This window comes from Heyndrickxia sp. FSL W8-0496, from assembly GCF_038007825.1.
Taxonomy (GTDB): Bacteria; Bacillota; Bacilli; order Bacillales; family Bacillaceae_C; genus Heyndrickxia; species Heyndrickxia oleronia.
Genome location: NZ_JBBOXX010000001.1, coordinates 5033015 through 5238763, shown reverse-complemented (window position 1 = coordinate 5238763; position 205749 = coordinate 5033015). Strand labels below are relative to the sequence as shown.

Genomic DNA, 205749 nt, shown 5'->3' with positions numbered 1-205749 from the left:
ATTTTGAAATAATTCTGTTGGTTCCTCTGTTTTAGGGCCAATTTGTGGTGTACTCCTCATTTGAATATCCTCATCATCTTGATTTTGAGGAATAATAAATTTTACAGTTAGCTCTTCGCCTGTTATTTCATAGAGGACTTCTGAAATTAACGGGACATAACGACCTTCTAGCCAATCTCTAGCAAAATCATTAGGTACTGAAACGATAAATGTATTTCCTTTTAATGAATGTGCCTTTGTTGACTTGAGCCAAGTCTCAAAGCTGGGCTTACTGATCTTTTTTTCAATTATTGATAAAGCTTTATTCCAAAGATCAGCTATATTTTCCAAAACCATACCCTCCTTTTTTAATTAATAGTTATTTTAGTAAGCAACGTAACATTGTTACATACGTATTCAGAATCTATATAATAAATTTTACAAAGTCGTCTATCTTAATAGTGTAGCTTAATCATTCCTAAAGTGTTGTGGAAAACTTATAATAAGGAAAGAAAATAGATTTCGACAGTATCCACTGATTGTGGACAAGTTTATACATAGCTTGTTTAAAAACTATCCACAAGATATCCACAATTTGTGGATATCTTAGTTATGCACATATATTTATTCAGAGTGAAAACACAATAATCATATCAAATAATTATAGGCGTTGCAACGAAATTTAAAAATTGTCCACAACTCAATGAAACTGAGGAAAAAAATAATCCACAGGCTATTAATTTGTGAAAAACTTGTCAATAATTGTTGTGGATATAAAAATTCGTGTCGATAATTATCCACAAGCTTATTTTTTTCCTTTTAAAATAAATAATATCTGCAATTGGAAAAAGTATTCTCCTATAGGGAGTTGACAATTATAAAAGTTGATATTTATAATTAATAGGACTGTCTTTAACTTATAAGTATTTTTAAAAAATATTGTTGCTTAAAAAGCAATCGGTTATAATTTTTTTATAGGTTTAACCACTATTCAAAAACAGTCTACTAATATAAAAGATCCTCGAGGGAGGTGTCATAAATGAAAAGAACATATCAACCAAACGCTCGTAAAAGAAGTAAAGTTCATGGATTCCGCGCACGTATGAGTACAAAAAATGGACGTAAAGTTCTAGCTAACCGTCGTCGTAAGGGAAGAAAAGTATTATCAGCGTAGACCACTGAAACGTCTCAGTGGTTTTTTTTTCATCTTTATTTAGTGGAATGAAAGCATGGGAAAGATTAGTGGAGCTGTGGTACAAGCCACTTCTAACAGTATTGAGAGTGATTACTATTGAAAAAACTATATCGTATTAAAAAAAATGATGAATTCCAAAAGGTATTTAAAAAAGGAAAATCATTTGCAAATCGCCAATTTGTAGTATATGTCCTTAAAAAAAGGGATCAAGACCATTTTCGTATTGGTCTATCTGTAAGTAAAAAGATAGGCAATGCGGTGAAACGAAATGAAATAAAGCGTTATCTTCGACAATCCATCCATGAATTGCAGGAATGGATTGAACAAGGTAATGATTATGTGATTATCGCACGGAAACCTGCGGCCGACATGAATTTCCATGAAGTAAAAAAGAGTATTCAACATGTTTTTAAGGTAGCGAAAGTAATTAAAAACCTTAAACAATAAAGGTTCTTCCTTTATATGTTTTTTTATGTAAGGAAAAAGGGGTTGTTTATTAAGGATTAAGCATTTACTTTTTAAACAATCCTCAATTATATAGCTTTTTATATTAAGGGAGGAAACTACGCTTGAAAAAAAGAATATTTCTAATAATCGCAATCGTCGGTTTGATGACGGTACTTGCGGGCTGTACGGAATTTAATAAAGATATTACTCCTGACAGCAAGGGTTTTTGGAATGAATATATTGTATGGCCACTATCATGGGTAATCAAAGAGGTTGCCAAATTATTAGGGAATAGCTATGGACTATCTATTATAGTCGTTACAATAATCATTCGCCTTATTATTTTGCCATTAATGATTAAGCAAACAAAAAGCTCAAAAGCAATGCAAGTAATCCAACCAGAACTAAAGAAGCTAAAAGAGAAATATAGTTCAAAGGATGCTGTGACACAACAGAAATTACAGCAGGAAACAATGAAGTTATTTCAACAATATGGCGTTAATCCTTTGGCTGGATGTTTACCATTAATCATTCAAATGCCTATATTAATTGGATTTTATCATGCAATTAATCGGACACCAGCTATTCGTGAATCTATGTTTTTATGGTTTGATCTAGGCTCACCAGATTATATTTTAGCGTTTGTTGCAGGGGTAACCACTTTCCTTCAACAAAAAGTGATGATGGCTGGTCAGGATCAAAACCCGCAAATGGCCATTATGCTTTGGGTTATGCCAGTGATGATTATTGTTATTGGAGTAAGCCTACCTGCTGCATTACCCTTATATTGGGTAGTAGGAAATATCTTTATGATGATTCAAACGTACTTTATTAAAACTCCGGCAATACAGAAAGATACTACAACAGTGGGTAAAGCGAGGGGAGTTAAAAAGTGAAGGAATATACTGCTAAAGGACATAGTGTCGAAGAAGCAGTCGAGTCAGCCTTACGAGAACTAAATGTAACGAAGGAACGTATTGAATATCAAGTAATTGATGAAGGAAAAAAGGGTTTGTTTGGCCTTTTTGGGAGTAAACCTGCTATTGTTCATGTACAGCTCAAACCTGATCCGATTGAAGAGGCAAAAATCTATCTAGTCGATGTTATAAAAAAAATGGGAATTGATCCTCACATTGAGATTAAAACAGAGGGGAAAATTGCTGAATTTAAAATCACTGGAAAAAATATAGCATTACTTATAGGCAAAAGGGGACAAACGTTAAATTCCTTACAAGTACTTACTCAGTTAATTGCTAATCGATATACGAATCAATTTATTAATATAGTGTTAGATGCAGAAAATTATCGGGAACGAAGGGAATATTCTCTTATCCAGTTAGCTGAACGATTAGCTGAAAAGGCCATTCATACAAAACGGCCTGTAACATTGGAGGCGATGCCTTCCTTTGAGAGAAAAATTATTCATAATGCATTATCCCGAAATAAAAAAATTCAAACTCATTCAGAAGGTGAAGAACCAAATCGCTATTTGGTCATTCATCCAGTTGTGAAAAATCCAAGCAATTAGTGCTTGGATTTTTTTGCGTCTGCTTGTCAAGTAAATGTTATCATGTATAGGGCCCGGCACTTTTTTTGATCCCCAATATCGTCTTCATCTATCTATTACCTGCTTTCTTGTTATTCACATGTGGATAAGTTAAAATAAATATCATTAAAAAACGAAATTGTGGATAAAACTTTCTGCTTTTTTTAACGTTAAGAATTTGTTATTCTAATATTTTGGGGATAACTATTTCAGTTTTACAACTATTATTTTTTAAATAGATGATATTAACTAAAGAAATGAGGTGAAAGTGATGGAATTTGATACTATATCAGCGATCTCAACTCCGATGGGTGAGGGAGCAATAGCGATTGTTCGGCTTAGTGGTGATCAGGCAATTGAAATTACCGATAAACTATTTGTTGGTGTGAGCGGGAAAAAGCTTGAGAATGTGAGCTCTCATACTATTCACTATGGTAAAATAATTGATCCAACTACAGATGAAGTAGTAGAAGAAGTGATGGTAAGTGTGATGAAAGCACCAAAAACATTTACTAGAGAAAATGTTGTCGAGATTAACTGCCATGGTGGTTTAGTTTCAGTGAACCGCGTGTTGCAGCTTGTTTTAAGATATGGAGCAAGATTAGCTGAGCCAGGGGAGTTTACGAAAAGAGCCTTTCTAAATGGACGAATTGATTTGTCTCAAGCTGAAGCAGTAATGGATTTAATTCGTGCGAAAACTGATCGTGCGATGAATATTGCATTGGGGCAAATGGAAGGAAGACTATCAAAGTTAATTCAAAAACTACGCCAGGAAATATTAGAAGTAGTTGCTCATGTAGAAGTGAATATCGATTATCCAGAATATGATGATGTAGAAGAAATGAGCCATCGAATGTTAAAGGAAAAGGCAAATTATGTTCGAGCTGAGTTAAAGAAGCTTCTACAAACGGCAGGTCAAGGAAAGATATTAAGAGAAGGACTTTCTACTGCTATAATCGGTAGACCTAATGTAGGAAAATCCTCCCTATTGAATAGCTTAGTTCAAGAAAATAAAGCCATTGTAACGGATATTCCAGGAACAACTCGTGATGTAATTGAGGAATATGTAAATGTTCGCGGTGTCCCACTCCGCTTAGTAGATACAGCAGGTATTCGTGAAACAGAAGATATTGTTGAGAAAATCGGTGTGGAGCGCTCTAGAAAAGTACTAAAGGAAGCCGATTTAATCCTTCTTGTATTAAATTATGCAGATGATTTAACAAAGGAAGATGAGCAGTTATTTGAAGCGGTAAAAGGAATGGATGTTATTGTTATTATTAATAAAACCGATTTACCGCAAAAAATAGATATGGAGAAAGTAAAAGAGCTATCCAATGAACATAAAGTAATTACAACCTCCTTATTAGAGGAAAAGGGTGTTGATGACTTGGAGGAAGCCATCTCATCCATGTATTTTCAAGGTTCAATTGAAGCTTCTGATTTAACGTATATTTCAAATAGCCGCCATATTGCATTAATTGGGCAGGCATTAGATGCGATCGAGGACGTTTTAAGTGGAATAGAATTTGGAACGCCAATTGATATTATTCAAATCGATTTAACACGTACATGGGAGTTGTTAGGTGAAATAATAGGGGATACTGTACAAGAGAGCTTAATCAATCAATTATTTTCACAATTTTGTTTAGGAAAATAAATATACAAATAAACAGTTTTAAAAGGTAAGGAGGGAAATATCATGCAAAAATACGATGCGGGTGAATATGACGTAATCGTCGTTGGTGCCGGTCATGCGGGCTGTGAGGCAGGACTTGCTGCAGCAAGAATGGGTGTCAAAACCTTAATGGTGACCATTAATCTTGATATGGTTGCCTTTATGCCATGTAATCCTTCGGTAGGAGGCCCTGCAAAAGGTGTAGTTGTACGGGAAATAGACGCACTTGGTGGCGAAATGGGGAAAAATATCGATAAAACCTATATTCAAATGAGAATGTTGAATACAGGTAAGGGCCCAGCGGTTCAAGCGCTTCGTGCCCAAGCAGATAAGTTCCAATATCAAAATGAAATGAAAAAAACACTTGAGAATGAGCCAAACCTGACATTGCTTCAAGGTATGGTTGAGGAATTAATCGTAGAAGATGGAATTTGCCGTGGTGTTGTTACTAAAACAGGTGCTGTGTACCATTCGAAGACGGTTGTTATAACAACAGGAACGTTTTTACGAGGTGAAATTATTATTGGGGACTTGAAATATTCAAGCGGACCAAATAATCAACAGCCATCTATTAAACTTTCTGAGCACTTGGAAGAACTAGGATTTGAGCTAGTTCGTTTTAAAACTGGGACACCACCAAGAATTAATAGTCATTCAATTGATTATAGTAAGACAGAAATACAACCAGGTGATGAAGTACCTCGAGCGTTCAGCTATGAAACGACAAAATATATTACGGATCAATTACCATGCTGGTTAACATATACAAATGAACAAACCCACCAGATTATTGATCAAAATTTACATCGATCTCCTATGTTCTCAGGTATGGTAAAAGGAACTGGTGCCCGTTACTGCCCATCTATTGAGGATAAGGTTGTACGTTTTTCTGATAAACCAAGACATCAAATCTTTTTAGAGCCAGAGGGAAGAAATACACAAGAAGTATATGTACAAGGACTTTCAACAAGCCTTCCAGAAGAGGTTCAGCAGAAGATTTTAGCAACAGTTCCTGGCTTAGAGAAAGCACAAATGATGCGTGCTGGATATGCGATTGAATATGATGCCATTGTACCAACACAACTATGGCCAACATTAGAAACGAAAACTGTGAAAAATCTTTTCACTGCAGGCCAAATTAATGGTACTTCTGGATATGAGGAAGCGGCAGGCCAAGGATTAATGGCTGGAATTAATGCTGCAAGAAATGCTCAAGGAAAAGAAGGCGTTATATTAAGTCGATCAGATGGCTATATTGGCGTATTATTAGATGATTTAGTAACGAAAGGAACAAACGAACCTTATCGCTTATTAACTTCTCGTGCTGAATACCGTTTATTACTTCGTCATGATAATGCAGATCTTCGTTTAACAGAGCTAGGCTATCAAATAGGATTGATTAAAGAAGAAAGATATGCAAAATTTATGGAGAAGAAAGAATGCATTGAAGCGGAAATCCAACGTTTACGTTCGATTATTATTAAGCCGAATGAAAAAACACAGGATTTAATTCGTCAAGCGGGTGGAAGTGAATTAAAGGATGGTATCCGTGCTTCAGATTTACTAAAGCGACCAGAAATGTCATATGCCCATATTCATGAACTTGTACCTGCAGAAACAACATTACCGCAGGAAGTTACTGAACAAGTAGAAATTCAAATTAAATATGAAGGGTATATTGATAAATCACTACAACAAGTAGAAAAACTAAAAAAATTAGAAGACAAGAAAATTCCAGAGGATATCGACTACGATGCAATTAATGGAATTGCTACTGAAGCTCGTCAAAAACTAAGTAAGGTACGTCCACTATCAATTGCCCAAGCTTCAAGAATCTCTGGTGTTAACCCATCTGATATATCAATTTTGCTCGTATATATTGAACATGGCAGAATAGCAAAGGTAGCTAAAGAATAATCATTAAGGGTGGACATAAAACATGAATATTGAGCAATTTACAAAACAATTAGAGGAAAAGGGGATTTCCCTTTCCTCTAAACAATTACAACAGTTTGAACGATATTTTGAACTCTTAGTTGAGTGGAATGAAAAAATGAATTTGACTGCCATTACTGAAAAAAATGATGTATATTTAAAACACTTTTTTGATTCAATCACTGCAGCTTTTTATGTGAATTTTAATGAACCACTAAAAATCTGTGATGTTGGAGCTGGTGCTGGATTTCCAAGTATTCCACTGAAAATATGTTTTCCTGAAATAAAGGTTACAATAGTGGATTCATTACAAAAGAGAATCTCATTTTTGGATAATTTATCGAAAGAGTTAGAATTAAAAGACACCTTCTTCTATCATGATCGAGCAGAAACCTTTGCTCAAAAGATTGAACATCGTGAACAGTATGATTTAGTGACAGCAAGAGCAGTTGCAAGAATGTCCGTTCTAAGTGAATTATGTATTCCTTTAGTGAAGCAAAATGGTCTCTTTGTGGCTATGAAAGCCGCCAACGCAAACGAAGAGTTACAGGCTGCCTCTAAGGCGCTAAAACTTCTTGGTGCAGAGGTCGAAGCAATACATTCTTTCACATTGCCTTATGAAGAAAGTGAACGTAATATTATAGTAATAAATAAAAATAAGCAAACCCCAAAAAAATACCCACGAAAACCAGGAACACCAAATAAATTGCCATTAGAATAATATCATCTTCTAATGTTTATATGTAATTAAGGCACTTTTTTTAGTATTGTATTAGCCTGAGTTTTATCAGGTGAGAATTATAGGATCCAATCTGAAAATGCCTTCCTAGGAGAACAAAGGGGTATACCGATAAATGACATGAGCTCTTTTCTTAATACTTGTTTAACAGTAAAGCTGTTTTCGCATCGTTTGTTGCTTTTGTAAAAGACCAACTACCGGCTGATGGAGATTGAAGCCCTTTTCTCACTAAAATGAAACGTGTAGCAATCCTCAGTCGATATGTATTAATGATAACTTTACTCAAATAGCAACAATGTTTGAGAAAAGAGCCAACAGTAAAGAAAAGGGCTTGTAATAATCATTTTTCATAAATAGATTTTTAAAGAAATGTTGACAGAAAGATAGAATCATCCTGTTTTTTTGAGTAATTTCTACGAAAAACATTGTCATATTTATTATTTCTTGTTTAATCATGTAGGAAAAACTCGAAAAATTACAAATGTAAATGCAGGAACTTGTCTTATAATATAGAATAAGTAGGTAGGGAGTTTCTTAAAGGTGGTGTCAGATGATGAAGCATCCTTTCTCTCGTTTCTTTGGTGTGGGCGAAAAAGTGGAAGAGGCGGAAAGGGAAATCATAAGTGAAAATGAGGAAGTTAGGAAAATACCTACTTCTTGCATAGTTCCCAATCGTTTTCAGCCAAGGACCATATTTGATGATAATAAAATTGAAGAGTTGGCAAGAACCATCCATACACATGGAATTATTCAGCCAATTGTTGTACGAGAGTATAGTACCAATCAATTTGAAATAATTGCAGGTGAACGCAGATTTAGAGCTGTTCAAAAGTTAGGTTGGGATAAGGTCCCTGCTATTATTAAAAACTTTAATGATACAGAAACGGCTTCTGTTGCATTAATTGAAAATCTTCAGCGAGAAGAACTATCTCCGATTGAAGAAGCAGTTGCCTATGGAAAGCTTTTGGAATTACATAATCTTACGCAAGAAGCATTGGCACAAAGGCTTGGAAAAGGTCAATCGACCGTTGCTAATAAGCTTCGTTTACTTAAGCTTCCACAGGAAGTACAAGACGCACTTTTACAAAAATTAATTACAGAGCGTCATGCTCGTGCACTTATTCCTTTAAAAGAACCAGAAAAGCAAATTAAGCTTTTAGCTGAAATTATCGAAAAAAACCTCAATGTGAAACAAACCGAAGATTATGTTGTTAGGTTATTAAATAAATCAGAACGAAAAGCAAAACCACGTCGCCAAGCATTTAGTAAAGATATGAGGATTGCTGTAAATACAATCCGTCAATCTTTAACAATGGTCGCTGACAATGGCATTAGGTTAGATTCTGAAGAAGAAGAATTTGATGAATACTATCAAATTACAATAAAGATTCCTAAGAAAAAATAAAATGCTAGATTACGAGAAGCTTGTATGCAAGTTTCTCTTTTTTTCTATAAGCTCTTTCTCAAACATTATGGCTAATAAATATAGGGTAAAGACATCAGCCCGCCTCAATTTACTAAGGATAAAAGCAGCAAAACTTCAAAAAAACTATTCGAAAACAATCCTTTCTAAAAATTGAAAATAGCCCTGTAAGTATATCCAGATATTTTCGTTTCTTCTACTAAAAATTAGAAAATGAATTTTTTTACATAAAACTAAACCTTCTATATGAAACTTTGATAAAATAGAAAATATGATTGCTAATTTATTAGGAAGTTGAAGGTGGGTGACACGCTTGGGCAAAATTATTTCAATTGCCAACCAAAAAGGTGGGGTCGGGAAGACGACTACCTCTGTCAACTTGGGTGCCTGCTTAGCTTATATCGGTAAAAAAGTATTGCTAGTTGATATTGACCCACAGGGAAATGCAACGAGCGGAGCAGGCATTGATAAAGGTGAAGTCCAACAATGTATTTATGATGTACTTGTAGATGATGTTGATATAAAAGATGTAATTAAGCCAACTGAGGTTGAACGATTATATTCAGTTCCAGCGACTATTCAATTAGCAGGGGCAGAAATTGAATTAGTTCCAACCATTTCAAGGGAAGTTAGACTAAAGCGTGCGTTAGAAACGATTAAAGAGGAGTATGATTTTATTATTATAGACTGTCCTCCATCTTTAGGATTATTAACAATTAATGCACTCACTGCATCTGACGCTGTCCTTATTCCTGTCCAATGTGAGTATTATGCATTAGAAGGTTTGAGTCAGCTTTTAAGTACCGTTCGATTGGTACAAAAACACTTAAATCACGATTTAATGATAGATGGTGTCCTTCTTACGATGCTTGATGCGAGAACCAACTTAGGAATCCAAGTAATTGATGAAGTGAAGAAATATTTCCAAGATAAAGTGTATCGGACGATTATTCCTCGCAATGTACGATTAAGTGAAGCACCAAGTCATGGTGAACCAATTATCATTTATGATTCCAAATCACGAGGAGCGGAAGTTTACTTAGATTTAGCAAAGGAAGTGGTGGTAAATGGCTAAAGGTCTTGGGAAAGGCATTAATGCACTATTTGCTAATGTAGATGTTTCTAATGATGAAACTGTCAAAGAGGTGAAATTAAAGGAATTACGACCGAATCCTTATCAGCCAAGAAAAGTATTCCAATCGGAGGCAATTGAAGAATTAAAGGTTTCAATTATTGAGCATGGAATTCTTCAGCCGATTATTGTTCGAAAAAGTATTAAAGGTTATGAAATTGTTGCAGGAGAAAGGCGTTTTCGTGCAGCTAAGGAAGCAAAGCTTGATATGGTTCCGGTGGTTGTTAGGGAATTAACTGAGCAACAAATGATGGAATTTGCTGTCCTTGAAAACCTTCAGCGTGAGGATTTAACGCCAATTGAAGAGGCAAATGCTTATCAAATGCTGATAGAGAAGCTACATTTAACCCAAGAGGAGCTCTCTAAACGTTTAGGAAAAAGCAGACCACATATTGCGAATCACTTACGGCTTCTTGCTCTTCCTAAAAAAGTCCAAGATCTGATAACTGATGGAAAGATATCCATGGGCCATGGACGTACGCTTTTAGGGTTGAAAAATAAGGATAAATACCAAGCTGTTGTAGAAAAGATTATAAAAGATGGCTTAAATGTTCGACAGTTAGAAAAGCTTGTTCAGCAATTAAATGAGGATGTTCCACGTGAAACAAAAAAAGTAAAAGAAGAAAAAAATGTGTTTATCCGTGAGACAGAAAGTGTTTTACGAGAAAAACTAGGAACAACTGTTTTAATTAAAAGAACAAAGAAAAAGGGAAAAATTGAAATTGAATTTTTCTCTGATGAAGATTTAGAAAGAATACTAGCCGTTATAGATAAAAATAATGATGAATGATAGACCATCTATGTAGATGGTTTATTTTTTAATCCTTTTATATAGGTCGTTTTTGTTTAGTTTATTACTTTTGTAAAGGACCAACTGCCAGCTTTAACACCTTATAAAGGATTCAGCAGTATTATAGGGCTGCATTCTTTTCTCCGTGAAATAAAGAATGTAGTAGTCTTCAACCGATAGTTTTAATGGAACTTTAAAAATTGTGAATAGGTGATATCGTGGTTTTATTAGGGACAATTGTAAATGCGATTTGTATTATTATTGGTTCACTGTTAGGTAAGTTATTACATAGAATTCCAGAAAAAATGAAAGGCACGGTAATGCATGCAATCGGCCTTGCAGTAATTGTATTAGGTTTGCAAATGGGAATAAAGAGTGAACATTTCCTTATAGTCATTCTAAGTTTAGTATTTGGTGCAATTATTGGAGAGGCATTGGCATTAGAAGACAAATTAAATCAATTAGGTTATTGGCTTGAAAAAAAGATTGGGGCCAAAGGGCAAGGGGATATTTCAGAAGGTTTCGTTAACTCTACGCTTATTTTTGTTGTAGGTGCTATGGCTATAATTGGTGCATTGGATAGTGGAATCCGTGGAGATCATAATGTTTTATTTACGAAAGCAATTATTGATGGTTTCACAGCATTAATTTTAACAACTACACTGGGGATTGGTGTGATTTTTTCAGCAATTCCAGTGCTGATCTATCAAGGGATTATTGCTATATTCGCCACACAAATTGATCGGATTGTCCCAGATGCATTAATGAATTCATTCATTGTTGAAATGACATCAACAGGAGGAATTATGATTGTGGCAATCGGCCTTAACATTACAGGATTAATAAAAATTAGAGTAGCAAATCTATTACCGGGTATACTCGCTGTGGCCATCATCGTTACAATGATATATTTTTATCAAATATTAATAATATAGTAGGGGAGTGTCATATCTTCCCCTGTTATTTAAATGGTACTTTCTTGATTATTATTCACTTCCTGTAGGGACAAATAATGATCATACGAACGACTTGCGCGATAAATACCACCCGCAATTGTCCTAGCCATTTTTACCACTAAGTTTAGACGTGTATTTTGAAGGACAAAGAACTCCATAAATCCACTTACATTAACAATCCCTGTTATATGCATATCACCAACATAAGGCAATTCCTTTTTCACTCCTGCACCAGGTTTAATCGGTCCATCAATGATTTGGATCATTCCTACACTCTTAAGTTTACCTAGACATGCATCGATGGCAATTACAAAGGGATTATCATGTACTTCATAGATCATTTTAATTTTTTCTTCAAGGTTTACTGCATGGACAGGTTCATCTAGTGTTCCATAAACTGTGAAAATACTCGGCCCTTTTTCTTGTAAAAACGTTCCGGTGAGTGGTCCTAATGAATCTCCAGTTGATCGATCGGTACCTATACAAACAATAATTAATGGTTGATTATTCTTCTTTGGTAGCATAGATAATAGTTGGGATGAAATAATATCCTTAGCCATCCGTTCATCATAGGGTATTTTCTTTTCTTCTTGATTGTATTCAAATATCCTTTTTCCAAGATTCATTCGTTCCACTCCTCATCAATGGTATTATCAGTATACGGACGAAAGCTTTTTTCTATACATAAATGGAGACAGTTTTAGGGAAAATAAAAAATTAACCCTTTATAATAATTGGATAGGATCATTTTTTCTATGTAGGTTGGTGAAAGAATTGAATAATGTGGAGAAGTCCACTGAAAAAGTGGTTGATAAACTGTTTAATGAAGAAATGTGGATGAATATAGGGGAAATAGTATTAAAAATTTTTATCATCTTGGTTGTCTCTTCTCTTATTGTTAGAATTGGAAAGATAATGATTCGCAATGTTTTTAAGATGAGAGCTAAATCTCCCATCCGTATTTCAGAACGCAGGGAAAATACTCTATTAAAGCTCTTAGAAAATATGCTAACGTATTTAATATATTTCATTGCATTAATAACGATCCTCTCAACTTTAAATATAGATGTAAAAGGACTTTTAGCAGGTGCGGGAATTGTAGGGTTAGCAGTAGGGTTTGGAGCACAAAGTCTCGTTCGAGATATCATTTCAGGTTTTTTTATCATCTTTGAGGATCAATTTTCAGTAGGGGATTATGTAGGCATTGGAAAGTTCACTGGTACGGTAGAGGAAATAGGACTTCGTACGACAAAGATAAAAAGCTGGACAGGTGAAATTCATATTCTTCCGAATGGAAATATAACTGAGGTAACGAACTATTCGATAAATAATAGTATTGCGGTGGTAGATATTAATATTCCTTATGATGAGAACATTAGTAAGGCAGAAGATGTAATTGAAAATCTTTTAGAAGGACTTCAGGATAAGTATGAAGAAATGATTAGTAAACCTGAATTATTAGGTGTTCAAGGATTAGGAACTTCAGATTTAAAATTACGGATCATTTCAGAAACAAAACCAATGATGCATTGGCATATTGCAAGAGTGATAAGAAAAGAAATTAAACTAACACTGGATCATTATGGTATTAAGGCACCATTTCCTAAGTTAGTCATGTATTCACGTAATGGTGAAGAAATGATGAATGAACAATTTGGGAGGGAATAATATATGGAAAAAGAATTTGGAATGAATGATATAGTAGAAATGAAAAAACAACATCCTTGTGGAACCAACCGTTGGAAAATAATACGTATGGGGATGGATATTCGAATCAAATGCGAGGGCTGTGGACATAGTGTAATGATCCCAAGAAGAGAATTTGCGAGAAAAATGAAAAAGGTATTAGTGAAGCATGAAGAATAAATTCATGCTTCTTTTATTGGGATGTGGGTTAATCAAGGAGCTTGTGCTTTTCTAGATGTCTAGCTTCAGCGCCTAACCCCTCGAGGTCAAATAACCTAGTCATATCGAAGTCAAAGAACGGACTTCAATATGACTAGAACATTTGCTTGTCGGGGCTGAACAAGGCGCTTGCGCTTTTCTAGATGTCCAGCTTCAGCGCCTAGCTCCTTGAGGTCAAATAACCTAGCCATATCGAAGCCAAAGAAGGGACTTCAATATGACTAGAACATTTGCTAGTCGGGGCTAATCAAGGCGCTTGCGCTTTTCTATGATAATTCATATAATTGAGCAAGGTATGTTTACGTTTGTTGAGATAACAATAATTTTAATAGATATTTTAGAGGAGTGACCGAATATGGCGCTTACAGCCGGAATTGTAGGATTGCCGAACGTTGGGAAATCTACATTATTTAATGCGATAACAAAAGCTGGAGCAGAATCTGCAAACTATCCATTCTGTACTATTGATCCGAATGTTGGGATCGTTGAGGTTCCAGATGAACGTTTAAATAAATTAACTGAACTTGTTCAACCGAAAAAAACTGTACCTACAGCATTTGAATTTACAGATATTGCTGGGATCGTTAAAGGTGCAAGTAAAGGGGAAGGATTAGGAAATAAATTCCTCTCTCATATTCGTCAAGTGGATGCAATCTGCCATGTTGTTCGTTGTTTTGCTGATGGAAATATCACACATGTATCCGGTAAGGTAGATCCGATTGACGATATCGAAACTATCAATCTTGAGTTGATTCTTGCCGATTTGGAAACTGTTGATAAACGTATTGGTCGTGTAGAAAAACTTGCAAAGCAAAAGGATAAAGAAGCATTAGCAGAATATGAAGTGCTAGCTAAATTAAAAGAAGCGCTTGAATCTGATCAACCAGCTCGTTCAGTAGAATTTACTGAAGAAAAATTAAAGCTTGTAAAAGGACTTCACTTATTAACAAGTAAGCCAATTTTATATGTAGCAAATGTTGGCGAAGATGAGGTTGCAGACCCTTCTAATAATGAATATGTTCAAAAAGTACGTGAATATGCAACCAATGAGGGTGCAGAAGTTATTGTGGTTTGTGCTAAAATTGAAGAGGAAATTGCTGAGCTTGATGAGGATGAAAAGGCAATGTTCTTATCAGAGCTAGGAATTCAAGAATCTGGCTTAGATCAATTAATTAAAGCTGCATATAGTTTACTTGGACTGGCTACTTATTTTACTGCAGGTGTTCAAGAGGTTCGAGCTTGGACTTTTAGAAAGGGAATGAAAGCTCCGCAATGTGCAGGTATTATACATTCAGACTTTGAAAAGGGCTTTATCCGTGCCGAAACAGTTTCATATGATGATTTAATGGCTGGTGGTTCTATGACTGCAGCAAAAGAAGCTGGGAAGGTTCGTCTTGAAGGGAAAGAATACCTTGTTCAAGATGGAGATGTTATGCACTTTAGATTTAATGTTTGATTTTATCTAAAAGGTAGTACGATACATCGTACTACCTTTTTTGGTATTGATTTTATTTTTTTGTAAATTATATCTTTAATCTTTACATAGAACATATATTCGTGTTATTGTATTGGTAATAGTATAACTGCATTCGTTTTTTGTAAAAAATATCTATCCCATTGCAACATAGCAGTGATTATGCTATAATTTTTTATTGTGAGTAATGACCGTAAATATACATTGCTCCTTGCCCTTTTTAGAAAGGGCCGCATAGTCCATAAGGAGGTGACAGAAAGATGAAAAAGTACGAAGTTATGTACATTATCCGACCAAATATTGAGGATGAAGCTAAAAAAGCTGTAGTTGAACGTTTTGATAACATTCTAACAACTCAAGGTGCGGAAATCATCGAATCTAAAGACTGGGGTAAGCGTCGTCTTGCATATGAAATTGAAGACTTCCGTGATGGTTTCTACCGTCTAGTAACTGTTAACGCTAACCCAGAAGCGGTTCAAGAATTTGACCGTCTTGCTAAGATTAGTGGCGATATTATCCGTCACATCATCGTTAAAGAAGAAGAATAATTTAAATAGTTGCTATGTTTCACATGGAACATAGCTTTGAATAAGGGAAGGAGTTGATTCTGATGATGAACCGAGTAGTATTAGTAGGTCGCTTAACGAAAGATCCTGATTTACGATATACTCCGAGTGGGGCTGCAGTTGCTACATTTACTCTTGCTGTTAATCGTACATTTACGAATCAACAAGGTGAAAGAGAGGCAGATTTTATTAATTGCGTAGTGTGGCGCAAACCTGCAGAAAATGTTGCTAACTTCTTGAAAAAGGGAAGTTTAGCGGGTGTTGATGGACGTTTGCAAACTCGTAATTATGAAGGTCAAGATGGAAAACGTGTCTATGTTACTGAAGTTGTGGCAGAAAGCGTTCAATTCTTAGAGCCAAGAAATTCTGGACAACCTCGTAGTGGTAATAATGATTTTTATGGTGGAGGCCAGGGAAATCAGGGTAACCCATTTAGTCAAAATCAGAATCAACGAAATCAAGGATATACACGAGTAGATGAAGATCCATTCTCAAATGATGGGCAACCAATTGATATTTCAGATGACGATCTTCCATTCTAAAGTGATCTAAATAAAGGAAATGGAGGGAAATAACATGGCAGGTGGACGCAGAGGCGGACGTAAACGTCGTAAAGTGTGTTACTTCACATCAAACGGTATCACACACATCGACTATAAAGATGTAGATCTTTTGAAAAAGTTTATTTCTGAACGTGGAAAGATTCTTCCACGTCGTGTAACTGGAACAAGCGCTAAATATCAACGTAAATTAACGATTGCTATTAAACGCGCTCGTACTATGGCTTTATTACCATATGTATCTGGTGAATAATATTAAATAGTAATTAAAGGCACAGTGAAGATAAATCTTACTGTGCTTTTTTTGTATTCATTTTTACATTTAGAATATAACTGATTAGTGCTCTACCTAAAGAATTAACCTTGTTGCATTATAGTTATAATTGATACGACTTTTCCTAGCTATCACTATTAATGATAGTAAATTATTTTTAGAAAGAAAAAGCCCAATTTCTCAATTCTTCATTTTCACACAGAGAAATTGGGCTTTATTTTATTGTAATTTCCTTTTAGTTGTAAATCCTCATATTCCTGATGATATCCCGAGAGGGAAAAGAAAAATCCTTCTCTCTCTAATAATTAGAACATCAGTGGGATATAAGGGGAAACATATTTGGATATACCTGTTGTCCCTTACTATCCATATTTACTATTAATTAGAAATATGCATTTTGCATGATGAAATTGAGCTCGAAGATAAGCTATATTGGTAATCTCAAACGACTTTGTTTCGTGAATTGCACTATATAGCTTCTCAAGCGATGTTTTGCCAACCTTATTCACTTTGACTTGTTATTCTACCATGGTGTTTCAGTTTTGTGTTCAATAACTTGTAATACTTTCGGTTCAATGGCTTTTGATAATTGTTCCGTTGAATGATTATTTTTAGGAAGCTCTTCATTTCGCTCAGCTTGAATTTGTCTTTCAACCTGTGTTTTTGCGATCACATCAATCACTTGTCGTTTAGAGACATTTTTAGATGCTGCAATTTCCACAACAGATTTACCTTTTGCTAATTCTTGTTTTAATTCTGTGGGGTTCATTTTTAATAAAGAAAAGAGTTTTTCATCATTTAAAAAGGCATCAGCAGTATAATTGGGCTTACCATTTGATGAGAAGAATCCTTCTACTCTATTGTTTGAAGGTATAGTGTCACCTCCAATAAGAGAAACACTGATTGTATTGTCCTGAACAAATACCTGGTAGAATGGTGTTTTTGATCCCTTTTTGATGTAATTCAACATAAATGTTTTTTGATTTAGGTTCTCCATTTGCTCCATAGTAAACTCGTAATCTTCGATGTTGCCATACATTTTATCAATGAGCAAATCTACTTTCGCCTTGATTTCCTGATCGGTTAAAGTAATGAGTGGCTTCTCCTTAGGCTCCCAATTCTTTTGATTCACATGTTCAATCTTACCTGTAATACCGTTTATATGAAGGGTGATCTTTTTGCCGTTCCCTCCTCTTTCTTGCAGTATGATGCTTGTTTGGACACCTTGAACATAGCTTGCATCGATAATCTTAAACGATTTTGTTTCGGGAAATGCGCTATACAGCTTTTCAAGTGCTGCCTCGCCAACCTTATCCATCTTGACTTGTTCAGCGGTCATTGGTGTTCTAGTAAGCATTTCAATCAGGGGTGGGGCAGCAAATGCAGAGGTTGGAAGCAAAATTGCAGCAGCAACTATTCCACCAATTAATCGTTTTTTCATGGTTCTTTCGCTCCTTTTTTGTTGCAAATATTGAGAATATGATTGTTCAATTCGTTTGGAAATGGCCGTAGGGCACTCCATAGTTTCTGCCGATTTGTGCAGATGTTCACGGATTTTGCGTTCAATAGTCATGGATCTTTTCCATCCTTTCCAAGGGGAGAATCCCTTTATTTTTTCGAAGCGACTGAATGGCTGCATGATATCTGGACTTGACCGTACCCAGTGGAATATCGAGCAATGTCGCAATTTCCTCAAGAGTATAGTCGTGGTAAAAGCGGAGGATAATCACCGCTCGTTGTTTGTCGGTTAGTTTTTGTATAGCTTGTGATATCATTTGGTTTGTTCCATCATTCAACACAGTAGGTTGATCCCAATGAGACTCTTCCTGTGAGAAGCTACGGATGCGTTCAAAAATTCGGAATCTCCGCCAGCTCTTGACTCGAAATCTCTGCACTTGCCGGATTACCAATCCGTTTAGCCAAAAGTGGAAAGGACGGTTCGTATCATAGTTAGCAAGTGAGGTCCACATTTGCATATAGATCTCATTCATGACATCTTCTCGATCCTGCTGATGATCCACCATAAAGGAGACTGTTCTGTAGACATCTTGATAGGTGGCATCATATAACATATGAAACGCCTGTTGATCACCATCTTTCATTTTTGTGAGTAATTGGTACATATATTCACTTTGCATGCAGAAGGCCCTCCTGGGTAAGCAGCTTACACACTATATTGTCTCTTTATCAGAAAAAGGTTCGGTTTTTTTCTTATTTTTTGCAAACGATTGGTTGCAAAAGGTTATCGGTCCGGAAAACACGACTCGTAGGAAATTAGGATGTATTCAAAACTAGAGAATGTAGTGACTGAATAATGAGAGACATGACGAATTGAAAAAAAGGTCTACTGAATATTAAAAAATTCCAACATATCTCCTTTATCTAAACAATTTGCAATTTTTGTCGAATATAAAGGTAGAATGAACTATTGTAGTCATCCATCCTAGAGTAGGCAGGTGTGTTCGAAATTTGATTAAATCTATTAAATTTAAATTTATATTTATTATTTCGCTACTATTGATTATTGCTTTTACGGTAATGATTGGTTTAACAACCTTGAGAGTTAGCGAAAAGAACGAAGAGAGTGTTATTTCTGAAACAGACCGATTAGTTGATGATTTAAATTATTCGATTCAGCTCTATTTTAATCAGTATGAGAAGAGCTTACAGCAAATAAGTTCATATGAAAAAGTCGGTCAATATGGATATAATGAAATTTCTTCAAAGAAAGCGGAAATATTAAAAGATAATGATATAAAAGAGTTGTTCGATGGATACTTAAATACGTATAAAGAGGCAACGAATATTTATTTTGCTACAACAAATAAAAAAATGCTCGTTTTCCCAGCAGTCCAATTACCATCTGATTTTGATCCAACATTAGAAAACTGGTATAAAAATGCCATTAATACAACTGGAAGGGTCGTTTGGACAGAGCCATATAAGGATAAAACGACCAATGAGTTTGTTATTACTGGATCAAAGGCTGTTATTAAAAAAGGTATGATTGTCGGTGTAATCGCCGTTGATATAAAACTATCTGAAATAACAAATCGAGTTTCAAACATGAAAATTGGCTATAAAGGTGTTCCTTTCATTGTAAATGGTGAAGGAAAGTCCATTATATATAAGGATTCACGCGGCGAGGATGTAACAAAATACCCTTATTTCGATCAAATGATGCAAGAGAATAAAGGGCATGGGATTATTCATTATCAAAAAGAAGGAGATAACAAGGTTCTTGTATATAGTACAAATTTAACGAATAGATGGAGAATCGGTGCCATATACTCACAAAAAGATTTGATGGTGATGGCAAGAGATATTCAATTGACTCTCTTAGTTTTAGGAATCATTACCCTTTTTATTTCTATTTGTGTCTTAACCTTTATTTCAATTCGAATTACAAAGCCTATAGGGCAATTAAAGAAAGCTATGGGGCAGTTATCGGATGGAGATCTGTCCGCGGTATCTATTGTGAAATCGAAAGATGAGATTGGTGATCTATCACATCACTTTAATACGATGGTGAATCGCATAAGAGAAATTATTTTACGTGTTAATTCTTCCGTTTTTAAAGTTAAGGAATCAGCAGAGTCTCTAAGTACAACTTCTGAGGAAACAAATGCCTCTAGTGAGCAAGTGGCTGTCGCAGTAAATGAAATAGCTGAGGGAGCATCAAAATCTGCAGAAGAAGCAGAGACTGCTAATAATAACTCTGTTCAGTTGAGTACACAAATCAATGAAATATATCAAAAGTCTGGGCTAATGTCAGATGTTGCTAAGAAGGCAAGTGAAATGAATGATCTTGGAATTAATAAAATGAATGATTTAACAGACTCATTCAGGCAATCAGAGCAGTTCATTCAATCTATGTCTTCAATTATTACTGATCTTTCACATAAGGTGAAAACGATTGAAACAGTTATTCAGGTAATTACTAATTTATCCTCACAAACTAATTTACTAGCTTTAAATGCTAGTATTGAAGCGGCTCGAGCAGGTGAGCATGGAAAAGGTTTTGCCGTTGTGGCTGAAGAGGTTCGGAAATTAGCTGAACAATCTGTTCATGCAACAAATCAAGTGAAAGACACCATTCTTGATATACAGCTAGAATCCGAGCGGGCGGTCGAGGAAATGGATCGAACGAATGAAATTTTTATGCAACAATCTCAAGTAGTTCTTGATACCAATGATACATTCAATTCCATTTCAACACTTATTAATGATCTTCAAGATTCTATCCATACAGTATATTCAAGTGTTCAGGCCGTTTCAGAACATAAGGATGAGTTAGTCCATATAATTCAAAGTATGGCAGCAATGTCTGAACAAACAGCAGCTGCTTGTGAAGAAGTGGGTGCGTCTACGGAGGAGCAATTACGTGCGATCCAAACTGTCGCGCAGTCGTCAGAGGATTTGAAAGGATTAAGCTATGATTTGCAAGAAATTGTATCTTATTTCAAAGTGAAGAATAAATAAAAAAATTATTTTAGGGAGGTTGTCTGAGGCAATTTCAGCTACCTCTCCTTTATAAAGCTCTTTCTCAAACATTGTTGCAATTTAGATCATGTTTTAACCCAAATTTAGGTTGAAGACCAATTCAAATAGTAAGAGCCTGGGGTAGGGCTTTTACAGAAGTAACAATCTATACGAAAGTTTATTCATTTTTATATTAGTCCTGTTCGGATCCTACTCCCCATCCTAGCCCCATGAGTTTAAACAGAAGTCCTTCATTGAATCATGATCCATTACATTTCGGGTTTTCTTCTCTGTATGGTAGTATAAAGCTATTAGATACATGAGGTGAAATAATGGGAAAATCAAAAATGTTGACTGAAGGAGCTCTAATGCTCGCTGTGTTCGCGATACTACTATTCATTTACAACTATATACCCCTTTTATCTATAGTATCCGTGCTTTTTCTACTCTTACCTTTCATATTATATAGTGCTAAATATCCGTTCAAGCATGCTTTAGTATTATTAATAGGAAGCATTCTTATTTCGGTATTATTAGGATCACTTTTTTTAATACCAGTTGCATTGATTTATGGAACAACAGGGATTGCAATTGGATACTGTATTCGAACGAAAAAATCCAAATTCGTTTTGTACATGTCAGCTAGTATATTATTTTTGTTAAATGCTATCCTACAATACATTGCGTTTATCGTTCTATTTAATAAGAACATTTTAAAAGTATTAGTTACTACATTTCAGGAATCATTTCAACAAAGCGCAAAGATCTTAGAAGGACTTGGACAAGGATCCTCGGATCAGATAATGGAGCAATATGATGCATTCCTGGACACGATTACCACTTTGCTACCTAGCTTACTAGTTATTGCATCCTTTATAGTTGTATGGCTACTGTTAGCGATTAATTTGCCGATTGTGAAACGGTTTAAAATTGATGTTCCTAAATGGAACGCCTTTCGTGAATTAAAATTACCGAAAAGCATATTATGGTATTATTTAATTACCATCATATTGGCTATAATTTGGCGCCCAGAACAAGGTACTTATGGAAATATGGCTTTAGTTAATTTAAACTTTATTTTACAGATGCTAATGGTTCTCCAAGGATATTCCTTTGTGTTCTTTTTTAGCCATGAAAAAAGATGGACAAAAGCGATTCCAATACTAATTGTTATTTTTACTTTTTTCCTTTTCCCACTTCAATATATAATAAGGATATTAGGTATAATGGATTTAGGATTCGGCTTGAGACAATTTTTGAATCGAAAATCCTCATAAACAAGGGTAGACTATTGTAAAGAGATTTTACTATGCTTGTTATTAGAGAAATCTAAAAGTGAACAGTCTATACGAAAATAGCCTTCAATAAAATGGGAGAGAAAAATATGCCTTCAAATTTTAATAAGCGAATGGTTCGATATCCTCTTTATGGTTTATTGGCCGTTTCTTTGGCCCTTTTGGTGCTTATTGGTTTTTATCATTGGTGGATTACCGTAATCGGTCTTCTTCTATTAGGAGCACTTTTTTATCTAGCCTTTTTTCTAGAGCAAAAGTCAAATGAGGAAACACTCGATTATATTTCCACTTTATCTTATCGTATAAAACGAGTCGGTGAAGAGGCGTTAATGGAAATGCCGATTGGAATTATGTTGATTAATGATGATTTATTTATCGAATGGACCAATCAGTTCATGGCTTCCTGTTTTAACGAAGAAACACTCGTCGGTCGTTCCCTTTATGATGTTGCGGAAGATGTCGTTCCATTAATCAAGCAAGAAATTGATTCGGAAATGGTTTCATTAAATGGAAGAAAGTATAAAGTGACCTTAAAGCTAGAAGAAAAATTATTATATTTCTTTGATGTAACGGAGCAATCTGAAATTGAAAAACTTTATAAGGAAGAAAGAACAGTCATCGCAATCATATTTTTAGATAATTATGATGAAGTTACTCAAGGAATGGATGACCAAACTAGAAGTAGCTTAAACAGTCTTGTAACCTCTATACTAAATAAATGGGCCATGGAGTATGGTGTTTTTCTAAAACGGGTCTCTTCCGAGCGTTTCATAAGTGTATTAAATGAAAAAATTCTTCTTGATTTAGAGAAAAGTAAATTTTCAATCCTGGATGAAGTTCGGGAAACAACGTCAAAACAGAATATCCCTTTAACATTAAGTATTGGGATTGGAGCAGGTGTCCCAGCATTGCCGGATCTAGGGGTATTAGCCCAATCAAGTTTAGATATCGCCCTTGGTAGAGGTGGCGACCAAGTTGCGATGAAGGAAATGAATGGAAAGGTTAAGTTTTACGGTGGTAAAACCAACCCAATGGAAAAACGTACACGAGTACGTGCTCGCGTAATCTCTCATGCATTGAAAGAGTTGATGACGCAAAGTGATAAAATATTTGTGATGGGTCATAAGTTTCCCGATATGGATGCAGTTGGTGCAGCCATTGGTGTACGGAAGGTAGCTGAAATGAACGGGAAAGAAGGATATATTGTCATTAATTTTTCTGAAATTGATACAGGTGTAAAACGATTAATAGAAGAAGTAAAGCAATATCCTGACTTATATACCCGTTTCATTACTCCAGAGGAAGCCTTGGAGATGGCAACAGAAGATTCACTACTTGTGGTTGTAGATACACATAAGCCTTCCTTTGTAATTGATGATCGACTGATTAAAAAAATTGAAAATATTGTTGTCATTGATCACCATCGACGTGGTGAGGATTTTATTAAAAATCCTTTACTTGTGTATATGGAGCCTTACGCTTCCTCTACTGCAGAGCTTGTTACCGAACTATTAGAGTATCAACCTAAAAATGAAAAAGTGAATATGCTGGAAGCAACGGCATTATTAGCAGGAATTATTGTTGATACAAAAAGTTTTACCTTGCGTACAGGTTCGCGTACCTTTGATGCAGCATCTTATTTAAGAGGACAGGGTGCAGATACCGTTTTAGTCCAAAAGTTTTTAAAAGAAGATTTGAATACTTATATTAAACGTGCCAAACTGATTGAAAGTGTGGCGTTTTACCGTGACGGCATTGCTATAGGGGTGGGTACGGATGATACGATTTATAATTCCGTCTTAATCGCCCAGGCAGCTGATACGTTACTTACAATGGATGGAGTTGAGGCTTCATTCGTCGTATCCAAACGGTCCGAAGACGAAATTGGTATTAGTGCCCGTTCATTAGGAAAAGTAAATGTTCAAGTCATCATGGAGAGTCTCGGTGGTGGTGGCCATTTATCAAATGCTGCTACACAACTGAAGGATACAACAATTGAGGATGCAAAGGAACAATTACTAAAAGCAATTGATGACTATTTAGAAGGGAGTCAAAAATCATGAAAGTTATATTTTTAAAGGATGTAAAAGGGAAAGGTAAAAAAGGCGAAACAAAAAATGTTGCAGATGGATATGCACATAACTTTCTACTTAAGCAAGGATTAGCTGTTGAAGCAACGGCAGGAAATCTAAAAGGTTTAGATGCTCAAAAGAAAAAGGAACAAAAAATAGCTGAGCAAGAGCTTGAGGATGCAAAGATATTAAAGGAAAAGCTTGAAAAAATCACTGTTGAGCTAAAAGCAAAATCCGGTACTGGTGGCCGTTTATTTGGCTCAATCACAAGCAAACAAATTTCCGAGCAATTAAATAAAACATTTAAAATAAAAATAGATAAACGTAAGATGGAGCTAGATGATGCTATCCGTACACTAGGCGTAACAAAGGTTCCAGTGAAATTACATTCTGAGGTCACAGCTACTTTAAATGTACATGTAAAAGAAGAAAGTTAAATTTGCCAGCTTCATTTGAGCAAAATCATGATAAAATAGAGAAGTGAAGATAGAGGAATAAATTCTATTCTTCTATCTTTACTAGAAATAGCTAAGTAATACCATTATGTGATCTTTCGATTGTTTGATCACTTTTTTTAATGGAGAGATGAAATTCCCTCCATCTAAATATCATAAAAGCTATGATTCATATAGATTGTTTTAACTTTACTATCCGGTTAGTATATTTTTTACCCCATAAGGAGAATGGGAGGTTTGTAATAAATGAGTGATTTATTTGCAGATCGTATGCCCCCTCAAAATATTGAAGCGGAGCAAGCAGTAATAGGTGCTATTTTTCTAGAACCAGCTTCTTTAATCCTTGCTTCTGAAGTATTAATTCCCGAAGACTTTTATCGCAGTGCCCATCAAAAAATCTTTAATGTATTTTTAAAATTAAATGATGAGGGGAAAGCAGTCGATTTAGTTACTGTCGCAGAGGAATTGGCGGCCACTAAGCAATTGGAAGATGTCGGGGGAGTTTCGTATTTAAGTGAAGTCGCAGGCTCAGTGCCAACTGCTGCAAATATAGAGTATTATGCAAGAATTGTAGAAGAAAAATCTTTACTTCGACGATTGATTCGAACTGCAACAACGATTGCACAAGAGGGATATTCTCGTGAAGATGAAGTAGATGCTCTTCTAAATGAAGCGGAAAAAAATATTATGGAGGTTGCCCAACGGAAAAATGCAGGAGCCTTTCATAATATTAAGGATGTTCTTGTACGAACATATGATAATATCGAAATGCTTCATAATCGCGTGGGTGACATAACAGGAATCCCTACAGGTTTTGCGGAGCTTGATCGTATGACTGCAGGATTTCAACGCAATGATTTAATTATTGTAGCTGCTCGTCCATCAGTAGGGAAAACAGCCTTTGCTTTAAATATTGCCCAAAATGTTGGAACAAAAGCGGGAGAAAATGTAGCTATTTTTAGTCTTGAGATGGGCGCGGAACAGCTTGTTATGCGTATGCTTTGTGCAGAAGGAAATATTAATGCGCAAAATCTTCGGACAGGTTCCCTAACAGATGAGGACTGGAAGAAGTTAACGATGGCAATGGGAAGTCTATCAAATTCAGGTATTTTCATTGATGATACACCGGGTGTTCGCATAAGTGAGATACGATCTAAATGCCGTCGATTAAAACAGGAACATGGTCTTGGAATGATCTTAATTGATTATCTTCAACTCATTCAAGGTAGTGGACGTTCAGGGGAAAACAGACAACAAGAGGTATCGGAAATATCTCGTTCTCTAAAGGCACTTGCGCGTGAATTAGAGGTTCCAGTTATTGCGTTATCTCAGCTATCCCGTGGCGTAGAACAACGGCAGGATAAGCGGCCAATGATGTCTGATATCCGTGAATCAGGAAGTATTGAGCAGGATGCTGATATTGTTGCCTTCCTTTATCGTGACGATTATTATGATAAGGAAAGTGAAAACAAAAATATCATTGAGATCATTATTGCAAAACAGCGTAATGGTCCGGTTGGAACGGTATCATTAGCATTTGTTAAAGAGTATAATAAATTTGTTAATTTGGAACGGCGCTTCGATGATGCACAGGTTCCAGCAGGCGCATAAGAGTGGTTATCATAGATTATAATGAAAAGGAGAATGGTTTTTTACCATTCTTTTTTTTATTGATGAAAAATCACTAAACTACGAATAAATATAATAGTAAATCTATTTAATGTTCGTGTTTCAGTTGACTTTTCTATTTGAATGGGTAAAATAGAAAAGGTAAAGAATAGAGAACGTAAGTATATTTATTGGAGGTGCCAGATTATGTCGTCAGTTGTAGTAGTAGGAACTCAATGGGGAGATGAAGGAAAAGGGAAAATTACCGATTTCCTTTCAGAAAATGCAGAGGTCATTGCCCGTTATCAAGGCGGTAATAATGCAGGCCATACCATTCGTTTTAATGGGGAAACATATAAGTTACATCTAATTCCATCTGGAATTTTTTATAAGGATAAAATTAGTGTCATTGGAAATGGAATGGTTGTTGATCCAAAGGCGCTTGTACAAGAATTAAAAGGATTACACGATAGAGGAATAGCAACAGATAATTTACGTATCAGTAACCGAGCTCATGTGATTCTTCCTTACCATTTAAAAATTGATGAAATGGATGAGGAAAGAAAAGGAGCAAATAAAATAGGTACAACGAAAAAGGGAATCGGACCAGCATATATGGATAAAGCGGCTAGAGTAGGAATCCGAATCGCTGATTTATTAGATAAAGAAATTTTTGAGGAGAAGCTTTCTCATAATTTAAAGGAAAAAAACCGTTTACTTGAACGTTTCTATGAAACAGAAGGGTTTAATTTAGAAGACATTCTCGATGAATATTTTGAGTATGGTCAACAAATAAAACAATATGTATGTGACACTTCCGTTGTATTAAATGATGCATTAGATGAAGGACGTCGTGTATTATTTGAAGGTGCTCAAGGAGTTATGCTTGATATTGACCAAGGTACTTATCCATTTGTTACATCCTCTAACCCAATTGCTGGTGGTGTGACAATCGGATCCGGTGTTGGTCCAACGAAGATTAACCATGTAGTAGGAGTGGCTAAGGCATATACATCTCGTGTCGGTGATGGTCCATTCCCTACGGAATTACATGATGAAATTGGCCAACAAATTCGTGAAGTAGGACGTGAATATGGCACGACAACTGGTCGTCCACGACGTGTTGGTTGGTTTGATAGTGTAGTTGTTCGTCATGCTCGTCGTGTGAGCGGTATTACAGATCTTTCCCTTAATTCAATTGATGTCCTTACAGGTATCGAAACAGTAAAAATTTGTGTGGCATACCGTTATAAGGATGAAATTATTAAAGAGTACCCAGCAAATCTAAATATTTTAGCTGAATGTGAGCCAATCTATGCAGAACTTCCAGGTTGGACAGAGGATATTACAGCTTGTAAAACACTAGATGAATTACCACCTAATGCTCGCCACTATTTAGAACGTATATCTCAATTATCAGGTATATCACTATCAATGTTTTCAGTCGGTCCAGACCGTGAACAAACGAATATCATTCATAGTGTATGGAGATAAGAGATCGTAAGCAACTTGTGCAGCACGGACAATTGGGGAAATCTATCCTTTGATTTTCCTAAGGATGTCTGATTTTAGATAGACTAAGCTTTAGTAAACAGTATTGAATTTAATACTTATTTCTAAAAAAGGCTATAAAAAGCCTTTTTTTTCTTTATTTGCGAAACCCAATCTTCATTTAAAATACGTAGTTCTATATTAGAAAATGAAGAAAAAAATTTTTTTGCTGAAAAATGCCGAAACTTGTTGCAGGATTATATAATATTATGCTAATATAAAATACGTTGTTACGAAATAGTAATAATTAAGTTAATAACTTCATTATCAATGAGTTTATTAGTTTTTTATATTATGAGCCATTAGCTCAGTTGGTAGAGCATCTGACTTTTAATCAGAGGGTCGAAGGTTCGAGTCCTTCATGGCTCATCCCATATATCATAAAGTGGTCCGGTAGTTCAGTTGGTTAGAATGCCTGCCTGTCACGCAGGAGGTCGCGGGTTCGAGTCCCGTCCGGACCGCCATTTTTATAAAAAATACAGCTCAGTAGCTCAGTCGGTAAAGCACGTTCGAATAAGCTACAAAGCAAAACATCAGCGTACCAATTGAGTAATAGCTTGAATAAGCTATCTGAAATTTGGACGATGACGAACTACAATTAATTACATATAGAAAATGCATATTGTATACGGCTCGGTAGCTCAGTCGGTAGAGCAATGGACTGAAAATCCATGTGTCGGCGGTTCGATTCCGTCCCGAGCCATCCAAAAAGCACTGCGATGACATAGACTCTCGCAGCGCTTTTTTTTATGCTATCTCGTTGTAATCTATTTGTAATGATAATGGAAATAAAAGGATGTTTGCATGTTGATTTCTATATACATTCCTCTCGTTAGTCCCTATGAAAGCCTTTTCTTATCAACATATTCTCTCTTAAAATAGTACAGAAAAAAGAAGAAATACTTTATCATTTTTTGGATGAAAATGTAACCTTTTATACAATTATGTTACATTATGAAAAATTGTGTAAACTTTCTTAAACTTTATGTTAATGTAATAAAGGGAAAAAATTGAATCCATTTTCCTAGTAGATTGGACGTGTTTTAGGTAATTTGGGAGGTTTACGTATGAATTGGAAAAGAACATTACTCCATTACTCATCCGGGTTTCCAAAAGAAAGCATTCAACATCAATCAATGAATCTATTCAAAAAAGCGGTTATTTTAGCATTTATTCTTTCTTCTATATTCTTCAAAGTAATTTCTTCATCAGCAGATACAAATATAGATACCGTTTTCCATGTATATATGAATGATGAATTTGTGGGTACCGTTTCGGATAAAAATGTCATCGAAGACGTTGTTAATTCTGAAGTGAATGGTATGAAAGCAAGGTTTAAAGATTACCATCTCATTTTAGAAAACAAGCTTACCTACATCCGAGAACAAGTTTTTCGACCTCAAGTTGAAAATGAGCAAACAATCGATAGAGTAAAAAAATTACTAACCATTCATGCAGAGGCAGTTAGTCTAGTCATTAATAATAGCCCTGTATTATATGTGAAAAATTCTAGCGATGCTGAAAAGGTCCTACAAAAGCTTAAACAAGGATTTGTTTCTGAAAAGGAATTGTCCCAATTAAAGGCTATTGGCACAAAATCAAGTGAGTTGCCGCCACTTAAAGAAAATCAATCTCGACTATTAGACGTTTCATTTACTGAAAAGGTTTCATTTAATAATACAAAAGTAGATCCAGGTAGCATCTATACTGTAGATCAAGCCGTAAAATATCTGCAAAAGGGTACGCTAAAACAGCAAGTTTATAAGGTGAAAGAAGGAGATGTACTTGGATCAATTGCAGCAGAGCATCAATTAGAAGAGGAAAAATTGCTCCAATTGAATCCGGATTTAAGTGAAGATACGATTCTTCAAATTGGACAAGAATTAAATATTACGGAATATGAGCCTCTTGTTCATGTCATGGTTCAAAAGGAAATACATAAGATTGAAAAAATCCCATATAAAAAAGAGGTCATCGAGGATCCTTCTATGTACAAAGGGGATAAAAAGGTTAAACAAAAGGGGAAAAACGGAAAAAGTGAATTGACTTATATTATCACTGAGGAAAATGGTAAACAAGTAAAGAAAGATATAAATGAAGAGAAGGTATTAAAAAAGCCTATTAACCACATTGTCATCGTAGGAACAAAGGTAACCCCATCTAGGGGATCTGGTGATTTTACTTGGCCAACAAATGGGGGCTATATCTCCAGTCAGCTTGGTCAAAGATGGGGTAGTATGCACAAAGGAATTGATATCGCAAGACCAAGTAATCGTACGATTAAAGCTGCAGATAATGGAAAAGTTGTATTTGCAGGCTGGGATGGCGGTTACGGAAATAAAATTATTATTGATCATAATAATGGATTCCGTACAGTCTACGCTCATTTAAGCTCAATCAATGTTTCCGCCGGTGAAATAGTACCAAAGGGATCAGCCATTGGGGTCATGGGAGCAACAGGAGATGCTACTGGTATTCATCTACATTTTGAAGTATACAAAGATGGAAATCTAATGAATCCATTAAGCTATTTATAAATAGGGAACTAGGAAATGCTGAGGGTATCCAATAATGGATACTCTCAATTTTTTTAGATCAATCCATTAATTAAAGATATTTACCTTGTTGTTTGGTAAAGTTTTAAGAATAAATATAGGTTAAGGACCGTAAACATCCTTATTCGCTAATAAATGAGTTGCAAACTTTTTTTTAAAGTCTTGATTAAAGACGAATAATTAGTACGAAGTTTATTCTTTTTGTTAGGGAAATGGCAATAATGGAAAAACCTAATTTGGCATAAAAGATGAATTCATGAAAAGAACATGTTAAATTAAAATAGAGGAATTTTAAGATTTTTGCCGTATTACCTTCAAATAACTAGATGTTTGTTCTAGAATAGATGAGATCATTCATTTAGTGATTGTACCGATAATGCTTATTTTTATAGATAGTAAAAGAGAAATGGAATGCACATTCATATAATATGAAAAATAAATGATTGAAACGAAAATAATACGTTTAAAGAATTAAACTGATTTTTTATATGTAGGTCGGAATATTAATTTATAAATAATAGTTAGGGGAGTAGTTAAATGGATAAGACGATATTAGTCGTAGATGATGAAAAACCAATTGCTGATATCCTTCAGTTCAATTTAAAGAAAGAGGGATATACCGTCCATTGTGCATATGATGGTGATGAAGCTATCAAGATGGTCGAGGAATTGAATCCAGATTTATTAATTCTTGATATTATGCTCCCAAAACGTGATGGGATTGAGGTATGTAGAGAAGTCCGCAAAAAGTATGAGATGCCAATTGTTATGCTAACTGCCAAGGACTCTGAAATTGATAAGATTATTGGACTAGAGCTCGGAGCTGATGATTATGTAACGAAGCCTTTTAGTACAAGAGAATTAATTGCACGTGTGAAGGCAAATTTACGAAGACATCAGCAGGTAGCTACTCAAACTGAAGAAGAGGAAAAGAGTAGCGAGATAGCGATTGGATCATTAGTGATTCATCCAGATGCTTATATTGTGTCAAAACGTGGCGAAACAATTGAATTAACTCATCGTGAATTTGAGCTGCTTTATTACTTAGCTCAGCATATCGGTCAAGTAATGACGAGGGAACACCTGCTTCAAACAGTTTGGGGTTATGATTATTATGGTGATGTACGTACAGTCGATGTTACTGTAAGACGCTTAAGGGAAAAAGTTGAGGATAATCCAAGTCACCCAATATGGATTGTAACAAGACGAGGAGTAGGCTACTATTTACGCAATCCTGAACAGGAGTAATGGAATGAAAAAGGTTGGATTCTTTCAGTCAATACATTTGAAATTTGTATTAATTTTTATCTTGCTTATATTAATTTCTATGGAAATTATAGGGGTTTATTTTATTAACAAATTGGAAGAAAAGCTACAACAAAACTTCACGAGTTCAATAGAAGGTAGGGTAAAGAGTCTAGAATATTTAATTCGTGAAGCCATGAAAAGTGATAATAATACCAATGAAGATATGTCCAGTAAAATTCATAAAATACTATCTGATAATGAAACGAACGATATAGAGGAAATTCGCCTTATAGATAGTAATGGTGTGATCCTGGGAACATCTGATTCAAGCAATCAATCAGTAACAGGGCAGAGGGTTACTGATATTAACATTAAAAGAGCACTTGTATCAGGGAAAAAATGGGATAGACGATTTATTGATAAAGCTGGTAAAAGAATTTGGGTTCTAGTAAATCCTATTCAATTAAATAGTAATGATACGGGTTATATTTATATCGTTGGGAAAATTGAATCTGTTTATAAAGAAATCAATGAGATTAATAAAATTTTTACTACTGGAACAGCTATTGCCATGGTTATTACAGCAATGCTCGGGATTGTACTAGCCCAGACGATTACGCGACCAATAGCTGATATGCGTAGACAAGCGATGGCGATGGCGAAGGGTAATTTTTCCAGGAAAGTTAAGGTATATGGAAATGATGAAATTGGTCAATTAGCATATAGCTTTAATCACATGACTAAAAAGCTTCAAGAAGCCCAAGCAACAACGGAAGGGGAACGGCGTAAATTAGACTCAATCCTTGCACATATGACAGATGGTGTCATTGCTACGGATCGAAAAGGAAAAATCATTCTGATTAATAATCCCGCTGCTGAAATGCTAGATGTTTCACGTGAAACAGTCCTTTCTCAAGAGCTAGTATCATTATTGAATATTGAGGATTTACACCAATTTGAGGATTTATTAAAAGAACAAGATTCAATTATCTTAGACTTTAGTACAAAAGAAGAACCGTATATTTTACGAGCAAGTTTTTCAATTATACAAAGTGAAACAGGTTTTGTTAGTGGATTAATTACGGTGCTTCATGATGTTACTGAGCAGGAAAAAATCGATATGGAAAGACGAGAATTCGTATCAAATGTTTCACATGAATTAAGAACTCCACTGACTACAATGCGAAGTTATTTAGAAGCACTCGCTGACGGTGCTATAGATGATAAGGAAATAGCACCAAGGTTCCTAACCGTCACACAAAATGAAACGGAACGAATGATACGGCTTGTGAACGATTTGCTGAAGCTTTCAAAAATGGATAGTCGGGATTACCAATTGAACAAGGAATGGGTCAACATTATCGAATACTTCCATCATGTGATTGATCGCTTCGAAATGGCAAAAGATCAAAATGTTACGTTTAAACGTAAACTACCAAATGCGGGTGTATTTGTAGAGGTTGACTTAGATAAACTAACTCAAGTTCTCGATAATATTATTTCAAATGCATTAAAGTATTCTCCAGAGGGCGGACAAATTACTTTTCTGGCACGAGAACTAGAGGAAATGGTTGAACTTAGTATTTCCGACCAAGGAATGGGGATACCTAAGGATAATCTTAAGAAAATTTTTGAGCGTTTTTATCGGGTTGATAAAGCACGAACAAGAAAAATGGGCGGTTCTGGTTTAGGACTTGCTATTGCAAAAGAAATGGTAGAAGCACATGGTGGTGAAATATGGGCCAGAAGTGAGGAAGGAAAGGGCACAACGATTTATTTAACCCTCCCATATGATCGCACGCAAGAGGATGATTGGTCATGAAGTATGAAACAATGAAAACAGTTATTCTTGTATTTCTCGTAGGAGTAAGTATTTATTTGACGTGGACATTATGGACTTTCCAGGTTAATTATGAGGAAATTAACAATTCTGAGCCGGTAAAGGAAGTAGTTGAACCGAAGGAAGTAAAGGAAATTGTACAGCCTAATAAGTTGGTTTTTCACGAAAATGACCATTACGTTGGAACTACGAATGAAACCGAAATTAATCGTGTGATGGATGAGATAGCTGCTTGGAAATTCTATGATATAGGCGAAGCAAAAGCATATAGAAGCAATGATATAAATAAAGTGCTCAATGGTCCGAATAAGCTCATCATAGAATTTCCAGATCTTGTTCCGTTTGAGCTTTATAAAGGTGTTCTACGTGTTAGTGATCGTGAAATACCTAATGAAGAATTTGATATATTGGTGATTGATTTATCAAATCCATCGCAAAAGGTAGCTACTGCCTATTTTATCAACACTAAAGGTAATGCTAATAAAGTATTTAGTGGATCAGCTAGTTATTCTAGTTTACAAGCATTTGTGAATAAAATTAAAAACAAAAATGAATCTTATGTTCCATATGATTCCTACAAAGTAACAAATGGCAGATTCTTATTATTACCTAAAGATAGTGTGAAATTAAACCGAAATAGATATTACTGGGATAAATTAGATGGAGATATTATTGAAAGGTATAAAAATGCCTTATTTCCGGATCCGAAAGTCGTAGAGAAAAGTCTCGATGGAAATAATGTCGGATATAATGACGGGACTAGCTTTTTGAATGCAAAAACAGATCTAGGTACAATATCTTTTATTAATCCGGGCGAGATAACAGGGAATTATCATAATGGAAAAGACTTAATCAAACGTAGTATTGATTTTGTTAATCAAAATGGAGGGTGGAATGATGACTTTCGTTACTTCAGTAAAAATCAAGAAAAAAACCAAGTCATTTTTCGCTTATTCATGAATGGAATTCCTGTTTTTAATAATAATCATCTTGCAGAGATTGTGCAAAGCTGGGGAGAATCACAGATATATGAATATGAACGTCCATATATAGATGAGATGGGGAGCCTCCTAATGACTGATTATCAAGAGGTTCAATTACCTAGCGCTTCTAGTGTCTTAGAGTCTTTGTTAAAAGATGATAAAATTGATCATAAAAAAATTGAAAATATCTTAGTCGGTTATCAGCTTGACTATGATTCAGTTAATAAAATCCTTCTCTTTGAACCGACATGGTACTATCAGTATGACGGTAAGTGGCAGCCATGGGATATTAAGGGGGAGAAATATGGATTGGAATAAAACAAAGTCGATGTTTATATTTGTATTTCTGATTCTTGATATATTCTTATTAGTCCAGTTTTCCCGCCAATATGAGGAGAGTAAAATAGAGAGATTAAAGGATCCATCATTAGAGGAAAAACTAGAAAACAATAATATCAAATATTCAGGATTACCAACTGAAACATTGAGAAGCCAGTATGTTAGTGCTAAAGTAAAGAAGTTTACAGAAAAAGATATAAAGGAATTAACTGATCAGGATATAACAATCGGACCCAATAAAACAACGCTCAAATCAAAATTTAAAAAGCCAATAAAAATAAAAAGTGGAAATGACCATGTTCTAATGGAGAACATTCTTAAAGAACGTATTCTGTTTGGGGATCAGTATAAATATTGGAAATACGATAAGGACAAAAAGCTCATTGTTTTTTATCAGGTATATGAGAATAAGGTTTTCTTTAAAAATAAAAATGGACATGTTACCCTACACTTAAACGATAAAAATGAAATTGAATCCTATGAACAAACATTTTTAGAAAATGCGGAGAAGAGACGTGAAGAAAATGTTTTACCTGCAATAACGGCCATAGGTAATCTATTGGATAAAAAGTTAATCATGCAGGACAGTGATATTAAGGTAGAATTAGGCTATTATACATTAATTCAACAAACTGAATCACAGGTTCTCGTTCCAACATGGCATTTAATCGTGGAGCATGATAAGAAAAAAGAGGATTTATATGTCAATGCCATCGAAGGCCGAGTGATACCGAAGGATGATAAAGAGAATGAATCATTGGAGTGAAAATAATGTCATTGCATTTTAGTGTACTTGCTAGTGGAAGTACAGGAAATGCGATATATGTTGAAACAGATAAACATTCCTTTTTAGTTGATGCGGGACTAAGTGGAAAGCAAATGGAAGCCTTGTTTCAAAAAATTGATCGCAAACCGGATAATTTAGACGGAATTCTTGTTACACATGAGCATAGTGACCATATAAAAGGTGTTGGGATACTAGCACGTAAATATAAATTACCCATTTATGCTAATGAAAAAACGTGGAAAGCAATGGATGGATTAATCGGAACGGTTCCAACCGAGCAAAAATTCCTATTTGAGATGGAAACGATAAAAACATTTGGATCATTAGATATTGAATCCTTTGGTGTTTCACATGATGCAGTAGAACCAATGTTTTATGTGTTTAATCAAGGGCAGAAAAAACTCGTGGTCATTACGGATACAGGTTATGTTAGTGATCGAATGAAAGGAACTATTTCAAATGCCGATGTTTTTATTTTTGAAAGCAATCACGACGTTCAAATGCTTAGAATGGGGAAATACCCTTGGAGTATTAAAAGAAGAATATTAAGTGATGTAGGACATGTCTCAAATGAAGATGCTGCCATTGCAATGAGTGAGGTAATCGGCGACGCCACTAAGAGAATATACCTTGCCCATTTAAGTCTTGATAACAATATGAAAGATCTTGCTAGAATGAGTGTAGCGCAAACCCTCGAAGCACAAGGATCAGGGGTTGGTCATCAATTTGATTTATTCGATACTGATCCAAAAATCCCAACTCCACTTACAGCGGTGTAATTTTGGTAAAAAGAGTAGAAAATCTTTATATCCAGGTTTTTTACTCTTTTTTTTGTGGTAAATAATCTATAAAATTGGCTGTTTTTCGATGAAAATACATACTTCTATATCATCCCATGATCCCTTTAAATCCCAATTTAATTTACATTCATATGAATTCTTAATGCGGTTTAATGATATTTTAATAATTGCTGATTATAATAAGGATATACACAAGGTAAACTATAGGATATAGATATCGAAAGGACTGGTGTAGCGTGGGTTATTATGATGATCATGAAGAGAATCGCTATAAACAACCAAATAGAAAAAAAGGCGGTTCTTTTTTATCTGGATTAATTGGAGCAATTATTGGAGCACTTATTGTCGTAGTAGCATTTCCTGTTATCAATGGTGTGACAAATAATACCTCAAATAACGAAACAACCTCTACAGTAGAAAATAACCAAAACAGCCATAATAATGTAACAGGAAAAACAGTCTCACTTGATGTGACCACCGATATTACCAAAGCAGTGGCAAAAGCCGAAAAAGCAGTAGTTGGGATTGCTAATATTCAATCTCAAAGCTTCTGGACTCAGCAGGGGCAAGGAGATCAATCCCAGGAAACAGGATCTGGCTCAGGTGTCATTTATAAAAAAGAAAATGGAAAAGCCTTTATTGTAACGAACAATCACGTGGTTGAAGGGGCAGATCAATTAGAGGTAACTCTATCTGATGGTAAGAAGTTACCTGCAAAATTATTAGGCAGTGATGTATGGACAGACCTTGCAGTTGTTGAGGTTGACGGTAAAGAAGTAAGCACAGTTGCAGAGTTTGGAGACTCAGATAAATTAAAGCTTGGTGAACCTGTCATCGCCATTGGGAATCCACTTGGACAGCAATTTTCGGGTTCTGTCACACAAGGAATTGTATCCGGTGTGAATCGTACAGTACCAATGGATTTAAATAATGATGGATTAGAGGATTGGGAAGCAGAAGTATTACAAACAGATGCAGCAATCAATCCTGGTAACAGTGGTGGTGCGTTAGTGAACGTATCTGGTCAAGTTGTTGGTATTAATTCAATGAAAATTGCACAAGAAGCAGTAGAAGGGATCGGCTTCTCGATTCCAATTAATTATGCTGAGCCAGTTATCAATGATTTAGAGAAATACGGAAAAATTAGAAGACCAGCTATGGGTGTGACTTTACAAAATGTAAGTGATATTCCAGCTTATCATCAACAAGAGACATTACGATTACCAAAAGATATGAATCAAGGTGTGATGGTTGAAAGTGTATCACCGGGATCTCCAGCTGGCAAAGCAGGAATGCAAGAAATGGATGTTATTTATGAATTGGATGGCCAAAAGGTAAATAACATTCTTGAGTTAAGAAAGTATTTATATAATAATAAAAAACCTGGCGATACCATGAAGGTGAAATTTTATCGCCAAGGAAAATCAAAAGAAGCAACATTAACATTATCGAATGAATCCAACCTATAATTCACATGTGAATAATTTAAAGGAAGGCCTAGTGCCTTCTTTTTTTGTTTGGTTCTTATCTCAAACATCCTTTGTTTATATTAGTATGTGGATAAGTGGGCTTGCACGATTTAAATAGTAGAATCTTGATGCTAGGCTTTCCCCATGTGGATAAATCATGTAAAATATCTGGTGGATGATTGAGAAGACTAAATGGAAAGAGTACTTTTAAAATAAAGGGGTGAAATCGATGATTTTTGCTTGTGCGGAACATGTTGAATATGCGCTTGAAATCGCTACAGAACAGAGGATGGAAGCACCAAATTTTGAAAAAATTGATGAGAAAAACAACTTATCCACAAGTTGTGAATACTGCAAAAACCCAGCAATATATCTTGTGGGGAACTAATATTCCCCTACAAAATGTGGATAGTTTTTGTGGATATGTGGATAAGTGCTGTGGATATAATGTTTGCAAAGTGGGGGTAATCTGTGAATATCTCAATAATTACAGTAGGAAAACTAAAAGAAAAATATTTAAAACAAGGAATCGATGAATACTTAAAACGCCTCACCGCCTATGCGAAGGTCGAAATCATTGAAGTCCCCGATGAAAAAGCACCAGAAATTTTAAGCGAAACAGAAATGGAACAAGTCAAAGATAAAGAAGGCGAACGAATCCTCGCAAAAATTCACCCCGATACCCATGTAATTGCGCTAGCTATTCAAGGGAAAATGAAAACCTCAGAGGAACTAGCTGATACAATTGATAAGCTAGGTACATACGGGAAAAGTAAAATTGCCTTTGTGATTGGTGGATCATTAGGATTAAGTAAAGCCGTCATGGACCGTTCAAATGAAAGTCTATCCTTTTCCAAGATGACGTTCCCGCATCAGCTGATGAGATTGGTATTAGTCGAGCAGGTGTATCGAGCGTTTCGGATAAATCGGGGGGAACCGTACCATAAGTAGATGAGGTATTATAAAATTAATAGTACCTCCTAAATTGATGGATGGAGATGCTGTTTTGTATGTTAATGCTTCAGTATCGAGCCTCATTAGCAAGTAAACCAACTATTCTTTCTGCTATGGGCGAAGACTCTAAGCCTATTGCAGGCACATCGTTAGAATTTGGCTCCGGTTATGCAAGCACTGCTGGCGGAAGCGGAGAGGAAGAGACAGGCACTGGGATTCACCAACTGGATGAGTAAGTAACTCATTATGCATATATAGGAGTGTTTGGGATGATTGTTCTGAAAGATATCGGGAAGTTTGAGGAACTGCCGGAAATCGCCATGCATATTTACCATGGAAATATTCCAGCTTTACATGCTGCAATTACAGCGGGTTGGGATATTGAGGCAGGCATTGTACTTAGTAAACGTACTACATTAAGCCCTTTGGATCTGGCGCTTGTATTGCAGAGAAGGGAAGTTGTGGAGCTGCTAGTAGAACACGGGGTTAATCTGAATGCCCATCATAATCCTGCCTTTTTACGAGCTGTCCGCTATTGCAAGGAAGACATCGTTAGGTACATTGCAGCACAAGGAGCCAAGTTGGATAAGCTCAATCAAACAGGTTTAGGAGCATATTCACAAGCCTACTATGGCAACAAAAACAATATCCCGCTTATTCATGAGTTGGGATTAGATATCAAGCTGCATGGCGGCGCTGTATTGCGTGAAGCCGTATCGGACCATGACCTTAAGACACTCAAGTATTTGCTCGATCATGGAGTGGACATCAATTATAATAAGCCGGATATGGTCTATCCTTATCAAGCGACTCCGTTAACCGTTGCCGTGCGTATGGGGAATTTGGCTATGGTCAAATTTTTGATTGAACACGGGGCGGACGTTACTTTAGCAGAAAAGGGCGGCGAGAGGCCTTATACGATTGCCGTCAGTAATAAGCATACAGTCTTGGCCGACTATTTAAAATCGCTAGAGCCGGCTGACATACATAATCTAGAAAACAAGAAGCATGAGCTAAAAAAATATAAATTACCCGATGAACTGGTAGCTTTTCTTACCGGAGACAAGCTCCGTCTTGAGCTGGCGCAAAATGAATTTGAAATCGGGTATATCGACTTTTTTACATTGACCGATACGATTGAAATGAAACTCGGCAGACAAAAGCTGCTGCGCATATCAGCTGATATAGACAATTATTCTGATCTGCAGCTAGTTTGGAATCCGAAGAAAAAAGGTCAGATAGGCTGTTATGACGTGGAGCATCAGACTTATGCAGATTTATGCAGCTTTACAGAGTTCCGTGCGCAGCCTGAAATGTACCTCATTAAGTTTCTTGAGGGAGAGTTGTAAATGAAAAACTGTACGAATATTTTAGTTGCGAGAACAGACTGTATTCTTTATTATGCGAGACCAGTCCTGTCAAACGAACGTGGTATAGGCTGGATCGGTGGGAATGCACCTGACTTCTTTGATGATCAAGCAGACTTTATCCACGAAGGTAACCAAAAATATTATTTTTACTTGAGCCTCGTCCATCCCTTTAAAACTGAGAGCATGATTTCAATCTTCATCCCAGAGGACTATGAGGAATATTTGAACAACAATGTTTACCCGAATTGCTCGATAAAGGTAATTGAGCATCGAATTTCAACGGAAAGCGTTAAAGATATGTTTACTAATTCAGGTCTTATAAAACATGTAATTTTAGACGGAGAAATAAGCAATGACGAAAAATCCATGAATCAGTCTTTCCTGATCAAACTAGGTGGAAATCCGAGACTTATTCAAAATGAAGGCTATTATTTTACGAAACTTAAAGAGGAATCATTTTCTTTTTTATTTCAAGTAGATGAAGATGGTTACCCCGAAACATTGCTTCATCCCGATTACAATTATCCTTTTGGTTTTGGATCACTATATATTTTCGCCAAAATAGGGATAACTGAAATCCAACATCCAGTAGCAGGTTTTTGGCAATTTTCTTGATTTAACACAGGGAATGTAAAGTAATTGAACTGATCCTGGAGGGATGCTGTAAACGGCATAACCGGAATGAATGCCCCATATGTCTCCGGAATATAAAGTAATAGACTAGATTCGCTGATTCCAAGCGACTTTTAAATTACGAATCTGACACATTCTGAAAAATAGTTTTGACTGATCCCTGAAGAAAGAACAGCAGCAACCAAGTATGTGAAAATAAAGTTTAAGACTGCTGCTGTTTTATTGAACGAACATACCCGTTAGCTCAAATATGTACCTAAATTCTTAAACCATCTAAATCAGAGGGAAGGTGGTATGATATACTCAGGGATATAACTTAGGTAGTTTATTTTAAATCGAAGGAGCAGTCGAGATGTTATCGGAAAAAGTGATTAATTATTGCAAAAGTAAAAAATGGTGGTTTGATGACGTTGAAGAGGAGTATGAACACGCATTAGTAAAGTTAGGCATCGATTTGAGTTCAGATTTTGCTAATTTTTATTTGCATGCAGAGGATGGGCCGACTTTCTTTAGCAGACAACGTGAAATCTATCAGATTTGTTGGTTTATGATCAATTCTTCTGATTATATGTTAGGCATGGAGAGAACTCATGTAGGTTTAAAGCTGCCTGAAGAATATATTCCGTTGGATAGTTTTGAAGGGGAGTTCGGCTTTTTTTATAATAAGAACACAGACGAAGTGTTAGGCCTAGGATTGGGTCAGCAGATGGAGGCCTTTTTTGCTGGTAAATTGAATCCTCAATGGAAAAGCTTTAACTCCTTCCTAGAGTGGTATTTTGAACTGACAGATTCGTGTGTGACTATATAGATCAGCTACAGCTGCGAAGAGGACCACAAGGACGTACCCAGTGGTCTGACACACCATTTATTATTTGAGTAATTTAATATCACTTCTAGCAACGTCCACAAGGTTCTCTGACTATTTAAAAAAAGTGCTCTTCAAAATATTTCAATTGGTAATCTAAAGTTATAGAATCGTTAAACATAAAGGCATTTCCATCCACTTCAATTACATGGTTGTTCTTCACAGCGGGCATTCCTTTATATAAATCTGTCTGTTGATACGAATTATCTTGGTCATTATATTTACTAACAATTAAGTAGTCCCCAACATAGTCCGGTAATACCTCAGAGGAAATCATGTAGTAACCTTCTTTACTTGTCATTTCCTTTACTTTATCAGGCATTTTCAGACCTATTGCCTTATAAAGAACTTCTGTGCCTCTTCCCCAACTATCGCCAAAAATACCCATATCTTTATCATAACTTTCCATTACAGTTACCGTTGAATCTTCGCCAATTTTCGCTTTAATTTCATTTCCTACAGTATTTGCACGTTTTTTGAAGTCATCAATCCAGTTTTGAGCTTCTTTCTCTTTATTTACTAACTTACCAATTTCTAAATGCTGTGTTAAATAATCTACTTTATTATAAGTATAGGTAACTGTTGGAGCAATTTTTTTCAACTTATCTAGGTTTTTATTATCATTTGATCCAATAATTAAATCTGGTTTTAATTCAATAATTTTCTCCAAATTCTCATCTGAAACGGCTGGAACATCTTTTAATTGATCATTAAATAATGGACTTTTCTTAGCCCATTCATCCACGCCTACGATATTAACACCAAGTGAAATTACATCGCCTGCATTGCCAGTCAAGACTACTACTCTTTTCGGATGAGCAGGTACTTTAATAGGGCCATTTTCAGATTGGTATGTAATCATTTTGCTTTTGCCCGCTTTACTTGCATCACCTACTGACTGGCTCTTTGTGGTATTGCCACAGGCACTAAGAATAAGAACTAAAATTAAAATGAAAGGTATAATTAATTTTTTCAACTTAAGATCCTCCTTAAAATTAAGTATAATCTCTACCTAATAATTAATGATAATGATAATCATTTTCATTAAAACTTTAGTATTTTTTTAGTTTTTTGTCAATGACTAGTTGGGAAAACAGGGCGTGGTTGGCAATGTATACAAGCTATGGAAAGTATCTAACAGGGAACAAACAAGTAGATATAAAATACGATGGAGTAAAGCTTCTCTTCTCAAATCTATAATGATAAAAAGGCAGGGAGTAGGATTAGTAAAAACGCTTCTGCCTTTTTATTATTCTATTTTAGGTCTTTCACGAATCAAGAAATGATATAATCATTGATAGAATATTATAAATATTTATTTGCCCGAATATTAGAGCGGGGAGATAAGGTATTGAAGTAGTTAAGCATAAAAAAATGGGACAAAAAGCAAATGATATTAAAAGGTTTAATACTTTGTAAAGAATGTGGTAAAGATGCTTGATTTAGAAAAAAGTCAGTTGATAGTAAAGAACTCTGTTTATCGGCAAAACATAACAATGACTGTAAATAAAAGAAGTCAAATGCTTCTGGAGAAAAAATAGATGATAGAGCATAGCTCATGAAATTCAAGCATTCGATTTTGATATCCTATATTCCATTCAATAAGGAGAGGTAAGCATGAAAAAATCGTTTATTGAACAAGTTCATTACATAAGAATTCCGGTTAGAGATTTAGACCAATCAGCTAAATGGTACAAAGAGGTGCTAGGATTACAACTGTTAACCATCACAGATGACCCTTATGCAATTATTAAAGTAAATGATGGACCATTTTTAGTTATTTTAGTACCCACTGATGATGAAACTTATGCTCATTTTACTGTTAATGGTGAACCGGCTTTCAACATTGGCTTTACTAGTCCTGAATTAATTAAATTTCACCAGCATCTAATTGATAATGGAGTCAAAGTTGAGGATATAAAAGAAGATAATGGGCATGCATATTTCCATTTTTTTGATCCAAGTGGTAATAAACTTCAAGTACACTGGTAGAAATCATTATATAATTATCTTTTAATATTATTTAACAATTAGTAGAGTAAATCGCTGAATAAGATAATTTACTTAGATAAAGTCAGTAGATAATCCATGATGTAGAAGCTAACAATCTTATATGATAGGTTGTTAGCTTCTTCTTTAATTTCACATAAGTATGTTTCTCCAGTTGATTACGATGCTAAAAACCGCAAAGTCAATCACAATTGATTTGATTGCTTTTCTGACAAAAATGTACTGGCGATAGATACTCACTCTTTATTTTTAACGATGATTTCACCTAATGTTGTTGTGTATAGGTATGATAATCTTTTTGCCATTTCCTCAGGAGAACTTTTAAACCCTTCTTTAATCCAGTAGATAAACAAACCTAAAAAGGCATAGGTTTCATAATAGTTGACTGCTTCTATATCGAACCATACACCATCTTTCAATTCTAAATCGCTGCGGCTAATAGCCGAAATAGTTTCGCAAAAAATATTTTGTGAACCTGGGATTACTTCTCCCATTAACATGAGAGAAAACACAAATTGGTTATTAAATACAAATTCAAAGATTGGAATACTTTGGGTGGAGTCTGCTAAAGAGAATGTCTTTTTCCCTTTAAAACTTTCTTTATAGTACTGTGCTAGCTCATCTAAATAATCATGAAAAATATCTGCTAGAAGCTGCGTACTATTCTCATAATGGGAATAAAATGTAACCCTATTGCAGTGAGCAACTTCTGCAATTTTAGTAATAGAAATTTCCTTAAATTCCTCTTCCTTTAATAGCTCCAACATTGCTTTCTTTAAGTTTTTTCGTGTTCTTAAAATACGACGATCTTCATTTGCCACTTATTTTCCTACCACCTTGCAACGTACATTCTTTTCAAAAGTATAACACGAAATAAGAAAGAACACTTTTAGCAGATTAGCAAATCTCCTTCTTTGACTTTTATATAGAATTTTGTTATTTTACAGTTGTAGTTTAACTTTAATCATTTTTCTATTGATGAGGATATTCAGTTTCGTACTGAAAAGGAGGAGTTACTAATGACTCGTTTAGAAGGTAAAGTAGCAATTATTACAGGTGCTGCCCAAGGTATGGGAGCATCTCACGCAAGACGCTTTGTGGCAGAAGGTGCAAAAGTTGTTATAACAGATTTAAATGAAGAAAAAGGTACCGCTTTAGCCAGTGAATTAGGTGAAAATGTTTTATTTGTAAAACAAAATGTTACTAGTGCAGAAGATTGGGCAGCTGTTGTTGCGAAGGCTGAAGAAAAATTTGGACCAGTCAACGTCTTAGTAAATAACGCCGGTATTACAATGGCGAAATCTATACTTGATACGACAGAGGAAGAATACCGTCGCATCGTGGATATTAACCAAGTATCTGTCTTTTTAGGAATGAAAAATGTTATTCCATCTATGCAAAAAGTTGGTGGCGGTTCAATTGTTAACATCTCTTCAATCAATGGTATTGTTGGGGGTGCTGTTGGGTACACAGATACTAAATTTGCTGTTCGTGGTATGACAAAAGCGGCTGCAATGGAATGCTCACATTATGGCATCCGTGTTAACTCGGTACATCCTGGTGTTATCGCCACACCTATGGTTGTGCAAGAGGATACAAAAGCAGCTGTAGAGGAATTTGCTAAACATATTCCTTTAAAACGAGTTGCGCAACCAGAAGAAGTAACAAATCTTGTGCTTTACTTAGCTTCTGATGAATCAAGCTACTCAACTGGTGCTGAATTTATTGTAGATGGCGGCATCACTGCAATGTAAATGTAATTAGATTTAATAGAATAAAGTCGTAAACTAGCGCGGCTTTATTCTATTAAACACTTCCTTCTTATTCCAATTTGTTATGTTTTGATAGAGTAATAACCAGCATAAAAAAATAGGGTTCATCGTTTCTTCATAAATATTGTGAAACACTTCACATATTATGTGTTAAACTAACCATGTTAAAAAAAGTAGAAAACAAGCATTCAAGTAAACTATATTTTTTTAAATTGATTTGTGAAATACTTCACAACATGGTCGGCCATTTGTGTTTTTTACTATATATATTTATTAGTTAATCTTTCCCTTTTCATAAATTAATTTAATCCTGGCAATTCTAGGATTAGACTATTTAGATTGATTGAAATTAGAATAATCATCTGGCTAATCTTTAATTTTATAGAATCTGAAGGGGGATCTATTTTGTGAATAAAGAAAAAGTAAATCGTATTGTATTAGTTGGAACAGGTGCTGTAGGTTGTAGTTATGCCTATTCTCTTATTAACCAGGGCGTGGCGGAGGAGCTAGTCTTAATCGATGTTAATGAAGCAAAAGCTGAAGGTGAAGCGATGGATCTTAATCATGGAATGCCTTTCGCACCCTCACCTATACGTGTATGGAGTGGTTCTTATCAAGATTGTGCGACTGCCGACCTAGTTGTTATCACTGCTGGACTGGCGCAAAAGCCAGGGGAAACTCGTTTGCAATTAGTCGAAAAAAATACGAAAATATTTAAGCAAATTGTAAAAAGCATTATGGAAAGTCGATTTAATGGGATATTCTTAGTTGCAACAAATCCAGTGGATATTTTAACCTATGTGACTTGGAAAGAATCGTGTCTACCAAAGGAACGTGTAATTGGTTCTGGGACAGTATTAGACTCCGCGCGTCTAAGATCTGCGCTAGGAAAGTATTTCAATGTAGATACAAGAAATGTTCATGCAGCCATTATCGGTGAACATGGAGATACTGAGCTTCCAATTTGGAGCCATGCAATGATCGGAATTGAGCATCTCAATGCTGTATTGAAGCGTAAGGGAGATTTAAAAAAAGAATGTTTAGATGAAATCTTTGTAAATGTCCGTGATGCGGCCTATCAGATCATTGAGAGAAAAGGGGCAACATACTATGGGATAGGAATGTCTCTCGTTCGGATTACAAAAGCCATCCTTAATAATGAAAACAGCATTTTGACAGTATCCGCTTATCTTAACGGAGAATATGGACAAAGTGATGTATATATTGGAGTTCCCGCTGTCATTAACCGTTCCGGCATTCGCGAAGTAGTTGAGATTGAACTAAATGAAAAGGAAACAGAACAATTTAATCATTCTGTTTCTGTGTTAAAAGAAACCATGCAGCCTGTGATTGAATGAAATAAAGTATAGATCATTTTCATTAAAGAACTTTCTGCAAGAATAAATGAGTTTTCTCCAATAAGATTTAATCTAAAAAATGGTGAAATTAGACTTTGCAAGTGAAGCACTGTATAGCTTCACTTTTTGTTTTATTTTAGGCTCTTTTCTCAAACATTGCTGTTATTTAGGTAAAGTTTTGGTTGGTGAAAGTTGGATGAAATTAAACTATCCCACTGAGATAAAGGCTGTAAACCCTCCATAGATACGGTGAATCGTTTATATCGGGTAGAAGTCGTTAGTAAGGGCTTTACAAATGCAACGAACGACACAAAACCAGCCTTGTTTTATATCCAGACCATAAGAGCAAGAATGAGGACGAATTGGAGATACGTTACTTGTTAAAATGAATCCAGCAACGATTAGGAGGAAAATATAATGAACAAGATACAGGAATTCAATGAGTTACATTCTTCAAAGGAATTATTATTTTTAGGAAATGCCTGGGATTTACTTTCAGCCTTATCACTTGAAAAAGCAGGTTTCAAAGCCATTGGAACGACTAGTTGGGGAATTGCAAATTCACTAGGATTACGAGATGGTGAATTAATTGATTTTGAAAGGCATTTAGGGATCATTAAAACGATAGTAGATAATGTGAAAATTCCTGTATCTGCGGATATTGAGGCGGGCTATAGCGAAGATCCTAGCAAGATTATTCATCATGTTTTAAGGACCGCAGATGTAGGGGTAGTAGGTATCAATATTGAGGATTCATTAAAAAAGTCAAATGGCTTAAAAGAGATTTCATTGCACTGTAATCTTCTGGAGAAAATAAGAATCGCGTTAGACCATCATGGTTATAAGGATTTTTATATTAATGCTAGAACAGATACTTACTTCCAAAAGGAAAACCTTTAATGGAAACAATAGAACGAGCACAGGCATACGTTGATAGTGGCGCAAGTGGGATCTTTGTTCCAGGCTTGAAAGAGCATTCAGAGATTAAAGAAATCACTATGAATGTCAATGCTCCACTGAATGTCTTATCTTTACCAGGACTAACAAATTGTTATCAGCTTCAGGAATTAGGAGTGAGACGTTTTAGTTTTGGAAATGCACTATCTGATACAGTCATTGCTTATTTAGAAAAGAAGGTTGACGAATTGATAGAGCTTAAGGATACATCCCTCTTGTATGAGTGGTAGTATGAAAAAGTAGTTAGTCAAAACGACAAAAGGGAAAGTGCACCAGCGATTAAAAAAGTGATTATAGTCGTTTGTTAAAATGAGAATAAGAAATTATCATATCTTTTTATCATTCTCAGACTATGATCCCATCTGTTAATACGATTAAAAGAAGAGGTGCGACCAAATTGGCGCACCTTTTGTTGTTCAGCGATTATGCTTCTAGAACAATTAAATTTGTATTTGTTTTTTTAAATTGATTGATGAAAAGTTTACTTATATTATGATCTGTAATAACATAATCGATTTCGCTGAGTGGTGCTATTCCAATGGTGACGTTCTTACCGAATTTTGTACTATCAGCGGCCACATAGATTTCATTGGATAGTTCGATCATTTTTTTTCTGGTGATGGCTTCTTCCACATTATAGTCAGAAATTCCTTTTTCGATTGTGATTCCACTTGCACAAATAAATGCCTTTTGTATATTTAATTGGTTAAAATTAAATAAATATTCATATGTTACGACCGATCTTTCGTCTCTCCTTATTTTTCCACCAATAATAATCAGTTCAATGTCACTATTTAGTAGTTCAAGTATAACTGGAATCGAATTAGTTATGACTGTTAGCTTTTTTTTGTTTTTTATATATTTTGCAATCTGAAAAGTTGTCGAACCGCTATCAATATAAATACAATCCCCATCTTGAATGTATTCACTACATTTTTGAGCAATGGTTTCCTTCTCTTTTAAGTGGCTGACCATTCGTTCATCCATTGTTGATTCTCCAAAATTTTCTTCAACAATTTTAACGCCACCGTAAATTTTTTCAATCTTTCCTTGCTTTGTCAGCAAGCTGATGTCCCTACGCAGTGTATCAATGGAAACGTTTAATTCCTTCGTTAACTCAGTTAACTTCATTACTTTTTTTATCATTAATAACTCGACAATTTTCTTTTGTCTTTCAAGAGGAAACATCTTATTCACCCATTTATAGTAAGTCTTTTTAAAAGGCTCTTTTCTAAAACATTATTGCTATTTAAGTAAAGTTTTAACAAATAACGATTAGCAGAAGACCGCTATATCTTTTATTGGATGTAAAAGCATGCGGTAGCTTGTACAAAAGCAAAACTATACGAAAACAGCCTTTTAAAATTATACTTCAAGTTTACTGATTGCTTATTAAATTTTCAATATATTAGCATATGTTGTGGTTAAATTAATTATGATTTATTAATAATTTAGTAAAGAGTTATGCATAATTTACATATTATTTACATGATCCTAAACTTACATTTACAAATGGTAATTATACTTAAAGTCGTAATCAGGGAGGTGAATAGTTTGCTGAAGCTACAAAATATAGGCAAACACTATGACCAAAAGGTCATTTTGGAAAATATCAATCTTGAAATTGATACTGGAGAAATTGTTTCACTATTAGGTCCAAGTGGCAGTGGCAAAACCACCTTATTATCTATTATTTTGGGGTTAACTAAAGCGGATCAGGGGAAAATCATTTTTAACGATGTGGATTTGAGTAATGTATCGATGAAGGAGCGAGGTTTTAATATTGTTTTCCAGGATTACGCACTTTTTCCCCATATAAATGCTTATGAAAATATTGTATATGGAGTAAAAAATAAGAAAGGGTTAGTTTCAGAGAAAGAGATAAAGGAGTATATCGAATTCCTAGAGCTAACCCCCCATTTAACCAAAAAAATAGGAGAATTATCAGGTGGTCAGAAACAAAGGGTTGCACTTGCAAGAACATTAGTAACAAAGCCGAAAATATTATTGTTAGATGAACCTTTAAGTGGATTGGATGGGGTCATTAAGGAATCAATTAAGGAACGGATTAAGTCAATTGCAAAGGAGTTTAAGCTTACAACCATTCTTGTCACCCATGACCCGGAGGAAGCCCTAACCTTGTCAGATAAAATTTTGATCATAAATCAGGGAAATATTTCACAGTTTGGGACCCCATATGAAATTATAAATCAACCAAGTAATGGTTTTGTGCAAGAATTTATTCTCAAGCAATTACAAATTAAGCGACAAAATATTTATCACTTATTTGGTGAAAAATATGCCTAATGTAAAACCAGAAATGAGGATTATTTTTACTATCACAGTATGTTTATTTGCAGTCTTTCTAGTATGGCCTTTGGCCACTTTATTTGTTCGATCATTTGAAACGGCTAATGGATTCGATGTCGCGAATTATCACTCAATCATTTCTAATAAAGAACTAATGAAGTCCATTGGGAATAGTCTCTTAATTTCTAGTATTACGGCTATTATCTCTACTATTTTAGCATTTATCCTAGCCTATACCATCAATTGTACGAGGATTTATCAGCCTGTAAAGGGAGTAATTAAAACGGGGATGCTTATTCCAATGCTGCTTCCGACTATCACCTATGGATTTGCGATTATGTATTCTTTTGGAAATCAAGGATTAATTACAAAGCTTTTTGGACGAAAAATATTCGATATTTATGGATTTAACGGCTTATTAATAGGTTATGTCATTTATACATTACCATCAGCATTTCTTCTTATTAATAATTCCTTTAAGTATATTGATAAGAAATTTATCATTGTTTCTAAACTAATGGGTGATGGGACATTGAGAAGTTTTATGAACACGATTATTCGCCCTTTGTGGGGAACCTTAGCTGGTGCTTTCGTCCTTTCCTTTATCTTGAGCTTTACCGATTTTGGGATCCCTGCTTCGGTTGGGGGAACGTATGATGTGGTAGCAACTCAGCTATATCAAGTGATGCTTGGTTCCATACCAGATTTCAATAATGGTGCTGCAATTGCGGTAATCATGTTAATCCCTGCTGTATTTGCTGTTTTTCTTTTAAATTATCTTGAAAAATTTAATTTCCACTATGACAAATTTACAGAAATCGAATTGATTCAAAATAAACCAAGAGATATTTCCTTTAGTGTAATCTCTTCTGTCATTTTAATAGGAATGGTTGCCATTTTTGCCGTAATGTTCGTTGCACCGTTAGTAAACAGCTATCCTTATAATCTAGCATTTACATTGAGCCATTTCATTGATGTGTTTCAATCAAGTGATTTAGTCAATGTTTATAAAAATTCAATAGTAATAGCATTATTAACGGGAGTAGTTGGTACGTTTGTTGCCTATAGTGCAGCACTAGTAAATGTACGTACACCGCTTAAAGGAAAAAGATTAATGGACACCATTTCAATCATTACCAATACAGTACCAGGTATGGTATTAGGTTTATCGTATTTACTTCTTTTTAATAATAGTAGTTTAAAAGGAACGATCACCATTATTGTGCTATGTACATTGGTCCACTATTTTACGACGCCTTATTTAATGGCTAAAAATACCTTAGCTAAAATGAATCCGACTTGGGAAACAACGGGGGAATTATTGGGAGATAGCTGGCTAAAGACGATCCGTCGAGTTCTTTTGCCAAACTCAGTATCAACAGTATTTGAAATGTTTAGCTACTATTTTATTAATGCGATGGTAACGATTAGTGGAATCATCTTCTTAGTAACAGCTGAAACTTCAGTAGTAGCAAGCAAAATTAAAGAATTGCAGCACTTTGCTAAATTCAATGAAATCTTTGTTTTATCGATACTCATCTTTGGTACGAATTTAATCGTTAAATTATCTTGTGATTATCTTCAAAAACGACCATCAATTAATAGGAATTGAAACTTTTGATAAAAGTGAGGGGAAAATGATGTTTAAAACGATTAAGGGAATGTTCCTGTGTCTTATTGCTTTTAGTTTAGTATTTACATTGGTTGGCTGTAATAATAATTCAAATGCTGCAAAGGCAAATAAAGCAAAGAAAGTAGTTATTTTAACGAATGGGGATGAAGAAGCAGTTGCAGCGATGGAAAAGTCATTAAAAGATGCGGGATATGAGGGGAAATATGTCGTGCAATCCTTGGGTACATCTGAATTAGGAGGAAAGCTAATCGCTGAAGGAGATAAAATAGATGCCAATTTAGTCACAATGAGTTCTTATTTTATCCAAAGTGCTCAAGAAAAGCATAAGATGTTTACCGATTTAACATTCACTGCGAATGCATTAGAAACATACCCATCCTACTATACACCGATTCTAGCTAATACCGGTTCTATATTTGTCAATACCGAAGTCATTAAAGAAAAGGGTTTACCAATGCCGACTTCTATAAAGGACTTAACAAAGCCAGAGTTTAAAGGATTAGTATCGATCCCAAATATTATGGACTCTTCTACAGCCTGGTTATTGGTCCAAGCTATTATCAATCAATATGGAGAAAAGGAAGGAAAAGCTATTCTTCACGATCTAGTAACAAATGTTGGTCCACATCTTGAAAGTTCTGGATCAGGTCCTATTAAGAAAGTTCAGGCTGGGGAAGTGGCTGCGGGTTTTGGTCTTCGCCACCAAGCAGTAATTGCGAAAGAACAAGGTGCACCAATTGATTATATTGATCCATCTGAAGGGAATTTCTCACTGACTGAATCTATTGCTGTGGTGAAAAAGGATGATAAAACAACAGATTTAGCGATGGACATGGCGGAAGTCATTGTTAAGGAAGGCAGAAAAGAGTTAATCAACAATTATCCTGTTGCCCTTTACGAAGGAGAAACAATTAGTGATATACATAAACCTGCTCACACAAAGAAATTTGACCAATCATTAACTGTTGAACTATTAAAGCAGCATCAAGAGTTTTTCAATTCAGCGAAGTAAAAAATAGGGAGAGATGGACATGAACAATTATAAACTATTAACACCAGGTCCTTTAACCACTACAAGCACGGTTAAAGAGGAAATGCTATTTGACCGTTGCACGTGGGACAATGATTATAAATCCATTACGCAAAAAATTAGGGCGCAGCTTCTTGAATTGGCAGGTGCTGCCGAGGATGAATATACGGTTGTGCTTATGCAAGGAAGCGGTACGTTCGCAGTTGAATCCGTCATGCATACAGCCATTACAAATGAAGATAAAGCTTTAATCATCACGAACGGTGCATATGGTGAACGAATTATCAAAATGGCAATGTACATCGACCTTAACTTTAAGGAGTATCGTGTACAATACAATGAGTACCCAATTGAAGCGGAAATAAAGGCTATATTAGAGGAAGATCATGAAATTACACATATAATCATGGTTCATTGTGAGACAACGACAGGAATCTTAAATCCAATTGAAATGGTTTCAAAACTGTCGAAAGAGTTTGGAAAAACCTTAATTATTGATGCAATGAGCAGCTTTGGCGGTCTAGAAATCAATGTACCTGTTCTAGGAATTGACTATTTAATCAGCAGCGCAAATAAATGTATTCAAGGTGTACCTGGCTTTGGCTTTGTTATTGCTAAGCGTGAGAAACTACTAACATGTAAAGGGAACTCTCAAAGTCTATCACTAGATTTATATGATCAATGGGTAGAAATGGAGAAGGATGGAAAATGGCGCTACACCTCACCAACACATGTAGTGGCTGCCTTTTCTAAAGCAATTGATGAATTAATAGAAGAAGGTGGCATTCCAGCAAGATTTGCTCGGTATCAAAATAATAATCGTATATTAAGAGAGAGACTTGCCAAGATAGGAATTCATGCCTATATTACAGATGATAAACAATCGCCGATTATTACAACCTTTCTTTTTCCAAATGAGAAATTCAACTTTGAAGACTTCTATTCCTATACAAAGGAGAGAGGCTTTGTCCTCTATCCAGGAAAACTAACCGATGTAGATACCTTCCGCATTGGGAATATTGGTGAAATTTATGAAGAAGATATCCAAGCATTGTGTGAAATTATTGAAGAATATATGGGAGTGATGGTAAAGTGAATAAAATTGAAGGAGTAATTTTGGATTGGGCAGGAACAACGGTGGATTTCGGCTGCTTTGCCCCAGTAAATGTATTTATTGATATTTTTAAACATGCAGGTGTTAATGTGACAATGGAGGAAGCAAGAGCACCGATGGGATTGCTTAAGATTGACCACATTCGCGCCATGCTTTCGATGCCTAGAATCTCTCATTTATGGAAGGAGAGATTTGGCAGAGAGTTTAATGAACAAGATGTGGAGAAATTATATGCTGAATTCGAGCCTGCACTCATGTCATCCTTAGCTGAGTATACAGATGTCATTCCTGAGGTGATTGAGGCAGTTCAAACCTTAAGAAGCCAAGGATTGAAAATTGGTTCAACAACAGGTTACACACAATCCATGATGGATGTTGTTGTACCTAATGCACACAAAAAAGGGTATAGTCCAGATTTTTATATCACTCCTGATGGTACCAATTCTCTGGGGAGACCTTATCCTTATATGATTTATCGAAACATGGAAGCATTGAAATTATCAGCATCCTGGAAGGTTGTAAAAGTTGGAGATACGACCTCAGACATAAAAGAGGCGGTTAATGCTGGCGTTTGGTCAGTGGGCGTTATAATAGGCAGTTCCGAAATGGGGCTAAGTTTATCTGAATATAATGCCTTATCCGAAGTAGATCAAGAGAAGGCAATCTCTAGAACAGAACAAATATTTTTACAAAGCGGGGCAGATTTTACAATAAAAACAATGGGAGAACTGCCTCAATTAATTGGAAAAATTAACAGTCTCATCTCGGAAGGTAAGAGGCCTAGTGCAGGTTTAACGTACTTAGTGGAGGGAATTTATTGAAATCAATATCAAAAAAGAATAAGATACTTATTTTATTATTTATTATGCTTTTATGTGTTGCTTGCCTATTCGATTTTAAATATAAAGGGTTATTCTTCCAACTGTTACCTAAGACGATTCAATCATATTTAGCCGGTTTTTTTTAATAGTCTCAGCTTTAATGGAGAAACACTGATGAGTAATAAAAGGACCGGGCGTTTTTTGCCCGGTTTATCTTATGTAAGTGAAACTATTGTCCCCAGACATCTTTTGCAATACGTACAACATGGCGTAATTTATTCCATTGTTCTTCCTCTGTTAGGATATTTCCTTCTTCAGTAGAAGCAAACCCACATTGCGGGCTCAAACAAAGTTGATTAATATTCACATATTTTGTTGCTTCTTTAATCCGTCCTATTATTTCATCTGTATCTTCGAGTTCAGGAGTTTTAGATGTGATGAGTCCCAATACCACATGTTGATCTTTAATGAATCGTAATGGTGTAAAATCTCCAGATCGTTCATTATCATATTCTAAGAAGAAGGCATCTACATTAACACGTGAAAATAACTCTTTTGCAATGGGTTCATATCCACCTTGATACAGCCAGGAAGATTTGAAATTTCCACGACAAATATGAAGAGTAATTGCCATGTCCTCAGGTTTGTTGGCTACAGCTTCTACAGTAATATCAGCAAATTTTTTCACAAGCTCATCCGGATCGAATCCTTGTGATTTTATTTTATCTCGGAAAGCATCACTGAACAATGCTCCCCAGCTTGTATCATCTAATTGTAAATAGCGACAACCTGCATCATAAAATGTTTGAATGGCATCTTGATACACTTTAATAATATCGTTAGCCACCTCATCAAATGAAGGATATGAAGGATTATTCAAATATGGTTCACTTCCAACTACACCCGAGTAGAAAATCATATTAGGGCCTGGGATTGTAATTTTCGCAATATGATCGCCGGCAATGCTTTTCAAATACGTGAAGTCTTCTAAAAATGGATGATCCTTAGGGAAACTTAATTTCGAATCAACTGTATATGCTTCTGCCTTTTTCATTGCTCCATTAAATGCACCGGTGATGTCTATTTCATAAACACGAATTCCCTTAATAGCTCTGATAAAATCTAAGTGCCACCATCTTCTTCTGAATTCACCATCTGTCACTGCCGTTAGGCCTACTTCTTTTTGCTTTTCAACAATTCTAGCAATCTCAATGTCTTCTAATGCACGTAATTCTTCCTTCGTTATTTGACCATTCTTATATTGAGCCCTCGCCTCTTTAAGTGCTTGTGGGCGCAAGAAGCTCCCTACATGGTCTGCTCTAAATGGTGCTTTCTTCATGGTATTAATCAAATTGGACAACCCCTCTAAAGTTAAATAAATTTGTTTTTCTTAGCTTTTTCAGGGTACAAAAAAACCCTTCTTAAAAAGAAGAGATTAAAATCACAGATAATTACTCTTCTTATCTTCAAGCAAAACGCTACTGGAATTAGCACAGTACAAAAATGTCTGTTGCTGAGATATCTCAGGGCCAGTCCCTCCATCTCTCTAAATAAGAAAGTTACAAATTTAATTATTAATTATCAATTTACCTGTATATTCAGAGAATGTCAATTTTCCGGTGCGAATAAGTATGATGGAACCCATATTCTTCATTTGGGAAGGGCTTTTTTGAGGGAAACGTTATCTCGGTATACAAATAATCAGTTTATTCAAGAAGAAAAAGAAAGAACTATTAGTGGACTCCTGCAAAATTATCATATTCATAATCAAAGAGAGGTCATATAGTAAAGAACATTTTAGCTGTGATGGGTGTTTTTGTTTATTTATATTAATATATTTTTTTGGAGTCAAAGATCGATTATGACTAGAACGATTCTGATTAATAGAGTCAAAAACAGATTAAATTATGTGGATTGTTTCTCCATTTTTTACGTAATTTTAGATATCTTATCACTCTCATACAATAGTGATATTTAAATCTATAAATAATAGTGATATACTATAATTAGGAATGAATTGATACAGAAAAGGTGTGTGTGATCAGGTCGCGCCTTGGCTTGCTTGTTACGCCGAAGAAGGAGCGTCTACATCCTTTTTTGCAAATCTAACGGTATAAGGGACGATAAAAATGAGTAACAGACAAACTAAAACAGACGTTATCTTAATTGGTGCCGGAGTCATGAGCGCGACTTTGGGATCATTGTTGAAAGAATTAGCACCGCAATGGGAAATTAAAGTATTTGAGAAACTAGCAAATCCAGGGGAAGAAAGCTCTAACGAATGGAATAATGCGGGTACAGGGCATTCTGCACTGTGTGAGCTTAATTATACAACTGAAAAAGCTGATGGATCTATCGATATTACGAAAGCGATTAAAATCAATGAGCAGTTTCAGCTTTCAAGACAGTTTTGGTCTTATCTTGTAAACCGTGAACTGATTCATAATCCACAAGACTTTATCATGCCAATTCCTCATATGAGTCTAGTCCAAGGTGAAAAAAATGTAACGTTTTTGAAAAAGCGTTTTGAAGCGCTTTCAAATAATCCGTTGTTTCAAGGGATGGAATTCTCTGATGATCCTGATAAACTAAAGGAATGGATTCCACTTATTATGGAAGGTCGTACCGATAATGAACCAATAGCAGCAACCAAAATTGACTCTGGAACAGATGTTAACTTTGGTGCTTTAACACGCATGTTATTTGACCATTTAAAGAGTCTAGACGTTGAGATTAACTATAAGCACACGGTAAAAGATATTAAACGTACAAACGAAGGCTTATGGGAAGTGAAAGTACACAATATTGAAAGCGGTAGTACTGAATACCATACAGCAAAATTTGTCTTTATCGGCGGTGGAGGCGGAAGTCTACCATTATTACAAAAAACCGGAATTCCTGAATCTAAGCATATCGGAGGCTTCCCGGTCAGTGGCTTATTTATGGTTTGTAATAATCCTGAAATTGTTGAACAGCATCATGCAAAGGTATATGGTAAAGCGAAGGTTGGCGCACCTCCAATGTCTGTTCCACATCTTGACACACGATATATCGACAATAAGAAATCATTGTTATTTGGACCATTTGCCGGCTTTTCACCGAAGTTTTTGAAAACGGGTTCAAACTTAGATTTAATCCGTTCTGTAAAACCGAATAATGTATTGACGATGTTGGCGGCAGGCTTTAAAGAGATGGCATTAACAAAGTATCTAATCCAGCAAGTATTGTTATCGAATGAAAAGCGTTTGGAAGAGCTAAAAGAGTTTATCCCGAATGCTAAACTCGAGGATTGGGATATCGTCGTTGCAGGACAACGTGTGCAAGTAATTAAAGATACGGAGACAGGCGGTAAAGGTACACTACAATTTGGTACCGAAGTTGTTACTGCATCCGATGGTTCGGTAGCTGCATTGCTTGGTGCTTCACCGGGTGCTTCTACTGCTGTTCATGTTATGCTTGAAGTATTAGAAAAATGCTTCCCGCAATACATGATGGAATGGGAGCCGAAACTAAAAGAAATGATACCTTCTTATGGTATGTCTTTAATGGAAAATCCAGAGCTTTTACAAGAAATTCATACCTCAACAGCACAAGCACTTGGGCTAAGTCAACAAGAATTAGCTTATAGTTAAGAATGAATAAAGAATCTTTGATCTATCATTAGATTAAGGATTCTTTTTTTTGCGTTTAGAGAGGTGAAAATTGATGATAAAGAACAATTGCGAGAGTTTAATAGCTGATATTGAAAACGTTAATCTTATTTTCGTAATTAATCAAGGGGAGATCATTGAAGGAGGTACGCATCACGAGCTATTGCAGAAAAAAGGATTTTATTCTCCGATGTATGAGAGTCAGTTTAATATCTGAAGTGAAAAATGATTAACTCTTTGAAAAAAATGTTTAGTTTATTGATCATTCAGAGTATGTTGTTATCATCAGAATAAATTCCAAAGAAAAGGCATCTTCCAATTAAAAATGTACCCCGTTAATAACGGTCCATTTTAGTTTGGATAGATGCCTATTAAGAGCGTTCGGTTAGGTGTGATGGCTAGAACATGTAAAATAATAAGAGCCTTTTTTCCGAATTAGGGTATCCGGGTAGATTAAAGGGCTAAAGTACCATCTAGAGCGGAAATTATTCTTAGTTGCTTTACTATTTTTACGTGATTTGTCAGTAGATCAGCTAAACCATAACGGAATAGACCAATCAAGGAACTTAGTTCAAATAGATTTGGTGAGGGATTAATTCCTTCCGCGAGGTATCTCTTGAATGCGACAATTATGGAAAGCTGTTATTTTCCATTCTCCGTTTTGTTTCAACACCACATTTGTATTAATGGATCCTCTACCATTAGGATCTTGAGCAGGCTGTGCGAGTTGCACTTCACCGATTGCATGAATAATTGCAATCTCGGGAGTGATGAAGCGCGGCTGTATATCGGAAGATGAGGTGGATATCATGATGGATCCTTTAAGAGGTCCATTAAATAACATTTGGTGAACTTCAGTAATTTGTTCTCTCCCTTTTAATCGTTGCCCCATAAACGTTACGTAATCAGCATCTTCCGTAAAACAATTCCCGTAAGCAATCCCGTCACCTATATTCCATGATTTAGACAATTGTGCAAATAACTCATTAATGGACATTAGATCTTTTTGATTTGTCATTTTTTCTTTCCTTTCTTAGTTATTGTTTGGGGTGCAAAAAGTTATATGTTATACTAATGCAAATAATATATCTTAATCATTATGAATTCTTATCTAATTAATTATCTTAATTGATTAAGATAATTTTATAATAACTTGGAGGTTATGTAATGTCAAGAGAAATTTTTCCAACTGATTTTCCTGAAATTCCTATGATACAGAAGGCATTGCTTCACGAATTGCGACAAAACAGTGCGAGAGCGGTCATGTTACATCAATTAATTTCTGAAAAAATGGGTCTTAATACTACCGATCATAAATGTCTTGATTATTTAAATCGAACGGGCCCCGTCACTGCCGGCCAGCTGGCAGACATTACTGGTTTAACAACAGGAGCAGTTACAAATATAATTGATCGGTTGGAAAAGGCAGGATATGTAATTAGGGATAAAGATCCAAACGATCGAAGGAGGGTTGTTGTCAAACCTATACCGGAGGGTTCCGCACAAATATCACCTATGTTTCATTCGATTATGCAATCAACGCTTAATATCATTTCTGGGTACAATGAGCAGGAAATTCTTCTGATCCTTGATTTTATCAGGCAGTGTAATGAAATGACTTTAGTAGAAATGAACAAAATGAAGACGGAAAGTGATTTGTAAGTAAACTTTTTTCCAAGATGCGAATTAATGATGTGTAAGAGTGCTTCTAGTGATATAACGAAGGGAGCGTTTTATTGATGCAGAGGCAGTTTTACCAGATGTAATTTATTATAATAAAGAGCCTGTTATACAGTGGGTTGGGCATGGATTTAAAATCCTTATAGCCTAATCCTTTTTTTTACAGGGAAATTTATCTGAAGTAAATAATTTTATTTCGAGAAGTTTTTGTTAACCTTTTAGGAATTGAAACGTTTTAATGGTGGGAGGTCCGAAATGAATGATTCCATGATGGGAAAAAAACTTAACGAAGTACTAAAATTTGTTTACTCTTATCTATTAAAAATGGGTGCTTCAAAGGAAGATGCAGAAGACATTATTCAAGACACTGCTTATAAATTCTTACAATATATTGATTCTGTCGGAATTTCTAACGTACAAAGCTGGCTGTTTAGAGTAGCAATTAATCAATATTATGATATGACCCGAAAAAATTCTAGACGGAGAGAAATTTTATTGTTCAACTTACAAGAATTATTTGAGGAAGAGACGCCAGAAAAATTACTTTTACAAAGTGAATTAGAGAAAGACATCCATGAACTGTTAAACAAATTAAAACCGAAACATCGTCAATTACTTCTTCTTAAATATAGTACCGGATTGAAAATAAATGAAATAGCAGATCTATTAGGTATGAAAGAAGGATCGGTTAAGACAATTCTACACAGAGCCAGATGCGAATTTATTGAACAATATAGGAGGTATGGTAATGAATAAAGAAAATGAATTTTTACCAAAAGATTTAGAGTTTGAGAAATTAGTAAAAAAGGCAAAGAGACGTTCAATGACAAAAATGGTGTTGATTTCATTAATTATAAGCTTAATCGTTTTTACTGGTTTATATCTTGTGGGTGATAAGATTATGAATATGAAAATAGAAAAGGAATTTATAATGGATTCAACTTGGAATGAGATATTAGGAGCAAATGTTGAAGAAGTAAAGGGAACCACTTATAACTATTCTCCAATATCAGCAACAGCAAAAACAAAATTAGTGAAGAAAGTTGGAGGGGTACCAATACCGTGGGGGGAAAAGGAAAGAGTCTTTACTATTTTGGGAACGTCGAGATTGATTACGGATGTTCCACCGAGATCAGGTAGTATAAAGGATGAGCGTATCCCTTTATATTACCAAGGAGAAAGAGTCATTGAATTCTATCACCCAGACGTTATTTATAAGAAGATTTTTGATGATAGAGATTTGTTGAATCAAATTGATGATAACAAAGTTGTTGAAATGGCATTTTCATTTAATAAGGGATATTCAATCGAAGAAGTTGATAAAATTTTTAAAGATCAATTAGCATGGTATTGGGTAGATACCTATAGTAAGGAGGATACGAAGGAGTACAGCAAGTTAAATGAAGAGAATTCAAGTGGATACACCATAAATGGATTTGAAGCATATGGATTTAAATATAATAATAATTCAGCATCTACTTTTATATCTAATCTTCAATTGATTAAATCAAAAAGTGGAGAGTATCAAGATGAAGCAACTGAAATTTATAATAACATTACGAATAACGGTAAGGATAAATTGGCACCCAAGAGCCTTAAAATTATTGGTGTCGTAGTTACAGGAAAACCAAGTGATTTAAAAAAGTATAATGACACATCTATCATTCGAGGTGCTACGTTAGGGGCAACAACCGATCAGTATTAAAATGATAGAACAAGGGTGTCCCCTTTACAGAGAGGAAAGAAAATGTATCCATACTACAATTGATTAGTATAGGAATTTTTGGTGGAGCAGAATTCCAAACAAATTCATATGAGGGTGTTATAATAAGTATTTGGAAAGTATAAAGCAGTGCTATCCAAATACCAAAATTTATTTTAATTATTATATTTTTTATTTCAATATAATAATAGGAGGCTCTTTTATGAATGTTTTAGTTGTTAAAGCAAATAACCGCCCAGCAGCGGAGGCTGTTTCCAGCAGAATGTATGAAACTTTTATGGACGCATTAAAAGGTGCGGAAAATTTAAATGTGACTACATATGATGTATTCGCTGAGGATACACCTTATTTTGGTCAAGATATATTTAATGCTTTTGGAAAAGTGAATAACGGTGGAGAATTAACTGATGTAGAACAGCGTCTCTTAAATGCGAAACAAAAAGCAATGGATGCGTTAACTGCTGCAGATGTAGTTGTATTTGCATTCCCATTATGGAATTTAACTATTCCAGCTAAACTACAAACTTTTATCGATTATGTATACGCTGCAGGATTTGCATTTAAATATGATGCTGATGGTAACATGATTCAATTAATGACGGATAAAAAAGCCATTTTCTTAAATGCACGTGGCGGAATTTATTCTACTCCAGAAATGGCACAGATGGACATGTCTGTTAATTATATGCGTAACGTATTTGGTGGTATATTTGGTATGGAAATCATCGATGAAGTCATTATCGAAGGTCATAATGCTATGCCTAATAAAGCAGAAGAAATTATCCAGGAAGGATTACGTAAGGTTACAGAGGCTGCTAATAAACTAGCAAATCAAGTGGCTTTAGTGTAAATTTTTCTGTATGCCAGTAAAAATACTGATCGTACTTTGAGATCAAAGTTATTCGATAAGAAGTAAATGTCAATATGAGATGATTAACCAGGAAAGCTCATTTGACTCCCAAAAATAGAATTAAATCATAATAGAAAAGGCTTGAGTTTGACTCAGGTCTTTTTTTTTATTTTAGAACTACTTGAACAAATTAGAAAATTCCGATAATATCAAAGATAGGCACATAAATTATTAACTTGAAAATTTATACGGACGAATCGGGGGGGAGAAACGTATTCATGAGAAAAAAACGATTAGTTTTTATGGCAATCTCCTTAACAATTATACTGCTATTAGCAGGATGTGGTACCAGCGAAAAGGAAAAGGTGGGGTCAAAAACAACGGATAAAGAAACATTTAAAGTAGGTCTAGAAGCTGGGTACGCTCCATTCAACTGGACACAGAAAGATGATTCTAATGGCGGAGTAAAAATTGATGGTAGTGCAGAGTATGCAGGTGGATATGATGTGGAGATTGCTAAAAAAATAGCTGAAGGTTTGGGAAAAAAACTTGTAATCGTTAAAACCGAATGGGATGGCCTTGTTCCAGCATTAACTTCTGGAAAAATCGATGCCATCATAGCAGGAATGTCACCAACAGCAGAGCGCAAAAAGACAATTGATTTCTCGGATATCTACTATAAATCAAATTTGGTGATGGTCGTTAAAAAAGGTGGGAAATATGAGACAGCAACTTCTATTCAGGATTTCAGTGGCGCTAAAATAACAGCTCAATTAAATACATTCCACTATTCAGTCATTGATCAAATTAAAGGTGTAAATAAGCAGCCGGCAATGGATAATTTTCCGGCAATGAGGGTAGCGCTGGAATCAGGAGTCATTGATGGATATGTATCCGAACGTCCAGAAGGAGTTAGCGCTGAATCTGCTAACGAAAACTATAAAATGGTTGAATTTACTGATGGATTTAAAACATCAGATGATGATACGGCTATCGCTGTCGGTATTAAAAAAGGCAGCAGTTTAACAGATGAAATTAATAATATTTTATCAGGGATCTCAGAAGAGGAACGTTCAAGCATTATGGATACTGCTATTAAAAATCAACCAGCAGCAAATTAATAAGGAGTGAAGCCGGGTACATATATGCACCCGGTTTTGTTGGTTCCGTTAGATTGTAAATATCCTTTATACAATTTTTATCATATTCTTAAGCCGTTTCTACTTGTTGTCTTTTAGGTCTATTGTCTATCTCATATGAATACAAGTGGTCAGGGCTCGTTCTCACCATATTTTACGAAAAAATTTATAACATTGAGATAAGAATTTAAAGCGGTTTTGGTGCGAAAAAGGGGGATAAATATGACTTTTGATTGGTTAATGAAGATTGTTACAGAAAATTGGCCAATGTTCATCCGCGGTGCGGGGATTACAATGTTGATTTCTATTGTGGGTACCATTCTCGGATTTATCATCGGTCTAATAATAGGAGGGATACGGACGATTCCTCTACCTGAGAGAGGAGCAAAGAGAGTTTTTCTTAAAGTGATACGTGCTATATTCTCTACCTATATTGAAATATTTCGTGGAACACCGATGATCGTACAAGCAATGGTTATTTTTTATGGATCAGCTTTAGCATTTGGTGCAGACATGGACCGTCTATATGCTGCCTTCCTCATTGTATCGATTAACACTGGGGCGTATATGGCAGAAATCGTCCGTGGTGGGATTCTCTCGATTGATAAAGGTCAGTATGAAGCAGCGCAGGCAATTGGAATGAACCATTTTAGAACGATGTTCCATATTGTCCTACCTCAGGCCATTCGTAATGTTATACCATCAATTGGAAATCAGTTTGTTATTAATATTAAGGATACCTCTGTTCTCAATGTCATCTCTGTATCAGAATTATTTTTCCAAACAAAATCAATCGCCGGAAATAACTTTAGATATTTTGAATCATTTTTTGTTGCTTGTGTGCTTTACCTAATTATGACCATAACCGTATCACGAATATTAGCCTATATCGAAAAGAGATTAGATGGACCGGAAAATTATACTCAAATTACAGTAAAGGCACCTGAAGATATGTACAGGAAAAATGTCAGCCAATAGTCGAGGAGGAGATGATATGGAAAAAATCATAGAATTTCAGCATTTAAGTAAAACCTTTGGAAGCAATGAAGTGTTAAAGGACATTAATTTTTCAGTTAATAAAGGGGAAGTGGTTTGTATTATTGGTTCGTCTGGGTCGGGAAAGTCTACACTTCTTCGTTGTGCGAATCTATTAGAAAAACCGAGTGGCGGTCAAATTCTTTATAAGGGTGAAAACATTTTAAGTAAAGATCGCGATATTTCTGAATATCGTACGAAATTAGGAATGGTGTTTCAGCAATTTAATTTATTTAATAATTTTAATGTACTTGGAAATTGTGTAGTAGGGCAAATGAGGGTGTTAAAACGTTCCCGAGGAGAGGCAGAAAAGCTGGCACTGAAATATTTAAAAGTTGTTGGAATGGATCAATATATTCATGCAAAACCAAAACAATTATCAGGAGGTCAAAAACAGCGTGTAGCTATAGCAAGAGCACTCTCTATGGAACCAGATGTAATGTTATTTGATGAGCCCACTTCAGCCCTTGATCCTGAATTGGTAGGAGAGGTTCTAAAAGTTATGAAAGAGCTTGCCGGCAGTGGTCTCACAATGTTAATAGTTACCCATGAAATGGGATTTGCAAAAGAAGTTTCAAACCGTGTAGTGTTTATGGACAAAGGAGTAATTGCAGAGGAAGGAAGTCCAGAACAAATCTTTAATCATCCTACACAAGAACGGACAAGAGAGTTTTTAAAACGTACACTAGCACAAAATGTGTAATAGATTAGAAGAGCGGAGGCAGTCAAGGTATCTTTTCATCCCTATTAATTTCAATAAAGTTTCCTTGCTCTATCACGTCTCTCACAAAATCATCCATCTCGAATACCATGGCAAGCCTTATCACAGGACCAGGGACTAGTGGGTTTCCCCATTACAGTGAAATTACAATTTATAATAACGTATGGTCCTTATATCGGCTGCCAGTTTTTTGATAATGTGTAGCAAAGTTGTCTATCCCAATTCCCATTTCCCCCTAGGTAATGGGAATTGGGACTTACAAAAAAGAGTACCTACTAATGGAACTAAAATTAGATTTTTGAATAATGGATAGCGGTTAATATTCAATTGAGAGCAAATTTAAGGTCAATCAATCTATATACAAAAGAAATTATAGAATCTCCTAAACCATTCTTATAGCCTTTATTAAATCCTTATTTCAATATCACCAGAATGTATACCATCAACATCTCCTTCATCATTAACAAATGTTTCAAAATTTAAAGCTAAAAAAGTACATAACACTAATATAGAAACTAATAATTTGCCTTTCATTGTATCACCTCTCTGAAAGTATTATTTCTTTTTTGTAAAATTGAGCAGCAAGTTTATATTTTTTACACAGATAATACCTATCACCTAATGTTTTATATAGATTCTTTAAATAATATTGATTATTCCTTTCCTCAAAAAAATGTATACATTCTTTCAATAATGTAATCGATGTTGTTATATCATTATTTTGTGCTAAAACATCTGCATTTAAAACTTTCCAAAGATGGTAATCTAACTCACTATTTATTGTCAATTTGGCATTTTCTAATTCTTTTTTTGCTAAATTACTCTTATTACATTTCAAATATAAATCAATTAGTGCCCTGTAAGAAATTAGCGAACTTGAATGGAGATTTTTTTTTATCTCAATAGATCTTTTAAAATATAAAACAGCTTTCTTTATTTCATTTTGAGCTTTATATACTAGTCCCTTATTATGGAATATTTTCGCTATTAATTTATCATTATTGATAAGTTCATAAATTTTTTCAGCCTTTTCAAGAGTAATTATTGCTTCGCTAAACCTTTTTTGCTCCCAATATATTACACCGATAAAATTGTAAATTTCACCTACTTCCCCCCATTTTTGATTATCTAAATATATATTAAGTGCTTCTTTAGCCCAATTTATTGCTTGTAAATAATCAAATTTTTTTTTACTTATTAGTCCTAAGTTATATTTATAGGCAGCAATATTAATATCATTAGTGTCCATATAAATTAAGCCTAAATAATATTGATGACTAATTTCTAAATCATTATTGAAATAAGCTTTTAACGCTAAATAATAATAATATAACCTTCGAATATCCTCTGGTAATTTTTCTATCTCCATTTCACATATGTAAATATTAATAAGAGTTTCCTCATACTTTAATTTCTCATGTTCACCACCTTTCAATAAATAACATGCTTTTAATAAAAAGAATTGAAGTTCTTGATGAATATGAAAGATATATTTCCTCATTTCAATTTTTAAGATAATCTCTTGTGCTTCTTTTGTATTATAGAGGATTGAATACTCCAGAAGATTAATTAAGTCTTGAACATTTTTATCGTATTGATCAAAGGAAAGTAAGTATTCTTCATCAATTTCCAACTTTTTACTTAATAATATAAGTATATCCACAGATGGAGTATATCGTCCAGCCTCATAATTACTCAAATGGGTACTTGAAACTATTCCCTTCCCTAAATAATCCAGTTTGAGATTATTTTTTTTTCTAATATATTTTATTCTTTTGCCAATATGCAAAAATATCCCCCCTCAAATCCAGTTTATAGACTATTTTCCTATTATATATTGTTATATTCAAATTATATAGAATATTTAATTATGGAGATATATATTAATATTAATTAATCTCCTCATCAAGTTATTTATTTTATATTGATAAACAAGATTTCTATACTTCTAAAATTGAAGGGGGTGATGTAAAAAATTGTTATATGTTTTTCATTAAAGCATGTTATTTAAGTAGAATGAATTAATTAAGAAAAGGGGTAATTTATTTGAATAAGTTAAAGAAATTAATTCCAGTATCTCTTGCAACAATTATGTCAATTAGTATGGTTAGTCCAACTCTTGCTGATACAATAAATACAAATACATCCAATACAGACTTAAGTGTAGTGGATTCAATATCCGCTGAATATAGTTATATATATAAAGGTGTGGAGATTACCGGTAATATACCTTTAAATGATGTAGAAATTAGTAATATATATAATAGTGCTCTAAATAAGAATACATCCGGTGGTCCTGTCATATATGGTCCAATTGAGGGTGGTAGCTGGGTTTATGAAGTTCCTCCAACTTATAGATCCTATTCGAATGCGTGGGTTGGTGAGGCTGCTAACCTTATTGTAGCTTATATATTAAAAGGAGTCCCTAAAAAAGTTACAGACAATGTATTTGCAAATTGGGTCTTTACAAAAATGTTAGGCTGGGCAAAAGCAAGTCCATCATACGTAGGCTCATGGGTTACAAGTTCATGGAGTAACTATGACAACAGACGTAACTATCATGCCACTTTAGTGCATTATTCTGATAGTAGCTATTCTCAACCACTATCCATTCAATATTTCGAATGTAACTACTGGTTTGATTGATCTTATAATTGGATATGTGGTTTCAAGGAAAGGTTGAGATAAATTTGAAAAAAGTACTCTCTTATGAACCATTTTTTTTAGTCTGTATAACAATCTTATTAATATTCGACTACTTTCCGGAAATTCCACTTATCAATATTATCCCTTTATACGCTATCAAATGGATTATTTTAACGCTATTTTTAATAACTATTCTAATTAGTCATAGAAATAAAGAAAATACATTAAAATGGCAAATTTTTATTGTTTCTTTTATTCTTGTACTAATGGGACTATTAACAGTTATTGGTGGTAATTCTGCTTCAGGGATTTCGTTTGGGAATAAATATTTGTGGGTTGTGTTATTTATCACTATCTTAGATATGTTATCTCAGTTTAAAAAATATAAACATTCTTCAAATATGAACAAAACATAATTCTATCCTAATTCCACCTTATTTCTAAAAGGGTGGAATTTTTTTTAGAAACGATTAACATAAATAATGTTAATCTCCCTAACATTTGTTGGCCGATGAGGGAGCAAATTTAATAGATTAATAATTATGCCAATTAAAAATCACCTTTTTCTTTTAGTACTTTCACCAAACTCTACTAAACTACGAGTATCAAGGAAGAAGTAAGTTAGATGATAAAGGATAGTGATTACTCCCCATACTTCTAGTAATTTATGTTTTTCATTAATTATTAGAAAGGGGGACTGACCCCTAATAATTAAATCTCCATAGCATTTTATAGTGATTTGTGTAAAATGATAGTAGATTATTTATTTGTCTAGGGGGACTCACCATATGATAACCATAAAGGAAATTGCTGAAAGGGCTAGGGTGTCTAGAACAACAGTCTCAAGAGTATTGAATAATTCGGGTTACGTTAGTGAGGAAGTTAAAGGAAGAGTAATGAAGGTTATAAAGGAAACAGGGTATGTACCAAGTGAAAATGCTAAGTCTTTACGAACAAAAAGGACTAAGGTTATTGGTGTAATTCTTCCGAAAATCAGTACTGAAACGTCAAGTAAACTCGTAAAAGGCATTGATGAAGTTTTAGCTAAGGATGGATACCAGATTCTGCTTACTAATACAAATCTAGTGCCAGAAAAGGAAATAGAATTTTTAAGGCTTCTAAAGAGTAGGCATGTAGATGGAATTATTCTATCAGCGACTAACATCAATCGTCCTTTAGTCGATGAAATTCACAACCTCAATATTCCTTTTGTACTTGTCGGACAGTATATTCATGGTTTGGCTAATGTTGTTTTCGATGATTATCAAGCAACGAAAGATATCGTTCATTTACTCATTAATAAGGGACATAAGGCTATTGCGTTTATTGGGGTGGATGAAACAGACCATTCAGTTGGTTATTTACGAAAAAAGGGTTACTTAGATTCAATGAAAGAAAATGATCTACCGGTTGAAGAAAGCTGGGTGAAAAAAGGGATATTTGATTTAGAATCAGGGTATGATTCCATGAAGACAATTATCCATTCCTCCCGGGAGAAACCTACAGCAGTTATTGCAGTAACCGACAGATTAGCAATCGGTGCAATGCAATTTATAAAACAAATAGGACTATCAATACCCGCTGATATCGCTGTTGCGGGAATGGGAGCTTCAGAGCTATCTCAATTCATCACACCTGCTTTAACTACAATTGACTTTTCAATTAAGGATGCAGGACGTGAGGCTGCATCTTTGATTTTGGAAAAGGTGAATGAAGAAAACAACCAGGAAATAATCAGAACAATTAAGTATAGACTTCTTATACGTGACAGTATATAATTGTTGTGTAATCGATTTCATATCTTTGGTGATCGATTACACATATTTTTTTATTTATATGGAATCGATTTCACTATAAGGATATATAGCATTCATTCTGTTTTTTTTATTATATATGGAATCGATTCCACAAAAACAGGGGGGATGAACATGTCTGAAAATCGAAAAATTGCAGAAGAAGTGATTGAAGCTGTGGGGGGCAAAAGTAATATTCAATCAGTGGCTCATTGTGCAACTCGACTTCGGATTATAGTAATCGATAAAGAAAAAATTAATCAAGAACAAGTAGAACAAATCAATAAAGTAAAAGGGGCTTTTTTTAACTCAGGTCAATATCAAATTATCTTTGGTACGGGTACAGTAAATAAAATTTATGATGAGGTTTCTCAAATTGGATTAGATACGCTATCAGCATCGGAACAGAAAAAAGAGGCAGTAAAGAATGGATCTACATTTCAAAGGGCCATTCGGACATTCGGAGATGTCTTTGTTCCAATCATTCCTGTCCTAGTTGCAACTGGTCTATTTATGGGGCTAAGAGGCCTGATTATGCAAGAAGAAATTCTCGCCTTAGTCGGGATGAAGACTTCAGATGTATCACAAAATTTTATTTTATTTACACAAGTGTTAACAGATACAGCTTTCATATTTCTACCTGCATTAGTGGCATGGTCAACATTTAGAGTGTTTGGTGGTACTCCGATAATTGGACTCATACTAGGATTAATGCTTGTAAGTCCAGCTTTACCGAATGCATGGGATGTAGCAGGAGGGAATGTTAAACCACTTCATTTCTTTGATTTCATTCCTATTGTGGGTTATCAAGCATCAGTTTTGCCAGCTTTTATCTCTGGAATCATTGGGGCAAAACTAGAAAGATTAATTAGGAAACGTGTACCTGAATCATTAGATTTAATCATTACACCTTTCCTCACACTTCTAGTTATGATTACATTTTCTTTACTTATTATTGGTCCAATTTTCCACACCATCGAAAATGGTATTTTATCCGTAGCTACAACTATTCTTTCATGGCCATTAGGAATAAGTGGATTGATCATTGGTGGACTTAACCAACTAATTGTTATTACTGGTGTTCATCACATTTTTAATATGCTAGAGATACAATTACTAGCCCAATATCAAAATAACCCATATAATGCGATCGTTACATGTTCGGTAGCAGCACAGGGTGGAGCAACGTTAGCAGTTGCATTAAAGACCAAATCTGCAAAATTAAAAGCACTTGCCTTTCCTTCTGCCTTCTCTGCATTTTTAGGAATCACCGAACCAGCAATATTCGGGGTAAATTTACGTTATGGTAAACCATTTTTAATGGCTCTAATTGGTGGAGCAATTGGAGGATTTATGGCTTCCGTTCTTGGACTAAAGGCAACTGGAATGGCGGTAACAGTTATCCCAGGTACTCTTCTTTATTTAAATGGGCAGTTATTACAGTATATATTAGTAAACTTGATTGCTATTGCCGTGGCTTTCATACTTACTTATATGTTTGGATACTCCGATAAGGTCAAAAAGGAAATTGAACAATAGATGGCAAGTAATTGCTTGCCTTTTCTTTGACAATGCTCTTTTTTAAAGATTGTAGATTATTAACACGTTTCAATTCACGAAAAACAGCAAATTTCATTAGAATCGCTTAATGCCTTGATTGGGTGTAAAAACCGATAGTAGGTTTTTTATAACATCACAAACTATTCGAAAAATTAGCCTTTGACAAAAATGGTCTTTAAACAACATGGAGGTTCTGCAATGGTGGTAAAAGAAGATCTTCTGCTTCAAAAAGCTTATTATGAAATAGAAAAAAATAAAGATAAGGTCTTCAATGATCCTTATCGGTTAGGTTATCATCTTATGCCTCCTGTAGGGTTATTGAACGATCCTAATGGCCTCATTCAGTATAAAGGTATCTATCATGTGTTCTATCAATGGAATCCATTCAATACCGCACATGGCAACAAGTTTTGGGGCCACTACTCTTCAAAGGATATGGTTCACTGGAAGGAGGAACCTATCGCATTGGCTCCAGTAGATTGGTATGACAAAAATGGCTGTTATTCAGGTAGTGCTGTTGAATCAGATGGACGTCTTTATCTTTTTTATACCGGAAATGTCAAACGGAAAGATGGGTCACGAGAGACATATCAATGTCTAGCTGTTTCTTCGGACGGTGTTACTTTTGAAAAGCATGGTCCCATTCTACAGTTACCAAAAGGGTATACCGCTCATTTTCGTGATCCTAAGGTTTGGAAGAAAGATGAAATGTGGTATATGATTTTGGGTGCACAAACCATAGACAAGCAGGGAGTAATAGCTTTATTCACTTCAAAGGATTTGTATCATTGGGAAAACGCAGGAAGAATTGCAGGGGCAGGAATGAACGGACTAGGAGAGTTTGGTTATATGTGGGAATGCCCTGACTTTTTTCATTTAAATGGTGGAGATATTTTACTTTCTTCACCCCAAGGATTAGATAAAGATGGCAATTTATATCAAAACGTGTTCCAATCAGGATATTTTATTGGTGAATTTGACTATGAAAATCTTAAATATAGACATGGGCATTTCACTGAGCTTGATCAAGGTTTTGACTTTTATGCACCCCAAACCTTTATAGATGGGAAGGGAAGGAGAATTCTATATGGTTGGATGGGAATAACAGACGATACTGAACAATACCATCCAACAATCTATAATAATTGGGTCCATGCATTAACCATGCCAAGGGAGCTGATTTTTAAAAACGGCAGGGTTTACCAGCATCCAATTGAAGAGATGAAAACACTTCGAAAAGAAAAGGTTGTAATTAAACATATCAAAATAGAAGGCAACAAAGTTCAATATGATTGTGTGGAAGGGAAATCGATAGAATTAATCGTCGATTTATTAACAGTGGGAACGAGGGAATTTAATATATCCTTCCGTCATGAGGCAATTCTAAGTTACGACACCAGTAAAAAGGAAATCAGTTTAAAAAGAAGAAATTTAAAAACGGGTTACCTGGAAAAAAGAGTCTGCAAAATATCTAATCTCTCAAGGCTTCATATTTTTATGGATTGTTCCTCACTAGAAGTCTTTATTAATGATGGGGAACAAGTGATGACATCTAGATATTTCCCAAATCCTAAAGATCAAACCATTACTATTAATGGAGATGCTGAATTCAATTTGAGTAAATGGGAATTGGAAAAGTAAAGAGTCAAGGGGGTCAGTCCCCCACTGCTTTAAAGTGGTGGGGGACTGACCCCACCTTTTTATCTTGAATGGACTTTTTCACCTTGAACCCAGACTTCTCGAATGTTCTCTGGTCGAGTATTATACATGATTTTTTGGAAGATATCATATAGATCTTCATTTGGATCGAAGATTGGGAGCTTTGCAGAAGGTACGTTTGTGTCGATAATTTGTACATCCCATGTATAGTTTTCTTGTATTCTTCCAATTGGTAGGCTTAAACTTTCTCCACCGCCTGCTGTTGCGAAGTAAAAGGCTTCATTAATGGTAATGCGAGAATTAGGCACGCCACGTTCTTCTGCAGGAAGGGCATTATTGACTCCATCTTCCAGCATTCTTGAAGAGACAACAGATTGTTTTGCGTTATCGTAAAGACTAGGAGTGGCACCAGCTGAAATATCCGTTCCTAAGCCAATATCAATCCCTTTGTCTCGAAAGCGGGCAATGGGAATGACACTATTGGCAAAATAAGCATTCGATAAGGGGCAATGACCAATGGCTGTTCCCGTTTTAGCAAATAATTCTGCATCATCGTCGTCTAAAAAATTGCAATGTGCCATGACCGATTTATCACCTAATAGTCCAAAATCATATAATGCAAAGGCATCATGTTTATTGAACCGATTTTTGACATATTCGTGCTCCCAATCACTTTCACTACAATGGGATTGGATATGTGTATCATACTTTGCTGCTAATTCTCCTAATCCTTGAAGAGCCTCAGTTGTGCAGCTAGGAATAAAGCGTGGAGTAACAACAGGGTATACCCCTTGTTTTACCTGCTTCGCTAACTCTTGAACAGCTAAAATGAATTCTTCAGTATCTGCTAATGCTGTTTCTGTATTTATATCTCGGTAATAGTCAGGATTTTGTTCTGGATCATCCATCACCACTTTTCCAACCAAACCTCGCTGTCCTTTCTTTGCGCATATTTCTGCAAGTAAGAGACTTGCCTCCTTATGTACCGTTGCAAAGTAAAGTGCCGTTGTTGTTCCATTCGCGAGCAAGGTTTGAACTAAATCTTCATAGACAGTTGCCGCGAAGTGTAAATCTGCATATTTAGCTTCTAATGGAAATGTGTAGGTATTTAACCAATCATGTAGTGGAAGGTCCAGTGCTGTTCCAGATTGTGCCCATTGTGGGGCGTGAACATGTAAATCGACAAAACCAGGCAGGAAATACTGGCCATCTGCAAGGCGATGAAAATTATCTCCGCCTTGATATTTATCTAGAAATAACTGGTATTCTTCGTTCTCTGGGACAACTATTTTTTCAATTATGCCATTCTCATTTACACAGAATAGGCAATCTTTCAAAATAGTAATTTCTTTTGAGGTATGACTAGTGAAAGCTGTTCCTTGGAAAATTTCATAACATTTATCCATGATTACCACCTTAATGTTCGTCTTTTTCTATAATAGTCAGTATAATTGTTTGGAATTTTCATGTCTACAAAATTATTTCCGTTTTTTTTAGGAAATTGCCATTCTACGCTTAGAAATAAACTTTTTACATTTATTAGTAATTGGAAATAAAGAAATTTGTCTTGCATTTGATAAAGTTAATGCTATACTGATAACATTCAAAAAAATTAAATATCGTTTTTCATATAATCGTAGGGATATGGCCTACAAGTTTCTACCAGTTTACCGTAAATAAACCGACTATGAAAAGCAGAGTGAAGATAGTCTCCAGTTTAGTGGAGGTTTGTCTTTTCTTTCGTATTTCATTGTGAAAGCTCGAAGTACATTGCTTTTCTACGTTGTGGAGGGGCAAGTGCTTTGAGCTTTTTTATTTAGGCTTTGATTATATGATGTAATGCAAATGTATAGGAGGCTAGATGATGGAAAGTATTGCTAGAGAACGAGAAACAGAGAAAATAGGGAAAGATGTTGGTGACCATACGGAGAATATTTCTATTTTGCAATCGATTTTTTTGGGCCTCCAACAAGTATTAGCAATGGACCTTTTTATTCCACCTATGGTTTTAGCCGGTTTATTATCATTTTCTGTTACTGAAAATGCTTTGCTCATTCAAATGACATTTATTGCTTGTGGGATTGCAACAATTATTCAAGCAGGAATAGCAATGAAGCTTCCTGTTATGCAGGGTCCTTCCTTTGTCCCACTAAGTGCTCTTGCAGCCATTGGAACCACATCTGGTGTTGGTGCGATGATAGGAAGCTTAATACCTGGAGCCTTGTTAATAGCTATATTGGGTTATCCAATGAAAGTATTTAGTAAGGTAGTAAGGAAATTTATCCCGCCAATTGTTGCAGGGACCGTTATCGTTGTTGTTGGTATTTCTCTTATGCCTAGTGCCATAAATTCTATTTATACTGCACAAGGTAGTTTTGGAACAAATATGTTTATTGCCCTTATAACAGCAGCTGTTCTGATTTTCTGTATGTATGTTGGAGAAAAATCTAAAACGAAATTTAGATATATTAAGGTTGCGTCTGTCATTTTAGCATTAGGTATCGGTACGATTGTTGCCTCGTTTTTTGGTTTAGTTAATTTTTCATCAGTTGGGAAGTCTGCTTGGTTTCAGATGCCAAGTATCTTTGCATTTGGAAAGCCGACTTTTAACATAGATGCCATTCTCATTATGTTAGCTATTTACTTTATTATCATGATTGAAACGACCGGTACATGGTTTACTGTTAGTAAAGTGACTGACGAACATCTTGATGATAAACGATTAAATGGGGGAGCGTTTGGAGAAGGTTTAGGATGCTTTCTCGGTTCTTTCTTTGGTGGGACACCTGTAACAGGCTATTCCTCTAATGCAGGGATTATTGCAATTACAGGTGTTAAAAGCCGTAAGCCAATTATTGCTGGTGGAGTGTTTTTAATTTTATTAGGAATGATGCCAAAACTAATGAATGTGATTGCTAGCATTCCTTCAGTTGTCATTAATAGTGTTTTTGCCATTCTTTGTGTAGTGATTATGATGAATGGATTTAAAGTGATTAAAGAAGTTCCTTTTACAGAAAGAAATATGTTGGTTATCGGCGTTTCTATCATGCTTGCGTTGTTTGCAGTACTTATGCCAGCTAATATCTTAAATGGATTACCAAACTTAGTGACATATTTTGTCTCATCTGGAACGGCGATTGGTGCTATTACTGCATTGGTACTTAATTTGATACTTCCTCAAAAGCTGGAAGATAGAGGGGTTGCACCGAAGATGACAGAAGTAAGTGCAAAAGTAAATTAGAAGAGGGGAAATCTATTATGCAACAAGATCGATTATGGAATGAATGGCATCCAGTATGTAAGGCAGAAGAGTTATTAGATGATCCAAAACAGGTATTTGTGCTAGGTGAGCGAGTGGTAATTTTCCGTAATGAAAAAGGGGTACATGCATTTAAGGATTTATGTATTCACCGTGGAGCTGCACTTTCACTCGGAAAAGTAAAGGATGGGAATTTGGTTTGTCCGTATCATGCATGGGAGTATAATTCTGAAGGAACATGTGTAAAAATTCCTGCATTACCGTGTAAAAGACCGATTCCTAAGAAGGCTAGAGCAACGGTTTATCATTGCCAGGAACAATATGGCTTAATTTGGGTTAATTTAGGCGATGACCCTTCACCTATGATCTCCTATCCTGAATATCATACGGAGGGCTATCGTACAGCTATTTGTGGGCCTTATGAAGTAAAGGCAAATGCACCGAGAATTATAGAGAATTTCCTAGACGTTTCACATCTTATGTTTGTTCATGAGGGGATGCTTGGAGTCGAAGATCATGCTGAAGTTATGGATTATGATGTAGAGTTTATTGATAATCGTTTTATTACGAGTAAAATTCCTGTATACCAACCGAATCCTGATGGAAGGTCAAAAGGTGGATACGCAGATTATATTTATGAAATATTAAATCCAACAACTGCCCGATTTACTAAAACAACAGAAGGTTCAGATGAGGAATTTACGATTTTGCTCGTTGTAAATCAGGAAGATAAAGAACAAGCAAAGGCATTTATGCTATTAACTCGAAATTATGATTTAGATAAATCAGATGATGCGTTTATTGAATTCCAGGATATAATTTTCAATCAAGATTTAGACATTGTCGAAAGTCAAAAACCTGAACTTCTCCCACTAGATTTACAGGCAGAAATGCACCTTAAATCTGATGCACTAACTATCGCTTATCGTAGATGGCTGAATGAGCTAGGAGTAGAAAACGGTGTAATCGCTCTTAGTGATGAAAAGCGAGGTAAGCGTAAAGCCTCTTTAGTAAAATAAAAAACTATTAATAAAATCATTATCAATGAACCGGCATAGGAGGCTTCCATCGCCGGTTTTTTCACTTTTATAGTGTGTTTAGGAGAAGAGATAAACAAAATTTTAACTGATTAATAATGTCAATGGTATAAACGATGGTAGGTACTAAAAACTATAGTAGAATAAATGTAATCTTACTTTGTCAATTGATTCGTCATTGAAATAAAGTTAAACTTTGCATATATCGCCATTTAAGAGCAGGTGCAACTAGATGAATAACAGACAGAAGGAATTGTTGAGAAGATTGCTCATTCAAGAAGAAGGGGCATTGCATATTAAAGATTTGGCGTCAGAGCTTGATTGTGCGGAAAAGACGATCCGGAATGATTTGGATCGGTTGGAGGAATTTTTGCTTGAATTCCCTAATACAGGTTTAATTCGTAAGCCTGGTTTAGGTATTTCTATTGCTATTGATGATGATAAACGTAAAGATATTTTACACCGTCTTCTTTCAAATGAGCCAAAAACTATGGAAGAGCGGCTATTTGAAATGGCCTTTCAACTGTTGACGAATAATAAGCCGACAACATTACAGTATTGGGCAGATCGTTATTATGTTCCAAAAGCAGCAGTTAAGAAAGACGTTGATATCATTAGTAATTGGGTACAGCGTTTTGACCTCGAGCTCATCACAAAGCAACGGTTTGGGAATACGATACAGGGGTCGGAGTTAAAAAAACGAAATGCATTAGCCCATTTATCCGAGCTCATTCCATCTACTTTAAGTGATAAAAATTTGGTATTAGATTTATTTTTGCCATATGAAATTACGATCGTGAGAAATGCATTGCATGATCTAAAAAATCGATTTTCTCTTACTTTTACAGATGGTGCTTTGGAGAGTTTGCTTGTACATACGCTAATTATGATTAAACGCACTCGACAAAGGGCGCAAGTATTTATCCAAGGGTTCGAAAAAGAGAGTGCAGAGAAGAGTCAAGAATACAACTATACAAATTGGTTTTTCGAACAACTTGAATCAGTTTTTCGGTTAGTCTTTCCTGATGAGGAGCGGGTTTATTTTACCTGGCATCTCATGAGTAGCAAACGAATGGAAGAGGAATTAGAACGGATATTAATAAAGGATGAAGAAACGACCAGAATTATGAATACACTGATATACAAAATGGAAAATCTGACCCAATTACCATTTGTGGCAGATCCCATTTTAGCAAGTGGACTAGCTGTTCATATGCATTCTGTTATTAATCGCATCAAGTATGGCTTTCCAATTACAAACCCATTGTTTGAAAATATCAAACGCATGTACCCGTATATGTTCAGTATGGTCATACTGGTTCTCGAGGAACTAAACACCACTTTTTCTATCGACATCCCAGAAGATGAGGCAGCATACATCGTACTTCATTTTCAAGCCTCTCTTGAACGTATAGAAGGAGGAAGAGAAGAGAAAAAAAGAGCATTGATTGTTTGTCACATGGGTATAGGCATGTCACATTTGTTGGAGGCGAAGATTAAACAACAGTATCAGGGCATTGAAATTCTGGCCTGTATTAGTAAAACTAAGGTGAAAAATTACGTAGAAATTTTCCAACCTGATTTTATCATTTCAACCGTACCACTTGAAAATGTGAAGAGTGAGTATATCGTTATTTCCCCGCTCTTTGGACAGGATGACAAGCAGAAATTGCGTCAATTTGTTGAGGGGTTAGTCAACAAACGTAAGTCTATTAATACAAATAATGTATTGTCGCAATACTTAGTGGATGATCTTATGTTCTTTAATGTAGAAAAAGAGCATCGTTATGAGGTTGTGGAAATGTTGGCCAGGGCTCTTTTTGAAAAAGGATATGTTAAAGAAGAATTTATACGTAATGCTATCAAACGGGAGCATTCATCTGCAACGGCCATTGGTGGAAGTATTGCCATACCGCACGGGGATCCGTCATTAATTCAAACATCCGCTGTTGCGACAGCAATTTTAAAAAAACGTATGGAATGGGGTAGTGAGCAAGTATCACTTGTATTTATGTTGGCAATTTCGAAGGAAGATCAAGGAGATATTCGTGAAGTGATCGGGAAAATTGCCTCCCTAAGTCAGTCACCATTGGTGGGACTCGCATTAACTGGGGCAAAAGATTATCAGGACTTTTTAGGAATATTGGAGAAGAAACAATAATCAATTTACTCATTGGCCACAATGTATTGTGGCCATTTTGCTTTTTCTAGAGGCCATCTAGTAATTTTTGATTCATTATATGTCGATTAAGGCCATTCATTTGGAGTGATATTCTGATATTCCTATAGTCGTTATTAAAGGCTATTTTCTACAAACATTGTTGCTAATTAGTTAAAGTCTTAACGGATAGATAGGTTGAATAACCGCAATCCCCACCAATTCACTGAAAAAAACGATTTTTACCACAGCCTCCGGTAAAAATAAAAAAAATTAATTCATTCATCTAGTTTTATTATATAAGTAAGCGATTACTTCAGAGAATTATAGGAGGATAAACAGCATGGGGAAAATATTAGCTGTTACAGCATGTCCAGTTGGAATTGCCCATACATATATGGCCGCTGAGAACTTGCAGAAAGCAGGCGAAGCGTTGGGCATCGATATAAAAGTAGAGACACAAGGATCGATTGGTGTAGAAAATGCATTAACCGAAGACGAAATAGCTGAAGCGGATGGTATTATTATTGCAGCAGATAAAGAAGTACCGAAAGAGCGTTTTGCCGGTAAAAAGGTTATTATCACGGGAGTTCAGGATGGTATCCGCAAGCCAGAAGAATTAATAAAGCGGATTCAAAATGGTGATGTCCCTGTTTACAAGCCCCAACTAGCTGCTGCCAATGGGGCGAAAAAAGGGAAATCGAAGGAAAACCCAATATATAAGCATTTAATGAGTGGTGTCTCATATATGGTTCCTTTCATTGTTGTTGGGGGATTATTGATTGCACTTGCGCTGATGCTTGGAGGGGAACAAACACCAGGAGGAATTAAAATTCCTGACGGTTCTTTTTGGAAACATGTTGAAAGCATTGGTTCCACTGCATTCATGTTCATGGTCCCTATTCTTTCCGGTTTTATAGCGGTAAGTATTGCAGACCGTCCTGGACTTGTGCCAGGTATGATTGGTGGTTATATTGCAGCGAACGGAAGTTTTTATGGAAGTGAAGCCGGTGCAGGTTTTATCGGCGGGATTATTGCTGGTTTCTTAGCAGGTTATGTGGCACTTGGAATTAAGAAAATAAAAGTACCAAAGGCTGTTCAGCCTGTAATGCCGATCATTTTTATTCCGATCATTGCATCAGTGATTGTTGGTTTATTGTTTATATTTGTCATTGGTTCACCAGTTGCACATGTGTTTGAAGCACTAACTGACTGGCTTGCGGGTATGCAAGGTGGAAGTTCGATTTTGTTAGCGTTAATTCTTGGAGTAATGATTGCTTTTGATATGGGTGGTCCATTTAACAAGGTTGCTTTTCTTTTTGGTTCATCGATGATTGCAGAAGGAAATTATGAAATTATGGGACCAATTGCGGTTGCTATTTGTATTCCACCAATTGGACTTGGACTTGCAACATTCATTAATAAACGCAAATTTACGCAAACGGAAAGAGATGCTGGAAAAGCGTCCTTTACTATGGGTTTATTCGGAATTACAGAAGGTGCCATTCCTTTTGCTGCCCAGGATCCGCTCCGTGTTATTCCAAGTATTATGGTTGGGTCAATGGTTGGTTCAGTCATCGCAATGCTTTCAAAAGTAGGGGACAGTGTAGCACATGGTGGTCCAATTGTTGCAGTACTAGGTGCTGTTGACCATGTGATAATGTTCTTTGTCGCGGTAATTGTCGGTGTAATAATTACGGCCATTATGGTAATTGCTTTGAAAAAGAATGTAGAAGCTGTGCCTGTTACAATTGGTGGAGATTCAAATGATGCTGAAAGTGTACATGAAAAAACAGTTCAAAATACGAATACTCAAAGAACTGAAGTGGCCTCTTTGAACAGTGAAATTCATAAACTAACAGATATTACTAGTATAGAATTAATTGAAACTAACTTAATGGGAATGAATCGTGATGATGTAATAGATGAAATCATTTCGAAGTTTGCTTCAAATGGAATTGTTCGCTCTAAACAGGAATTTAAACAAGCAATCTTAAATCGCGAAACAGAAAGCTCTACTGGACTGGGAATGAACATTGCCATACCACATGGTAAATCCAATACGGTTAACCGTCCTGCCGTTGCTTTCGGAATCAAACGTGACGGTGTCGACTGGAACAGCCTAGACGGAACACCAGCAAAACTAATCTTTATGATAGCCGTACCAGAAGAAGCTGCCGGAGATGCCCATCTAAAAATACTCCAAATGCTATCACGAAAACTAATGGATGACGAATTCCGAAAACAACTCCTAAAAGTAGATTCTAAGCAAGAAGCTTATAAATTATTAGAGAGTATTTAAAAGCATAGGGACGGTTCTCTTGCTTCCTTCTGTGTCCGAAGTATAAGCATAAGAACCGTCCCTTCGCTTCAAATGGAGGTTAATGTTTAATGTATAAAAATGAGCCAATCTTTTTACAGCCTGTATTTCAGGAGAGGATTTGGGGAGGGAAGAAGCTGAGAGAAGAGTTTAATTATGATATTCCGTATGAGAGGACAGGGGAGGCGTGGGTAATATCTGCACATCCGCATGGTCCAAGCTATATTATTAATGGCCCTCTTGCAGGGAGAACATTGGCAGATGCATGGAATGAGCATAAGGAGTTATTTAATAAACCTAATGACTATCAAGGAGAATATCCCTTACTTATAAAGATCTTGGATGCAGCTGATGATTTATCCGTACAAGTCCATCCCAATGATCAATTTGCCCGTGAAGTGGAAGGGGTTCCGTATGGTAAGACCGAATGTTGGTATGTATTGAGTGCTGAAGAAGGAGCGGAACTTGTGTTAGGGCATCATGCTAAAACAGCAGAGGAATTGGCGCAATTGATTGATCAAGGTGAATGGGAGCAGCTCTTAAGACATGTGAAAGTAAAAGTTGGAGATTTTGTCTATGTTCCAAGTGGAACGATTCACGCGATTGGAAAAGGTATTGTTATCCTTGAAACACAGCAAAGTTCTGACATAACCTATCGAGTTTATGATTATGACCGAACAGATGCCTCTGGTCAAAAGAGAGAATTGCATCTAGATCGCTCAAAACAAGTGACCACCGTTCCACACAAAGATGTTGTGGTCCAACAAACGGAGAAGGTAAATGGTGATTTAATCGACAAGAAATTAGTTGAGGAACAATATTTTACTGTGCATCATTGGCAATTAAATGGACGGGCTGTCTGTGACATGGTTAAAAACTTTTTACAGGTAAGTGTGATAGAAGGACATGCAGTCCTTACCATTAATGAAAAGTCCTTTACTATCGAAAAAGGGACCCATTTTATCTTACCGAATGGTATTCAACAATATACATTGGTAGGGCAAGCAGAATTAATTGTTTCTCATGAATCAATAATACCAAAGGATGAATGATCTAAATCCCTAAAAAATTATATATCTCCACATTTCATTGGTTTCATTGCCATAATGGATTGGTAATAAACATCATTCAAATGAATCGAGGGAACAAAAAAAGTCACTGTGCTACCAAAAATTTGATAGCGCAGTGACTTTGTTCTATTAATTTCTGATTAAATAATCGAATGCACCTAAGGCTGCATTTGCACCTGAACCCATGGAAATAATAATTTGTTTGTATGGGCTATTCGTGCAGTCTCCTGCAGCAAATACTCCAGGTATGCTCGTTGCTCCACGATTATCTACTACAATCTCGCCCATTCTAGTACGTTCAACCGTATCACCTAACCAATCAGTATTTGGAACAAGACCAATTTGAACGAAGACTCCTTGTAATTCTACATGATGCTCTTCTTCTGTCTCACGGTCTATATAGGTAATGCCGTTTACTTTATCAGTACCGGTAATTTCCTTTGTTTGTGCGTTCTTAATAACTGTAACGTTTGGAAGGCTGTAAAGGCGATCTTGTAATACAGAATCAGCTTTTAGTTCTGCTGCGTATTCAATAACTGTTACATGCTTGACGATACCAGCAAGGTCAATAGCTGCTTCAATACCTGAATTACCTCCACCAATTACGGCAACGTCTTTACCTTCAAATAATGGACCATCACAGTGAGGGCAATATGCGACACCTTTGTTTTTGAACTCGGCTTCTCCAGGAACTCCGACATTGCGCCAACGAGCACCTGTTGAAAGAATGACTGTTTTACTTTTTAGAACAGCACCATTTTCAAGCTCGATTTCAACAAAGTCTTTTTTCTCTAAACGCTTGGCACGTTGAGAATTCATGATATCGATATCGTATTCTTTCACGTGTTCTTCAAGGCTTGCAGCGAGTTTAGGGCCTTCAGTGTATTTCACGCTAATGAAGTTTTCAATGCCCAGTGTATCCATGATCTGACCGCCGAAACGTTCAGCCACAATACCTGTTCGAATGCCTTTACGTGCTGCATAGATCGCTGCACTAGCACCAGATGGGCCTCCACCAACAACAAGCACATCAAATGGGTCCTTATCTGAAAACTCAGAGGCATCAGCAGTATTCCCCATTTTAGTAAGAATTTCTTCGAGTGTCATTCGACCACTACCAAAAGATTCGCCATTTAGGAAAACCGAAGGTACAGCCATAATGCCTTTGCTTTCAACTTCTTCTTTGAAAGCCGCACCGTCAATCATCGTATGGGTAATCCCAGGATTGAGAACACTCATAATGTTCAAAGCTTGTACAACATCTGGGCAGTTATGACAGCTTAGGCTAACATATGTTTCAAAATGATATTCGCCTTCGATGCCTTTTACTCGATCGATTAAGCTTTGGTCTATTTTGGGAGTTCTTCCACTTACTTGTAAAAGAGCTAGCACGAATGAAGTAAATTCGTGACCAAGAGGAATACCAGCAAAAGCGATCCCAGTATCTTCGTCAATGCGATTGACACTAAAGCTTGGTGTTTTCGCTAATGTTGTTTTTTCTATTTTTATTTTTGGTGACATGGTTGCTAACTCATCAACTAGAGATAGAATGTCATTTGATAACTTATCGGATCCTGCACTAACTTTAAGTAGTACATCATTTTCCAATAGTTGTAGATATTGATTTAATTGTGCCTTAATATCTGCATCCAGAATCATTTATAGCACCCCTTAGATTTTCCCTACAAGATCAAGGCTTGGTTTAAGTGTTTCTTCGCCTTCCTTCCATTTAGCTGGGCAAACCTCACCAGGATTGTTACGAACATATTGTGCTGCTTTAATTTTGTTAATAAGTGTGCTAGCATCACGGCCAATACCATCTGCATTGATTTCAATTGCTTGGATAACACCATCAGGATCAATGATGAATGTACCACGATCAGCTTGTCCTAATTCTTCAATGAATACATCGAAGTTGCGAGAAAGAACATGCGCAGGGTCACCAATCATTGTATAAGTAATTTTACCGATTGCTTCTGATGTATCATGCCATGCTTTATGTGTGAAATGAGAATCTCTTGATACAGAGAATACTTCAACTCCTAATTCTTGAAGAGCTGGATATTGTTCTTGAAGGTCTTCAAGCTCTGTTGGGCAAACGAAGGTAAAATCAGCTGGGTAGAAGCAAACAACACTCCAGTGACCTTTTAAATTTTCTTCAGTAACTTCCATGAAATCACCGTTTCTGTATGCTTGTGCTTTGAATGGTAATACTTCTTTTCCGATTAAAGACATTAGTAAATTCCTCCTAGTTGAGTTTTAATTTATAAAATAGGTAGTTAGGACATAAAGTCATAACTATTAAAAACTAAATATAATTCTGCTTTTGATTATAATTAGTTTTTTATAATAATTATAATTCAAAAACCATTATCATATAGATCTTAATGATTTGTCAAGGAAATAAACTTTTATTATTAATATCGGCTGTTTCCTTTTAGTTTGCTTGCTTTTGTAATAGCCAACTGTCGGCTTTTACACCTAATAAAGGATCACGCGGTTCTTATGCGGATGGTCAGACTTTTCTCAGTAAATTTTAAAGGTGTGGCGATCTTCGGCCGATAGTTTTTCGTTTAAACTTTACTTAAATAGCAACAATGTTTGAGAAAAGAGTCTAATATTAATTGGTGTGATCAATATAAGATTATTAAATTCTTATTAGCATTCTATATTGTAAGTGGAAATAGGAATTGACGTTATAGTGAGGATGTAAGGCAATTTTCAATTGATATTATTATTTCTCAATTAACAAATATTATACATACCGGCTCTGATACAAGAAAAAGACCACTGCTGAGTGGTCTCTTGTTTTGGATTTTTATTAAATCCTCCTGCTATTTAGAAATATAAAGTTAATAAGCGGTCCAACCACCATCTACAGCAATAACCTGTCCATTAACAAAGCTTGATTCATCTGACCCTAAAAAGATAGCCATTTGTGCAATTTCTTCAGGTTGGCCGGCACGGGGATTAATAGCTAAACCTAATGATTGACGACCTGCACCAAATTCACTCACATTTGTCATCGTTGAAGCAATATTTGTTATAACTGCTCCTGGAGCAATACCGTTGCAACGGATGTTTTTATCTGCATACATGAAGGCTGTGTTTTTTGTAAGGCCTACAACAGCATGTTTTGAAGCAGTATAAGCAGCACCAGCACGTGCACCATATAAACCACCGGCAGAGATATTATTTACTATAGTTCCATGTCCTTGTTCTAAAAAGAGATTGATTGCGATACGCATAGATTTCATAACTGCTAATGTATTTACAGCGAATACTTTTTCCCAGCGTTCATCCGTAACTTCTCCTACGGGCTCCATGCCATCCATGATGCCAGCATTATTAACAAGGATATCTAATGTTCCAAAGGCTTGTTTCGTTTCAGTGAATAAACGTTGTAGATCATCTTCAGAAGCTACGTTTGTTTGAACGGCGATTGCTTCTCCACCTGATGCCTTAATTCCTTCAACAACTAATTTTGCACCATCTAAGTTTAAGTCTGATACAACAACCTTTGCACCTTCTTTTGCATAACCTTCTGCAATTGCCTTACCCATACCTGATGCAGCACCAGTGATAATAGCTACTTTTCCATCTAATCTCATTCGAAATGCCCCCTTTAATTTTATTGTACAGTTGTTCAATAAAAATTATAATAAAGTTGGATAGACACCTACAATTACAAAATAACGATATTTGTTCAATAATTAACACAAATTAAAAAATATGTTCAATAAGAGGTGATAAAATGAGTACCGATTTGCGTATCCAGAAAACGAAAGAGGCATTGCATCGTGCATTATTAGAATTGTTGAAGGGAAAAACTCTAGAGGTTATCACAGTCTCGGAAATTTGCAGGAAAGCAAAGGTCAGTCGAGGTACATTTTATTTACATTATTCCAATATCGAGGAATTATTTGAGGAGTATTTTAAGGAGATAACCGCGGATTTAATCAATTCTTATCAAGAACCGTACCGCCACGTATCCGTGTTAAAAACGAGCGAATTAGATCCTTCTACTATTCGGATATTTCATCATATCGAAAAATATCAACCTTTCTACAAAATTATCTTTTCAAAAAAAGTTCCATTGACGTACTATTATTTATTATTTGAAACAATTAATCATTTATTGCTTCAAGATACAGAAGCAAATATTAAAAGTGGAATCAATCGACAGCTTTATTGTGCTTATCAAGCTAATGCTATGATTGGTATGATTATACATTGGTATCAGAATGATTTTTCATATAGTGTGAACGATTTAAATAGCCAACTCGTTCAAATATTAAATATGAAAATAACTACTTAATCATTTAGACGTAAATGGGACATATGATCAAGTTAATTTCCCTTAGAAGCTATTTGTTCATAGATAGAGATTGCATAAAAAATAATAAGAGGTATAAATCTGGTGAAAATCGAAAACAACGATGCTTGAAGCATTTGAAAGCTATGCTTCCACTTCCTTGGAAGAGCTTGAAAATTATCAGGATTACATAGGGATTCGCAAAAAAATAGGGAATTCACTTTCTAGCATTGTGGAAGAAGGGATGGGGGATGGATCTATACGATCGGATTTACCTACTAAAGAAGTTTTATCTTCTGTAATTAATGCATTTGGGTTATTTTCAAGAAAGCTTTCCTTATTTGAACGGATTCCCCTAATAAAGGATGATTTTGAGCCCCGTATTCAGTTAACAATCATTAAACAAATATTTTTGGATTATATTAGAGCCTAATTATTATAGGCTCTATTTTTTATTGTTAAGGTTAATGTAAGGTTCAGATTAAAAGGGTGTAAGGTTTGTTTATTAAACTAATTATATTCACATTATTTTAGCAGAGGAGTTTATTGTATGAATCCTTCCATTCCACAGAAAGAACGTATCTTGTCTCTAGACATTATTCGTGGCATAGCTTTATTTGGCATACTTCTAATTAATGTCGGGGCATATAAAATCATTATGAGTGAAGAAAGTCTTCCTGTTTACAGTGGTTTTAATAGGATTATCGACATATTCATTGACATGTTTATCGAGAAAAAATTCTTTTCAATCTTTTCATTTTTATTTGGTGTAGGGTTTTATATTTTTGCATCACGTGCTGAGAGCCGTGGAGATAAGCCGCTATGGAGGTTTGCTAGACGTTTAATCGCCCTTTTCCTCATTGGGATCATCCATTTAATAGTTTTTTGGGGATCGATCTTATCCATATATGCAATCATCGGTCTCTTTCTTCTACCTTTTTATCGAGCAAGGGTGTCAACAATTAGTAAGTGGTTAGGAATGATAATTGTTTTTTATATTCTTTCGATTATAATGAATCTATTTGCTCCGGACATGGGGGTATTTTCTAAAGTTGTTGCCTTTATAGGAAACGATGCAATTGCTATTTTCATTATGTTTTTATCAGGATTTTTAGCTGCTAAAGCAGATTGGATCCGCCATGTGCGTGATTTATCCAGACAAATAAGACTGATACAAATGGTGACATTCCCATTATTCATTGGTTTCTCAGCCTGGATTTGGTTTGCCTCTCAAGCAGATGATCAAAATATCCAATCAATTATTGCGCTTGGCGTAATACCGACCACCTATTTTTATCTTGTAAGCTTATTTTCAATCTTAGAACATAAGCAGATCACAAAATTTCTTCAGCCAATTGCATGTGTTGGTCAAATGGCATTTACAAATTATTGGGCGCAAAGCTTTATCGGGTTGGGAATCATTTCATTAATGGGGCTTGAAGTGGTGTCACCAAGTAACATTGTGATCATTTCAATCGTCATTTATGTGATCCAAATGTGTTATAGTGTCATCTGGTTTAAGTTCTTCAAGATGGGGCCATTAGAGAAGGTATGGCGATTTATGACATATGGGAGGAGATTTCCTGCCACAAAGAAATGAGTTGCTATTTAATAGAAATGAAAACTGAGTTAGACAAGTCCTCTAAGTTGTAGGACTGTCTAACTTACATTCTATAGATTACACATAGACTGAAGCTTTCTATATATCCTTCCAATAGAAGTTGTATTTATTATATTTGTTATCTTAGGCTTTTTACTAATCTTCCATCGTTGCCTACTCATTATCTTTTTTATTGTTATCTACCTTCCTATTTTTATTTTCCTCAACCAACATCTCGGGAAACATGCTCTCTGCAATCATCTGATCCTGTTTATTTATTTCGAAGCCATTTGCTTATATCAATTAGTAATTTGATTCTATCTCGCTACCTATCTTGGGCTTTTTCTATACAAAAATAATAATTTTCAGGGCAGAAATCCTTTAAAAATGGGGTTTCTGCTTTTTTAAGGTTTTTGTAAGGTTCCTATTAAAGTGGTGTAAGGTACAGTCAGTATAATTATTTTTGTTGATAGAGCAGCTTACTTATTGAGTTTTAAACTCAAACAATTCATGCAGAATTTAATCAATTGTTCTTCGTCAATTGCAATGAATGATAAGATCGGCACATTTTCGGGGGCATCTTTTTAAAAAGGTTATTCTTTCTTAATAATAAGGCTGAGTATAAGGGCATTGTTTACAAAGTCAACTTAGTTTAAGGAAAGATCTTTGATAATAAACAGGAGGATTTCTTAATGAAAACAATTTTATCCGCAAAAAATGTTCAAAAAATATATGGCTCAAAAGGAAATCAATACAAAGCATTGGAAGATATTAATTTAGAAATAAAGGAAGGCGAATTTATTGGAATTATGGGGCCTTCAGGAGCAGGTAAATCAACATTATTAAATATTTTATCGACGATTGATACGCCCTCAGCTGGGGATATAATCATCGCTAATCAAAATATCGTCAAAATGAAGGAAGAAGAACTTTCCGATTTCCGCCGGAATCAACTCGGATTTATATTCCAGGACTACAATTTACTAGATACGCTAACGGTAAAGGAAAATATTTTGCTTCCCTTGGCGTTATCAAAGGTCCCAACACAACAAATAAACAAACGCGTCGAGGAGATTGCTGATACTTTTGGGATTCGAGAAATACTTCATAAATATCCGTACCATATATCTGGAGGTCAAAAACAGAGAACAGCTGCATCCCGTGCAATAGTAACTAATCCAAGCCTAATCTTGGCGGACGAGCCTACAGGTGCCTTGGATTCAAAATCTGCAACAAGCTTATTAGAAAGCTTAACCTCCCTTAATGAAAATAATCAATCAACCATTCTTATGGTTACACATGATGCGTTTGCTGCAAGCTTTTGTAAAAGGATTCTATTTATTAAGGATGGACGAATCTTCGCAGAAATTCATAAAGTGCAGCAGTCTCGTCAGGAATTCTTTCAAAAAATAGTTGATGTCCTTGTTTCACTTGGAGGTGGACATTAGAATGACTCTATTTAGCATTGCTAGAAAAAATATTAGGAAAAATTTCACCAATTATTTTTTATATATTGCATCGATGATCTTTAGTATTGTCATTTACTTTACTTTTGTTTCTTTAAAGTATGATGATGCTATCCAAGCTTCAACAGACTCTTCTACAAAAATTAGTTCAGCCTTTAATGGTGCTGCGGTTGTTTTAATGATTTTTGTTGCTGTCTTTATCTGGTATTCGAATTCATTTTTTACGAAGAAACGGAAAAAAGAAGTCGGACTCTACTCTCTATTAGGTGTTAGAAAGAAACAAATTGGTCAAATGTTATTTTACGAAAACTTTATAATGGGAATCATCGCTCTTATTATTGGGATCGTCCTTGGTACACTTTTGTCTAAGTTCTTTGTGACACTTTTAATGAAAATCATGGGCTATGAAGCAATTGGGAATTTTGTAATCTCGCCCGCAGCTATCATAAACACAATTGTTGTATTCATCATTATTACAGCCATTACTTCCATTCATGGTTACCGGTTAATTTATCGTTTTAAATTAATTGAGCTATTTAAGGCAGAGCAAGAAGGGGAAAAGGAACCAAAAGCATCCTTCTTAATTGCCGTTTTCTCCATTATATTACTCGGTATTGGCTATTGGTTAGCTTTACAAAATTTATTAGAGTCAAATGCATGGAGAACACTGGGCTTTGCGGTAACTCCAATCGTTATTTTGGTTACAGTAATTCTCGGTACTTATTTATTATTTAGTACATTAACCGTATATCTATTGAAGGTATTAAGAAAAAATAAAAAGCATTTTTGGAATGGGATTAATCTGATTAGTATATCCCAACTACTTTATCGAATGAAGGGGAATGCCCGTACATTAACGATTATCGCAGTATTAAGTGCGACTACACTATCTGCAGTCGGAGCTGCTTATAGTTTTTATTATAACAATAGAAGTAATGCAGAAATAGCCAATCCAAATAGCATGATGTTTATAACGAAGGATTCACATATCGCTGACCAGGTCAAAGAGCGTGTATCACAGGATAAAAGCCATAAGATTGTCTATCATGAGACCATTCCAACACTAAATATAGATGTTGATATTACAAATCTGAATAGTAAAATGTCTGCGGATCAAGTGGAATATAGCGTTATTGACAATAAAACCTATAATAAATTAATAAAGTTACAAAAAAGAAATGACACCCTTTTACTGAAAGGAAATGAAGCAGCTGTCCTAGATGCAGGTTATTTTGAAGGTTTATCACCTAAATATGTAGGATCAACAGTTTCATTAAAGGTAAATGATAGCAGTAAAAATATAACCTTTAAAAGTTTGAAGAAATTTAATGTTCTCAATCTCTATACAGCTAATACAACACTTGTAGTTAGTAATGAATTATTTTCGAAATTAGCAAATGAAAAAAATCTAGTAAACATGGAAGCATACAAAATAACGAATGAAGATGATGCGAAGACATTAACGAAAGATATTCAATCTTTATTACCAGAGGAAGCATACTTTTCAAACTTCTATAGTAATTATGCTCAAGGAATGGAGTCATCTGGTTTAATTATATTCATGGGTGGTTTCCTTGGATTAGTATTTCTTGCAGCAACAGGTAGTATCATTTACTTTAAACAACTTACGGAAGCAAATATAGATAAAGAGCGCTATGAAATTTTACACAAAATTGGTGTAAATAAAAAAGAAGTAAAAAAATCTATTGCTAGACAAATATTATTTATTTTTGCCCTACCACTTATTGCAGGAATTGCTCATAGTATCGTTGCTTTAACAGCTTTATCAAGGCTAATGCAAACAAACTTAGTTATTCCAGTGTTCATTTGTATAGGTATTTACGTATGTATTTATATTGCCTATTACTTCTTAACAGTGAATACCTACTACAAAATCGTAACGAAATCAGATAAACAATAAAGGATTGGAGTAAAACAATGAAAAAAATCATATTATCATGCCTCATCATAGTAGTGATACTAATTGGTGGAGGGCTAGTTCTTCAGAAGGTTAACTTTAATAGATTAGGAGCAGATCAATTGTATACCCAGATTAAGGGTCAAGGAAAAATGATCGAAGATAAAATCGATAATGGTGAGAAAATAATTAGGTACGAGTACAAATTACCATCCTTTGACAAGAATGGTCAACAACAAACCTTGTCATTTACTTCACCAAAACAACTTAAGGAAAATGCTTATTTAATGTTATATACTAAAAAAGATAAAGGTGTGACTTCTTATCAGGAAGTAGAAAAAAAAGATTTACCAAAGAAGGTTAGTGAAAAATTAAAGTAGTAGTATGTAGAAAAATGAAAGAATCCTTGTTAAAAAGGGTTCTTTTTTGATAATAATAAAACAGGCAATCATTACTGGAGGTAGGTATCGGATGTCCTTAAATAATAAAAAGGTATTAATTATAGATGATGAAGAAGATATTTTAAGACTAATAAAAACAGTATTAGAGAAAGAAGGAATAAAAAACGTTATTACCTCGACTACTGCTTATGATGGGTTCAGTAAATTCAAAGAAACCAATCCTGATCTTGTTTTATTAGATATTATGCTGCCGGATGGAGAAGGCTATGATGTGTGTAGACAAATAAGGAATATCTCACGAGTACCTATATTATTTTTATCAGCAAAAACGGAGGAAATTGATAAAATATTAGGCTTTGCCATTGGTGGAGATGATTATATTACTAAACCATTTAGTCCTAAAGAGGTAGCCTATCGAGTAAAGGCACAGCTACGAAGAGCGGATTATATGCAGACAACTATTGAGAAGGATTCGATTATAAAGGTCGGCCCATTTGAGTTAAATGAGGAAAAAGTACAATTGATAAAAAGTGGAAAAATGATTGAATTAAAACCGAAAGAATTCGGATTGATGAAGTATTTTCTAGAAAATAAAAATAGGGTGATCAGTAAGGAACAACTTTATGATGCGGTATGGGGTGAGGAATTCTTCGGGATGGATAATACGGTTATGGTTCATATACGAAGATTACGGGAGAAAATTGAAGAGCAGCCTTCTCATCCTAAGTATTTGCTTACGGTTAAAGGCTTAGGCTATAAACTGATGGTTGAGGATGAATAATTCATGAAATGGAAGCTGACGGGAAGGTATTTGTTATCGGTTGTATTGGTTGTTATCCTAGTAGTTTTCATTAATATTGCTATTGCTTTAACCTTGCTCGTGGTTCAGTCAATTTTTGACATACCTTTATTACAAGAAAAGGAATCTTCTCCTGAACAATTTACTAGACAGTTTCAAAATAACATAGTCGTCTCGAATTCTGACGTGTCAATTACCGAAAAGGGAAAAAAAGAGCTTAATAAAAAGAAGGCTTGGATACAAATATTAGACGAAAATGGCAAAGAAATTTATGGTTATAAAGAGCCAGAAAAAATTAAGAAGAAATACACTCCTTCTGAAATTATTCAAATGTATAAGTATAGGGAAATTGATGCGAATACGACTGTTTATTTAGGAGAAAGAAAAGAAAATGGTAGAATATACAGTTACTTTATTGGAATTGACAATCCTAGATTAAATAAAGTTATTGTCTCATTGGACCTTGGAAATATTTTTCATGTCTTTAAATCAGGAACTTTTATAATTATCATTGATATTCTTATTGCTTTATTGGTCGGGTATTTTTTCAGTAAGCGTCTAACCCAGCCATTATATACTTTAATGGATGGGATAAAAAGGCTAGCAAATAATGAATTCTATATAAATGATCAACCTAAAGGAATTTATAAAAATGTATTTGATAATTTAAACCATTTATCCGACCAATTAAAAGTGAATGAAATAGAAAGAAATAAATTAGATACAATGAAAGAAGAATGGATAGCAAATATTTCGCACGATATAAAGACCCCGCTGTCCTCAGTTCAAGGCTATGCTGAAATGATAAAGGATCCAGAATATGACTTTACCATGGAGGAGATAAGGGAATATGCAGAGATTATTGAAACGAAATCACATTATATTAAAGAGGTAATTGAAGATTTAAATTTAACGACACGAATTAGGAATAAAGAACTTTCGTTAAATAAAAAGCGGATAAATATCGTGACATTACTGCGTAATATTGTGATTGACATATTAAATGATCCGAAATATTCCGATCGAGATATCCAGTTTCATGTAAAAGAAGAGAAAATCATGCTTGAGGTGGATGAAACTCTGTTTCATAGAGCGATCAATAATTTAATTTATAATGCCATTGTCCATAATGAACGAGAAGTAAAAATCATTGTAAGTATTGAAAGAGCAGAACACACGCATATTGTAATAAAAGATAATGGTAAAGGGATAAAGAAGGCCGAGCTGAACAGAATCTTTGATCGTTATTACCGTGGAACCAATACGGGAATGGCACATAAAGGCTCAGGACTAGGAATGGCGATAGCTAATGATATTATTAAAGCCCATGAGGGAGAAATTACGATCAACAGCGAAGTTGGTCATGGGACAACACTTGAAATTCATATTTAGAACTTTAAGTAGGGACAATTTGTCTCTACTTTTTTTATTCCCTTAACATCTTAACTTGCATAATTTTACATATTTATTAAAAGAAAGGAAATAATATCGATAACAAATATGTAAGGGGCAATGTACACATGGCTAATGAAAAGATAAAGTTGACATCTGCCGAGATCGCTAGTATTTGGACAGGATATATGAACGATAGTTTGTCAAAATGTATACTAGGTTATTTTTTGCAGCATGTTGAAGATAAGGAAATTCGTTCTGTTGTTCAATTTGCTTATGACTTATCATCTGCCCATATTGAAAAGTTGAAGGAAATTTTTCAGCAGGAACAAATTCCATTACCTATAGGTTTTACAAGTGAAGATGTTAATCTGAATGCCCCAAAGCTATATACTGACATGTTCATGCTTACATATATACTAAATATGGGTAAAGCTGGTTTACTTGCATATAGTGGATTTTGTGCGATGTCTGCAAGAAAAGATATTAGAGATTATTTTAGGGAGGGGCTTAAGGAAACATCCGACCTTTTTGATAAAAGTTCAGAGATCTCCTTATCGAAAGGTATATTTGTAAGAGCTCCTTTTATAGCTTATCCTTCAAAAACAGATTATGTAGATACCCATAAATATTTAAGTGGCTTTTCCTTTTTTAGCAAACAACGCCCATTAAATTCAGTTGAAATCGCCCATTTATATACGAATATTCAAACCAATTTGATGGGAGCAAAGCTAGCAACTAGTTTTGCTCAAGGCTCACCCAGAAAGGATATTCAACAATGGATGCTAAGAGGTAGAGATATATCAGAAAAGCACATTCAGGTTTTTACAAAAGCGTTGCTTAGTAACGGTATTCAACCACCCGTATCATCGGATATTAGTATTACTGATTCGATCACCCCTCCGTTCTCAGATAAGCTAACGATGTTTCATATGAGCCTGTTAAGTGCAACAGGGACGGGAAATTATGCTACTGCTGCCGCAGCAAGTCAGAGAAGTGATCTTATAATAAATTACGAAAGGCTATCACTTGAAATTGCACAATATGCGAAAGATGGAGCAGATATTATGATTAAATACGCATGGTTGGAGCAGCCGCCAGGTACCCAAGATAAAGATAAATTGGTAAAGAAAAAGGAACAGCAATAATGAAATATTCCAATGACTGCATGAAGAAAGATAGGCAGATATAAACTTCGAACATGATGGAGGATCGATGTTGATCTTCCTATTTTTTTGACGTTCATTTTTCAAAAACTATTACGATTCGGTACAGTTAAATTCCCCAGCTTCGTATAGTTTGTTTCTTTTGTAAAAGCCAGTAGTGGGTTGTTAATCAAGCAAAATCGAGAAAAAGGATATTGACGGATGTGTATATAGTGTATATATTATATATATACGGTATATAAGGTGCTGAAAAATAAATGGATATAATTATATCAAATACATCTAAAGATCCCATTTATCAACAAATCATTAAGCAAATTAAAGAGCTTGTACTAAAAGGAGAGTTACTGGAAGGAGATTCTCTTCCGTCTATTCGCCAATTAGCAAAAGATTTGCAAGTAAGTGTGATTACAACGAAACGAGCCTATGAAGAGCTAGAAAATGAAGGATTTATCGTTTCAATTGTTGGTAAGGGATCATTTATTGCTAGTCAAAATCAAGAGTTGTTAAAAGAACGACGCTTAAAAATTATTGAAGAAAAAATATGTGAAATTATTGACGAAAGTAAACTTATTCATTTTTCGAAAGAAGAGCTCATTGAATTGATTAATATATTGTATGGGGATGATCCAGAATGACGAATGTAGTTGAATTTAATCATGTATCAAAATCCTTTAAAGATTTTTCGTTAAAAGATGTAACCTTTTCTATTAAAAAGGGGTATATTACGGGGTTCATTGGCTCTAATGGTGCTGGAAAAAGTACAACCATTAAGCTACTCATGAATCTATTAAAAAAGGATAGTGGTGACATTACGATTTTCGGACTTGATCAAAACAAATATAATCAAGAGATTAAAAGTCGTATTGGTTTTGTGTATGATGAGAATTGCTTTTATGATACTTTAACCATTAAAGAACTAAGGAAAATCATTGCCCCGATGTACCCGAAATGGAATGATGACCTTTTTTATAAATATGTCGACCAATTTCGTTTACCGGAGAAACAGCAGGTTAAAAGCTTTTCCAAAGGAATGAAAATGAAATTGGCCATCGTATTCGCTATTAGTCATGATCCAGAATTTATAGTAATGGATGAGCCAACCTCTGGACTAGATCCTGTATTTAGAAGAGAAATATTAGAAATTTTACATGAAATTATGTTAGATGAACAAAAAACGATTTTCTTTTCCACTCATATAACTACCGATCTGGATCGAATTGCTGATTATATTACTTATATCCATAAGGGACAAATTTTATTTTCAAAGGAACGTGAGGAACTACTTGCTGAATATGGGATAGTCAAAGGGAAAAATGATTTATTAGATAGAGATACAGAAAAAGAGTTTGTTAGTATTCGGAAGACAGGTGTTGGTTTTGAAGCATTAACTAGTAATGTGAAGAAAACAATGAATCTTTTCGGCGATGAGGTTTTAATTGAAAAGCCTAGCCTTGAGGATATTATGTACTATACAGATAAGGGGAATTTGTCATGTACTCATTGATTTTAAAAGATATTCTTATGTTGAAAAAGATGTTATTACTGATTGCAGGATTTATAGCCTTATTTTATTTTTTAGAGAACCCTCCTGTAATGGCCATATCATTTGCAGGAATCATTTTCATTTCCAGTACAGGGAGTTTTGAAGATCGTAGCAATTCGCATATTATGTTAAATAGCTTGCCTATTCATCGTAAAAGTATTATCTCTTCCAAATATGTTGGGGCTATTTTGTTTGGAATATTTGCGACAGTATTAGCGACACTATTTCAAATGATATTTTATTTTATATTGGATGCATATGATAAGCCGCTACCAAATGCAAATCAATTAGTGTTGAGTATGGTAATCATCCTTTTATTTTCGGCTCTGTATTTTCCAATATTATATAAATTTGGGGAAAAATACACGAGGATCATCCTTATGATTGTTATTTTTGGATTTATTATTTTTGGGCAAATGGCGATGTATGCTTTAAAAGGTAATATAGAAGTGTTTCAATTATTTCTTAATCAATTTACAATTACTCAGTTAACGATTGCAGGTTTTGCAATTACAATCATCGTCTTTATATTTTCTTGGCTAGCAACGATAAAAATATATGAGGCTAAGGATTTTTAGGTAGTCAACTAATAATCGAACACAAAAGCTGCGGGGAATTTTTTTTCTGCAGCTTTTTACTATGCTCAAATTCACTTAAAATATTAAAATAATATTTAGGATATTTTGAAATAATATTAAAATATTGTTCGGATATATATTTATTAACAAAACTGTTTTTCTAGAAAATACAATTGTATTTTTGGTTGTTAATTATTATTATAGAATAAACGATTTGAATGTTTAAGATAATTATTTAAAGCAAGTGGCTATTCATAAGACTTCTTCAAATCTTTAAATAAGTGATATCAAAAAATGAATGACAGCACGTAAAGCTTTTTAAAGGGAGAGAGGATTCAAATGGCAAACAAAGAGTTAAAAAGAGGTTTAGAAGCTCGTCATATCCAAATGATAGCGTTAGGGGGTACCATTGGTGTTGGTTTATTTATGGGGTCAGCCAGTACGATTAAATGGACAGGGCCATCTGTATTGTTTGCCTACGCTATTTCGGGGATATTTATTTATTTGGTCATGCGTGCTATGGGAGAAATGCTGTATGTAGAGCCTAGTACTGGATCATTTGCGACCTTTGGACATAAATATATTCATCCACTGGCGGGGTATTTAACTGCATGGAGCAATTGGTTTCAGTGGGTCATTGTTGGGATGTCAGAAATCATTGCGGTTGGGCAGTATATGCAGTATTGGTTTCCGGATCTACCTGGCTGGATACCAGGTATAATTGCCATGCTGATTCTTGGTGCCGCAAACCTGATTTCTGTCAAATCCTTCGGAGAAATAGAATTTTGGTTTGCAATGATTAAAATTATTACGATTGTATTGATGATTGTCGCAGGATTTGGTCTGATTTTCTTTGGTTTAGGTAATGGAGGGAACGCCATTGGCTTAGAGAACTTATGGAAACATGAAGGTTTTTTTACTGGTGGCTGGTCTGGCTTCTTCTTTGCACTATCTCTTGTCATTGCTTCTTATCAAGGAGTTGAACTTATAGGGATTACAGCCGGTGAAGCAAAAAATCCACAGCAAACACTAACAAAGGCTATTAAAAGTCTGATATGGCGTATATTAATTTTTTATATTGGTGCAATTTTTGTGATTGTAACTGTTTATCCATGGGATCAGTTGAATTCAATCGGCAGTCCGTTTGTTGCCACATTTGCGAAGGTAGGGATTACTGCCGCTGCTGGTATTATCAACTTTGTTGTCATTACAGCAGCAATGTCTGGCTGTAATAGTGGGATATTTAGTGCCGGACGTATGCTTTATACGCTAGGAGTGAATGGACAAGCACCAAAAGTGTTTACAAAGGTAACAAGTAGTGGGGTGCCCATATACGGAACAGTCGGTGTTATGCTAGGCTTAGCGATTGGTGTGGTTCTTAGTTATATTGCCCCTGAGAATCTATTTGTCTATGTATATAGTGCTAGTGTGCTTCCCGGTATGGTGCCATGGTTTGTTATTTTAATTAGTCAAATTCGATTCAGGAAGGAAAAGGGAGCAGAAATGGTAAACCATCCATTTAAGATGCCTTTTGCTCCTTTTACAAACTATGTAACGATTGCCTTTTTAATAATGGTTTTAATAGGTATGTGGTTTAATGATGATACACGAGTATCACTTGTCGTAGGGATTATTTTCTTAGCTCTTGTAGTCATCAGTTATTATGTATTAAGTATTGGACGTCGTTCTTCCAAAGTTGATAAAGAAAAGAAATAAATCCCTCAATTTTTATCCAATCCAGTAAGGGGATCGATCGCTCTTCTCCCTTTATTGGATGTTTAATGATCGTACTGATCCCTAAGTTTTTTCATTTCCTCTACTAAGTCTTTACCTATAATCGGAGCTAGTTTGTCATATAACGGATATAGCTTTTTTGTCCACACTTTTCTTTCCTCATCGGTTAATTCATGTATTTGAATAGAAGATTTTTTTCGAATGAGCTGAAGCTGCTCTTCATTTAATTTTTCTGCTTGTTGTTGGTTCCAGGCAGTTGTTTCTGCCATTGCCTCAGTTAAAATCTGTTGAGTTTGTTCCGATTGCTTATTCCAAAATGATTGATCCATTAAAACAACATAGCCTAGATAGCCGTGATTACTGATTGTCAAATACCTTTGAAGATTATAAAATTTCTTTGAATAGATATTTGATAATGTGTTTTCTTCTCCATCAATCTCTCCGGATTGTAAGGATTGAAAAGTAATATCAAATGCTTGTTGAATTGATTTTGCATCAAGTTGGTCGAATTGAGATTTTAAAACCTGACTTTGCATAATTCGAAAGGTTTGTCCTTTTATATCATTAGGAAAAATGATCGGTCCTTTATTGGATGTGAATTGTTTAAAACCATTTGTCCAGTAGGCTAGCCCTTTCATTTGGTCCTTTTCTAATGATTGTAATAACAGATGGCCAATTTTCCCGTTTAAACCTTTCTGAACAGCTTCATAATTAGGAAAGGCAAATGGTAAATCAAGTACCCCCCATTTACTAGATAAGGATCCAAGCTTTGATGTAGAAGGAGCGATAATTTGAATTTTATTTTCCTTCAATGCACTGATTTCCTCAATATCGGAATACAGCATCCCGTTTGGAAAAACTTCTACTCTAATTTTTCCATCGGATTTTTTATAGACAATATCCGCAAATTTTTTAGCAGCCAGCCCTTTTGGGGTGTTTTCAGCGACCACGTGGCTAAACTTAAGAACAATTTGCTCGTTTAATCCTTCTTGTTCAGAATCATGAACCAGTTTATCATGAGGAAAAATGTATTTCATACCAAGTAGGAAAATAAAGATGACAATCAAAATTGAAAATAAAAGTACCATCCATTTTCTCATATGACTTTTCCTCCTTAATTGTTTGAAAAATTGCCCCTTTATAGAATTTTACTATAAAAAAGAAGAATTTATCATATCGGTGATAGAAGGTGATGACAAATGAAATTAAAGCAATTACCTATTCGTTGGAAAATGACCATTTTATCTTATGCCATCGTCGTTTTTTCTTTACTAGTAGGCGGGACCTTCTTAATTGCTGATATTCAAAAAACAAAGGAACAGGAAATACAAACAAGTATTATGAATACCGCTAGAACTGTAGCGGAGCTTTCGGATGTAAAAAAAGAGGTTCAAGCACCTGATGGTTGGGAGCGATTAAATCCTTTGATCGAAGAGATTCGGTTGATAAATGAAGAGGATTATATTGTCGTGATGAATATGAATCGGGTTCGTTACTCACATCCGGTAAATAAACTATTAGGGACGGCTTCTACAACTAATGATGAAGAAGCAGCATTTGCGGAACATAATTATATTTCAAAAGCACGTGGTGAGGTTGGTACATTTCTAAGAGCCTTTTTTCCAGTTAAGGATCCAGATTTGAACCAGATTGGGGTCGTTGTTGTTGGTCATAGGTTACCATCATTTTTCGAGATTTTTACTGACTTAAAAAAGGAAATGCTTATTATCACCGTTCTTACATTATCAGTAGGGCTAGTTGGATCATTTCTGCTTGCACGTCATATTAAACAGCAAATGTTTCATTTGGAGCCACATGAGATTGTCCGTATTTTAAATGAAAGAACAGCCACCTTTCATTCAATGCATGAAGGGGTAATTGCCATTGATTATAATGAAATCATTACTATTTTTAATGAGAGGGCTAAGGCGATTTTTTCCGTTGTTGGTGATGTAGTTGGCAAACCAATTAGAAGTGTATTGAATGACACACGGCTTCCTGAAATTGTTGAAAATAATCAAGCAGTATTTAATGAAACCATTATTGTTAGTGGGAAAACGATTGTTAGTAGTAGAATTCCTGTATTGATAGACAATCGCGTTGTAGGAGCTGTAGCTATCTGTCAAGATCGCACAGAAGTAGTAAAGATGGCTGAAGAATTAACCGGAGTAAGGAATTTTGTTGATGCATTAAGAGTTCAAAATCATGAACATATGAATAAATTACATACAATTGCTGGTTTAATTCAGCTTGGCAAGTCGGAGAAAGCATTGGAATTAGCTTTTGAAACCTCAACTAAACAAGAGAATTTAGATCAATTTTTAAAGGATTCAATTAAAAATGATGCGATTGCCGGACTATTATTAAGTAAAATAAGAAGAGGAAGAGAATTGGGAATAGAGGTTTCAATTGATCCTAACAGCTATTTAACTACCTTCCCATATCAGATTGACCAGCATGATTTTGTTGTGCTCTTAGGTAATTTAATTGAAAATGCCTTTGGCTCATTTATGCATATTGAAAGAAACGTGAAAAAAGTTGAGATCAGTATTGAGCAGTCTGAAGATATTTGTGCCATTTTAATAGAGGATAATGGATGTGGAATCCCAGAAAGTGATCTTCCTCATATATATGAAAAAGGTTTTACGAGAAATAAAAAAAATGGTTCTGGAATCGGCCTATATTTAATTAAACAAGCGGTTGATAAAGGAAATGGAGATATAATGGTTACATCAGTATCAGGGGAAGGGACAAGCTTCACAATTACTTTTCCTATGGGAGTAGGTGTTTGATAAATGTCAAATAAAACAATCAAAGTACTGTTAATAGAAGATGATCCAATGGTACGTGAAGTGAATAAAAGTTTTATTGAAAGTATTGATGGCTTTGAAATAGTAGGACAAGCTGGTGATGGCGAAGAAGGGCTTCGAATAGCTTCAAATAAAGATATTGATGTCGTCATTTTGGATATTTTTATGCCTAAGTTAGATGGGATTCATACATTACAAGAATTCAGAAAACAGAAATGGGATATTGATGTCATCGTTGTGTCTGCTGCCAAGGATAATGAAACCATTAATAGTATGCTTCAGAACGGTGCAATAGATTATATCATTAAACCATTTAAGTTTGAAAGAATGAAGAAATCATTAGAGAACTATCGCTTTTATAAAAACTCATTGAATAAAAGTAAGACATTTTCTCAAGAGGAATTGGACGCGATGATGAATGTCCGCCAAGAAACTAGGAGCAGTGGTACCCTCCCAAAGGGATTAAATATGTTCACATTGCAACAAATTACAACCTTTATGAAAGGAGAAAGTGTATCAAAGTCAGCGGAAGAAGTGGCAACTGCTGTTGGTATTGCGCGTGTGACTGCTCGACGTTATTTAGACTATCTAGAAAAAACAGGGGTCATTCGTTTAGATGTACAATATGGCAGTGTAGGTCGACCAGTTAACCGATATGTTATGAATTAGACAGCTATCTTAAGACCAAAAAGACCAAAATGTCCTATATGAACACAAACTTCCTCGTTAACAAAGAAAGCGTTATCATCAACTTACAAGAAAATTCAATTTTCAGAGAAGGGATGTATACGATGAAGGGGAAGCGCATATATAAAAATTTAACCGTCCAAGTTTTAACTGCTATATTCATTGGGGTCATCGTTGGTTTAGTATGGCCTGATGTTGGGAAACAAATGAAGCCACTTGGAGATACATTTATAAATGCAGTAAAAATGCTCATTGCACCAATCATATTTTTGACCATTGTTTTAGGAATTGCAAAGATGGGGGACATGAAGAAGGTTGGTAAGGTAGGAGGAAAAGCAATCATCTATTTTGAGATTGTAACTACACTTGCACTTATCATTGGTTTGCTCGTCGTCAATATTTTACATCCTGGGTCAGGATTGGATCCAGATAAACTTCCGAAGGGGGATATCTCCCAATACACAAGCGATGGAGAAAAATTGAATTGGGTTGATTTTCTTACCCATATTGTACCTCATAGTATGGTAAGTGCCTTTGCAGAAGGGGATATATTGCAGGTTCTATTTTTTTCTATCCTATTTGGTGTTGGTTTAGCCGCATTAGGTGAAAAAGGGAAAAGTGTCATCGACTTCTTTGATAAAATTTCACAGGTATTCTTTAAAATTATTGGATATGTTATGAGAGCGGCCCCTATTGGAGCATTCGGTGCAATTGCTTATACCATTGGAACATTTGGTCTTCAATCATTAGTTCCATTAGGAAAACTAATGATCTCAGTTTATGTTACAATGTTCCTGTTTATCTTTGTCGTTTTAAATTTAATTTGTCGGAAATATGGATTTAGTTTATGGAATTATCTACGTTTTATTAAAGATGAATTATTAATCGTATTAGGTACAAGTTCTTCTGAATCTGTTCTACCTAGAATGATGGATAAAATGGAGAAGTTTGGCTGTTCTAAATCTGTAGTTGGTCTGGTTATTCCAACAGGCTATTCTTTCAATCTAGATGGTACATCTATCTATCTAGTAATGGCCACAGTATTTCTTTCACAAGTTTTCGGTATTGATTTGACGATTGGCCACCAAATAACTATTATATTGATTCTGATGCTAACATCAAAAGGCGCAGCAGGTGTAACGGGTAGTGGGTTTATTGTATTGGCTTCAACGCTTTCAGCTTTACACATTATCCCTATTGAAGGATTAGCCTTATTATTAGGGGTTGATCGTTTTATGAGTGAAGGCAGATCAATCGTAAATCTTATTGGAAATGGCGTAGCAACGATTGTTGTGGCAAAGAGCGAAAAAGAATTTGATGAATCAAAACATGCAGAAGCAATTACGGAAATGAACCAAATGAAACAAGCAACCACAAGTATATAAGATATGGGATCAATTCTCCGCGATATAATAAATCGTAGGAGGAATGGTCCTTTTTTATTTCGTTAAAGAACATAGTAAGATACGATTTTGCATCAAATGGTTTAAAAGAATGAAGTTTGAAGCGAATATATTGGAAAAGGAAATAAATAGAATGGCTAAAGGTATTGAGAAAGAGTTTGGTGTACAATGTGAACTTACCTAAACACCAGATTATCCACCATTATATAATAACCCTGAGCTAACAGCCTTAGTAGCAGAAAGTCTAAGAAATATAGACGACGATAAAGATATTAAGGAGATAAAGGAATTCCCTGTACTAGCACCTTCAGAAGACATTGCCTATTATGCGGAAAAATTCCCAGCTTGTTTCTTTTATATCGCTTGCTCTCCAAAGGGAGTATCCGAACCTTAGTTTAATCCAAAATTTGATATAGATAAAGATACACTTTTAGTAGCAGCGAAGGCAGTCGGCCAAGTGGTTTGTGAATACTATCAATTGAACTAATTTGTAAATAGATAAAAGTTGTTGTCTATAAGACAACAACTTCGGGTAACTAGATTTATTTTGTATAATTATCGAAATATCCTTGAATAAAGATAATCGGTGTACCTTTATCTCCACTTCCAGAGGTTAAATCAGATAATGATCCTATAAGGTCAGTTAGCTTTCTTGGTGTAGTACCTTGTGCTTCCATTGCCCCTGTAAGATCGGAATCTTTATTATCGATGTATTGTGAAATGGCTTGTTTTAATTCTTCGCCCTTTAAGTGAGCAAAATTATTATCTGCAAGATATTTTAGTTTTACTTCATTCGGTGTTCCGTTCAATCCTGCTGTATAAGCTGGTGAAACAACTGGATCTGCAAGCTCCCATATCTTACCGACTGGGTCCTTGAAAGCTCCGTCTCCATAAATCATGACCTCTACGTCTTTACCTGTTTTTTCCTTTATTGCTTGTTGGATGTTATCAACGACTGGTTGACAGTTACGTGGGAAAAGCTTCACACTTTGTTCTGTTGACTTGTTTGATCCAAGCAGACCGTAATTTTCATTATATCCACTACCATCAATAGACTTAGATAAGATGTTATCTAGGCTAAATATTTTTTCTCCGCCATTTGCTTTTAGAATTCTCTTTGTTCTAAATCTAGAATGAATATCACAAGTAAGGACATTTTTTGTATAATCCAAAATTGTTTTTGGATTATTTGAGAAAATTACTTCACATTCCACACCGTATTCTTCGATTAATGATTTATAGTAATCAATATAATCTACACCAGTAAATGGGTGTTTATTGTAGCCGAAATACTCCCTGAATTTTTTTTCTGTTAATACGTCAGTCCAAGGGTTTACACCTTTTTCATCAAGTATTTCAAGATCTACTAGATGATTTCCTACCTCATCAGAAGGGTAACTTAGCATAAGAACAATTTTCTTTGCTCCCTTTGCAATACCGCGTAAAACAATAGCAAAACGATTACGGCTTAAAATGGGGAAAATAACACCAACTGTATCTTCACCAAATTTTTCTTGAACATCCTTGGCAATGTGATCAATGGTTGCATAATTTCCTTGAGCACGAGCAACAATAGACTCTGTCACTGTTACGATATCTTTATCATTAATTGCAAAGCCTTCCACTTCTGAAGCCTTTAACACGCTATCAACAACAATTTCTTCAATATTGTCACCTTGGTTGATTATAGGACAACGAAGTCCTCTAACAACTGTTCCAACTACTCTTTCCAAAATAATCTCTCCTAGTAAAGTGTATTTGAAAGTCTCTCTAAAAACTTGGCTACATTTTCTACTGCCTAATTTTACTTATTGTTTAAGTAGAAAAGAGCACGATATCATCTATATTTTGGCTTTAATCTACATATGAAAAGCCAATGGAAAATACCTACTTGTAATATACCTCTTTCTAATGTTATAAGTGAAATTAATATCTTTAATATTAGATATAAGGAGAATTTATAATGATTGGTAAATTGGATTTATATAAAGTATTTTGTAAGGTAGCACGTTGCAAAAGCTTTTCAAAGGCTGCAAGAGACCTATATATGACCCAACCAGCTGTGAGCCAAGCAATTATGCAATTAGAAAGAGAGCTTGATACAAGATTGTTTAACCGGACACCAAAAGGGGTGTCTTTGACTAATGAAGGAAACTTATTATTTGAGTATGTTTATTCGGCAATAAATTTAATTAATGTTGGTGAAGAAAAGATACTAGAATTTAAAAATCTTACAACAGGGGAATTAAGGATTGGTGTCGGTGATACGATTGCTCGATATTTCTTACTTCCGTATTTTGAACTGTTTCATAATCAATATCCAAACATTAAATTTAAAATTGTAAATGGTACAACGATAGAGCTATGTTCTTTATTGAAATCGGGTGAGGTAGATTTAGTCATTTGTAATCTCCCTCTTGAAGACTCAACTCTCTTTATTAGATCATGCATTGATATTCATGATATTTTTGTTTGTGGAAAGGACTATAAACATCTTGTATCAACTCCAAAACGGCTTGAAGAATTAGTTAAGCTACCGTTGATATTATTGGAAAGAAACTCCAACTCGAGAAAATATGTAGAAGATTATATGCTATCAAAAGGATTGCAGATCTCGCCGGAAATTGAATTAGGTTCCCATGATTTATTATTAGAACTTGCCAAAATTAATCTAGGCATAGCATGTGTGACAAAAGAATTTTCTCAAGAGTATATAAATAAAGGATTGTTATATGAAATTCCCCTCATTGAGGAAATCCCAAAACGCTCCATTGGGGTTTGCTCTTTAAAAAGTGTGCCATTATCACCTTCTTCAACAAAATTTGTGGAAATATTGGAAAGAGAATTGAAAGATGAATAGGATATGCAACCGTATATTGACAACAAAATAAGTTATTGTCATAATAAGATTAATTGAAATATTGGTACCTTTAATTCAGTCCAGAGAGGCTGACAAGGACAGCGGAAATTATAATTAAACACTAGTGGTGTAATTAGATTACACCCTTCTGTTTGATTATAAATAGAAGGGTTTATTGTCAGATGACGGCAATAAACCCTTTTTTTAGTTTATAGGCTTGTTCAAAGGACCATTTTCAAATCAACTTTGGGGGAATACGTATGGAAAAAGTGGACTTGGAATTTTCATTACAGCCTGTACCAAAAGGGCATCGAAATGGTTTTTGGAAGATTCTTGCTGTTATGCTTGGATTTACATTTTTCTCAGCTAGTATGTGGTCTGGTGGAACATTAGGGAACGGTTTATCATTTACTTCATTTATTTGGATTGTGTTAACGGGTAATTTGATCCTTGGGATTTATACTGGTGCATTAGCCTATATTGCAGCAAAAACAGGGCTATCCACCCATTTGTTAACCAGATATGCTTTTGGAGAAAAAGGATCCTATCTATCCTCTCTTTTATTAGGAATTACTCAAGTAGGTTGGTTTGGTGTAGGTGTGGCAATGTTTGCTGTTCCTGTCCAAAAAGCAACAGGTCTGAATGTGTATTTATTAATTTTTATTTCAGGAATTTTAATGACGATTACCGCAATTTATGGAATAAAGGCTTTGGCAATACTAGGTGTAGTTGCTGTGCCATCTATAGCAATCTTAGGAAGCTATTCTGTACTAGAGGCAACAGAAAAGGCTGGTGGATTTCAAGGGTTAATGGACTATCAACCTTTAGAAGTGATGGGAGTAGCCACTGCGTTAACAATTTGCATTGGATCCTTTATTAGTGGTGGAACACTGACGCCTGACTTTGCTCGATTTGCTAAGTCACCGCGGTCTGGCGTTGTTTCAACGGTTATTGCCTTTTTTCTTGGTAATTCGCTAATGTTTCTATTTGGAGCAGTCGGTGCGATCGTTTATGGTAAGTCAGATATATCTGATGTGATGTTTCTGCAAGGGTTAATCATTCCAGCGATTATCGTATTGGGCCTAAATATTTGGACAACTAATGAAAATGCTCTATATGCATCAAGTTTAGGATTCGCAAATATTACTAAAATATCAAAAAAGAAAATTGTCATTTTTAATGGTCTGGTCGGAACAATAGCAGCTATGTGGTTATATAATAATTTCGTTGAATTTTTAACAATACTTGGATCGATATTACCATCAATTGGTGCCATTATTTTAGCAGATTATTTCCTATTGAATCGGGGCAAATATAAGAAATTCGAAGCGATGAAATTTAAAAACGTTAATTGGATTGCTATCATTGCATGGATTATAGGTGTAGCCGCCGCAAACCTCATACCGGGTATTCCTCCTATTAATGGGCTTATTGGAACGGCGATTGTATACCTTATTTTAATGAAATTGGTATCCAAACGTGTGAATAATGAACAGGTACAAGAATTGAAGGGAGAGCTAATGAATGATTATTAAACAGGCAAAGCTGAGAGGAAAAGAAGGACTTTGGAACATCGTTGTTCAAGATGGAAAGATTAGTAAAGTAACAGAATCATTGGATGATGTTTCAGGTCATGAAATTTTTGATGTAGAAGGGGCTCTTGTACTTCCTCCTTTCATTGAACCACATATTCATTTAGATACGACCTTAACTGCTGGTGAACCAGAATGGAATAAAAGCGGTACATTATTTGAAGGGATTCAAAGATGGTCACAAAGAAAAGAAACATTAACACATGAAGATGTGAAAACAAGATCGAAAACAGCATTGAAATGGCAAATTGCTCAAGGAATTCAACATGTTCGCACACATGTAGACGTAACAGATCCCAGTTTAACAGCATTAAAGGCAATGCTTGAAGTGAAAGAGGAGATGGCTCCTTATGTAGATATTCAACTCGTTGCATTTCCGCAGGAAGGAATTCTTTCTTATCCAAACGGAATAGAGCTGCTTGAGGAAGCACTAAAAATGGGAGCAGATGCTGTGGGAGGAATTCCACATTTTGAATTTACACGTGAATATGGTGTGGAGTCCTTAAAAAAGGCCTTTGAACTAGCTGAAAAATATGATCGTTTAGTAGATATTCATTGTGATGAAATAGACGATGAACAATCCCGCTTTGTAGAGGTAGTTGCCAAAGAGGCTTATGAGCGTGGGATAGGTGCTCGAACGACTGCAAGCCACACTACTGCTATGGGATCTTATAATGATGCTTATACGTACAAGCTTTTTAGATTATTAAAGCTTTCTTCTATTAATTTTGTATCGAATCCTTTAGTCAATATTCATCTTCAAGGGAGATTTGATTCGTATCCAAAAAGAAGAGGTTTAACGAGAGTAAAAGAATTACAAGAAGCAGGCTTAAATATTTGTTTTGGACATGATGATATCTTTGACCCATGGTATCCACTAGGAACAGGAAATATGCTTCAAGTATTACATATGGGGATTCATGCTGCACAGTTAATGGGATATGATCAAATCGTAAACTCCATTGATTTAATTACTAATAATAGTGCAAAGACTTTACAAATTGAGGACGCCTACGGAATTGAAGAAGGAAAACCAGCTAATTTTATTGTTTTATCTGCAGAAAATGAATATGAAGCCATTCGTAAACAGGCAACCGTCAGATATTCCTTTAGAAATGGCAAGATCATAGCTGAAACGAAGCCAAGTGAAACAACTGTATCCTTCGGAGAAAGTACGGAAAAGGTAAATTTTAACAGATAATGAGGGAGGCACAATTTGTGCCTCTTTTTTAATCGATAGGAAGGTATACCATTCAATCGAGTTTAAAAAGTTATATTGCTCGATATTTTTGTCCATTTCTAATAGCTAGCCCCCTTTATGTCAACTAACCTAGTGTCGATTTTACCCGTTTGAAACATATGGGTTGTTGGGTTCAACATACAATCTATACATTTCTAGGCTCTAGCTACGTATATACTTAGCGATATATTTGAAACTTTTAATAGATTGAGAAATAGCAGGATCCTTTCTTTGTAAAATTCCTACTAGAAAAGTAATACGGTTGTTATCTTGAATATTTTCAAGTATGGTATAGAAAAAAAGCATAGGAACAACAAAATAATAAAATGAATGGGTGAATCGAGGATGTCTAAAACGATTGTAGAAAAATTAAATTTAACTAAATATGCAAAAGTAGCAGTTTTAAATATGCCTGGAGATAAAGATTATCTATCCGGACTAAAGGGCTACAACATAGAGCTTAACGATAATACTTATGATCTTATTTTTGCTTTTGTATTAGATATGGAATCATTACAAGCCATGGTACACAAAGTAATTGAAGGGAATTATTTGAATGAAAAAGGCTATCTCTTTTTGGCTTATCCAAAAAAGGGGAATAAAGTATACCCAACTTATATCCATCGTGATGAGTTATTGAGTGGATTAGGTGCTGACGATCAGGGCTATATTGGAACAAGCAATATTAAATTTGCACGAATGGTAGGTTTAGATGATGTCTTTACGGTTGTTGGTTTAAAGGAGGCATCTCGAGAGAAAACAAAGCCAAAGACTACAGCGAGCCAGTGTGTAGATGATTATGTTGCAATGATTCCAGAAGTTGAAACAGAATTAAAAGATAATCCTGATTTACTTGCCTTTTATCAATCTCTTACTCCTGGTTATCAAAAGGATTGGGCACGTTATATATACAGTGCAAAGCAAGAAGCGACTAGGAAAAAACGTCGTGAGGAAATGAAGCAGATACTTAGAGAGGGGTATAAGAGTAGGGATCTCTATCGTAGGGATAGAATGGAGTGATTTTTCCCCTATTTAAATGAATATATGACATGTGTACTGTGTTGGAGCATGTGTTTATTTTACGCGGGTAAGAAGCTATCTGACCAAGAAGGGCAATGAAAACAATTCTTTCTATGGGGTTCATACATAACATTGGACAGCCCTCTTTTTTTGAACCAACAGTCTAATTTCATCCCGTTAAAATGGAGGTTATTGTCATTCATTCTCTCTCCTGTTCATTTGAAATATCCTATTGTCATATATATTTCAAGAGGGAGAACAAATATCACAAAAAAATTTAGAATAGCATAGAAAAGGGACACAAGAGCTGTGTCCCTTTTACTAGTTAATATACTTTATCTCCATTGAAAATCGAATTCTTAACGACTACATAATCTACATTTCGAATAGCATCTAGTTTATTTCCTCCGGCATACGAAATAGAGGATTGTAGGTCTTGTTCCATTTCTATTAATGTATCGATTAAAGATCCTTTGTGTTCCACAAGCATTTTTTTGCCTTCTACATTTTTTCTCTCACCTTTTTGAAACTCTGATGCTGACCCAAAATATTCTTTATAAAGTTTCCCATCTTTGTTAATAGTTTCTCCAGGTGATTCTTCATGACCGGCAAACAATGACCCAATCATGACCATTGAGGCACCAAAACGTATTGATTTGGCGATATCGCCATGTGTACGAATTCCTCCGTCAGCAATAATTGGTTTGCTGGCAGCTTTTGCACACCATCTTAGTGCAGCTAATTGCCAGCCGCCAGTTCCAAATCCGGTTTTTATTTTTGTAATACAAACTTTCCCAGGACCAATTCCAACCTTTGTTGCATCTGCTCCTGCATTTTCTAGTTCTCTCACTGCTTCAGGGGTCCCCACATTTCCAGCAATAACAAAGCTTTGAGGTAAATGCTTCTTAATATGTTGAATCATAGCGATTACAGCATTGGAATGCCCGTGTGCAATATCAATAGTAATATAATCAGGTATAAGATTAACATCAGCTAATTGTTGGATGAAAAGATATTCCTCTTCCTTTACTCCTACACTTATGGAGGCAATTAATCCACGTGATTTCATATCTTTAATAAAATCAATTCTTTTCTCAGGCTGAAAGCGGTGCATGATATAAAAATAACCGTTTTCTGCTAAATAAATTGCGATGTTCTCATCTATAATGGTTTGCATATTTGCAGGCACCACTGGGAGTTTGAAGGTATGTTCACCTAATTTAATTGTTGTATCACATTCAGATCGACTATTTACAATACATTTTGCGGGTATTAATTGAATATCTTCGTAATCAAATACATTTTCCATCGTTAACACTCCTATAGACGAATATTATATATATCAATCATTAAAATCGTTCGTATATTATGTAATTTACCTTAAAATTGTCTTTCTGTCAAAGTATTTACTAATTTTATACGAGTAATCCTTAAAAAAGGATAAGAAAATGTGAGGGATTGACAAATGACACTGTGTCATTTATTCTAATTATAGATTGAAGTGACAATGTGTCATATTGAGGTGGGAAGATGAAAAACGAGAATAAATATTTAAAGAAGCTAATGAAGCTGATAGAAGATTTGAAATTACAGGGGATCAATGTCTCCTTGTGTAAAAGACCCAGTATAAAAAGTGAATAGAGCGGGAAGATTAAAAAGTTAATAATATATTAACTATTAAGGAGAAATATATGGAAGTAAAAGAAATCATCGATTTGCCAAAAATGAAATCTTTAAAGCAAGATCTAATTCGCTTTATGATGTCTTATAAATTTGCATTAAGTGAAGTAAATACAAAAATAGATATTTTAAAGCAGGAATTTCAATATATTCATGATTACAATCCTATTGAACATGTGTCATCACGTATCAAGTCCCCTGAAAGCATATTAAAAAAGGTTTATAAGAAAGGCTGTCCTCTCTCGTTATCTAGTATAAGGGAAAATATTAGGGATATTGCTGGAATTCGTATCACCTGCTCGTTTATATCTGACATTTATGAAATAAGCAACATGCTACAGAAACAAAAGGATATAACAGTTATTGAATGTAAGGATTATATCAAACATCCTAAACCAAATGGATATCGTAGTTTACATTTAATTATCCAGATTCCTATCTTTATGTCAGACAGAGAGGATCATATTTTTGTAGAAATTCAAATCCGCACGATTGCAATGGATTTCTGGGCAAGCTTAGAACATAAAATATACTATAAGTGTAATAAAGAGGTACCACAAAAAATGAAAGACGAGCTTAAACATGCGGCTGATTCATCTGCCTTACTAGATAAAAAGATGGAAAAAATCCATAATGATATGAACAAGCTAAAGGAAAGCATTGAGATTGAGGAGAATATGCAGGAGCTTCAAATCAACGATGACAAGTTCCATCTTCCATCTGCTTTTTTAACGAATGATATACATGAGGAAAATGATAAGAAATAGGAGAGTAAAAATTGCCGAAACTAACTTTTTTTAATTTACCAGAGATTAAGAAACAAACATTAATTCATGCTGCTAAACAGGAGTTTTCAAGAGTGCCATTGTTTGATGCTTCCATTGCTAATATTGTAAAGGCAGCAGGAATTCCTCGTGGTAGTTTTTATCAGTATTTCGAAGACAAAGAGGATGCCTTTTTTTATTTATTAAATGAACATTCAAAAAGTAGGAAGCAACAATTTATTTTCTTCTTAAATAAATATGATGGCGATATTTTTAATACAATGGCTGAATTTTATCAATTGATGATTAAAGATGAGGAGGATCTCAATTTTTTAAAGAATGCCTTTTTAAATATGACGCACAAAATAGAACGTTCTTTTGAGAAGATGGTTAGTGATAATGAAAGCAATGGGAATTTTAAAGAAATTAGTTCGATTATAGATAAAGAACAATTGAATATTACGAATGACGGGGAGCTAGTCCATGTACTGCAAATTATAATGGCAGTTACATTACGAAATATTGTAGATAATTTTGCAAAAGACCTACCCTATGAGGTGGCGGTAAATAACTATATGATTGAAATAAATTTATTAAAAAAAGGTTTATCGAAATAATTTTAAAGCAGGAACGATAGATTTCCACTACTTCTTATTAATTATTTTAGTATAACGAATTTTTTGATAAATTATTTTTTCTTTAGCACCAATTATTGTTGCGTTATAATAGGAAAGTTCGTAATACTAAATATTTTAATTAAGGAGGTTTTAACATGAAAAAGACATGGATTTCTTCGGTAATCAATCTTGTTCTTTTAGTATGTTTGGTATTTGTACTGTTTATATACAAGGGACCACAACCTTCACAAACAGCAGCAAATGCTAGTGCGCATGGAACAACTGCTTCAGCTGGTGATCCGGAAGGGATTGTTAAGAAAAATTGTATCACTTGTCATGGAGATAACTTACAAGGTGGAGCTGGACCAGAGCTGGCTAAGATCGGATCTAAGTATGACCAAGGTGAGATCGAAAACATTATTAATAATGGAAAGAATGGAAGAATGCCTGCTGGTCTTATTTCTAAGGATGATGCGAAGAGTGTTGCTGAGTGGTTATCACAAAAGAAATAAGTGCTACATATTAGAAGAACCTGACCCCAAAGGGGATCAGGTTCTTTTTTTGTAGTTTCTAGAAAAAAGATGTCCAATTAAATACAACCGACCATACAAGGGTATTTAATACTAGACCTGTGATTAAAAGAGCCCAACTATTTTTCTTCTGCTCCCAACATGCAACGATAACTGCTAAACCAATTGGGACCCCTATAAACGCTAACCATGGGAATGTGTCATTGGCTTTGAAAAGATAAATTGCTAGGCTTGCTGTTAATAATATTGATAATAGAATTTCACTGAAGAGAGAAAGTTCAGCTTTATTGTGAGTAGACATTGTATTTCTCCTTGCAAAGAATTTTTTGTTAATTGTTAATTATCTTTAAAAAACTTTTTTTCTTGATTTAGTGATTTTTCGATTCAATCGGCGTATAATGTTTTTTGTTATTTCGTTTTCCTAAATATAAGTATACTATTTTTTTATCCGTTTAAAAAGGAGTGAGCTCTAATTTAATATGGAACAGGCAAATCATCAAAATGATCAGGAACATGTACTTGTTTCGCATCTGACTGAATTAAGAAAACGGATGATCATCGTTATTGTTTTTTTTATACTTTCTTTAATATTAGGATTTTTCGTATCTTCTACCATTTTAAACTTTATAAAAGATCAACCATCTGCGGTGGATATAGAGTGGAATGTATTTGGATTTGGAGACGGAATTACCATCTATTTAAAATGTGCACTTATTGTTTCAGTATTAATCACTTTACCTGTTGCTTTATATCAAACGTGGAAATTTGTAAAACCAGGATTAACTGAACAGGAGAAAAAAGGTACATTTATTTTTATTCCGATTTCATTTTTCTTATTTATTCTTGGCGTAGTTTTTAGTTATTTTGTCTTGTTCCCGATGATGCTTCAATTTTTAACTAAAATCAATCAGACAATCGGAGCAACAGAAACATATGGAATTAATCAGTATTTTAAGCTGATGTTTGGAATTATATTTCCAATCAGTATTATGTTTGAGTTGCCTGTCATCGTCATATTCCTTACGAAGGTTGGTATTGTAAATCCGAAGTTTTTACGGAAAATCAGAAAAGTGGCGTATATGGTGCTAGTTGTTATAGCTGCAGCCATAACTCCACCTGACTTTGTATCGGAAATATTAGTAAGCATTCCTTTACTTATTTTATTTGAGATTAGCATTATTTGCTCAAGCTCAATTTATAAGAAAAAAGTAAGAGATTCATAGTATTAATAATATTTTAATTTTAGGAGTGAATTTTTCATGTTTAGTTCAATTGGAGTTCCAGGACTTATTATTATTTTAGTTCTTGCATTAATTTTATTCGGACCTGCTAAATTACCACAACTAGGAAAAGCAGTGGGGGATACCCTTAGAGAATTTAAAAAATCAACAAAAGAGGTTGTTGATGAAGTAACAGAGCCTTTTGAATCAGAAGAAAAAAAGGAAACAAAAAATTAATTTTTATTCAGGTATTTAGTATTTCATTTTTACACAATGATGAAATTCTAACTCCATAGTCCCAACAAACAGTAGCTTTAACTCAATATTGTAACGAGTTAAGATTATTCTTTTGTTAAATCAGATTATTTAGTAATGATAATTGGGGGTTTTTTGTGTGTCAGATAAAAAAAATCAAAATGGTGTACAAGATAGTTCAAGACGTGTTTTCTTGAAAAATTCCGGATTGACCGTCGGTGGAATCATTGTCGGTGGTGCATTAGGTTCTCTGATTGGGAAAAAACCTAGTTCAAAACCAGCATCAACAATGAGCGGTGGCCATGAAATGTCTGGTTCATCTAATCCGTCAAGAGCATTGATGTATTTTACAAAACAAGAGGATTTTACGACAATTGAAGCTGCAGCAGAACAGATTTTCCCAAAAACGGATGTTGGGCCGGGAGCAAAAGATCTAGATGTAGCTTATTATATTGACCATCAATTAGCAGGGAACTGGGGATTAAACACAAAAGAATATATGTCTGGTCCTTTTTCTCCAGCTGATTCTGTTCCTGAGCTAGGATATCAAACACATCTAAAACGACATGAAATATTTGATCTTGGAATTCAAGCTTTAAATGATACTGCACAGAAGAAACATAAGAAGAAGTTTCATGAGCTTGAAGGCGATCAACAGATTGCTATTTTAAAAGATTTTGAAGCAGATAAAGTAAAACTTAATGGTGCAACTACGGCGAGTAACTTTTTTGCTTTATTAAGAAAGGCAACCATTGAAGGAGTTTATGCTGATCCAATGTACGGCGGAAATAAGGATATGGCTGGTTGGAAAATGAAAAAATTCCCAGGACACCAAATGTCTTATAAAGATATTATCCAAAAAGATTCATTGGTAAAGATGGATCCTAAAAGCTTAAGCTCTATGTGATAAATTTTCTAATAGAAGGTGACTAGTGATGGCAAAGAAATTACCAAAAACGGATGTAGTAACGGTTGGTGTAGGCTGGGTTGGTGGTATTATCGCTGCTGAGCTTACAAAAAAGGGATATAAGGTAGTAGGTCTAGAACGCGGAAAAGGTCGTTCTACGGAAGATTATTTAAAAGTACATGATGAATTACGTTATGCTCAACGTTATGAATTAATGCAGGATTTATCTAGAGAAACAATAACTATTCGTCATGATTTGAAGAAAAAGGCATTACCATATCGCGAATGGGGTGCATTCCTGTTTGGTGATGGATTAGGTGGTTCTGGTGTTCACTGGAACGGACAAACGTATTTATTTTTACCATATGATTTTGAAATTTATTCTAAAACCGTTGAACGTTACGGCAAGAATAAAATTCCTAAAGGCATGACAATTCAAGATTGGGGAATAACTCATGATGAATTATTGCCTTACTATAATACATTCTTGAAAATGTCAGGTATTTCTGGAGAGCCAAACCCATTAAAAGGTTCACCACAATACAAATATCCGACAAAGCCAATGCTTGATAGCCCAGAAATGAAATTATTTAAAGATGTAGCGAATAAACTTGGATATCATCCATATAGTATGCCATCAGCCAATCTTTCAGAAAACTACACAAATCCAGACAATATTAGTCGTGGTGCATGTCAATATTGCGGTTTCTGTGAAAGATTTGGTTGTGAGTATGGAGCCAAAGCAGATCCTGTCGTAACTGTTCTCCCAGTTGCTGAGAAGACTGGTAATTATGAACTACGTACACATTCTGTTGTTCGTAAAGTTTTACATAGTGGTGGGAAAGCTACAGGTGTGCTATATGTTGATACTCGTACGGGTGAGGAATATATTCAAGAGGCAGAAGTAGTTCTACTATCTGCTTATCAAATGAATAATGTCAAGATCATGTTAAATTCAAATTTAGGTAAGGCTTATGATCCAAAAACAGGACGAGGTGTAATTGGTAAAAACTATGCATATCAAGTAAACTTTGGTGCTTCTACTGGATTCTTTGATAATGAATACAATGCATTTGCTGGTGCAGGAGCATTGGGCGCTAATCTTGATGATTTTAACGGAGATTTCTTTGATCACTCTGATTTAGACTTTATTCACGGGGCTAATATTAGATATGGCCAATCTGGAAATCGTCCAATTCAAAATAACGCTACACCTGCAGGTACACCTACATGGGGTAAAGAATTTAAAGATGCATCTGTTAAATATGCGAATCGTACCATTTCAATCGGTGCACAAGGTGCTTCTATGCCGTGGCAAGACAATTATTTGGATTTAGATCCAACATATAAAGATGCCTTTGGTGACCCACTTATTCGTATGACATTTAACTGGAAAGATCAAGATAGGCAATTAAGTAAATTTCTTGGTGAGAAGACTGCAGGAATGTTAAAAGAAATGGGAGCAACAAAAGTTAATCAAGGTGGCCAAAAAGTTGGCAACTTCGATGTTCGAAACTATCAATCTACTCATAATACTGGTGGTTCAATTATGGGGGCAGATCCCGAAACAAGTGCTCTTAATAATTACTTACAAATGTGGGATTGTGAAAATGTATTCTCAGCAGGTGCGAATGCTTTTGGGCATAATTCCGGCTATAATCCAACAGGAACAGTAGGTGCATTAGCATACCGTGCCGCAGAAGGTATTGAGAAGTATCTTAAAAAAGGCGGTTCACTAGTTTAATTTTCAATTGATGAAAGCAAACTGTATATTTATCCAAGGGTCTGTGCTCACATGTGGGGCCAGACCCTTTTAGTTTTTATAGTCCTTGGTTTGTTCTTTTGTAAAAGCTCTGCTACTGGTTCTCCCCCCCCCCTCGATATAGGGTTCAGCTGTTTTAAGGAAGATATGCAGCTCTTTTCTCAGTAATGAAGAGACCTGTTTTTATCGTCCATATATTCTAATAACAGCAATGTTTGAGAAAAGAGCCTTTATATTATGGATTTAAAATAAGTGTATGACCTTTCTTCGTATTTAAAGAAGTTTGATGATAGGTACCATTTGCCCATGCATTTAATTGATTGTGGTACCACTTGCTTTTTAAATGCCCTGATTGTCCTGGACCGACCAAATGATATGCTGAATCCATGTTTGCAGTATCAATGACAAATCTCCAGGATCCCCCGTGGTTAACTGTTCCATCATTTTTATTGGCTGCAGCCTGTACAGTCACACTAGAACCGCCTACTGGAATACGGCCGTCACTATTAAATAAATAATTTAACGGTTTTACACTTGAAAGTGGGTGTGGGAAATAGAGTTGGTGGTATTGACCCCATGACCATTTACTAACAGAATTACCTTGTTCATCTTTTATTTCATTAATGGCCAGATCAAAAGATTTTTTGAGTACCGCTTGTAATCCACCATTCTCTTTTATCCATGGACCAGGATTCCCTTCCGCAGCATGCCTTAAAAGCTCATCGACTGCCTGTTTTCTTCCCCCAAACTTTTCAAACATCTCTACTGAAATTACCTTATTAAATAGAACATCAGAGATTTTTGTCATCCATCGATTAAAAATAAGAGGAGCAGCTAACTCTTCATTATCAACAAAATTCCATTTTTTTAATTGTTGAATCGCTTCTTTTTCCGTTTTATCTTTTGTTCCTTTTAGTTCATTGAGAAAAATTGGAACAAACTCTTTAGCCTGTAGATTCAGCTTATCCATCTGTAGATCGCGCATATCCTTTGCTGTAATTTGATCATTCGCTTTTAGAACTTCTTGGATACGCATTTGGCGATAAGGTTGGGCCCAATTATGACTAATATGATACGGATAATCATCTGAGATCACCTTGTTATTTGCGGTCGAGATGAATCCCTCCTTAGGGTTAACTGTTTTAGGAAGTTCATTGAACGGAATATAGCCTGTCCATTCATATTCATCTGACCAACCTGGAACAGGAAGCAAGCCATCACCTTTTTTGCGAATCGGAATTTTACCATTGGCTTTATATGCAATCGTCCCATCGTTAGAAGCGAAGACAAAGTTTTGGGCAGGTGTTTGGAAATTTTCAAGAGCCGTTTCGAACTCATCCCAATTCTTTGCTCTATTCATTTTTAGTATAGCTTCTAATTCATTAGAAGGCTGTAAGGCCGTCCATTGTAATGATAGGACTGTATCTTTGCCACTATCTGCTGCAAATTCAGAGATGATTGGACCATGTCTCGTAACTATTACATTATAATCTATAGTTTTTTGATCTTTGACTTTTATTGGTTCCTTGATTACCTCTGCATCTTCCCATTTTTCGTTATAAAGGAATTGATTCTTGTTCGTTGGATTTCTTTTTTCAATATATAAATCCTGTACATCAGGACCAGTATTAGTAACTCCCCAGGCGATTTCCTCGTTATGACCTAAAATAATACCCGGAATTCCGGCAAATATGACACCGCTTACATTTGTGTCAGGACCTTTTAAGTGCATTTGATACCAGATTGAAGGTGTACTAAGTGATAAATGAGGATCATCAGCTAAAATGGGCTTTCCTGATTTAGTTTTTTCACCACTTACTACCCAGTTATTGCTTCCATTAAATTCGTGTGGAATGATAGCAGAAGCGAAGCTTTTTTCAAGGTTTAATGTGTCTTTGCTTATAATATATGGTGCATCCTTAGGATAGGAGGGAAATAAATCGTATGCTTTTTCTTCTGAGAAGTTTTGCAATAAATAATAGCGAAATGCCTGATCCTCCCAATGTCCACCAAGATCAAATGCCATATATTTTCCTATTGTTAAGGAGTCAGTAGGTGTCCATTCTTTAGGTTTATAGCCAAGTAACTTAAATTCAATGGGCCACTTCCCGTTTTCGTCTAGTTCTTTAATAAATGCATTTACTCCTTCTGCGAACCAGTTAAGTGTATCCTTTGCTTGATTCGAGTATTGATCATAAGAGGCGACCGCTGCTCTTCTTAATCCCAGAGCTCGAAAGTATTTATCTTTATCTATCGCTGCACTACCAACGACTTCGCTTAATTCACCGGATGCTTGACGGCGACTAAGATCCATTTGAAATAAACGATCTTGAGCCTGAACATACCCCTGTGCCATGTATAAGTCATGATTGTTTTTTGCACGGATATGAGGAACTCCATCCTTATCTCTTATAATTTCAACTTTTTCTTTTAATCCAGATAGTTGTATTTCCCCCTCTGTTTTTGGTAATGACCGTGCGATATAAGCATTTGCCCCGAAATAGATCGCTGCAATTAGAACGATGATGATGGCCACAATCCATGCTGTAATCTTTGTCCATTTTCTCTTTCTTTTTGTATTTGCTTGTACAATGACTTCCAATGCTTCTCCCCCCTTAGGGGTAATAATTCGTTTTTTTTCTTCAAGAACCCTGCTTACATTTGAACATTTCCACCCTATATAAAAAAAACTGACTTATAGGGGGGTATCCCTTGTAAGTCAGCCTGTGAATTCTATTTAGCAATTTTAGTGAACACCCTTCATAAAGCTTTGAATCTTTGGTGAGAGAATAAATAGAATAATACTAAGAACAATTGATGCTCCTCCAATGATTCCGAAGTATACCATTTCGGTTGCAGGTGTATAGAATTTTACAATTTGTGCGTTAATAGCTTGTGCAGCTGCATTAGATAAGAACCAAAGACTCATCGTTTGTGCAGAGAATGCAGCTGGTGCTAGTTTTGTAGTTGCTGAAAGTCCAACTGGTGATAAACATAATTCTCCGATGACAACGATAAAATAACTAAGAACAAGCCATAATGGGTTGACTAATGATTCCGAACCACCAAAGTAAGCAGGTAAAAGAATAACCAAGAATGAAATTCCTGCAAATAGTAATCCAAATGAAAACTTCTTAGGAATAGATGGCTGGCGTTTACCTAACTTCATCCAAAGCCATGCAAAGACCGGTGCAAACACAATAATAAATAAAGGGTTTAATGACTGGAACCAAGCAGGTGAGATATGAATTCCTGCAAAATCTAATTGTGTGCGCTTGTCTGCGTAAGTTGCTAGTATAGTTGAACCTTGTTCCTGTATTGCCCAGAACATAACGGAAGCAATAAATAATGGAATATAGGCAATAATGCGTGAGCGTTCTACCTTTGTTGTTTTAGGACTACGATACATAACAATAAAGTACATTGTAGGGATTAAAATTCCTAAAATACCAATTAAACCAATAAAGGTCTCAAAATTAAGAATGCCTGTTGGAATAGCAATTGCACATAAGATTGCGATAATTATAATCGCTAATCCGATGATGCTGAATACCTTTTTCTTTTCAGTTGGGGAAAGAGGATTCGCAACAAATGTCCCTGCTAGGCCAAGGTTTTTCTTCTTTGTAACAAGAAAAACAACTAATCCGATAAACATACCTACTGCCGCACAGGCAAAGCCTAGATGGAAACCATAGTTAGATTGAACGGCTCCAACAACTAATGGAGAAACAAATCCACCAAGATTGATTCCCATATAAAAGATACTAAAACCGGAATCACGACGGCTGTCCTCTTCACTATAAATTTCACCGACTACACTAGAAACATTCGGCTTTAATAATCCTGTACCTAGAACAATTAACACCATTGAAATAAAGAAAAAGGTAATGTTGCCTGGGATGGCTAAAGCGATGTGACCGAGCATGATGAGTATTCCACCAATAAATACCGCCCTGGATGTACCAAAAATACGGTCAGCTAACCATCCACCGATAATTCCAGACATATATACTAATGAACCATAAATAGAGACAATAGCTAGAGCAGTTGATTGATCAAGCCCTAAACCGCCTTTTGAAACTTCATAATACATATAATAAACTAGGATTGCTTTCATTCCATAGTAGGAGAAACGTTCCCAAAATTCTGTAAAAAATAATGTAAATAGTCCTTTAGGATGCCCGAAAAATCCTTTTTGGGGAACGGTAGACAAAATTTTCTGTCTATTTGATTCTAACATAAGAAAACCTCCTTTATTATTATAATATAATACTTTAAATTTAAAATATTGTCAAAAAGGTTCTTTTATCTACAATTTTATTTCGAGTTTTAAGTGAAACAGATTTTTCAGAATAATAGTTAAAGTAAAGGGACTTACTTACTAGGGAAAATTTATGCATACTTCAATTATTTGTAAATCAAATATTTTTTATGCAATATGTTATACTATTCTGAAAAGGGAGGGGTAATTTTGGAGAATATGATATTAAAAGCAATACAAGATGAATATCCAGATGATTTTTCCTGGTGTTATGGCTGTGGTCGACTGAATGAGAAGGGACATCATTTCCGTACAGGCTGGGATGGGGAACAGACACTAACAATTTACTCCCCTAAGCAAGAGCATATGGCACTTCCAGGCTTTGTATATGGAGGACTTATTGCATCATTCATTGATTGTCATGGTACAGGATCTGCTTCGTTAGCCTTGCACCGGAAAAATGGACATGAACCGGGGGATGGAGTTGAACCTCCTAGATTTGTAACCGCCTCTTTAAAGGTAGATTTTATTAAACCAACTCCACAAGATACTCCTTTAAAGGCGATTGGTATCATTCATGAAATTCATCCGAAAAAGTGGAAGGTTGAAACAGAAGTATTTGCTAATGATAAACTCTGTGCACGTGGTGAGGTTATTGCTGTAGTCATGCCTAGTACTTTTGTAAAATAAGAAGTAGTTTTTCTAGAGCAGCGATTATAAGTAGGTAGGAACCACCACTTTCAGGAGGGGAACAGCTTATGGAAAATTATGTTTTTAATGCTTCCGAAGAATATGCACTTAAATTAGATAAAAATGATTGTCTAGCTTCATTTCGAAATGAATTTTATGTAATGGACGGAAAAATTTATTTAGATGGGAACTCCCTAGGACTCCTGTCAAAACGCTCTGAGACCTCATTGCTAACATTACTAGATTCATGGAAACAGTTTGGTATAGACGGATGGATGGAAGGGGAGAATGCTTGGTTTGATTTATCTGAGAGATTGGGAGGGCGTCTTGCTTCATTGATTGGAGCTTTACCTGATGAAGTAATAGTAAGCGGTTCCACAACATCGAATCTCCATCAGATGATTGCTACCTTTTATCAACCTCAAGGGGAAAAGGTAAAAATTCTAGCAGATGAGCTCAATTTTCCCTCTGACATTTATGCAATTCAAAGTGAACTGAAATTAAAAGGCTTTGATCCACATACACACTTGGTTCAAGTATCGAGCCGTGATGGACGTATAATTGAAGAGGACGATATCATCCACGCGATGACAGATGACATTGCCTTAATTGTACTACCGAGTGTCCTTTATCGAAGTGGCCAAATATTAAATATGAAAAGGTTAACAGAAGAGGCACACCAGCGAGGGATCATTATTGGTTTTGACCTTTGTCACTCCATTGGGGCAATTCCCCATGAATTGAGTGATTGGGGCGTTGACTTTGCTGTGTGGTGCAATTATAAATATTTGAACAGTGGTCCAGGAAGTGTCGGTGGTTTATACGTTCACAAAAAGCATTTTGGGCAAGTTCCAGGACTTGCAGGCTGGTTTAGTTCTAGAAAAGACAAACAATTTGATATGGAGCATGTATTGACCCCTGCAAGTCATGTAGGAGCTTATCAAATGGGAACCCCCCATATTTTAAGTATGGCACCATTAATCGGCTCACTAGAAATTTTTGAAGAAGCTGGATTAAAGAACATCAGGAATAAATCATTACTGATGACACGGTATATGATGGATCTCATAAAATATGAGCTTCGTGAGATGGGATTTTCGCTTGGTAATCCTATAGAAGATTCAAGGCGTGGCGGTCATGTCTTTCTAGAGCACCAAGAAGCAGCACGTATTTGTAAAGCACTAAAGGTCAATGGAGTAATTCCAGATTTTCGTGCACCTAATGGCATCCGTCTTGCCCCCGTTGCTCTTTATAATACATTTAAAGAAGTGTGGGAAACGGTTCAGATTTTGAAACGAATAATGACGGATGAGGAATATAAACAATTTGAAAATAAACGCGAAGTAGTAGCGTAACCATGTAAGAAAGTGGATTATTTATTGTTAAAAGGGACAGAGTCAATAAATAATCCACTTTTTTTCTCTCATTAGGATATTTATTTTAATTTGTTTAGCTCAACGATCTCACCGTGGACAGCATTGACCCCGTACTGACTATCTAATTTCCCACATAATATATGTTCTTTTCGTTCGGCATTATAAACATAGACTGGGGTTAGCTCAATATATGGTCTTATATACTGAAATGCCTCATCTTTCATTACTTTAATGTTGTCATATTTGGGATAGGATCGAAACATCTCTATTAAAAAGTCATTATCCATATAATTGATCACTTCATAAGACTTCCGATTAATGAACAAAAGAAGTTTCCGTTGAAAAACAAGATTGTCCTGCTCAGATTGTTTAAGAGTGGCGTGAATATATCCATTATCACGATGGAGTGTTTTTAGTACCCACAACCCTGATTGGGTTGGATAAACTTGTCGTAAAAAATTAGTAACCGCTATCTTACAATATTCTTGCTCTTCACTAGTAATAGGAAATGCATCAGGACTAGACACTTTCGAAAGGGCTTGCTCAAGGGTAAGATCTTCTATTAAATTCATTTTTTCTCTATTAAATAGTTGATCAATTGGTTCTTGCCATTCTATGATCTCATTAATAGTTATTGTATCTCGTTCATCTAAAGGAAATTCAATAGTGACAGATTGGTCATTTGCGATATACAGTTCCTCTATTGCATAAACAGGGACCAATTCTTTGGTTTCATCGGAAGGAAAATGGATGAGCTTAAGCTGTTCCCGTGCAATTTGTTCAATATCTTCAAGAATAAGAGAATAGTCTCCCTCTATTACACTATTTTTTGATGGATAGTTTCCAATGACAGAATAAAAGATAAGCTTCCCATCGGGGTTAATTTTTACTTCAATAGATCCCCCAGGTGAAAGTGGAATTCCTTTAATGCATGTTTGAAAGGTAAACTCACCTTTGTCCTCCCTATGTAGTCTAAAATGTTCTTGATAAACTAAACCAGTTTCTTGTTCAATCCAATGAATAATATCCTTCTTTTCTTGACTACTAAATGAAATTCCATCTTTTACATAGGTAATCCCACCTACGAAAATCGCGCTTTGAACTTTTAGTGTATGCATATTTAATTCTATAGATGCAGTACCATCTGGATTTAGACCATCTTCCTCACGATCCATAATATGAGAGGGGAACCACTCCATGCAAAGCATATAGATGGCTTCACTATTGGTATTTATTTTGCGATAAATTTTATAATCGTGTATTTGGTAGTTTACTAAACCAAATTTATTTTTAGTCCATTCAAGGTAATCACTTATTGTATTAGCCATATCAGCACCTCCTATCAAAATTGTAACATAAAGTGGTGTATATTCCTGATTTTGTATAATCCATAAAGCAATAAGGTTGCCTGAAGGACAACCCATGCTTTAAGTAAATTATAAAAAGAAACCATTTGAATTCATCTTAAATTGTAACTACTTATTTGTACTATGTTGCTTATTAGGTAATTTGAAGCTTGAGCTTTCGCTTCCTTTTTTTCGATTTTTGTCTGCCTTTTTTTGATTCTCATGTAGTTTCTCAACATATTCATGTGTGTTTTCCATGTCGTAACCTCCTATACTAAATAACTTCATTGTTACTATAACCATTCGGAGCGAATGAATACTGCAAAATTTACCGTGAGTATGGTAAGGAATTATTTCTTTGATTGCTCAGAATATCATCTCAACTTTTTAAACTGCTTCCCCTCGTTAGGGTTGTGTCTAGCTTTTCATATGGATAAGAGTTTAAAAAGCTTTAGGTATTTTTCTCATGTTTAAATTTTCGTTCTCAGGAACTAAAAAAGGTGTCAGACTATGCCTGACACCTGATGTTTTTGTTTTATGCCTTTTCTTCAAAAAGTTTTGTTATACCGATGATTACCTGTGTTGCTTTCTCCATATTATCTACTGAAATATATTCATATTTCCCATGGAAGTTTTCTCCACCTGTAAAAATATTTGGTGTTGGTAATCCCATAAAAGAAAGCTGAGAACCATCAGTTCCACCACGGATTGGTTGTATAATCGGTTCGATGTTTAAGTCTTTCATTGCCTCATAGGCAATATCTACAATATGTTTTACTGGTTCAATTTTATCCTTCATATTGTAATATTGATCACTTATTTCCAATATGATGTTGTTCTCTCCATATTTTTGTTTGAGTTCATTAACAATCTTTTCAAGATTTGCCTTTTTGGCTACAAATTTTTCCTTATCATGATCTCGGATGATATAGTTCATTTTGGTCTGTTCCACATCACCGTTCATTGATAATAAATGATAGAAGCCTTCATAACCTTCAGTATATTCTGGAGCTTCTTCTGTAGGCAGCTTATTTTGAAGCTCCATTCCAATTTTAATGGAGTTGATCATTTTTCCCTTCGCTGATCCAGGATGAATATTGCTACCTTTAATGGTAATTTTCGCACCTGCAGCGTTGAAGCTTTCATATTCTAATTCCCCAAGCCGGCCGCCATCAACTGTGTAAGCATATTGTGCTTGAAAAGCTTCTACATCAAATTTATGTGGTCCTCTACCAATCTCCTCGTCTGGAGTAAAGGCAACTCTCACTTTACCATGCTTGATTTCTGGATGCTGGATTAAATAGGCCATTGCAGTCATGATTTCAGCAATTCCCGCTTTATTGTCAGCACCTAGAAGTGTGGTTCCATCTGTTGTAATTAATGTATGCCCCTTATAATTTTCAAGATTAGGGAATTCTTTTGGGGACAAAGTAATATGTAGGGAATCATTTAAACGTATGTCTCCACCATCATAATTTTCAACTAGTTGTGGATTTACATTTTTGCCGGTAAAATCAGTCGCTGTATCAACATGTGCTAAAAATCCAATAGTTGGTACATGCTTATCGGTATTTGAAGGGAGAGAGGCCATTAAATATCCATTCTCATCCAATGTAACATCTTCCATACCTATAGATTTAAGCTCTTCTTCAAGCTTATGAAGTAGATCCCATTGTCCAGGTGTAGAAGGACATGTCTCGCTATCTTCATTAGATTGGGTATCGATTTTTACGTAAGATGTAAATCTTTCAATGATTTCATTTTTCATTTTACATTCATCTCCCTGTTAGCAATTTATTCTTATCTTATCATGAACTAAAGTTCAATACATATGACAAGATTAGTGGAAATGATGAATCGTGTTAAGTTTACTCAAAAGAGTTATTTAGTATTAAGTATCGTAATGTAATCTTTTTCCGCCTCGCGCTTTTCTTATGGAATTAATCGGGATTGATGGTCTTCAATTTATTTTTATTCGTTAAATAGCAAAGGAAAAAAGGAGCAAATTCTGATGTGCACCCCAAAAGTTAGACCAAAAATCTAACTTTTGGGGTGTTTTTTACTTTTTATGACGTTTTCAATGCTTTCATTTTAATCTTTGCTACCTTGCGTTCCCATGGTTTTGATAACCAGCGTCTAAAAGCAAAGCAACCCCTAAACCATTCATCTGCACCTTGTGCAATCCAAATTCCTAAAAGACCTAGACCAAAATGGACGCCAAGTACATAGCTTAAAACGACTGCAATTCCCCACATAGAGATCATTCCAATGATAACAGGAAAGCGTACATCCCCTGCAGACTTCAAGGAGCTCATCAACACAATATTCATCGCCCTACCAGGTTCAGTTATAACAATAGCCCATAACACAGGAAGCCCGATAGCAATAATTTTGGGATCATCAGTAAAAATACTTAATATAGGCGACCCGATCAAAGCAAGAATTAATGAGGCGATAAATGAAGCGATCATTGCGATTTTCAATGTACGAACCCCACGGCGTAATGCACGTTCATATTGCTTTCCACCTATATATCGTGCAACGAGAAGTTGTGTACCTTGTGCGATTGCTAATGTAAATAAGTAACAGATCATTGATAGATTCAGTAAATAAATGCGTGAAGCCAGTGCAGATGTTCCAATCGTAACAACAAACCCTGTAATGACGAGTTGAGAAAGTTGATAGGAAAGGTTTTCACCAGCTGAAGGGATGCCGATTGATAAGAGACTTTTAATATCCTCCTTCTTAGCCTTAAATAAATCACTAAATGTTAATCTAAGTGACAGTCGTTTATATACAAAGTAAATGAGAGCAATAACAGCGAAGCTACGCGCTACAACGATAGCCCAAGAAACACCGACTACACCCGTAATCGGAAGACCTAGAATACCAGTTGTTGCAAGAATGTTTCCACCAATACTAATTAAATCCATGATCACCGTTACGACCATGGATTCCTTTGTAAAGCCATGGCTACGCAAAACGGCACTTAATGCTAAGGATAACGATTCAAGAAAAAGGGAGGCACCGCAAATACGAACAAAGATTAGCCCATAGTCAAATACTTTTCCTTCAATATCAAATAAGCGCAACAAATGTTCACCAAAGAAAAAAACAATCAATGCGATGATCATTCCGAACCAAAAATTCAGTCCAAAAACGGACCTAGATAGCTGTCTGGCCTTTTTAAAGTTTTCGGCACCTAGGCTTTGACTAATTAAGACAGTCGCACCGATAGAAGTAACTGTAAATACTAAAATAAAAATATTTAACAGTTGATTTGCAACACCTACTCCTGAGGCAGCGTCATCTGAATAATGACTAAGCATAAGTGTGGCCATAATTCCCATTCCCATATGGAGGGTTAGCTCGATGAGGAGCGGCCAGGTAATACTGAAAAGTGTTTGTTCTTGAAGTTTATTTGTACTCAATGAAGTTCTCCTTCTTTTTTACAAAATGATATATAAAATCCATTTTAACTCTATAGGTATATTAGTAAAATAGGAAAACATGATATTCGCAAAAAATATTCTTCTTTTTAGAAGAAATATAAAAAAGGACGAGCATCTAGTATGCTTGCCCTTTAAATTGATTAAGCTTGAAAAATTTCATCGATTTGCTTTATTTCTTCTGGAGTTAAATGGACAGCTAAGGTAGCCAGATTTCTCTTTACTTGATCGGGCTGTTTTGCTCCAGGGATTAGTGCATCAATTGAATCACGTGTTAAGTACCAAGCAAGTACGACATGAGCAACTTCCGCTTCTTTCTTTAAAGCCATTTCACGAACGAGCTCTACTTTTTCTAAGTTCTGAATAAATGCATCACCTTGGAATAAAGGATTTTTAGAACGTCCATCTTTAAACGTTGTTTCCTTTGTATATTTTCCACCTAATAGCCCAGCTGCAAGTGGGAAATAAGGAACAAATGAAATATTCTTCTCTTTCGTATACGGTAATAGCTCTTTTTCCGCCTCACGTTTAAATAGGTTATATTCTGATTGCAGTACATCTACATATCCATCTTTATTGGCTTCCTTTAATTGCTCGATTGAAAAGTTAGAAACCCCAATTGCTCGAATTTTCCCTTGGTCCTTTAGTTCCTTTAAAGCGCCAACCGCTTCATCTTTAGGGGTTTTATCATCAGGAAAGTGAATATAGTATAGATCAATATAATCAGTCTTTAATCGTCTAAGGCTTTTTTCAACTTCATTTTTTAAAAAAGCAGGAGAATTATCGAATATTATCTTTCCGTCTACTAACTTATGTGCCCCTTTAGTAGCAATGATGATTTCTTTCCGATTTCCTGTTTCTTCTAAAACCTCGCCGATTAATTCTTCAGAACGTTCTGGTCCGTAAATATAGGCTGTGTCTAAGAAATTGATTCCATTAGAAATAGCAGCTCTTACCACATCTTTACCGGTTTCCTCGATTAAATTGGGGTAAATATTATGTCCTCCTACAGCATTTGTACCAAGACCAATTGGATTAACATATAAATCTGTTTTACCTAAACGAACTTGTTTGATCATATACTCATCTCCTTCGTTTATTTAGACATATCATAGCAAAAAATCAGCAATAGATGGAAATGATTGGTTTGGAAGTTTAGAGTGTAAAAATTTACTACCTTTTCTATTAGGGAAAGTTAATATAGTAATAGATATAAATTATTCCATCCTTTCCAAAGCTATGGAATCTTAAGAAATTCTTCATTTTTTAATTAGCTGATTGTTAAGAATTGGGTTTTATACTATAGATAACACGAATAAATAGGTGGGGGAGTAGCTGGTGGATACATATCGTGTATTAGTTGTTGATGATGAAATAGAAATTCGTGATGTAATTGAAATTTATTTAAAAAACGAAGGGATCACTGTGATCAAAGCGAAGGATGGGTTGGAGGCAATTGAAAAGTTAAATGAGTACGATATTCATTTAATTTTACTAGATGTCATGATGCCTAGAATGGATGGTATAGCGGCGACATTTAAAATTCGTGAGAAAAAGGACATTCCCATTATTATATTAAGTGCTAAAAGTGAAGATACCGATAAAATATTAGGATTGCAAATTGGAGCCGATGATTATATTACCAAACCATTCAATCCTTTAGAGTTAATTGCTAGGGTGAAATCACAGCTACGAAGGTATGTAAAGTTCGGTTCTTATGAGGGAGCTAGGAAAGTAATTGAATTAGACGGACTAACTCTAGATCCAGTTGCAAAGGAAGTGACTGTCGATGGAGAATTAGTGAAGTTCACACCTATTGAATATCGAATTGTTGAATTATTAATGAAGAATGCAGGTCGAGTTTTTTCTATATCTGAAATTTATGAGCGGGTTTGGAAGGAGCCTGGGTTTAATGCGGAAAATACAGTAGCTGTTCATATCCGTAAAATTCGAGAAAAAATTGAAATTGATCCGAAGAATCCAAGATACATAAAGGTGGTGTGGGGGATTGGCTACAAAATGGAAAGGTAGAACCTTTGGTTTTATTATTGCTTTGCTTTTGTTTACTTTCGGATTGACAAGCATTGGATTATTACTGGACCGTGGGCATGAATATCTTTTTAAAACCTATTTTGATACAGATCAATTTGCGGATGAAATGGAGTCCTTCATTCATGAATTGGGAAAATATGAGATCTATCATGGTGAAGACGTTGAAGATGATTGGATTAAGGAAAAGGAATTATCAGAACTGTATGATTTAAAGAAGGTATTTAAGTTCTATCTAAGGGATATAAATACGAATGAGGTTTACACTAATTTATATTCTAGCAATGAAAGCTTTATTGATTCCGAATTTACAAAGCCTGATATGAAGTATATTCAAGAGTACTCCCGTTTGGATGGAACAGAGCTAGTGGTGAATAACTTCCAAAATGAGATAGATGGAGATCCTAAATTATTAGAAGGTAGGATTGGTGTACTTGTTTCCGCGCCAGAGGATATTTCTGTCATTGCCAACTATCAACAATACCCGCAACAACAAATGGCCTTTTATTACTATATAATGGGTGGAATGGTCACATTATTTTTTGGCCTCTTACTAATGAAAAAATTAAGTCCATATCCTTCCCTTACAAGGCTTCAAAGATATTATCAAAAAGTACCGATTGATATTGGTTTGTTTATATTAATATTCCTGACTATGTATGAAAGTGTAATTATTGGAATCATAAGTAGACTTTATTTGAGCGAGGGATTTCCGATAGACTCCTATTTATTCAATTTTATTATAGCTGTAATCCTTACTTTTCTTGTACTTATACAGATGGCATTCATGTATCGCAGAATAATGGATGTAGAAAATTTAAAAGTAGATATGAAAAAAAGTATACTTTTTCGACTATACTTCGCTTTAAAGGAAGCTTTCTTACTTAGAAGTATAGGTACCCAGGTGCTTATTCTTTTCGCCGCTCTTTTTTCATTTATACCTATATCAGCTATTGCGGGGACCGAGCCAGAATTAGTCATTATTTACTTACTTCTAACAATATTGATATTTATCATTGTGATTAAACAGGCAGGTTCTTTTAATCGGATTCTTAAATATACTTCGGAATTAGCAAAGGGGAATCTTGAACCAGATCTCGCCATTGGCGGAAAATCATCCATAGCAAAGCTAGCGGAAAATATTAATCATTTAAAGCATGGGGTTAAAACCTCAAAGAAGGAACAAGCTAAGAGTGAGCGACTAAAGACAGAGCTTATAACGAATGTAAGTCATGATTTACGAACTCCCTTAACATCTATTATTACCTATACGGAACTATTAAAGTCAAAGGAATTAGGGGAGGAAGAAAGAGAAGCTTATATAGGGATAATTGACCGTAAATCTAAAAGGTTAAAAGTTTTAATTGATGATTTATTTGAAGCTTCGAAAATAGCCAGTGGCAATATTGAGCTTGTCAAGAAGCAAGTTGATATGGTGCAATTACTAGAGCAGGCACTTGGTGAGTATGACGAGCAAATGAATCAATCAAGTTTGCAATTTAGAATTTCTACACCGAAGGAACCGGTATATGCTCATGTAGATGGACAAAAAATTTGGCGGGTGTTCGATAATTTAATTGGAAATATACTGAAATATGCCTTAGAAAATACAAGGGTATATATATCAATTGAATCGACTAATGAACATGTGATGATCATTTTTAAGAATGTATCAAAATATGAGTTAGGAAAACATACAGATGAATTATTCGAACGATTTAAACGTGGAGATCAATCTCGACATACAGAAGGTTCTGGATTAGGTCTTGCCATTTCTAAATCCATCGTTGATCTACATGAAGGAAGCATGGATATTGGGGTAGATGGAGATTTATTTAAAGTGATTATTGAGCTAAAACGTCTATTTTAGTTAATAGACGTTTTTTATTAAGATTGTTTTCGTAGAGTTTCGTGCTTGTGTAAATGCCCTCCGGCAGCCTATTACACGTCCTGGTAATTCTTATGAAGATTATAGCTCTTTTTACTCAGTGAAATGAAGGGGGAGCAACGGTCTTCAACCTATATTAAAAAAACAATTGACAATTGATGCCATTTTACATAATATTTAATTGAACAGTGGTTAATAAGGAGGAAATCATGTCACCAAGAAAATCTGTCCAGCATGAACTTTCGCGGGAAATGATTATGAATGCAGCAAGAGAGTTATTCATAACGAAAGGTTATCAACATGTTTCTATGAGGCAAGTGGCCAAAGAATTAGGGTATAGCCATGGAGCGATTTATTATCATTTTAAAAATAAAGCAGAGCTGTTTTATGCGTTAGTAGAAGAGCACTTTCATATGTTAGATCAAGTACTTGATCGTATCTTGGAGGAGGAGCTTGATACATTAGAAAAATTAAAAAAGGTGATGCTAGGCTTTATCGAATTTGGTTTGACCTATCAAAGTCACTATGAAATCATGTTTTTAATTAAAGAAGAGGAAGTCATTAACTTTATTAATGAGGGGCCAAATAAAAGCTATGAGAAATTTGCTCAAACAGTCCATATGTTATGTGGGCGTCAAACAACTATCCAAGAAATTTGGAGCATCTTTCTATCTCTTCATGGGTTTGTTACACATTATCTTCGGCATGTCACTAGTTTTGAAGATGTGAGGGAATTAGCTCATTTACATGTTAATTTCTTGTTAAAAGCAATGCTATAATTTTTTTTAGTTTTATTTGAACGGTGGTCAAAAAAGTGGTGGGAGGAATTTTTTATGAAAAAGGCTTTGGTATTAGGGGCATCAGGCGGTATGGGGTATTCAATAGTAAACGAATTAATTAGCAGAGGGGTTCATGTTGTAGCCTTTGCTCGTACAAGAAGCAAGCTAGAAAAATTATTTCAAAATCAGCAAGGCATCACAATATTTACAGGTGATATTTTTAATTTAGATGATTTGTTTAAAGCAGCTACTGGTGTAGATATCATTTTTCAAGCAGCAAATATTCCATATCCAGAATGGGAAGAAAGGCTTGCTACGTTTATTCAACAAGTTATCAACGTTTCGGAGACCAGGGGAATTAAGCTAGCGGTGGTAGATAATATTTATGCATATGGGAGAAGCAATGGTGAGAAAGCTTCTGAGAATGCACCTAAAAACCCACATACTAAAAAGGGTAGGATCCGTCTGAATGTGGAGAACATGATAAGGGAATCCAATGCTCAGGCATTTATTGCCCATTTTCCAGATTTTTATGGCCCGAACGCAGAAAATACTCTTCTGCACGTTACTCTGGAAAAGGTTGTAGCTAATCAATCATCGATGTTTGTAGGAAATCAACGGATTGCAAGAGAGTATATTTATACACCAGATGGGGCGAAAGCCATCGTTGAGCTTGCTTTCCGTGAAGATGCCTATGGGGAGAGCTGGAATATTCCAGGACATAGTGTGATTACTGGGAAAGAGATTATGGAAACTCTGCGCGAATTGACCAGCTATGATAAACGTGTAATAACGGTTACAAAGTCAATGATACGTATGCTCGGGCTATTTAATCCAATGATGCGTGAAGTGGTAGAAATGTATTATTTAAATCAGGAACCAGTTGTATTAAGTGGACAAAAATATGAAAATAAAATTGGTCCTGTTCCACGAACTTCTTATAGGGATGGATTAAGGCAAACCATAGAATATATGAAAGACCAACAATAAAAAAGGCTTAAAGCAGGTTTTGGTGACCTGCTTTTTTAGTTTCCAGTTTAAGGACGATAGAATAAAACATAGTCACCTGGTCCAATTAATGCTACTCCAATGACTACAGCGATAAGAACAAAATTATACTCAAACCCATTATTGGTAAGCCAGTACCCATTACGACCATGAACAGATACAATGGCATCAATCATAATAATGGCAATTAGCGCTGCGCCTATTGGGGTGAGTACACCCGCACTAAATAATAATCCCCCTACTAGCTCAAATAACCCTGCACAGATTGCCCAAATAGTACCACCAGGTTTTATTCCAATTGATTCCAGCCATTCACCGGTTTTAGTCGCACCCGTACCACCGAACCAACCAAATAGTTTTTGTGCACCATGTCCCACAAATGTAAGACCTACCACTAAACGAATAATAAGTAGTCCAAGGTTTGCCATCCATATCCCTCTTTCATATTTTTAATTTCAGTATGAGCGAGAGTTTGGATTTTATTCACAATAGAATCAGAAGAGATGTATATCTTTCTTTCAAATAGCAAACGGTAAGAATAAATTAAAGGAGGTATATTCAATTGAATAAACAACGGGCACAAGAAATTGCTGAGTCTCCTAGAATGGTTAATGTTACTTATAATGGCAAGCCAATCTATATTCAGCGTGTTGACGAAAAAAATGAAACCGCTCGAATCTATCCTTTGGGTCAACCAGAAATGGAAGAAGAGGTTTCATTGAATAGTCTTATTGAAAGTGAATAAAAAAACACAGGGCCGGTTCTTTTCCACATTTAGTGGGACAAGGGACCTGACCCTGTGTCCCTAACGATTATTACTTTTTGGATCGAAGGCATCACGAAGGCCATCGCCAATAAAGTTTATACAAAGAACAGTTAATAGGATTGCGAGTCCAGGAGGAATCCATGCTTCTGGGCTATTGCGTAAAATACGTAAGCTTTGAGCTTCAGAAATCATATTACCCCAAGTAGGTGTGGGCTGTGGAATACCAAAGCCGATAAAGCTAAGAGCGGATTCAACAATGATCATTGTTGCCATCATGAGTGTAGCATTTACGACAATAGGTCCGATGGCGTTTGGAATAAAATGCTTAAAGATAATTCGAAAATCACTGGCCCCAATTGCTTTTGCTCCTAGGACAAATTCTTGTTCGCGAAGTGAAAGAAAGGTTCCGCGAATAATCCTTGCCAGGTTGGGCCAAGAAGTAATAGCAATAATACCTACGAAGATTCCAATGGTGACTTTTTGCAAAATGGCTACAATGGTTAAGACGAGAACAAGAAAAGGAAGCATGAGAATCAAATCGGCAATTCGCATAATGATCCCATCGACGATGCCTCTATAGTATCCTGCAATTGAACCAAGTGTTACCCCTATGATAAGAGTACAAAACATGGCACTAAATCCGACAATCATAGAAATTCGTCCACCATATAAAAGACGGGAAAAATTATCTCTTCCAGAGCTATCTGTCCCTAAAGGATGATCGGCGCTTGGTGGCTGTTCAATTAGGAGCAGATTTGATTTAGTAGGAGGTTGATTTGTTAATAATGGAGCAAAGATAATAGCGACGACTATAAGAAACAAAATAATCAGCCCGGCCATTGCAAGTTTGTTTTTCATAAATCTTCGGAGGGCTAGCTGAAAAGGACTCTTCCCTTTAATTTTTCTCTTAGAATTGACTTCAGGGTTCGAATCAAAAGTAAGATTCGTTTTAGTATCCATTCTTTTCCCCTCCTAATCATAGCGAATTCTTGGATCGACGATACTATAAAAAATATCTGCCAATAAATTTCCGAAAAGTATAAAGAAACCTAATAATAAATTGATCGCCATAATGACAGGGTAATCGCGGCTTCCTATTGCCCTTAAAAATAATTGACCAAGTCCAGGGAATTGGAAAACTCCTTCGGTAATAACTGCTCCGCTCAATATACCTCCTATTTCAAATCCCATAAGAGTAATAATTGGTATCAGTGCATTGCGAAGAGTATGTTTATAAAGGACATTTCGTTCGCTCATCCCTTTTGCCCTTGCAGTCCGAATATAGTCTTTCCCTAATACATCTAGTACCTCCGATCGCATATAACGCATATAGGCAGCTGTTCCTGCTAAACCAAGTGTGATTCCTGGTAAGAAGAGATGGTGAAGCTTATCAAAAAATAACTCTAAACCAGTCAGCCCTGGTGTTGATACAGTTCCCTGGGATGGAAACCAACCTAGAGTAATCGATAAGACGTATATAGCAACTAGTCCAAAAAAGAAATTTGGAACAGCTAAACCAAAGAATCCAAAGGTTGTAGCTCCATAATCAAGTAAAGAATAGGGCTTTTTTGCTGAATAGATGCCAATTGGAATGGAGACGATTAATGTAATTATTAGAGAAAACAGTCCTAAACTAAATGTATTACCTATTCGATCACCGATTAATTCGGAAACATCTCTGCCATTATATGTGTAAGATTGACCTAAGTCCCCCTTGGCAACTGATGTGAGCCATTTCCAGTATTGTACATGGATTGGGTCGTCTAAACCAAGGGCCTGCCTTTGCTGCTCAAAGACTTTTGGATCAATTCTAGGATCGACCATTCTACCAGAAAAGGGATCGCCAGGTGCTGCTTGGATGAGAGCAAAGACAATGATTGTTAAGCCGAGTAGCATTGGAATAAAAACGAGTATCCTACGAATAATGTATGTTGTCATAGGTCCCCTCCGTTCTTGGAAAGGACGGGAATATCTCATGAATGGTAAAATCTCTATTCCCTGAGACATTCCCGTTATCCATAGATTTTATTAAAGTTATTTAGATGACACCCACCATAAATGTGTATCATTATACATGGAGTATGGTAGAGGTTTAACATTTTGTAACCGCTTGTTATACCCCCATAATGTATTTTGTGCATATAAGATTAATGCTGGTAAATCATCCTGGAATAGTACTTGCCAGTCACTATACACTTGATCGCGATAGGCTTGATCGAATGCTTCTGGTGGTTGTACCGCCTTTTTCATTAGTTCGTCGGATTCCTTGTTATTCCAACGACCATAATTGTAGGCAGCTTTGGAGCCCCATAGGCCGCTTGGATCTGGATCTGTACTGCTTAGGCTCCAGCCAAGTAAATAAAGATCCCAATCATCACTATCTTTTTCAAGAACATCAGAATACGTAGAGAATTCAATTGGCTGACGAAGATCTATTTTGATTCCTACAGCCTCTAACATTTCTTGAATAATTGGTGCAGAACGCATACGAAGCTCATTTCCTGTTGGATAATTTAATGTGAGAACCCATTTTTTTCCGTCTGGGTCTTCACGGAAGCCATCATTATCTTTATCAACATATCCTGCTTCATCCAATAATTTTTTAGCCTCTTCAACATTAAATTTATATTGGTTTGGTTTTTCGCCGTCATAAGCGGAGAATTGAGTAGCTATCGGTGCATTAATAACCGCTCCACGCCCATGAAGTAATGCTTTAATTAATCCTTCTCGATCAACGGCATAAGCTATTGCTTGGCGCACCCGTTTGTCTGCAATCTTTTTATTAGGGACCCAATTCTCAGGTTTAATCACACCGGCTTTTACATCTTCAGGCGTACGATGGTTTACCATGAAGCCCATTAGCTGGTATCCAAACTTTGGCTGCTCAATAATTTCAATATTATCCAATGCACTAATGGAGTCATAATCCGCTGGTTGGAAGCCATTTGGATCAGCTACGAAGTCGAGTTCTCCTGTTTCAAGCATACCGACAATAACTGATTGATTGACAACCTTCCAAACAATTTGATCAAGGTATGGCTCACCTTGCCAATAATCTTTGTTCTTTTCTAGAATGTATTGTTCTCCTTCAATCATTTTTGTAAATTTAAATGGTCCTGTTCCAATCACCTCTCCCGCATTGAGCGTGGCACCAGCTTTTGGCATATCTTTTATAGGGATATCTTTAAAAATATGTTCAGGAATAATCGGGAAGCTAGCATTATCAAGAGCTGTTACATTCGGTTCACTAAACTTAAAGGTAACTGTATGCTCATCTTGGGCAACTACACCTTCAAATTGATCTGTTTTCCCTGAATTGAAATCCTCGTATCCTAAAAGTTTTTCAACATATTCGGTACGAACTCCGCCGGCTTCAACATAGCCAGGGCTAGCAATCGATTTGTAAGTGAAAACAACATCATTTGCTGTGAATGGCTTGCCATCATGCCATTTAACATTATCCTGTAAGGTAAACGTTACTTCAGTTTGATCATCATTAAATTTCCATTCCTTTGCCAATGATGGCAAAAATTCGAGTTTTTCATTTTGCGTGACTAGACTTTCATGTGTAAATGACAGAATGTTACTTTCATATGCATCTGTGTAGAATATAGGATTAAATACACCGGCAGGAGCCGTATCCATTGCCCCAGTAATCGTCCCGCCCATTTGTGCTTTCCCTGTTTCTTCAGAAGGGTTGTCAGACCCTTTTTCGTTTTCCCCTTTTTTGGTACTATCTCCCCCACCTTTACAAGCTGCAAGGAACATACTTAATGAAAGAATGAAGATTAAACTGAGAAGAAAGCCTTTTTTTGTTTTCAAATTTTTTCACCCCTTTTTATCTTTAAAGAAAACTAGGACTTCAAATGTGAATCTCTGTGCATCACCTCCTTTGAACCACTCATTTTATTTTTCTGAGTAAAGATGGCAGGCTACAAAGTGATTGGTGGTCATGGTAGATAGTTCAGGTCTTTCTATCGCACATTTTTCAAAAGCATGTGGGCATCTGGTTCGGAACGCACATCCGGACGGTGGATTGGATGGGCTAGGGAGATCTCCTTTTAAAGTTATTTTTTCACGTCTTATGTGGATATTTGTTGTTGGTGCAGAGGATAGAAGTGCTTGTGTATATGGATGTAACGGTTCCTCGTATAACTCCTTTTTTTCAGCTATTTCTACGATTCGGCCAAGATACATGACAGCTACACGATCGCTAATATGCTTTACAACACTTAGATCGTGTGAGATAAATAAATAGGTTAAGTCAAATTCATCTTGAAGATCAGACATTAAATTTAGTACCTGTGCCTGTATAGATACATCCAATGCAGAGACAGGCTCATCACAAATAACAAATTTTGGTTTTAGGGCGAGAGCACGGGCAATACTTATTCGTTGCCTTTGACCTCCGGAAAATTCATGAGGATATTTCAGGCGATCTTCGGGACGCAGCCCAACCTTTTCAAGCAGTTCAATTGCTTTGTCTTTTCGTTCCTTTTTATTTAGCGATGTTTGTACCACAAGAGGCTCCTCAATTAATTCAGCTACACTCATTTTTGAATTCAATGAGGCAAAAGGGTCTTGAAAAACAATTTGCATATCTTTTCTAAATGGTCGAAGCCTCCGATTCTTTAAATGGGAAATGTCTTGGTTTTCAAAGATGATTTGTCCCTCTGTTGGTTCATGTAGGCGGAGGATGACTCTTCCAAGTGTGGATTTTCCTGAACCGGATTCCCCAACAATTCCAAGTGTCTCTCCTTTTTTAATGTTAAGAGAAACTCCATCTACAGCTTTTACATGACCAACAGTTGATTTTAAAATTCCTCCCTTAATTGGGAAGTACTTTTTAATATTTTTAGCTTGTAATAGGTATGTGTCTGTTTCTACTTGTCTTTCTTTAACATTGTCTAATTGCACATAAACTTCCTCCTTATTCATAGATATAACAACGAACATCATGTCCAGATTCTGTTGTTTGTAGCTGCGGCAGAGCTTCCTTGCATTTTTCCATAACTTTCGGACATCGATCGGAAAAACGGCAGCCTTTTGGAAAGTTATAGGAAGGTGGCACGGTTCCTTTAATCGCACCTAGTCTTTTTACCTCTTTATCAATACTTGGTAAGCTTTCAAGTAGGCCAATTGTATATGGATGCTGTGGATTAGAAAATAATTTTTCAACCGTTGTATCCTCCACAATTTGTCCACCGTACATCACCATAACTCGATCTGCATACTCCGCCACCACTCCAAGATCATGAGTAATTAAAAGTATGGCCGTATTGAATTTTTTCTTCATTTCATTCATTAGATCTAAAATTTGTGCTTGGATAGTCACATCTAATGCAGTTGTAGGCTCGTCTGCAATCAGTAATTTAGGATCGCATGACATGGCGATTGCAATCATTGCTCGCTGGCGCATTCCCCCTGATAATTGGTGAGGATACTCTTTAATGGTTTCCTCCGCCCTGGGGAATCCGACCATTTTCAATATTTCGATCGCTTTACTATAAGCTTGTTTTTTTGTTAATTTTTTGTGTTTGATTAAGGTTTCCACGATTTGATTGCCGATCGTGAATACCGGATTTAAAGCTGTCATTGGCTCCTGAAAAATCATTGCAAGGTCATTGCCCCTAATTTTCGCCATTTGTTTGTCCGAAAAGTTTAGTAGGTTTTCTCCGTTAAATATAACTGTGCCCTCTTTGATTTTTCCTGGTTTATTAATTAACTGCATAATTGAAAGGGATGTGATGCTTTTCCCACTTCCGGATTCTCCAACGAGAGCAACAGTTTCGCCTGGATAAATAGAAAAGTCAATCCCGTCTACTGCTTTAGCAATTTTCTTGTCGTCTAAATAGAAATAAGTTTTTAGTCCTTCTACTTTTAGCAATGCATCCTGCATATTTCCTTCTCACCTCGTATCCCCAAATCTATTAATTAAGTAGTATGAGGTATTCCCATTTTCTACAATCCTGCTCGTGCATCCATCTCCATTTTTGCAGATTGCGAGAATACAATTTTTTCTTTAACTACTATGTGTAACATTTTTGTAATATGACTAAAATATTTTTTTTATGTCGAATATGAACCAAGTATTTCGTGAAAAGTATGTATGCAGTGAATAAACTCTTAATTAAATGCTGTTTTCATATAGTTCGTTGCTTATGTAAGAGCTCAACTGCCGGCTTTTACACCAGGTTCTTATGGAGATTGCAAGTTCTTTTCGCATTAAAATGAAAGGTATAACGATCTTCAGGTGATATTTATTAGTTAAAACTTTACTTAAATAACCACTATATTTGAGAATCGAGCATAAAAAAATGAGGGAACAAAAACGCTATGAACGATTGAAAAGGATGGGAGATATGAAGCAGAAGAAGGAGAATTCAGTCTTTGAAAATCAATCAATGATGATTTGGAAAATTGCGATTGCCTCTGCATTATCATGGGAGATAGCCAAATTTACAGGTTCGCAGCATCCTTATTTAGCCCCATTGACGATTATTTTGTGTATTAAAACAACTCTAGAGAAAACCATTCTATTTTCATTTTATCGTTTCGTTGGTACAGTGATTGGCATCATATTAATTGTTTTGTTAGTAAAATATGTTCAAGTAAATGGTTTTACCTTAGGGATTTTTATTTTAGGAGGATCATTCATAGCTAAATGGATGAAATTAAATAAGGTGATTATCGAGCAAGTAGCCTTGTCGATTCTATTAGTGTTAGCTCTAGAGCAACAATCTAGTGGCTATGCCTGGGATCGGATCAAGGATACATTGATTGGGGCGATTGTAGCTATTTTAGTGAAAGTTTATGTTTTTCCATCTTCAGGTATAAAAAAGGCTACAAATGCATGTAACAATTACAGCAATAATTTAACAGGAATGTTCATTGAATTTTCGAACTGGATAAAAGGTGGATGTGACCCTGTCAAAGGAATGGAATTTCAAAATCAGTTAAAAAAAGATTATCAGTATCTTGATAAAATGCAAATGGATTTAAATCAAACTTCAAAGGCTTTTAGCTACTTTCCTTTTTGTTCGAAGAAAGGGGAAGTAGTAAAGATTTTACATCAAAAAACAAAAAACATTAGTAAAGGTTATTTATATTTATCGAATGTAACAGAAACATTCAAAGAATGGGGAAAGGCAGGTACGATGACAGACCAGGACAAAGCTTCATGGGCAAATCAAATGAAGCTGTTTAGTGAGAGCGCGAGCAATATAAGTAGTAATTCCCCTATTGTGACAAATGACTCTATGATTATATCCATACCAATGGAGTTAATCAATTGGCAATATCATGTGTCACTATTTCAAGAAACGAAGGAATTTTTAAACGGTAGTTCTTCATGATTCACTTCTAATCTCTTATCCCAGATGAATATACTTTTATATAGTACACAGGAAAGTGGTGAATGTATGGAGGACATTTTACCAATATTATTAAAACTTCCTTTTTTGAAAGAGAGCAGTGTTCTGGCAACTATTATTCATGTTGAAGGATCTTCATATAAAAAGGAAGGTTCCTGTATGCTTATTGAAGAAAATGGGGAACAAATTGGGATGTTAAGCGCAGGATGTCTAGAAGAGGATGTTAAATGTCATGTAAAGCAAGTTTGGAAGCAAGGGGAGTCAAAACTGTTAATCTATGACCTTAGAGGGGAATCCGATATAATCTGGGGCCAAGGGGCAGGCTGCAATGGAATCATGCATATATTATTAGAACCGTTGAAAGAACCGTTAAGAAACGATTTGATGCAAGTAAAGTATTATTTGGATAAAGGGCAATCTGTTTTTCATTTAAAACGATTTGATAAGGATTTTAAACTACTATCCAATAGCTATATTCCTCAGGATGGAGCTGCATTTGGTGATTTGTCCTATCTAACGGATTTACCTGTTTTTCCTAATAAGAGTGGACTATTCTATACTGAAGATTTACTTCCAATATTTAGCCATCATTATATGCCGAGACCACGAGTTATTGTTTTCGGAGCAGGCTTTGATGCAAGACCTTTGGAAAACTTTGCTGCTCAGGTGGGCTTTGAAGTGATTATCTGTGATTGGCGGCCGCATTATTGTAATAAAGTAAATTTCCCTTTTGCAAGCAGTTTGATTGTATGTTTCCCGCGTGAAATAGATGAAAAGCTAGATATAAAGAATGGAGATTTTGTGGTTTTGATGACTCATGATTTTCAAAAGGATAAAGAACTCCTATCTATTTTGATCGATAAAAACCTATCCTATCTAGGGATATTGGGACCAAAAGAAAGAACGAAACGTCTATTGGATCATAATGACATTCCAGATTGGATCTCTTCCCCAGTTGGAATCTCAATTGGATCAAAGGGAGCGGAGGAAATTGCCATAAGTATAGTAGCTGAGATGATAAAAGCTCTCCGGAATCCAAGGAGATTCAATGAGTAAAAGCAGAATTATTGGTATTTACCTTGCTGCTGGCAGGAGCAGTAGAATGGGGAAGAATAAGCTTGACCTACCTTTATTAGATGATTACCTAGGCAGTATCGCTTTGAAGACGATCATGCAAACAGATCTGGATTTTACCATTGTAATCACTCCAACGTCTGAGGTGCCATCGTGGATTACACCACCTCTTTTGTTGAATAAGAAGTGGTGTTCTTTTTTATGTACAGAGGCTGAACATGGGCAGGCCTACTCCTTAAGATGTGGAGTTATGAAGGCCATGAGTATGGAAGCGGATGCTGTAATCGTGTTTCTTGCAGACCAGCCATTAATTTCCCGACAAATCATTCATCAACTAATTCATACTTATACATCAAATAGGGACTTGGAAGTTGTTGCATCCTCCTTTAATGGAATTTCTAGACCACCTATCCTTTTTTCCTATCAAGTCTTTCCAAAACTACTAGAGCTAGAGGGGGATATTGGAGCGAGGCAATTGCTAAAGAAAAGTAAAAGGAAAGTATGTATCGAGTTTAATGATGAGGTGCCCTTCATGGATGTTGATAATGAGGAGGATTATTCATTAATTCGGAAACTCACAATGGGGAGGGATGAGAATTGAATGTGCTTGGAAAGGGGATAACGCGGAAGGATGCAATAGAAAAGGTAACAGGAAAAGCAAAATATATAAATGATTACACCACTTCTAACATGCTTCATGGAGCCCTAGTTATCAGTCCACTAGGTCATGCAAAAATAATGAAAATTGATGCTGCTCGTGCTAGAAAAGTTCAGGGGGTACGAGCGGTCATTGCCGGTGAGCGTTTTCCACTAGTAGGTGAGGAAATGAAAGACCGCCCACCAATAGCAGTTGATAAAGTTCGCTACCATGGGGAGGTAGTAGCTGTAGTCGTAGCAGATACTTTAATGATAGCCAAACATGCCGCCGAATTAATTAACATTCAATATGATCCTTTGCCAGTTGTTAACTCACCGAGTGAAGCGATGCAAGAAGATGCGCCAATTATACATGAAAACCTAGGGAGTTATGAAAAGATTCCCGCTGTTTATCCGGTACCAGGGACCAATATTGCTAGCCTGCAAAAGATTCGTAAAGGGAATATCGAAGAGGGCTGGAACCAGAGTGACTTAACCGTTGAGGGGAGTTTTTCCCTTAAACCTTCTGACCACGCTGCTATGGAGACACGGTGTGCAACTGCAGAAATAAAACCTGATGGAAAGATCATTATTTCGACAACCTCTCAAGCACCATTTATGGTCAAAAAGTTGATTAGCAATTATTTTAATGAGGAACTTGGCAAAATTATTGTGAAAACTCCATTAGTTGGTGGTGGTTACGGAGGCAAGGCCTCTACCCAAGTAGAAATTCTTGCCTATCTTGCTTCAAAAGCGGTTGGTGGTAGGCCTGTCAAAATAAGATATTCAAGAGAACAAGATATGTTGACAGCACCATGCCATATCGGTTTAGAAGCAAAAGTTAAACTAGGTTGTACAAACGAAGGAAGGCTGACTGCTGCTGAAATTACTTTCTTATTTGATGGTGGGGCCTATTCGGATAAATCGATTGATTTAAGTAGAGCAGCCGCAGTCGATTGTACCGGTCCATATCATATTGAGAATATTTGGTGTGATTCATACTGTCTTTACACAAACCATCCTTATGCAGCTCCATTTCGAGGATTTAGTCATTCTGAGCTTTTATTTGCATTTGAACGCACAATGGATCTGTTGGCAGAAAAATTACAAATGGATCCTTTTGAATTACGTTATACTAATGCCATTCTTCCTGGGGATACAACTCCTACTCAGGTGGAGCTGAATCAAAGTACTGTAGGGAATTTAAGAAAATGCATTGAACGTGTGAAGCAATTATCTAATTGGGATGAAGGACAGATTATTGAAATAAACGATCGTTTTGTTCGTGTAAAAGGAGCAAGTTGTGGCTGGAAAACGTCAACTATTGATACGAATGCAAGCTCAGGTGTCATTCTAACCTTTAATTCAGATGGGAGTATTAATTTAATTTCAGGTGTTATTGAAATTGGTACTGGAACCAAAACTGTTCTCGCCCAAATGCTTGCTGAAAGGTTACAGATGAGTGTGGATCAAATTCATGTGCGAATGGAAGTAGACACTCAGACAACACCTGAGCATTGGAAAACTGTTGCAAGTAGAGGAACATTTATGGCAGGGAGAGCATTATTAGAAGCTGCAGCAGATGTAGAAAGACAACTAAAAGATGTCGCTTCCTGTGTACTTAGATGCTCCCCAGAGGATTTAGTTGTCGCTAATTCTCGTGTGTTTTTAAGAGATGATCCAAAGGTAGGGTTGGCCTTCCAAGAGATTGTATATGGGTATACGTATCCAAATGGAAATGCTATAGGTGGTCAAATCATCGGTAAAGGAAACTATATTTTACGTAGAATGACGTATATTGATAAGGAAACAGGTGCTGGAAAACCAGGACCGGAATGGACGGTTTGCGCTTCAGTTGTCGAAGTAGAATTTGATCGTAGGGATTACACTTATAAGATTATCCAAGCGAGTACAGTGGTTGATTTAGGAAGAGTATTAAATGAAAAAACCGCAAAAGGTCAAGTAATAGGAGCTATGAACATGGGCCTTGCCTATGCAGGACGCGAAACGTTTATTTTTGATGAACTAGGGAGGGTATTGAATCCGCAATTAAGAACGTACCGCCCTATTCATTACGGTGAGAATCCTGAGTACCGTGTAGATTTTATTGAAACACCACAGCTAGATTCACCCTTTGGCTTACGTGGAGTAGGTGAGCATGGAATATTAGGGATGCCCGCAGCTCTTGGAAACTGTTTGTCAGTAGCAGCTGGAGTTTCATTGCACCAACTCCCCCTTGTTCCTGAATTACTTTGGAGAACAAAGGAGGGGAATTTAAATGATTCCATATGATTTTGATTATTATCGTCCTACATCCATCCAGGAAGCCCTCACTATATATCAAACATTAAAGCATGCCGGAAGAAAACCAATGTATTTTTCAGGAGGAACCGAGATCATTACTCTTGGGAGAGTAAATTGGGTTTATACCGATGCTGTCATTGATTTAAAAGGAATTCCTGAATACCATGTGCTCTTTAAAAGTGAAAGCCGTCTGATCCTTGGTGCAGGACTATCCCTTGTACAAATTGAAGAAGCTAATCCATTTCCTCTACTATCTAAGACGGCTAGTGAAATTGCCGACCATACAGCACGGACAAAAATTACATTAGGTGGGAATATTTGTGCACAGATTTTTTATCGGGAAGCCGTACTCCCCTTTCTATTATCTGATAGCTTAATGGTGGTTGCCATGCATGATGGAATGAAAATCTTCCCGATACATGAAATTTTCTCGAAGTGCTTATGTTTAAATGAAGGTGATTTTCTTATTCAAGTGAGCACCGATCAAAAATTTGTAGAAGCTCCATCGATTAGTATTAAGCGGCGTAAACAATGGAATACAGGCTATCCGTTACTAACTGCTGCAGCGCTAAAGGTGGATGGAGCCATTAGATTAGCAATAAGCGGATTATGTCCCTTTCCTTTTCGGGCCTTTGAAATAGAAGAATTGCTTAATCACAGTGATTTATCAATGGAGGAAAAAATAAACGGTGCAGTCGAAAGACTCCCATCTCCCATATTAAATGATGTAGAGGGATCGGCAGAATATCGTCTATTTGTTTTAAAAAATACCTTGATTGATATTTTACAAGAGTTAGGGAAGGAGTGAGGCAAGTGTCATTGGTTTCGATGTCTTTAAAAGTAAACGGGGAAAGACGGGAGGTCAATATTCGAACGTCGGAAACGCTTCTTAATGTTTTACGAAACAGATTAGGACTAACAGGGGCAAAGCCGGGCTGCTTAAATGGAGATTGTGGTGCATGCACCGTTCATGTCGATGGATGGCCAATGAAATCCTGCCTAATGCTCGGTGTGGAGGGGGTAGATAAAGAGATCACAACCATTGAAGGCTTAGAAAATACACCTATTCAACAAGCATTTATTGAACAGTTTGCTTTTCAATGTGGGTACTGTACTCCAGGCTTTATTATGAATTGCCAATCCTTAATTGAGCAACATCCAGATGCATCTGATGAAATGATTCAAGAATGGCTAGAGTCGAATATTTGCCGCTGTACTGGATATCAAGAAATTGAACAAGCGATTAAATCGGTATTAGCACGGAAACAAAATTCGGAGTAAGCGGGTGAGGACACCCGCCGTTTTCTGTTTGCCCGTCATTTTTCAAGGATGCTGTACCAATCAATTATTTTCCATTGGTCATCTTGTTTAATAAGAGTAATTTCAATTGTTGCTAGTTGATTGGGGTTTGATGGGAATGGTACTTTGCTCCAAATCACTTTAACTTTATTGTTCGATATAATTGTGTAGGATGGATATTCTTCGAGGTTCAGAGGCAAGGTAAGGAATTGTTTATCTACAATGTTATTTTCATTTTTAACTTTTTCTAATATTTGTTCTTTGAAAGTAGCAAGGAAGGATTCATCAAAATAATTAGGTAGAATGCTATCATAGTCTTCGGTAGTAGTATCTTTACTAGAAACTAAATTGATTAGTTTGCTGCAAGCTTTTCTAATATCAAGTAATATTTTGTTCTTTTCTTTTTCTGTTAGCTCAAATTTCTCATTAACTGGTTGAATAGCTTTTTCTGTTTTAGATGGATCTTTTTCTGAAAAAATAAAGGATAAAACAAGTGCAAGGACAAAGATGATCGGAATAAAAACGAAGTTCTTTTTCAATTCTTTACACCCCCATAGTAATAATTCTACCATAATTCGTTGTGAAATCAGAATATTTAGGGAAATTGATTCGAGCTATATTTTTCTCTTTCGAACATTTTGATTGCGACATTTCCATTTAAAATTTATAATCGCTAAAGACGAATGAAATAAATGGGGGTGCAGCATGTTACGCAGATTTTTTTCTTACTACTTGCCGCATAAAAAATTATTCACTATCGATTTTTGTAGTGCAGTAGTAGTTGCTTTATTAGAATTAGGGTTTCCGCTTGCTGTACAGTGGTTTATTGATAGCTTACTACCAGATGGGAATTGGTCAACCATTGTATCAGTAGGTGCTGGATTGCTTGTACTGTATATTATGAGTACTTTTTTACAATATATAGTAAATTATTGGGGGCATAAGCTGGGGATTAATATTGAAACAGATATGAGACAGCAATTGTTCCAACATGTACAAAAACAATCATTTCGCTTTTTCGATAATACAAAAACAGGACATATTATGAGTCGAATTACGAATGATTTATTCGATATCGGTGAACTAGCCCATCATGGTCCAGAGGATATGTTTATTGCAATAATGACATTTGTGGGAGCATTTTGGATTATGTTGGGAATTAATGTTAAGTTAGCATTAGTGACCATTATCATTCTACCATTCTTAGTCTGGTTGATTACGGTGTGTAATCTAAAAATGAATAAAGCTTGGAAACGAATGTATGGCGAGATAGCAGATGTAAACGCACGTGTGGAGGATAGTGTATCAGGAGTAAGAGTTGTACAATCTTTTACAAATGAAAACTATGAAATTTCTCGATTTACAACGAATAACCGTCGATTTAGAAAGGCAAAGCTAACAGGTTATAAGGTAATGTCATTTACCAATTCAGGAATTTACATGATGACTAGGCTGATCACACTCGTCGTTTTAATCTATGGTGCATGGCTTAGCTTTAATCATCATTTAACATATGGAGAACTTGTTTCCTTTATTTTATATGTGAATGTTCTTTTTAAACCGGTGGATAAAATCAGTGCGATTATGGAGCTTTATCCGAAGGGAATGGCAGGATTCAAGCGTTTTATCGACCTAATTGATCAGGAGCCAGAAGTACAGGATGTTAAAGGTGCTAAGGAGGTTCCATATCTCAACGGCGATATCCAGTTTGATAATGTAACGTTTAGATATGATGAGCATAAACCAGTGCTTCAGGGAATTGACTTAAACATTCATGCGGGAGAGACCGTTGCTTTTGTTGGACCATCTGGTGCAGGGAAGACAACGATTTGCTCATTAATTCCGCGATTCTACGATGTGAATGAAGGAAGAATATTAATTGATGGCATTGATATTCGTCAAATGACGAAACAATCACTACGTTCTCATATTGGTATTGTTCAACAGGATGTATTTCTTTTTACAGGTACATTACGGGAAAATATTGCATATGGAAAGTTAGACGCGACAGAAGAGGAAATCGTCGAGGCCGCAAAAAAGGCCCATCTAGAAGAGTTTATTCATTCACTTCCATTGGGTTATGAGACTCAAATTGGTGAACGCGGACTAAAGCTCTCAGGAGGACAAAAACAGCGAATTGCTATTGCACGAATGTTCTTGAAAAACCCACCAATTTTAATACTAGATGAGGCAACTTCTGCCTTAGATACAGAGACAGAAAGAATCATACAAAGAGCATTAAATGAACTTGCAAAAAACCGTACAACCTTAATTATAGCCCATAGGCTTGCAACGATTCAAAGTGCTGACCGCATAATGGTTGTCACAGAAGAGGGGATTGCTGAGGAAGGTACGCATGAGGAATTAATCGGAAAAGGCGGTATATTTGCTAGATTACACAATGTGCAATATCAACAGCAAGGCGTTTAAGTTTTGTTGTTAAATAGATAAAGCTGCAACAGATAGCTGTTGCAGCTTTATTAATTTGGTTGTTTTCGTATTGTTTGTTGCTTTTTTAAATGTATGACTATCAGCTTTTAAATTCACAAGCAATATAGTTAAAACTTAATCTAAATAGCATCATAATTATTTATAATCTCGAGAATCCTTCTTCATGTAAATATTCTGCAGCTTCTTCGTAAGAATTAAAAGTCCCATCTAGGTTTAAACCTGCATACACATTCCACATATCATCCTCATGTAAAAGAACTAATGTAAAGTTATTTCGATTAATCCACTTTTCTTCAAATGATTCCTCATCGCTTTGGATATCTTCTATGGCTTTTGGTTCTAGAGATTGGATCGATTTTTCAATGATATGGCGAAGTTCATCTTCAGAAAAATCGCGAATGTTCACCATCCCTTTATCGTTCGTAGGGTACCCAAGTAAATGCTCAGCATAGACAAAGCCATTTCCGTTAGGATGTAAATGATAAACAATATTCTTTTTGTCAGATGTACTTTCCTCAAAGTGAAAATTAATTCTTCCTAGGGAAACATCTTTTCTTTTTAATTGTGGAAAGGATTCAATGATTGCCAGTTTTTCTTCAAAAGTAAGCATAATGCCTCCATGTAAGTGATAAATTTAATTGAATAATTATAACATATTCCGTTTAGCAACAAAAAAAGGTTATCTATTTAGTAATCAGACCCCATCTGAATACTGTTTGTATTATGGGGTCTGACCTTTTAGACAACCTCTAATTAAAAGCTTTTTTTAGCCAATTTTTCCCTTCTACTAATCGGCTGACCATCATCGCACACACGGTGTTTCCTGTTGAATTCAGTAATGTTGCAGGGACATCTATGATGGTGCTAATCACTGCAATAATTGGCAGCACCTCTGGTGGAAATCCAAATACACTAAGGATGAGCATTTCGCCAATCATCCCTCCGCCTGGAATGGCTCCCATTACAGCCCCAACCAAAAACGAAACTGCGATAATACTGAGTATCCCAGAAACACTTGTCATATCTTTCCCGAATAAACTAAACAAGAAGACGATTTTTAGGACACCCCCAAATACCGAACCATCTTTATGTGTATTCGCTCCAAGAGGAATAATGGTTTCCGCAATATCAGTAGGGACGCCCATTTTTTTAACTGACTCAAGGTTTACTGGGATGCACGCAGCACTTGAGCATGTCGCAATCGCTGTAACAGCAGGAGAAATAGCATTTTTCCAAAACACTTTTACTCCATCCTTGCCACTTGCAATAAATGCATACAGTGTAAAGAAACCAAAGAAATAAACTATAGTCAAAACTAGATAAAGAACAAATGCACGGGCATATCCTTCTAAAATTTGTGGCCCTAGTTCACCAATGACTGTTGCGAAATAACAGCCAAGCCCAATTGGGGCATAGTACATAACGAACTTAACGATTTTCATCATGATCGCAGAGCCAGAGGATAGTAAATTCGCAATAGGCTTCCCTTTGTCTCCAACCATTGCTGTTGCTAATCCAAATAAAATAGAAAAAACAATGAGCTGAAGCATATTACTTTTCGAAAATAACTCTGAAAAATCAGAAACCGTAAAGGTCTTCACGAGTTGTCCTAGGAAAGTAACTTTCTCTGCATTTGAATCAGTTCCCGGATCGGACATAATGCTCTTAATCGAAGATACATCTGTGTTTTTTAATGGATCAACAATAACAGCACCTATATAACCTAAAATCGCTGAAATGAGTGCAGTAATAACAAAAACTAGAAAAATACTCCCCATAATTTTTCCAAGTCGCTTCATTCCGCTCATATTCGCGATTGCTGAAGCAATACTGAAAAATACTAGTGGAACAATTATGGTAAACATTAAATTAAGAAATAAATCACCAAAAGGCTTTACAATCGTTGCCTTTGAACCAAAAACGACCCCTGCTACTCCGCCAATAACGATGGAAAATAGCAAAAGAAACGTTGATTTATAATTTGATAGCAGCCTTCCCAAGATGTCACACCTCTTTTGTTTTTCTATACGTGCCTAATTCATTATTATCATCCGAAATGATAGGTTTGACAATAAAAAGTTGATATTGCTACCCTTGGAATGTATTACAAGTTCATGAGTAGAAGGTAGAACGGGAAAAGTGTATTGGAGGGTGGTGAGTGGAGACAAATAACGGAGGAAGAACAGCAACAATGTGTGTCAGGAGTGTGAGTGGAACCACATTACGGAGGGAAAACAGCAACAATGTGTATCCAAGGCCGAAGTGGAGACACATGACGAAGAAAAAACAGCAAAAATGTGTGTCCAAGGCGGAAGTGGAGACACATTACGAAGGGAAAACAGCAACAATGTGTGTCAGGAGTGCGAGTGGAAACACATGACGAAGAAAAAACAGCAACAATGTGTGACCAAGGCGGAAGTGGAGACACATTACGAAGGGAAAACAGGAAAAATGTGCGTCCAAGACTGAAGTGGAGACACATTACGAGCGAAAAACAGCAAAAATGTGTGTCCAAGGCGGAAGTGGAGACACATTACGAAGGGAAAACAGCAAAAATGTGTGACCAAGGCGGAAGTGGAAACACATTACGAAGGGAAAACAGGAAAAATGTGCGTCCAAGACTGAAGTGGAGACACATTACGAGCGAAAAACAGCAAAAATGTGTGACCAAGGCCGAAGTGGAAACACATTACAAAGGGAAAACAGCAAAAATGTGTGACCAAGGCGGAAGTGGAGACACATTACAAAGAAAAAACAGCAAAAATGTGTGTCAAAGAAAAAACACTGAGACACATTTATAGAGTAATACAAAAAGAATGTGCCTCAGATTAGAAGTCCTAATTGCATTCTATAAAAACATTAAATGTAATAGGAGGACTGGCCATGTCCAATGATGTTAAAGTTTTGTGAGAGGATCCTAGAGATTGTTCGTTTCGGCATGATTTTACACCATTCATAAATTGCATTTGTATTAATTTTATTATTTGGAAAAAGTGTAGTGTATTCTTTGATTGATCGTAAAACCGCAGTGCTAGCATTTTCTTTGTAACCACATTTACAAATTACTAACTTTTTATGAAAGTCCCCAATAAACCCACCACACCTCGCACAAATGACTCCTTTTTTCAGTTGTTCAAAAGTGTATTCTGGTATTCGAGTATATGGTGATTCTTCGATATGCAGTGAAATTAATTTCTTTGCTAATTGAGTATGTCGTGAAGATGTATTTGATGCTGCAGTGGTCATCATCCGACTAAAAAATCGTTGTATTTGTGTTGGATAAATAATGGGTTGATTCCGTGGAGCGTGATACAGGTGGAATTCGGGGTTGATAAATATAACATGGGCTTTAATTGGGATATTTAATTGAAGGTCATGGAGTAGTTTACGTAGTAAGGTTTCAGTTCGTCTTAATTGGAAGATAGGGTTTTTTATTTCTGCTCCAGATGTTGAAAACCATCGATCATCCTCCATATAATAATCCCCATCGTAATTTTTGACTTCAAATATATAGATTGTCGAATTGGAGATAACCATTGAATCGATTTGGAAATGAGAATGAGAGAATTCAAAGAGTAGATCATTCAGGATAAGCCAATTATCCGGTAGATGGTGTAACCACTCATCAAAATGCTGTTCTCCTATGAAGCCCTTATTCAAGTTTAAATAATTCAAATGATCTTTTTCCGATAAGTTCATTCTCTTATGTAGATACTTCAGAAGTTCTAACTCTAATGATTCGTAGCGTGGCTTTAATATCATAATAACCTCTCCTTTTTATAAAAAAATAATTACCAGTTCATTATTCAGCGAGATTGGAAAAAATATAATTAAACTTTATGAGCTGGAGGAATGAAATTGATTTATGACTGTGTCATTGTTGGTGGTGGAATCGCTGGATTGCAGGCGGCTATTCAATTGGGAAGGTATCAACATAAGATTGTTGTGATTGATTCGAATAATGGGAGATCTAATTTTTGTTTGGCTTACCATAATATTTTAGGCTGGCCAAATGGGGTTAGTGGAGGATTCCTAAGAAGAGTAGGCCGGGATCAAGCAGAAGATTTAGGTGTAGAGTTTGTCCAGAATAAAGTAATGAGTATTGAAAATCAAGAGAATAATTTTGTTTGTATTGTTAAAGATGGGGAAGAAATAGTCGGAAAACGTCTATTACTTGCTACAGGAATTATGGATCGCCTACCTTCTTTTCCGGAAATTTATCCTTGCTTAGGTGTCAGTGTATTTGTTTGCCCTGATTGTGACGGGTATGAAGTGAAAAATGAGAAGACAGTTGTTATCGGTTCTGGAGATGTAGGGGCTAATATGGCTTTAACATTATCATATTGGACAAATGAAATCATGTATATTAATCATGAAAAAAAAGAAGTTAGTGAGCAAAATCAAATTCAATTGCGATCAAAGAAAATTATCTACCATGAGGAAACAATCGATACATTTATGGCAAAAGGATCACAGTTTAAGGGTGTAGTATTAAAAGATGGAACGAAAATAGAATGCGAATATGCTTTTGTCGCACTTGGAGGCAATGAGGTTCGTTCACAGCTCGCATCAAAGTTGGGAGTAGAACTACATGAAAACAAGCATATTCTCACTGATTCACGAACGAAAATGACTAATATAAAACATGTATGGGCAGCGGGGGATGTTGTTGCACATTCAGAGCAGGTAACAATTGCCATGGGTGAGGGTTCTCAAGCAGCGATTTGGATACATAAAAGTTTGCTGTCAGATGAGTAATTAAAAAATATACGAAAGAGCTTGAACCAGAATAAAATTGGGTTTCGAGCTTTTTTATTTCGCCAACAATTCCTAAAAGAGTACTTAAACATTAAATCTTAATAATTCCTCTACAATTTCTTAACAAATGAATAGTATAAAAGTCTTAGAGATAAGAAATTTATACCAAGGGGAAAAATACAATGCCATTTCTTCATAAGCTTAGCCTGCGAACTGTTTTGATTTTGCCTATTATACTAGTCATTATTTTGTCCTCTGTAATCATTGCCTATTTCAGTTATACAAAAAATAAGCAAATAACGGTTCAATCGACAGAACAACAGCTACAAGCCTCAGTAGAAGTAATTAGTGAAAAAATTACAATGTTAAAAGCCACTGTCCCGAAACAGCAATTTGATAAAAAGTTATCCTATGCTTTAACTCAAAATAAAAATAGATTTCGATCATCTAGTTTGTCTCCTATGCAATTTAAACTGACAAAGGATCAAACCATTGAGTTATTTACGGAATACCGTGATTCAATTCCAAAGCTTTCAAAAAATAATATCAAGCAAATTATTCAACAACGCCAAGGGATTATTCATGATCAAGGGATGATGATCGCCTTCGCTCAACAAGTAGAGTTAGATGGGGCGTACTACATCATTGCATTGAAAGATCATGATTATTTACAACCAGTAAATAGCTATAGAATAATGTTGGTTTTGATAACGTCAATTACTGTAATAATCGCCAGTCTAATTGGTTTTTTTACCATTCGGAGAGTAACGAAACCAATCCTATATTTAAAAGATTTAATGGGGAAAGTCTCTAGTGGCGATTTACGAGCAAGAATTGAATTAAGCCATTCTAGTAAGGAGCTAAATTTATTAGAATCAGGTTTTAATCAAATGGTGGATCGCCTGCACTCGATCATTTATCAACTAGAGGAAAGTGCAAATCGAGTGACAATATCATCTGAAAGAATGAGAATGACAGCCTCAGATTCAAAATCTGCATCAGAACAAATTGCTATTGCGATGGAAGAGGTAGTAGGAGGATCCGAAGTGCAAGTTAAGTCCGCGGAACGTGTTACCAATGACGTCATTAAAATTGCTAACAGGATGGATCAAGTCTCTCATTCCATTCATAAAGTAAAAGAGTCCAGTCAAATTGCATTTCGAAAAGCGAAGACTGGGAATCAGCTAGTAGATCGCACAGTTGGACAAATAAAGCTAGTTAATGGATCAATAGAGAATACAGCCCAATTGATTCATTCTTTAAATGAAAAGTCCAATCAGATTGACCATATTCTCAATCTCATTCAAGAGTTAGCCAATCTTACGAATCTATTATCACTAAATGCAACGATTGAAGCAGCTCGTGCTGGTGAACATGGAAAAGGTTTTTCCGTCGTAGCACAAGAAGTAAAAAAACTGTCTAATCAGTCGGGAGAAGCTGTATTAAAAATAAAAGAAATTACCGATGAAATACGGAACGAAACGGAAGATGTGGTAATGGCTATGAAAAACGGGTTGGCAGAACTGAAAGAAGGAATTGATATGGTGCAACAAACAGAAGAAGCATTTGCAGATATCAAGAATGCTGTCAGTGTTGTGACTGGAGAGACAGAAGATGTTTCAAAAATTGTGAGTCATGTTCATTCGCAGACAAAGGATGGGGTTCTACAAATAAGTAATATTTCAGCGATATCTCAGGATTTTGCAAGATCGATACAACAAGTGACAGCTGCATCAGAAGAACAACAAGCTTCCATGGAAGAAATGCTAAATGAAGCAGCCGCATTGAATGATTTATCAAATAAATTAGAGAAGATACTTGGAAGTTTTATCACCATAAACGACAGATGATTAAATAAATTCTAAATTCCATTTCTATAGCTCAAGGATTTGTTAGACTATTACGTAAATCGATAGTAAAATATTCATATTCATTTGCTGAGTTATTTAGGTAATATGTCATAATTGAAGGGCTGGACGTTTATGAAATTTGGTGCGTAGGAGGAAATGGAATTTGATCATCGAGAAAAATCGCTTAATGTTAAAGGCTTCATTTGTAGTTATATTACTAACTCTAGCCTTCCATATTCTTGGAAGAAAATATTATTTTTTTAATACATATATGATGCATATGCAAGGGATGGTTACAGCAAAAGACTTAGAGGAAAATTACGGAGTTTTATTAAATGGTTTATTATCACTTCCAATTATTTTGTTTCTCTTATGTTGTCTCTTTTTTTTGAAAAGAAAAGATCATCCAATTATTCCTGGTTTAATTACACTTCTATTTACATTTGGAAGTATTTCCATTATTGCAGGGGCAACGGGAAGAGTAGAACTTCATTTTTCAATTTTTATGGTTATTGCTGCATTGGCATACTATGAAAACATTCGTCTTATTTTATTGATGGCAACTATTTTTACGGTTCATCATATTGTAGGTTTTTTATTTTTAGGAGGGGTAGTCTATGGAATGAGAGATGTCTCATTCAGCATGTTGTGTCTACATGCCCTATTCCTAGTACTTACCACAGCAGCGACTAGCTGGCAAATTTATTCTAGTAAAAAAATTCGGCTGTCTCTCGAGCTTGCACAACAAGGACAACGAAAGTCAATTATTGAAAATATAACAGGACAAATCTCTAATATTTCCACACAGGTTATTGCAACAGCTAATGTGTTAAATGAACAAGCAATTCAAACCTCTGCGGCAAATAAGCAATCGTTAAAGTCCATACAGCAAGTCTCAGCGGGGATGGATATTCAATTAGAAAGTACCGAAAAAAATGTAAGTGTAATTCATAAATTAACAAATTATGTAAAAGGTATGACGCAATCAGCATACGATGCTACAACCATTTCCAACCAGTCAGAGAAAAATGCTGAACAGGGACAAGGTTATGTTGCCAGATTATTAAAGCAAATGGAAGAAATAAACGAATCAACAGATCATTCCTATCAATCGATCACGTTGCTAAATGAACAAAGTAAAATGATTACCAATATACTTGAGGTAATAACCACTATTTCTGAACAAACCAACCTATTGGCACTTAATGCTGCAATTGAAGCCGCGAGGGCAGGTGATCATGGGCGTGGATTTGCTGTAGTAGCAGATGAGGTAAAAAAATTGGCGGAGCAATCCTCTCACTCTGCAAAACAAATAAAAGATTTAATTAGTAGTATATTAGAAAATACGACGATTTCTGTTGGAAATATGAATAAAGTAAAGGAAAATGTATTAAGAGGTTTCTTGATCGCTCAAGAAACGCGATCAATTTTTAATGAAATAGTTGAGTATACCCAAAAGGCAGCGGAAGAGATTAAAAAAATCTCGTTATATACTAATGAATTAAATAATGGATTTCAGCATGTTAGCCATTCCATAGATGAGGTGACCAATATAGCTAGAGATTCTGCCTCGAATACACAACAAATAGTAGTTTCTTCCGAGGAGAATGAAAAATCAATTGAAGAAATTTCGAATGTTGCTGTTTCCTTAAAACATTCTGCACAGGAATTAGGAAAAATAATTGAATTAATGAAGCAAGAAAAGAAATAATTCCTATAAAAAATGGGAGGAAAAGCGAAGGGGTAATGCCTAATAGACACCCCTTTTTACTTTAATGCTATAAGCCTGTAAATTATGATTGGCTTATTTGTTTTAATATATCAACGAGTTCAGTTAAATTTTGGACAATCCTATCTGCCTGCGAAGGTGCACTAATTCCATGAGAGTCAATTAATATAGTTTGGCAGCCTAATTCCTTCGCGGGAGAAATTTCATTAATAACATTATCTCCTATACTTAGTATTTGGTTATATTCCACCAAATATGACTCCTTAATCATCTTTATATGTTCCTTCGTTTTCATAGGTTTTTTTCCATCAAAGATTTTTTTATCAAACAGGTGTTGGAAACCTAGTTTTGATAGGAGCACTTCACTATCTCTTTTCGGGGAGTTTGTTAGCAAAATGAGCTTTGAGTGAATTGCTAATTGTTTAAGCACCTGTTTAAAATCTGGGACTTCTCTCATTTGAAACCTCGGGGACATCATGTATTCACGAGTTTCTATAAAGGAACATTCAGCATCTTGATTGGTAATCCCATAATGTCTAGCGATTGCTGCTGGAATCCACCATAAATCTCCGATGTTTAATATAGAGTGGAAGTCAAAATTTAAAGTAGAAGGATAAAATTTTTCTACGGTTTCTTGCTCTAGTGGCTGCCCTTCCCATGTACAGGCATAGGTTACTCTTCCGTGGTCCTGGGTTAATATAAGATCTTTTTCCACATCAAAAATTGTTCCCATTTTTAATGGATGCTTTCCTTCTAGCACTGCTTGGTAATCATGTGTAAAAAGTTTCCTTTTCGGCTCACTAAGTTTTTCACATAGTTTTTTTGCATAATAATCAAAGTGGTGTGTGTCTTCATATAACGTTCCATCTAAATCAAATATGATTAATCTGTTATGTTCTTGCATGTTCTTCAACTCTCCCTACAGCAAATAGAGTATTTCATTTTTTATTATACAAAAAAATCCATGTGATATAGAGGGAAAGATTGTTTATTGTTTATTAATTTATCAATTTACCACTTTACTAAAGTAAAGTAATGTTATATAATGATAACAAATTAATAGAGATATTCGGTTTTATAGAATTAATATAGAAAGGTGAGGCAGCATGAATAACAATAAATGGGGACTGTGGATATTAACAACCTTCGTCGTAGGGAATATGGTAGGTGGCGGGATTTTCATGCTTCCAGCTAATCTAGCTCAAGTTTCAAGTCCATTGGGATCTACGATTGCTTGGGTGGCTACAGGTTTAGGTGTATTTATGATTGCCCTTGTTTTTGGTAACCTAGCGATTAGAAAGCCTAATTTAAAGGCTGGTCCACAAAGTTATGCACAAAACTTATTTTCTTCACCAAAAGCAGGTAAAGTTGCAGGCTATAGTATGGCATGGGGATACTGGGCTGCAAATTGGGCTGCCACAGCATCTGTTATTATTTCATTTGCAGGATATTTAACTACCTTTTTTCCAATAATGCAAAGTAAAAAAGTCTTGTTCTCATTAGGGTCCTTCGAATTAGAGTATGGAAAAACGATCACCTTTATCATCTGTTCGATTATGCTATGGGGGATTCAATGGATTCTCTCTAAAAGCTTTAATAGTGCCGGGAAAATGAACTTAATGGCTACAATTACAAAAGTGATAGGTTTTGCGTTATTTATTATTTTTACACTTTTTATCTTTGATAAAGCAAACTTAGGAAGTGCAAAGGAATTTGTCGATACTTCAGGGAAAGCTTTTTCATTAGGTGGACAAGTAAATGCTGCAGCGATTGCTACGCTTTGGGCTTTTATAGGGATTGAATCTGCTGTTATGCTTTCAAATCGGGCGAAATCACAAAGGGATGTGAAAACTGCCACGATCCTTGGTCTAGTCATTTCCTTAGTTATTTATATCGGAATTACCCTACTAACGATGGGTGCCTTATCTCAAGAAGCGTTAAGGGAATCACAAAAACCATTAGTGGATGCACTTGGAGAAGTAATTGGAAGTAATGGAACGTATATCATGGCCGTTTTAGCTCTTATTTCATTATTTGGATCAACTGTTGGTTGGATTGTTGTAAGTTCTGAAGTCCCTTATCAGGCTGCAAAGAACGGATTATTTCCAGCTGTTTTTGCCAAAACGAATAAAACAGGGAGTCCGAAGAATTCTTTAACAATCACCAATGTAATGACACAAATATTTCTATTTTCAACTATCTCGGGAACAGTCACTCAAGCCTATAATTTTGCTATCGTTGTGGCAACTCTTGCTTATTTGATACCTTATTTAGTGTCAGCAATTTATCAAATGAAGTTAGTAATTACAGGTGAAACATATGATGTCGTAACAGGCTCTCGCTTGAAGGATGGAATTATTACAGTGCTAGCTTTTGTATACTCTATATGGGTAATTAAAACAGGAACAGCTGATATGAAAACCTTCTTATTAGGAATTGGTTTGTTTGTAATAGGTTTAATACTATATCCAATAATCATGAGGAATTCACATCCAAAAGTAGAGGAGCCAATAGAAACAGAAACATATGCGTAAAGTTATTTTATTGGATAAGCCCTTTTTTCAGGTATAGAGTTGATGTTTTCTGACAAATGGGGTATATTATTGGTAACTACATGGAAGGAGGTATCTAAATTAGACATTATGATTTCCTTACACTTTTTTCGAAAATAATTTTATACGAAAAAGTGGCTCTGCCTGTTGAGGCAAGTGATAGGATACGTATGTCTATATTTAGGTACTTCAATTCTAAAAGGAACGGTATGATTATAGGAGAACTATAGTTTTTTTGAGTTCTTCAAATTTGTAACCATCACTACTTTAAACACAGGCAGATGCCCTGTGTTTTTTTTGTGCTAAAAAAGCTGTTTTCCTATTGTTTGTTGCTTGTGTAAAAGCCCTATTACCGGCTTTTACACTTAAAAAACGGTTCAGAGGTCTTATGAAGTTTGCAGCACTTTACTCAGTGGAATGAGCGACTTGTCGATCTTAAATCCGTTTTTATTAGTTAAAACATTACCTAAATAGCAACAATGTTTGAGAAAAGAGCCTAAAAAAGAAGGTGGTGGCTGTTTATGTTTTTATTAAAAGTAGAAGATGTAAGTATTGAAATAAATGCAAATACGTTGTTTGAAAAGGCTTCATTGGAAATATGTGAAGGCGAACGGATTGCCCTAATCGGAAATAATGGAGTAGGAAAAACAACTTTCATTAAAGGATTGATGGGCGTAATCCCTATTACTAAAGGAATCATTCAATCAAAATTGAAAGCAAATGAAGTTGGTTGGATGGATCAAGTATCCATTGACGATGGTCAAATAACAACGAGAGAGTTTATTGAAAAGGAAAATGAAAAGTTATATGAACTTAAAAGGAAATTAAAAAAATATGAGACTGAAAGTAATTTCGCTGATGACTATATGGAAAACTTTCAGCAGTATCTAGATTTGAACGGGTATGATTGGCAGGCAGCTATTGATAAACAACTATACAAAGTTGGCTTGCCGGAACAACTTTGGGCACAATCCTTTTTAACATTGAGTGGGGGGCAAAAAACACGAGCAAAGCTTGCTAGAGTTATGGTGAAGCAGCCGAAATTGTTAATTTTAGATGAACCGACTAATCACTTGGACGCAGAATCTATCGATTGGCTTGTGCACTGGATTTCGCAATATAAAGGAGCAGTTCTTTTTACCTCACATGAGCGGGAATTTATTGATCGGGTAGCGACAGTAACCTATGAGTTAACAAATAAAGGAACAAAAAAGTATGAGGGAGGATATTCGTTTTATCGTGAGCAAAAGCAGTTTGAGCAAAAAAACCTAGAGGCCCAATACCAAAAACAGGAAGCTGAAAGAAAAAAGTTAGCGGAAGCAGTAAACCAGTATAGACAATGGTTTGAGAAAGCACATGCAGCGGCAAGTGAACGGGATCCTTTTGCCAAGAAAAAAGCCAATAAAAATATGACGCGACTAAAAGCTAAAGAAAAAGCTTTAGAACGTTTGGAAAACAATCGGGTCGAAAAGCCCGTTGAATCCAAAAAATTAAATTACAGCATAGACGCGGAAGAATTTTCGAGTAGAACGATGTTGGCTTTAACAGATGTTTCTTTTTCATATTGTAGTGAACTCCCTCTTTTTGATCAACTTTCCTTAATTGTAAAACGCGGTGATCGAATAGCCATTATTGGACGGAATGGTACTGGAAAAACTACTTTATTAAAATTATTAACTGGGAAATTAGAGCCATGCATTGGTGAAGTGAAGAGAAATCCACAATTAAAAATTGGCTATTTCATGCAGGAATTAGAAGGGTTGAATGGAGAGGAGACCATCCTTGAACAGGTTCTATCTTTACCGAACATGACACAAACAGAGGCGAGAACGATATTAGCCTGTTTCCTTTTCCATAGAGAGGATGTGTTTAAAAAGGTAAAAGACTTGAGCATGGGTGAGAAGTGTCGCGTCGCTTTTGTGAAGCTTTATTTTTCACAGGCCAATTTACTTGTATTTGATGAGCCAACGAATTATTTGGATATTGAAACGAGGGAACGAATTGAAGAAGCTTTAGTTATGTATCCAGGTGCAGTGATAATGGTTTCTCATGATTTATTTTTATTGAGAAAGGTAGCTAATCGAGTCATTGCATTAGGGAATGGAGAGACAGTGGACTATCCAGGTACCTATGATGAGTGGACAAATACAGCCCCTGCATCCAATGATCTTCAAAAGCTGAATAACGAAAAGAGTATCCTTGAACTTCAGCTTACAAACCTTATTGCCGAAGAGGCTCCTGATGACCAACAGCAAAAAGAAATATTTAAGCAAAAGCTGATGAATCTGAAACAAAAAATCGCAAAACTAGATGAAGAATATAGGAAATAGATTCTACTATTGAAAATCTGTCTCCACATATACAAGAAAAATATGACTCATATCCAAATCGGTGGGCAGAACAAAACATTATATTGACAATAAAAGGGCATCGCTTTGATGCCTTTTTTATTCGAGCTTCAATTAATTTCTACTTAACTAATCTTTGTTCCATTAATGATTGCCTTTTATTTACCCTATAAATTATGTATTTAGTATGCATAATTTATGCAATTGAATAATAGAAATTATATGAAATATAAAAATAAGTGTTGAAAAAGATAGGTTTACAGTTTATTATTTTTACTAACAAGTAAATAAAAATTAAGGTGGATGAATAAATATGTATAAAATGACCGCTAAAATTAGTATGATTTTAATAGTATGTTGTATATTTATACTTTCAGCTTGTGGACAAGGTTCGAAGGAAGCAAACTCAAATGGTTCGGATAATAAAACGTTGAGCGTGGGTACAGAGGCTACTTTTGCACCATTTGAATTTATGAAAAAAGGGAAGGTAACGGGCTTTGATGTAGACCTCTTAAATGCTGTGGCAAAAGAGGCTGGGTATGAAGTGAAAATAAAAAATACTGGTTGGGACACCATGATGGCTGGTGTTCAGGATGAAAGCATTGATATCGGTATGGCAGGGATAACAATTAATAAAAAAAGATTGAAAACCTATGACTTTTCACATCCTTATTTTGAATCTATTAATATGATTGTTGCTCCAAAGGATTCACCTATTGAGAATGCAAAGGATTTAAAGGATAAAAGGATTGGGGTACAGAATGGAACAACGGGCCAAATGGCAAGTGAGGCCTTATTTGGGGAAAATAATAAGAATATATTAAAATATGAAACTTCAGCTATGGCGTTCATGGCATTGGAAAATGGTGATGTAGAAGCAGTGGTAACGGATTATGCCGTTGCGAAAGAATATGTAGAAAAAAATCCTGATAAAAATGTAAAAACGATTGATGATCGAACAAACTTTACACCGGAATATTACGGAATCATGTTCCATAAGGATAGTAAGTTAAAAGCAAAGTTTGATCAAGCATTGAATAAAATCCTGGATGATGGAACATATACAGAAATTTACAAAAAGTGGTTCGGTACGGAGCCGGATGTCGATACATTAAAAGCTGCACAAGAAAGTAAGTAAATTTAAGAATAGGGACTGTCATGAGGGTCCGACCTATAAGACAGTCCCTTCTTTATATCTGACCCTTCAAAAAGGAGCAATACTATGAATTTTCAATTTGACATTGTTCAGGAATATTTACCTTTTTTCCTAAAAGGAACATTACTTACAATCGCATTATCACTTGCAGGAATCGTGTTAGGGTTGATTCTCGGATTGTTTATTGGAATGGGAAAGATGTCAAAGAAGCTAATTCGCTTCCCGTTCATTTGGTATATTAATGTTTTTAGAGGTACTCCCTTATTTGTACAGATTCTCATTATTCATTTTGGTGTCATGCCAATCTTTATGAAACCAGTTAATCCGATTATTTCAGCAATTGTTGCATTATCTCTCAATTCTGCTGCATATATCGCAGAAATTTTCCGCGCAGGAATTCAGTCGATAGATAAAGGACAAATGGAGGCAGCCCGTTCATTAGGTATGAGTCATGCACAGGCAATGAAAAAGGTTATCTTGCCCCAGGCATTTAAACGAATGATTCCACCACTTGGAAATGAGTTTATTGTATTATTGAAGGAGTCCTCCTTAGCAGCTATCATTGCTGCCCCAGAACTTTTATATTGGGGGCGTGCTGCACAAGGGGCCTATATGAGAGTGTGGGAACCTTATTTAACCGTTGCGGTAATCTATCTTATCCTAACCTTATCATTAACCTACCTAATTCAATATTTAGAGAGAAGGTTTGCAAAAGAATGATTTCTGTTCAAAATTTAAAAAAGGACTTTGGTGAAAATGAAGTATTAAAGGATATTAATATAGAGATAAAGCCTCAAGAAGTTGTAGTTGTGATAGGACCTTCTGGTTCAGGAAAATCCACTTTCCTCCGTTGTTTGAATCTGCTTGAAACGATTACTGCTGGCCATGTATATATTGAAGGAAAGGATATATCGGCAAAAAAGATTAACATTAATGATATTCGCAAAGAGGTTGGGATGGTATTCCAGCAATTTAATTTATTCCCTCATAAAACAGTATTAGAAAATATTATGATGGCTCCAATGACGGTCAGAAAATGGGATAAAGATAAAGCAAAATCTAAAGCGATGGAACTATTAAAAAAAGTCGGATTGGAAGATAAAGCGAATGTTTATCCTGATTCGTTATCGGGTGGACAGAAGCAGCGTGTTGCGATATCGAGGGCTTTAGCAATGGAACCAAAGATCATGTTATTTGACGAGCCTACCTCTGCCCTTGATCCTGAGATGGTAGGGGAAGTGTTGGAAGTTATGAAACAGCTAGCGAAGGAAGGGATGACAATGGTTGTTGTTACCCATGAGATGGGCTTCGCAAAAGAGGTAGGAGATCGTGTGATCTTTATGGACGGGGGATATATTGTCGAAGAAAATACTCCAAAGGAATTATTTGAACATCCTCAACATGAGAGGACAAAGTCGTTTTTGGGTAAAGTATTATAAGAGATAAGATTAAATATCTTATCTTTTTTATTTTGGCTGTCTTCGGATTGTTTATTGCTTTTGTAAAATCCCTACTGTCGGTATCTATACCTAAAAAGGGGTTCGGAGGTTCTATGGAAGGTTTGCAGCTCACATCTATTGTAGTGACGGGTTTTTCGGAATTTGAACCATTCTTTACTAGAAAAGCTTCACCAATGAATAATAATGTTTGAGCCATTATTTATGAAAAGAGTTGTGCTGTCACATACTAAATGATAATTAGTTTTCGTTTTACTTATCTCTATGAAGAACACTAAAATAGATAATTAGAAATATACATCAAGGGGGGACTCTAGTGGTTTCTTTTTTACTCACGCTGAAAAGACTTTTTCATGGATTATTTCATTCATTTAAGGAGAAGGAATTTCAAGTTATATTTGTATTAATTATAGCTATCCTTCTTTCTGGTACTATTTTTTATACGAAAGTAGAAGGTTTAAGTGTTATCGACTCACTCTATTTCTGCTTTGTAACTTTAAGTACGATCGGTCATCCTGATTTTGTCCCAGAAACAGTTTTCGGAAAAATTTTTACAATGATCTATATATTAGCTGGAATTGGACTCTTTTTCGGATTAATTGTACGGATTGGGAGAGGAATTATAAAAAGCAAAAATGACTAAAAAAGATCGTGGTCATGAAATAGAAGTTTTTTATTGTTTCTCTACTTATATCGTATTATTAAAGCCAGAATAGACAATTTTGTGAAATTCAAAAATACTAGCATATAATTTTATGGAAACGGATTGACAGGGAGATTTAAACTGATAAAATAAAAATGTAAATGATAATGAATATCATTGATAAATGGTGCATAGTTTTAAATAAAGTATTCTGTTTGGTTTCCGTTTATCGGTTATTTTTTATAAAATTAAATGATAATGAATCTCATTGTCATAGAATTCAAGGTACATATATCATAGCCAGCTAAAGGGAAGTTAGGTTTTCTATGAAAAAAGTAGTTTTAATACTCATGTTTATTGTTCTATCAATTATTTCATTATTTGTAGGTGTTCAAAATATTACACCACTTGATATTTTTCATCTTACTGATGAACAAAAAGACATTTTGCTTATTAGCAGATTGCCAAGATTAGTTAGTTTGATATTAGCTGGAGCTAGTATGAGTATATGTGGTTTGATTATGCAGCAGTTATCCCGGAATAAGTTTGTATCACCAACGACTGCTGGAACGATGGATTCTGCGAGATTGGGGATTCTTGTTTCCTTAATCATTTTCTCGTCAGCCAGTATGCTGGAAAAAATGGTGTTAGCTTCTTTATTTGCACTTATAGGAACATTCGTGTTTATGAAGGTTCTCGATAAAATTAAGTTCAAGGATGCCATCTTTATTCCACTTGTTGGTTTAATGTTCGGGAATATTATTAGCTCGATTACCACGTTTTTTGCTTATAAGCATGATTTGATACAGAGTATATCATCATGGCTGCAGGGGGATTTCTCCATGGTAATGTCAGGGAGATATGAAATGATCTATATCAGTATTCCTCTGCTTATCCTAGCGTATTTATTTGCAGGTAAATTTACATTAGCAGGTATGGGAGAAGATTTTGCTGTAAATCTTGGCTTAAATTATAAGGTTGTTGTAAATATTGGATTGGTAATTGTGGCATTATCTGCAACCTCAGTATTGTTAACTGTAGGGACAATTCCATTCCTGGGGTTGGTTGTTCCAAATATTGTTTCCATTTATAACGGTGACAATTTAAAGAAAAACCTTTCTCAAACTGCCCTATTAGGTGCCGTGTTCTTGTTGTTCTGTGACATTTTAGGCCGCATCATCATTTATCCATATGAAATTCCTATTGGATTAACGGTTGGTGTGATAGGAAGCGGTATTTTCCTTTACTTACTTATGAGGAGAAAGGCATATGCGTAATAAAGTCAAATTATTGATCCTAGCAGTTGTGTCAGTCATTTTAGTGAGCATTTTTATGTTTACAGAAATGGGGAATTTTCCAGCGTATGTACTGCCAAAAAGAGGCATAAAAATATTAGCAATTATCCTAACTGGCGGTTCTATCGCATTTTCAACCGTCATCTTTCAAACAATCACGAATAATAAAATTTTAACGCCAAGTATTATCGGGCTAGATTCTCTTTACATGTTAATCCAAACATTTTTAATTTTTGTCTTTGGTGCAACCAGTGCGACTGTGATGAATAAAAACTTAAACTTTCTTCTCTGTGTCGCATTAATGGTCGTCTTTGCAGGATTATTATATAAATTCTTGTTTAAAAAAGAAGGCAAAAATATTTATTTTCTTTTACTAGTTGGTCTAGTAATGGGGACATTATTTCAAAGCTTTTCATCGTTTATGCAAGTGATCATTGATCCGAATGATTTTATGGTTGTTCAAGATCGAATGTTTGCAAGCTTTAACAATATAAATACCGATTTATTAACGATTTCGTTTGTTTTGGTGATTTTAATTGGTCTATATTTTATTAGATTTATAAAATTCCTAGATGTCCTATCATTAGGTAGGGAGGAGGCTATTAATCTAGGTGTGGATTATGATTACGTCGTCAAACGTCTTTTAATTGTCGTGGCGATTCTCATTTCCATCTCTACAGCATTAATAGGTCCTATTACATTTTTGGGATTACTCGTGGCAAATGTATCTTATCAATTTTTAAAAACCTACAAGCATTCATACTTAATAACTGGCTCCATTTTAATAAGTATTATTGCTTTAGTTGGGGGATTATTAATTGTAGAGCGAGTATTTACATTCTCTACAACATTGAGTGTCATTATTAATTTTATCGGCGGAGTCTATTTTATCTATCTACTTTTAAAGGAGAGTCGAGCATGATTGAGATCAGAAATGTTTCAAAAACATACGGGAACAAGAGTGTAGTCGAAAATGTCTCTTTGAATATAGAAAAAGGGAAGATCACTTCCTTCATCGGTCCAAATGGAGCGGGGAAAAGTACGCTGTTATCAATGATGAGTCGATTAATTTCGAGAGATAGTGGCGAAATATTAATTGATGGTAAAGATATCAGTAAATGTAAATCCAATCTGTTAGCGAAAAAAATGTCCATTTTAAAACAATCTAATCATATTAATATTCGCTTAACAGTTAGAGAATTGGTTTCATTTGGTCGTTTTCCTTATTCACAAGGGAAGCTATCGAAAGAGGATTGGGTGTATGTTGATGAGGCGATTGCCTATATGGAATTAGAAGATATTCAACATAAATTCTTGGATCAATTAAGTGGCGGGCAACAACAACGTGCGTATATCGCGATGGTTATTGCTCAAAACACAGAATATATCCTATTAGATGAACCATTGAATAATTTGGATATGAAACACTCTGTTCAAATCATGAAAGTACTAAGAAAGCTAACAGATGAATTAGGAAAGACCGTTGTCATTGTTATCCATGATATCAACTTTGCTTCTTGTTACTCAGATCATGTCGTGGCATTAAAGGATGGAAAAGTTATTCAAGACGGACCTACTGATCATATTATTGACTCGTCCATTCTCGGTGATATATATGAAATGGATATAGCCATTCAAAATATAAATGAAAATAGAATTGCTGTTTATTATGCATAAGGGAATATAAATTACTGATAAAGTATTGTGATTGTAACAATTAAACCTAATAACTGAATTCACGGATGGCGCCTTCGTGTTCAGTTTTTATATTCCATATTGAGAATGAATTTCATTTGCTTGGGATGTTACAATTACAATTTTTATAAATTATGAAAACTATTAAAAGAGGTGTAAACATGAAAAAGAAATTATCCTTATTTTTTATCATAGCAGTACTAGCTGTATTTGCAGTTGCATGTGGAACAACTAAAGACAACACATCTGGTTCAAAATCGGAAGGCAAGTCAGAAAGTAAATCTGAGGTATTAACAATTAAACATCAGCTTGGAGAAACACCAGTACAGAAAAATCCAAAAAAAGTAGTAGTTTTTGATATGGGTGCTTTAGATACATTAGATAAATTAGGTCTTAGTGATTCTGTAGTAGGTGTTCCACAAAAAAATCTTCCATCTTATTTAGATACTTACAAGGATTCTAAATATAGCAATGTAGGTGGATTAAAAGAACCGGATTTTGAAGCAATTAATGAAATTCAGCCAGATTTAATTATTATTTCTGGACGCCAACAAGATTCTTATGATAAGTTTTCTGAAATTGCACCAACTATTTTCATGGGTGTAGATACTAATAAATATATGGATTCATTTAAAGAGAATGTAAAGATAATTGGAGAGATTTTTGGTAAAGAAGAGCAAGCAGATAAGGAATTAGCTTCTATAGATAAAGATATTGCTGACTTAAAAGAAAAAGCAGATGCAAGTGATGCAAAAGCATTAATTACTTTAGCAAGTGGTGGTAAAGTAACTGCTTATGGACCATCATCTAGATTTGGATTAATACATGATGTTTTTGGTATTAAAGCTGTGACAAAGGATCTAGAGGCTGATCCTGTTCATGGACAAAATATTTCAATGGAATTTATTACAGAAAAAAATCCTGACATACTATATGTTATCGACCGTGACGCAGCAGTCGGCGAAGGAAATAATGCAAAACAAGTCATTGAGAACGATTTAGTCAAGAAAACGAATGCATATAAAAATAATAAAATTGTTTACCTTGATCCTGGCTATTGGTACTTATCCGGTGGAGGCTTAGAGTCTGTATCAGAGATGGCAAAAGAAGCAGCAAAAGGATTAGAATAAATGAAAAAGGGAATGGATGATCTAATAAGATACTCCATTCCCCTTTTTTTCGTTTAGTCTTTTCAAATAGGTGAATAAAAGGTGATTATTAAAAATAAAAACAAAGCTGTTGAAAAGAGCCCTAGCTAATAAGAAAAAGCACAATAAAATAAATAACCATGGCACTTAACCCTACTGGAATTCCGAACTTTGCCCACTCTTTACTAGATATTTTTAATTTTCCAGCTGCAATAATATTTGGTATATTTCCCGGTACAAGAATTCCACCACTTATTAGGAGTCCGAGTAGAATTGCTTTAATCGTTGCACCATCCATTGCAGGGCTAATTTCAGCTGCAGCTAATGTAGCATTATCCAATATTGCCGAGATCATATTAATCCAATATAAGACGAATGGACTTAAATCTAGTAAGTACTCTTTGATTAATGGCTCAAATCCAGCCCCTAGCAGCGTTAGCCCCATTACAAAGAGATAGATCTTTAGTGCTCGAATAATTATTTCACCATATCCTTCAGCCGACTGATCACTCTTCAGTCCGTTCTCATCATTTTTCGGCTTTACTAAAATCGCAGCTAATAGTCCAAAGATAACAACAGCAGATATCACTTCCGGTCCAATTAAATGAATTAAATAGAAGAAGTCCGCATGTAGCTTACTAATTGCAAGTGTAGATAAAGGCTCACCAATGGGTGTTAAAGCAGCCCCTAACCCAATGGAGAAACAGGCTAAGACAACTAGGCGAAGTTCTGACTTTCGATCTAGACGAAGAACACTAACAATTAATACCAATATGAGTGCAGCAATTATTGCAGTGATAATACTCGAAATGAGACCCAATAGAATGACAATCAAGGCGAAAAACAGTGGATATGGAACTGCACGACTGATGCCTTGAATGATCTTCTCAAGTGGTCGCTGTAGCCATTTGAATAATAATCCTGCAATGAAGACTGCTAAAGTAATCTTAATGGGATCCTCTAATGCCTTCATTATTAAAGGTCTATCTAGTACCCCACTGACTAATACAGCAGCTAGTCCCATTATGAATAAAAAGATTTCCAAATTATGCTCTACAAACTTAATAGAAAATGGTAATAGTAAAACACATAGTAAAATAATGATTAATCCTAGTAGCATAGAAACGTTCCTTTTCACATAGATTTAATGATGTTATTTTTTAATAACAACACTCTTATTATTTTAGTATAAATAGAAAGAAAAATAACTTCAATAAAATTGACAAAATTCATTGACTTTTCAATCATCATAAAAATAACAAGATTACTGTTTGCAAGACCTTTTTAGGTATAAAAAATAATAAAAGCCGATTAACTTCGGCTCTAATCCTATATATTTATTTTTACAAAGGTTATTGTTTCTTCGAAAAGAAACAATATTCATATGTATGTGTGCAAAATTATATTCTTTAAATTTAATATAAAAGTGTAAAGAAATAGAAAAGATTAAATTCTTGTAAAGAACAACGCTTTTTTTAAACTTTATGATAAGATATAGGATATTTATACTGAATAAATGGAGATTATAAATGGAAAATCAATCAGCTCTAACATATAAAGTGGTAGAAACATGTTTGCTTGCAGGGAAGATTATGCTTCAGAGTGGTGCTGAAACGTATCGAGTGGAGGATACGATGACAAGGATCGCTGAATCGTTTGGCATTTTGCACACACATAGTTTTGTAACGCCAACAGGGATTATATTTTCTATTGATGGATCAGAGCCTACGAAGCTTGTTCGTGTATCGGAACGATCCACGGATTTAAAAAAGGTAACGATTGTAAATAGTATTTCCAGAAAGTTAACAGGTAGAGAGATATCATTAAATGAAGCATGGGATGAATTAAAAATAATAGAAAAAACAAATTTTGCTTACCCTATTTGGATTCAAATCACAGCTGCAGCTATCGCCAGTGGATGCTTTATGATCATGTTTAATGGTGGTTGGGGTGATTTTCTTCCATCGGTTATAACTGGTGGCTTAGGATTTACTGGTCTAATTTATTTACATCGAATTGTAAAGGTGAAATTTTTTTCGGAGTGTCTCTCCTCACTTATCATCGGATTAATGGCTATAACTTTTGTAAAGCTGGGCATTGGTAATGAACTAGATAAAATTATTATTGGATCAGTTATGCCTCTTGTTCCAGGATTACTTATTACGAATGCCGTTCGTGATTTAATGGCTGGTCATCTTGTATCTGGAATATCAAAGGGTGCTGAAGCGTTTTTAACCGCCTTCGCTATAGGAACCGGAATCGCTGTAGTAATATCACTCTTTTCAATGATATAGGGAAAAGCGTAAGCGCTAAAATGGAATCGGTAGGAAAGGAATATGAGTTTCATGATTGAACAACTTATCACTAGCTTAATAGCAACGGGTGCGTTTGGGATTATCTTTAATATACCGAGGAAAAAGCTATTTTTATGCGGCCTCGTTGGTATGTTGGGTTGGTTTGTATATATTTTACTTATGTCATCCTATGCAAATGCTGCAGTAGCAAGTTTAGTGGCAGCCTTTGTCATTGCTGTAATCAGTCAAGTTTTTGCCAAGATATATAAAGCACCGATTATTATTTTTAGTGTGTCTGGAATTATTCCGCTTGTTCCGGGTGGAATGTCCTATGATGCCATGCGCCATTTTGTCGCTAATGATTATAATACGGCACTTCAACTAGCAGCTAAAGCATTTATGATATCTGGTGCAATTGCTATTGGTATTGTGTTTGCAGAGGTTATCAATCAAATGATCAAAAGTGTTTGGCAAAAGAAAACAACATAGAAATAAAAAGGCTGTTTTCGTATAGTTTGTTGCTTATGTAAAAGCCTAACTACCGGCTTTTACTCCCCATAAAGGATTCTAGCTTGTCGTCTTATGGAGATCACAGCTCTTTTCTCAGTGAAATGAAACGTGTAGCGATCCCTAGTTGTATTAGTTATAACTTTATTTAAATAGCAACAATGTTTGAGAAAAGAGTCAATAAAAAAGAGGTTACCTAGATAACCTCTTAAAAATTTTCTGTCTTATTTTTAGAAGGGAGAATTCTCTGTTCAATTCTCTCATAGCCTTTTAGTATTTTTGTGATTAGGGAGATTTTTGGAACAAGCCAATACGCAAATAGTGCTGAAATAATCCCTATTATGGCACCAGTCATTACATCTACTGGATAATGAACCCCTACCCATACTCGAGAGATAGCTACTAAAATCGCAAGTGTAATCCATAACCACCATTCTTTTTTTCGAACGAGCCAAAAGGAAAAGCAAATCGAGAAGAAGATGATAGAGTGATCACTTGGAAAAGAATTATCTATTCCATGTTCAATAAGTTGACTAACATTTGGAAGTACGGCGAACGGTTGGTGATGGGAATAAAATTGGCCAGCAATTTTCCCGATAATCTCAGCAAGAATAACTGTTACCACAGATTGAATAACCATCATTCTATTTTTTTTGTTTCGGGTAAACCAATGAAGAATCATTGCAAGAAACAAAAAATATAGCAGATACTCTGCAATAAAGACGACAACAGGATTTAAAAATGAATAATCCTTTCCTAAATTATTGATCATTCGGAAAGCATCAATATTTAATTCGGAAAACGACAATATTCTTCCTCCTAATTCAAAACTATCAATGATCAAAAAATCATCAATGTTTGTATTATATAACAAACTGCTGTTATATAACTACCTTATTCTATTACAATTTCCTTACATCCTTGTAAGGAAAACACCTCAAATATTTTATGGACAACTCAACGAATAGGCATTCGCACATATAATAAGTATCAGTTTTTTAGATCTTGGATGGAGGAGATGCTTTAGATGTGCGGAATAACTGGATGGATTGACTATAAGACAAATTTATTAAATAAGCAGGATACTATTCAAATGATGACAGAGACATTATCAAAGCGTGGACCTGATGATACAAATATTTGGTTAACAAGGAATGCTGCTTTCGGTCATAAGCGATTAGTAGTAGTGGATCCTTTATGTGGTGTTCAACCAATGTCTCGAAAGAAGGAAGACTATACTTATACACTTTGTTATAATGGCGAGCTATATAACACGGAAGACATTCGTAAGGAACTTCTAAGCAAGGGATATCGATTTCAAGGACATTCAGATACGGAAGTTTTGTTATCTGCCTATATGGAGTGGGAAGAGGAATGTATCCATCATTTTAATGGGATATTTGCTTTTGCAATTTGGGACGAAAAGAAGCAGCAATTATTTGCGGCGAGAGATCGGTTGGGGGTAAAACCACTTTTTTATAGGGAGCATAATGGTGGATTATTATTTGGATCAGAATTAAAGGCAATATTAGCTCATCCAGAAGTTAAACCAGAGCTTGGAAGAGATGGACTATCCGAAATATTTGGGCTAGGACCATCGAGAACACCAGGACATGGAATCTTTCAAGGAATTAATGAGTTAAGGCCTGCATTCGCATTGACCTTCTCAAAGAACGGAATGAGACAGTGGAGGTATTGGAATGTAAAGAGTGAAAGGCATCTTGATACATTAGAGGAAACAGCTGAAAAAATTAACTATTTATTTAAAGATGCTGTAACAAGGCAGCTAGTATCGGATGTTCCAATTTGTACGTTTTTATCAGGAGGAGTCGACTCCAGCGCCATCACAGCTATAGCGGCAAACCACTTCAAGGAAAATAATGAAGGTCCGTTGCACACATTCTCTATCGATTATGAAGGAAATGATCAGTATTTTAAGGCAAATGAATTTCAGCCAAATGCAGATTCTTATTGGATTGAGAAAATGACACAAAGCTTTGGAACTATTCATCATTCAAGTATTATAGGGCAGGAAGAGCTAGCTGAGTATTTAAAGGAGGCAGTTTTAGTTCGAGACACTCCTGGAATGGCAGATGTGGATTCCTCTCTGTTATGGTTTTGTAAAGAGATCAAAAAAGATTTTGTTGTAAGTTTATCAGGAGAGTGTGCAGATGAGATTTTCGGAGGCTACCCATGGTTTTATCGAGAAGATGATTTAGCTAGGAATGGATTTCCGTGGATGCGTTCAATTGACGAACGAGTCGGTTTGCTAAAAGATGGTTGGAGTAAAAAGCTAAATATCGAAGATTACGTTTTAACAAAATATGAAGAGACTGTCCAAGAAACACCAATTTTTGAAGGAGAGTCACTTTTAGAGACGAAGAGACGCCAATTGTTTTATTTAAATATGATTTGGTTTATGACTACATTACTAGATAGAAAAGATCGAATGAGTATGGGGGCAAGTTTAGAGGTACGTGTTCCGTTTGCTGATCATCGATTAGTGGAATATGTTTGGAATATCCCTTGGGAGATGAAAATGTATGGGAATCGTGAAAAAGGTTTACTGCGAAAAGCATTAGAAAATATTTTACCTGCTGAAGTTTTATATCGTAAAAAAAGTCCATATCCCAAAACCCATCATCCAGTATATACAAAGGTTGTTAAGCAGTGGCTAAATGAAATTTTGGAGGATAAAAATTCAATTTTATATGAAATGTTAAAGGCAGACCGATTAAAGGAAATTGTTGAAACAGAAGGAAGGGCGTTTCAAGTACCATGGTTTGGCCAATTAATGACAGGACCTCAATTACTTGCGTATTTAGCACAAATACACTACTGGTTTGATGAATATGGAATTAATATTAAGGAATAATGTTATGATATTTAGTGATAACGTCGATATAGATGTTATCACTTTATTTTGTATGAGAAATGATAATAATAAATAGTAAACAGTTTTATGTAATTATTTTTTAATGCCAACTGAGAGAAAAGGAGCAATCATGGGAGATTTTTTAACAATCGGTGTACAACCGATTATACAGAAGCAGCTTAAAGCAAATGGAATACATGAACCAACAGCCATACAGGAGGAAGTAATCCCATTACTTTTAAAAGGCAGTGATGTGATTGCACAAGCACAAACTGGAACGGGAAAAACACTAGCTTTCCTTTTACCAATTTTAGAGAGAATTGATTCGGCTAATCCTACTGTTCAAGCTTTAATTGTTACGCCTACAAGGGAACTTGCTTTGCAAATTACAGCTGAATTAAAACAATTGACAACTGCACTGGACACGATAAATAGTCTAGCTATTTATGGGGGACAAGATGTAGAGCAACAATTAAAACGATTAAAAGGAGCTATCCATATTATTGTTAGTACACCAGGTAGACTACTGGATCATGTAAGAAGAGGAACGGTAGATTTATCTACTGTTTCGATGTTTGTATTAGATGAAGCAGATCAAATGTTACATCTAGGGTTCTTACCAGAGGTAGAGGATATTATCTCTGCATTATCAAAAAAAAGACAAACGATGCTTTTTTCTGCAACGATGACGAAACAAGTGAGCTCGATTGCAAAGGAGTATATGAATAATCCAATTAGTATCCGGGTGCAAAGTAAGCAAGTGACTTTGGATAAAATTGATCAATTCGTTATTGAAACGACGGATCGTGCTAAACAAGCAAGCCTTCGTATGATGATGGATGAGCACCGTCCTTTTTTAGCAATAATTTTTTGTAGAACAAAGAGAAGGGTAAGTACATTAACTGATGCTCTAAAAGGATATGGCTATAATACAGAAGAGCTCCATGGTGATTTATCGCAAGCAAAGCGGGAAAAAGTGATGAAAAGCTTTCGAGAGGCGAAAATACAATATTTAGTTGCAACAGATGTCGCTGCAAGAGGAATAGATGTTGAAGGCGTTACACATGTGTTTAATTATGATATTCCTCAAGATGTAGAAAGTTATATTCATCGAATTGGAAGAACTGGTAGAGCAGGCGGGAAAGGAATGGCGTTCACATTTGTGGCTCCAAAGGATCGCTCCTACCTCGAGATGATTGAAAAAGGAATACGTCAGAAATTAGATAGAATAAATATCCAATTGCCTAATAACCAATCAGAAATGAATTCAACGGAAATAAAAACAAAGAAGAAGCCTCAGAAAAGTTACCATAAATCTGAAAAACCAGCTTTAAACACAAGAAAGTCAAAAAGAAGAAGATAGAGTTTGCATAATATCTCTACGTTTATTCAAACTATCATTGTAATATATAAAAAGGAGATGGATATGATGGGAAGAACAAAACGTGGGAATGCTAATGCTCAAAGAAATAATAATGTGAAAAATCACAATGAAATTAGTGAGGAATTGGTCGAATTCCATACAGATAAAAAAGGAAAAACAAAAAAGAAACAGTAAAGAGGTAGGCATTTGCCTACCTTTTTAATTTAATGGATGCTGAACTTATTACATAGGGAATTTGTTAATTTAAAACAAAAAATTTATCTATATTTGTCTAAAATTAATGTTGAATCTAGGTCAATTTTAGTAGATAATGAATAATGGGAGAGAACCTTCTAAATTCTCCCAAAACTTTATTATATCTTAAAGTAAGAATAGAAGACTAGAAAAATCATTGCAAAAAGGTTGTTTTTTTACAAATTTTTGAAGCTTTAAAATATTCAACAGAAATGCTTCTATTATCTCCTTGGTTGTATTTACCTTGTTATTTCTCACATTTTCAGAATTGTCCATGTACATTTTTATGTATAATAGAAAAGTAGGGTATATTCTTTTTTTAGCATAGGAAATTATTTTGTATGTTAAAGGAGATAAGTTTATGAGAATTATATTTTTCTACTTTTAGAGTGGAAAGAAAAAGTTTTGTAAAAAAGTAAACTGTAATGAGTTTAAGCGAGTTTACTGGTAAAAAAAGATGTTGTAAGATTATTTTTTGTCCAATTTTTTTGCTTAAGTATTTCCTAAATTGACAGTCTATTTTTACTTTTGCTGTATAAGAAAATAATCCAAAAGGGGAAATAATTTAAAAATGATAGAATTTAAAAATGTATCTAAAGTTTACCCTAATGGGACGAAAGGCCTGAAAAATGTAAACCTTACCATTAATAAAGGCGATTTTGTTGTTATTGTTGGGTTATCAGGTGCTGGTAAATCAACGCTTCTTCGTTCTATTAACCGTCTTCATGAAATTACAGAAGGTGAAATTTTAATTGATGGTAAATCAATTACTGCAGCAAAAGGAAAGTCCCTTCGCCATATCCGACGTGACATTGGTATGATTTTTCAAAATTTCAATCTTGTAAAACGTTCTTCCGTTTTGCGTAATGTATTATCAGGTCGAGTAGCTTATCATTCAACAGTACGAACTCTATTAGGCATGTTTCCAAAAGAGGATGTTGAACTAGCCATCAATGCACTTGATCGTGTGAATATTAAAGAGAAAGCGTATTCACGCGCGGATGAGCTATCCGGAGGACAACAACAACGTGTATCTATTGCTCGTGCATTAGCACAAGAAGCAAAGATTATTCTAGCGGATGAGCCTGTAGCGTCACTTGATCCTTTTACTACTAGACAAGTAATGGATGATTTAAAACGAATTAATCAAGAATTAGGGATAACAACGATTGTAAACTTGCACTTCGTTGACTTAGCTCGTCAATATGCTACTCGTATTATAGGTATACGCGCTGGAGAAGTCGTATATGATGGTCCTGTTGAAGAAGCTACTGATGAGGTTTTCTCTCAAATCTACGGTCGTGAGATTAAGAAAGATGAGATGCTAGGAGAGACAGATCAATGAGTTCAGTAAAGGTGAAAAAACCGTCTAGAATGAAAGGTATCGTCACGCTCATCCTAATTATAGTGATTTTATGGGCGAGTGCATTAAATACTGAGGTATCATTTCAAAAGCTGTGGGCTGGTCTGCCAAACATGGGGACACTTCTAGAGGAAATGTTTCCTCCTGATTGGAGCTATTTTAAATCGATCACAGAGCCAATGCTCGCTACGATTCGAATGGCTGTTCTAGGTACAACCTTTGGTGGAATTGTTGCGATCCCAGTGGCATTACTATCATCCAGTAATGTAGTACGAATTCCTGTTATTTATCAGATTGCAAGATTTATCATGAATCTTATCCGTACAATTCCAGAGCTATTATTAGCAGCTCTATTTGTTCCGATTTTTGGAATCGGTGAAATCCCTGGTATTCTAGCAATTTCTGTATTTTCCTTTGGTATTATAGCGAAACTTTTTTATGAAGCAATTGAGGCGATTGATCCGGGCCCATTAGAAGCAATGACGGCTGTAGGAGCAAACAAGATCCAATGGATTTTCTTTGGTGTTATTCCTCAGGTTCTTGCTCATTATATGTCATTTTTCTTATATAGCTTTGAAATTAATATTCGTGCCGCAGCTATTCTCGGATATGTAGGAGCAGGGGGTATTGGTTTATTCCTTAATAATGCTTTAGGATTTTTCCAATACGATCGCGTGTTATCGATTATTATTTATACCTTTATCGTGGTTCTCATTGTTGATGCGATAAGTAATAAGATTCGGGAGAAATTACTATGAGTCAAATAAAAAAACCACTAAGTAAACGAATAAGAAATTGGGCCATTTTTGTCATTGTTATTGCCATCTACGTCTGGGCATTTGCAGGTGCCCCGTCGATGGTATTAAAGGATTCAGCTATTCAAGCACTTAAAGCAATTTTTCATGGATTTCTTCATCCTGATTGGGATTATATCTATGATCCAGCAGGAGAGGATTTACTTCGTACCTTACTTGAAACATTAGCGATTGCTGTATTAGGGACATTTATCTCAGCTATACTTTGTGTACCATTCGCGTTTTGGTCAGCAAGAAATATGAGTAGGAATAGAGCTATTTCAAGTCTTGGGAAAATCATATTAAGCTGTATTCGTGTATTTCCAGAGCTAATCATGGCATTATTATTTATTAAGTCTGTTGGTTTAGGACCATTTGCCGGCATTCTTGCTTTAGGATTTCATTCAATTGGTATGTTAGGGAAGCTATTTGGTGAGTCGATTGAGAATACTGAATTTAGTGCAAGAGAGGCTTTAATCGCTTCTGGGGCAAATAAGCTACAAGTTTTATGGTTTGCGATTATTCCGGAGGTAATGCCTGCGTTCATGTCCTACACATTATATCGATTTGAAATTAGTGTACGTTCAGCCACTATTCTCGGTATCGTAGGAGCGGGAGGAATTGGAGCCCCATTAATCTTTGCGTTGAATGGTCACTCATGGGATCGTGTAGGGATTATATTATACGGAATCATTGTCATGGTAACAATCATTGACTTAATTTCCGCTGCAATTCGTAAACGTTTAGTTTAATAAATTTATTTAGTAGGGGAAGGACGCTGACAATCAGCGTTCTTTTTTAAAGGGTAGACAGAGTAGAAAAATTAATACTCTTTACTATATTTAGGCGGTCCTGTTCTGTATAGCTTAGAGCTAAACGATTGGTGATCTAAAGCTGATACGGTGTTGAGGATGGGGACTTGTTTATTGTAGGGTAATAAGGATTGTTTAATATTATGGATTTATGTATAGAAAAAAAGAAGAAGCGCCAATATGCGCTTCTTTCATATTATTTACCGACTTCTGCAATCTTTTTAGTGTATTCACGAACTACATCAAAGTTAGAGTCGTCAGATTTTTTATAGCCAACATGGGAATAGATTGCTTGGATAATTTCTTTACCCTTTTCATCTTCACCAATTTTTACGAATGCATCTGCAATTTTATCTTTCCATGCTTTATCCATATCAGGGCGAACACTGATTGTATCATTTGGAATTTTATCTGTTGTGAATAGATAGTGTGTATCTTTATAAACATTTGGATATTCTTTTTCAACGATATTACGTGCATCAACGAATAATGCTGCAGCATCAACATCTCCACTTAGGACACCTTGAACGCCTTTATCATGTCCTTGAAGCTGAATGCCTGTTACATCTTTTTGTGCGTCAACGCCATCTTTCTTCATTTCAACAGCTGGCCATACATATCCTGCTGAAGATGTTGGAGCTTGCCAGCCGATTGTTTTACCTTTTAAGTCTTTAATGCTATTAATACCAGAGTCATTTTTTACAAGAATTCCAGATAAGTAGTAATCTACTAATTCATCTGTATTTTTTCCTGTTTCAGGATCAACTGCATAACGTAATGCTTGAAGTAATACATCTGCATAGCCTTTTTCGTGTGCTAATACATAGTCAGTAGGTGGTAGGAAACCAAGGTCAAGTTGTTTAGAACCCATTGCTTCAACTACACCATTGTAGTCAGTTGTTACTTGAACTTTAACAGGGATATCAAGTTCTTTTTCTAGTAAGTCTGCTAAAGGTTTTGCTTTTGCTTCTAATGTCTCAGCATTTTGAGATGGTACGAAACCAATTGTTAGTTCTTTTGGAACATAATTTTTGCTATCTGATTTTTTGTCGCCATTCTTTGCTTCGTCATCGCCTTTGCCGCAGCCAGCCATTACAATGGCAACTACACCAAGTGCGAGGAATAATGCAGCAAATTTTTTAAGCATACATTTACCTCCGAATGTAAAAAGTTTTTTTGAATACGCTTTAAGCATATAATATTTTTAATATAAAGGAAATAAGAAAATTGCATTTCTATTAAATTTTTTGAAGAACAATGTCTATTGTTATAGTAGTATTAAATTGATGTAAAAAAATATGGATTTTTTGTAAAGGTTTTCTAGAATATTAATAATTCTGAAATAATTAGGGGCTGTTCCTCTATTACTATATGGTAGAGAGAGTTCATATTTTTAGTTTATAATAAAGAGTAAGAATTAGGTCCTTTTTTTAATTTGTTTTTTACCTAAAAGGACGTAAAAAGATAAAAGAAATACATATAAAAACAGCTAATGATATAAGGATGGGTAAAAATGAAAAAGATGAATATAACAATACTTGAAACTAGTGATGTACATGGTAGCATCTTTCCGATAAATTATGGGACAAATAAAGAAGCAGATGTAGGGCTTGGTAAGATTGCTTCATTAATTAAACAGGAAAGACAAAAGAATGAAAATACAATTCTAATTGATAATGGAGATTTAATCCAAGGCACGCCTTTAACTTATCATTATGCCAGAATTAATCATGAACATCCTAATCCAATGGTTCTTTTAGCGAATGAATTACGATATGACGCAGCTGTCTTTGGTAATCATGAATTTAATTATGGAAAGGGAATTCTTGGAGCAGCTGTGAATGAATCAAACTTTCCTTGGTTATCAGCTAATATTATGAATAAAGAAACAGGGGAGCCTTATTATGGTTGTCCGTATTTAATAAAGGATGTTAATGGTGTGAAGGTAGGAATCTTAGGATTAACAACACCATATATTCCAAATTGGGAGCAACCGGAAAATATTGAAGGCATCGATTTTGTGAATCCTGTGGAAGAAGCAAAGAAGTGGGTGAAATATCTCCGTGAAGAGTTGGATGTAGATATTGTGATCGTGTCTTATCATGGAGGATTTGAGCGTGATTTAGAAACAGGAGAACCGACTGAAACGTTAACTGGCGAGAATCAAGGGTATCAAATTTGTCAGGAGGTTGAAGGCATCGATGTCTTATTAACTGGCCATCAGCATCGACAAATTGAAGACCAAACGATAAATGGTGTGATCGTAGTGCAGCCGGGAAACAATGGGATAGCTTTAGGAAAGGTATCTCTGCAGCTTGAAAATCAGGAAGGGATATGGAAGATCGTTAAAAAGACTTCTGCATTACTTCCAGTGATCGGTGTTCAAGCTGATTTGGATTTGCTCGATAAAGTAAGAGAATATGAACAAGCAACCCAGGAATGGTTGGACCAACCAATTGGTAAAATTGAAGGAGATATGGTTGTAAATGATCCAATGGAAATTAGAATGGGAGACAATGCATTGATTGAATTCTTTAATCATGTACAGATGGATGTTGCTGGTGTAGAGATATCTAATACCGCTTTATTTGATAATCAGTCTCCTGGACTTACAGAGAATGTGACAATGAGGGATGTTGTTTCGAATTACATCTATCCTAATACATTAAAGGTCATTCGTATTTCTGGGGCTGATATGAAAGAAGCTTTAGAGCGTTCGGCATCGTACTTTAAACAGTATGATGGTGGAGAGGTTGAAGTGAATCCTGCATTTACTACGCCAAAGCCACAGCATTTTAACTATGATATGTGGGAAGGCATAGAGTATGTTATTGATATTCGTAAGCCCGTTGGAGAGCGAATCGTGAAACTTGAATTCAAAGGAGCCCCGGTAGACCCTAATCAAGAATATGATGTTGTTATGAATAATTATCGAGCTGGCGGTGGGGGAGAATACTTTATGTATAAAGATAAACCTGTCATTAAAGATATTCCTACGGATGTATCAGAACTTATTGCTAATTATATTTTAGAAAAGAAAGTCGTTACAGCAACAGTTAATCATAATTGGAAAGTTATTTATTAAGATATAAATGAATGGAGGCTGCCCAGTGGCAGCCTTCTTTTTTTATGCCATGTTCAGCATAAGCAACATCGCGACGATCGCAATAATGGGAAAAGCCAAAATCATCATGAGGCCAATAAATGTAAAGGAGCGAATGAATGCTTTTATCTCCTCGGTCACATCGACTTTTGATTGCAAAAAAATGAATAGTACACCAAATAATGTTGCGATAATGGTTATAACGATTGGAATCAATAAATCAGCTGTGCTAGATACTGGGCGTGTATTCATAAAACCCAATACCACTAAGATAATTGGAATAATTTCAATGATGGCATTTGCTATAAAAAATTTCGTTTGTATTTTTCCTTGATCAGCTGGATTATCCTTAATCTTATCGATATGGAATTTAAAATTAACAGAAATTCCGATCACCGCAATGAGTACGGCGAACACAAAATAATACACGGAATGCATGTTTATCCTCCTTTATTTAAAAAAAATTTCGTTGTTTATTGTATTTACGAATTTAAAGGATTTTTAGTTTCGTTATTTAACTAGAGAAACTTTTCTTTAATGTATGAATAGTGGGTGAATACATATGATAAAAAAACATAGATTAAAGTAATTCCTACTTGACTGATTGGATTAATTATAATATAGTTTTGCTTGCAATAAAAAAACAATTCGCTTTGTTAAGAACGATGTTGCTGGTTGACTTAACCAACTTGAGGAAAGAAAATCAACAGTATTGTTTAACAGCGGCATTTTATTTTAAGGGGGATAAAAGTGAACACTTTTCTTGTTATTATTAATATTGTTGTTTTGTTACTTTTAATCTTCGGCCTTTTTATTATGCAAAAGAAGCATGTTTCCTTTTCAAAACGTGTATTCGCTGGATTAGGTCTAGGACTTATTTTTGGTTTTATCATTCACTTGATTTATGGTACGACGTCGAAAGTAACAATTAATACTATAGATTGGTTTAACATTGTAGGTAGTGGTTATGTGAAACTACTTCAAATGGTCGTTATGCCACTTGTTTTTATTTCCATTGTCGGTGCTTTTACAAAATTAAAACTTACGAAAAACCTTGGGAAAATAAGCTTTTTAGTTATAGGAATCTTATTAGGAACAACAGCGATCTCTGCTGCTGTGGGCATTGGCTCAGCATTAAGCTTTAATTTAGATGGAATTCATTTAAGTCAAGGTGAAGCTGAAGCTGCGAGAAACGCAGAGTTGCAAGAAAAAGTAGTTGGTGTTCAGGGAATGACTATTCCACAACAAATTATAGAATTATTCCCAAGTAACCCATTTCAAGATTTAACAGGTGCTCGTCCAACTTCTACAATTGCCGTCGTTATTTTTGCAGCATTTGTAGGGATTGCCTTTCTAGGTGTAAAGCGTAAAGATCCAGAGCATGGTGAGTTTTTTGCAAAAATAATAGATACTATTTATGCCATTATTATGAGGATTGTTACCTTGATTCTTCGATTAACTCCATATGGGGTTTTAGCATTAATAACAAAGGTAACGGCCACAAGTGATTATGGAGCAATTGCTAAGCTTGGAAAATTTGTTATTGCTTCCTATGTTGCGTTAATTATTATGTTTATTATTCATTTACTTTTAATTGCACTAGTCAAATTAAGTCCAGTCAAATATGTGAGAAAGGCATTACCAACCTTAACATTTGCTTTTACCTCACGTTCAAGTGCAGGAACACTGCCTTTAAACATTAAAACACAAACTAGCAGTTTTGGTGTTTCTGAAGGGATTGCCAATTTTGCAGGATCATTTGGGTTGTCAATTGGTCAAAATGGATGTGCCGGTATTTATCCAGCTATGCTGGCGATTATGGTAGCTCCTTCAGCGGGAATTAATCCAATGGATCCATCGTTTATTGTAACGCTTATTATTGTTGTTGCCATTAGTTCATTTGGTGTCGCAGGTGTAGGTGGCGGTGCTACATTTGCAGCGTTAATAGTGTTATCTGTACTAAACTTACCGATTGCTATTGTTGGATTGCTCATTTCAGTAGAGCCATTAATTGATATGGGCCGTACAGCATTAAATGTAAGTGGAAGTATGACAGCAGGAATATTAACTGGTAAGGTAACAGGAGAACTTGATAAGGAAGTATATCAGCAACATAAAACAATCGAAGCATAATATTATGTAAAATAAAAAGAATGCCCTCAAACTTGACGGCATTCTTTTTTTGTTGGTACAACTAAACTTCATGTATTAGTTGATGCATAGTTCCATTTTTCTCATAATTTATGTGCCAGGAAAGGGCTTTTTCTAGAATATGTGGTGTCTGTCCACCTTTTTGCTTTGCTTCTTCAAAATATTCAATAAGCTGATCCCGATAAGATGGGTGTACACAGTTTTCGATAATGAGAGGAACCCGCTCGATCGGTGCTAATCCTCTTAAATCAGCATAGCCCTGTTCAGTTACAATGACATCAACATCATGCTCTGTATGGTCGACATGTGAGACAAATGGTACAATGCTTGAAATATCCCCGTTTTTTGCAATGGATTTTGTCACGAAAATCGCTAAACGTGCATTTCTAGCAAAATCTCCTGAACCACCGATTCCATTCATCATATGTGTGCCTCGAACATGGGTGGAATTTACATTTCCATAAATATCAATTTCAAGAGCTGTATTAATGGATATTAGTCCTAGACGACGGATAATTTCTGGATGGTTTGAGATTTCCTGTGGTCTAAGAATTAAATAATTCTTATATTTATCCAGATTGGAGTATACCTGTTTCATCTTTTCATCTGATAATGTAATGGAACAACAAGAGGCAAATCGTACCTTACCAGCATCAATTAAATCAAAGACTGCATCCTGAAGTACCTCGGAATAGACTTCTAAATTAGTAAAATCAGATTCTATTAGTCCATGTAGCACTGCATTTGCTACTGAGCCTATCCCGGATTGCAAAGGTGCAAGTTGATTCGTTAATCTGCCAGCTTCAACTTCGCTTTTTAAAAAACGTATTAAGTGATTAGCCATGATTTGTGTTTCCTCATCAGGTGGAACGATTGTTGAGGCTGAATCAACTTGATGAGTGAATACAATACCGGCGATTTTATCACTATGAACAGGAATTCCTACAGATCCAATACGATCATCTACATTTTTTAACAGAATGGGTTCTCTTTCACCTTGCTTCCCTGACTCATAAATATCGTGAAGACCTTCTAAAGCTTGTGGTTGAGCCAAATTAATTTCAACAATGACATGCTTTGCCTTTTCAACAAATATAGATGAGTTGCCCACTGAAGTAGAGGGGATAATGTATCCGGATTGATCAATCGAAACCGCTTCCACTATTGCAAAGTCAATAGGCTTTAATATATCTGAGCGGATAGCTTCAGCCATATGTGATAAATGCTGATCAACAAAAAGCATTTCACCTTGATTGATTTTCTTCCTCATCGTGCTGTCTGCTTGGAAAGGCATTCGTTTATGAATCATGCCAGCTTCAGCCATTAATTTATCAATATCTGAGCCTAAGGATGCCCCTGTATATATATTTAATTTAATTGCTTCGTTTTTAGCTCGTTCAATCAATGCGGTTGGAACAGCTTTGGCATCCCCAGCTCGTGTAAAACCGCTTAAACCTAATGTCATTCCATCTTTTATCCATGAAGCAGCTTCTTGGGCAGACACAATTCGATTAATTAAACGAGGGTCTTTAATATAATTCGGTATATTGATTTCCATTTCTCGTCATCCTTTTATTTCTTTTGAAATATTCTATCAATCAATGAATGCTTGTTCACTAGTTTATGGATGAAAGGGCTTTTATAAAGTGTAAAGCAGAATATTTAGCTCGTTAAGTAGTAAAAATATTCAAAGAAGGCTGTTTTTAATCGATCTGTATTATTTATTCAATTTTGTTTTCAAATCTAAGTGGTCATATTCAATAAAAAACAACCAGCGAGAGTGCAGGTTGTTAGAAACAAAGTATTTTTCTAAATTGACTAGCATAAGTCTGGCTTACAGGAATTTTAGATTCATCCTTCATAATTAATAAAAAGGTTGAGTGGGAGTCTGGATGTATTTCTGCAATAAAATTAATATTAATGATATAAGAACGATGACATCGAATAAAAATATCATCGGGTAAATAAAACTCTAATTCTGTTAAATTATATTTATGAGCACCAATTAATGTATCTGAGTGTACATTTGTTTTTCTACTTTGGGCTTCTAAATACATAATTTGTGAAAATGGTACAGGCAACCAACGGTCATTTGTTTTTACAGTAAGAAAATTAGTTGAGAAGGTTGCTGGCTTTTTCGGAAGAATTGCGGTGATACATCCTTTCAAATGCCCTTCATCTATAATAGGGAAGGATATACCGAAGTAAGAGATTCCTAAAACATTCTTATCGATATAGTCAGATATTTTTTTTTGCACAGTTAATGCTTGGTATGTTGCTGTACCTTCTCTAATACGATCACCTGGTTTAATTTTTAAATCAATTTGTTTGCTCGGCTGATAATAAATATATTGCTTATCATTCGTTATGGCAATCGAGGTATCCTTTGGTACTAAGTCTTGTATAACTTCCATAATTGATGAAATAGTATGCTGGTCCATGCTGATTTTCACCTTCCTATTCTCTTGTTAAAAGAGCCTAAAAGAAATAAATAATTGCCCACTAAATGGTAGAATAGTATGTATAACTCATCAAAGCTATAAGCAGAACTTATTATACCATACTAGTATAGGAGTGAAAATCTATGCAAATAAGAGTCGGTACAATAAATGATATTAAGGGGCTTGCCAAGGTACACTATGAAAGCTGGATCACGACTTATACAGGAATGTTTTCAGAAGAAACATTTAAAAAACGTACCTACGAAAGAGTACTTGAAAATTGGCGACCGAGATTAGAAAATTTAGATCCTAATTATCGATGCTTTTTAGCAGAAACGGACGAGGGTGAAATTTTTGCTTTTGCTGAATGCGGTAAAGAAAGAACCGGGGATTTCAATATTGATAGCGAGCTTTATACCATTTATATGTTAGAGCTTTTTCATCAAAAAGGTATTGGCAAACTATTGTTTCAAAAGGTAATAGAATTTCTCAATGACCAAGGTTTTCATTCTTTATTAGTATGGGTGCTTAAAGATAATCATTCAGCAAGGAAGTTTTACGAGAAGCTTGGAGGGGTTCAAATAGCCGAACAATCGTTGGGAGATAGTGGTATATTAGAGGTTGCATATGCATGGTCGAATATTCAAGAATTGAATATCTGAATATTTTTAGGTACTCTAATAGAAGAAATTGAGGTGTCTATCAATGAATAGAAAAGAAATTGAATATAAAATTCAAGATTTAAAGGCGGATTATGTTCGCCTCCAGCATGATCTAGAAAAGCTAGAGTTTGTTAAAGGGAATTTATCGCCGCTTGAACTTCAATTAGAGGGTCTTGAGAAGGAGCTAAAAGTCCTGAATGAACAATTAGCGAAGTTGGAAGAGAACGATAAATAAAGACTGAAAACAGCTTGTAGAATGAGTGAATCTCAATGCAAGTTGTTTTTTTATTTGGCTCTTTTCGCAAACATTATTGCTTTTTAGGCAATGTGCTAACAAAAAATAGTACTTTGTTCTTTTGACTACAAGATAATATTGATAGTGCCATATTCACCCATCCTTATGCAGATGAATGAGGCGTTTTTGCTTTTTTTTCACCTAATATCATCAATTGCATAGGCTAATGTGTAGAGAGATTGTTTTCATCCTACTGTAAGAGGAGTGTTTTACATGGCAGGGAAAGTATTAAATTACTTTGCTGGTGGTAATACAGGAAGAGGTTTCTATAATTTATTTGATTCGAATCTTAAGGGATTGGACCGCCTTTTCATTCTAAAAGGGGGACCAGGGACAGGAAAATCAAGCTTGATGAAAAAACTTGCAAGTGAATGGAGAAATAAGGGGTATAATATTGAAATCATTCATTGTTCATCAGATAATGATTCAATTGATGGAGTTATTATTCCTAAACTTAAATTTGGAATCGTTGACGGAACGGCTCCGCATATCGTTGAACCAAATGCACCAGGAGCAATCGAGGAATACGTTAATTTAGGGGTAGCATGGGACAGTGAAAGGCTACAGCAAAATAAAAATCGAATTATTGCTCTGCAAAATGAAGTAAGTCGAGCATTTCAGTTGGCATATGATACTTTTGCAAAAGGATTAGAAGAACATGATGACCTAGAAGAAATTTATTTCAAGGAAATGGATTTTAATAAGGCAAATGAATTAACGGATGAATTGATTCAGCAAATATTTGGCGAGCAGCATTTATCAAAGCAAGCGATCGTCTATCACCGTTTTTTAGGAGCGGCTACGCCAAAAGGGGCAGTAGACTTTATTCCGAATATCACAGAGGGATTAAACAGAAGATATTTTTTAAAAGGTCGTGCGGGAACAGGGAAATCTACTTTATTAAAGAAAGTAGCTGCTGTAGCAGAGGAAAGAGGATTTGACACGGAAATTTATCATTGCGGTTTTGATCCTAATAGTATTGATATGGTAGTTATTAGGGAATTAAGCTTTGCTATCTTCGATAGTACTGATCCGCATGAATACTTTCCAGATCGAAAAGGTGATAAGATAATCGATCTATACATGGCTGCTGTTACTCCTGGTACTGATGAGAAGTATAATATAGAGATAAAAGAAGTTCATAAAAGGTATAAGGATCAGATGAAAGAAGGAACGAAATGCTTAGCTAAAGCAAAGGCTTTGCATGATGAGTTAGAAAAATTGTATGTAGAGGCGATGGATTTCTCAATTTTAGATAAATTTTATCAAATGATTAATCAAGAAATTATTCGATTAGAAAATAATTTATATAGTATGAATGAGTAAAAATGAACACTATGCCATTAAAAAGAACTTTTCAAACATGAAAGTTCTTTTTTGCATTTGTTTATTAAGCGCTTGCCTTTTCTTATTGTTTGCCCTAAGTTATATTAAAGCTATGTAGATGTATGAGTAATAGGGGGATTATAAAATGAATTGGAATGATTGTGTGGTAAGGACGGGTACACATTCGGTTAAATGGTCGAGTATACCTGATCCTAATGAAATTATCCCAATGTGTATAGCAGATATGGACTTTCAAGTAGCACCTGAAATTATGCAAGCGATGGTGAAAAAAGCTGCACATGGTATTTATGGTTATACAACTTTTTGTGAGCGTTACTATCTTTCGATTATCCAGTGGTGGAAAAAAAGATTCGATCTGGATATAGATAAAGAGTGGATATCATTTAGCCCAGGGATTATCCCAGGAATTAATATCCTCCTTCAGATTTTAACAAAGCCTGGAGAACATGTGATTGTTCAAGAACCTGTATATTATCCTTTTTATAGTAGTATTGAAAATCATCAGTGTAAAATTGTACAAAATTCACTTGTTTATAAAAATGGTACATATGAAATGGATTTCGCTGATTTAGAGGAAAAAGCAAGCGATCCAAATGCAAGTGTATTGATTTTATGTAGTCCTCACAATCCTGTTGGAAGAGTATGGACGATTGATGAATTGAATAGGGTTGCTGAAACATGTTTAAAACACAATGTGTGGATTATTTCGGATGAGATGCATGGAGATCTTGTGTATAAAGGAAATCAACATCATCCATTATTTGCAGTGAATCCAAAAATCCAGAATCAAAGTATTATATGTGCTGCACCAAGTAAAACCTTTAATGTAGCAGGATTACAAACATCGATTATCATGATTCCAAACAAGGACCTTCGAGAACAATATCAGCAAAAACTTATTCAGTTCGGTTTAATGAGGCCAAATGTATTCGGGGTAGAAGGAACAATTGCTGCATATGAGTCTTGTGAATATTGGCTTGAGGAATTGCTTGTTTACTTGGAGGAAAATCTGCAATATGTCCTAAATTATTTTAAAACAAAGATTCCGGAGATTATTCCTATCCACCCAGAAGCAACCCACCTTATCTGGCTTGACTGTAGTCAACTTGGTATGAAAGGAGAAGAATTATTTCAATATTTCTTAAATGAGGCAAAGATTAAATTTGATGAAGGATATAAATTCGGTCAAAATGGTGATTCCTTTGTACGGATGAATATTGCATGTCCACGAGAAAGATTGGAGAATGCAATGAAGAGAATTGAAGAGGCAGTAAAGAGTGTTAAGCATAAATAATAGTAATATTCTTCAGACTAAAACTAGTATATAACCTAAAAAACTCGGTAGAAATACCGAGTTTTTTTATATTAAAATCTCTTATAAAATAGGATTTTAAAATATTAATTCATATTTTAATAGATTATGTTGACATTTTATTTCTAATATATAAAATGAAATTAAGAAATAAAATTTAAAGGATGGTACTATGCTTGAAAAACTGACTACAGAAAAACGCAATGACAACACGATGAATCTAGATGTCATGTCAATTCATGAAATTTTAGAAACGATGAATCGAGAAGACCAAACAGTGCCTCAAGCCATTGCTATGGAAATTCATAGTATTGAAAAAGCCGTTCACTACGTTATCCAATCATTTCAAGAAGGGGGACGATTAATTTATATAGGTGCAGGTACTAGTGGAAGACTAGGAGTTTTAGATGCTGTTGAATGTAAGCCAACATTCGGATCACCACCAGAAATGGTCCAAGGTTTTATTGCAGGTGGCGTGAAAGCGTTTACCGAAGCGGTTGAGGGCGCCGAGGATGATGAAGAACAAGGCGGGAAGGACCTAGCAAGTATCACTCTATCGAATAAAGATACTGTGATAGGTATTGCTGCAAGTGGGCGTACACCATATGTAATAGGTGCTCTAAAGTATGCGAGCGAAATAGGGGCTAAAACGGTGAGCGTAAGCTGTAATAAAGGTGCAGAAATAAGTAAATATGCAAGTGTTTTTATTGAGGTTGAGACAGGACCTGAAATATTAACTGGTTCAACACGATTAAAGGCTGGTACAGCTCAGAAACTAATCTTAAATATGATTTCCACTGCATCAATGATCGGTATAGGCAAGGTCTATAAGAATTTAATGGTTGATGTTCAATCAACGAATCTAAAGCTTGTCGAACGATCAAAACGGATTATTATGCAATCAACAGAAGTTGATTATGAAATCGCAAGTGAGTACTTCGAAAAGGCTAATCATAATGTCAAAGCAGCCATTGTAATGATTCTACTTCAATGCTCATATGAAGAAGCATTGGTAAGTCTAAAAAAGGCGAATGGATTTATAAGAAAAGCACTATAAGCCCATTGGGGGGAGAAATGATGAAAAAAGAACAAGCAATAGCTGAAGGTATTTTAGAGCATATTGGTGGAAAAGAAAATATTAGACAACTTGCCCACTGTATGACACGTGTTAGACTAAAGTTAAAGGATCAAAACAAAGTGAATATCGACCAATTAAAAAAGGTCGATGGGGTTATGGGCGTAATTGATGATGAAACACTGCAGATCGTTGTTGGGCCTGGGACAGTAAATAAGGTTTCAGATGTTTTAAGTAATATGACAGGGTTAAAAGTTGGAGAGGCAGCAGAATCTGGTGATTTGTCCTTTGAAGAAAAAGCCCAGTTAAAAAAAGCAAACATGAAGAAAAAAAATAATACGCCTTTTAAAAACTTTCTAAGAAGTATAGGAAACATCTTCATTCCGCTTATTCCTGGTTTAGTTGCATCCGGTTTAATCAATGGAGCAGCGAATTTTGCAAAAAATGCTGGAGTAGACCCAGAATTGACTTGGATGAAGATTCTTCTTCTACTTGGTGGATGTATCTTTACTTATTTAGGTGTCTTGGTTGGATGGAATACAGCAAAGGAATTTGGTGGAACACCAGTACTTGGTGCGATTGCAGGGATGTTCTTATTTAATCCAGGCTTAGCTGATATTCATATTTTTGGAGACGCTCTCATTCCAGGGCGAGGTGGCCTATTCGGTGTTATTTTTGCTGCGTGGTTAATGGTTGTTGTAGAAAAGCAAGTAAGGAAAATCATGCCAAACTCAATTGATATTATCTTTACACCACTTGTTACCATTTTGATTGTTGCTATTTTATCTTTATTTATTGTAATGCCTGTTGCAGGACTTTTATCTGATGGAATCACAAGTGGTATTAATGCAATCTTAGATTTCGGTGGTGTAGTTGCAGGAGCGTTATTAGCAGGATTTTTCCTACCACTCGTTATGGTTGGGTTACATCAAGGTCTCACACCTATACATGTTGAGTTGATGAATCAGCTTGGAAATACACCGCTTTTACCAATACTAGCAATGGCAGGAGCGGGGCAAGTTGGTGCAGCAATTGCTATATTTGTAAAAACGAAGAATAAAAGATTACGAAACATTATTAAAGGTGGACTTCCTGCTGGTTTCCTAGGAATTGGTGAGCCACTTTTATATGGGGTAACAGTTCCACTTGGAAGGCCATTTATTACTGCATGTTTAGGTGCAGCAGTTGGTGGAGCCTTTCAGGCAGTAGTTAAAACTGCAGCTACTAGTATTGGGGTTTCTGGTCTGTCACTCACAATGCTCATTGCGGATAATAAATATTTATTATATTTAATAGGAATTATTATTGCTTACGCATTTGGCTTTTTATTCACTTATTTATTTGGATTTAAAGAGGAAATGGCGGAAGATATTTAATAATAAAAAGGGAGGACGATCCTCCCTTTTATTATTATAGGCCGTACTTGTCTAGTTTGCTGCTTTTGAAATGGGCTCAGCGTTCTTATGAAGATTCTCAGTCTTCAACTTTTTAATTTGTGAAAGCTTAACTAAAATAGAGATAACGTTTGAGCATAGAGCCTAATTATAAGATGAATCGAGGAGTGATTGCTTTGCTAGGAATATCCGTATATTTATCAGAGCCAATTAGTGGACAAAGGGAGTATATTGAAAGGGTATCAAAAAGAGGATTTAAATCAATTTTTACATCACTACATATTCCAGAGGATAATCCAAATCTATTTAAAGATAGACTAATGGAACTTGGAACCATTGCACGAAATAATGATATGGAACTAATTGCTGACATCTCACCGAAGTCACTACATTATTTAGGTTATTCATGGGAAACAGCGGATCAACTATTATCATGGGGACTAACAGGTCTTCGTATTGATTATGGTGTTAGTGAGGATAGGATTGCTAAGCTATCTCATAAATTAAAGATTGCTCTAAATGCTAGTACGTTAAATCAAAGCGCATTAGAAAAATTAAAGTCATTTAGTTTAAATTTATCCTCAACAGAGGCTTGGCATAATTTTTATCCTCGTCCTGAAACAGGTCTTGGGCGTGAGGATTTCCAAGTGAAAAATAAATGGTTAGCATCTGAAGGAATAAAAACGATGGCGTTTATTCCCGGAGATAGGAAACTCCGCGCCCCGCTTTTTGAAGGACTCCCAACATTAGAGGATCATAGAAAAGTATCTCCATTTACTGCTTTTTGTGATTTACATTTTAAGGAAGGAGTTAATAAAATATTAGTAGGCGATGTACAGCTAAGCGATGAGACTCTTGAACAGTTCTATTCTTTCATAAACGAAGACTGCTTTTTGTTAAGAGCAAGGGCGTTTACCGAGGACAAAGAACTTATTGCAATAATGGAGAATGCTCAAACCAATCGATTAGACTCAGCAAGGGATTGTATTCGTTCAATGGAATCTAGGGAATATGGATTAATTGGAAAAAGACCAGTTGAGCCTGAACATATGATTGAACGCAGGATGGGCTCAATTACAGTAGATAATAGCAATTATGGCCGTTATCAAGGAGAAATACAAATTACAAAAACGAATTTAGCTGCTAATGAAAAGGTAAATGTGATTGGCGAGGTAATCGATGAGGATAAAAACCTCCTTAAGTTTATTAGTGGTGGAGGTAAATTTAAAATAAAATGGGTTTAAATCCAAAATTCAAAGAGGATAACAATAGGGGGGAAGCTGATGTCATATATTATCGGTATTGATGCAGGTGGGACAAAGACTAAAGCACTTATACTAACAGAAAATAGAGAGAGTGTGTTTGAGGTGGATTCTGGATATGGAAATCCGAATATTGATTTTGAAGCTGCCGTATCCAATATTTTAGATGTTCTAAATGCGTGTTTAGAGAGCCCTTATGGTCCGCAATGTAAACAAGTTGTTGCAGGAATTGCTGGTATTGAAGCTGGGGAGAATCGCCAAAAAATAAATCAATATCTTAAACAAACAACAGCTCTACCTATTATTCTTGTCAACGATGCTGTCCTCGCATACCATTCTATTTTTGAATTAAATGATGGCGTCCTTACAATTGCAGGTACAGGTTCTATTTCATATGGAAGGAATGGAGAAAAAGAGGAATATGCAGGTGGGTGGGGACATCTATTGGGGGATGAAGGAAGTTCATATGATATCGCTATTCAAGCCTGTAAACAAATAATAGGGGAAAAGGAAACGGGAATAAAATATTCTCCATTATCTTTATCGATTTTAAATCATCTAAGCATGAGGGATGCAAATGAATTAAAGGGATTTATTTATCAAACAACAAAAGGAGAAATTGCCTCTCTTTCATATATTGTTTATCTTCAAGCGAAAGAAGGAAGTCAAGAAGCAAAGGAAATATTTCGTAAAGCAGGTACGGAACTAGGTAACCAAACAATAAGGCTTATAAAAAAATTAGGCCTGGAAAATCCTGTGTCAATTGGATGCAAAGGTAGTTTGCTCGAAAAAAACATCTTTGTACAACAAGCTTTTCAACAAACGATATCAAAAGAGCTACTGTCTAGTGTTTTTTTAGAATCGGATTGTCTACCGGCCACTGGTGCGCTTGCTATTTCTGAAATATATAAATTGAATCGATGAAAGAAAAAGTGGGGTGGTCAAACTGGAAAAATTAATAGTCGGACTTATGTCTGGAACTTCTATTGATGGTATTGATGCGGCAATTGTTCGGATAAATGAATGGGGATTAAGGACCAAAGCAGAACTTATTCATTTTATTAGTGTTCCTTTTTCAGAGGAGATGCAGCAGGAAATTTTACAATGTATGAATGTAGAAGAGTCAAATATTGCAAGGATTACGAGTATGAATTTCAAGCTAGGAAAGCTTTTCGCAAATGCAGTTAAACAAGTTTGTAAAGAAGCGGATATCCCTTTGAATCAAATTCATGCTATTGGCTCACATGGGCAAACGGTCTTTCACATCCCACAAGGAACTGACAACCTCGTTCAATCAACTCTACAAATTGGAGAACCTTCTGTTATCGCCTATGAAACAGGAGTAACAGTTATTTCTAATTTTCGATCAATGGATATAGCAGCTGGGGGGGAGGGAGCACCACTTGTACCTTATACTGACTACTTAATTTATTAAAGTGATTATAAAGGGAGAGCATTGCAAAATATTGGTGGTATAGGGAATGTCACAGTCCTGCCAAAAGGTGGGGAAATCAAGGATCTTTTTGCATTTGATACGGGCCCAGGAAATATGATTATTGATGAAGTATGTAAAAAAAGACTAGGTTTGGCATATGATCGTGATGGAAATTGGGCTGCAAAGGGAAGGGTTCATAAGGAGCTAGTTGCTGCATGGCTGAGAAATCCTTATTTTCACAAACAGCCGCCTAAGTCAACAGGTAGGGAGCTTTTTGGGAATACTTATACGGAAAAAATCCTTAAGAATTATCCCGAGATGTCTGATCAGGATTTGATTGCTACAGTTACATATTATACGGCTTATTCAATATATGATGCATACAAAAAGTTTGTCTTTCCAAAAGTCAAAATTGACGAAATAATTCTAGGTGGTGGCGGTAGCCATAATCGTACTTTAATAAATATGCTTAAAGGACTATTACCAGATTACAAAATTTATACACAAGAGGATCTAGGCTATTCCTCAGATGCTAAAGAAGCAATTGCCTTTGCCATCCTAGCAAATGAAACAATTCATCAGCAATGCTCTAATGTTCCTCAGGCAACGGGTTCGAATAAACAGGTGATTCTTGGTTCTATAACCTTATCACCTACAGTAGATAAAAACTTTATATATAAGGGAGACTAGCTAATTTAAATAAACTAATTATTCGAACTACTGTGCTAAATTACCCGGTTTGATTAAATCTATGAATCTTTTGTTCTATCATTCTCCAAATATTGCTATAATCTTCCTTAAATGGACATATAAATAATAGGAGGATGATGATGAAAAAAAGTGGATTTGCTTTAGTTGCAACAATATTGCTAGTTGCCTTATTTCCATCTAAAAGCATCGATGCAAAAGAGGTAATTTTACCAAAAAGAGAATTCAGGGCTGTGTGGATTGCCACTGTAAACAATATCGATTGGCCGTCCAAAAAAGGATTATCGATAAAAAAACAAAAAGAAGAATATATGAAATTACTAAATGATGTAAAGGACATGGGCATGAATGCAGTGATTGTACAAATAAAACCAACTGCTGACGCCTTTTATCCTTCTAATTATGGTCCTTGGTCTGAGTATCTTACTGGTACGCAAGGGAAGAACCCTGGCTATAACCCATTAGAATTTATGATTCAAGAAGCACATAAACGGAATTTAGAATTTCATGCATGGTTTAATCCTTACCGAATTACAATGAACCACAAAGATATAAAGAAACTGCCTAAAGATCATCCAGCTAGAAAGCATCCTGACTGGGTTTTAAGTTATGGAAAACAATTATACTATGATCCAGGTATACCTGAAGTTCAGGATTTCATCGTCGATGGCATCATGGAAGTCGTCAAAAATTATGATATTGATGGTGTCCATATGGATGATTATTTTTACCCTTATAAAATAGCTGGTGTAGAATTTCCAGATAGCCGCAGCTATAAAAGCTATGGTTCAAAGCAATTTACTAATAAAGGTGACTGGAGAAGAGACAATGTAAATAAATTAGTTGCAAAAATTAACACTTCTATTAAAAATGAAAAATCATATGTGAAATTTGGAATCAGTCCATTCGGTGTATGGAGAAATATAGCGGATGACCCGTCAGGATCTAATACAAAAGCTGGACAAACGAATTATGATGATTTATATGCGGATACAAGGCAATGGATTCAAAATGGAAGTCTGGATTATATTAATCCACAAATTTATTGGAGCATCGGGTATAAACCTGCTTCGTTTGATGTGTTAAATGCCTGGTGGAGAAAAGAAATTGCCGGAAAACCAATCCATTTATACATTGGTCAGGCTGCCTATAAGATAAATAATAATTCAGATCCAGCCTGGTCTAATTCGCAGGAATACTCAAAACAAATTAACTTGATGAGGAACTATAATGATATACATGGTAGCGTTCATTTTAGTTTAAAGAATTTAATTCGAAATCCACTTGGGATCAAAAATCGCCTAATGAATGATCTATATAAATCTCCAGCGCTCATTCCAACGATGCCATGGTTGGACGATACTGCTCCAAAAATGCCAAAGCTTCGGAATGGAGTTCATCAACGAAGTGGTGTTCAACTGACTGTAGAAGATCAAAAGGAAAACGATACTGCCTATTATGCTGTATATCGATTTGATGGGAAACAAAAAGGAAGTATAAATAGTTCTAAATATTTGCTAATGACAGTTCGAAAAACATCCGAAATCCAAGTAATCTTGGATAAAACGGCTAAGCTCAATAAAACTTATACTTATGTTGTTACCGCACTAGACCGTTTGCATAATGAAAGTGTGGAAAGCAATACAATCACTGTAAAATAATTTCTGACAGTGAATAAAGGCAGTATGAACCTCAGTTCATACTGCCTACTCTTTTTTATCAGAGGAAAATTACCTTGTGACTGAAATATTATTTTATTTTTATAATAAAAATATCGAAACATTAATATTATATATTAGCACTTTAAGAGTTGAAAAAATTAAACATCACACCTAACATTCTTCTAATCATTTATCTCCTTTCGTAGATCACAAGCTAACAAGAATAAGTGCTTATCATCTTCAATCATTCCTTAGAAAACATTTTCGATGAATTTACTAATGATAAAAGGAGGGTTATTTAACGTCATATATATGTAGTGGACTAATCTCATTCTATTTATTCCCTAATATTAAAATTGCCGACAAAGTATTGTAAAGATTTGAGGCTGGATTATGAAAGGAGACAAAATAGATGAAAAGATACTTAATATATTTCATTACCATTTTATTTGTATCAAGTATTTTTCTTGCAGGCTGTTCCTCTTCGTCATCTGATAGTGAAAAGAAAGTAAATAAGGTTGAATTAACCATTTATAGCTGGAGGCCTGAAGATAAGGAAGCATATGAAAAGTTTATTGATGAATTTGAAAAGGAAAATAGAGGGGTTGAGGTGAATTTTAAACCCTTTAAGTCTACCGAATATGGAACGATTTTAACGAATGCTTTATCCTCTGGAAAAGGTCCAGATATTATTCAGTTAAGACCTTATCAAGGGGCTACAACAATTGCAGATTCAGGATATTTATTACCCTTAGATAATGTGAAAGGGCTTACGGATATTCCTAAGGAATACTTAGACGCAGCTAAAGGAAGTGACGGAAAAGTATATGGTGTACCATTGACACTAAATTCTGCAGTTATTTTTTATAATACACAGTTATTTAAAGAAAATGGGCTAGAGCCTCCAAAAACATGGGACCAACTACTTCAAGTTTCTAAGGAATTTCAAAGTAAAGGTATCGTACCAATTGCCCAGTCAGGTAAAGCCAGTTATCTTCTTTCATTGACCCATAGTGTAATTGGTGCAACAACCTATGATGGTAATCAATTCGTAGAAGAGTTTCTAACAGGCGAAGTAAATTTACATGATCCTAGATTTGTAGAATCTATTAAGCGGATGAAAGAACTTGAACCATTCTTCCCAAAAGATTTTGTCGCGATTGAAGATAAAGATGCACAGGCATTGTTCTATACAGGGAAGGCTGCAATGTATATCAATGGTGACTACCGGTTAGAGTCTTTTGAACAAAATAATCCAGATTTACCAATAGACATTTTACCATCCGTAGCTAATAAAGAAGGTAGCGATACCCCATCAGTTACATGGGTAGATGGATCTTATGGTGTGGTTAAGGCTTCAAAACACCAAAAAGAGGCCCTGAAGTTTATGGAATTTCTAGCATCCAAAAAATTCGGGCAAATGTTTAGTGATGAGCTTAATCGGATGAGTGCGATTCCTGGAGTTACTCCTAAACACCCTCTAGTTAAAAAATTGACTGAGATGAGTGAAAAAAGTAATACACCTTACTTTATGCTTGTGCATTTAGGTGATGGTAGTCCGACAACTAAAACGACTTTTGAAAATGCCCTGCAGGGAATGTATATTGATAAGTTAACCGCTGATGACGTGATTGAAGAGACACAAAAGTCATTAGATAAGTGGTTTAAAAAGCAATAAACACCTTTATTTATATTCAGTTAAGCTGGAATTTTAAGCTTAACTGAATATGGTCCTTAACAAGGGGGGAGAAGTCATGAATGAACAGAAAAAAGATGTGAAATATATGCCCGCAATAAGAAAAGTAAGGAATCCTAGAAAACATCTTGTTCACTTATTTTTAATGCCGGCCCTATTTTTTTATATCGTATTTCAAATATATCCAATCTTGTCTGCCTTCCTAAATAGTTTTTTCTCCTTTAAAGGAATGCATAAGGATTCATTTATAGGGTTAGAAAATTTTGTTCGCCTTTTCACTGAATCCCCTTTTAAAGAAACATTTAATAATGCTTTTTGGCATAATATTATTTTTTTTATTGGGACTGTTTTAACGAAATTAATCGTTGCATTTATATTAGCGTTAATCATTAATAGTAAAATAAAAGGCAAAGAGTTTTTTAAAACGGTATTATTTGTACCGAAACTTTTATCTGTCATTGTAGTCGGCTTTCTATTTAGCTTAATCCTTAATCCGACATATGGTGCACTTAATACATTCTTAAAAATAATAGGTCTAGAGAGTTTAGCACAACCTTGGTTAGGGGATCCCGACACAGCATTATATACAATTATTTTAGTGAATAGTTGGTATGGTTTAGGGTTTGCCATCTTAATATTCCTTGCGGGTCTTCAAGCGATACCTGAGGATATATTTGAGGCAGCGAAAATGGATGGTGCAAAAGGTCTAACCATGATACTGAAGATTACGATACCAATGATCATGCCAGCCATTATGATTGAAACCATTCTTACCTTTATTGGTTCATTTGAGACATTCGAATTAATTTTTGCCATGCAAGGCTCATCAGGCGGCCCTTATTATTCAACAGATGTATTAGCTACCTATTTCTACCGTTTAGCATTCGGAACTGTTGATGGTGGTGAAGCCATTGGTTTAGGATCAGCTTTAGCAGTTGTTTTATTTCTTATTATTGCAGCAGCAACTGCCATCATATTATTCTTCTTCAAAAAGAGGGAATTTGAACAATAAGGGAGGGAAATTGATGATAAAAAGATTTCCACAAACGATTAAGTATACCATTTTATTAATCTTTTCTTTTTTAGCTTTGTATCCAGTTTTCTTGATGATTGTATCTTCCTTTAAATCAAACTTAGAAATATTAACTTCACCGCTAGGGTTACCTAAATCCTTTTCTCTTGAAAATTACTTAACTGTTTGGAATAAAGTGAACTTTAGCGGTTATTTATGGAATAGCATCTATGTTAGTGCACTTTCCATTTTTCTCATCCTTTTTGTATCCTCTTTAGCAGCATATTATTTATCAAGATATGCTTATAAATGGAATACTTACATTCTATTTTTCTTTATGCTTGGTCTAATGCTTCCTATGAAATTGGCTATTCTTCCTCTTTATATGATTATGATGAAATTAAATTTACTGGATTCTCTTTCTTCACTTGTAATTATATATGTTGCTGGTGGGATTCCCTTTGCAGTTTTTGTGTTTTATGGATTTTTTCGTTCGCTACCAAAAGATTTAGACCAGTCGGCACGTCTTGACGGTTGTAATGAATTTCAGGTGTATTACAAGATTATCTTACCGTTAATGAAGCCCCCTTTAGCCATCGTTGGGATTGTTAATTTAATTAGTGTGTGGAATGATTTTTTTTACCCACTAATTTTTATTCATGATGATGATAAAAGTACAATTCCACTAGGAATGTTAACGTTATTTGGTGAATATGATACGGATTGGAACTTACTGTTTTCAGGGCTATCCATATCATCTTTACCCATGATCATAGCTTTTTTGTTTGCTTCTAAACAATTTATTGAAGGACTTACATCGGGGGCGATGAAATGAAAAAATGGCTAACATTTGATTTGGATGGGACAATTATGCAAAATCCATTCGTAAAGTATGTTTTTCCAGAGGTACAGAGGAATATTATAGATAAATGCAGCTATGAATATAATGTTATTCAAGAGCTTTTTAATGAACATTATTTAAGAGTGAAAAATAAAAGAACCGTAGAAGCTTACGACTGGGATGACATCGTTGAACAACATATTAGAAAACAGCAATTAGAGTTACGCATCAATATAGAAGAA

184 protein-coding genes, 3 tRNA genes, 2 pseudogenes and 2 riboswitches (1 of these 191 running past the window's edge) are annotated in these 205749 nt (G+C 35.3%); of the genes and pseudogenes, 146 read left to right on the top strand and 43 right to left on the bottom strand.

Annotated elements, in window-relative coordinates:
- Positions 1-330, bottom strand: a 330-nt coding sequence (locus NST63_RS26445; protein ID WP_341044130.1) for a DnaA N-terminal domain-containing protein, incomplete at its 3' end; no start/stop codon positions are given.
- 688 nt (positions 331-1018) lie between these two features.
- Here NST63_RS26445 and rpmH point away from each other — a divergent pair.
- From rpmH to NST63_RS26390, 11 genes are all read left to right on the top strand, one after another.
- On the top strand, positions 1019-1153 hold the full coding sequence (gene rpmH, locus NST63_RS26440) for a 50S ribosomal protein L34 (protein ID WP_058005146.1): 135 nt from the start codon (positions 1019-1021) through the stop codon (positions 1151-1153).
- A gap of 117 nt (positions 1154-1270) precedes the next feature.
- Entirely contained in the window at positions 1271-1621 is a 351-nt protein-coding gene (gene rnpA, locus NST63_RS26435; RefSeq protein WP_212944903.1) for a ribonuclease P protein component, read from the top strand.
- Positions 1622-1743: 122 nt separating this feature from the next.
- Positions 1744-2517 (top strand): YidC family membrane integrase SpoIIIJ, encoded by a 774-nt coding sequence (gene spoIIIJ / locus NST63_RS26430; protein ID WP_212944904.1) that lies wholly within the window; start codon positions 1744-1746, stop codon positions 2515-2517.
- Positions 2514-3149: an RNA-binding cell elongation regulator Jag/EloR gene (gene jag, locus NST63_RS26425; RefSeq protein ID WP_212944905.1), complete on the top strand. Its 636-nt coding sequence runs from the start codon at positions 2514-2516 to the stop codon at positions 3147-3149. Before spoIIIJ ends, jag begins: the two co-directional genes overlap by 4 nt.
- 289 nt (positions 3150-3438) lie before the next feature.
- The gene (mnmE, locus tag NST63_RS26420) at positions 3439-4824 is read left to right on the top strand and encodes a tRNA uridine-5-carboxymethylaminomethyl(34) synthesis GTPase MnmE (RefSeq protein WP_341044129.1); all 1386 of its coding nucleotides are present in this window, start codon (positions 3439-3441) and stop codon (positions 4822-4824) included.
- Positions 4825-4866: 42 nt separating this feature from the next.
- Positions 4867-6759 carry a tRNA uridine-5-carboxymethylaminomethyl(34) synthesis enzyme MnmG gene (gene mnmG / locus NST63_RS26415; RefSeq protein WP_058005141.1) on the top strand — a complete coding sequence of 631 codons (1893 nt, stop codon included), beginning with the start codon at positions 4867-4869 and terminating at the stop codon, positions 6757-6759.
- 22 nt (positions 6760-6781) lie between these two features.
- Complete coding sequence (gene rsmG, locus NST63_RS26410) at positions 6782-7498, top strand: 16S rRNA (guanine(527)-N(7))-methyltransferase RsmG (RefSeq protein ID WP_212944907.1); 717 nt, start codon at positions 6782-6784, stop codon at positions 7496-7498.
- A gap of 571 nt (positions 7499-8069) precedes the next feature.
- Positions 8070-8921, top strand: coding sequence for a nucleoid occlusion protein (gene noc, locus NST63_RS26405; protein WP_212945135.1), 852 nt, complete (start codon positions 8070-8072; stop codon positions 8919-8921).
- 331 nt (positions 8922-9252) lie between these two features.
- Positions 9253-10014 (top strand): ParA family protein, encoded by a 762-nt coding sequence (locus NST63_RS26400; protein WP_058005139.1) that lies wholly within the window; start codon positions 9253-9255, stop codon positions 10012-10014.
- Positions 10007-10861, top strand: a complete 855-nt coding sequence (locus NST63_RS26395) for a ParB/RepB/Spo0J family partition protein (RefSeq protein WP_341044128.1) — start codon at positions 10007-10009, stop codon at positions 10859-10861. Before NST63_RS26400 ends, NST63_RS26395 begins: the two co-directional genes overlap by 8 nt.
- Positions 10862-11079: 218 nt before the next feature.
- Positions 11080-11796 carry a DUF554 domain-containing protein gene (locus NST63_RS26390; protein WP_341044126.1) on the top strand — a complete coding sequence of 239 codons (717 nt, stop codon included), beginning with the start codon at positions 11080-11082 and terminating at the stop codon, positions 11794-11796.
- Between the two features lie 29 nt (positions 11797-11825).
- On the opposite strand, the gene yyaC is transcribed toward NST63_RS26390, so the two are convergent.
- Positions 11826-12443, bottom strand: coding sequence for a spore protease YyaC (gene yyaC, locus NST63_RS26385; RefSeq protein WP_341044125.1), 618 nt, complete (start codon positions 12441-12443; stop codon positions 11826-11828).
- Positions 12444-12591: 148 nt separating this feature from the next.
- Here yyaC and NST63_RS26380 point away from each other — a divergent pair, with 148 nt between their 5' ends.
- The 6 genes from NST63_RS26380 to rpsR all read left to right on the top strand — a co-directional run bounded on the left by NST63_RS26380 (position 12592) and on the right by rpsR (position 16575).
- Positions 12592-13485, top strand: coding sequence for a mechanosensitive ion channel family protein (locus NST63_RS26380; RefSeq protein WP_436580698.1), 894 nt, complete (start codon positions 12592-12594; stop codon positions 13483-13485).
- 3 nt (positions 13486-13488) lie between these two features.
- Positions 13489-13683, top strand: coding sequence for a DUF951 domain-containing protein (locus NST63_RS26375; RefSeq protein ID WP_058005135.1), 195 nt, complete (start codon positions 13489-13491; stop codon positions 13681-13683).
- A 394-nt stretch (positions 13684-14077) separates the two neighbouring features.
- Complete coding sequence (gene ychF / locus NST63_RS26370) at positions 14078-15178, top strand: redox-regulated ATPase YchF (RefSeq protein ID WP_058005134.1); 1101 nt, start codon at positions 14078-14080, stop codon at positions 15176-15178.
- A 278-nt stretch (positions 15179-15456) separates the two neighbouring features.
- Positions 15457-15744: a 30S ribosomal protein S6 gene (gene rpsF, locus NST63_RS26365; protein ID WP_058005133.1), complete on the top strand. Its 288-nt coding sequence runs from the start codon at positions 15457-15459 to the stop codon at positions 15742-15744.
- A gap of 62 nt (positions 15745-15806) precedes the next feature.
- Complete coding sequence (gene ssb / locus NST63_RS26360; RefSeq protein WP_180212517.1) at positions 15807-16304, top strand: single-stranded DNA-binding protein; 498 nt, start codon at positions 15807-15809, stop codon at positions 16302-16304.
- 34 nt (positions 16305-16338) lie between these two features.
- A complete protein-coding gene (gene rpsR, locus NST63_RS26355; protein ID WP_058005131.1) occupies positions 16339-16575 on the top strand; it encodes a 30S ribosomal protein S18 in 237 nt (78 codons plus the stop codon).
- A 544-nt stretch (positions 16576-17119) separates the two neighbouring features.
- Here rpsR and NST63_RS26350 read toward each other — a convergent pair.
- Both NST63_RS26350 and NST63_RS26345 read right to left on the bottom strand, forming a co-directional pair.
- Positions 17120-18037: a hypothetical protein gene (locus NST63_RS26350; protein ID WP_436580699.1), complete on the bottom strand. Its 918-nt coding sequence runs from the start codon at positions 18035-18037 to the stop codon at positions 17120-17122.
- A 121-nt stretch (positions 18038-18158) separates the two neighbouring features.
- Complete coding sequence (locus NST63_RS26345; protein WP_341044123.1) at positions 18159-18734, bottom strand: sigma-70 family RNA polymerase sigma factor; 576 nt, start codon at positions 18732-18734, stop codon at positions 18159-18161.
- Positions 18735-19065: 331 nt separating this feature from the next.
- On the opposite strand from NST63_RS26345, the gene NST63_RS26340 reads away from it, so the two are divergent.
- From NST63_RS26340 to NST63_RS26235, 22 genes are all read left to right on the top strand, one after another.
- A complete protein-coding gene (locus tag NST63_RS26340) occupies positions 19066-21078 on the top strand; it encodes a methyl-accepting chemotaxis protein (RefSeq protein ID WP_341044122.1) in 2013 nt (670 codons plus the stop codon).
- Between the two features lie 332 nt (positions 21079-21410).
- Positions 21411-22355: a YybS family protein gene (locus tag NST63_RS26335; RefSeq protein WP_212944916.1), complete on the top strand. Its 945-nt coding sequence runs from the start codon at positions 21411-21413 to the stop codon at positions 22353-22355.
- 107 nt (positions 22356-22462) lie between these two features.
- The gene (locus tag NST63_RS26330) at positions 22463-24436 is read left to right on the top strand and encodes a DHH family phosphoesterase (RefSeq protein WP_212944917.1); all 1974 of its coding nucleotides are present in this window, start codon (positions 22463-22465) and stop codon (positions 24434-24436) included.
- On the top strand, positions 24433-24882 hold the full coding sequence (gene rplI / locus NST63_RS26325) for a 50S ribosomal protein L9 (RefSeq protein WP_212944918.1): 450 nt from the start codon (positions 24433-24435) through the stop codon (positions 24880-24882). The genes NST63_RS26330 and rplI overlap by 4 nt, the downstream gene beginning before the upstream one ends.
- A 264-nt stretch (positions 24883-25146) precedes the next feature.
- Positions 25147-26511, top strand: a complete 1365-nt coding sequence (gene dnaB, locus NST63_RS26320) for a replicative DNA helicase (protein WP_058005125.1) — start codon at positions 25147-25149, stop codon at positions 26509-26511.
- A 204-nt stretch (positions 26512-26715) separates the two neighbouring features.
- Positions 26716-28002, top strand: coding sequence for an adenylosuccinate synthase (locus NST63_RS26315; protein ID WP_341044120.1), 1287 nt, complete (start codon positions 26716-26718; stop codon positions 28000-28002).
- A 353-nt stretch (positions 28003-28355) separates the two neighbouring features.
- Positions 28356-28428, top strand: a tRNA-Lys gene (locus NST63_RS26310).
- Positions 28429-28446: 18 nt separating this feature from the next.
- Positions 28447-28523, top strand: a tRNA-Asp gene (locus NST63_RS26305).
- Between the two features lie 166 nt (positions 28524-28689).
- Positions 28690-28762, top strand: a tRNA-Phe gene (locus NST63_RS26300).
- 364 nt (positions 28763-29126) lie between these two features.
- Positions 29127-30596, top strand: a complete 1470-nt coding sequence (locus tag NST63_RS26295) for a peptidoglycan DD-metalloendopeptidase family protein (RefSeq protein WP_341044119.1) — start codon at positions 29127-29129, stop codon at positions 30594-30596.
- 555 nt (positions 30597-31151) lie between these two features.
- A complete protein-coding gene (gene yycF, locus NST63_RS26290; RefSeq protein ID WP_071975503.1) occupies positions 31152-31862 on the top strand; it encodes a response regulator YycF in 711 nt (236 codons plus the stop codon).
- 4 nt (positions 31863-31866) lie between these two features.
- Positions 31867-33684: a cell wall metabolism sensor histidine kinase WalK gene (gene walK, locus NST63_RS26285; protein WP_341044118.1), complete on the top strand. Its 1818-nt coding sequence runs from the start codon at positions 31867-31869 to the stop codon at positions 33682-33684.
- Positions 33681-35003, top strand: a complete 1323-nt coding sequence (locus tag NST63_RS26280; protein WP_212944922.1) for a YycH family regulatory protein — start codon at positions 33681-33683, stop codon at positions 35001-35003. Before walK ends, NST63_RS26280 begins: the two co-directional genes overlap by 4 nt.
- On the top strand, positions 34990-35790 hold the full coding sequence (locus NST63_RS26275; protein WP_212944923.1) for a two-component system regulatory protein YycI: 801 nt from the start codon (positions 34990-34992) through the stop codon (positions 35788-35790). The genes NST63_RS26280 and NST63_RS26275 overlap by 14 nt, the downstream gene beginning before the upstream one ends.
- A gap of 5 nt (positions 35791-35795) precedes the next feature.
- Entirely contained in the window at positions 35796-36590 is a 795-nt protein-coding gene (locus tag NST63_RS26270; RefSeq protein ID WP_058005119.1) for an MBL fold metallo-hydrolase, read from the top strand.
- Between the two features lie 257 nt (positions 36591-36847).
- The gene (locus NST63_RS26265) at positions 36848-38080 is read left to right on the top strand and encodes a S1C family serine protease (RefSeq protein WP_341044117.1); all 1233 of its coding nucleotides are present in this window, start codon (positions 36848-36850) and stop codon (positions 38078-38080) included.
- A gap of 229 nt (positions 38081-38309) precedes the next feature.
- Positions 38310-38468, top strand: coding sequence for a CxxH/CxxC protein (locus NST63_RS26260; RefSeq protein ID WP_065107298.1), 159 nt, complete (start codon positions 38310-38312; stop codon positions 38466-38468).
- Between the two features lie 83 nt (positions 38469-38551).
- A complete protein-coding gene (gene rlmH / locus NST63_RS26255) occupies positions 38552-39031 on the top strand; it encodes a 23S rRNA (pseudouridine(1915)-N(3))-methyltransferase RlmH (RefSeq protein WP_058005117.1) in 480 nt (159 codons plus the stop codon).
- Between the two features lie 59 nt (positions 39032-39090).
- On the top strand, positions 39091-39270 hold the full coding sequence (locus NST63_RS26250) for a hypothetical protein (protein WP_341044116.1): 180 nt from the start codon (positions 39091-39093) through the stop codon (positions 39268-39270).
- Positions 39271-39303: 33 nt separating this feature from the next.
- The gene (locus NST63_RS26245) at positions 39304-40383 is read left to right on the top strand and encodes an ankyrin repeat domain-containing protein (RefSeq protein WP_341044115.1); all 1080 of its coding nucleotides are present in this window, start codon (positions 39304-39306) and stop codon (positions 40381-40383) included.
- Positions 40384-41019 (top strand): hypothetical protein, encoded by a 636-nt coding sequence (locus NST63_RS26240; RefSeq protein WP_341044114.1) that lies wholly within the window; start codon positions 40384-40386, stop codon positions 41017-41019.
- A 370-nt stretch (positions 41020-41389) separates the two neighbouring features.
- Positions 41390-41845 carry a hypothetical protein gene (locus NST63_RS26235; protein WP_341044113.1) on the top strand — a complete coding sequence of 152 codons (456 nt, stop codon included), beginning with the start codon at positions 41390-41392 and terminating at the stop codon, positions 41843-41845.
- Between the two features lie 115 nt (positions 41846-41960).
- Here the strand turns inward: NST63_RS26235 and NST63_RS26230 are convergent, their stop codons facing one another.
- The gene (locus NST63_RS26230) at positions 41961-42878 is read right to left on the bottom strand and encodes an iron-hydroxamate ABC transporter substrate-binding protein (protein ID WP_341044112.1); all 918 of its coding nucleotides are present in this window, start codon (positions 42876-42878) and stop codon (positions 41961-41963) included.
- A gap of 641 nt (positions 42879-43519) precedes the next feature.
- Here NST63_RS26230 and NST63_RS26225 point away from each other — a divergent pair.
- Entirely contained in the window at positions 43520-43894 is a 375-nt protein-coding gene (locus tag NST63_RS26225; protein WP_058005112.1) for a VOC family protein, read from the top strand.
- 254 nt (positions 43895-44148) lie between these two features.
- Here NST63_RS26225 and NST63_RS26220 read toward each other — a convergent pair whose 3' ends face one another.
- Complete coding sequence (locus NST63_RS26220) at positions 44149-44733, bottom strand: TetR/AcrR family transcriptional regulator (protein ID WP_058005111.1); 585 nt, start codon at positions 44731-44733, stop codon at positions 44149-44151.
- Between the two features lie 198 nt (positions 44734-44931).
- Between NST63_RS26220 and NST63_RS26215 the strand changes: the two genes are divergently transcribed.
- The 3 genes and pseudogenes from NST63_RS26215 (at position 44932) to NST63_RS26205 (ending at position 48229) form a co-directional block, all read left to right on the top strand.
- Positions 44932-45666: a glucose 1-dehydrogenase gene (locus NST63_RS26215; RefSeq protein ID WP_058005110.1), complete on the top strand. Its 735-nt coding sequence runs from the start codon at positions 44932-44934 to the stop codon at positions 45664-45666.
- A gap of 425 nt (positions 45667-46091) precedes the next feature.
- Entirely contained in the window at positions 46092-47042 is a 951-nt protein-coding gene (locus NST63_RS26210) for an L-lactate dehydrogenase (protein WP_341044111.1), read from the top strand.
- A gap of 417 nt (positions 47043-47459) precedes the next feature.
- Positions 47460-48229, top strand: a pseudogene (locus NST63_RS26205) (isocitrate lyase/PEP mutase family protein).
- A gap of 193 nt (positions 48230-48422) precedes the next feature.
- Here the strand turns inward: NST63_RS26205 and NST63_RS26200 are convergent.
- Positions 48423-49187, bottom strand: a complete 765-nt coding sequence (locus NST63_RS26200; RefSeq protein WP_341044110.1) for a DeoR/GlpR family DNA-binding transcription regulator — start codon at positions 49185-49187, stop codon at positions 48423-48425.
- Between the two features lie 366 nt (positions 49188-49553).
- Between NST63_RS26200 and NST63_RS26195 the strand changes: the two genes are divergently transcribed.
- Genes NST63_RS26195 through phnX form a run of 5 tightly spaced genes read left to right on the top strand, consistent with a single transcriptional unit; the run spans position 49554 to position 54907 of the window.
- Complete coding sequence (locus tag NST63_RS26195; protein ID WP_341044109.1) at positions 49554-50306, top strand: ABC transporter ATP-binding protein; 753 nt, start codon at positions 49554-49556, stop codon at positions 50304-50306.
- Entirely contained in the window at positions 50299-51921 is a 1623-nt protein-coding gene (locus tag NST63_RS26190) for an ABC transporter permease subunit (RefSeq protein ID WP_341044108.1), read from the top strand. The genes NST63_RS26195 and NST63_RS26190 overlap by 8 nt, the downstream gene beginning before the upstream one ends.
- A 28-nt stretch (positions 51922-51949) precedes the next feature.
- Positions 51950-52954: an extracellular solute-binding protein gene (locus tag NST63_RS26185; protein ID WP_341044107.1), complete on the top strand. Its 1005-nt coding sequence runs from the start codon at positions 51950-51952 to the stop codon at positions 52952-52954.
- Positions 52955-52973: 19 nt separating this feature from the next.
- On the top strand, positions 52974-54068 hold the full coding sequence (gene phnW / locus NST63_RS26180) for a 2-aminoethylphosphonate--pyruvate transaminase (RefSeq protein WP_341044106.1): 1095 nt from the start codon (positions 52974-52976) through the stop codon (positions 54066-54068).
- Positions 54065-54907 (top strand): phosphonoacetaldehyde hydrolase, encoded by an 843-nt coding sequence (gene phnX / locus NST63_RS26175; protein WP_341044105.1) that lies wholly within the window; start codon positions 54065-54067, stop codon positions 54905-54907. Before phnW ends, phnX begins: the two co-directional genes overlap by 4 nt.
- Before the next feature lie 229 nt (positions 54908-55136).
- On the opposite strand, the gene NST63_RS26170 is transcribed toward phnX, so the two are convergent.
- Positions 55137-56246: a 5-methyltetrahydropteroyltriglutamate--homocysteine S-methyltransferase gene (locus NST63_RS26170; protein WP_212945139.1), complete on the bottom strand. Its 1110-nt coding sequence runs from the start codon at positions 56244-56246 to the stop codon at positions 55137-55139.
- Positions 56247-56364: 118 nt separating this feature from the next.
- Positions 56365-56464: riboswitch (SAM riboswitch) on the bottom strand.
- Between the two features lie 572 nt (positions 56465-57036).
- Between NST63_RS26170 and NST63_RS26165 the strand changes: the two genes are divergently transcribed.
- Together NST63_RS26165 and NST63_RS26160 are read left to right on the top strand one after the other, a co-directional pair.
- Positions 57037-58539, top strand: a complete 1503-nt coding sequence (locus tag NST63_RS26165) for a malate:quinone oxidoreductase (RefSeq protein WP_341044104.1) — start codon at positions 57037-57039, stop codon at positions 58537-58539.
- A gap of 73 nt (positions 58540-58612) precedes the next feature.
- The gene (locus NST63_RS26160) at positions 58613-58774 is read left to right on the top strand and encodes a hypothetical protein (RefSeq protein ID WP_341044103.1); all 162 of its coding nucleotides are present in this window, start codon (positions 58613-58615) and stop codon (positions 58772-58774) included.
- Positions 58775-59149: 375 nt separating this feature from the next.
- Here the strand turns inward: NST63_RS26160 and NST63_RS26155 are convergent, their stop codons facing one another.
- Positions 59150-59575: an SgcJ/EcaC family oxidoreductase gene (locus NST63_RS26155; RefSeq protein ID WP_341044102.1), complete on the bottom strand. Its 426-nt coding sequence runs from the start codon at positions 59573-59575 to the stop codon at positions 59150-59152.
- A 149-nt stretch (positions 59576-59724) separates the two neighbouring features.
- Between NST63_RS26155 and NST63_RS26150 the strand changes: the two genes are divergently transcribed.
- The 7 genes from NST63_RS26150 to NST63_RS26120 all read left to right on the top strand — a co-directional run bounded on the left by NST63_RS26150 (position 59725) and on the right by NST63_RS26120 (position 65687).
- Positions 59725-60219, top strand: a complete 495-nt coding sequence (locus tag NST63_RS26150) for a MarR family winged helix-turn-helix transcriptional regulator (RefSeq protein WP_341044101.1) — start codon at positions 59725-59727, stop codon at positions 60217-60219.
- Positions 60220-60492: 273 nt separating this feature from the next.
- The gene (locus tag NST63_RS26145) at positions 60493-60993 is read left to right on the top strand and encodes an RNA polymerase sigma factor (RefSeq protein ID WP_058005098.1); all 501 of its coding nucleotides are present in this window, start codon (positions 60493-60495) and stop codon (positions 60991-60993) included.
- The gene (locus NST63_RS26140; protein ID WP_341044100.1) at positions 60986-61942 is read left to right on the top strand and encodes an anti sigma factor C-terminal domain-containing protein; all 957 of its coding nucleotides are present in this window, start codon (positions 60986-60988) and stop codon (positions 61940-61942) included. Before NST63_RS26145 ends, NST63_RS26140 begins: the two co-directional genes overlap by 8 nt.
- Before the next feature lie 220 nt (positions 61943-62162).
- Positions 62163-62810 carry an FMN-dependent NADH-azoreductase gene (locus NST63_RS26135; RefSeq protein WP_280618320.1) on the top strand — a complete coding sequence of 216 codons (648 nt, stop codon included), beginning with the start codon at positions 62163-62165 and terminating at the stop codon, positions 62808-62810.
- A gap of 278 nt (positions 62811-63088) precedes the next feature.
- Positions 63089-63931: a transporter substrate-binding domain-containing protein gene (locus NST63_RS26130; protein WP_341044099.1), complete on the top strand. Its 843-nt coding sequence runs from the start codon at positions 63089-63091 to the stop codon at positions 63929-63931.
- Positions 63932-64171: 240 nt separating this feature from the next.
- Positions 64172-64927 (top strand): amino acid ABC transporter permease, encoded by a 756-nt coding sequence (locus NST63_RS26125; protein WP_251345273.1) that lies wholly within the window; start codon positions 64172-64174, stop codon positions 64925-64927.
- 16 nt (positions 64928-64943) lie between these two features.
- A complete protein-coding gene (locus NST63_RS26120) occupies positions 64944-65687 on the top strand; it encodes an amino acid ABC transporter ATP-binding protein (protein ID WP_280618314.1) in 744 nt (247 codons plus the stop codon).
- 423 nt (positions 65688-66110) lie between these two features.
- Here the strand turns inward: NST63_RS26120 and NST63_RS26115 are convergent, their stop codons facing one another.
- Both NST63_RS26115 and NST63_RS26110 read right to left on the bottom strand, forming a co-directional pair.
- Positions 66111-66239, bottom strand: a complete 129-nt coding sequence (locus NST63_RS26115; RefSeq protein WP_276513995.1) for a hypothetical protein — start codon at positions 66237-66239, stop codon at positions 66111-66113.
- Between the two features lie 4 nt (positions 66240-66243).
- Entirely contained in the window at positions 66244-67494 is a 1251-nt protein-coding gene (locus NST63_RS26110) for a helix-turn-helix transcriptional regulator (RefSeq protein WP_212944942.1), read from the bottom strand.
- Between the two features lie 257 nt (positions 67495-67751).
- Between NST63_RS26110 and NST63_RS26105 the strand changes: the two genes are divergently transcribed.
- From NST63_RS26105 to NST63_RS26085, 5 genes are all read left to right on the top strand, one after another.
- Positions 67752-68351, top strand: coding sequence for a hypothetical protein (locus NST63_RS26105; RefSeq protein WP_212944943.1), 600 nt, complete (start codon positions 67752-67754; stop codon positions 68349-68351).
- A gap of 44 nt (positions 68352-68395) precedes the next feature.
- Complete coding sequence (locus NST63_RS26100; RefSeq protein WP_341044096.1) at positions 68396-68767, top strand: hypothetical protein; 372 nt, start codon at positions 68396-68398, stop codon at positions 68765-68767.
- A 372-nt stretch (positions 68768-69139) separates the two neighbouring features.
- Complete coding sequence (locus tag NST63_RS26095; protein ID WP_212944945.1) at positions 69140-70129, top strand: LacI family DNA-binding transcriptional regulator; 990 nt, start codon at positions 69140-69142, stop codon at positions 70127-70129.
- A gap of 150 nt (positions 70130-70279) precedes the next feature.
- Positions 70280-71683: a sucrose-specific PTS transporter subunit IIBC gene (locus NST63_RS26090; protein WP_341044095.1), complete on the top strand. Its 1404-nt coding sequence runs from the start codon at positions 70280-70282 to the stop codon at positions 71681-71683.
- A 219-nt stretch (positions 71684-71902) separates the two neighbouring features.
- Positions 71903-73345: a glycoside hydrolase family 32 protein gene (locus NST63_RS26085; RefSeq protein WP_341044094.1), complete on the top strand. Its 1443-nt coding sequence runs from the start codon at positions 71903-71905 to the stop codon at positions 73343-73345.
- Positions 73346-73404: 59 nt separating this feature from the next.
- Here the strand turns inward: NST63_RS26085 and guaD are convergent, their stop codons facing one another.
- Positions 73405-74769 carry a guanine deaminase gene (gene guaD, locus NST63_RS26080; protein WP_212944948.1) on the bottom strand — a complete coding sequence of 455 codons (1365 nt, stop codon included), beginning with the start codon at positions 74767-74769 and terminating at the stop codon, positions 73405-73407.
- A 200-nt stretch (positions 74770-74969) separates the two neighbouring features.
- A riboswitch (purine riboswitch) is annotated at positions 74970-75071 on the top strand.
- A gap of 156 nt (positions 75072-75227) precedes the next feature.
- Here guaD and NST63_RS26075 point away from each other — a divergent pair.
- The 5 genes from NST63_RS26075 to manA all read left to right on the top strand — a co-directional run bounded on the left by NST63_RS26075 (position 75228) and on the right by manA (position 83189).
- Entirely contained in the window at positions 75228-76604 is a 1377-nt protein-coding gene (locus tag NST63_RS26075; RefSeq protein WP_212944949.1) for a nucleobase:cation symporter-2 family protein, read from the top strand.
- A gap of 17 nt (positions 76605-76621) precedes the next feature.
- On the top strand, positions 76622-77641 hold the full coding sequence (locus tag NST63_RS26070; RefSeq protein WP_212944950.1) for an aromatic ring-hydroxylating dioxygenase subunit alpha: 1020 nt from the start codon (positions 76622-76624) through the stop codon (positions 77639-77641).
- Positions 77642-77891: 250 nt separating this feature from the next.
- Complete coding sequence (locus tag NST63_RS26065) at positions 77892-79820, top strand: BglG family transcription antiterminator (RefSeq protein WP_341044093.1); 1929 nt, start codon at positions 77892-77894, stop codon at positions 79818-79820.
- A gap of 340 nt (positions 79821-80160) precedes the next feature.
- Positions 80161-82119 carry a PTS fructose transporter subunit IIABC gene (locus NST63_RS26060; protein WP_341044091.1) on the top strand — a complete coding sequence of 653 codons (1959 nt, stop codon included), beginning with the start codon at positions 80161-80163 and terminating at the stop codon, positions 82117-82119.
- Positions 82120-82208: 89 nt separating this feature from the next.
- On the top strand, positions 82209-83189 hold the full coding sequence (gene manA / locus NST63_RS26055; RefSeq protein WP_341044090.1) for a mannose-6-phosphate isomerase, class I: 981 nt from the start codon (positions 82209-82211) through the stop codon (positions 83187-83189).
- A 147-nt stretch (positions 83190-83336) separates the two neighbouring features.
- Here the strand turns inward: manA and ahpF are convergent, their stop codons facing one another.
- The 3 genes from ahpF to NST63_RS26040 all read right to left on the bottom strand — a co-directional run bounded on the left by ahpF (position 83337) and on the right by NST63_RS26040 (position 86818).
- Entirely contained in the window at positions 83337-84866 is a 1530-nt protein-coding gene (ahpF, locus tag NST63_RS26050) for an alkyl hydroperoxide reductase subunit F (RefSeq protein ID WP_341044089.1), read from the bottom strand.
- Between the two features lie 12 nt (positions 84867-84878).
- On the bottom strand, positions 84879-85442 hold the full coding sequence (gene ahpC, locus NST63_RS26045; RefSeq protein ID WP_058005086.1) for an alkyl hydroperoxide reductase subunit C: 564 nt from the start codon (positions 85440-85442) through the stop codon (positions 84879-84881).
- Positions 85443-86059: 617 nt separating this feature from the next.
- The gene (locus NST63_RS26040) at positions 86060-86818 is read right to left on the bottom strand and encodes an SDR family oxidoreductase (protein WP_251339505.1); all 759 of its coding nucleotides are present in this window, start codon (positions 86816-86818) and stop codon (positions 86060-86062) included.
- Positions 86819-86961: 143 nt separating this feature from the next.
- On the opposite strand from NST63_RS26040, the gene NST63_RS26035 reads away from it, so the two are divergent.
- The 13 genes from NST63_RS26035 to NST63_RS25975 all read left to right on the top strand — a co-directional run bounded on the left by NST63_RS26035 (position 86962) and on the right by NST63_RS25975 (position 100104).
- Entirely contained in the window at positions 86962-87525 is a 564-nt protein-coding gene (locus tag NST63_RS26035) for a TetR/AcrR family transcriptional regulator (RefSeq protein ID WP_212944956.1), read from the top strand.
- A 121-nt stretch (positions 87526-87646) separates the two neighbouring features.
- Positions 87647-87955, top strand: coding sequence for a hypothetical protein (locus tag NST63_RS26030; RefSeq protein ID WP_251345286.1), 309 nt, complete (start codon positions 87647-87649; stop codon positions 87953-87955).
- Between the two features lie 117 nt (positions 87956-88072).
- Positions 88073-89122: a DUF418 domain-containing protein gene (locus NST63_RS26025; RefSeq protein ID WP_212944958.1), complete on the top strand. Its 1050-nt coding sequence runs from the start codon at positions 88073-88075 to the stop codon at positions 89120-89122.
- Positions 89123-89814: 692 nt separating this feature from the next.
- Entirely contained in the window at positions 89815-90570 is a 756-nt protein-coding gene (locus tag NST63_RS26020) for an ABC transporter ATP-binding protein (protein ID WP_212944959.1), read from the top strand.
- 1 nt (position 90571) lies between these two features.
- The gene (locus tag NST63_RS26015) at positions 90572-92509 is read left to right on the top strand and encodes an ABC transporter permease (protein ID WP_341044088.1); all 1938 of its coding nucleotides are present in this window, start codon (positions 90572-90574) and stop codon (positions 92507-92509) included.
- Between the two features lie 17 nt (positions 92510-92526).
- Positions 92527-92886 (top strand): YxeA family protein, encoded by a 360-nt coding sequence (locus tag NST63_RS26010; RefSeq protein ID WP_341044087.1) that lies wholly within the window; start codon positions 92527-92529, stop codon positions 92884-92886.
- 91 nt (positions 92887-92977) lie between these two features.
- Positions 92978-93688, top strand: coding sequence for a response regulator transcription factor (locus tag NST63_RS26005; RefSeq protein WP_212944962.1), 711 nt, complete (start codon positions 92978-92980; stop codon positions 93686-93688).
- A 3-nt stretch (positions 93689-93691) separates the two neighbouring features.
- Positions 93692-95098, top strand: a complete 1407-nt coding sequence (locus tag NST63_RS26000; protein ID WP_212944963.1) for a sensor histidine kinase — start codon at positions 93692-93694, stop codon at positions 95096-95098.
- 128 nt (positions 95099-95226) lie between these two features.
- Positions 95227-96246 carry a DUF3231 family protein gene (locus tag NST63_RS25995; protein WP_212944964.1) on the top strand — a complete coding sequence of 340 codons (1020 nt, stop codon included), beginning with the start codon at positions 95227-95229 and terminating at the stop codon, positions 96244-96246.
- 275 nt (positions 96247-96521) lie between these two features.
- Complete coding sequence (locus NST63_RS25990; protein ID WP_058005076.1) at positions 96522-96902, top strand: GntR family transcriptional regulator; 381 nt, start codon at positions 96522-96524, stop codon at positions 96900-96902.
- Positions 96899-97771 (top strand): ABC transporter ATP-binding protein, encoded by an 873-nt coding sequence (locus tag NST63_RS25985; RefSeq protein ID WP_058005075.1) that lies wholly within the window; start codon positions 96899-96901, stop codon positions 97769-97771. The genes NST63_RS25990 and NST63_RS25985 overlap by 4 nt, the downstream gene beginning before the upstream one ends.
- A complete protein-coding gene (locus NST63_RS25980; RefSeq protein ID WP_212944966.1) occupies positions 97759-98388 on the top strand; it encodes an ABC-2 transporter permease in 630 nt (209 codons plus the stop codon). Before NST63_RS25985 ends, NST63_RS25980 begins: the two co-directional genes overlap by 13 nt.
- Before the next feature lie 339 nt (positions 98389-98727).
- Positions 98728-100104, top strand: coding sequence for an amino acid permease (locus NST63_RS25975; RefSeq protein ID WP_341044086.1), 1377 nt, complete (start codon positions 98728-98730; stop codon positions 100102-100104).
- 62 nt (positions 100105-100166) lie between these two features.
- Here the strand turns inward: NST63_RS25975 and NST63_RS25970 are convergent, their stop codons facing one another.
- A complete protein-coding gene (locus NST63_RS25970; RefSeq protein WP_341044085.1) occupies positions 100167-101222 on the bottom strand; it encodes a DctP family TRAP transporter solute-binding subunit in 1056 nt (351 codons plus the stop codon).
- A 99-nt stretch (positions 101223-101321) separates the two neighbouring features.
- Here NST63_RS25970 and NST63_RS25965 point away from each other — a divergent pair, with 99 nt between their 5' ends.
- The 3 genes from NST63_RS25965 to dctP all read left to right on the top strand — a co-directional run bounded on the left by NST63_RS25965 (position 101322) and on the right by dctP (position 105004).
- Positions 101322-102914 carry a sensor histidine kinase gene (locus NST63_RS25965; protein ID WP_341044084.1) on the top strand — a complete coding sequence of 531 codons (1593 nt, stop codon included), beginning with the start codon at positions 101322-101324 and terminating at the stop codon, positions 102912-102914.
- Positions 102915-102917: 3 nt separating this feature from the next.
- On the top strand, positions 102918-103601 hold the full coding sequence (locus NST63_RS25960; protein ID WP_212944970.1) for a response regulator: 684 nt from the start codon (positions 102918-102920) through the stop codon (positions 103599-103601).
- A gap of 122 nt (positions 103602-103723) precedes the next feature.
- Entirely contained in the window at positions 103724-105004 is a 1281-nt protein-coding gene (gene dctP, locus NST63_RS25955) for a C4-dicarboxylate transporter DctP (protein ID WP_212944971.1), read from the top strand.
- Between the two features lie 560 nt (positions 105005-105564).
- Here the strand turns inward: dctP and NST63_RS25950 are convergent.
- Complete coding sequence (locus NST63_RS25950) at positions 105565-106755, bottom strand: coenzyme F420-0:L-glutamate ligase (protein WP_212944972.1); 1191 nt, start codon at positions 106753-106755, stop codon at positions 105565-105567.
- 230 nt (positions 106756-106985) lie between these two features.
- Here NST63_RS25950 and NST63_RS25945 point away from each other — a divergent pair, with 230 nt between their 5' ends.
- The 4 genes from NST63_RS25945 (at position 106986) to NST63_RS25930 (ending at position 111734) form a co-directional block, all read left to right on the top strand.
- Complete coding sequence (locus tag NST63_RS25945; protein WP_212944973.1) at positions 106986-107882, top strand: LysR family transcriptional regulator; 897 nt, start codon at positions 106986-106988, stop codon at positions 107880-107882.
- A gap of 260 nt (positions 107883-108142) precedes the next feature.
- Positions 108143-109417, top strand: a complete 1275-nt coding sequence (gene codB, locus NST63_RS25940) for a cytosine permease (RefSeq protein ID WP_341044083.1) — start codon at positions 108143-108145, stop codon at positions 109415-109417.
- A complete protein-coding gene (locus NST63_RS25935; protein WP_212944975.1) occupies positions 109407-110675 on the top strand; it encodes a cytosine deaminase in 1269 nt (422 codons plus the stop codon). Before codB ends, NST63_RS25935 begins: the two co-directional genes overlap by 11 nt.
- A 384-nt stretch (positions 110676-111059) precedes the next feature.
- A complete protein-coding gene (locus NST63_RS25930; protein ID WP_341044081.1) occupies positions 111060-111734 on the top strand; it encodes a YdeI/OmpD-associated family protein in 675 nt (224 codons plus the stop codon).
- Between the two features lie 325 nt (positions 111735-112059).
- Here NST63_RS25930 and guaC read toward each other — a convergent pair whose 3' ends face one another.
- The gene (guaC, locus tag NST63_RS25925) at positions 112060-113043 is read right to left on the bottom strand and encodes a GMP reductase (protein ID WP_212944977.1); all 984 of its coding nucleotides are present in this window, start codon (positions 113041-113043) and stop codon (positions 112060-112062) included.
- Between the two features lie 382 nt (positions 113044-113425).
- Here guaC and NST63_RS25920 point away from each other — a divergent pair, with 382 nt between their 5' ends.
- The 3 genes from NST63_RS25920 (at position 113426) to NST63_RS25910 (ending at position 115307) form a co-directional block, all read left to right on the top strand.
- The gene (locus tag NST63_RS25920) at positions 113426-114181 is read left to right on the top strand and encodes a GTP pyrophosphokinase (protein ID WP_212944978.1); all 756 of its coding nucleotides are present in this window, start codon (positions 113426-113428) and stop codon (positions 114179-114181) included.
- 11 nt (positions 114182-114192) lie between these two features.
- The gene (locus NST63_RS25915; RefSeq protein ID WP_212944979.1) at positions 114193-114795 is read left to right on the top strand and encodes a TetR/AcrR family transcriptional regulator; all 603 of its coding nucleotides are present in this window, start codon (positions 114193-114195) and stop codon (positions 114793-114795) included.
- Between the two features lie 155 nt (positions 114796-114950).
- On the top strand, positions 114951-115307 hold the full coding sequence (locus NST63_RS25910) for a c-type cytochrome (RefSeq protein WP_212944980.1): 357 nt from the start codon (positions 114951-114953) through the stop codon (positions 115305-115307).
- A gap of 58 nt (positions 115308-115365) precedes the next feature.
- Here NST63_RS25910 and NST63_RS25905 read toward each other — a convergent pair whose 3' ends face one another.
- Positions 115366-115626, bottom strand: coding sequence for a hypothetical protein (locus NST63_RS25905; protein ID WP_058006120.1), 261 nt, complete (start codon positions 115624-115626; stop codon positions 115366-115368).
- A 178-nt stretch (positions 115627-115804) separates the two neighbouring features.
- Between NST63_RS25905 and tatC the strand changes: the two genes are divergently transcribed.
- The 4 genes from tatC (at position 115805) to NST63_RS25885 (ending at position 119451) form a co-directional block, all read left to right on the top strand.
- Complete coding sequence (tatC, locus tag NST63_RS25900; RefSeq protein ID WP_212944981.1) at positions 115805-116548, top strand: twin-arginine translocase subunit TatC; 744 nt, start codon at positions 115805-115807, stop codon at positions 116546-116548.
- A 36-nt stretch (positions 116549-116584) separates the two neighbouring features.
- Positions 116585-116782, top strand: coding sequence for a twin-arginine translocase TatA/TatE family subunit (tatA, locus tag NST63_RS25895; protein WP_212944982.1), 198 nt, complete (start codon positions 116585-116587; stop codon positions 116780-116782).
- Between the two features lie 157 nt (positions 116783-116939).
- A complete protein-coding gene (locus NST63_RS25890; RefSeq protein WP_212944983.1) occupies positions 116940-117707 on the top strand; it encodes a gluconate 2-dehydrogenase subunit 3 family protein in 768 nt (255 codons plus the stop codon).
- A gap of 28 nt (positions 117708-117735) precedes the next feature.
- The gene (locus NST63_RS25885) at positions 117736-119451 is read left to right on the top strand and encodes a GMC family oxidoreductase (RefSeq protein ID WP_212944984.1); all 1716 of its coding nucleotides are present in this window, start codon (positions 117736-117738) and stop codon (positions 119449-119451) included.
- 253 nt (positions 119452-119704) lie between these two features.
- Here the strand turns inward: NST63_RS25885 and NST63_RS25880 are convergent, their stop codons facing one another.
- A complete protein-coding gene (locus NST63_RS25880; RefSeq protein WP_341044079.1) occupies positions 119705-122071 on the bottom strand; it encodes a penicillin acylase family protein in 2367 nt (788 codons plus the stop codon).
- Between the two features lie 144 nt (positions 122072-122215).
- On the bottom strand, positions 122216-123709 hold the full coding sequence (locus NST63_RS25875) for a peptide MFS transporter (RefSeq protein WP_071976328.1): 1494 nt from the start codon (positions 123707-123709) through the stop codon (positions 122216-122218).
- 240 nt (positions 123710-123949) lie between these two features.
- Here NST63_RS25875 and NST63_RS25870 point away from each other — a divergent pair, with 240 nt between their 5' ends.
- Both NST63_RS25870 and kynU read left to right on the top strand, forming a co-directional pair.
- Positions 123950-124420, top strand: coding sequence for a PaaI family thioesterase (locus tag NST63_RS25870; protein ID WP_373312670.1), 471 nt, complete (start codon positions 123950-123952; stop codon positions 124418-124420).
- A 68-nt stretch (positions 124421-124488) separates the two neighbouring features.
- The gene (gene kynU / locus NST63_RS25865) at positions 124489-125775 is read left to right on the top strand and encodes a kynureninase (RefSeq protein WP_341044077.1); all 1287 of its coding nucleotides are present in this window, start codon (positions 124489-124491) and stop codon (positions 125773-125775) included.
- An 80-nt stretch (positions 125776-125855) separates the two neighbouring features.
- Here the strand turns inward: kynU and NST63_RS25860 are convergent, their stop codons facing one another.
- From NST63_RS25860 to NST63_RS25840, 5 genes are all read right to left on the bottom strand, one after another.
- A complete protein-coding gene (locus NST63_RS25860; protein ID WP_341044076.1) occupies positions 125856-127124 on the bottom strand; it encodes a hypothetical protein in 1269 nt (422 codons plus the stop codon).
- Positions 127125-127271: 147 nt separating this feature from the next.
- Positions 127272-127400 (bottom strand): DUF4023 family protein, encoded by a 129-nt coding sequence (locus NST63_RS25855; RefSeq protein WP_071976332.1) that lies wholly within the window; start codon positions 127398-127400, stop codon positions 127272-127274.
- A 277-nt stretch (positions 127401-127677) separates the two neighbouring features.
- Entirely contained in the window at positions 127678-128910 is a 1233-nt protein-coding gene (gene pepT, locus NST63_RS25850; RefSeq protein WP_341044075.1) for a peptidase T, read from the bottom strand.
- Between the two features lie 298 nt (positions 128911-129208).
- Entirely contained in the window at positions 129209-130573 is a 1365-nt protein-coding gene (locus NST63_RS25845; protein ID WP_212944990.1) for an MATE family efflux transporter, read from the bottom strand.
- A gap of 161 nt (positions 130574-130734) precedes the next feature.
- A complete protein-coding gene (locus tag NST63_RS25840) occupies positions 130735-131670 on the bottom strand; it encodes an aldo/keto reductase (protein WP_341044074.1) in 936 nt (311 codons plus the stop codon).
- A gap of 259 nt (positions 131671-131929) precedes the next feature.
- On the opposite strand from NST63_RS25840, the gene NST63_RS25835 reads away from it, so the two are divergent.
- From NST63_RS25835 to NST63_RS25820, 4 genes are all read left to right on the top strand, one after another.
- The gene (locus NST63_RS25835; RefSeq protein ID WP_071976336.1) at positions 131930-132622 is read left to right on the top strand and encodes a response regulator transcription factor; all 693 of its coding nucleotides are present in this window, start codon (positions 131930-131932) and stop codon (positions 132620-132622) included.
- Positions 132600-134510, top strand: coding sequence for a sensor histidine kinase (locus tag NST63_RS25830; RefSeq protein WP_341044073.1), 1911 nt, complete (start codon positions 132600-132602; stop codon positions 134508-134510). The genes NST63_RS25835 and NST63_RS25830 overlap by 23 nt, the downstream gene beginning before the upstream one ends.
- Positions 134511-134737: 227 nt before the next feature.
- Positions 134738-135307 (top strand): TetR/AcrR family transcriptional regulator, encoded by a 570-nt coding sequence (locus NST63_RS25825; RefSeq protein WP_212944993.1) that lies wholly within the window; start codon positions 134738-134740, stop codon positions 135305-135307.
- Between the two features lie 54 nt (positions 135308-135361).
- A complete protein-coding gene (locus NST63_RS25820) occupies positions 135362-136297 on the top strand; it encodes an SDR family NAD(P)-dependent oxidoreductase (protein WP_212944994.1) in 936 nt (311 codons plus the stop codon).
- Positions 136298-136344: 47 nt separating this feature from the next.
- On the opposite strand, the gene NST63_RS25815 is transcribed toward NST63_RS25820, so the two are convergent.
- Entirely contained in the window at positions 136345-136743 is a 399-nt protein-coding gene (locus tag NST63_RS25815; RefSeq protein WP_058006137.1) for a DoxX family protein, read from the bottom strand.
- A gap of 134 nt (positions 136744-136877) precedes the next feature.
- Between NST63_RS25815 and NST63_RS25810 the strand changes: the two genes are divergently transcribed.
- On the top strand, positions 136878-137060 hold the full coding sequence (locus NST63_RS25810) for a small acid-soluble spore protein H (protein WP_212944995.1): 183 nt from the start codon (positions 136878-136880) through the stop codon (positions 137058-137060).
- Between the two features lie 60 nt (positions 137061-137120).
- Here the strand turns inward: NST63_RS25810 and opp4C are convergent, their stop codons facing one another.
- The 5 genes from opp4C to NST63_RS25785 all read right to left on the bottom strand — a co-directional run bounded on the left by opp4C (position 137121) and on the right by NST63_RS25785 (position 142980).
- Positions 137121-138041, bottom strand: coding sequence for an oligopeptide ABC transporter permease (gene opp4C, locus NST63_RS25805; RefSeq protein ID WP_071976341.1), 921 nt, complete (start codon positions 138039-138041; stop codon positions 137121-137123).
- Between the two features lie 12 nt (positions 138042-138053).
- A complete protein-coding gene (locus NST63_RS25800) occupies positions 138054-139019 on the bottom strand; it encodes an ABC transporter permease (RefSeq protein ID WP_058006140.1) in 966 nt (321 codons plus the stop codon).
- Positions 139020-139115: 96 nt separating this feature from the next.
- Complete coding sequence (locus tag NST63_RS25795) at positions 139116-140903, bottom strand: peptide-binding protein (RefSeq protein ID WP_306420382.1); 1788 nt, start codon at positions 140901-140903, stop codon at positions 139116-139118.
- An 84-nt stretch (positions 140904-140987) separates the two neighbouring features.
- A complete protein-coding gene (locus tag NST63_RS25790) occupies positions 140988-141998 on the bottom strand; it encodes an ABC transporter ATP-binding protein (RefSeq protein WP_242598253.1) in 1011 nt (336 codons plus the stop codon).
- 13 nt (positions 141999-142011) lie between these two features.
- A complete protein-coding gene (locus NST63_RS25785; protein ID WP_212944997.1) occupies positions 142012-142980 on the bottom strand; it encodes an ABC transporter ATP-binding protein in 969 nt (322 codons plus the stop codon).
- A gap of 463 nt (positions 142981-143443) precedes the next feature.
- Between NST63_RS25785 and NST63_RS25780 the strand changes: the two genes are divergently transcribed.
- From NST63_RS25780 to NST63_RS25755, 6 genes are all read left to right on the top strand, one after another.
- Positions 143444-144436, top strand: a complete 993-nt coding sequence (locus tag NST63_RS25780) for an FUSC family protein (protein ID WP_212944998.1) — start codon at positions 143444-143446, stop codon at positions 144434-144436.
- A 66-nt stretch (positions 144437-144502) separates the two neighbouring features.
- Entirely contained in the window at positions 144503-145510 is a 1008-nt protein-coding gene (locus tag NST63_RS25775; protein WP_212944999.1) for an XdhC family protein, read from the top strand.
- Positions 145503-146129, top strand: a complete 627-nt coding sequence (locus NST63_RS25770) for a nucleotidyltransferase family protein (RefSeq protein WP_212945000.1) — start codon at positions 145503-145505, stop codon at positions 146127-146129. Before NST63_RS25775 ends, NST63_RS25770 begins: the two co-directional genes overlap by 8 nt.
- Positions 146126-148456: a xanthine dehydrogenase family protein molybdopterin-binding subunit gene (locus NST63_RS25765; protein ID WP_341044071.1), complete on the top strand. Its 2331-nt coding sequence runs from the start codon at positions 146126-146128 to the stop codon at positions 148454-148456. Before NST63_RS25770 ends, NST63_RS25765 begins: the two co-directional genes overlap by 4 nt.
- The gene (locus tag NST63_RS25760; RefSeq protein WP_212945002.1) at positions 148443-149276 is read left to right on the top strand and encodes an FAD binding domain-containing protein; all 834 of its coding nucleotides are present in this window, start codon (positions 148443-148445) and stop codon (positions 149274-149276) included. The genes NST63_RS25765 and NST63_RS25760 overlap by 14 nt, the downstream gene beginning before the upstream one ends.
- A 20-nt stretch (positions 149277-149296) precedes the next feature.
- Entirely contained in the window at positions 149297-149749 is a 453-nt protein-coding gene (locus NST63_RS25755) for a (2Fe-2S)-binding protein (RefSeq protein WP_212945142.1), read from the top strand.
- Between the two features lie 35 nt (positions 149750-149784).
- On the opposite strand, the gene NST63_RS25750 is transcribed toward NST63_RS25755, so the two are convergent.
- Entirely contained in the window at positions 149785-150306 is a 522-nt protein-coding gene (locus NST63_RS25750) for a hypothetical protein (RefSeq protein WP_212945003.1), read from the bottom strand.
- Between the two features lie 166 nt (positions 150307-150472).
- Between NST63_RS25750 and NST63_RS25745 the strand changes: the two genes are divergently transcribed.
- Positions 150473-152197, top strand: coding sequence for an ABC transporter ATP-binding protein (locus tag NST63_RS25745; protein ID WP_212945004.1), 1725 nt, complete (start codon positions 150473-150475; stop codon positions 152195-152197).
- A gap of 160 nt (positions 152198-152357) precedes the next feature.
- Here the strand turns inward: NST63_RS25745 and NST63_RS25740 are convergent, their stop codons facing one another.
- Together NST63_RS25740 and NST63_RS25735 are read right to left on the bottom strand one after the other, a co-directional pair.
- Positions 152358-152828 carry a hypothetical protein gene (locus NST63_RS25740; RefSeq protein ID WP_341044070.1) on the bottom strand — a complete coding sequence of 157 codons (471 nt, stop codon included), beginning with the start codon at positions 152826-152828 and terminating at the stop codon, positions 152358-152360.
- A gap of 139 nt (positions 152829-152967) precedes the next feature.
- Positions 152968-154221 carry a dicarboxylate/amino acid:cation symporter gene (locus tag NST63_RS25735; protein ID WP_436580369.1) on the bottom strand — a complete coding sequence of 418 codons (1254 nt, stop codon included), beginning with the start codon at positions 154219-154221 and terminating at the stop codon, positions 152968-152970.
- 363 nt (positions 154222-154584) lie between these two features.
- On the opposite strand from NST63_RS25735, the gene NST63_RS25730 reads away from it, so the two are divergent.
- Entirely contained in the window at positions 154585-155019 is a 435-nt protein-coding gene (locus NST63_RS25730) for a hypothetical protein (protein ID WP_341044067.1), read from the top strand.
- Positions 155020-155077: 58 nt separating this feature from the next.
- On the opposite strand, the gene NST63_RS25725 is transcribed toward NST63_RS25730, so the two are convergent.
- Entirely contained in the window at positions 155078-155980 is a 903-nt protein-coding gene (locus tag NST63_RS25725; protein WP_341044066.1) for a nuclease-related domain-containing protein, read from the bottom strand.
- A gap of 96 nt (positions 155981-156076) precedes the next feature.
- Here NST63_RS25725 and NST63_RS25720 point away from each other — a divergent pair, with 96 nt between their 5' ends.
- From NST63_RS25720 to NST63_RS25710, 3 genes are all read left to right on the top strand, one after another.
- The gene (locus tag NST63_RS25720) at positions 156077-156976 is read left to right on the top strand and encodes an NAD(P)/FAD-dependent oxidoreductase (protein WP_212945008.1); all 900 of its coding nucleotides are present in this window, start codon (positions 156077-156079) and stop codon (positions 156974-156976) included.
- Positions 156977-157158: 182 nt separating this feature from the next.
- Positions 157159-158826, top strand: coding sequence for a methyl-accepting chemotaxis protein (locus NST63_RS25715; protein WP_341044064.1), 1668 nt, complete (start codon positions 157159-157161; stop codon positions 158824-158826).
- A gap of 163 nt (positions 158827-158989) precedes the next feature.
- Positions 158990-160537, top strand: coding sequence for a methyl-accepting chemotaxis protein (locus tag NST63_RS25710; protein ID WP_341044063.1), 1548 nt, complete (start codon positions 158990-158992; stop codon positions 160535-160537).
- A gap of 82 nt (positions 160538-160619) precedes the next feature.
- Here the strand turns inward: NST63_RS25710 and NST63_RS25705 are convergent, their stop codons facing one another.
- Positions 160620-161459 carry an HAD family hydrolase gene (locus NST63_RS25705; protein ID WP_341044061.1) on the bottom strand — a complete coding sequence of 280 codons (840 nt, stop codon included), beginning with the start codon at positions 161457-161459 and terminating at the stop codon, positions 160620-160622.
- A 202-nt stretch (positions 161460-161661) separates the two neighbouring features.
- Between NST63_RS25705 and NST63_RS25700 the strand changes: the two genes are divergently transcribed.
- The 10 genes from NST63_RS25700 to NST63_RS25655 all read left to right on the top strand — a co-directional run bounded on the left by NST63_RS25700 (position 161662) and on the right by NST63_RS25655 (position 172831).
- Positions 161662-163089 (top strand): amino acid permease, encoded by a 1428-nt coding sequence (locus NST63_RS25700; protein WP_212945012.1) that lies wholly within the window; start codon positions 161662-161664, stop codon positions 163087-163089.
- Between the two features lie 539 nt (positions 163090-163628).
- Positions 163629-165437 carry a ribosomal protection-like ABC-F family protein gene (abc-f, locus tag NST63_RS25695; protein WP_341044060.1) on the top strand — a complete coding sequence of 603 codons (1809 nt, stop codon included), beginning with the start codon at positions 163629-163631 and terminating at the stop codon, positions 165435-165437.
- A gap of 331 nt (positions 165438-165768) precedes the next feature.
- Positions 165769-166593 carry a basic amino acid ABC transporter substrate-binding protein gene (locus tag NST63_RS25690; RefSeq protein ID WP_212945014.1) on the top strand — a complete coding sequence of 275 codons (825 nt, stop codon included), beginning with the start codon at positions 165769-165771 and terminating at the stop codon, positions 166591-166593.
- Between the two features lie 84 nt (positions 166594-166677).
- A complete protein-coding gene (locus NST63_RS25685; RefSeq protein ID WP_212945015.1) occupies positions 166678-167331 on the top strand; it encodes an amino acid ABC transporter permease in 654 nt (217 codons plus the stop codon).
- Positions 167328-168050, top strand: a complete 723-nt coding sequence (locus NST63_RS25680; protein ID WP_212945016.1) for an amino acid ABC transporter ATP-binding protein — start codon at positions 167328-167330, stop codon at positions 168048-168050. The genes NST63_RS25685 and NST63_RS25680 overlap by 4 nt, the downstream gene beginning before the upstream one ends.
- A 334-nt stretch (positions 168051-168384) precedes the next feature.
- Positions 168385-168711, top strand: a complete 327-nt coding sequence (locus NST63_RS25675; RefSeq protein ID WP_071976359.1) for a potassium channel family protein — start codon at positions 168385-168387, stop codon at positions 168709-168711.
- 326 nt (positions 168712-169037) lie between these two features.
- The gene (locus NST63_RS25670) at positions 169038-169988 is read left to right on the top strand and encodes an ABC transporter permease (protein WP_058006801.1); all 951 of its coding nucleotides are present in this window, start codon (positions 169038-169040) and stop codon (positions 169986-169988) included.
- Positions 169981-170928 carry an iron chelate uptake ABC transporter family permease subunit gene (locus tag NST63_RS25665; RefSeq protein ID WP_212945017.1) on the top strand — a complete coding sequence of 316 codons (948 nt, stop codon included), beginning with the start codon at positions 169981-169983 and terminating at the stop codon, positions 170926-170928. The genes NST63_RS25670 and NST63_RS25665 overlap by 8 nt, the downstream gene beginning before the upstream one ends.
- Positions 170925-171683 carry an iron ABC transporter ATP-binding protein gene (locus NST63_RS25660; protein WP_212945018.1) on the top strand — a complete coding sequence of 253 codons (759 nt, stop codon included), beginning with the start codon at positions 170925-170927 and terminating at the stop codon, positions 171681-171683. The genes NST63_RS25665 and NST63_RS25660 overlap by 4 nt, the downstream gene beginning before the upstream one ends.
- A gap of 179 nt (positions 171684-171862) precedes the next feature.
- A complete protein-coding gene (locus tag NST63_RS25655; protein ID WP_341044058.1) occupies positions 171863-172831 on the top strand; it encodes a siderophore ABC transporter substrate-binding protein in 969 nt (322 codons plus the stop codon).
- Between the two features lie 121 nt (positions 172832-172952).
- Here the strand turns inward: NST63_RS25655 and NST63_RS25650 are convergent, their stop codons facing one another.
- Positions 172953-173969, bottom strand: coding sequence for a DUF1646 family protein (locus tag NST63_RS25650; RefSeq protein ID WP_071976363.1), 1017 nt, complete (start codon positions 173967-173969; stop codon positions 172953-172955).
- Between the two features lie 409 nt (positions 173970-174378).
- Between NST63_RS25650 and NST63_RS25645 the strand changes: the two genes are divergently transcribed.
- Positions 174379-175143, top strand: a complete 765-nt coding sequence (locus NST63_RS25645; RefSeq protein ID WP_071976364.1) for a threonine/serine exporter family protein — start codon at positions 174379-174381, stop codon at positions 175141-175143.
- 51 nt (positions 175144-175194) lie between these two features.
- Complete coding sequence (locus NST63_RS25640) at positions 175195-175632, top strand: threonine/serine exporter family protein (RefSeq protein ID WP_058006807.1); 438 nt, start codon at positions 175195-175197, stop codon at positions 175630-175632.
- A 226-nt stretch (positions 175633-175858) separates the two neighbouring features.
- Here the strand turns inward: NST63_RS25640 and NST63_RS25635 are convergent, their stop codons facing one another.
- Complete coding sequence (locus NST63_RS25635) at positions 175859-176458, bottom strand: undecaprenyl-diphosphatase (protein WP_212945020.1); 600 nt, start codon at positions 176456-176458, stop codon at positions 175859-175861.
- Positions 176459-176677: 219 nt separating this feature from the next.
- Between NST63_RS25635 and asnB the strand changes: the two genes are divergently transcribed.
- The 6 genes from asnB to phnE (NST63_RS25605) all read left to right on the top strand — a co-directional run bounded on the left by asnB (position 176678) and on the right by phnE (NST63_RS25605) (position 183052).
- Positions 176678-178525, top strand: a complete 1848-nt coding sequence (gene asnB / locus NST63_RS25630; protein WP_341044055.1) for an asparagine synthase (glutamine-hydrolyzing) — start codon at positions 176678-176680, stop codon at positions 178523-178525.
- Positions 178526-178655: 130 nt separating this feature from the next.
- Complete coding sequence (locus tag NST63_RS25625; RefSeq protein ID WP_341044054.1) at positions 178656-179888, top strand: DEAD/DEAH box helicase; 1233 nt, start codon at positions 178656-178658, stop codon at positions 179886-179888.
- A gap of 66 nt (positions 179889-179954) precedes the next feature.
- A complete protein-coding gene (locus NST63_RS25620) occupies positions 179955-180083 on the top strand; it encodes a hypothetical protein (protein WP_257234359.1) in 129 nt (42 codons plus the stop codon).
- Positions 180084-180714: 631 nt separating this feature from the next.
- Positions 180715-181488 (top strand): phosphonate ABC transporter ATP-binding protein, encoded by a 774-nt coding sequence (gene phnC / locus NST63_RS25615; RefSeq protein ID WP_058006889.1) that lies wholly within the window; start codon positions 180715-180717, stop codon positions 181486-181488.
- A complete protein-coding gene (phnE, locus tag NST63_RS25610; protein ID WP_058006888.1) occupies positions 181485-182264 on the top strand; it encodes a phosphonate ABC transporter, permease protein PhnE in 780 nt (259 codons plus the stop codon). Before phnC ends, phnE (NST63_RS25610) begins: the two co-directional genes overlap by 4 nt.
- Positions 182261-183052 carry a phosphonate ABC transporter, permease protein PhnE gene (phnE, locus tag NST63_RS25605; protein WP_212945022.1) on the top strand — a complete coding sequence of 264 codons (792 nt, stop codon included), beginning with the start codon at positions 182261-182263 and terminating at the stop codon, positions 183050-183052. The genes phnE (NST63_RS25610) and phnE (NST63_RS25605) overlap by 4 nt, the downstream gene beginning before the upstream one ends.
- A 256-nt stretch (positions 183053-183308) precedes the next feature.
- Here phnE (NST63_RS25605) and NST63_RS25600 read toward each other — a convergent pair whose 3' ends face one another.
- Positions 183309-184259: a phosphate/phosphite/phosphonate ABC transporter substrate-binding protein gene (locus NST63_RS25600; RefSeq protein ID WP_212945023.1), complete on the bottom strand. Its 951-nt coding sequence runs from the start codon at positions 184257-184259 to the stop codon at positions 183309-183311.
- Between the two features lie 366 nt (positions 184260-184625).
- Here NST63_RS25600 and NST63_RS25595 point away from each other — a divergent pair, with 366 nt between their 5' ends.
- Positions 184626-186197 carry a bifunctional metallophosphatase/5'-nucleotidase gene (locus tag NST63_RS25595; protein ID WP_212945024.1) on the top strand — a complete coding sequence of 524 codons (1572 nt, stop codon included), beginning with the start codon at positions 184626-184628 and terminating at the stop codon, positions 186195-186197.
- A gap of 42 nt (positions 186198-186239) precedes the next feature.
- On the opposite strand, the gene NST63_RS25590 is transcribed toward NST63_RS25595, so the two are convergent.
- On the bottom strand, positions 186240-186653 hold the full coding sequence (locus NST63_RS25590) for a hypothetical protein (RefSeq protein WP_212945025.1): 414 nt from the start codon (positions 186651-186653) through the stop codon (positions 186240-186242).
- A 312-nt stretch (positions 186654-186965) separates the two neighbouring features.
- Here NST63_RS25590 and NST63_RS25585 point away from each other — a divergent pair, with 312 nt between their 5' ends.
- Complete coding sequence (locus tag NST63_RS25585) at positions 186966-188348, top strand: L-cystine transporter (RefSeq protein ID WP_341044049.1); 1383 nt, start codon at positions 186966-186968, stop codon at positions 188346-188348.
- Between the two features lie 61 nt (positions 188349-188409).
- Here the strand turns inward: NST63_RS25585 and NST63_RS25580 are convergent, their stop codons facing one another.
- Positions 188410-189924, bottom strand: coding sequence for an acetyl-CoA hydrolase/transferase family protein (locus tag NST63_RS25580; protein WP_341044048.1), 1515 nt, complete (start codon positions 189922-189924; stop codon positions 188410-188412).
- Between the two features lie 232 nt (positions 189925-190156).
- Positions 190157-190807: a LytTR family DNA-binding domain-containing protein gene (locus NST63_RS25575; RefSeq protein WP_212945028.1), complete on the bottom strand. Its 651-nt coding sequence runs from the start codon at positions 190805-190807 to the stop codon at positions 190157-190159.
- Positions 190808-190950: 143 nt separating this feature from the next.
- Between NST63_RS25575 and NST63_RS25570 the strand changes: the two genes are divergently transcribed.
- The 14 genes and pseudogenes from NST63_RS25570 to NST63_RS25505 form a co-directional block, all read left to right on the top strand.
- Complete coding sequence (locus NST63_RS25570) at positions 190951-191469, top strand: GNAT family N-acetyltransferase (RefSeq protein WP_212945029.1); 519 nt, start codon at positions 190951-190953, stop codon at positions 191467-191469.
- 43 nt (positions 191470-191512) lie between these two features.
- Positions 191513-191704: an SE1832 family protein gene (locus NST63_RS25565; RefSeq protein WP_212945030.1), complete on the top strand. Its 192-nt coding sequence runs from the start codon at positions 191513-191515 to the stop codon at positions 191702-191704.
- A gap of 273 nt (positions 191705-191977) precedes the next feature.
- Positions 191978-193090 (top strand): PRK06851 family protein, encoded by a 1113-nt coding sequence (locus NST63_RS25560; RefSeq protein ID WP_212945031.1) that lies wholly within the window; start codon positions 191978-191980, stop codon positions 193088-193090.
- A gap of 145 nt (positions 193091-193235) precedes the next feature.
- Entirely contained in the window at positions 193236-194405 is a 1170-nt protein-coding gene (locus tag NST63_RS25555) for a MalY/PatB family protein (protein ID WP_341044047.1), read from the top strand.
- A 190-nt stretch (positions 194406-194595) separates the two neighbouring features.
- On the top strand, positions 194596-195480 hold the full coding sequence (murQ, locus tag NST63_RS25550; protein ID WP_071977482.1) for an N-acetylmuramic acid 6-phosphate etherase: 885 nt from the start codon (positions 194596-194598) through the stop codon (positions 195478-195480).
- Between the two features lie 20 nt (positions 195481-195500).
- Positions 195501-196874: a PTS transporter subunit EIIC gene (locus tag NST63_RS25545; RefSeq protein WP_212945034.1), complete on the top strand. Its 1374-nt coding sequence runs from the start codon at positions 195501-195503 to the stop codon at positions 196872-196874.
- 185 nt (positions 196875-197059) lie between these two features.
- Positions 197060-198136, top strand: a complete 1077-nt coding sequence (locus tag NST63_RS25540; protein ID WP_341044239.1) for a DUF871 domain-containing protein — start codon at positions 197060-197062, stop codon at positions 198134-198136.
- A 39-nt stretch (positions 198137-198175) separates the two neighbouring features.
- Positions 198176-199078 carry a BadF/BadG/BcrA/BcrD ATPase family protein gene (locus NST63_RS25535; RefSeq protein WP_341044046.1) on the top strand — a complete coding sequence of 301 codons (903 nt, stop codon included), beginning with the start codon at positions 198176-198178 and terminating at the stop codon, positions 199076-199078.
- A 34-nt stretch (positions 199079-199112) separates the two neighbouring features.
- Positions 199113-200279 (top strand): annotated as a pseudogene (anmK, locus tag NST63_RS25530) (anhydro-N-acetylmuramic acid kinase AnmK).
- 134 nt (positions 200280-200413) lie between these two features.
- Entirely contained in the window at positions 200414-201958 is a 1545-nt protein-coding gene (locus tag NST63_RS25525) for a glycoside hydrolase family 10 protein (protein ID WP_212945036.1), read from the top strand.
- Between the two features lie 412 nt (positions 201959-202370).
- Positions 202371-203636, top strand: coding sequence for an ABC transporter substrate-binding protein (locus NST63_RS25520; protein WP_212945037.1), 1266 nt, complete (start codon positions 202371-202373; stop codon positions 203634-203636).
- Positions 203637-203712: 76 nt separating this feature from the next.
- Positions 203713-204666, top strand: coding sequence for a carbohydrate ABC transporter permease (locus NST63_RS25515; RefSeq protein ID WP_212945038.1), 954 nt, complete (start codon positions 203713-203715; stop codon positions 204664-204666).
- A 13-nt stretch (positions 204667-204679) separates the two neighbouring features.
- Complete coding sequence (locus NST63_RS25510) at positions 204680-205501, top strand: carbohydrate ABC transporter permease (RefSeq protein WP_058005728.1); 822 nt, start codon at positions 204680-204682, stop codon at positions 205499-205501.
- A protein-coding gene (locus NST63_RS25505; protein WP_341044045.1) for an HAD family hydrolase crosses the window boundary here: on the top strand, positions 205498-205749 show its 5' end (the start). Its footprint extends 513 nt past the window's final position; only the first 252 of its 765 coding nucleotides appear in the window; its start codon is at positions 205498-205500; its stop codon lies off the right edge, out of view. Before NST63_RS25510 ends, NST63_RS25505 begins: the two co-directional genes overlap by 4 nt.

Excerpts from the sequence above, each read along its gene's own strand:
- rpmH (WP_058005146.1), top strand. The coding sequence starts at position 1,019 with ATGAAAAGAACATATCAACCAAACGCTCGTAAAAGAAGTAAAGTTCAT.
- mnmE (WP_341044129.1), top strand. The coding sequence starts at position 3,439 with ATGGAATTTGATACTATATCAGCGATCTCAACTCCGATGGGTGAGGGA.
- mnmG (WP_058005141.1), top strand. The coding sequence starts at position 4,867 with ATGCAAAAATACGATGCGGGTGAATATGACGTAATCGTCGTTGGTGCC.
- rsmG (WP_212944907.1), top strand. The coding sequence starts at position 6,782 with ATGAATATTGAGCAATTTACAAAACAATTAGAGGAAAAGGGGATTTCC.
- noc (WP_212945135.1), top strand. The coding sequence starts at position 8,070 with ATGAAGCATCCTTTCTCTCGTTTCTTTGGTGTGGGCGAAAAAGTGGAA.
- NST63_RS26395 (WP_341044128.1), top strand. The coding sequence starts at position 10,007 with ATGGCTAAAGGTCTTGGGAAAGGCATTAATGCACTATTTGCTAATGTA.
- yyaC (WP_341044125.1), bottom strand. The coding sequence starts at position 12,443 with ATGAATCTTGGAAAAAGGATATTTGAATACAATCAAGAAGAAAAGAAA.
- NST63_RS26375 (WP_058005135.1), top strand. The coding sequence starts at position 13,489 with ATGGAAAAAGAATTTGGAATGAATGATATAGTAGAAATGAAAAAACAA.
- ychF (WP_058005134.1), top strand. The coding sequence starts at position 14,078 with ATGGCGCTTACAGCCGGAATTGTAGGATTGCCGAACGTTGGGAAATCT.
- rpsF (WP_058005133.1), top strand. The coding sequence starts at position 15,457 with ATGAAAAAGTACGAAGTTATGTACATTATCCGACCAAATATTGAGGAT.
- ssb (WP_180212517.1), top strand. The coding sequence starts at position 15,807 with ATGATGAACCGAGTAGTATTAGTAGGTCGCTTAACGAAAGATCCTGAT.
- rpsR (WP_058005131.1), top strand. The coding sequence starts at position 16,339 with ATGGCAGGTGGACGCAGAGGCGGACGTAAACGTCGTAAAGTGTGTTAC.
- NST63_RS26350 (WP_436580699.1), bottom strand. The coding sequence starts at position 18,037 with ATGAAAAAACGATTAATTGGTGGAATAGTTGCTGCTGCAATTTTGCTT.
- NST63_RS26345 (WP_341044123.1), bottom strand. The coding sequence starts at position 18,734 with ATGCAAAGTGAATATATGTACCAATTACTCACAAAAATGAAAGATGGT.
- NST63_RS26335 (WP_212944916.1), top strand. The coding sequence starts at position 21,411 with ATGGGAAAATCAAAAATGTTGACTGAAGGAGCTCTAATGCTCGCTGTG.
- NST63_RS26330 (WP_212944917.1), top strand. The coding sequence starts at position 22,463 with ATGCCTTCAAATTTTAATAAGCGAATGGTTCGATATCCTCTTTATGGT.
- rplI (WP_212944918.1), top strand. The coding sequence starts at position 24,433 with ATGAAAGTTATATTTTTAAAGGATGTAAAAGGGAAAGGTAAAAAAGGC.
- dnaB (WP_058005125.1), top strand. The coding sequence starts at position 25,147 with ATGAGTGATTTATTTGCAGATCGTATGCCCCCTCAAAATATTGAAGCG.
- NST63_RS26315 (WP_341044120.1), top strand. The coding sequence starts at position 26,716 with ATGTCGTCAGTTGTAGTAGTAGGAACTCAATGGGGAGATGAAGGAAAA.
- NST63_RS26295 (WP_341044119.1), top strand. The coding sequence starts at position 29,127 with ATGAATTGGAAAAGAACATTACTCCATTACTCATCCGGGTTTCCAAAA.
- yycF (WP_071975503.1), top strand. The coding sequence starts at position 31,152 with ATGGATAAGACGATATTAGTCGTAGATGATGAAAAACCAATTGCTGAT.
- walK (WP_341044118.1), top strand. The coding sequence starts at position 31,867 with ATGAAAAAGGTTGGATTCTTTCAGTCAATACATTTGAAATTTGTATTA.
- NST63_RS26280 (WP_212944922.1), top strand. The coding sequence starts at position 33,681 with ATGAAGTATGAAACAATGAAAACAGTTATTCTTGTATTTCTCGTAGGA.
- NST63_RS26275 (WP_212944923.1), top strand. The coding sequence starts at position 34,990 with ATGGATTGGAATAAAACAAAGTCGATGTTTATATTTGTATTTCTGATT.
- NST63_RS26270 (WP_058005119.1), top strand. The coding sequence starts at position 35,796 with ATGTCATTGCATTTTAGTGTACTTGCTAGTGGAAGTACAGGAAATGCG.
- NST63_RS26260 (WP_065107298.1), top strand. The coding sequence starts at position 38,310 with ATGATTTTTGCTTGTGCGGAACATGTTGAATATGCGCTTGAAATCGCT.
- NST63_RS26250 (WP_341044116.1), top strand. The coding sequence starts at position 39,091 with ATGTTAATGCTTCAGTATCGAGCCTCATTAGCAAGTAAACCAACTATT.
- NST63_RS26245 (WP_341044115.1), top strand. The coding sequence starts at position 39,304 with ATGATTGTTCTGAAAGATATCGGGAAGTTTGAGGAACTGCCGGAAATC.
- NST63_RS26240 (WP_341044114.1), top strand. The coding sequence starts at position 40,384 with ATGAAAAACTGTACGAATATTTTAGTTGCGAGAACAGACTGTATTCTT.
- NST63_RS26235 (WP_341044113.1), top strand. The coding sequence starts at position 41,390 with ATGTTATCGGAAAAAGTGATTAATTATTGCAAAAGTAAAAAATGGTGG.
- NST63_RS26225 (WP_058005112.1), top strand. The coding sequence starts at position 43,520 with ATGAAAAAATCGTTTATTGAACAAGTTCATTACATAAGAATTCCGGTT.
- NST63_RS26215 (WP_058005110.1), top strand. The coding sequence starts at position 44,932 with ATGACTCGTTTAGAAGGTAAAGTAGCAATTATTACAGGTGCTGCCCAA.
- NST63_RS26200 (WP_341044110.1), bottom strand. The coding sequence starts at position 49,187 with ATGTTTCCTCTTGAAAGACAAAAGAAAATTGTCGAGTTATTAATGATA.
- NST63_RS26190 (WP_341044108.1), top strand. The coding sequence starts at position 50,299 with ATGCCTAATGTAAAACCAGAAATGAGGATTATTTTTACTATCACAGTA.
- NST63_RS26185 (WP_341044107.1), top strand. The coding sequence starts at position 51,950 with ATGTTTAAAACGATTAAGGGAATGTTCCTGTGTCTTATTGCTTTTAGT.
- phnW (WP_341044106.1), top strand. The coding sequence starts at position 52,974 with ATGAACAATTATAAACTATTAACACCAGGTCCTTTAACCACTACAAGC.
- NST63_RS26170 (WP_212945139.1), bottom strand. The coding sequence starts at position 56,246 with ATGAAGAAAGCACCATTTAGAGCAGACCATGTAGGGAGCTTCTTGCGC.
- NST63_RS26165 (WP_341044104.1), top strand. The coding sequence starts at position 57,037 with ATGAGTAACAGACAAACTAAAACAGACGTTATCTTAATTGGTGCCGGA.
- NST63_RS26160 (WP_341044103.1), top strand. The coding sequence starts at position 58,613 with ATGATAAAGAACAATTGCGAGAGTTTAATAGCTGATATTGAAAACGTT.
- NST63_RS26155 (WP_341044102.1), bottom strand. The coding sequence starts at position 59,575 with ATGACAAATCAAAAAGATCTAATGTCCATTAATGAGTTATTTGCACAA.
- NST63_RS26150 (WP_341044101.1), top strand. The coding sequence starts at position 59,725 with ATGTCAAGAGAAATTTTTCCAACTGATTTTCCTGAAATTCCTATGATA.
- NST63_RS26145 (WP_058005098.1), top strand. The coding sequence starts at position 60,493 with ATGAATGATTCCATGATGGGAAAAAAACTTAACGAAGTACTAAAATTT.
- NST63_RS26140 (WP_341044100.1), top strand. The coding sequence starts at position 60,986 with ATGAATAAAGAAAATGAATTTTTACCAAAAGATTTAGAGTTTGAGAAA.
- NST63_RS26135 (WP_280618320.1), top strand. The coding sequence starts at position 62,163 with ATGAATGTTTTAGTTGTTAAAGCAAATAACCGCCCAGCAGCGGAGGCT.
- NST63_RS26130 (WP_341044099.1), top strand. The coding sequence starts at position 63,089 with ATGAGAAAAAAACGATTAGTTTTTATGGCAATCTCCTTAACAATTATA.
- NST63_RS26125 (WP_251345273.1), top strand. The coding sequence starts at position 64,172 with ATGACTTTTGATTGGTTAATGAAGATTGTTACAGAAAATTGGCCAATG.
- NST63_RS26120 (WP_280618314.1), top strand. The coding sequence starts at position 64,944 with ATGGAAAAAATCATAGAATTTCAGCATTTAAGTAAAACCTTTGGAAGC.
- NST63_RS26115 (WP_276513995.1), bottom strand. The coding sequence starts at position 66,239 with ATGAAAGGCAAATTATTAGTTTCTATATTAGTGTTATGTACTTTTTTA.
- NST63_RS26095 (WP_212944945.1), top strand. The coding sequence starts at position 69,140 with ATGATAACCATAAAGGAAATTGCTGAAAGGGCTAGGGTGTCTAGAACA.
- NST63_RS26090 (WP_341044095.1), top strand. The coding sequence starts at position 70,280 with ATGTCTGAAAATCGAAAAATTGCAGAAGAAGTGATTGAAGCTGTGGGG.
- NST63_RS26085 (WP_341044094.1), top strand. The coding sequence starts at position 71,903 with ATGGTGGTAAAAGAAGATCTTCTGCTTCAAAAAGCTTATTATGAAATA.
- guaD (WP_212944948.1), bottom strand. The coding sequence starts at position 74,769 with ATGGATAAATGTTATGAAATTTTCCAAGGAACAGCTTTCACTAGTCAT.
- NST63_RS26075 (WP_212944949.1), top strand. The coding sequence starts at position 75,228 with ATGGAAAGTATTGCTAGAGAACGAGAAACAGAGAAAATAGGGAAAGAT.
- NST63_RS26070 (WP_212944950.1), top strand. The coding sequence starts at position 76,622 with ATGCAACAAGATCGATTATGGAATGAATGGCATCCAGTATGTAAGGCA.
- NST63_RS26065 (WP_341044093.1), top strand. The coding sequence starts at position 77,892 with ATGAATAACAGACAGAAGGAATTGTTGAGAAGATTGCTCATTCAAGAA.
- NST63_RS26060 (WP_341044091.1), top strand. The coding sequence starts at position 80,161 with ATGGGGAAAATATTAGCTGTTACAGCATGTCCAGTTGGAATTGCCCAT.
- manA (WP_341044090.1), top strand. The coding sequence starts at position 82,209 with ATGTATAAAAATGAGCCAATCTTTTTACAGCCTGTATTTCAGGAGAGG.
- ahpF (WP_341044089.1), bottom strand. The coding sequence starts at position 84,866 with ATGATTCTGGATGCAGATATTAAGGCACAATTAAATCAATATCTACAA.
- ahpC (WP_058005086.1), bottom strand. The coding sequence starts at position 85,442 with ATGTCTTTAATCGGAAAAGAAGTATTACCATTCAAAGCACAAGCATAC.
- NST63_RS26040 (WP_251339505.1), bottom strand. The coding sequence starts at position 86,818 with ATGAGATTAGATGGAAAAGTAGCTATTATCACTGGTGCTGCATCAGGT.
- NST63_RS26035 (WP_212944956.1), top strand. The coding sequence starts at position 86,962 with ATGAGTACCGATTTGCGTATCCAGAAAACGAAAGAGGCATTGCATCGT.
- NST63_RS26030 (WP_251345286.1), top strand. The coding sequence starts at position 87,647 with ATGCTTGAAGCATTTGAAAGCTATGCTTCCACTTCCTTGGAAGAGCTT.
- NST63_RS26025 (WP_212944958.1), top strand. The coding sequence starts at position 88,073 with ATGAATCCTTCCATTCCACAGAAAGAACGTATCTTGTCTCTAGACATT.
- NST63_RS26020 (WP_212944959.1), top strand. The coding sequence starts at position 89,815 with ATGAAAACAATTTTATCCGCAAAAAATGTTCAAAAAATATATGGCTCA.
- NST63_RS26015 (WP_341044088.1), top strand. The coding sequence starts at position 90,572 with ATGACTCTATTTAGCATTGCTAGAAAAAATATTAGGAAAAATTTCACC.
- NST63_RS26010 (WP_341044087.1), top strand. The coding sequence starts at position 92,527 with ATGAAAAAAATCATATTATCATGCCTCATCATAGTAGTGATACTAATT.
- NST63_RS26005 (WP_212944962.1), top strand. The coding sequence starts at position 92,978 with ATGTCCTTAAATAATAAAAAGGTATTAATTATAGATGATGAAGAAGAT.
- NST63_RS26000 (WP_212944963.1), top strand. The coding sequence starts at position 93,692 with ATGAAATGGAAGCTGACGGGAAGGTATTTGTTATCGGTTGTATTGGTT.
- NST63_RS25995 (WP_212944964.1), top strand. The coding sequence starts at position 95,227 with ATGGCTAATGAAAAGATAAAGTTGACATCTGCCGAGATCGCTAGTATT.
- NST63_RS25990 (WP_058005076.1), top strand. The coding sequence starts at position 96,522 with ATGGATATAATTATATCAAATACATCTAAAGATCCCATTTATCAACAA.
- NST63_RS25985 (WP_058005075.1), top strand. The coding sequence starts at position 96,899 with ATGACGAATGTAGTTGAATTTAATCATGTATCAAAATCCTTTAAAGAT.
- NST63_RS25980 (WP_212944966.1), top strand. The coding sequence starts at position 97,759 with ATGTACTCATTGATTTTAAAAGATATTCTTATGTTGAAAAAGATGTTA.
- NST63_RS25975 (WP_341044086.1), top strand. The coding sequence starts at position 98,728 with ATGGCAAACAAAGAGTTAAAAAGAGGTTTAGAAGCTCGTCATATCCAA.
- NST63_RS25970 (WP_341044085.1), bottom strand. The coding sequence starts at position 101,222 with ATGAGAAAATGGATGGTACTTTTATTTTCAATTTTGATTGTCATCTTT.
- NST63_RS25965 (WP_341044084.1), top strand. The coding sequence starts at position 101,322 with ATGAAATTAAAGCAATTACCTATTCGTTGGAAAATGACCATTTTATCT.
- NST63_RS25960 (WP_212944970.1), top strand. The coding sequence starts at position 102,918 with ATGTCAAATAAAACAATCAAAGTACTGTTAATAGAAGATGATCCAATG.
- dctP (WP_212944971.1), top strand. The coding sequence starts at position 103,724 with ATGAAGGGGAAGCGCATATATAAAAATTTAACCGTCCAAGTTTTAACT.
- NST63_RS25945 (WP_212944973.1), top strand. The coding sequence starts at position 106,986 with ATGATTGGTAAATTGGATTTATATAAAGTATTTTGTAAGGTAGCACGT.
- codB (WP_341044083.1), top strand. The coding sequence starts at position 108,143 with ATGGAAAAAGTGGACTTGGAATTTTCATTACAGCCTGTACCAAAAGGG.
- NST63_RS25935 (WP_212944975.1), top strand. The coding sequence starts at position 109,407 with ATGATTATTAAACAGGCAAAGCTGAGAGGAAAAGAAGGACTTTGGAAC.
- NST63_RS25930 (WP_341044081.1), top strand. The coding sequence starts at position 111,060 with ATGTCTAAAACGATTGTAGAAAAATTAAATTTAACTAAATATGCAAAA.
- guaC (WP_212944977.1), bottom strand. The coding sequence starts at position 113,043 with ATGGAAAATGTATTTGATTACGAAGATATTCAATTAATACCCGCAAAA.
- NST63_RS25920 (WP_212944978.1), top strand. The coding sequence starts at position 113,426 with ATGGAAGTAAAAGAAATCATCGATTTGCCAAAAATGAAATCTTTAAAG.
- NST63_RS25910 (WP_212944980.1), top strand. The coding sequence starts at position 114,951 with ATGAAAAAGACATGGATTTCTTCGGTAATCAATCTTGTTCTTTTAGTA.
- NST63_RS25905 (WP_058006120.1), bottom strand. The coding sequence starts at position 115,626 with ATGTCTACTCACAATAAAGCTGAACTTTCTCTCTTCAGTGAAATTCTA.
- tatC (WP_212944981.1), top strand. The coding sequence starts at position 115,805 with ATGGAACAGGCAAATCATCAAAATGATCAGGAACATGTACTTGTTTCG.
- tatA (WP_212944982.1), top strand. The coding sequence starts at position 116,585 with ATGTTTAGTTCAATTGGAGTTCCAGGACTTATTATTATTTTAGTTCTT.
- NST63_RS25885 (WP_212944984.1), top strand. The coding sequence starts at position 117,736 with ATGGCAAAGAAATTACCAAAAACGGATGTAGTAACGGTTGGTGTAGGC.
- NST63_RS25875 (WP_071976328.1), bottom strand. The coding sequence starts at position 123,709 with ATGTTAGAATCAAATAGACAGAAAATTTTGTCTACCGTTCCCCAAAAA.
- NST63_RS25870 (WP_373312670.1), top strand. The coding sequence starts at position 123,950 with ATGATATTAAAAGCAATACAAGATGAATATCCAGATGATTTTTCCTGG.
- kynU (WP_341044077.1), top strand. The coding sequence starts at position 124,489 with ATGGAAAATTATGTTTTTAATGCTTCCGAAGAATATGCACTTAAATTA.
- NST63_RS25860 (WP_341044076.1), bottom strand. The coding sequence starts at position 127,124 with ATGGCTAATACAATAAGTGATTACCTTGAATGGACTAAAAATAAATTT.
- NST63_RS25855 (WP_071976332.1), bottom strand. The coding sequence starts at position 127,400 with ATGGAAAACACACATGAATATGTTGAGAAACTACATGAGAATCAAAAA.
- pepT (WP_341044075.1), bottom strand. The coding sequence starts at position 128,910 with ATGAAAAATGAAATCATTGAAAGATTTACATCTTACGTAAAAATCGAT.
- NST63_RS25840 (WP_341044074.1), bottom strand. The coding sequence starts at position 131,670 with ATGATCAAACAAGTTCGTTTAGGTAAAACAGATTTATATGTTAATCCA.
- NST63_RS25825 (WP_212944993.1), top strand. The coding sequence starts at position 134,738 with ATGTCACCAAGAAAATCTGTCCAGCATGAACTTTCGCGGGAAATGATT.
- NST63_RS25820 (WP_212944994.1), top strand. The coding sequence starts at position 135,362 with ATGAAAAAGGCTTTGGTATTAGGGGCATCAGGCGGTATGGGGTATTCA.
- NST63_RS25815 (WP_058006137.1), bottom strand. The coding sequence starts at position 136,743 with ATGGCAAACCTTGGACTACTTATTATTCGTTTAGTGGTAGGTCTTACA.
- opp4C (WP_071976341.1), bottom strand. The coding sequence starts at position 138,041 with ATGGATACTAAAACGAATCTTACTTTTGATTCGAACCCTGAAGTCAAT.
- NST63_RS25800 (WP_058006140.1), bottom strand. The coding sequence starts at position 139,019 with ATGACAACATACATTATTCGTAGGATACTCGTTTTTATTCCAATGCTA.
- NST63_RS25785 (WP_212944997.1), bottom strand. The coding sequence starts at position 142,980 with ATGCAGGATGCATTGCTAAAAGTAGAAGGACTAAAAACTTATTTCTAT.
- NST63_RS25780 (WP_212944998.1), top strand. The coding sequence starts at position 143,444 with ATGAAGCAGAAGAAGGAGAATTCAGTCTTTGAAAATCAATCAATGATG.
- NST63_RS25775 (WP_212944999.1), top strand. The coding sequence starts at position 144,503 with ATGGAGGACATTTTACCAATATTATTAAAACTTCCTTTTTTGAAAGAG.
- NST63_RS25770 (WP_212945000.1), top strand. The coding sequence starts at position 145,503 with ATGAGTAAAAGCAGAATTATTGGTATTTACCTTGCTGCTGGCAGGAGC.
- NST63_RS25760 (WP_212945002.1), top strand. The coding sequence starts at position 148,443 with ATGATTCCATATGATTTTGATTATTATCGTCCTACATCCATCCAGGAA.
- NST63_RS25755 (WP_212945142.1), top strand. The coding sequence starts at position 149,297 with ATGTCTTTAAAAGTAAACGGGGAAAGACGGGAGGTCAATATTCGAACG.
- NST63_RS25745 (WP_212945004.1), top strand. The coding sequence starts at position 150,473 with ATGTTACGCAGATTTTTTTCTTACTACTTGCCGCATAAAAAATTATTC.
- NST63_RS25740 (WP_341044070.1), bottom strand. The coding sequence starts at position 152,828 with ATGCTTACTTTTGAAGAAAAACTGGCAATCATTGAATCCTTTCCACAA.
- NST63_RS25725 (WP_341044066.1), bottom strand. The coding sequence starts at position 155,980 with ATGATATTAAAGCCACGCTACGAATCATTAGAGTTAGAACTTCTGAAG.
- NST63_RS25715 (WP_341044064.1), top strand. The coding sequence starts at position 157,159 with ATGCCATTTCTTCATAAGCTTAGCCTGCGAACTGTTTTGATTTTGCCT.
- NST63_RS25705 (WP_341044061.1), bottom strand. The coding sequence starts at position 161,459 with ATGCAAGAACATAACAGATTAATCATATTTGATTTAGATGGAACGTTA.
- NST63_RS25700 (WP_212945012.1), top strand. The coding sequence starts at position 161,662 with ATGAATAACAATAAATGGGGACTGTGGATATTAACAACCTTCGTCGTA.
- abc-f (WP_341044060.1), top strand. The coding sequence starts at position 163,629 with ATGTTTTTATTAAAAGTAGAAGATGTAAGTATTGAAATAAATGCAAAT.
- NST63_RS25690 (WP_212945014.1), top strand. The coding sequence starts at position 165,769 with ATGTATAAAATGACCGCTAAAATTAGTATGATTTTAATAGTATGTTGT.
- NST63_RS25685 (WP_212945015.1), top strand. The coding sequence starts at position 166,678 with ATGAATTTTCAATTTGACATTGTTCAGGAATATTTACCTTTTTTCCTA.
- NST63_RS25680 (WP_212945016.1), top strand. The coding sequence starts at position 167,328 with ATGATTTCTGTTCAAAATTTAAAAAAGGACTTTGGTGAAAATGAAGTA.
- NST63_RS25670 (WP_058006801.1), top strand. The coding sequence starts at position 169,038 with ATGAAAAAAGTAGTTTTAATACTCATGTTTATTGTTCTATCAATTATT.
- NST63_RS25665 (WP_212945017.1), top strand. The coding sequence starts at position 169,981 with ATGCGTAATAAAGTCAAATTATTGATCCTAGCAGTTGTGTCAGTCATT.
- NST63_RS25660 (WP_212945018.1), top strand. The coding sequence starts at position 170,925 with ATGATTGAGATCAGAAATGTTTCAAAAACATACGGGAACAAGAGTGTA.
- NST63_RS25655 (WP_341044058.1), top strand. The coding sequence starts at position 171,863 with ATGAAAAAGAAATTATCCTTATTTTTTATCATAGCAGTACTAGCTGTA.
- NST63_RS25650 (WP_071976363.1), bottom strand. The coding sequence starts at position 173,969 with ATGCTACTAGGATTAATCATTATTTTACTATGTGTTTTACTATTACCA.
- NST63_RS25645 (WP_071976364.1), top strand. The coding sequence starts at position 174,379 with ATGGAAAATCAATCAGCTCTAACATATAAAGTGGTAGAAACATGTTTG.
- NST63_RS25640 (WP_058006807.1), top strand. The coding sequence starts at position 175,195 with ATGATTGAACAACTTATCACTAGCTTAATAGCAACGGGTGCGTTTGGG.
- asnB (WP_341044055.1), top strand. The coding sequence starts at position 176,678 with ATGTGCGGAATAACTGGATGGATTGACTATAAGACAAATTTATTAAAT.
- NST63_RS25625 (WP_341044054.1), top strand. The coding sequence starts at position 178,656 with ATGGGAGATTTTTTAACAATCGGTGTACAACCGATTATACAGAAGCAG.
- NST63_RS25620 (WP_257234359.1), top strand. The coding sequence starts at position 179,955 with ATGGGAAGAACAAAACGTGGGAATGCTAATGCTCAAAGAAATAATAAT.
- phnC (WP_058006889.1), top strand. The coding sequence starts at position 180,715 with ATGATAGAATTTAAAAATGTATCTAAAGTTTACCCTAATGGGACGAAA.
- phnE (WP_058006888.1), top strand. The coding sequence starts at position 181,485 with ATGAGTTCAGTAAAGGTGAAAAAACCGTCTAGAATGAAAGGTATCGTC.
- phnE (WP_212945022.1), top strand. The coding sequence starts at position 182,261 with ATGAGTCAAATAAAAAAACCACTAAGTAAACGAATAAGAAATTGGGCC.
- NST63_RS25600 (WP_212945023.1), bottom strand. The coding sequence starts at position 184,259 with ATGCTTAAAAAATTTGCTGCATTATTCCTCGCACTTGGTGTAGTTGCC.
- NST63_RS25595 (WP_212945024.1), top strand. The coding sequence starts at position 184,626 with ATGAAAAAGATGAATATAACAATACTTGAAACTAGTGATGTACATGGT.
- NST63_RS25590 (WP_212945025.1), bottom strand. The coding sequence starts at position 186,653 with ATGCATTCCGTGTATTATTTTGTGTTCGCCGTACTCATTGCGGTGATC.
- NST63_RS25580 (WP_341044048.1), bottom strand. The coding sequence starts at position 189,924 with ATGGAAATCAATATACCGAATTATATTAAAGACCCTCGTTTAATTAAT.
- NST63_RS25575 (WP_212945028.1), bottom strand. The coding sequence starts at position 190,807 with ATGGACCAGCATACTATTTCATCAATTATGGAAGTTATACAAGACTTA.
- NST63_RS25570 (WP_212945029.1), top strand. The coding sequence starts at position 190,951 with ATGCAAATAAGAGTCGGTACAATAAATGATATTAAGGGGCTTGCCAAG.
- NST63_RS25565 (WP_212945030.1), top strand. The coding sequence starts at position 191,513 with ATGAATAGAAAAGAAATTGAATATAAAATTCAAGATTTAAAGGCGGAT.
- NST63_RS25560 (WP_212945031.1), top strand. The coding sequence starts at position 191,978 with ATGGCAGGGAAAGTATTAAATTACTTTGCTGGTGGTAATACAGGAAGA.
- NST63_RS25555 (WP_341044047.1), top strand. The coding sequence starts at position 193,236 with ATGAATTGGAATGATTGTGTGGTAAGGACGGGTACACATTCGGTTAAA.
- murQ (WP_071977482.1), top strand. The coding sequence starts at position 194,596 with ATGCTTGAAAAACTGACTACAGAAAAACGCAATGACAACACGATGAAT.
- NST63_RS25545 (WP_212945034.1), top strand. The coding sequence starts at position 195,501 with ATGAAAAAAGAACAAGCAATAGCTGAAGGTATTTTAGAGCATATTGGT.
- NST63_RS25535 (WP_341044046.1), top strand. The coding sequence starts at position 198,176 with ATGTCATATATTATCGGTATTGATGCAGGTGGGACAAAGACTAAAGCA.
- NST63_RS25525 (WP_212945036.1), top strand. The coding sequence starts at position 200,414 with ATGATGATGAAAAAAAGTGGATTTGCTTTAGTTGCAACAATATTGCTA.
- NST63_RS25520 (WP_212945037.1), top strand. The coding sequence starts at position 202,371 with ATGAAAAGATACTTAATATATTTCATTACCATTTTATTTGTATCAAGT.
- NST63_RS25515 (WP_212945038.1), top strand. The coding sequence starts at position 203,713 with ATGAATGAACAGAAAAAAGATGTGAAATATATGCCCGCAATAAGAAAA.
- NST63_RS25510 (WP_058005728.1), top strand. The coding sequence starts at position 204,680 with ATGATAAAAAGATTTCCACAAACGATTAAGTATACCATTTTATTAATC.